At 75.1% G+C, this 230686-nt stretch carries 189 protein-coding genes and 1 pseudogene (2 of these 190 only partly in view); 80 read left to right on the top strand and 110 right to left on the bottom strand.

Annotated elements, in window-relative coordinates:
• A protein-coding gene (locus AD017_RS26800; protein WP_060576636.1) for a DUF885 domain-containing protein crosses the window boundary here: on the top strand, nucleotides 1-1412 show its 3' portion. The gene continues 331 nt to the left of window position 1, outside the view; 1412 of the gene's 1743 nt are visible here — the last part of the coding sequence; the start codon falls outside the window, past its left edge; the stop codon is at nucleotides 1410-1412.
• 25 nt (nucleotides 1413-1437) lie between these two features.
• Here AD017_RS26800 and AD017_RS26795 read toward each other — a convergent pair whose 3' ends face one another.
• From AD017_RS26795 to AD017_RS26770, 6 genes are all read right to left on the bottom strand, one after another.
• A complete protein-coding gene (locus AD017_RS26795) occupies nucleotides 1438-2211 on the bottom strand; it encodes a polyprenol monophosphomannose synthase (protein ID WP_033200745.1) in 774 nt (257 codons plus the stop codon).
• Nucleotides 2204-3913: an apolipoprotein N-acyltransferase gene (lnt, locus tag AD017_RS26790; protein ID WP_227012600.1), complete on the bottom strand. Its 1710-nt coding sequence runs from the start codon at nucleotides 3911-3913 to the stop codon at nucleotides 2204-2206. The genes AD017_RS26795 and lnt overlap by 8 nt, the downstream gene beginning before the upstream one ends.
• Nucleotides 3914-3975: 62 nt before the next feature.
• Complete coding sequence (locus AD017_RS26785; RefSeq protein WP_060575952.1) at nucleotides 3976-4821, bottom strand: PIG-L deacetylase family protein; 846 nt, start codon at nucleotides 4819-4821, stop codon at nucleotides 3976-3978.
• Nucleotides 4822-5116: 295 nt separating this feature from the next.
• Entirely contained in the window at nucleotides 5117-5311 is a 195-nt protein-coding gene (locus AD017_RS26780; protein ID WP_010228285.1) for a PspC domain-containing protein, read from the bottom strand.
• Between the two features lie 114 nt (nucleotides 5312-5425).
• Entirely contained in the window at nucleotides 5426-6559 is a 1134-nt protein-coding gene (locus AD017_RS26775; RefSeq protein ID WP_060575951.1) for a Xaa-Pro peptidase family protein, read from the bottom strand.
• A gap of 105 nt (nucleotides 6560-6664) precedes the next feature.
• Nucleotides 6665-7510 carry a GAF and ANTAR domain-containing protein gene (locus AD017_RS26770; RefSeq protein WP_060576635.1) on the bottom strand — a complete coding sequence of 282 codons (846 nt, stop codon included), beginning with the start codon at nucleotides 7508-7510 and terminating at the stop codon, nucleotides 6665-6667.
• 61 nt (nucleotides 7511-7571) lie between these two features.
• On the opposite strand from AD017_RS26770, the gene AD017_RS26765 reads away from it, so the two are divergent.
• Together AD017_RS26765 and AD017_RS26760 are read left to right on the top strand one after the other, a co-directional pair.
• Nucleotides 7572-8549 (top strand): 5'-3' exonuclease, encoded by a 978-nt coding sequence (locus AD017_RS26765; RefSeq protein WP_060575950.1) that lies wholly within the window; start codon nucleotides 7572-7574, stop codon nucleotides 8547-8549.
• 20 nt (nucleotides 8550-8569) lie between these two features.
• Nucleotides 8570-9916, top strand: coding sequence for a M20 family metallopeptidase (locus AD017_RS26760; protein ID WP_060575949.1), 1347 nt, complete (start codon nucleotides 8570-8572; stop codon nucleotides 9914-9916).
• A gap of 18 nt (nucleotides 9917-9934) precedes the next feature.
• On the opposite strand, the gene AD017_RS26755 is transcribed toward AD017_RS26760, so the two are convergent.
• Nucleotides 9935-10525: a helix-turn-helix domain-containing protein gene (locus AD017_RS26755; protein WP_010232023.1), complete on the bottom strand. Its 591-nt coding sequence runs from the start codon at nucleotides 10523-10525 to the stop codon at nucleotides 9935-9937.
• A 67-nt stretch (nucleotides 10526-10592) separates the two neighbouring features.
• Between AD017_RS26755 and AD017_RS26750 the strand changes: the two genes are divergently transcribed.
• Entirely contained in the window at nucleotides 10593-11609 is a 1017-nt protein-coding gene (locus AD017_RS26750; protein WP_060575948.1) for an NAD(P)/FAD-dependent oxidoreductase, read from the top strand.
• Between the two features lie 3 nt (nucleotides 11610-11612).
• Here the strand turns inward: AD017_RS26750 and ctaD are convergent, their stop codons facing one another.
• The 4 genes from ctaD to AD017_RS26730 all read right to left on the bottom strand — a co-directional run bounded on the left by ctaD (nucleotide 11613) and on the right by AD017_RS26730 (nucleotide 18634).
• Nucleotides 11613-13340, bottom strand: a complete 1728-nt coding sequence (ctaD, locus tag AD017_RS26745) for a cytochrome c oxidase subunit I (protein ID WP_060575947.1) — start codon at nucleotides 13338-13340, stop codon at nucleotides 11613-11615.
• A gap of 132 nt (nucleotides 13341-13472) precedes the next feature.
• On the bottom strand, nucleotides 13473-14687 hold the full coding sequence (locus tag AD017_RS26740) for a GNAT family N-acetyltransferase (protein WP_060575946.1): 1215 nt from the start codon (nucleotides 14685-14687) through the stop codon (nucleotides 13473-13475).
• A 49-nt stretch (nucleotides 14688-14736) separates the two neighbouring features.
• Nucleotides 14737-15678 (bottom strand): DUF4333 domain-containing protein, encoded by a 942-nt coding sequence (locus AD017_RS26735; RefSeq protein ID WP_145986088.1) that lies wholly within the window; start codon nucleotides 15676-15678, stop codon nucleotides 14737-14739.
• A 37-nt stretch (nucleotides 15679-15715) separates the two neighbouring features.
• Nucleotides 15716-18634 (bottom strand): RNA helicase, encoded by a 2919-nt coding sequence (locus AD017_RS26730; protein WP_060575944.1) that lies wholly within the window; start codon nucleotides 18632-18634, stop codon nucleotides 15716-15718.
• 246 nt (nucleotides 18635-18880) lie between these two features.
• Here AD017_RS26730 and AD017_RS26725 point away from each other — a divergent pair, with 246 nt between their 5' ends.
• Entirely contained in the window at nucleotides 18881-19717 is an 837-nt protein-coding gene (locus tag AD017_RS26725; RefSeq protein ID WP_060575943.1) for a siderophore-interacting protein, read from the top strand.
• A 27-nt stretch (nucleotides 19718-19744) separates the two neighbouring features.
• Here AD017_RS26725 and pyrH read toward each other — a convergent pair whose 3' ends face one another.
• The 5 genes from pyrH to AD017_RS26700 all read right to left on the bottom strand — a co-directional run bounded on the left by pyrH (nucleotide 19745) and on the right by AD017_RS26700 (nucleotide 24297).
• Nucleotides 19745-20485 carry a UMP kinase gene (pyrH, locus tag AD017_RS26720; RefSeq protein ID WP_060575942.1) on the bottom strand — a complete coding sequence of 247 codons (741 nt, stop codon included), beginning with the start codon at nucleotides 20483-20485 and terminating at the stop codon, nucleotides 19745-19747.
• Between the two features lie 135 nt (nucleotides 20486-20620).
• Nucleotides 20621-21739, bottom strand: coding sequence for a twin-arginine translocase subunit TatC (gene tatC, locus AD017_RS26715; protein ID WP_227012598.1), 1119 nt, complete (start codon nucleotides 21737-21739; stop codon nucleotides 20621-20623).
• 13 nt (nucleotides 21740-21752) lie between these two features.
• Nucleotides 21753-22055, bottom strand: coding sequence for a Sec-independent protein translocase subunit TatA (gene tatA, locus AD017_RS26710; RefSeq protein WP_060575941.1), 303 nt, complete (start codon nucleotides 22053-22055; stop codon nucleotides 21753-21755).
• A 227-nt stretch (nucleotides 22056-22282) separates the two neighbouring features.
• Complete coding sequence (locus AD017_RS26705) at nucleotides 22283-23311, bottom strand: YafY family protein (RefSeq protein ID WP_082539091.1); 1029 nt, start codon at nucleotides 23309-23311, stop codon at nucleotides 22283-22285.
• On the bottom strand, nucleotides 23308-24297 hold the full coding sequence (locus tag AD017_RS26700; RefSeq protein WP_060575940.1) for a YafY family protein: 990 nt from the start codon (nucleotides 24295-24297) through the stop codon (nucleotides 23308-23310). Before AD017_RS26700 ends, AD017_RS26705 begins: the two co-directional genes overlap by 4 nt.
• 175 nt (nucleotides 24298-24472) lie before the next feature.
• On the opposite strand from AD017_RS26700, the gene AD017_RS26695 reads away from it, so the two are divergent.
• From AD017_RS26695 to glsA (AD017_RS26685), 3 genes are all read left to right on the top strand, one after another.
• Nucleotides 24473-24712, top strand: a complete 240-nt coding sequence (locus AD017_RS26695) for a hypothetical protein (RefSeq protein ID WP_029240044.1) — start codon at nucleotides 24473-24475, stop codon at nucleotides 24710-24712.
• Nucleotides 24713-24800: 88 nt separating this feature from the next.
• The gene (gene glsA / locus AD017_RS26690) at nucleotides 24801-25847 is read left to right on the top strand and encodes a glutaminase A (RefSeq protein WP_060575939.1); all 1047 of its coding nucleotides are present in this window, start codon (nucleotides 24801-24803) and stop codon (nucleotides 25845-25847) included.
• Between the two features lie 44 nt (nucleotides 25848-25891).
• Nucleotides 25892-26890 (top strand): glutaminase A, encoded by a 999-nt coding sequence (glsA, locus tag AD017_RS26685; protein ID WP_010242434.1) that lies wholly within the window; start codon nucleotides 25892-25894, stop codon nucleotides 26888-26890.
• Between the two features lie 49 nt (nucleotides 26891-26939).
• Here glsA (AD017_RS26685) and pafA read toward each other — a convergent pair whose 3' ends face one another.
• A complete protein-coding gene (gene pafA / locus AD017_RS26680; protein WP_010242432.1) occupies nucleotides 26940-28301 on the bottom strand; it encodes a Pup--protein ligase in 1362 nt (453 codons plus the stop codon).
• A gap of 114 nt (nucleotides 28302-28415) precedes the next feature.
• On the opposite strand from pafA, the gene AD017_RS26675 reads away from it, so the two are divergent.
• The 4 genes from AD017_RS26675 to AD017_RS26660 all read left to right on the top strand — a co-directional run bounded on the left by AD017_RS26675 (nucleotide 28416) and on the right by AD017_RS26660 (nucleotide 33415).
• The gene (locus AD017_RS26675) at nucleotides 28416-29921 is read left to right on the top strand and encodes a phosphatase PAP2 family protein (protein WP_139323881.1); all 1506 of its coding nucleotides are present in this window, start codon (nucleotides 28416-28418) and stop codon (nucleotides 29919-29921) included.
• Nucleotides 29918-31441: an amidohydrolase gene (locus tag AD017_RS26670; RefSeq protein WP_060575938.1), complete on the top strand. Its 1524-nt coding sequence runs from the start codon at nucleotides 29918-29920 to the stop codon at nucleotides 31439-31441. The genes AD017_RS26675 and AD017_RS26670 overlap by 4 nt, the downstream gene beginning before the upstream one ends.
• Before the next feature lie 13 nt (nucleotides 31442-31454).
• Complete coding sequence (locus tag AD017_RS26665; protein WP_060722036.1) at nucleotides 31455-32102, top strand: methyltransferase; 648 nt, start codon at nucleotides 31455-31457, stop codon at nucleotides 32100-32102.
• Between the two features lie 185 nt (nucleotides 32103-32287).
• Nucleotides 32288-33415, top strand: coding sequence for an MFS transporter (locus tag AD017_RS26660; protein WP_255358471.1), 1128 nt, complete (start codon nucleotides 32288-32290; stop codon nucleotides 33413-33415).
• A gap of 6 nt (nucleotides 33416-33421) precedes the next feature.
• On the opposite strand, the gene AD017_RS26655 is transcribed toward AD017_RS26660, so the two are convergent.
• Complete coding sequence (locus AD017_RS26655; RefSeq protein WP_060575936.1) at nucleotides 33422-34156, bottom strand: TSUP family transporter; 735 nt, start codon at nucleotides 34154-34156, stop codon at nucleotides 33422-33424.
• Nucleotides 34156-35064 (bottom strand): SDR family oxidoreductase, encoded by a 909-nt coding sequence (locus tag AD017_RS26650; RefSeq protein WP_010229659.1) that lies wholly within the window; start codon nucleotides 35062-35064, stop codon nucleotides 34156-34158. Before AD017_RS26650 ends, AD017_RS26655 begins: the two co-directional genes overlap by 1 nt.
• Before the next feature lie 48 nt (nucleotides 35065-35112).
• On the opposite strand from AD017_RS26650, the gene AD017_RS26645 reads away from it, so the two are divergent.
• Complete coding sequence (locus tag AD017_RS26645) at nucleotides 35113-35700, top strand: TetR/AcrR family transcriptional regulator (protein ID WP_060575935.1); 588 nt, start codon at nucleotides 35113-35115, stop codon at nucleotides 35698-35700.
• Here the strand turns inward: AD017_RS26645 and AD017_RS26640 are convergent.
• The 4 genes from AD017_RS26640 to AD017_RS26625 form a co-directional block, all read right to left on the bottom strand.
• A complete protein-coding gene (locus tag AD017_RS26640) occupies nucleotides 35642-36847 on the bottom strand; it encodes a 2Fe-2S iron-sulfur cluster-binding protein (protein ID WP_227012597.1) in 1206 nt (401 codons plus the stop codon). The genes AD017_RS26645 and AD017_RS26640 overlap by 59 nt on opposite strands.
• A 43-nt stretch (nucleotides 36848-36890) precedes the next feature.
• Nucleotides 36891-38816, bottom strand: a complete 1926-nt coding sequence (locus AD017_RS26635) for an NAD(P)H-dependent oxidoreductase subunit E (RefSeq protein WP_060575934.1) — start codon at nucleotides 38814-38816, stop codon at nucleotides 36891-36893.
• A 3-nt stretch (nucleotides 38817-38819) separates the two neighbouring features.
• Nucleotides 38820-40778: a molybdopterin oxidoreductase family protein gene (locus AD017_RS26630; RefSeq protein ID WP_082398963.1), complete on the bottom strand. Its 1959-nt coding sequence runs from the start codon at nucleotides 40776-40778 to the stop codon at nucleotides 38820-38822.
• Between the two features lie 103 nt (nucleotides 40779-40881).
• On the bottom strand, nucleotides 40882-41700 hold the full coding sequence (locus AD017_RS26625; RefSeq protein ID WP_202968946.1) for a molybdenum cofactor guanylyltransferase: 819 nt from the start codon (nucleotides 41698-41700) through the stop codon (nucleotides 40882-40884).
• Between the two features lie 72 nt (nucleotides 41701-41772).
• On the opposite strand from AD017_RS26625, the gene fdhD reads away from it, so the two are divergent.
• Entirely contained in the window at nucleotides 41773-42600 is an 828-nt protein-coding gene (gene fdhD / locus AD017_RS26620) for a formate dehydrogenase accessory sulfurtransferase FdhD (RefSeq protein ID WP_010236116.1), read from the top strand.
• Nucleotides 42601-42617: 17 nt separating this feature from the next.
• On the opposite strand, the gene AD017_RS34740 is transcribed toward fdhD, so the two are convergent.
• Nucleotides 42618-43571 carry a DMT family transporter gene (locus AD017_RS34740; RefSeq protein WP_060575933.1) on the bottom strand — a complete coding sequence of 318 codons (954 nt, stop codon included), beginning with the start codon at nucleotides 43569-43571 and terminating at the stop codon, nucleotides 42618-42620.
• A gap of 72 nt (nucleotides 43572-43643) precedes the next feature.
• Here AD017_RS34740 and AD017_RS26610 point away from each other — a divergent pair, with 72 nt between their 5' ends.
• Complete coding sequence (locus tag AD017_RS26610; protein ID WP_060575932.1) at nucleotides 43644-44813, top strand: LysR family transcriptional regulator; 1170 nt, start codon at nucleotides 43644-43646, stop codon at nucleotides 44811-44813.
• A 38-nt stretch (nucleotides 44814-44851) separates the two neighbouring features.
• Here AD017_RS26610 and AD017_RS26605 read toward each other — a convergent pair whose 3' ends face one another.
• The 6 genes from AD017_RS26605 to dop all read right to left on the bottom strand — a co-directional run bounded on the left by AD017_RS26605 (nucleotide 44852) and on the right by dop (nucleotide 50194).
• Nucleotides 44852-45877 carry an LLM class flavin-dependent oxidoreductase gene (locus AD017_RS26605; protein WP_060575931.1) on the bottom strand — a complete coding sequence of 342 codons (1026 nt, stop codon included), beginning with the start codon at nucleotides 45875-45877 and terminating at the stop codon, nucleotides 44852-44854.
• A 76-nt stretch (nucleotides 45878-45953) separates the two neighbouring features.
• Nucleotides 45954-46376 (bottom strand): hypothetical protein, encoded by a 423-nt coding sequence (locus AD017_RS26600; protein ID WP_145984078.1) that lies wholly within the window; start codon nucleotides 46374-46376, stop codon nucleotides 45954-45956.
• Nucleotides 46377-46441: 65 nt separating this feature from the next.
• Nucleotides 46442-47257 (bottom strand): proteasome subunit alpha, encoded by an 816-nt coding sequence (gene prcA / locus AD017_RS26595; RefSeq protein ID WP_010228452.1) that lies wholly within the window; start codon nucleotides 47255-47257, stop codon nucleotides 46442-46444.
• Nucleotides 47258-47299: 42 nt separating this feature from the next.
• Nucleotides 47300-48196: a proteasome subunit beta gene (prcB, locus tag AD017_RS26590; protein WP_082398967.1), complete on the bottom strand. Its 897-nt coding sequence runs from the start codon at nucleotides 48194-48196 to the stop codon at nucleotides 47300-47302.
• 124 nt (nucleotides 48197-48320) lie between these two features.
• Nucleotides 48321-48518: a ubiquitin-like protein Pup gene (locus tag AD017_RS26585; protein ID WP_010228454.1), complete on the bottom strand. Its 198-nt coding sequence runs from the start codon at nucleotides 48516-48518 to the stop codon at nucleotides 48321-48323.
• A 167-nt stretch (nucleotides 48519-48685) separates the two neighbouring features.
• Nucleotides 48686-50194 carry a depupylase/deamidase Dop gene (dop, locus tag AD017_RS26580; protein WP_033199336.1) on the bottom strand — a complete coding sequence of 503 codons (1509 nt, stop codon included), beginning with the start codon at nucleotides 50192-50194 and terminating at the stop codon, nucleotides 48686-48688.
• Between the two features lie 123 nt (nucleotides 50195-50317).
• Between dop and AD017_RS26575 the strand changes: the two genes are divergently transcribed.
• Nucleotides 50318-50875 carry an NUDIX domain-containing protein gene (locus AD017_RS26575; RefSeq protein WP_060575929.1) on the top strand — a complete coding sequence of 186 codons (558 nt, stop codon included), beginning with the start codon at nucleotides 50318-50320 and terminating at the stop codon, nucleotides 50873-50875.
• A gap of 158 nt (nucleotides 50876-51033) precedes the next feature.
• Nucleotides 51034-51228: a hypothetical protein gene (locus tag AD017_RS26570; RefSeq protein ID WP_060575928.1), complete on the top strand. Its 195-nt coding sequence runs from the start codon at nucleotides 51034-51036 to the stop codon at nucleotides 51226-51228.
• 953 nt (nucleotides 51229-52181) lie between these two features.
• Here AD017_RS26570 and lpdA read toward each other — a convergent pair.
• Nucleotides 52182-53585: a dihydrolipoyl dehydrogenase gene (gene lpdA, locus AD017_RS26565; protein WP_010235400.1), complete on the bottom strand. Its 1404-nt coding sequence runs from the start codon at nucleotides 53583-53585 to the stop codon at nucleotides 52182-52184.
• 9 nt (nucleotides 53586-53594) lie between these two features.
• Nucleotides 53595-54113: a MarR family winged helix-turn-helix transcriptional regulator gene (locus AD017_RS26560; protein ID WP_010235398.1), complete on the bottom strand. Its 519-nt coding sequence runs from the start codon at nucleotides 54111-54113 to the stop codon at nucleotides 53595-53597.
• Between the two features lie 91 nt (nucleotides 54114-54204).
• On the opposite strand from AD017_RS26560, the gene AD017_RS26555 reads away from it, so the two are divergent.
• The gene (locus tag AD017_RS26555) at nucleotides 54205-54762 is read left to right on the top strand and encodes a YceI family protein (RefSeq protein WP_060575927.1); all 558 of its coding nucleotides are present in this window, start codon (nucleotides 54205-54207) and stop codon (nucleotides 54760-54762) included.
• Nucleotides 54763-54837: 75 nt separating this feature from the next.
• Complete coding sequence (locus AD017_RS26550) at nucleotides 54838-55569, top strand: helix-turn-helix domain-containing protein (protein WP_060575926.1); 732 nt, start codon at nucleotides 54838-54840, stop codon at nucleotides 55567-55569.
• Here AD017_RS26550 and AD017_RS26545 read toward each other — a convergent pair.
• Nucleotides 55559-56530 carry a LysR family transcriptional regulator gene (locus tag AD017_RS26545; protein ID WP_060575925.1) on the bottom strand — a complete coding sequence of 324 codons (972 nt, stop codon included), beginning with the start codon at nucleotides 56528-56530 and terminating at the stop codon, nucleotides 55559-55561. The genes AD017_RS26550 and AD017_RS26545 overlap by 11 nt on opposite strands.
• Nucleotides 56531-56639: 109 nt before the next feature.
• Here AD017_RS26545 and AD017_RS26540 point away from each other — a divergent pair, with 109 nt between their 5' ends.
• The 4 genes from AD017_RS26540 to AD017_RS26525 are packed head-to-tail and all read left to right on the top strand — an operon-like array spanning nucleotide 56640 to nucleotide 61315.
• Nucleotides 56640-57950, top strand: a complete 1311-nt coding sequence (locus tag AD017_RS26540; protein ID WP_060575924.1) for a CitMHS family transporter — start codon at nucleotides 56640-56642, stop codon at nucleotides 57948-57950.
• Nucleotides 57951-57983: 33 nt separating this feature from the next.
• Nucleotides 57984-59285 carry an acyclic terpene utilization AtuA family protein gene (locus AD017_RS26535; protein WP_010224427.1) on the top strand — a complete coding sequence of 434 codons (1302 nt, stop codon included), beginning with the start codon at nucleotides 57984-57986 and terminating at the stop codon, nucleotides 59283-59285.
• Nucleotides 59272-59607: a hypothetical protein gene (locus tag AD017_RS26530; protein ID WP_060575923.1), complete on the top strand. Its 336-nt coding sequence runs from the start codon at nucleotides 59272-59274 to the stop codon at nucleotides 59605-59607. The genes AD017_RS26535 and AD017_RS26530 overlap by 14 nt, the downstream gene beginning before the upstream one ends.
• A 40-nt stretch (nucleotides 59608-59647) precedes the next feature.
• The gene (locus AD017_RS26525) at nucleotides 59648-61315 is read left to right on the top strand and encodes an SLC13 family permease (protein ID WP_060575922.1); all 1668 of its coding nucleotides are present in this window, start codon (nucleotides 59648-59650) and stop codon (nucleotides 61313-61315) included.
• 13 nt (nucleotides 61316-61328) lie between these two features.
• Here AD017_RS26525 and AD017_RS36600 read toward each other — a convergent pair.
• Nucleotides 61329-61505 (bottom strand): annotated as a pseudogene (locus tag AD017_RS36600) (VOC family protein); the annotation flags it as partial.
• 414 nt (nucleotides 61506-61919) lie between these two features.
• Here AD017_RS36600 and AD017_RS26515 point away from each other — a divergent pair.
• A complete protein-coding gene (locus AD017_RS26515; protein WP_010224423.1) occupies nucleotides 61920-62444 on the top strand; it encodes a DUF1059 domain-containing protein in 525 nt (174 codons plus the stop codon).
• An 80-nt stretch (nucleotides 62445-62524) separates the two neighbouring features.
• On the opposite strand, the gene arc is transcribed toward AD017_RS26515, so the two are convergent.
• The 3 genes from arc to AD017_RS26500 form a co-directional block, all read right to left on the bottom strand.
• Entirely contained in the window at nucleotides 62525-64306 is a 1782-nt protein-coding gene (arc, locus tag AD017_RS26510; RefSeq protein ID WP_060576630.1) for a proteasome ATPase, read from the bottom strand.
• A 277-nt stretch (nucleotides 64307-64583) separates the two neighbouring features.
• Nucleotides 64584-65366 carry a tRNA (adenine-N1)-methyltransferase gene (locus AD017_RS26505; RefSeq protein WP_050802186.1) on the bottom strand — a complete coding sequence of 261 codons (783 nt, stop codon included), beginning with the start codon at nucleotides 65364-65366 and terminating at the stop codon, nucleotides 64584-64586.
• 122 nt (nucleotides 65367-65488) lie between these two features.
• Nucleotides 65489-66082, bottom strand: a complete 594-nt coding sequence (locus AD017_RS26500; protein ID WP_082399429.1) for a signal peptidase I — start codon at nucleotides 66080-66082, stop codon at nucleotides 65489-65491.
• Nucleotides 66083-66166: 84 nt separating this feature from the next.
• Between AD017_RS26500 and AD017_RS26495 the strand changes: the two genes are divergently transcribed.
• From AD017_RS26495 to AD017_RS26480, 4 genes are read left to right on the top strand one after another with little or no spacing between them, the layout of a single operon-like run.
• Nucleotides 66167-66751, top strand: coding sequence for a TasA family protein (locus AD017_RS26495; protein ID WP_010224419.1), 585 nt, complete (start codon nucleotides 66167-66169; stop codon nucleotides 66749-66751).
• Nucleotides 66748-68055, top strand: coding sequence for a hypothetical protein (locus AD017_RS36595; RefSeq protein WP_060575920.1), 1308 nt, complete (start codon nucleotides 66748-66750; stop codon nucleotides 68053-68055). Before AD017_RS26495 ends, AD017_RS36595 begins: the two co-directional genes overlap by 4 nt.
• A 36-nt stretch (nucleotides 68056-68091) precedes the next feature.
• Entirely contained in the window at nucleotides 68092-69024 is a 933-nt protein-coding gene (locus AD017_RS26485; RefSeq protein WP_082538309.1) for a PD-(D/E)XK nuclease family protein, read from the top strand.
• Nucleotides 69021-69875: a thioesterase family protein gene (locus AD017_RS26480; RefSeq protein ID WP_174521775.1), complete on the top strand. Its 855-nt coding sequence runs from the start codon at nucleotides 69021-69023 to the stop codon at nucleotides 69873-69875. The genes AD017_RS26485 and AD017_RS26480 overlap by 4 nt, the downstream gene beginning before the upstream one ends.
• A 78-nt stretch (nucleotides 69876-69953) precedes the next feature.
• On the opposite strand, the gene hisG is transcribed toward AD017_RS26480, so the two are convergent.
• The 4 genes from hisG to metH form a co-directional block, all read right to left on the bottom strand.
• Nucleotides 69954-70844, bottom strand: coding sequence for an ATP phosphoribosyltransferase (gene hisG, locus AD017_RS26475; RefSeq protein ID WP_060575919.1), 891 nt, complete (start codon nucleotides 70842-70844; stop codon nucleotides 69954-69956).
• Nucleotides 70845-70895: 51 nt separating this feature from the next.
• Nucleotides 70896-71159 carry a phosphoribosyl-ATP diphosphatase gene (locus AD017_RS26470; protein WP_010227420.1) on the bottom strand — a complete coding sequence of 88 codons (264 nt, stop codon included), beginning with the start codon at nucleotides 71157-71159 and terminating at the stop codon, nucleotides 70896-70898.
• Nucleotides 71160-71349: 190 nt separating this feature from the next.
• Entirely contained in the window at nucleotides 71350-72048 is a 699-nt protein-coding gene (locus AD017_RS26465; protein WP_010227419.1) for an HAD family phosphatase, read from the bottom strand.
• Nucleotides 72041-75697: a methionine synthase gene (gene metH / locus AD017_RS26460; protein WP_075315084.1), complete on the bottom strand. Its 3657-nt coding sequence runs from the start codon at nucleotides 75695-75697 to the stop codon at nucleotides 72041-72043. The genes AD017_RS26465 and metH overlap by 8 nt, the downstream gene beginning before the upstream one ends.
• Before the next feature lie 138 nt (nucleotides 75698-75835).
• Here metH and AD017_RS26455 point away from each other — a divergent pair, with 138 nt between their 5' ends.
• Entirely contained in the window at nucleotides 75836-76726 is an 891-nt protein-coding gene (locus AD017_RS26455; protein ID WP_010227415.1) for a PAC2 family protein, read from the top strand.
• A gap of 43 nt (nucleotides 76727-76769) precedes the next feature.
• Nucleotides 76770-77906 (top strand): MFS transporter, encoded by a 1137-nt coding sequence (locus tag AD017_RS26450; protein ID WP_060575918.1) that lies wholly within the window; start codon nucleotides 76770-76772, stop codon nucleotides 77904-77906.
• A gap of 16 nt (nucleotides 77907-77922) precedes the next feature.
• On the opposite strand, the gene AD017_RS26445 is transcribed toward AD017_RS26450, so the two are convergent.
• A complete protein-coding gene (locus tag AD017_RS26445; protein WP_060575917.1) occupies nucleotides 77923-78285 on the bottom strand; it encodes a DUF2237 family protein in 363 nt (120 codons plus the stop codon).
• Nucleotides 78286-78388: 103 nt separating this feature from the next.
• On the opposite strand from AD017_RS26445, the gene AD017_RS26440 reads away from it, so the two are divergent.
• Nucleotides 78389-79354 carry a zinc-binding dehydrogenase gene (locus tag AD017_RS26440; protein ID WP_082538381.1) on the top strand — a complete coding sequence of 322 codons (966 nt, stop codon included), beginning with the start codon at nucleotides 78389-78391 and terminating at the stop codon, nucleotides 79352-79354.
• A gap of 43 nt (nucleotides 79355-79397) precedes the next feature.
• On the opposite strand, the gene mshC is transcribed toward AD017_RS26440, so the two are convergent.
• The 6 genes from mshC to AD017_RS26410 all read right to left on the bottom strand — a co-directional run bounded on the left by mshC (nucleotide 79398) and on the right by AD017_RS26410 (nucleotide 86097).
• The gene (gene mshC, locus AD017_RS26435; RefSeq protein WP_010224122.1) at nucleotides 79398-80636 is read right to left on the bottom strand and encodes a cysteine--1-D-myo-inosityl 2-amino-2-deoxy-alpha-D-glucopyranoside ligase; all 1239 of its coding nucleotides are present in this window, start codon (nucleotides 80634-80636) and stop codon (nucleotides 79398-79400) included.
• 31 nt (nucleotides 80637-80667) lie between these two features.
• A complete protein-coding gene (locus AD017_RS26430; protein ID WP_060576626.1) occupies nucleotides 80668-82155 on the bottom strand; it encodes a sodium:solute symporter in 1488 nt (495 codons plus the stop codon).
• A gap of 78 nt (nucleotides 82156-82233) precedes the next feature.
• The gene (locus AD017_RS26425) at nucleotides 82234-83436 is read right to left on the bottom strand and encodes an anhydro-N-acetylmuramic acid kinase (protein ID WP_060575916.1); all 1203 of its coding nucleotides are present in this window, start codon (nucleotides 83434-83436) and stop codon (nucleotides 82234-82236) included.
• Complete coding sequence (locus AD017_RS26420; protein ID WP_060575915.1) at nucleotides 83433-84395, bottom strand: N-acetylmuramic acid 6-phosphate etherase; 963 nt, start codon at nucleotides 84393-84395, stop codon at nucleotides 83433-83435. The genes AD017_RS26425 and AD017_RS26420 overlap by 4 nt, the downstream gene beginning before the upstream one ends.
• Nucleotides 84392-85387, bottom strand: a complete 996-nt coding sequence (locus AD017_RS26415; protein ID WP_060575914.1) for an N-acetylglucosamine kinase — start codon at nucleotides 85385-85387, stop codon at nucleotides 84392-84394. The genes AD017_RS26420 and AD017_RS26415 overlap by 4 nt, the downstream gene beginning before the upstream one ends.
• The gene (locus AD017_RS26410) at nucleotides 85384-86097 is read right to left on the bottom strand and encodes a GntR family transcriptional regulator (protein WP_010238322.1); all 714 of its coding nucleotides are present in this window, start codon (nucleotides 86095-86097) and stop codon (nucleotides 85384-85386) included. Before AD017_RS26410 ends, AD017_RS26415 begins: the two co-directional genes overlap by 4 nt.
• 123 nt (nucleotides 86098-86220) lie before the next feature.
• Between AD017_RS26410 and AD017_RS26405 the strand changes: the two genes are divergently transcribed.
• Nucleotides 86221-87231, top strand: a complete 1011-nt coding sequence (locus AD017_RS26405; protein ID WP_060575913.1) for an SIS domain-containing protein — start codon at nucleotides 86221-86223, stop codon at nucleotides 87229-87231.
• A complete protein-coding gene (locus AD017_RS26400; protein ID WP_227012596.1) occupies nucleotides 87228-88352 on the top strand; it encodes an N-acetylglucosamine-6-phosphate deacetylase in 1125 nt (374 codons plus the stop codon). The genes AD017_RS26405 and AD017_RS26400 overlap by 4 nt, the downstream gene beginning before the upstream one ends.
• Before the next feature lie 18 nt (nucleotides 88353-88370).
• On the opposite strand, the gene AD017_RS26395 is transcribed toward AD017_RS26400, so the two are convergent.
• Both AD017_RS26395 and AD017_RS26390 read right to left on the bottom strand, forming a co-directional pair.
• Nucleotides 88371-88550, bottom strand: a complete 180-nt coding sequence (locus AD017_RS26395; protein ID WP_010235005.1) for a hypothetical protein — start codon at nucleotides 88548-88550, stop codon at nucleotides 88371-88373.
• Nucleotides 88547-89533 (bottom strand): bile acid:sodium symporter family protein, encoded by a 987-nt coding sequence (locus tag AD017_RS26390; RefSeq protein ID WP_010235008.1) that lies wholly within the window; start codon nucleotides 89531-89533, stop codon nucleotides 88547-88549. The genes AD017_RS26395 and AD017_RS26390 overlap by 4 nt, the downstream gene beginning before the upstream one ends.
• An 88-nt stretch (nucleotides 89534-89621) precedes the next feature.
• Between AD017_RS26390 and AD017_RS26385 the strand changes: the two genes are divergently transcribed.
• From AD017_RS26385 to AD017_RS26375, 3 genes are all read left to right on the top strand, one after another.
• Entirely contained in the window at nucleotides 89622-90479 is an 858-nt protein-coding gene (locus AD017_RS26385; protein WP_060575912.1) for a LysR family transcriptional regulator, read from the top strand.
• Nucleotides 90480-91131: 652 nt separating this feature from the next.
• The gene (locus AD017_RS26380; protein WP_010234040.1) at nucleotides 91132-91923 is read left to right on the top strand and encodes a transporter substrate-binding domain-containing protein; all 792 of its coding nucleotides are present in this window, start codon (nucleotides 91132-91134) and stop codon (nucleotides 91921-91923) included.
• A gap of 35 nt (nucleotides 91924-91958) precedes the next feature.
• Complete coding sequence (locus tag AD017_RS26375; RefSeq protein ID WP_060575911.1) at nucleotides 91959-92843, top strand: NAD(P)H-binding protein; 885 nt, start codon at nucleotides 91959-91961, stop codon at nucleotides 92841-92843.
• A gap of 5 nt (nucleotides 92844-92848) precedes the next feature.
• Here the strand turns inward: AD017_RS26375 and AD017_RS26370 are convergent, their stop codons facing one another.
• Nucleotides 92849-94807, bottom strand: coding sequence for a VWA domain-containing protein (locus tag AD017_RS26370; RefSeq protein WP_060575910.1), 1959 nt, complete (start codon nucleotides 94805-94807; stop codon nucleotides 92849-92851).
• Nucleotides 94800-96194: an ATP-binding protein gene (locus AD017_RS26365; RefSeq protein ID WP_060575909.1), complete on the bottom strand. Its 1395-nt coding sequence runs from the start codon at nucleotides 96192-96194 to the stop codon at nucleotides 94800-94802. Before AD017_RS26365 ends, AD017_RS26370 begins: the two co-directional genes overlap by 8 nt.
• A gap of 157 nt (nucleotides 96195-96351) precedes the next feature.
• Here AD017_RS26365 and AD017_RS26360 point away from each other — a divergent pair, with 157 nt between their 5' ends.
• Together AD017_RS26360 and AD017_RS26355 are read left to right on the top strand one after the other, a co-directional pair.
• Complete coding sequence (locus AD017_RS26360) at nucleotides 96352-96960, top strand: TetR/AcrR family transcriptional regulator (protein WP_010234051.1); 609 nt, start codon at nucleotides 96352-96354, stop codon at nucleotides 96958-96960.
• Nucleotides 96957-98141, top strand: a complete 1185-nt coding sequence (locus tag AD017_RS26355; RefSeq protein WP_060575908.1) for an oxygenase MpaB family protein — start codon at nucleotides 96957-96959, stop codon at nucleotides 98139-98141. The genes AD017_RS26360 and AD017_RS26355 overlap by 4 nt, the downstream gene beginning before the upstream one ends.
• Before the next feature lie 16 nt (nucleotides 98142-98157).
• Here AD017_RS26355 and AD017_RS26350 read toward each other — a convergent pair whose 3' ends face one another.
• The 9 genes from AD017_RS26350 to AD017_RS26310 all read right to left on the bottom strand — a co-directional run bounded on the left by AD017_RS26350 (nucleotide 98158) and on the right by AD017_RS26310 (nucleotide 109214).
• A complete protein-coding gene (locus tag AD017_RS26350) occupies nucleotides 98158-99774 on the bottom strand; it encodes a glutamine synthetase family protein (protein ID WP_060575907.1) in 1617 nt (538 codons plus the stop codon).
• Between the two features lie 52 nt (nucleotides 99775-99826).
• Nucleotides 99827-100732 carry a M56 family metallopeptidase gene (locus AD017_RS26345; RefSeq protein WP_010229670.1) on the bottom strand — a complete coding sequence of 302 codons (906 nt, stop codon included), beginning with the start codon at nucleotides 100730-100732 and terminating at the stop codon, nucleotides 99827-99829.
• A 93-nt stretch (nucleotides 100733-100825) separates the two neighbouring features.
• On the bottom strand, nucleotides 100826-101167 hold the full coding sequence (locus tag AD017_RS26340) for a BlaI/MecI/CopY family transcriptional regulator (RefSeq protein ID WP_010229669.1): 342 nt from the start codon (nucleotides 101165-101167) through the stop codon (nucleotides 100826-100828).
• A 118-nt stretch (nucleotides 101168-101285) separates the two neighbouring features.
• Nucleotides 101286-101798 carry a L,D-transpeptidase gene (locus AD017_RS26335; RefSeq protein WP_029239514.1) on the bottom strand — a complete coding sequence of 171 codons (513 nt, stop codon included), beginning with the start codon at nucleotides 101796-101798 and terminating at the stop codon, nucleotides 101286-101288.
• Nucleotides 101799-101956: 158 nt separating this feature from the next.
• Nucleotides 101957-102697: an enoyl-CoA hydratase gene (locus tag AD017_RS26330; protein WP_060575906.1), complete on the bottom strand. Its 741-nt coding sequence runs from the start codon at nucleotides 102695-102697 to the stop codon at nucleotides 101957-101959.
• A gap of 10 nt (nucleotides 102698-102707) precedes the next feature.
• A complete protein-coding gene (locus tag AD017_RS26325) occupies nucleotides 102708-105152 on the bottom strand; it encodes an FUSC family protein (RefSeq protein WP_060575905.1) in 2445 nt (814 codons plus the stop codon).
• A 44-nt stretch (nucleotides 105153-105196) separates the two neighbouring features.
• A complete protein-coding gene (locus tag AD017_RS26320) occupies nucleotides 105197-106153 on the bottom strand; it encodes an SGNH/GDSL hydrolase family protein (RefSeq protein ID WP_139316784.1) in 957 nt (318 codons plus the stop codon).
• A gap of 408 nt (nucleotides 106154-106561) precedes the next feature.
• A complete protein-coding gene (gene speD, locus AD017_RS26315) occupies nucleotides 106562-107881 on the bottom strand; it encodes an adenosylmethionine decarboxylase (protein WP_227012594.1) in 1320 nt (439 codons plus the stop codon).
• A gap of 64 nt (nucleotides 107882-107945) precedes the next feature.
• Complete coding sequence (locus AD017_RS26310) at nucleotides 107946-109214, bottom strand: type III PLP-dependent enzyme (RefSeq protein WP_082398970.1); 1269 nt, start codon at nucleotides 109212-109214, stop codon at nucleotides 107946-107948.
• Nucleotides 109215-109353: 139 nt separating this feature from the next.
• Here AD017_RS26310 and AD017_RS26305 point away from each other — a divergent pair, with 139 nt between their 5' ends.
• Nucleotides 109354-109830: a pyridoxamine 5'-phosphate oxidase family protein gene (locus AD017_RS26305; RefSeq protein WP_060575903.1), complete on the top strand. Its 477-nt coding sequence runs from the start codon at nucleotides 109354-109356 to the stop codon at nucleotides 109828-109830.
• A 294-nt stretch (nucleotides 109831-110124) separates the two neighbouring features.
• On the opposite strand, the gene AD017_RS26300 is transcribed toward AD017_RS26305, so the two are convergent.
• Together AD017_RS26300 and AD017_RS26295 are read right to left on the bottom strand one after the other, a co-directional pair.
• Nucleotides 110125-111177 (bottom strand): acyl-CoA dehydrogenase family protein, encoded by a 1053-nt coding sequence (locus AD017_RS26300; protein ID WP_060575902.1) that lies wholly within the window; start codon nucleotides 111175-111177, stop codon nucleotides 110125-110127.
• Nucleotides 111177-112376, bottom strand: a complete 1200-nt coding sequence (locus AD017_RS26295) for an acyl-CoA dehydrogenase family protein (protein WP_349675489.1) — start codon at nucleotides 112374-112376, stop codon at nucleotides 111177-111179. The genes AD017_RS26300 and AD017_RS26295 overlap by 1 nt, the downstream gene beginning before the upstream one ends.
• 64 nt (nucleotides 112377-112440) lie before the next feature.
• Between AD017_RS26295 and AD017_RS26290 the strand changes: the two genes are divergently transcribed.
• Entirely contained in the window at nucleotides 112441-113913 is a 1473-nt protein-coding gene (locus tag AD017_RS26290) for an NAD-dependent succinate-semialdehyde dehydrogenase (protein WP_060575900.1), read from the top strand.
• Nucleotides 113914-113991: 78 nt separating this feature from the next.
• Here AD017_RS26290 and AD017_RS35535 read toward each other — a convergent pair whose 3' ends face one another.
• The 5 genes from AD017_RS35535 to AD017_RS33685 form a co-directional block, all read right to left on the bottom strand.
• Nucleotides 113992-114303 (bottom strand): hypothetical protein, encoded by a 312-nt coding sequence (locus tag AD017_RS35535; RefSeq protein WP_060575899.1) that lies wholly within the window; start codon nucleotides 114301-114303, stop codon nucleotides 113992-113994.
• A complete protein-coding gene (locus tag AD017_RS35530) occupies nucleotides 114300-116402 on the bottom strand; it encodes a hypothetical protein (RefSeq protein WP_060575898.1) in 2103 nt (700 codons plus the stop codon). Before AD017_RS35530 ends, AD017_RS35535 begins: the two co-directional genes overlap by 4 nt.
• Nucleotides 116399-117943, bottom strand: a complete 1545-nt coding sequence (locus tag AD017_RS26275; RefSeq protein WP_145982604.1) for a lipopolysaccharide biosynthesis protein — start codon at nucleotides 117941-117943, stop codon at nucleotides 116399-116401. Before AD017_RS26275 ends, AD017_RS35530 begins: the two co-directional genes overlap by 4 nt.
• A gap of 122 nt (nucleotides 117944-118065) precedes the next feature.
• Entirely contained in the window at nucleotides 118066-118443 is a 378-nt protein-coding gene (locus tag AD017_RS26270; RefSeq protein ID WP_139316786.1) for a hypothetical protein, read from the bottom strand.
• 126 nt (nucleotides 118444-118569) lie between these two features.
• Complete coding sequence (locus tag AD017_RS33685; protein ID WP_255358468.1) at nucleotides 118570-119643, bottom strand: glycosyltransferase family 2 protein; 1074 nt, start codon at nucleotides 119641-119643, stop codon at nucleotides 118570-118572.
• A gap of 543 nt (nucleotides 119644-120186) precedes the next feature.
• Between AD017_RS33685 and AD017_RS26260 the strand changes: the two genes are divergently transcribed.
• From AD017_RS26260 to AD017_RS26240, 5 genes are all read left to right on the top strand, one after another.
• Nucleotides 120187-121080: a glycosyltransferase gene (locus AD017_RS26260; RefSeq protein WP_010224347.1), complete on the top strand. Its 894-nt coding sequence runs from the start codon at nucleotides 120187-120189 to the stop codon at nucleotides 121078-121080.
• Between the two features lie 158 nt (nucleotides 121081-121238).
• Nucleotides 121239-121958 (top strand): energy-coupling factor ABC transporter permease, encoded by a 720-nt coding sequence (locus tag AD017_RS26255; protein WP_174521776.1) that lies wholly within the window; start codon nucleotides 121239-121241, stop codon nucleotides 121956-121958.
• Nucleotides 121955-122308, top strand: coding sequence for a PDGLE domain-containing protein (locus tag AD017_RS26250; protein ID WP_060575896.1), 354 nt, complete (start codon nucleotides 121955-121957; stop codon nucleotides 122306-122308). Before AD017_RS26255 ends, AD017_RS26250 begins: the two co-directional genes overlap by 4 nt.
• A gap of 28 nt (nucleotides 122309-122336) precedes the next feature.
• Complete coding sequence (gene cbiQ / locus AD017_RS26245) at nucleotides 122337-123101, top strand: cobalt ECF transporter T component CbiQ (protein ID WP_060575895.1); 765 nt, start codon at nucleotides 122337-122339, stop codon at nucleotides 123099-123101.
• A complete protein-coding gene (locus AD017_RS26240) occupies nucleotides 123098-123829 on the top strand; it encodes an energy-coupling factor ABC transporter ATP-binding protein (RefSeq protein ID WP_060575894.1) in 732 nt (243 codons plus the stop codon). The genes cbiQ and AD017_RS26240 overlap by 4 nt, the downstream gene beginning before the upstream one ends.
• Before the next feature lie 78 nt (nucleotides 123830-123907).
• On the opposite strand, the gene AD017_RS26235 is transcribed toward AD017_RS26240, so the two are convergent.
• The 3 genes from AD017_RS26235 to AD017_RS26225 form a co-directional block, all read right to left on the bottom strand.
• The gene (locus AD017_RS26235; RefSeq protein WP_010224357.1) at nucleotides 123908-125146 is read right to left on the bottom strand and encodes an SPFH domain-containing protein; all 1239 of its coding nucleotides are present in this window, start codon (nucleotides 125144-125146) and stop codon (nucleotides 123908-123910) included.
• Between the two features lie 77 nt (nucleotides 125147-125223).
• Nucleotides 125224-125673: an NfeD family protein gene (locus AD017_RS26230; protein WP_010224359.1), complete on the bottom strand. Its 450-nt coding sequence runs from the start codon at nucleotides 125671-125673 to the stop codon at nucleotides 125224-125226.
• Between the two features lie 81 nt (nucleotides 125674-125754).
• Nucleotides 125755-126609: a DUF3097 domain-containing protein gene (locus AD017_RS26225; protein WP_050802182.1), complete on the bottom strand. Its 855-nt coding sequence runs from the start codon at nucleotides 126607-126609 to the stop codon at nucleotides 125755-125757.
• Nucleotides 126610-126755: 146 nt separating this feature from the next.
• On the opposite strand from AD017_RS26225, the gene AD017_RS26220 reads away from it, so the two are divergent.
• Nucleotides 126756-127553, top strand: coding sequence for a hypothetical protein (locus AD017_RS26220; RefSeq protein ID WP_060575893.1), 798 nt, complete (start codon nucleotides 126756-126758; stop codon nucleotides 127551-127553).
• A gap of 12 nt (nucleotides 127554-127565) precedes the next feature.
• Here the strand turns inward: AD017_RS26220 and AD017_RS26215 are convergent, their stop codons facing one another.
• Nucleotides 127566-128450, bottom strand: a complete 885-nt coding sequence (locus tag AD017_RS26215; protein ID WP_060575892.1) for a LysR family transcriptional regulator — start codon at nucleotides 128448-128450, stop codon at nucleotides 127566-127568.
• A 71-nt stretch (nucleotides 128451-128521) separates the two neighbouring features.
• On the opposite strand from AD017_RS26215, the gene AD017_RS26210 reads away from it, so the two are divergent.
• The gene (locus AD017_RS26210) at nucleotides 128522-129757 is read left to right on the top strand and encodes an FAD-binding oxidoreductase (RefSeq protein ID WP_060575891.1); all 1236 of its coding nucleotides are present in this window, start codon (nucleotides 128522-128524) and stop codon (nucleotides 129755-129757) included.
• A gap of 76 nt (nucleotides 129758-129833) precedes the next feature.
• Here AD017_RS26210 and AD017_RS26205 read toward each other — a convergent pair whose 3' ends face one another.
• A complete protein-coding gene (locus AD017_RS26205; RefSeq protein WP_145982605.1) occupies nucleotides 129834-130358 on the bottom strand; it encodes a hypothetical protein in 525 nt (174 codons plus the stop codon).
• Between the two features lie 340 nt (nucleotides 130359-130698).
• Here AD017_RS26205 and AD017_RS26200 point away from each other — a divergent pair, with 340 nt between their 5' ends.
• Nucleotides 130699-131691 (top strand): MsnO8 family LLM class oxidoreductase, encoded by a 993-nt coding sequence (locus tag AD017_RS26200; RefSeq protein WP_060575889.1) that lies wholly within the window; start codon nucleotides 130699-130701, stop codon nucleotides 131689-131691.
• Between the two features lie 9 nt (nucleotides 131692-131700).
• Here AD017_RS26200 and AD017_RS26195 read toward each other — a convergent pair whose 3' ends face one another.
• Nucleotides 131701-132666, bottom strand: coding sequence for a DUF418 domain-containing protein (locus tag AD017_RS26195; RefSeq protein WP_010233393.1), 966 nt, complete (start codon nucleotides 132664-132666; stop codon nucleotides 131701-131703).
• 251 nt (nucleotides 132667-132917) lie between these two features.
• Here AD017_RS26195 and AD017_RS37280 point away from each other — a divergent pair, with 251 nt between their 5' ends.
• Nucleotides 132918-134123, top strand: a complete 1206-nt coding sequence (locus AD017_RS37280; protein ID WP_060575888.1) for a tyrosine-type recombinase/integrase — start codon at nucleotides 132918-132920, stop codon at nucleotides 134121-134123.
• Nucleotides 134124-134135: 12 nt separating this feature from the next.
• Here AD017_RS37280 and AD017_RS26185 read toward each other — a convergent pair whose 3' ends face one another.
• Nucleotides 134136-135743, bottom strand: a complete 1608-nt coding sequence (locus AD017_RS26185) for a sodium:alanine symporter family protein (protein WP_060575887.1) — start codon at nucleotides 135741-135743, stop codon at nucleotides 134136-134138.
• Between the two features lie 137 nt (nucleotides 135744-135880).
• Between AD017_RS26185 and AD017_RS26180 the strand changes: the two genes are divergently transcribed.
• The gene (locus tag AD017_RS26180) at nucleotides 135881-136519 is read left to right on the top strand and encodes a bifunctional 2-polyprenyl-6-hydroxyphenol methylase/3-demethylubiquinol 3-O-methyltransferase UbiG (protein ID WP_060575886.1); all 639 of its coding nucleotides are present in this window, start codon (nucleotides 135881-135883) and stop codon (nucleotides 136517-136519) included.
• A gap of 10 nt (nucleotides 136520-136529) precedes the next feature.
• Here the strand turns inward: AD017_RS26180 and AD017_RS26175 are convergent, their stop codons facing one another.
• The 9 genes from AD017_RS26175 to AD017_RS26135 form a co-directional block, all read right to left on the bottom strand.
• The gene (locus tag AD017_RS26175; RefSeq protein WP_060575885.1) at nucleotides 136530-137588 is read right to left on the bottom strand and encodes a ferrochelatase; all 1059 of its coding nucleotides are present in this window, start codon (nucleotides 137586-137588) and stop codon (nucleotides 136530-136532) included.
• Nucleotides 137589-137632: 44 nt separating this feature from the next.
• Nucleotides 137633-138409, bottom strand: coding sequence for an enoyl-ACP reductase FabI (gene fabI / locus AD017_RS26170; protein WP_010225228.1), 777 nt, complete (start codon nucleotides 138407-138409; stop codon nucleotides 137633-137635).
• Between the two features lie 37 nt (nucleotides 138410-138446).
• Nucleotides 138447-139157, bottom strand: a complete 711-nt coding sequence (gene fabG, locus AD017_RS26165) for a 3-oxoacyl-ACP reductase FabG (protein ID WP_060575884.1) — start codon at nucleotides 139155-139157, stop codon at nucleotides 138447-138449.
• Nucleotides 139158-139225: 68 nt separating this feature from the next.
• The gene (locus tag AD017_RS26160) at nucleotides 139226-140215 is read right to left on the bottom strand and encodes a VWA domain-containing protein (RefSeq protein WP_010225225.1); all 990 of its coding nucleotides are present in this window, start codon (nucleotides 140213-140215) and stop codon (nucleotides 139226-139228) included.
• Nucleotides 140212-141165 carry a DUF58 domain-containing protein gene (locus AD017_RS26155; RefSeq protein ID WP_060576622.1) on the bottom strand — a complete coding sequence of 318 codons (954 nt, stop codon included), beginning with the start codon at nucleotides 141163-141165 and terminating at the stop codon, nucleotides 140212-140214. Before AD017_RS26155 ends, AD017_RS26160 begins: the two co-directional genes overlap by 4 nt.
• Nucleotides 141162-142310 (bottom strand): MoxR family ATPase, encoded by a 1149-nt coding sequence (locus tag AD017_RS26150; protein ID WP_060575883.1) that lies wholly within the window; start codon nucleotides 142308-142310, stop codon nucleotides 141162-141164. The genes AD017_RS26155 and AD017_RS26150 overlap by 4 nt, the downstream gene beginning before the upstream one ends.
• Before the next feature lie 72 nt (nucleotides 142311-142382).
• On the bottom strand, nucleotides 142383-143525 hold the full coding sequence (locus tag AD017_RS26145) for a M20/M25/M40 family metallo-hydrolase (protein WP_082398976.1): 1143 nt from the start codon (nucleotides 143523-143525) through the stop codon (nucleotides 142383-142385).
• Between the two features lie 85 nt (nucleotides 143526-143610).
• Nucleotides 143611-143889: a hypothetical protein gene (locus AD017_RS35525; RefSeq protein WP_060575882.1), complete on the bottom strand. Its 279-nt coding sequence runs from the start codon at nucleotides 143887-143889 to the stop codon at nucleotides 143611-143613.
• Nucleotides 143890-143906: 17 nt separating this feature from the next.
• Nucleotides 143907-144659 carry a sulfite exporter TauE/SafE family protein gene (locus AD017_RS26135; RefSeq protein ID WP_010229696.1) on the bottom strand — a complete coding sequence of 251 codons (753 nt, stop codon included), beginning with the start codon at nucleotides 144657-144659 and terminating at the stop codon, nucleotides 143907-143909.
• 107 nt (nucleotides 144660-144766) lie between these two features.
• Here AD017_RS26135 and AD017_RS26130 point away from each other — a divergent pair, with 107 nt between their 5' ends.
• Complete coding sequence (locus AD017_RS26130) at nucleotides 144767-145414, top strand: TetR/AcrR family transcriptional regulator (protein ID WP_060575881.1); 648 nt, start codon at nucleotides 144767-144769, stop codon at nucleotides 145412-145414.
• Between the two features lie 129 nt (nucleotides 145415-145543).
• Here the strand turns inward: AD017_RS26130 and AD017_RS26125 are convergent, their stop codons facing one another.
• From AD017_RS26125 to AD017_RS26115, 3 genes are read right to left on the bottom strand one after another with little or no spacing between them, the layout of a single operon-like run.
• Nucleotides 145544-146836: an RNA polymerase sigma factor gene (locus AD017_RS26125; RefSeq protein WP_060575880.1), complete on the bottom strand. Its 1293-nt coding sequence runs from the start codon at nucleotides 146834-146836 to the stop codon at nucleotides 145544-145546.
• Nucleotides 146837-146841: 5 nt separating this feature from the next.
• Nucleotides 146842-147210 (bottom strand): YciI family protein, encoded by a 369-nt coding sequence (locus tag AD017_RS26120; RefSeq protein WP_010229691.1) that lies wholly within the window; start codon nucleotides 147208-147210, stop codon nucleotides 146842-146844.
• 30 nt (nucleotides 147211-147240) lie between these two features.
• On the bottom strand, nucleotides 147241-148947 hold the full coding sequence (locus AD017_RS26115; RefSeq protein WP_349675490.1) for an ABC-F family ATP-binding cassette domain-containing protein: 1707 nt from the start codon (nucleotides 148945-148947) through the stop codon (nucleotides 147241-147243).
• Between the two features lie 283 nt (nucleotides 148948-149230).
• Between AD017_RS26115 and AD017_RS26110 the strand changes: the two genes are divergently transcribed.
• The gene (locus AD017_RS26110; protein ID WP_060575878.1) at nucleotides 149231-151735 is read left to right on the top strand and encodes an HAD-IC family P-type ATPase; all 2505 of its coding nucleotides are present in this window, start codon (nucleotides 149231-149233) and stop codon (nucleotides 151733-151735) included.
• Between the two features lie 31 nt (nucleotides 151736-151766).
• On the opposite strand, the gene AD017_RS26105 is transcribed toward AD017_RS26110, so the two are convergent.
• Nucleotides 151767-153152, bottom strand: coding sequence for an AI-2E family transporter (locus AD017_RS26105; RefSeq protein ID WP_075314273.1), 1386 nt, complete (start codon nucleotides 153150-153152; stop codon nucleotides 151767-151769).
• Nucleotides 153153-153398: 246 nt separating this feature from the next.
• Here AD017_RS26105 and AD017_RS37095 point away from each other — a divergent pair, with 246 nt between their 5' ends.
• Entirely contained in the window at nucleotides 153399-153533 is a 135-nt protein-coding gene (locus tag AD017_RS37095) for a hypothetical protein (RefSeq protein ID WP_010240261.1), read from the top strand.
• A 7-nt stretch (nucleotides 153534-153540) separates the two neighbouring features.
• Here the strand turns inward: AD017_RS37095 and AD017_RS26100 are convergent, their stop codons facing one another.
• Both AD017_RS26100 and AD017_RS26095 read right to left on the bottom strand, forming a co-directional pair.
• Complete coding sequence (locus AD017_RS26100; RefSeq protein ID WP_060575877.1) at nucleotides 153541-154239, bottom strand: hypothetical protein; 699 nt, start codon at nucleotides 154237-154239, stop codon at nucleotides 153541-153543.
• Between the two features lie 235 nt (nucleotides 154240-154474).
• A complete protein-coding gene (locus AD017_RS26095) occupies nucleotides 154475-155185 on the bottom strand; it encodes a GntR family transcriptional regulator (protein ID WP_060575876.1) in 711 nt (236 codons plus the stop codon).
• Between the two features lie 28 nt (nucleotides 155186-155213).
• Between AD017_RS26095 and AD017_RS26090 the strand changes: the two genes are divergently transcribed.
• The 5 genes from AD017_RS26090 (at nucleotide 155214) to AD017_RS26070 (ending at nucleotide 161355) form a co-directional block, all read left to right on the top strand.
• The gene (locus AD017_RS26090; protein WP_060575875.1) at nucleotides 155214-158024 is read left to right on the top strand and encodes an FAD-binding and (Fe-S)-binding domain-containing protein; all 2811 of its coding nucleotides are present in this window, start codon (nucleotides 155214-155216) and stop codon (nucleotides 158022-158024) included.
• 46 nt (nucleotides 158025-158070) lie between these two features.
• On the top strand, nucleotides 158071-158637 hold the full coding sequence (locus AD017_RS26085) for a dimethylamine monooxygenase subunit DmmA family protein (RefSeq protein WP_010240265.1): 567 nt from the start codon (nucleotides 158071-158073) through the stop codon (nucleotides 158635-158637).
• Nucleotides 158634-159560 (top strand): PDR/VanB family oxidoreductase, encoded by a 927-nt coding sequence (locus AD017_RS26080; RefSeq protein WP_060575874.1) that lies wholly within the window; start codon nucleotides 158634-158636, stop codon nucleotides 159558-159560. The genes AD017_RS26085 and AD017_RS26080 overlap by 4 nt, the downstream gene beginning before the upstream one ends.
• Entirely contained in the window at nucleotides 159557-160537 is a 981-nt protein-coding gene (locus AD017_RS26075; RefSeq protein ID WP_060575873.1) for a heme-dependent oxidative N-demethylase subunit alpha family protein, read from the top strand. The genes AD017_RS26080 and AD017_RS26075 overlap by 4 nt, the downstream gene beginning before the upstream one ends.
• A gap of 62 nt (nucleotides 160538-160599) precedes the next feature.
• Entirely contained in the window at nucleotides 160600-161355 is a 756-nt protein-coding gene (locus AD017_RS26070; RefSeq protein ID WP_060575872.1) for a DUF5995 family protein, read from the top strand.
• Here AD017_RS26070 and AD017_RS26065 read toward each other — a convergent pair whose 3' ends face one another.
• The 5 genes from AD017_RS26065 to AD017_RS26045 all read right to left on the bottom strand — a co-directional run bounded on the left by AD017_RS26065 (nucleotide 161356) and on the right by AD017_RS26045 (nucleotide 166054).
• Complete coding sequence (locus AD017_RS26065; protein WP_060575871.1) at nucleotides 161356-162159, bottom strand: hypothetical protein; 804 nt, start codon at nucleotides 162157-162159, stop codon at nucleotides 161356-161358.
• An 84-nt stretch (nucleotides 162160-162243) separates the two neighbouring features.
• Complete coding sequence (locus AD017_RS26060; protein WP_010240272.1) at nucleotides 162244-163134, bottom strand: sugar phosphate isomerase/epimerase; 891 nt, start codon at nucleotides 163132-163134, stop codon at nucleotides 162244-162246.
• 12 nt (nucleotides 163135-163146) lie between these two features.
• Nucleotides 163147-164139: a sugar phosphate isomerase/epimerase gene (locus tag AD017_RS26055; protein ID WP_060575870.1), complete on the bottom strand. Its 993-nt coding sequence runs from the start codon at nucleotides 164137-164139 to the stop codon at nucleotides 163147-163149.
• On the bottom strand, nucleotides 164136-165134 hold the full coding sequence (locus tag AD017_RS26050; protein WP_060575869.1) for a Gfo/Idh/MocA family protein: 999 nt from the start codon (nucleotides 165132-165134) through the stop codon (nucleotides 164136-164138). Before AD017_RS26050 ends, AD017_RS26055 begins: the two co-directional genes overlap by 4 nt.
• Entirely contained in the window at nucleotides 165131-166054 is a 924-nt protein-coding gene (locus tag AD017_RS26045) for a sugar phosphate isomerase/epimerase (protein WP_060575868.1), read from the bottom strand. Before AD017_RS26045 ends, AD017_RS26050 begins: the two co-directional genes overlap by 4 nt.
• A gap of 111 nt (nucleotides 166055-166165) precedes the next feature.
• Here AD017_RS26045 and AD017_RS26040 point away from each other — a divergent pair, with 111 nt between their 5' ends.
• Entirely contained in the window at nucleotides 166166-167182 is a 1017-nt protein-coding gene (locus AD017_RS26040) for a LacI family DNA-binding transcriptional regulator (RefSeq protein ID WP_227013351.1), read from the top strand.
• Between the two features lie 68 nt (nucleotides 167183-167250).
• Here the strand turns inward: AD017_RS26040 and AD017_RS26035 are convergent, their stop codons facing one another.
• The 3 genes from AD017_RS26035 to AD017_RS26025 form a co-directional block, all read right to left on the bottom strand.
• Nucleotides 167251-168702, bottom strand: coding sequence for a S10 family peptidase (locus AD017_RS26035; protein WP_227013350.1), 1452 nt, complete (start codon nucleotides 168700-168702; stop codon nucleotides 167251-167253).
• Nucleotides 168703-168757: 55 nt separating this feature from the next.
• Nucleotides 168758-169678 carry a type IV toxin-antitoxin system AbiEi family antitoxin domain-containing protein gene (locus tag AD017_RS26030; RefSeq protein WP_060575865.1) on the bottom strand — a complete coding sequence of 307 codons (921 nt, stop codon included), beginning with the start codon at nucleotides 169676-169678 and terminating at the stop codon, nucleotides 168758-168760.
• A gap of 129 nt (nucleotides 169679-169807) precedes the next feature.
• Nucleotides 169808-170536, bottom strand: a complete 729-nt coding sequence (locus AD017_RS26025) for a GntR family transcriptional regulator (RefSeq protein ID WP_227012589.1) — start codon at nucleotides 170534-170536, stop codon at nucleotides 169808-169810.
• Between the two features lie 187 nt (nucleotides 170537-170723).
• Here AD017_RS26025 and AD017_RS26020 point away from each other — a divergent pair, with 187 nt between their 5' ends.
• The 4 genes from AD017_RS26020 (at nucleotide 170724) to AD017_RS26005 (ending at nucleotide 174696) form a co-directional block, all read left to right on the top strand.
• Nucleotides 170724-171695 carry a substrate-binding domain-containing protein gene (locus AD017_RS26020; protein WP_010240290.1) on the top strand — a complete coding sequence of 324 codons (972 nt, stop codon included), beginning with the start codon at nucleotides 170724-170726 and terminating at the stop codon, nucleotides 171693-171695.
• A 69-nt stretch (nucleotides 171696-171764) separates the two neighbouring features.
• On the top strand, nucleotides 171765-172835 hold the full coding sequence (locus AD017_RS26015) for an ABC transporter permease (RefSeq protein WP_010240292.1): 1071 nt from the start codon (nucleotides 171765-171767) through the stop codon (nucleotides 172833-172835).
• A gap of 5 nt (nucleotides 172836-172840) precedes the next feature.
• The gene (locus tag AD017_RS26010; protein WP_029239894.1) at nucleotides 172841-173656 is read left to right on the top strand and encodes an ATP-binding cassette domain-containing protein; all 816 of its coding nucleotides are present in this window, start codon (nucleotides 172841-172843) and stop codon (nucleotides 173654-173656) included.
• Nucleotides 173657-173685: 29 nt separating this feature from the next.
• On the top strand, nucleotides 173686-174696 hold the full coding sequence (locus tag AD017_RS26005) for a Gfo/Idh/MocA family protein (RefSeq protein ID WP_060575863.1): 1011 nt from the start codon (nucleotides 173686-173688) through the stop codon (nucleotides 174694-174696).
• A gap of 22 nt (nucleotides 174697-174718) precedes the next feature.
• Here the strand turns inward: AD017_RS26005 and AD017_RS26000 are convergent, their stop codons facing one another.
• Nucleotides 174719-175747, bottom strand: coding sequence for a LacI family DNA-binding transcriptional regulator (locus AD017_RS26000; RefSeq protein ID WP_060576620.1), 1029 nt, complete (start codon nucleotides 175745-175747; stop codon nucleotides 174719-174721).
• Nucleotides 175748-175865: 118 nt separating this feature from the next.
• On the opposite strand from AD017_RS26000, the gene AD017_RS25995 reads away from it, so the two are divergent.
• From AD017_RS25995 to AD017_RS25980, 4 genes are read left to right on the top strand one after another with little or no spacing between them, the layout of a single operon-like run.
• Nucleotides 175866-177059, top strand: a complete 1194-nt coding sequence (locus AD017_RS25995; RefSeq protein ID WP_060575862.1) for a phytanoyl-CoA dioxygenase family protein — start codon at nucleotides 175866-175868, stop codon at nucleotides 177057-177059.
• Nucleotides 177056-177844, top strand: a complete 789-nt coding sequence (locus AD017_RS25990) for an SDR family oxidoreductase (protein WP_060575861.1) — start codon at nucleotides 177056-177058, stop codon at nucleotides 177842-177844. Before AD017_RS25995 ends, AD017_RS25990 begins: the two co-directional genes overlap by 4 nt.
• A 16-nt stretch (nucleotides 177845-177860) precedes the next feature.
• Complete coding sequence (locus AD017_RS25985) at nucleotides 177861-178862, top strand: Gfo/Idh/MocA family oxidoreductase (RefSeq protein ID WP_060575860.1); 1002 nt, start codon at nucleotides 177861-177863, stop codon at nucleotides 178860-178862.
• Nucleotides 178859-179728: a sugar phosphate isomerase/epimerase gene (locus AD017_RS25980; protein ID WP_010240612.1), complete on the top strand. Its 870-nt coding sequence runs from the start codon at nucleotides 178859-178861 to the stop codon at nucleotides 179726-179728. Before AD017_RS25985 ends, AD017_RS25980 begins: the two co-directional genes overlap by 4 nt.
• 65 nt (nucleotides 179729-179793) lie before the next feature.
• Here the strand turns inward: AD017_RS25980 and AD017_RS25975 are convergent, their stop codons facing one another.
• Nucleotides 179794-180549 (bottom strand): GntR family transcriptional regulator, encoded by a 756-nt coding sequence (locus AD017_RS25975; RefSeq protein ID WP_060575859.1) that lies wholly within the window; start codon nucleotides 180547-180549, stop codon nucleotides 179794-179796.
• A 125-nt stretch (nucleotides 180550-180674) separates the two neighbouring features.
• On the opposite strand from AD017_RS25975, the gene iolC reads away from it, so the two are divergent.
• The 8 genes from iolC (at nucleotide 180675) to AD017_RS25935 (ending at nucleotide 189965) form a co-directional block, all read left to right on the top strand.
• A complete protein-coding gene (gene iolC / locus AD017_RS25970; protein WP_010240615.1) occupies nucleotides 180675-181652 on the top strand; it encodes a 5-dehydro-2-deoxygluconokinase in 978 nt (325 codons plus the stop codon).
• Nucleotides 181649-182548, top strand: coding sequence for a class I fructose-bisphosphate aldolase (locus tag AD017_RS25965; protein ID WP_060575858.1), 900 nt, complete (start codon nucleotides 181649-181651; stop codon nucleotides 182546-182548). The genes iolC and AD017_RS25965 overlap by 4 nt, the downstream gene beginning before the upstream one ends.
• Complete coding sequence (gene iolB, locus AD017_RS25960; RefSeq protein ID WP_060575857.1) at nucleotides 182545-183417, top strand: 5-deoxy-glucuronate isomerase; 873 nt, start codon at nucleotides 182545-182547, stop codon at nucleotides 183415-183417. Before AD017_RS25965 ends, iolB begins: the two co-directional genes overlap by 4 nt.
• Nucleotides 183418-183419: 2 nt before the next feature.
• On the top strand, nucleotides 183420-185330 hold the full coding sequence (gene iolD / locus AD017_RS25955) for a 3D-(3,5/4)-trihydroxycyclohexane-1,2-dione acylhydrolase (decyclizing) (RefSeq protein WP_060575856.1): 1911 nt from the start codon (nucleotides 183420-183422) through the stop codon (nucleotides 185328-185330).
• A 14-nt stretch (nucleotides 185331-185344) separates the two neighbouring features.
• Complete coding sequence (locus AD017_RS25950; protein WP_145982606.1) at nucleotides 185345-186877, top strand: CoA-acylating methylmalonate-semialdehyde dehydrogenase; 1533 nt, start codon at nucleotides 185345-185347, stop codon at nucleotides 186875-186877.
• A 130-nt stretch (nucleotides 186878-187007) separates the two neighbouring features.
• Complete coding sequence (locus AD017_RS25945) at nucleotides 187008-188426, top strand: sugar porter family MFS transporter (RefSeq protein ID WP_060575855.1); 1419 nt, start codon at nucleotides 187008-187010, stop codon at nucleotides 188424-188426.
• 27 nt (nucleotides 188427-188453) lie between these two features.
• Complete coding sequence (locus AD017_RS25940) at nucleotides 188454-188801, top strand: universal stress protein (protein WP_060575854.1); 348 nt, start codon at nucleotides 188454-188456, stop codon at nucleotides 188799-188801.
• 3 nt (nucleotides 188802-188804) lie between these two features.
• Nucleotides 188805-189965 (top strand): Gfo/Idh/MocA family protein, encoded by a 1161-nt coding sequence (locus tag AD017_RS25935; RefSeq protein ID WP_060575853.1) that lies wholly within the window; start codon nucleotides 188805-188807, stop codon nucleotides 189963-189965.
• A 53-nt stretch (nucleotides 189966-190018) separates the two neighbouring features.
• On the opposite strand, the gene AD017_RS33680 is transcribed toward AD017_RS25935, so the two are convergent.
• The 3 genes from AD017_RS33680 to AD017_RS25920 form a co-directional block, all read right to left on the bottom strand.
• Nucleotides 190019-192235, bottom strand: coding sequence for a cytochrome P450 (locus AD017_RS33680; RefSeq protein WP_082398977.1), 2217 nt, complete (start codon nucleotides 192233-192235; stop codon nucleotides 190019-190021).
• Between the two features lie 123 nt (nucleotides 192236-192358).
• The gene (locus AD017_RS25925) at nucleotides 192359-193372 is read right to left on the bottom strand and encodes a LacI family DNA-binding transcriptional regulator (protein WP_060575852.1); all 1014 of its coding nucleotides are present in this window, start codon (nucleotides 193370-193372) and stop codon (nucleotides 192359-192361) included.
• A 77-nt stretch (nucleotides 193373-193449) separates the two neighbouring features.
• The gene (locus AD017_RS25920; RefSeq protein WP_060576617.1) at nucleotides 193450-194268 is read right to left on the bottom strand and encodes an aminotransferase class IV; all 819 of its coding nucleotides are present in this window, start codon (nucleotides 194266-194268) and stop codon (nucleotides 193450-193452) included.
• A 140-nt stretch (nucleotides 194269-194408) separates the two neighbouring features.
• Here AD017_RS25920 and pabB point away from each other — a divergent pair, with 140 nt between their 5' ends.
• The gene (pabB, locus tag AD017_RS25915) at nucleotides 194409-196736 is read left to right on the top strand and encodes an aminodeoxychorismate synthase component I (protein WP_227012587.1); all 2328 of its coding nucleotides are present in this window, start codon (nucleotides 194409-194411) and stop codon (nucleotides 196734-196736) included.
• Here the strand turns inward: pabB and AD017_RS25910 are convergent.
• Together AD017_RS25910 and AD017_RS25905 are read right to left on the bottom strand one after the other, a co-directional pair.
• On the bottom strand, nucleotides 196670-198646 hold the full coding sequence (locus tag AD017_RS25910) for a LuxR family transcriptional regulator (protein ID WP_060575851.1): 1977 nt from the start codon (nucleotides 198644-198646) through the stop codon (nucleotides 196670-196672). The genes pabB and AD017_RS25910 overlap by 67 nt on opposite strands.
• A gap of 76 nt (nucleotides 198647-198722) precedes the next feature.
• Nucleotides 198723-201479, bottom strand: a complete 2757-nt coding sequence (locus AD017_RS25905; RefSeq protein WP_060575850.1) for a LuxR C-terminal-related transcriptional regulator — start codon at nucleotides 201477-201479, stop codon at nucleotides 198723-198725.
• A 412-nt stretch (nucleotides 201480-201891) separates the two neighbouring features.
• On the opposite strand from AD017_RS25905, the gene AD017_RS25900 reads away from it, so the two are divergent.
• The 4 genes from AD017_RS25900 to AD017_RS25885 all read left to right on the top strand — a co-directional run bounded on the left by AD017_RS25900 (nucleotide 201892) and on the right by AD017_RS25885 (nucleotide 204973).
• Entirely contained in the window at nucleotides 201892-202149 is a 258-nt protein-coding gene (locus tag AD017_RS25900; protein WP_145984076.1) for a hypothetical protein, read from the top strand.
• Nucleotides 202150-202546: 397 nt separating this feature from the next.
• Nucleotides 202547-203122 (top strand): PAS and helix-turn-helix domain-containing protein, encoded by a 576-nt coding sequence (locus AD017_RS25895; RefSeq protein WP_029239576.1) that lies wholly within the window; start codon nucleotides 202547-202549, stop codon nucleotides 203120-203122.
• Nucleotides 203123-203165: 43 nt separating this feature from the next.
• The gene (locus AD017_RS25890; protein WP_060575848.1) at nucleotides 203166-204749 is read left to right on the top strand and encodes an acyl-CoA carboxylase subunit beta; all 1584 of its coding nucleotides are present in this window, start codon (nucleotides 203166-203168) and stop codon (nucleotides 204747-204749) included.
• A complete protein-coding gene (locus AD017_RS25885; RefSeq protein ID WP_060575847.1) occupies nucleotides 204746-204973 on the top strand; it encodes an acyl-CoA carboxylase epsilon subunit in 228 nt (75 codons plus the stop codon). Before AD017_RS25890 ends, AD017_RS25885 begins: the two co-directional genes overlap by 4 nt.
• Before the next feature lie 44 nt (nucleotides 204974-205017).
• Here AD017_RS25885 and AD017_RS25880 read toward each other — a convergent pair whose 3' ends face one another.
• The 5 genes from AD017_RS25880 to AD017_RS25860 all read right to left on the bottom strand — a co-directional run.
• Nucleotides 205018-207891, bottom strand: a complete 2874-nt coding sequence (locus AD017_RS25880; protein ID WP_145982607.1) for an AAA family ATPase — start codon at nucleotides 207889-207891, stop codon at nucleotides 205018-205020.
• Nucleotides 207875-210184: an AAA family ATPase gene (locus AD017_RS25875; RefSeq protein ID WP_060575845.1), complete on the bottom strand. Its 2310-nt coding sequence runs from the start codon at nucleotides 210182-210184 to the stop codon at nucleotides 207875-207877. The genes AD017_RS25880 and AD017_RS25875 overlap by 17 nt, the downstream gene beginning before the upstream one ends.
• The gene (locus tag AD017_RS25870; RefSeq protein ID WP_060575844.1) at nucleotides 210181-213045 is read right to left on the bottom strand and encodes a tetratricopeptide repeat protein; all 2865 of its coding nucleotides are present in this window, start codon (nucleotides 213043-213045) and stop codon (nucleotides 210181-210183) included. The genes AD017_RS25875 and AD017_RS25870 overlap by 4 nt, the downstream gene beginning before the upstream one ends.
• 135 nt (nucleotides 213046-213180) lie before the next feature.
• Complete coding sequence (locus AD017_RS25865; RefSeq protein ID WP_060575843.1) at nucleotides 213181-213939, bottom strand: thioesterase II family protein; 759 nt, start codon at nucleotides 213937-213939, stop codon at nucleotides 213181-213183.
• Nucleotides 213940-214079: 140 nt separating this feature from the next.
• Nucleotides 214080-230686, bottom strand: partial view of an SDR family NAD(P)-dependent oxidoreductase gene (locus AD017_RS25860; RefSeq protein WP_369822005.1) — the 3' portion only. Its footprint extends 12133 nt past the window's final position; only the last 16607 of its 28740 coding nucleotides appear in the window; the start codon falls outside the window, past its right edge — the gene reads right to left on this strand; it ends in the stop codon at nucleotides 214080-214082.

Here is a 230686-nt window from a genome sequence, read left to right as displayed (position 1 = left end):
AGCTGTTCGGGCCGCTCGCCACGATCCGGACCGCCTTCACGCTCATGCCCGTCGACGACGAGGCCGGCTGGGCCACCGTCGCCGCCCGCATGGCGGCGGTGCCCGCCGCGATGGAGCAGTACCGGGCCTCGCTGGCCGAGGGCCGCCGTCAGGGACTGCTGGCGGCGCCCCGGCAGGTCGCCCGGGTCGCGGAGCAGATCGAGTCCTGGAACGCCGACGCCGGCGGGCGGGGCTGGTTCGCGGGGTTCGCCGGGCAGGCCGAGGTCGGCCCGGGGGTGCGCGCCGACCTGGACCGGGGCGCGGCGCAGGCGTCGGAGGCGCTCGCCGGCCTGCGGGACTGGCTGCGGGAGGAGTACCTGCCCGCGGCGGAGGGCACCCCGGACGGCGTCGGCGCCGACCGGTACCGGATCGCGTCCCGCTTCTGGAACGGCGCCGACATCGACCCCGGCGAGGTGTACGCCTGGGGCTGGTCGGAGTTCCGCAGGCTGCGCGACGAGATGGCCGCCGAGGCGGACCGGATCGTCCCGGGCGGCACCACCCGCGAGGCGATGGCCTTCCTCGACTCCGACGGCGGCGCCAGCGGCGTCGTCGAGGGTGGCGAGGCCGCCCGGGCACACCTGCAGAAGATCATGGACGACACGATCGCGGAGCTCGACGGCACGCACTTCGACCTGTCGGGCCGGATCCGCGACGTCGAGTCCCGCCTCGCACCGGCGGGCAGCGCCGCGGCGCCGTACTACACGCCGCCGTCGCTGGACTTCTCCCGGCCGGGCCGGACCTGGCTCCCCGCCACGCCCGACGACCGCTACCCGATGTGGGACCTGATCAGCACCTGGTACCACGAGGGCGTCCCGGGGCACCACCTCCAGCTGGCGTCCTGGGCGCTGCGGTCCTCCGAGCTGTCGACGTTCCAGACGTCGCTGGTGGGCGCGGTCAGCGCGGACGTCGAGGGGTGGGCGCTCTACGCCGAGCTGCTGATGGACGAGCTGGGCCACCACACCGACCCGGGCTCACGGCTCGGCTACCTCAACGGCCAGATGCTGCGCGCGGTCCGCGTGGTGATCGACCTCGGGATGCACCTGTCGCTGCCGGTCCCGGACGACTCCCCGGTCGGCGCGGGCCTGACCTGGACCCCGGAGCTGGGACGGGAGTTCTTCGGGATGCACGTCGGCGGCGGCGACGCGCTGGCCGACTCTGAGCTGCTGCGCTACCTGGGCGGGCCGGGCCAGGCGATCGGCTACAAGCTGGGCGAGCGTGCCTGGCTGACCGGCCGCGAGCGTGCCCGCGAGGCGCACCGGGCCCGTGGCGAGACCTTCGACCTGGCCGCCTGGCACGCCGCCGCGCTGGCGCAGGGCACCCTCGGCCTCGACGACCTGGTCCCCGAGCTGGCGGAGCTCCCCGCGCGGTCGTGAGCCCCGGTGCCCCGGGGGCGTCCGCTCAGGAGCGGGCGCCCTCGGCGACCGGGCCGGCCGGTTCCTGCGGGAGGTCGCGGCCCAGGCGGTGCGACAGACCCCAGCAGGTCACCCGCCAGAGCGCCTCGGCGACGATCGCGCCGTTCATCTTCGACGCGCCGCGCTGCCGCTCGGTGAACGTGATCGGCACCTCCTGGACGCGGAAGCCGGCCCGGACGGCGCGCCAGGCCATGTCGACCTGGAAGCAGTAGCCCTGGGACGCCACCGAGTCGAGGTGCAGCTGCTCCAGAACGGAGCGCCGGTAGACGCGGTAGCCGCCGGTGATGTCGCGGATCGGGACGCCGAGGGCGAGCCGCGAGTAGAGGTTACCGCCGCGGGACAGCGCCGCGCGGTGCCACGGCCAGTTCACGACGCGGCCACCGGTCACGTACCGGGAGCCGAGGACGACGTCGGCGTCGCCCAGCGCGGCCAGCAGGGCGGGCAGGTCCTCGGGGGCGTGCGAGCCGTCGGCGTCCATCTCCACGACGACCTGGTGCTCGCCGGTCAGGGCGTGCCGGAACCCGTCGAGGTAGGCGGCACCGAGGCCGTCCTTGCCGGCCCGGTGCAGGACACGCACCCGCTCGTCGGCCGAGGCGAGCTCGTCGGCCAGCTCACCGGTGCCGTCCGGGCTGGCGTCGTCGACGACGAGGACGTCGGCCGCCGGGACCGCCGCGTGCAGCCGCGCGACCGCGGGACCGAGGTTCTCCCGCTCCTCGTAGGTCGGCACGACGACCAGCACCGGGCCCGGTGGTTCAGCCATCCTCGTCCTTCCCCGCCCGCGCGCGCCGATCCGACGGCTCCGCCGACCCTACTGCCTCGCCCCGTTCCCGCCGCACCGCCACGCATGCGGCACCGGCGGCGAGGAGGCCGATCACGGTCAGCGTCCACTCCGGTCCGGAGCGCAGCCGTGCGGACAGCGTAGTCGTCGTGCGCAGCTCGATGCGATCGACCAGGACTCCGGGGACGAACTGGCCCGTCCGGGCCGTGACGGCACCCTGCGGTGTGATCATCCCGGACACCCCGCTGGTGGTCGCCACGACGACCGGCCGGTCGAACTCCACGGCGCGGACCCGGGACATCGCCATCTGCTGGTAGGTCATCTCGGAGAAGCCGAAGGTCGCGTTGTTGCTGGGGACGGCGAGCAGCTGCGCGCCGGCGTCGACGGCGTCGCCGAACGCGTCGTCGAAGGCGATCTCCCAGCAGATCGCGACCGCGGTGGGGACCCCGGCCAGGTCCACCAGGCCGTCGCCGCCGCCCGGGACGAAGTAGCCCGCCCGGTCCACGTAGGACGAGAAGAGGCGGAAGAAGGACCGCCACGGCATGTACTCGCCGAACGGCTGGATGCGCCGCTTGTCCTGCCGGTCGACGACGCCGGTGCCCGCCTCCCACACGAGCGCGGCGTTGCTCGTGGTCCGGCCCGGGTTGACCAGCACGGCCCCGACCATGATCGGGGCCCGGACCGCGCGGGCGGCCGCGTCGATCCGGGCGGCGGCGTCCGGGTTGCGCAGCGGGTCGATGTCGGAGGAGTTCTCCGGCCAGATCACCAGGTCCGGCTGCGGCTGCCGGCCGGCGGCGATCTCGGCGGCGAGGTTCTCGGTCTCGCGTGCATGGTTGTCGAGCACGGCCCGGCGCTGGGCGTTGAAGTCCAGGCCGAGCCGGGGGACGTTCCCCTGGATCGCGGCGACGGTGACGGTGCGGGCGGGGGGCCCCGGCGAGGGCGGCACCAGCGCCGCGAGCGGTCCGGCCACCCCGACGAGCAGCAGCAGGACGACCGGCACGGCGACCGCCCGCAGCGCGCCCGCGCGGCCGTCACCGGCGGGACGGGGTGCCGGCAGGCCGGCGACCCGGCCCGCGACCGCGCGCCGGAGCAGCTCGGTGAGCGCGAGCCCGGCGAGCACGGTGGCGAACGACAGCAGCGGCACACCGCCGATCGCGGCCACCGGGAGCAGCGGGGACTCCGGCTGGGAGAACCCGACCCGGCCCCACGGGAACCCGCCGAACGGCACGCTGCCGCGCAGCAGCTCGCCCCCGACCCACACGGCCGCGGCCCACACCGGCCACAGCACGCCGAGCCGCCCGGGTACCCGCGACACCAGCGCCATCACCGCGCCGGTCAGGCCGAGGAACAGCGACTCGAACGCCGACAGCGCCAGCCACGGTGGGGTCTGCACCAGGGCGCCGACCCAGACGAGCAGCGGGACCAGGAACCCGAGCCCGAACGCGAACCCGGCCAGGAACCCGCGGCCGGGGCGGGCGTCCCGCAGCAGCAGGCCGAGCACGGCGAACGCCGGCACCGCCAGCCACCACAGGCCGTCGCGCGGGGGGAAGGACAGGTAGAGCAGCACCCCGGCGGCGGCCGCGACGGCGGCGACGGCACCGGAGGCGAGCCACCGCCGGCGGCGGCTCACTGCGGGGTCACCGGCCACCGGGCCGGGAGCTGGGGGCACGCGCACGGACGCCACACCGAGGAGGGTACGACCGCGACCGTGAGCCCCCGGTGACCGGATCGATCACCGGGGTCCGCTCAGCGGGCGCCGGCGAGCAGGTGGGCGTTGCCGAGGGCGTCGAGGACGCCCGGTGCGGCGGGGGCACCGTCGCGTTCCCCGCGCAGGAACCACTCGTAGCCGTAGGCGGCGGCGAAGCCGTCCCCCGGGACACCGGCCGGGTCGATCTGGCTGGCGTGCGCCAGCATCGCGTCCCGCTTGACGGCGAGCTCGGCGGCGGTCCCGGCGACCGCGACCGCGATCTCGGCGGTGACCCGGCCGAACGGCACGCCCGCGGCCCGGGCGGCGCCGTGGACGAGGTGCCCGTCGCGGGCCGAGACGGCGAGGTGCTCCCGGTCCACGGTCATCCGGTAGCCGGTCGCGCCGGTGAGCGCGACGGCCACGGCGCCGGCGGCGTGCGCGGCGCGGTGGTCGGGGTGGCCGTAGATGCCGGCGTCGTCGTCGTGCACGACGGTGCCGGCGCCCTCGGCGTCGACGAGCTCGGCCACGGTGCGTCCGAGGACGACCGGGTCGGCGCCGGCGAGGGCGTGCGGGTGCGCGGTGCCGGGCCCGCCGGGCAGGCCCGAGTCGCGGTGCCCGAGCAGGACGAGCCGGGACACGCCCAGCAGCGCGGCGGCGTCCTCCAGCTCGCGGCGGCGCCGCGCGGTGACGGTCTCCCCGTCGGCCAGCGGCAGCCGGGAGCCGCCCAGGTCGCCGCCGGTCGCCATGACCAGCACGATCCGGGCGCCGGCGTCGGCGAGGCGGCGCAGGGTGAGCCCGGTGAAGATCGACTCGTCGTCGGGGTGGGCGTGCAGCGCCACGACGGTCTCGCCGGAGAGGTCGGGGGTGTGCGCACCGTTCAGGGGTGCGGGGTGGTGCAGGGGCACGGTGTGATCGCTTCGCGTGCGGGGCCGGTGACGGCCGGGCGGGACGGGACCGGGACGGGTCCGGTGCCGGACGCGGAGGCGGGGGGCGTCAGCGTCGCGGGCACGGACCCGGACGACAGCAGCACGCGACGACGCGCACGGAGGTGCGCGCGGCGGCGGTCGTCGGGTCGATCACGCGGCCATCATGGCAGCACGGTGCCGCGGAGGCGACGGCGGGGCGTGCGAGAGCGCCCACAGGCACCCCGGCGGCGACGGGCGGCACACGCCCGTCCACCGCCGGGGGCGGACCGGTCGGTCAGTACTGCGCCTTCGGCATGATGATCCACAGGATGATGTAGATCACGAACTGCGGGCCGGGCAGCAGGCAGGACAGGACGAACAGCAGCCGGACCGTGCCGCGGCCCAGGCCGAACCGGTCGGCGAGGCCCGCGCAGACCCCGGCGATCACCGTGCCGTTGCGCGGCCGGACGAGACTGCGGGACTGCGGCATGTTCAACGGACGCTCCTTCGGATGTGGGTGCGTGTACCCCTCACAGGGTGGCAGTTCCGGGGCCGGCCGCGCTCGGGGATCACCCGGGGACCACCCCGGGGACTACCCCGGGGATCACCCCCGGAGGACGACGAGGTCGCGCGGGTTGTTGTTGAGCCGCTCCGCGCCGCCCGCGGTGACGACGACGATGTCCTCGATCCGCGCACCCCACTGCCCGGCCTGGTAGATGCCGGGCTCGATCGAGAACGCCATGCCCTCCTGCAGGACCAGGTCGTTCCCGTCGACGATGTAGGGCTCCTCGTGCACGTCGAGCCCGATCCCGTGCCCGGTGCGGTGGATGAAGTGCTCACCGTGGCCGGCGGCGGCGATGTGCTCGCGCGCGGCCCGGTCGATGTCGGCGGCGGTCGCGCCCGGCTTCACCGCGGCAACGGCGCGCTCCTGCGCCTCCTGCAGCACCGCGTAGGTCCTCGCGACCTCCGGGGCGGGCTCGCCGCCCACCGCGTAGGTGCGGGTGCAGTCGGAGTTGTAGCCACCGGGCAGCGGGCCGCCGATGTCGATGACGACGACGTCGCCCGGCTCGATCACCCGGTCCGAGACGTCGTGGTGCGGGCTGGCGCCGTTGGGACCGGACCCGACGATGACGAACGCGGCCTCGGTGTGTCCCTCGGCGAGGATCGCCGCGGTGACGTCGGCGCCCACCTCGGCCTCGGTGCGGCCGGGACGCAGCCACTCGCCCATCCGGGCGTGCACCCGGTCGATCGCGGCGCCGGCGTCGCGCAGCCGCGCGATCTCCCCGGTGTCCTTGCACATCCGGAGCTCGCGCAGCACCGAGCCGGCGAGCACCTGGGGGACGTCGGGGAAGGCGTTGCGCAGGCCGAGGACGTGGCGGGCGGCCATGTCGTCGTCGACCGACATCCGGGTCGGGCCCCCGGCGAGGTCGCTGACCAGCAGGTAGGGGTCCTCGCCGTCGGTCCAGGTGACGAGGTCGATGCCCAGCGCCTCGAGCGGCACACCGGCGAAGCCGGGCGCCTCCAGCGCGGGGACGACGAGCGCGGGCGGCGCACGGTGCCCGGCGGCCGGGACGACGAGGCAGGTCAGTCGCTCGTGCGAGGACCCGTCGAACCCGGTCAGGTACCGCAGGTCGGTGCCGGGGGTCAGGAAGAGCACGTCGGTGCCCTGGTCGGCGGCGTGCTCACCCGCCCGGCGCAGCCGGTCGGCGAGCAGCTCGGTGGGGACGGCGTCGGTCATGGGCGTGAGCGTATGCGGGTACGCGGGGTGTGCGACCGCCGCCCGGCTCAGCGCGCGTCCCCCGGCCGGACCAGCGCCGACGGCTGTTCGCGGGCGGTCCCGCGGTCACTCCGCGTCGAGCGCGTCCGGGTGGGCGGTCACGGTCCCCGCCAGCTCGACGAGCTTCACGTTCAGGTCCTGGGAGGTGCGGCGGAGCACGTCGAAGGCCTCGTCGGCGGTCAGACCGCGGCGGGCCATGAGGATGCCCTTGGCCTGCCCGATGAGGTCCCGCGACTCGATCGCACGCCGCATCTGGGCCTCCTGCAGGCCTGCGGCGGAGACCGCCGCGCAGGTGGCGAGCGCCAGGGACGCGTGCGTGGACAGCAGCAGCATCCGGTCCTGGTCGGCGGGGGTGAAGGCGCCGGGGAGGGCGGCGTAGACGTTGAGGGCGCCGGGCAGCCGGGGCGGGGCGATGTCCGGGATCAGCGAGGTCGCCAGGACCGAGAGGTAGCCGTGCTCGACCGCGGCCGCGGAGAACTCGGGCCAGCGGTCGTCGGTGCGCAGGTCCGCGGCGACGGCGAGCGCCGGGCCCTCGGCGCGGGCGGACTCCACGCAGGGGCCGCGGCCGCTGCGGTACTGGGCCTGGTCGATCGCGGACGCGGCCGGGCCGGTCTCGACCGGGGTGTGGAAGTGACCGTCGTCCTCGCGGAGCGTGACGCTCACGAGGTCGGCGCCCGGGACCACCCGGTGGACCGACTCGACGACCCGGGCGAGCACGTCGCCGACGGTGCCGGACACGAGCAGTGCGCGGGTCAGCTCGGCGAACTCGCGGGCCAGCGGGCCGGTCGCGGCGAGGCCGTCCTCCGCGTGCCCGTCGCGGCCCTGGGCGACGACGAACCGGGCGCGGTCCTCCGTCCACTCCTGCTCGCCCTCGCCGACCGGGACCCCGTGCGTGTGCTCCACCGGCACCATGATGCACCGGTCGGGCGGTGTCGCGTCGCGGCACCGGCCGTGAGTGACAGACTCGACGCCCATGAGCGACCGCCCGCTGTTGTTGCTGGACTCCGCGAGCATGTACTTCCGCGCGTACTTCGGGGTCCCGGAGAGCATCACCGCCCCGGACGGGACGCCGGTCAACGCGGTCCGCGGGTTCACCGACATGATCTCGCGCCTGGTCACGGAGCAGCGGCCGTCCCGGCTGGTGGCGTGCCTGGACCTGGACTGGCGGCCGGCGTTCCGGGTCGCGGCACTGCCCTCGTACAAGGCGCACCGGGTGGTGGCGGCGCGGGCGGCCGACGAGGTCCCGGCCGGCGTCCCGGAGGAGGTTCCCGACACCCTCGGCCCCCAGGTGCCGGTGATCATGGAGGTGCTGGCGGCGGCGGGGATCTGCACCGCCGGCGCCGACGGGCACGAGGCCGACGACGTCATCGGCACCCTCGCCGACCGGGAGACCGCCGACCCGGTGCTGGCCGTGTCCGGGGACCGGGACCTCATGCAGATCGTCCGCGACCCGGGCGACGGCCGCCCGCGGGTCCGGCTGCTCTACATCGGCCGGGGCCTGAACAAGGCCGAGGACCTGGGGCCGGACGAGGTCGCCGCCAAGTACGACCTGCCCCGGAACCGGGCCGGCGCCGCGTACGCCGAGATGGCGATGCTGCGCGGCGACCCCTCCGACGGGCTACCCGGTGTCCCCGGTGTCGGCGCGAAGACGGCGGCGACCCTGGTCGGGCGGTTCGGGTCGTGGGCGGAGCTGCTGGCGGCCGTCACCGACGGCGACCCCCGGCTCGCGGCCGGGCCCCGGGCGAAGATGACGGCGGCGCGGGACTACCTCGACGTCGTCGAACCGGTGGTGCGGGTGGTCACCGACGCCCCGGTGCGGATGAGCATCGACGACACCGCGCTGCCTGCCGAGCCGGTGGACCCGGCGCGGCTCGACGAGCTCGCGGAGCGGTGGGGGCTCGAGTCGTCGGTGGCGCGCCTGCGGAAGGCGCTGGCGGCCGCCGCGTCCTGACCGGTGCGAGGATCGGGGCCGTGACGTGCCCCGACCACCAGCCACCACAGCAGCCGAGCCGGGCCCACGACGACGCCGTGGCCCGCGAGACCGCGCGGCGGGCCGCGGCCGCCGAGCCGATCACCTCCCCGCACGACGGGGCGCCCGCCCCGGCCCGCGCCCGGGTCACGGCGGCGGTCGACGAGCTCGCCGGGGACCTGCGGGACCTCTCGCACGACCTGCACGCGCACCCGGAGACCGCGTTCGCCGAGCACCGCTCGGCGGCCGCGCTCGCCGGCCTGCTCGCGCGGCACGGGATCACCGCCGAGGTCGGCGTGCACGGGCTGGAGACCGCGCTCCGCGCCCGCGCCGGGAACGGCCGCGGCCCGACCGTCGCCGTCCTCGCCGAGTACGACGCCCTGCCCGGCATCGGGCACGCCTGCGGGCACAACGTGATCGGCACGGCCGCGACCGGCGCGTTCCTCGCACTGGCCCGGCTGCTCGCGGGCCCGGACGCCCCGGACGGCACGGTGCTGCTGCTCGGGACACCCGCCGAGGAGGGTGGCGGCGGCAAGGAGACGATGGCCCGCGACGGCGCGTTCGACGGCGTCGACGCGGCGGTCATGCTGCACCCGTTCGCCCACGACATCGCCGACCCCCCGTTCCTCGGCCGCCGCCAGCTCGAGGTGACCTACCACGGTGTCGCCGCGCACGCCGCCGCCCAGCCCCACATGGGGCGCAACGCGCTCGACGCCGTCGTCATGGGCTACCAGGGCGTCGCGATGCTGCGCCAGCACCTCCCCGGCACCGACCGGGTGCACGGGATCGTCGTCGACGGCGGGCAGGCGCCGAACGTCGTCCCGGAGCGGGCGGCGGCGCGCTACTACCTGCGCTCCCCCGACCCGGAGACGCTGCGGGACCTGACCGACCGGGTACAGGCGATCGCGGTCGCCGCGGCCGCGATGACCGGCTGCGGCTACACGCTCCAGTGGGACCCGAAGGCCGCCTACCTGCCGATCCGGCACAACCGGACGCTGGCCGCGCGCTGGGCGGTGCACCAGGAGGGGCGGGGACGGCGGGTGCTCCCCCGCGGGGTCGTCCCGGAGACCGAGACCGGCTCGACCGACCTCGGGAACGTGTCGCTGCGGGTGCCGTCGATCCATCCGATGATCGGGATCGCGGAGCCGGGGACGGCACTGCACACCACCGGGTTCGCCGAGGCCGCGGGCGGGCCCGCCGGGGACCGGGCCGTGCTCGACGGCGCGGCCGGGCTGGCGCTCGTCGTCGCCGACCTGCTCCACGACGACGGGTTGCGCGCCGCCGTCGCCGCCGAGTTCGCCGAGGCGGGCGGCCCGGTCGACGTGCGGTCGTACTTCGACGGCCCCTGAGCCCCGGGGCCTCGCGGCTCAGTCCGGGCGGCGGTTCCGTGGCGCTGCCCGGGTGTGGATCTTCTCCCCCTGCGGGCCGAACAGGCTCAGCAGCTCCACCGGGTGGTCGCGCTCGGCGGAGCCGAACCAGTGCGGGACGTGGGTGTCGAACTCGGCGGCCTCCCCGGGCCCCAGGACGACGTCGTGCCCGCCGAGGACCAGCCGCAGCCGGCCGTCGAGCACGTAGAGCCACTCGTAGCCCTCGTGCACCTGCGGTGCCGGCTCGTCGCCCCGCCACGGCACGATCATCTTGAACGCCTGCAGCCCGCCCGGCCGCTCGGTGAGCGGGACGACGGTGCTGCCGTGCACCCGGCGGGGCCGCAGCCGCACCCGAGGGTCCCCGACGGGCGGTGCGGCGACCAGCTCGTCGAGCGGGACCTGGTGGGCGGTGGCCAGCGGCAACAGGAGCTCCAGGGTCGGGCGGCGGCCACCGGACTCCAGCCTCGACAGCGTGCTCACCGAGATGCCGGTGGCCTCCGACAGGTCGGCCAGTGTCATGCCGCGCTCGCTGCGCAGGCCCGCCAGCCGGGGGCCCACACCGGCCAGGGTGTCCGCGATCGCCTCGTCCATGCGGTCAGTTTGCCACTCCGGCAACGATAGTTGCCAGTTTTCGCCGCGGGCGCGCACGCTCGACGACATGAGCGACTACGACGTGATCGTCATCGGCGGCGGTGCCGCCGGCCTGTCCGCCGCGCTGATGCTGTCCCGGTCCCGCTGGCGGACCCTCGTCCTCGACGACGGGACCCCGCGCAACGCCCCGGCCGAGGGGGTGCACAACTGGCTCACCCGCGACGGCCTGCCGCCCGCGGAGATCGCCCGCATCGGGCGCGCCGAGGTCACCGGCTACGGCGGGGAGGTGCGCGACGCCCGCGCCGTCTCCGCGCGGGCCGTGCCCGATGGCGGGTTCGCCGTCGGCACCGCGGACGGACGCGAGGTCACCGGCCGCCGGCTGCTCGTCACGACCGGCCTCGCCGACGAGCTCCCGGCTGTCGACGGCCTGGCCGGCCACTGGGGCGGCCCGGTGTTCGCCTGCCCCTTCTGCCACGCCTGGGAGCACCGCGACACCCGGATCGGCGTGCTGTCCACCGGGCCGCACGACCTGATGAAGGCGCACATCGCGACCCGCTGGAGCAGCGACGTGACACTGTTCCTGCACACCGGCCCCGAACCCGGCGACGACCAGTGGGAGGCGTTCGCCGCCTGCGGGATCTCCGTCGTCGACGGGGAGGTGACGGCCGTCGAGGCCCCGGACGGCCGGCTCGCCGGGCTGCGGCTGACCTCGGGCGTCGTCGTGCCGGTCGACGCGCTGGCCGTCTCGCCGAGGGCGCGGGCCCGGGCCGGGTTCCTCGACGGGCTCGGCCTGACCGTGACCGAGCACCCGTCCGGGCTGGGCGACCACCTGCCCGCGGACCCGATGGGCGCCACCGCGGTCCCCGGGGTCTTCGCGGCGGGCAACGTCACCGACCCGATGGCGACCGTCCCCGCGGCGGTCGCCGCCGGGGCCGCCGCGGCCGCGGGGATCACCCGGGACCTGCTGACCGCCGACATCGCCACGGCGGTGGAGGCGGCCCGGGAGCCCGCGTTCTCCGCGAGGGCCGAGCGGGAGTGCGCCGGCCGGGTGGCCGGTGACCGGGTGCACGGTCTCGCGCCCTGACGCTCAGGGCCGGGTCACCGCGTCGCCCCGCGCGGTGGCGACGGACGGCGGGGTGTGCGCCTCCGCGCGGGCGCGTTCGACCAGGTGCGGGTAGTGCAGGTCGAACGCCGGGCGCTCGGAACGGATCCGGGGCAGCTCGGTGAAGTTGTGGCGCGGCGGCGGGCAGGAGGTGGCCCACTCCAGGGAGTTGCCGAAGCCCCACGGGTCGTCGACGGTCACCACACGGCCGTGCCGGTAGCTCCGGAAGACGTTGTAGACGAACGGCAGCGTCGAGGCACCGAGCACGAACGCCCCGACCGAGGAGAGGGTGTTCAGAACGGTGAACCCGTCCGTCGGCAGGTAGTCCGCGTAGCGGCGCGGCATGCCCTCGTTCCCGAGCCAGTGCTGGACCAGGAACGTCAGGTGGAAGCCGATGAAGGTCAGCCAGAAGTGGATCCTGCCGAGGGTCTCGTCCATCATCCGGCCGGTCATCTTCGGGAACCAGAAGTAGATGCCGGCGTAGGTGGCGAAGACGATCGTCCCGAACAGCACGTAGTGGAAGTGGGCGACCACGAAGTAGGTGTCCGAGACCTGGAAGTCCACGGGCGGCATCGCGAGCAGGATGCCGGTCAGGCCGCCGAACAGGAACGTGATCAGGAAACCGGCGGCGAACAGCATCGGCGTCTCGAACGTCAGCTTCCCCCGCCACATGGTCCCGATCCAGTTGACGAACTTGATGCCGGTCGGGATCGCGATGAGGAACGTGGTGAAGGAGAAGAACGCCAGCAGCACCGCCCCGGTCGCGAACATGTGGTGGGCCCACACGACCACCGACAGGGCCGCGATCGCGACGTTGGCCATGACCATGCCCTTGTAGCCGAACAGCGGTTTGCGCGAGAACACCGGGACGACCTCGGAGATGATCCCGAAGAACGGCAGCGCGACGATGTAGACCTCGGGATGGCCGAAGAACCAGAACAGGTGCTGCCAGAGGACGACGCCGCCGTGGACCGGGTCGAACACGTGCGCCCCGAGGTGCCGGTCGGCCTCGAGCGCGAACAGCGCCGACGTCAGGATCGGGAACGCGATGAGGATCAGGATCGCGGTGACCAGGACGGCCCAGCACAGGATGGGCATCCGGAACATCGTCATGCCCGGACCGCGCATGGCCACGATCGTCGTGACGAAGTTGACCGCGCCGAGGATCGTGCCGAGCCCGGCCACGATCAGGCCGGTGGCCCACAGGTCCGCGCCGAGACCGGGCGAGTGGATCACGCCGGACAGCGGGGTGTAGGCGAACCAGCCGAAGTCGGCGGCGCCGCCGGGGCTCAGGAAACCGGCCACGACGATGATCCCGCCGAACAGGAACAGCCAGTAGGAGAACGCGTTCAGGCGCGGGAACGCGACGTCCGGGGCGCCGATCTGCAGCGGGACGATGTAGTTCGCGAAACCGAACAGGATCGGTGTCGCGTAGAGCAGCAGCATGATCGTGCCGTGCATGGTGAACAGCTGGTTGTACTGCTCGGTGGAGAGGAACTGCAGCTCGGGCCGCGCCAGCTCGGCGCGCATGAGCATCGCCATCGCCCCGCCCACCATGAAGAACGCGAACGACGTGACCAGGTACAGGATCGCGATGTCCTTGGGGTCGGTCGTGCTCAGCATCCTCGTCAGCGCCGATCCCTTGCCGGGGCGCCGCGGGGTCACCGTCGGGCTCGGCCTGCGCGGCACCGGGACGGGGACGATCGGGGCCATCGCGGACCTCCCGGCGATCCTGCGGGGCGCGGACGACGGGACCGGCAGCCGCGTCGTGCATCCGCCCTGGTGGGCGGGCGAGAGTACGCGCGTCCCGCCCGCCGCACACGTGCCGAGGGTCCCGGGGACCGGTCAGAAGAAGGTGCCGCTCCACGGTGCGGGCCCGGGCACCGCGAACAGCGCGTCCGCCCGGACCGCGGCACCCGGTACGTGCTCGGTCCAGCGCCCGGCGGCGGCCAGCGCCGACGGCGTCCGGTCCCCCAGGAACGCGGGGGCGAGCGACTCCAGGCCGCACTCCAGCTCCGGTAGCGCGTCCCCGGCCGGGCGGACACCGCCGGGGCCGATCCGCCAGGTGCCGGCGTCGTCGAGGACGGGGTCGTGCAGCCGGAGGACGACCGGGTCGCCGGATCCCCAGGCCCGCGCCGCCAGCGCCGCGCCGACGTCGACGATCCGCAGCCACAGGTCGTCGGACCGGCCGGTGACCCGGTGCGCGCGGCCGTCGGTCAGGAGCAGGTCGAGGTCCTCGTCCAGCGGGCGGGCCCAGGCGGTCACGGCGTCGCTGAGGTCGGCGCCGGTGAGGAACCGCCACAGCCCGGCGGTCGCCGCGGGCGACCCGGCCCACATCTGCTGGACGGAGATCGTGTCGTTCCCGCCGGGCTCGCCCTCGGAGATCCCCCAGATCGCGAACCCGTCGTCACCGTCCGGGCCGGTGTGCACCCCGATCTGCTTGTACTCCCCGGCGGACGGGCCGCCCGGGTCGATCGCGCGCCGCCACCAGCGCGGGTTGCGGGTCATCCCGCCGGGCCGGTCCGCGGCGAGGCGTTCCTGCAGGTCCGGCAGGATCTTGGCGGCCTCGGCGGTGCCGAGGAGCCGGACCCGGCCGCCGGCCGGGGCGTCGGCGCGCCAGGCCGGGCGGGCGGTGACCCGCACGTGCTGACCGCGGGAGGCGACGCCGTAGCCGTAGCGGCCGTAGATCGCCGCCTCGCTGGCGCGCAGGACCGTCACGGTGTCGCCGCGCTCCCGGGCCGCGGTCAGCTGGGCCCGCATCAGCGCCGTCAGCCGGCCGGCACGGGTGCGGTCGGCGCGGACACCGACGCCGCTCACCGCCGCGGCCGGGACCCGGGCACCGCCCGGGAGGGTCAGGCGGGACGGGAACGAGTTGGCGCTGCCGACGATCTCGCCGTCGGTGTCGACGACACCCAGCCAGTGCTCGTCGCCGGCGTGCCCGTGCGCCTCCCACGCCTCGTCACCGGCCGGGCCGCGGTGCAGCGTCGACAGGAACTGGTCGTAGGCGGCGCGCCGCTGCGCCGGATCGGTCAGGGTGCGGACGTAGTGCTCTGCGCTCACGTCCGCCGAGCCTGCCCGCGCGGCGGCGGCGCCGCCATCGCTTTCCGGGTCAGACCCGGTTCACCTGGTAGTCGCCCTCGTCGGAGGTCACGATGCCGGCCACCTCGACCTGCTCGCCGTCGACCACGGCCTGACAGGCGAACTGCGTGCCGGCCGAGACCTCGACGTCGTCGGGGCACTGCACGGCACCGACCTGGAGGCCGTAGTCCTCGGTCAGGACCTGGTTGACCCCGGTCTGCAGCGCGGTCTGGTCGAGGTGGCTCGTCAGGAGCCACGCCGGCCACACCAGCGCCGAGACGGCCAGGACCGCGACCAGCAGCACGCCGGCGCCGGCCAGGGCCCACTTCTTCCCGTTGCCGGCCGGCGCACGCACGGCCTCGCTCGGGGCCCACGGCTCCGCACCCGGCCCGGCGCCGGACCAGCCACCGCCGTCGCCGGGCTGCTGCGCGACGGTCGGCTCCTCGGTGTACCCGGCCGGGGGTGCGCCCGCGGGCACGGCGTCGGTCGGTCCCTCCGGTGCACGACGACGGCCGCCGCGCCGGCCGGTGGGCACCGCCCAGGTGTCGCCCTGGTCCGGTGAGGCCTCGTCGCCCCACAGCGGCGCGGAGTGTGCACCGCCGCGGGTGTCCTGCCCGGCGCCCCGGTCGTCCCGGCCGCCGGTGTCCCAGCCCCCGGTGTCCCAGCTCCCGGTGTCCTGCGGCGACCAGGCCCCCGTCGCGGCGGGGTCGGCGCCGGGTCCGGCGTCACGGGACGCGTCGTGCCGCGCGGTGCGCGGGTCCCAGCCCGCGTCGCCCGCGCCGCGGTCGGCCCAGCCGGGCGCACCGCCCGCGCCGCCCCAGCCGTCGCGCCCGTCCTGCTCCGGGGACCAGGCCCCCGTCGACTCCGGATCGGCGCCCCACCCGCCCGGCGGAGGGCCGCCCCACACGGGCAGCTCCCCCGTCCGCTCGGAGGCATCCTCGGGATGCCTGTCCGGACCCTGCGGGTTGCTCATCGCCGACCTCTCGCCGTCCTGCTTGTCGTCTCGCACGTCATTCCATCCCGGCCGCGACCACGCCGCGCCGGACCGCACCGGAGGCCCGGTGCGCGGCCTTCCCCACCGCGCTCGACCGGCCGGCGACACCGGCCACCTGGTCGAGCAGGTCGAGGACCTGCCGGGCCCAGCGTACGAAGTCGCCGGCGGACAGCTCGTGCCCGTTGCGCTCGGCGGCCTCCAGAACCTGTGCGAGGGACTCCCCGCGCGCCCAGCGGTGCATCGGCCAGGCGAAGGCCAGGTCGGGTGCGCGGGTGCGTTCGGCCTTGTGCCGCCGCTGGTCGGCCTCGAGCTCCTCCCAGATCCGCACCGTCCGCTCGCAGGCGTCGGAGACCGGGCCCTGCGGCAGTCGCGGCATCGGGGCGTCGTCCCGGCGCGACTCGTAGACCAGCGCGGACGCCACCGCGGCGAGCTCGTCGGGCTCCAGCCCCTCCCAGGCGCCGTGGCGCAGGCACTCGGCGGCGAGCAGGTCCGACTCCCCCCACAGCCGGGCGAGGACGCGGCCGTGGTCGGTGACCTCGTCGTCACCGGGGCCGACCTCGGCGACCGGCATGAGGTAGCCGCGCTCGGTGAGCAACGCCCGGATCCGGTCGAACGACCGCGCCAGCGAGTGGGTCGTGGCGCGGACCTTCTGCCGCAGCGTCTCCGTCTCGCGTTCGAGGCGGGCGTGACGCTCGCCCCAGCGGGCGTGCGCCTCACGGTCGTCGCAACCGTGGCAGGGGTGCGCGCGCAGTGCCCGGCGCAGGGTCACGAGCTCCGGGTCGTCCTGCACGCCGTGCCTGCGGCGGCGGCCGGGGTCCGGTGGGACGATCCGGGAGTTGCGCAGCGACGACGCCAGGTCCCGGCGGACCTGCGGCGACCGGTGGTCCACCCGCTTCGGGATCCTGATCCGCCCCAGTACCTCGACGGCCGCCGGGAAGTCCGCCGCGGACAACCGCCCGGCCCACCGGTCCTCGGTGCAGACGAGCGGGCGCGGCTCGGGGTCCCGGCCGTTCGCCGAGTACGCCCCCACGCCCGCGTCGAGCACCACGGCGATCCCGGCCCGCTTGCCCGCCGGGATGCCGATGACGTCACCGGGGCGCAGCTCGCGCAGCGACTCGGTGGTCTCGTCGCGGGCGGCGGAGGTGTTCTGCCTGCGCAGCGACTTCTCGCGTTCGGTGATCCGCCGGCGCAGGTCCGCGTACTCGGCGAAGTCGCCGAGGTGGCAGGTCATCGACTCGCGGTAGCCCGCCAGCGCCTCGGCGTTGCGGTCGATGCGCCGGGCGAGCCCGACGACCGAGCGGTCGGCCTGGAACTGCCCGAACGAGCGTTCCAGGAGTTCGCGGGCGGCGTCGGTGCCGAGCCGGCCGACCAGGTTGACCGACATGTTGTAGACCGGCCGGAACGAGCTGCGCAGCGGGTAAGTGCGGGTGGAGGCGAGCCCGGCGACCTGCTCCGGGTCCATGCCGGGCGTCCAGAGGACGACGGCGTGCCCCTCCACGTCGATCCCGCGCCGCCCGGCGCGGCCGGTGAGCTGGGTGTACTCCCCCGGGGTCAGGTCGACGTGCGCCTCGCCGTTGTACTTGACCAGCCGCTCCAGCACGACGGTGCGAGCCGGCATGTTGATGCCCAGTGCCAGGGTCTCGGTGGCGAACACGCATCGGACGAGCCCGGCGACGAACAGCTCCTCGACGGTCTCCTTGAAGGCGGGCAGCATGCCGGCGTGGTGCGCCGCGACACCGCGTTCGAGGGCCTCGCGCCACTCCCAGTAGCCGAGCACCCCGAGGTCGGCCTGCGGCAGGTCGCCGGTGTGCTTCTCGACGATCCGGCGGATCTCCTCGACGTCGTCCGGGTCGGTGAGCCGGACGCCGGCCCGCACGCACTGGCCGACGGCGGCGTCGCACCCGGCGCGGGAGAACACGAAGGTGATCGCCGGCAGCAGGCCCTCGCGGTCCAGCCGGTCGATGACCTGCACCCGCGACGGCGGTCGGAACCCGCCGCGGGACGGCCCGCCGGGGCGTGGCCCCCGCCCGACGACGGCCGTGGCGTCCTGCTTCCCGCCGCGCGTCCGGCCGCGGTCCCGCGGCCCGCCACGCCCGCGGCCGCGCGGGCCCCGGTCGCCCGCCCGGTCGGCGGCCCGGGAGCCGGCGGAGTCCCGGCGCTGCATCTCCCGGGTGTGCCGCACCAGGTCGGGATCGACGACGAGCTGCGACGGCGCGTCCCGGTCCTCCGGGCGGATCTCGCCGAACAGGTCGAACAGCCGGTTGCCGACCATCATGTGCTGCCACAGCGGCACCGGGCGGTGCTCGTCGACGACGCCCCGGGTGTCCCCGCGGACCTCGATCAGCCAGTCGCCGAACTCCTCGGCATTGCTGACCGTCGCCGACAGCCCGACGAGGGCGACGTGCTCGGGCAGCTGGAGGATGACCTCCTCCCACACCGCGCCGCGGAACCGGTCGGCGAGGTAGTGCACCTCGTCCATCACGACGTACCCGAGGTGGTCGAGCCGCCGGTTCGCCGCCTTGTCGCTGTCGGCGTAGATCATGTTGCGGAGGACCTCGGTGGTCATCACGACCACCTGGGCATCACCGTTCACGGCGGTGTCCCCGGTGAGCAGGCCGACGGCGTCCGGGCCGTAGCGGTCGACGAGGTCGGCGTGCTTCTGGTTGGAGAGCGCCTTGATCGGCGTCGTGTAGAAGCACTTGCGGCCCTCGGACAGCGCGAGGTGCACCGCGAACTCGCCGGCGACCGTCTTGCCCGCGCCGGTGGGGGCGCACAGCAGGACGCCGTGGCCCTCCTCCAGCGCCTCGCACGACTCCCGCTGGAAGCCGTCGAGGTCGAACGGCAGCAGGCCGGTGAACTCGGCCAGCCGGGGGTGTGCGGAGCGGGCCTTGGCCGCCGCGTAGGCGGCGGCCGGATCGGGAGCCTGATCGCTCACGCCTGACCGGGTACTCACCGCCCCAGGCTGTCACACACCCGCCGTGACCCGCCTCGCAGACGTGTGACGCGTCTCCTCCCGGCACGTCCCGCCGCGGTACGGGCCAGGTCACACCCCGTCGGCTGCGGAGTCGCCTCGACGGCCGGGGCGTCGGCGGGACAGACTGATCGACGACGTCCGAACGTCCGACCACGCGTCTCCCACCACGGATCGCATGTCCACTCCGCGCGAGCAGAAGGTCCGCACATGTCCAAGGAGATCGCCCACCGGATCGTCGACGTGCACGCCGTCGACCGCCTGTCCCCCAGCCTCGTCCGCGTGACGGTGGGCGGGCCGGGCCTCGACGGCTTCGAGCCGCTCGGCGTCCCCGACGAGGGGTGTGTGTTCAACTTCCCGGTCCCCGGCACCGGCGGGGACCCCGTCGCGGACGTCGGACGCTGGTACACCGTGCGCCGCTTCGACGCGGCGGCCCGGGAGATGGACGTCGAGATCGTCCTGCACGCCGGTGGCGTCGGCGGCGAGTGGGCGGCCGGCGCGCGGGTCGGTGACCGCCTGCGGATCACCCACCACAACAGCTGGTTCCGGCGCCCGGAGGACGCGGCCTGGCAGCTGCTGGTCGGCGACGTCACCGCGCTGCCGGCGATCACCCGGATCGCGGCCGAGTCGCCGGACCGGGTCACGACGACGGCGATCGTCGAGATCCCCGACCCCGCGGACCGGCGGGACCTGGGCGTCGAGACGCGCTGGATCGACAATCCCGCGCTGGCCGGTGCCGGGAGCGTGCTGCACGAGGTCGTGACCGCCCTCTCCTTCCCGGAGGGGCCCGGCTACGTCTACGTCGCCGGCGAGGTCGCCGCGACCCGCGGGGTCCGCAAGTACCTGCGCCACGAGCTCGGGATGCCGGCCACCGGCTACGGCGTCATCGGGTACTGGCGGGTCGACGCCGACACGTGGCGGCGGCGTGAGGCCGACTCCGGTGTGGACACCGCCCAGCTCTACGCGGAGGCGCAGCGCCTCGGCTCCGACGAGGAGGAGATCCGCGACCTGTTCGAGGAGCGGCTCGCGCGGGTCGGGCTCCTGTGAGCCCGGCCCGCGGGGCCGGTACCCGGCTCAGCGGGCGAACTCGGCCTCGACGATGTCGGCGTTGATCTCCGTGCCGTGGTGCTCACCACGGCAGATCGCGGCCATCAGGCCGTCCCGCTCGATGTCGAACACGTGCAGCGGCAGGCCGTGGTCGCGGGCCAGGATGAAGGCCGTCTGGTCCATCACCGCGAGCCGCCGGGACAGCACCTCGTCGTAGGGCAGCCGCTCGTAGCGGTGCGCGTCGGGGTTCTTGCGGGGATCGGTGTCGTAGACGCCGTCGACGCCGTGCTTGGCGACGAGCAGCGCGTCGGCGCCGATCTCCAGCGCCCGCTGGACGCTCGGGTAGTCGGTGGTGATGAACGGTTGGCCGTTGCCACCGGAGAAGATCAGGATGGCGTCCTTGTCGAGGTGGCGCTTCGCGCGCAGCCGCAGGAACGGCTCGGCGACCGCGTTGATCGGGATCGCGGTCATCACCCGGACGTTGTCCTCGCCGCTCGCGGAGAGCTTGCCGCGCAGCAGCAGGCTGTTGATCACCGTGCCGAGCATGCCGATGTTGTCGGCCTCGACCCGGTCGATGCCCCACGAGTCGGAGCGGTTCCCGCGGAAGACGTTCCCGCCCCCGACCACGACGGCGATCTGCACCCCGAGCTCACGCACCTGACGGATCTGCGCGGCCAGGTGGGCGAGGGCCTTCGCGTCGAACCCGAAGCCGTCGTCACCGGCCATCGCCTGGCCGCTGAGCTTGATGACCACCCGGTTGTACTTCATGCGCCCCGACCCAACTCCTCGCCTGTACTGCCCGTTCCGGACCCGGGGAGAGAGCGTACGGCCGCACCCGGCGCCGTGGGGGGACAGGGTCTCCCGGGACCGGCCGGCGCCGCTCGGCGCCGGCCGGCACGCCGGTCAGGTGATGTCGTCGAAGGAGTCGCCCGCGGGGCGCTCCGGCGGTGTGGACGGCGCCGGCGGCGGCGGTGCGGACGGTGCCGGCGGCGGCGACGCGGGCGGCCCCGCCGACGTGGGACGCGCGGTCGCCCGGCCGATCACCGCGGGCGCAGCCGGACCGGCGCCGGCCCCGGCCGGCTCCCCGACCGCTGCGGGCTCCTCGATCCGCGACGGCCCGCCGAGGTCGGAGGGCCCGTCGATCCGGGACGGCGCGGTGTCGAGCGGCGACGGGCTGTCCGGGTCCCAGGACTCCCAGCCCTCGGCCGCGCGGCGCCGCTCCCGTCGCCGGTCGGAGATCCGGCAGACCTGGATCGCACCCTCGAACAGCAGGGTCAGCGCCATGGCCAGCGCGATCATGGAGATCGGGTCCTGGCCGGGCGTCGCGATCGCCGCGAAGACGAACAGCCCGAAGATCAGGCCGCGCCGCGACTTCTTCAGCATCTGGTAGCTGACGATCCCGGCCCCGTTGAGGGCCACCACCAGCAGCGGGATCAGGAAGCTGACCCCGAAGATCACGATCAGGTTGACGACGAGCGAGAAGTACGACGCGCCGGTCAGCGCGGTCGTCTGGATCTCGCTACCGATCGTCAGCAGGAAACCGAGGGCCTGCGGGATGATCAGGTAGGCGAGCACCGCGCCCGCGACGAACAGGATCGCGGCGACCGAGACGAAGCTCAGCGCGTAGCGCCGCTCCTTCTTCACCAGACCCGGCGTGATGAAGCCCCAGAACTGGTACAGCCAGATGGGGCAGGCCAGGATCACCCCGGCGGTCGCACCCACCTTCAGCCGCAGCATGAACTGGTCGAACGGCGTCGTGCCGAGGAGAGTGCACGAGTTCGGGTCGGCGTTGAACGAGGCACGCGACGACGCGGGCAACGAGCAGTACGGGTCCTTGAGCAGCTCGCCGAGGCTGGGCCAGCCGAAGAACGAGACCTCGAACCAGATGTAGCCGAACACCGTCGTCACCGCGATCGCGGCGAGCGAGATGCCGAGCCGGTTGCGCAGCTCGTAGAGATGCTCGACGAGGGTCATGGTCCCGTCGGGGTTGAGCCTGCGCTTCCGACGGAACGGGGACTTCACGGTGCCGGCGACCTCAGCCCGCGGTGCCGCGGTCCTGCGGCGACGGGGCCTGCTGACCCTGCTGCGCCTGCGGAGCGGGCTCGGTCGTGGCCTGCGGCGTGGCGGGCAGCTCCTGCGGAGCGGCCTTCTCCTGCGGCGCGGCCTTGTCGCCCTGCGCGGCCTTCGACGTGGCGTCGTCGTCCTTCAGGCCCTTCATCTCGCCCTTGAACACACGGGCGGACTGACCGACCGAACGCGCCATCTCGGGCAGCTTCTTCGCGCCGAACAGCAGCAGCAGCACGGCGATGATGATCAGCCATTCGTAGCCACCGGGCATGGGACAAACCCTCCGTCGATCCGCCGGGACGTGACCGAGTCTACGCACGGCCCCTGTGCGGTCCCTGTGCACCCGGTACGGGACGGCTGGGTGCTCACCCGCTGTTCACCGGGCCGTTCACCGCGCCGTCCGCCGCGTCACCCTGCCGCCGGTCCGCCCGGCGTCCGGTCGCCGAGGGTGGCCGAACGTGGCGGACCGGTCACGTTCCGTCGCTGACCTGCAGTGCCTCACGGGCCCGGGCCCGGACCGGCCAGCTCGGCCGGCTCGACGATCCGCGCGGCACCCCCGAGTCCCAGCACGAGCCGCACCAGCCAGTCCGGGTCGGCGAACCGCAGCAGCACCCGCAGCCGGCCGGCCGGGGCGGGGTCACCACCGTCGGCCTGCGGGACACCTCTGGGCGCGGTGCCGGGTGGCGGGTCGCCCTCGGTGTCACCGGCCCCGGGGACGCGGACGTCGTCGACCGGGTAGTACTCGGCGACCCAGTGCGCCTCGGGCTCCAGCTCGAGCACGGCGTGCCGCTGCCCCTCACGGCGCCCGAAGAGCCCGTGCGAGACGTCGGTGGGCTCCGCGTCGGGGTGCGGCCGGGACGGCTCGCCGAGCTCCTCGGCCTGTTCGACCCGGTCCAGCCGGAACATCCGCACTCCCCCGGCCCGGCGGCACCACGCCTCGAGGTAGCTCCGCCCCTCGGCGACCACCAGACGCATCGGGTCCACGTCGCGCCGCGACACCGCGTCCCGGCCCGCCGTGAAGTACACGATCCGCAGCGCGCGCCCGCGGTCCAGCGCCCGCCGGACGACGGCCGTGGACTCCCGCTCCCCCGGGCCCGACTCCACGGCGACCAATCCGTCGAGGCCCCCGGTCCCGGCCTGTTCCCCGGCCGTGCCGACCGCGGCCTCGATCTTGCCGATGGCGCGCGCGACGGCGTCGGAGTCGACGACGCCTGGCGACTGGTGCAGCATCCGCAGCGCCACCAGCAGCGCGGTCGCCTCGCTGGTGGTCAGCCGCAGCGGACGGGTGAGGCCGGCGTCGAACACGACGTCGACGGTGTCCCCGGCGAACGACAGGTCCACCAGGTCGCCGGGCCCGTAGCCGGGCAGCCCGCACATCCACAGCAGCTCGAGGTCCTTGCGCAGCTGCTTCTCGTCGACGCCGAAGTCGGCGGCCGCCTCCGCGACCGGCACGCCCGGGTGCGCCCGCAGGTACGGCACCAGCGACAGCAGCCGGGGCAGCCGCTGCGCGACCCCCTGGCGGCTCACCGGGCCCGGTCCACGGCGAGGTCGGCGGCGCCCGCCCACAGCTCCCGCACGGCGACGGCGAGCTCCGGCGGGTCGAGGACGGCGACGTCCGGGCCGTGCCCGGCCAGCCACCGGGCGACGACCGAACGGTCACGGAGGTCGATCTCGATCAGCACCCCCGGCCGTCCTCGGTGCTCGTGCGGGCCCCGCTCGCGCCCGATGCGGCGCAGCCCGGCCGCCCGGCCCTCGGCGACCCAGACCCGCGCCGTGCCGGTCACCGGCCCGGGGCCCGCGGAGGAGCGCACGATGCCGCGCAGGTCGACGCCGTCGGGGACCCGGACCGCGCCCTCGGGCCCGGTCCCGCGGACCGCACCGGTGATGCGGGACAGCCGGAAGCAGCGGACCGCGTCGCGGTCGCGGTCGTGGCCGACGAGGTACCAGCGGCCGCGGTAGGACACCACGCCCCACGGCTCGACGGTCCGTCGCGACGGCGGGTCGGCCGGGCCGCCGCGCCGGTGGTCGAAGACCACGACCTGCCCGGCGCGGGTCGCGGCCAGCAGCGGGGCCAGCGCCGGTTCCCCGGCGTGCGGGCCGGGCCGGACGGTGGCGGCGGGGGTCTCGGCGACCTCCACACCGGCCGCGCGCAGCTTCACCAGGGCCCCGTGCGCCGCGCCGGCGAGGTCCGGTGAGTCCCACAGGTTCCCGGCGAGGGCGACGGCGGTCGCCTCGTCGGGCTCCAGCTCGATCTCGCCCAGCTCGTAGTCGGCGCGGGCGATCCGGTAGCCCTCGACGGTGTCGAACACCGAGTTGTGGCCGGTCTCCAGCGGGACGCCCAGTTCGCGCAGCTCGGCCTTGTCCCGTTCGAACATCCGGAAGAACGCCTCGTCACCCGCGGCCTCGGCGTAACCGGGCACGGTCGCGCGGATCCGCTCGGCGGTCAGGTACTGCCGCGTCGACATCAGGCAGAGGACCAGGTTCACCAGTCGCTCGGCGCGGGCGGAGGACACGAGAGGCATCGTAGCCAGGGGCCCGGCGCCCGGCCGTGCGCCCCGCGCGGACCGGCACCGGCCACTGCGCCCGTCTCATCCTGCGACACCCCCGTTGACGCCCGGCGCAGCCGGGGAAAGGCTCACCGGACGGCGTGGCACCGCGGCCGCGCGGGTGTGCGTGGAGGTGGGCGAGATGACGGCAGAGCAGGAGACCTTCAACCCGTGGACCGTGGTGAACCTCGTGTTCCACCATCTCGCCGACGAGGGACTGCACCCGGTGCTGGGCGAGGCGGGCGACCCGGCGGCCGCGGCCACCGGGCTGCTGCGCTCGATGGGCATCGCCCCGGCACCGGAGAAGGCGGGCCCCGCCGATCCGGACGTCCAGGACGAGCTGGCCGAACTCCGGCGCCGGATCATGCCCGGGATCGAGTGACCCCGTCCCCGTGATCTAGGTTCCGCTGCGCACACCCGGGTCGCGGCGGTCCACCGGCCCCGCGCCGAGACGGCGGAGGGGGCGGGACATGGAGCAGACCGAGCGCGAGATCGTGCAGGAGCAGCTCGAGGAGCTGCACCAGGTCATCGGGCGTCCCGGCGGCATCCCGGACAACCGCGTCGTCGCCTACTACCCACCGTCCATGGCCGCACAGTCGAACCTGTTCGGGCTGGCCGCGACCGACGTCGACGGCACCCAGTGGCAGGTCGGCGACGCCGAGGCCCGTTTCCCGCTGCACTCCATCTCGAAGGTCTTCACCTACGGCCTCGCGCTCGAGGACAACGGCCGCGAGGACGTCCTGCTGCGGGTCGGGGTCGAGCCGTCCGGCGACCCGTTCAACTCGATCTCCTTCGACGACGTCAACAACCGCCCGTTCAACCCCATGATCAACGCGGGTGCGCTGGTGGCGGCGAACCTGGTGCACGGGGCGACGAAGGAGGAGAAGGTCGAGCGGCTGCTCACCCGGCTGCGGATCTACTCGGGCAACCCGGACCTCGCCGTCGACGAGAACGTCCTCGCCGAGCAGCTCGTGTCCAACGACCGCAACGTGTCGCTGAGCTACCTGATGCGCAGCCTGGGCATGCTGCACGGCAACATCGAGGACAACCTCTACGTCTACCTCGCGGCCTGCTCGGTCACGGTGACCGCCGTCGAGCTGTCCACGATGGCCGCGACGGTCGCGCGGGGCGGGGCGAACCCCTTCACCGGCGTCCCGGCGCTGCCCCGCACCTACACCCGCGACGTCCTCAGCGTGATGAGCATGTGCGGCATGTACGACGCCGCGGGCCAGTGGGCCTACGACGTCGGCATCCCGGCGAAGTCCAGCGTGTCCGGGGCGATCCTGGCGTCCATCCCGGACGCGATCGGCGTCGGCGTCTACTCCCCCGGCCTCGACCGGCACGGCAACTCGGCGCGCGGGGTCGCGGTGTGCCGGGCGTTGTCGGACCGGTTCGGGCTGCACGTGTTCGCGGACCCGTCGGAGTCGCGGCTGGGCCGGATCGTCCGGCCCGCCCGCCGCGACGACGCCACCGAGATGTACCCCTCGGGTGACGGTTGGCTCCCCGAGGGTCTGTGACGTCGTAGGTTCTCCAGCGGACATCGTCGACGAAAGGGACACCGATGGTCGCCCAGGCCGAACGGGAGCTGGTGCAGGAGCAGCTCGAGGACCTCCGCAACACGTGCTCGGCGGGTGGCGGGAGCCTGCTGCCCGGCGAGGAGATCGTCAGCTACTACCCGCCCGAGATGGAGAGCCGCGCCGACGAGTTCGGGCTCGCCGGGACGAACGTCGACGGCACCCGGTGGGAGGTCGGCGACTGCGGGATCCGCTTCCCGCTGCACTCGATCTCGAAGGTCTTCACCTACGGTCTCGCGCTCGAGGACAACGGGCTGGACGAGACGTTGCGCCGGGTCGGCGTCGAGCCCTCCGGCGACCCGTTCAACTCGATCACCTTCGACCAGGTCCACCACCGGCCGTTCAACCCGATGATCAACGCGGGTGCCCTGGTCGCGGCGAACCTCGTCAAGGGGGCCACCAAGGAGGAGAAGGTCGAGCGGCTGCTGGAGCGCAACCGCGACTACACGGGGAACCCGGACCTGGTCGTCGACCAGAAGGTCCTCGACGAGCAGCTGGTCTCCAACGACCGCAACCTCGGGCTGAGCTACCTGATGCGCAGCCTGGGCATGCTGCACGGCGACATCGACGACAACCTCTACGTCTACCTGGCCGCCTGCTCGATCGCGGTGACCGCCCCGGAGCTGTCCCTGATGGGGGCGACCCTCGCGAACGGCGGCCGCAACCCGGTGACCGGCCGCCGGGCGCTGCCGCGGGAGCACCTGCGCACGGTGGTGAGCGTGACGAGCATGTGCGGCATGTACGACGCCGCCGGCGAGTGGGCCCACGACGTCGGCATCCCGGCCAAGAGCGGCGTGTCCGGCGGCATCATGGGCATCCTGCCGCGCTGGTTCGGTCTCGGCGTCTACTCGCCGGGCCTCGACCGGCACGGCAACTCGGTCCGCGGCGTCGCGGTCTGCCGGGAGCTCTCGCGGCGGTTCGGGCTGCACGTGTTCGCCGATCCGGCGGAGTCGCGGTTCGGCCGGGTCGCGCAGCCGGAGGACTGACGGCTCGTGGGTGGTCGTCGCGGTTCCGGCCGCGACGACCACGCACGACCTAGAGCGAGGCGATCAGCCGGTCCACCCGCTCGTCGACGGCGCGGAACGGGTCCTTGCACAGCACGGTCCGCTGCGCCTGGTCGTTCAGCTTCAGGTGCACCCAGTCGACGGTGAAGTCCCGGCCGGCGGCCTGGGCGGCGGCGATGAAGTCGCCGCGCAGCTTCGCCCGGGTGGACTGCGGCGGGGTGTCCTTCGCGGCCTCGATCTCGCCGTCGTCGGTGACCCGGTCGACGAGGTCCTTGCGCTGCAGCATGTCGAACAGCCCGCGGCCGCGCCGGACGTCGTGGTAGGCCAGGTCGAGCTGGGCGATCCGGGCGCTGGACAGCTCCAGGTCGTGCTTCTCCCGGTACCGCTCGACGAGCCGGTGCTTGATCGCCCAGTCGATCTCGCGGTCGATGAGCGACAGGTTCTGGGACTCGACGGCGTCGAGGGTGCGCCCCCACAGCTCGACGACGCGCTCCATCACCTTGTCCTCGTGCCCGCGGCTCTGCAGGAACTCCACGGCCCGGGCGTGGTACTCGCGCTGGATGTCCAGCGCGCTCGCCTCGCGGCCGCCCGCCATGCGGACCGGGCGCCGCCCGGTGAGGTCGTGGCTGATCTCGCGGATCGCCCGGATCGGGTTGTCCAGGGTGAAGTCCCGGAACTGGACGCCGGCCTCGATCATCTCCAGCACGAGCGTGGCCGTCCCCACCTTCAGCAGGGTCGTCACCTCGGACATGTTCGAGTCGCCGACGATGACGTGCAGCCGTCGGTAGCGCTCGGCGTCGGCGTGCGGCTCGTCGCGGGTGTTGATGATCGGCCGGGACCGGGTGGTCGCCGAGGAGACGCCCTCCCAGATGTGCTCGGCCCGCTGGGACAGGCAGTACACCGCGCCGCGCGGGGTCTGCAGGACCTTGCCCGCGCCGCAGATCAGCTGGCGGGTGACCAGGAACGGGAGCAGCACGTCGGCGATCCGGGAGAACTCGCCCTGCCGCGCGACGAGGTAGTTCTCGTGGCAGCCGTAGGAGTTGCCCGCCGAGTCGGTGTTGTTCTTGAACAGGTAGATGTCCCCGCCGATGCCCTCGTCGACGAGCCGGCGCTCGGCGTCGACGAGCAGGTCCTCGAGGATGCGCTCGCCCGCCTTGTCGTGGGCGACGAGCTGGGTCAGCGAGTCGCACTCGGCGGTGGCGTACTCGGGGTGGGATCCGACGTCGAGGTAGAGGCGGGCACCGTTGCGGAGGAAGACGTTGGAGGACCGGCCCCACGACACCACCCGCCGGAAGAGGTAGCGCGCCACCTCGTCCGGGGACAGCCGGCGCTGCCCGTGGAAGGTGCACGTGACACCGAACTCCGTCTCGACCCCGAAGATCCGACGCTGCATGGGGTTCAGGGTAGGCGTTGGACCCCCTCTACTGTCACGGTTGTGAGCGGATGGTTCGAGCGCGTCGCACGGCGGTCCCGACGAGTGGACGGGGGGATCGACACCGTCTCGCAGGTGGACAGGTCCATCACCGACTTCGTGGCGGGCAGGCCACCCAGCCGGGTGGACCGGACGCTGCGGCGGCTCACCCGGACGGCCGACCACAGCGTGCTCTGGTTCGCGATCGCGGGGATCCTCGCCGTCCGGCGGGGTGCCGGGCGCCAGGCGGCCATGCGGGGTGTCGCGTCGATCGCGCTGACCAGCCTCACCGCGAACGCGCTGCTGAAGCCGCTGCTGCCGCGCCGGCGTCCGGCCGCGGCGGAGCTGCCCGCGTTCCGGACGGTGGCCGACCCGCCGTCCTCGTCGTCGTTCCCGTCCGGGCACGCCGCCTCCGCGGCCGCGTTCGCGACGGCCGTCGTTATGGAAAACCGGCGGGCGGCGCCGGTCGTCGTGCCGCTGGCCGCGATCGTCGGCTGGTCGCGGGTGCACGTCGGCGTGCACTGGACCTCCGACGTGGTGGCCGGGGCCGCCGTCGGGACCGCGGTGGCACAGCTGACCCGCCGCTGGTGGCCGGTCCGCCCCAGCGACGAGGCCAGGGCGCGGCCGATCGACACCGTGCCGGAGCTGCCGCAGGGCGAGGGCCTGGTGATCGTGTCCAACCCGTTCTCCGGGCCGCCGGACCACGACGTGTCCGACGAGGTCCGGGAGCGTCTCCCGGCCGCGCACCATCTCGTCGTCGGCGACGGGATCAAGGTCGAGGACATGCTGGAGGACGCGATCGCGCAGCGCGGGCAGTGGGTGCGCGCGGTCGGCGTCGCGGGCGGCGACGGCACGGTGGCGACCGCGGCGTCGGTCGCGGACCGGCACGGGCTGCCGCTGGTCGTCGTCCCGGGCGGGACGCTCAACCACTTCGCCCGTGACGTCGGCGTCTACGACACCCAGGAGGCCGTCGACGCCACGCAGGCCGGTGAGGCCGTCGCCGTGGACCTGGCCCTGGTCGAGGCCCACCCCGGGCGGCTGGACGACCCGGAGGACATCTCCGTCACCCGGACCCGCTACTTCATCAACACGGCCTCGATCGGTTCCTACCCGGAGCTGGTGCGGCTGCGCGAGCAGTGGCAGCCGCGCTACGGCAAGTGGCCCGCCTTCGCCGCGGCCCTGATCACCGTGCTGCGGCGGTCCGAGAAGATCTCGGTGAAGATCGAGGACCGCTGGTACAAGGTCTGGTTCCTGTTCGTCGGCAACGGCCCGTACTACCCGCGCGGCGCCGTGCCGGCGTGGCGGCCGACGCTGGACTCCGGCCTGCTCGACGTCCGCTGGCTGCGCGCCGACGTGCGGTTCTCCCGGCTGCGCGTGGTGATCGCGCTGATCCTCGGCGCGCTCGGCCACAGCCGCGTCTACCACCAGCGTGAGGTGCCGCGGGTCGACGTCGAGCTCCTGGAGCCGAGCATGCTCGCCACCGACGGCGAGGTCGTCGAGGAGGCCGGCCGGTACACGTTCCGGGTCGCCGAGCGCCCTATCCCGGTCTACCGCCGCGACGAGGAGCGCTGGACCGGCCGCGACCGGCCCTTCCAGGGATGAGCGCCGCCGGGGGCGGGCGCACCCTGCTGCGGTCGGTGCGCCCGCTCGCCGCGGACCGCACCGGGATCGGGGAGCCGGTCGACGTGCTCGTGTCCGGGCACCGCGTCGCCGCGATCGGGCCCGGGCTCGACCCCGGCGGGGCGGAGGTCGTCGACGGCGACGGGCGCGCACTGCTGCCCGGCCTGTGGGACCACCACGTGCACATGGCGCAGTGGGCGCTGGCCCGCCGCCGGCTCGACGTCTCCGGCGCCCGGTCGGCCGCGGAGTGCGCCGCGCTCGTCGCGGAGCGCCTCGCGCAGGCCCCGCCCGCGCCGGGCGAGGCCCTGGTCGGGTTCGGGTTCCGGGACTCGCTGTGGCCGGACGAGGCGCACCGCGACCTGCTGGACCCGCTCGCGGGCGACGTCCCGGTCGTCCTGGTGTCGGGTGACCTGCACCAGGGCTGGCTGAACGGGCCGGCACTGGACCGGTTCGGGCACCGCGGGCACCCGACCGGCCGGATCCGCGAGTCGGAGTTCTTCGCGGTCACGGTCGCACTGCAGGACGTCCCCGACGAGACACTCGACGGGTTCGTCGCCGACGCGGCGGCCGCCGCGTCGGCCCGGGGTGTCGTCGGGATCGTCGACTTCGAGGCACCGTGGTCGCTACCGGACTGGCGGCGCCGCATCGCCGCGGGCGCGACCGGACTGCGGGTCGAGGCGTCGGTGTGGCCGGACCGGCTCGACGACCTCGTCGCGACCGGGCTGCGCACCGGCGACGCCGTCGACGGGTGCGACGGCCTGCTCACCGCCGGCCCGCTCAAGGTGATCACCGACGGATCGCTGAACACCCGCACCGCGTACTGCTACGACCCGTACCCGGCGCCGCCGGGCGCACTGATCGACAACCCGTGCGGGCTGCTGCTCGTCCCGCCGGACGAGCTCCGCCCGCTGCTGGCCCGGGCGCACGACGCCGGCCTGGAGGCCGCGCTGCACGCCATCGGCGACCACGCGAACACCCTGGTGCTGGACGCGTTCGCCGCCACCGGGGCGCGCGGGCGGATCGAGCACGCCCAGCTGCTCACCGGCGACGACGTGCCCCGATTCGCCGCACTCGGCCTGGTGGCCAGCGTGCAGCCCGAGCACGCGCTGGACGACCGCGACGTCGCCGACCGGCTCTGGGCGGGCCGGACGGGGCGCGCGTTCGCGTTCGCGTCGCTGCACGGCACCGGGGCCCGGCTGGCGCTCGGCTCGGACGCCCCGGTGGCCCCGCTCGACCCGTGGGTCGCGCTCGCCGCGGCCGTGCACCGCTCCGCCGACGGCCGGGAGCGGTGGCACCCGGAGCAGGAGCTCGACCGGGCCGTCGCACTCGGCGCGTCGTTCGGCGTGGTCGGCGGCTCGACGGCCCGGGTCGCCGAGGGCGTCCGCGCCGACCTGGTGCTGACCGACGCCGATCCGGTCACCTGCGACCCGGCCGTCCTGCGCGCGATGCCGGTCGCGGGGACGCTCGTCGGCGGCCGGTGGACACACCGGGACGGCGTCTGAGGTGCGCCGTGGCGTGCGTGGCCCGACCGGCCCCGGCGTGCTGGAGGAGATCGCGCTGCCGGGCGGACCGCTGACCCTGCTGCGCCCGGCCGACCCGGACTGCGTCGAGCCCGACGCCGTCGAGGTCGCCGAGGGCGTGGAGGAGCTGCACCCGGCGCACTGGGCCCACCTGTGGCCGTCCGGGCGGGCGCTGGCGCACGCGGTCGCCGCGGCGGGCCCGGCGCGGCTGGCCGGGCGCCGGGTGCTGGAGCTGGGCTGCGGGCTCGGGCTGCCGTCGCTGGCCGCGGCCCGCGCCGGTGCGGTGCCGGTGGTGGCGACCGACCGGTCCCCCGCCGCCGTCGGCTGGGTGGCGGCGAACGCCCGCCGGTCGGGGCTGGCGGTGGAGGCCGTGGTGGCCGCGTTCGACGCCGGCGACCCGCGGCTCGGGCAGCAGCGGTGGGACCTCGTGCTGGCCTCGGACGTGCTCTACGGTGTCGCCGCGGCGGACGCGCTGACCGCGCTGCTGCCGCGGGTGACGAGCCGCCGGGCGGCGGTGTGGCTGGCCGATCCCGGGCGCCCGGAGACCCCGCGCTGGCTGGAGGCCGCCCGCGGGACCTGGACGGTCCGCACCCGACCACTGCCGCACGGGGTGGACCTGCACGTGCTGCGCCGCAGGCCCTGAGCGGGCGCGCGCCGCTCCCGTCCGTCCGGGCAGGTTCCGCGGCGGCCTCCCGCACCGGGTGGGATCATGATCGTTGCAACACGCACCGGGCGTACGGAAGGGGCTCGATCATCGCTCGCCTGCCACCGGCCGCGGCCTTCGCGGGGCTCGCCGTCACCTTCGCCGTGGTCATGCTCGGCGCCACGATGCCGACCCCGATGTACGCGCTCTACCAGCGCGAGCTCGGGTTCTCCCCGGTCGTCCAGACGGTGGTCTTCGCCGTGTACGCCCTCGGTGTGCTCGCCGCGCTGCTGCTCGCGGGCCGCTGGTCCGACCAGCTGGGGCGACGCCCGATGCTGCTCGCCGGCGTCGCGTTCTCCCTGGTCAGCAGCCTGGTCTTCCTGCTGGCCGGTCCGGTGTGGGTGCTCCTGGTGGGGCGGCTGCTGTCGGGCGTCTCGGCCGGGATCTTCGCCGGGGCCGCGACCGCAGCGGTGATCGAGGCCGCCCCGGAGTCGTGGCGGGACCGCGGGCCCGCGGTGGCGACCGCCGCGAACATCGGCGGGCTCGGCCTGGGCACGGCCCTCGCGGGCGTCGCCGTCGAGTACCTGCCGGCACCGCTGCACCTGTCCTTCGCGGTGCACGCGGTCGTGGTGGCGCTGTGCGGGCTGCTGGTGCTCGCCGCGCCGGAGACGGTCCGGGACCGGCCCGCGCACCCGTCGCTGCGCCCGCAGACGGTGGAGGTCCCGCCCGCCGTCCGGGCGGTGTTCGCCCTGGCGGCGACGGCCGGGTTCGCCGGCTTCGCGGTGCTCGGCCTGTTCACCGCGCTCTCCCCGCGGATCGTCTCCGAGATCATCGGCATCCCGAACCACGCCGTCGCGGGCGTGATGTCGTTCGTGCTGCTCGGGGCCTCGGTGGTCGCGCAGCTGCTCGTCCGCCACGCCGGCACCGACCGGGTGCTCGACGCGGGCTGCGTGCTCCTGGTGGCCGGCGTCGGGCTGGTCGCGCTGTCGGTGGCGCGGGCGTCGATGACGGAGCTGCTCGCCGGCGCGGTGATCGCCGGCGCGGGGCAGGGCATGACGTTCTCCAAGGGCCTGGCCGCGGTGAACAGCCGGGTGGACGTGGCACGGCGGGCCGGGACGACGTCGTCGTACTTCCTGGTGCTCTACGTCGCGATCTCGCTGCCGGTCGTCGGGCTCGGCGCGGCGAGCCAGGCCTGGGGGCTGCGGACGGCCGGGATCGCCTTCTGCGGGCTCGTCGCGCTGCTCGCGGTGATCGCGCTCAGTGCGCTGCTCGTGCTGCAGCGACGGGAGGCACGGCCTCCCGCCACACCCTGACCCGGCTCAGGTCGCCAGGGCCCGCACGAGCACGACGACGGCCGACGCCGCCGACACGACCAGCACCACCCGGCGCAGCGTCCGGGCGCCCACCCGGCGCCCCAGCAGGTGCCCGGCGACCCAGCCCAGCCCGATCCCGGGCAGCAGCCACAGGCCGGCGAGCAGCGCGTCGCCCGCGCCCGCCCGCAGCGGTCCCGCCAGCACGGCGGCCAGTGCGACCAGGGCGATGGCCGTGCCCGTCACCGCGACCGTCGCCCGGGCGCGGCGGGGGTCGGTCCCGGCGAGCAGCAACGCGACCGGCGGGCCGGTGACCGCAGCCGTCGTGCCCAGAACCGCGGAACCGGCCCCGGCCGCGGCGCTCGCCGAGGGGCCCGCGTGCCGGGCCGCCGGGCCGCGGGCGGTCATCAGCACCGCGGCGAGGATGCCGCAGGCCCCCGCGACGGCGAGCGCCCGCGGGCTCAGCACCGCCAGCAGCCAGGCACCCACGACGAGCCCCGGCACCGCCCCGGCCAGCACCCACCGGGTGACCCGCGGATCGGCCCACCGGCGCCACCGCACCGCGACCCCCGCCGACAGCAGCAGGTTCACGATCATGGCCGGGACCGGTACCAGTCCCGGCCAGAGCAGCAGCGCCGCCGGGACGAGCAGGAGGTTCACCCCGAACCCGAGCAGGACCTGCACCGCCGTCCCGGCCGCCACGACGGCGGTCAGGACGGCGAGCGCCGTGGGGTCCGGTGGCATCAGCGGTAGCCGGTGACGTCCGCCGGCTTCCCCGCGTCCTGCACCTCGACGATGTAGCGCCAGGCGTCCGGGCGCGAGCCGTCGACGTCGTCGAGGCCGTACTCCCGGGCGAGCTCCCCGGAGGAGGTGGAGCGGCCGTTCCAGCGGTGCCGGTCGGGGTCCGCGGCGAGTGCGGCGATCCCGCGCCCGACGAGCCGCGGCGACTCGGAGATGGCGAAGTGCGGCTCGGCGGTGAGCGCGTCGCGCCAGGTGTCCTCGGTGACGCCGAAGAGCTCCAGCATCATCTCCGAGCGCAGCCAGCCGGGCGTGACGGCGACCGCCGTGCCGCCGTGCCCGCGCAGCTCGTGCGCCCAGGACCGGGCGAGCCGGATCGGGGCGATCTTCGCGAGGTCGTAGAAGGCGTTGAGCCGGTAGTTCTCGGCGTTGTACCCGTCGGTGCCGTCGGTGACCTCGACGACGAGCCCGCCGGGCGTCCGCGACAGCAGCCGCAGCGCGTGGTGCGCGGTGACCAGGTGGGTGTCGATCGCCAGCCGCAGCGTGCGGAGCCCGTTGGCCAGGTCGTGCTCCCAGACCGGGGTCTCCCACTCGACCATGAGCTCGCCGCCCCAGATGTCGTTGACGAGCACGTCGAGCCGGCCGTGCTCGCGCCCGATCCGGTCGACGAGCGCGGCGACGGCCTCGGTGTCGAGGTGGTCGGTGGGCACCGCGATCCCGGTGCCGCCGGCCGCGGTGACCAGGTCGGCGGTGTCCTCGATCGTCTCCGCGCGGTCGTACTCGGACCGCTGCTCGCGCGTGGTGCGCCCGGTGCAGTACACGGTCGCCCCGGCCGCGCCCAGCTCGACGGCGATCCCGCGCCCGGCCCCGCGTGTCGCCCCGGCGACCAGCGCCACCCGTCCCGTCAGGTCCATGTGTCCTCCTCGTATGTGAACGTCTATTCGTTTATATACGATGGTGCCATGCCCCGCCGCAAGCAGGTCCCCGATTCCGACGTCCTCGACGTCGCCCTCGACGTGCTGCACGCCGGCGGCCCGCAGTCCCTGACGTTCGCCGCGCTCTCCGAGGCGAGCGGGCTCGCCCCGGCGACGCTCGTCCAGCGGTTCGGGAGCAAGCCCGACCTGCTCAGCCGGGTGCTGCTGCACGCGTGGGACCGGCTCGAACGGCGCACCGACGAGCTCGGGGCCACCGTGGAGCGCACCCCGCGGGGCGCGGTCGCGTTCCTCGTCGGGCTCTCCGAGCAGTACGGCGGCATCGACAGTTACGCCGACGCCCTGCTGGTGCTGCGCGAGGACCTCCGCGACCCGCAGGCGCGCCGGCGGGGCACGGCGTGGCGGGCGTCCCTCGCCGGGGTCCTCGACGCGTGCCTGGACGGGCCGCCCGGCCTGGGCGACGCCGTCGCGACCTACTGGCAGGGCACCCTGACGTGGTGGGGTTTCGACCCGCGCGAGCCGGTCACCACGCACGTCGAGCGGGAGCTGACCCGCTTCCTCACGACGGTCGGTCCTCCGGCAGGTTCTGCACGTGCCGGAACCCGAACCGGCCCTTGATGCACAGGTGGCCGTGGGTCACCGAGTGGTCGGCCGGACTCGTCACGTTCACGATCTCGCCGCGCTGGACGTGCAGCTCCAGGTTGCAGCCGACCCCGCAGAACGAGCAGATCGTCGTCGTGACGGACTCCTCGTCGGGATGCCAGTCGCCCGCCTCGCGCCGGTCGTGCTCGGCCACCGAGACCAGCGCGCCCGTCGGGCAGACGCCGATGCAGTTCCCGCAGTAGACGCAGGCGGAGTCGGGCAGCTCGACGTCGTGCTCGGTGGCGATGCGGGCGTCGAACCCGCGACCGGCGGCGGCGATCGCGAAGGTGAACTGGGCGTCGGTGCCGCAGGCGTTGACGCACTTGTAGCACATGATGCAGCGGGAGTAGTCCCGCACGTAGAGATCGTTGTCGATCTTGACGGGCTGCTCGACGGTCGCCCGGGTGCGCCCGTCCGGGGCGTGGTGGTGCCCGGGATGGCGGCGGTCGCGCTCCCCCGCCGCGGCGGGCGCGTCGGGCGGCCCGTACCGCTCGGCGTCGACGCCGTACTCGCGCATCCAGCGCTGCACGTCGTCGCTCGCACGGTCCATGTCCACCGACGACGCCAGCAGCTCCAGCACCATGCGACGGCTGTGCCGGACCTTCTCGGTGCCGGTCCGCACCTCCATGCCGTCCTCGCACCGCCGGGCGCACGACGGCACCAGGGTGCGGGAGCCCTCGACCTCGACGACACACACCCGGCAGGCGTTGATCGGGTCCATGTTGGGCGCCCAGCACAGCGTCGGGGTGTCGGCCTGCTCGGCCGTGCCCTCGGAGTGCAGCGCCTCCAGGATCGTCGAGCCCTCCGGGACCCGGACCTCCGTGCCGTCCAGCGAGAGCCCGACGGTGCGCCGGATCGGGCCGAGCATCACGGGGCCGCCGGACAGGCGCTCGGCCGGGCCCGGCGCGGCCCCGGCCGGGTCGGCGACGGTGACGCCGACCGCCCCGGCCCCGTTGGTCCGGCCCAGGGTGCCGACCCCCTCGCCCGCGCCCGGGCCGTCGCCCGGGGTCTCCGAGCCGTTCGCGCCCGCGTCGGCCTCGGGGGCGCCGTCGACCTGCCCGGGGGCCGGTGCCCGCGAGCCGCCGCCGGGGCCGGCCGGGCCCTTGCCGCTGGTCGTCGTCATCGGTGCTCCCTCGCCGCTGCGAATGGTCGGGTGGCCGGGCCGATCACCGGGTGCCCCCGTGGCCGTTCGTCGACGAGCGGTCGCGCGGGGGTGCCGCGATCAGCCCGAGGTCGATCGCGGACGTCACCGCGGACGGCGCGGTCTGCCCCAGCCCGCAGATCGACGCGTCCCGCATCACCCGGGCCAGGTCGTCGAGCAGCGCGATCTCGGTCTCCCGCGAGCCGATCGGCGCGTTCCGCTCCAGGCGGGCGAGCGCCTCCTCCTGGCGGACCGTCCCGACCCGGCAGGGCACGCACTGCCCGCACGACTCGTCGCGGAAGAACGCGGCGATCCGCCGCAGGGTGCCGGTCAGGTCCGCGTCCTCGTCGAACACCAGGACGACGCCCGAGCCCAGGGTGGCGCCGATGTCGCGGGCACCCTCCAGGGTGAGCACGACGTCCAGGTCGCCGGGCAGGACGAAGCCGCCGGCCGCGCCGCCGAGCAGCACCGTCCGCAGCGACCCGCGGGCACCGCCCGCGAGGTCGAGCAGCTGCCGCAGGGTGGTCCCGAAGTCGACCTCGTACACCCCGGGGGTGCCGACCGCGCCGGAGACGCAGAAGAGCTTCGACCCGGTGGACCGGCCGCCGCCGACCCCGGCGAACGCCTGCCCGCCGATGTCGAGGACCTCCAGCACGTTGTAGAGCGTCTCGACGTTGTTGATCGCCGTCGGCTTGCCGAACAGACCGACTGAGGCCGGGAACGGCGGTTTGTTGCGCGGCTCCCCCCGGTAGCCCTCGATCGACTCCAGCAGCGCGGTCTCCTCGCCGCAGATGTAGGCGCCCGCGCCGCGCCGCAGGTCGATGTCGAACGCGAAGCCCTCGCCCATGACGTCGTCGCCGAGCAGGCCGCGGGCCCGGGCGGCGGCGATCGCGTCCTGCAGCCGGCGGGTCGCCAGCGGGTACTCGCCGCGGATGTAGAGGTGCCCGACGGTCGCGCCGGTCACGTACCCGGCGATGGTCATGGCCTCGACCAGGCCGAACGGGTCGCCCTCCATCAGCACCCGGTCCTTGAAGGTGCCCGGCTCCGACTCGTCGGCGTTGCAGACGAGGTGGTGCGGACGTTCCGGCGCCTGCGCGACGCCCTCCCACTTCACGCCGGTGGGGAACGCCGCGCCGCCGCGCCCGGTCAGCGACGAGTCCTTCAGCTCGGCGATCACCCGGGTCGGGCCGAGGTCGACGGCTCGGCGCAGCGCCGCGTAGCCGCCGCGGGAGCGGTAGTCGTCGAGCGAGGACGGGTCGACGACGCCGACCCGGCGCAGCAGCCGCAGGTGCGCACCGGTGCGGGTCTGGGGCGCGCTCACCGTCGCGTCGGCGAAGGCCCGGTCGGCGGCCGAGGCCTGCTCCCCGGACGGGTCGGCGGGCGCGGAGGCGGCCTCCAGGACCGACGACGGGGTCGCCGGGGCCTGGGACAGGTCCGGTTCGCCCGCCCGCTGGTGCAGCACCGCGGGTGCCCGCTCGCACAGCCCGAGGCAGGGGCTGCGGACCCAGCAGGCGGCCGGCGCGCCGTCCGGGCCGGAGCCCGTGCCCTCCGGCCCCAGCGCCGGCCCGAGCGCGGCCGCGATCTCCTCGCCGCCCGCCGGGCCGCACGCGACGTCGTCGCAGACGTGCACGACCCGAGGGGCGCGGGGCTCGACGGAGAACATCGCGTAGAACGTCGCGACGCCGTACACCTCGGCGGGCGGGACCTGCAGCGTGCGCGCCACGTGGTTGAGGGCGCCCTCGGACAGCCAGCCCTCGGCGTCGTGCACGGCGTGCAGCAGCGGCAGGAGCAGGTGCCGGTGCGAGCGGGCGGCGTGCCCGGCGTGCCGGGACCGGGTGGCCCGGTCACCCGCCGTCAGCTCGGCCGCGGACGGCGCGAGCAGCGCGAACGCGGCGTCGACCGCCTCACGCTCGCCCGTGCTCGGTTCCGCCGACGACAGGTGCAGGTCCATCCACTACTCCCCCGCGACCGGCAGCGACCCGGTCACCTTCTCGATCCGCACGGCGGTGGCCTTGAACTCCGAGGTCCCCGACTTGGGGTCCCATGCGTCGTTGGTCAGGACGTTGACGTCGACCTCCTCGCTGAAGTGCGGCGTGAACGACGCCAGTCCCGGCCGCAGCGACGGGTCGAGCGCCACCGGCGCCTCCACCGCCCCGCGACGGCTCGACACCCGGACCCGCTCGCCGTCGGCGATCCCGAGCCGCTCGGCGTCGGCCGCGTCCATCCGCAGCGACTCCCGCCGTCGCAGCGGCGAGGCGTAGCCCCCGGTCTGGACGCCGGAGTTGTAGGCGTCGAGCAGGCGGACCGTCGTGAGGCGGATCGGGAACTCCTCGGACAGCTCGTCGACCGGTGCGACGTGCTCCACCGGCGTGAACGGCGCCGGGGTGCCGCGCTCGGCCGGGTCGTCGGCCCACAGCCGGGCGTGCATCAGCGGGGTGCCCGGGTGGTCCTCCGCCGGGCACGGCCACTGGATGCCGCCGAGCGCGTCGAGCCGCGGGTAGCTCATGCCGTGGTGCCAGTTCAGCGACACCGAGCGCAGCTCGTCCCACACCTGCTCGGCCGTCGGCTCGCCCCAGTCGTGGCCGAGGCGGTCGGCGATGCCGCAGATGATGTGGGTGTCGGGGCGGGCGAGCCCGGGCGGGTCGAGCGCCTTGCGGACCCGCTGCACACGCCGCTCGGAGTTGGTGACGGTGCCCTCGTACTCGCACCAGTCGGCCGCCGCGGGCAGGACGACGTCGGCGAGCTCGGCCGTCGCGGTCCGGAAGATGTCCTGGACGACGAGATGGTCCAGGTCCTCCAGCAGGTGCCGCGCGTGCAGGGCGTTGGCCTCCGACTCGGCCGGGTTCTCACCGATGCAGTAGAGCGCCGACAGCTCACGGCGCTCCATCGCCTCGAACATCTCCGAGAGGTGCATGCCCTTGACCGGCGGGATCGGCTTCCCGCCGTAGACGGCCTGGAACCGGGCGCGCGCCTCGTCGTCGCCCACGTCGTAGCCGCCGGGCAGCTTCGCCGGGATGGAGCCCATGTCCCCGCCGCCCTGGACGTTGTTCTGCCCGCGCAGCGGGACCAGCCCGGAGCCGTACCGGCCGACGTGCCCGGTGAGCAGCGCCAGGTTGATCAGCGCGAACACGTAGTCCGCGGCGTTGTGGTGCTCGGTGATCCCGAGCGTCCAGCAGATCTGGGCACGGTCGGCGCGGGCGTAGGCGTGCGCCAGCTCCCGGATCGACGCCGCGGGCACCCCGGTGATCTCCTCGGCGCGCTCGAGCGTGTACGGCTCGACCGACGCCCGGTAGTCGTCGAAACCGCTGGTGGAGCGCTCGACGAAGGACCGGTTCACCAGACCGGCGTGGATGATCTCCCGCCCGACCGCGTTCGCGAGCGCGATGTCGGTGCCCACGTCGAGCCCGAGCCAGGAGTCGGCCCAGTGCGCGGTGGAGGTGTGCCGCGGGTCCACCGAGTACATCCGGGCCCCGTTGCGGATCCCCTGGAGCACGTGGTGGAAGAAGATCGGGTGCGTCTCGCGGGCGTTACTGCCCCACAGGACGAGGAGGTCGGCGTGTTCCGCTTCGACGTACGCGGAGGTGCCGCCGCCGGCACCGAAGACCGCCGTCAGACCGACGACGCTGGGAGCGTGTCAAGTGCGGTTGCAGCTGTCGACGTTGTTGCTGCCCATCACCGCCCGGGCGAACTTCTGGGCGGTGTAGTTCATCTCGTTGGTCGCCTTCGAGCAGCTGAACATGCCGAAGCGGTCGCCAGGCACGTCCCGGAACCCGGCCGCGGCGCGGTCGAGGGCCTCCTCCCAGGAGGCGGGGCGCAGGACGCCGCCGTCGCGGACCAGTGGCTCGGTGAGACGGACGTGGCGCGGGCGGAAGCCGCGGCGGTCGCCGCCGCGCGGACGGGTGGTGCGGGTCATCGTCGACCTCCGGGTGGTGAGTCCGGTACCAGCACACCGTAGCAATCGGGAGATCGACGTCACAGGGCTCTGTCACACGTGTTGCAGGTCCCGCCGGCTCCGCTCAGCGGGTTCGGGTGACCTCGTCACCCGTGACCAGGGGGAACCACGGCGGCAGGACACCGGCGGGCGCCACCGTGTCCCCGGACGCGACGACCGGGCCGGGCAGCCCGGCCGCGGTCGCCGCCCGTGCGGTGCGGGCACGGCCGCCGTCGCGGAGGCGGACGGCCGGCTGCGGGCGGGCGAGCGCGGCGGCGTACTCGGCCGGCGTGTTGACGTTGGTCAGCGAGTCCAGCCGCGGGTCGAGCCGGGCCAGCACGGGATCCGACCGCAACGTCTCCTCGGCGATCCGGCGCACCCGGACCCGCTCGAACAGCGACGGTGGCCGCCCCTCGCCGGCCGCGGTCAGCTCGGCGACCAGCCCGGCGAGCCCGGTGCGGTAGGCGGCCGCGAGCGGCTGGTGGTGGCCGTGCGCCACCGGCAGGGCGACGTCGTGCCCGGCCAGCAGGTCGAGCACCCGCGCGGCGAAGCCGGGGTGCAGCAGGGGCAGGTCGGTGGAGGCGACGAAGGCGCGCTCCGCCCGCCCGGCGACGGCGGCCAGGCCGACCCCGATCGCCGGCAGCGGCCCGAGGCCCGGCTCCGGGTCGTCGTACACCTCGACACCGGAGGGGAGCTCCGGCAGCTCCTGCCCGGCAGCCCGGACGACGACGACCGGCCCGTCCACCGCCCGGCCCAGGACGGCGACGGTGCGGGTCAGCAACGGGGCGCCGTGCCAGTCCAGCGCGGCCTTCGCCGCGCCCATCCGTGCGGACAGCCCGCCGGCCGGCACGATCCCGGCGGCCGGGCGCCGTCCGCCGTACCCGCGTGTCCCGCCCCCGACCACGCGGGCGATCCTACGGCCGGGCTCCTACCCTGGTGGTCCGGCCGTTCGTCGCGGCCGGAGGAGGGGGTCGAGATGGGACGGTTGACGGTCCGCCGCCCGGTACTGCGGCTGAACGCGGACGGCAGTACCCGGTCCCGCCCGGACACCCTGGTGGCCGAGGAACCGCTGGAGCTGCGGGTGGGCGGGTCCGCGCTGTCGGTCACGATGCGCACCCCCGGCCACGACGTCGAGCTGGCGCACGGCTTCCTGCTCACCGAGGGCGTCATCGGGTCGGGCGCCGACCTGTACGCCGCCCGGTACTGCGACTCGGTCGACGACCAGGGCCGCAACACCTACAACGTGCTCGACGTCGACCTCGCGCCCGGGGTCGAGCCGCCGGACACCTCGCTCGAACGGAACTTCTACACGACGTCGTCGTGCGGGGTGTGCGGCAAGGCGTCGCTCGACGCGGTGCGGCTCAAGACCCGGCACTCCCCCGCCGGTGACCCGCTGCGGATCCGCCGCGAGGTGCTGCTGGCGCTGCCCGACCGGCTGCGCGAGCGGCAGAAGGTGTTCGGCTCCACCGGCGGCCTGCACGCGGCCGCCCTGTTCGACGCCGACGGCGAGCTGCTGGTCGCACGCGAGGACGTCGGCAGGCACAACGCCGTCGACAAGGTGCTGGGCCGGATGCTGATGGACGGCGGCATCCCGGCCGCGGGGACCGTGCTGATGGTCTCGGGGCGGGCGTCGTTCGAGCTGGTGCAGAAGGCCGTCATGGCCGGGGTCCCGGCGCTGGCGGCGGTGTCGGCGCCGTCGTCGCTGGCGGTGGAGCTGGCCGACGAGTCGGGGATGACGCTGGTCGGGTTCCTGCGCGGGGAGACCGGCAACGTCTACACCGGCGCGGAGCGGATCGAGGTCTGAGCCGCGCCGCGCGGGGCTCAGCGGTGCGCGGACTCCCAGGCCCGGGCCTGGCGGTCGGCGAACCGGGTGAGCCGCCCGGCGCCACGGCCCTCGGGCCGGGCCACCCACCCGACCGCGGCGACCACCAGTGCGCAGCCCGCGGCCTGCCACACCGTCAGCGTCTCGCCGAGGACCAGCATCCCGAGCAGCACCGACAGCACCGGGTGCACCAGCAGCAGCGCGCCCGCCGTGCCGGGGGCGAGACCGGCCGAGCCGCGCCCGATCAGCACCCACGCGAGCACCTGGCCCGACAGCGCCATCACGATCAGCCAGGCCCAGGTGTGCGCGGGCATCGCGATCGCGATGCCGTCCCCGAGCATGCCGACCGTCCCGCAGGTGACCCCGGCGCCGACGGTGGCCAGGGCGACCGGGGTGACCAGGTGGCGGGGCCGCCTCCGGGACGCCGACCGGTTCAGGTGCAGGAATCCGGCGTAGGCGATCCCCGCCAGGGTGCCCAGCACCGCGCCCCGGACCGGCTCGGGTCCACCCGCCCCGGCGCCGAGCGCACCCCCGGCGAGGGCGATCCCGCCGAGCAGGACGGGAGCGGCGAGCACCAGCCGCCGCGGGACGCGCTCGCCCGCGACGATCCAGGCGATCAACGGTAGGGCGACGACCTGGACGTTGAGCACGACGTTCGCCACACCGGCCCCGGCGTCGAGCACCGCACGGGTCCAGAGCAGGAAGTCGGCGCCGAGCAACACGCCCGACAGCAGCGACCAGCCCGCCACGCCGAGCGGAACCCCGCCGAACCGGCGGCGCTCGGCCAGCGCCCACGGCGCCAGCACGACCAGCGCCAGCACGCACCGCCAGAACGACGCCGTCGCCGGATCGGCACCGGCGAGCGCGACGAGGATGCCGGTCCAGGCGAGGACCGACGCCCCCGCGAGGAGGAGCAGTGCGGAGTGCGGATCGGTCGCGGTACGTGCGGTCACGGGTCCACGGTCCCCGCCGGGACCGCGAAGATCCAATGAATGCTCCTGCGCTGTACCGCTAAGCTCTGCTGCGTGATCGCGTGGGAGAGGCTGCGGGTGTTCGCCGCCGTCGCCGAGCACGGGTCGGTCGGTGCCGCCGCGGCCGCGCTGCACATCACCGGCCCGGCCGTGACCCAGCAGCTGCGCAAGCTCGAACGCGAGACCGGGACCCGGGTGGTCGAGCCGGACGGGCGGGGTATCCGCCTCACCGCGGCCGGGCACGTCCTGGCCGGGCACGCACGCAGCGTCGCCGCCGCCGTCGCCGACGCGGAGCGCGACCTCGCCGGCCTGCACGACGACGTCGCCGGGCCGCTGCGGATCGGGTCCGTCGCCAGCGCCCTGCGGGTCCTGCTCCCCGAGGTGCTGCGCTCGATCGTCGCCGAGCACCCGCGGCTCGTCCCCACCGTGACCGACGGCGAGGTCGTCGACCTGCTGCCCGCGCTGCGGTCCCGGGACCTCGACGCCGTGCTGCTGGAGAGCTGGACGCAGCGCCCCGTCACGCTGCCCGCCGGTGTGCGGGTCACGACGCTGGTCACCGAGCCGGTGCTGCTCGCCGTCCCCGAGGGGCGGCCGGTCACCGACCGCGACCCGGTGCCGCTGCGCGGGCTCGGGGGTGAGGTGTGGGCGTCGAGCCCGGTCGGCACGGAGCCCTACGAGGCGTTGCTGCAGATGCTGCGGGCGGCCGGGATCGAGCCGGACGTGCGGTACCTCTTCGCCGACTTCGCCACCCAGCTCGCGCTCGTCCGGGCCGGCCTGGCGGTGGCGCTGGTCCCGGCGATGGCGGTGGCCGGGGCGCCGGGTCCCCGCCTCCGGCCGGGAACGGGCGACGAGCACCCGGGAACCGACGAGCACCCGGGAACCGGGGACGAGCACCCGGGGACGGGGGACGAACAGCAGGGAACCGAGGACGGGCGGCCGGCAACCGGGGACGGGCGGCCGGGCGCCGGGGACGGGCAGCCGGGCGCCGGGGACGGGCGTACCGGCGGCGCGGACGAGCAGTCCGCACCGGGTGCCGGCCGGGGTGCCGCGACGGCGGCCGGGTATCCCGGGATCCGGTTCCGGCCCTGCCGTCCCGCGGTGGGCCGGTCACTGGTCCTGGCGACCCGCGAGGCGGACTCCGGCCTGCCGGCCGTGCAGGCCCTCGCGGGCGTCCTGCGGGCCGCCGCCGGCCGCGCGGTGGCGGCGGACCCGGTACCGGGCTGAGCGGCCCGCCCCGGCACCGGCCGGGGCGGGCCGGTCGCTCAGGCCAGCAGCTCCCGCACCTTCGGGATCACCTGCGTGCCGTAGAGCTCGACGGCCTTCATGCGCGCCGACACCGGCTGCGGGCCCACGGTGTAGATCAGGTCGAAGCGCTGCGCCCCGACCGCCCGGACCGACTCGGCGATCCGGCGGGCCACCGTCTCCGGCGACCCGACGTGCAGGGCGCCCTGCTCGACGTCCGCCTTGAACCGGGCACGCGTCAGCGGCGGCCAGCCGCGCAGGGCGCCGATCCGGTCCATCTGCGCCTTGTACGGGGCGAAGAAGACCTCCTTCGCCTCCTCGTCGGTGTCGGCGACGAACCCGGGCGCGTGCATGCCGACCGGCTTCGCGGCGTGCCCGAACTGCTCGACGGCACGCTTGTAGAGGTCGACGTAGGGCGCGAACCGGGCGGGCTGCCCGCCGATGATGGCGAGCATCAGGCCCAGGTCGTGCCGCGCGGTGCGGACCACCGACTCCGGCGACCCGCCGACGCCGACCCACACCGGGATCCGCCGGCCGGCGGTCGGGAAGACCTCGGCGCCCTCCAGCCCGGCCCGGGTGCTGCCCTCCCAGGTCACCGGCTTCTCGTCGAGGAGCTTCACGAACAGGTCGAGCTTCTCCTCGAACAGCTGCTCGTAGTCGTTCATCGAGTACCCGAACAGCGGGAACGACTCGGTGAACGACCCACGCCCGACGATCACCTCGGCCCGGCCGTCGGACAGCGCGTCGAGCGTCGCGAAGCGCTGGTAGACCCGCACCGGGTCGTCCGAGCTGAGCACGGTGACCCCGGACGAGAGCCGGATCCGCGACGTCCGGCCGGCGATCCCGGCCAGCACCGTCTCCGGCGTCGAGATCGAGTACTCCGGCCGGTGGTGCTCCCCCAGCGCGACGACGTCGACACCGGCCCCGTCGGCCAGCACCACCTCGTCGACGACCTGCCGGATGGCCCGCGGATGGGTCAGCAGCACGCCGTCGTCGCCGGTGGGCACGTCTCCGAAGGTGTCCATCCCGAACACGAACTCAGTCATACCGCCCCCAACCTCGTTGACCGTTCAATCATTCCACGGTCCCCGGTAGGCGCGGTCAGGGGCTCGCCGCGGCGGGTCAGCGCTCGCGGGCGTGCAGGTGCCTCAGCAGGTTCGCGGCGAACCGGTCCCCGGTGGCGTCCATCGTCGCCCGCATCGTCCGGGTCACCACCGGGGCGGCCAGCCGGGACAGCGGCAGGTCGACGTCGAGGGTCAGCGAGATCTCGAGGTGCGTGGCGGGGCTGCCGTCGGCATCGGGTTCGGCGTCGGCCAGCGCGTAGTGGCCCTCCGCCCCCGCCCACTCGGTGACGCCGGCGGGCGGGCTGTGCGTGAACTCGATCCGCTTGCCCTCGGTGAAGGTCATGCGCTCGGTGAAGACCGGCTTGATGCCGACGCCGAGGACCGCCAGCTGGACCATGTGCCAGCGCCAGTGCTCGCCCAGGTCGTCGATCCGGCTGAGCAGCGGCGTCAGCCGCGGCAGTATCACCGGATCGGTCAGCACCCGCCACACCGCCGTCCGGTCGGCGGTGACGACCGCCTCGGACTCGGTCCGGGCGGAGAACCGGGTCAGGAGCCGCCGCCCTCGCCCAGGGCGCCCCCGGCGGCCGGCGCGTCGTCGCCACCGGCGACCTCCGGCTCCGGCTCGGCGGTGCCGCGGTTCGTCGCCGGGAGCAGCTCGGTGAGCGCCGCACCCTCGATCCGGCGGAACGTGCGCCGCGGCCGGGTCCGGTCCAGCACCGCGACCTCGAGCGCCTCGGCGCCGAGCACCCGGGGCTGGGAGCCGGCACCGTTGCCCGCGGAGGCCGGGTCCGCACCGGGCACCTGCAGGCCGCCGAGCGCCACGCCGATCGCGGCGTCGAGCTCCAGGCCGTGCTCGTAGGTCTCGCCGAGCTTGGTCGAGATCGGCTCGGTCTGGCCGCCCATGACGACGAACCGCGGCTCGTCGGTGATGGAGCCGTCGTAGGTGATGCGGTAGAGCTGGTCACCGCCGGACTCGGCACCGACCTCGGCCACGCACAGCTCGACCTCGAACGGCTTCTGCTGCTCGACGAACGCCGTACCGAGCGCCTGCGCGTAGGCGTTGGCCAGCATCCGGCCGCTGACGTCACGCCGGTCGTAGGTGAACCCGCGGAAGTCGGCCATCCGGATCCCACCGGTGCGCAGGTTCTCGAACTCGTTGTACCGGCCGACCGCCGCGAAACCGATCTTGTCGTAGATCTCGGAGACCTTGTGCAACGCCGTCGAGCGGTTCTCGGCGACGAACAGGACGCCGCCGGCGTAGGTCAGCACCACGACACTGCGGCCGCGGGAGATGCCCTTGCGGGCGAGTTCCGACCGGTCGCGCAGCAGCTGGTCGACGGAGGAGTAGAACGGCATCGTCATGGGGAGACGCTCCAGGCTCGTGCTCGTGCGGGAGGGGTCGGATCAGCGGGACGGGCCACCCGGGCGCTCCACACGCCCGGCGATCACCCGCTCGACGACGGAGGCGATCTCGCTCTCCTCGCGGCGGGCGGCGCCGTCGGCGGTGATGCCCACGACCACGGGGTAGATGCGGCGGACGGTGTCCGGGCCGCCGGTGGCGGTGTCGTCGTCCGCGGCGTCGTACAGCGCCTCGATCGCGGTCCGCACCGCGCCGTCGAGGTCGGCCGCGGGATCGTAGAGCTTCTTCAGCGACGACTTCGCGAACACCGAGCCGGACCCGACGGCGTGGAAGCCCAGGTTCTCGTCGTACCGGCCACCGGTGGGGTCGAACGTGACGATCCGCCCGGCCCGGGCCGGGTCGTCGACGGTGGGGTCGAACCCGGCGAACAGCGGGACGACGACGAAGCCCTGCATCGCCGCGCCCAGGTTCTGCCGGATCATCCCGGCGAGCTTGTTGGCCTTGCCGTCGAGCGAGAGCGGGACGCCCTCGAGCTTCTCGTAGTGCTCCAGGTCGACGCCGAACAGGCGGACCATCTCGAGCGCGATCCCGGCGGAGCCCGCGATGCCGACGGCCGAGTGGTGGTCGGTGACGAACACCTTCTCGATGTCGCGCTGGGCGATCACGTTGCCCGCGGTCGCGCGCCGGTCACCGGCGATGACGACACCGCCGGAGAACGTGAGCGCGACGATCGTGGTGCCGTGCGGCACGCCGAGGGCGTCGGCGGCGTTCCCGCCCGGTGCCGACACCGGCTGCGGGGTGACACCCGCGCCGGGCATCAGGTGCGGTGCGGTGGCCCCGACGAACTCGGAGAACGACTGCGACCCGGTGAGGAAGGTGCCGAGCTGACCCGTGTGGTGCCCGGGCACCAGCCCGGGGTTGACCGACGGCCGGAACTCCATCTGCTTCGACGTGCCTCTCGTTCGAACTACTGCGCCGGGGGTCCCGCCCGGACGGCGGCCGTTCCGGCACGGCCGGGACGGTACTGCTCTCGCTGGTGAGGCTGCGGTGGCGCCCGTCAGGCGGTCACTCGCCGCCCTTCTGGACGTAGGACCGGACGAAGTCCTCCGCGTTCTCCTCCAGCACGTCGTCGATCTCGTCGAGGATGGTGTCGACGTCCTCGCCGAGCTTCTCGCGGCGCTCCTGACCCGATCCGGACTCGTTCTCACCGGACTCGTCGTCGCCGTCGCCACCGCCCTGGCGCTTGGTCTGCTCCTGCGACATGACGTCTCCTCCTCGCGCTGTGCCTCGCGGCAACCCCTGATCCGCACCCACCGCACGCTCAGGCCGTGCGCCGGAGGTGGATCCGGTCCCCTCCACCCTACCGACCGGCACCGACAAAATCGCCTGTTCCGATCTGGCGTGTGACCGTTCCCCTCCCGGTGGGGAGGTCAGTTCGCGGTCAGCTTGTCCACCAGCTCCTCGGCACTGGACACCGCCTCGAACAGCTCGCCGACGTGCTTGCGGGTCCCCCGCAGCGGCTCCAGCGTCGGGATCCGGACCAGCGACTCCCGGCCCAGGTCGAAGATGACCGAGTCCCAGGACGCCGCCGCGACCTCCACCGGGTAGCGGCTCATGCAGGACCCCCGGAAGTAGGCGCGGGTGTCCTCCGGCGGCTCCGTCATCGCCGCCAGTACCTGCTCCTCGGTGACGACGCGGCGCATCGAACCGCGGGTGACGAGCCGGTTGTAGAGACCCTTGGCCAGCCGGACGTCGGAGTACTGGAGGTCCACCATGCCGAGCCGGCCGGACGCCCACGACAGGCCGTCGCGCTCACGGTAGGCCTCGAGCAGCTTGAGCTTCGCCGTCCAGTCCAGGCGGTCCGCGGTGAGCATCGGGTCGCGGGCCAGGTCGGCGAGCACCGACTCCCACTCCTCGACGACCTCCCTGGTGTCGGGGTCCCAGTCGGACCGCTGGTTGCCGGCCGTCTCCTCCAGGTACGCGACCGCGCGGGCCAGGTACTCCTGCTGCAGCTGCAGCGCGGTCAGGTGCCTGCCGTCGGCGAGCGGCACGGTGACCTGCAGGGTCGGGTCGTGGCTGATGCGGGCCACCGACTTCACCGGCTCGGCCAGCCGGAGGTCCTCGAACGACCGGCCGTGCTCGATCATGTCCAGCACCAGCGCGGTGGTGCCGACCTTGAGCAGCGTCGCGATCTCCGACAGGTTCGCGTCACCGATGATGACGTGCAGCCTGCGGTACTTGTCGGCGTCGGCGTGCGGCTCGTCGCGGGTGTTGATGATGCCGCGCTTGAGCGTGGTCTCCAGGCCGACCTCGACCTCGATGTAGTCCGAGCGCTGCGCGATCTGGTAGCCGGGCTCGTCGCCCTGCTGGCCCAGCCCGACCCGGCCGGCCCCGCACACGATCTGCCGGGACACGAAGAACGGCGTCAGGCCGGTCACGATCGACGGGAACGTCGTGGTGCGGGCCATCAGGTAGTTCTCGTGCGAGCCGTAGCTCGCGCCCTTGCCGTCGACGTTGTTCTTGTAGAGCTGCATCCGCGGCGCACCCGGCACGGTGGCGGCCCGGTTCGCGGCCTCCAGCATGATCCGCTCGCCTGCCTTGTCCCAGACCACGACGTCGCGCGGGGTCAGCACCTCGGGCGTGGAGAACTCGGGGTGCGCGTGGTCGACGTAGAACCGGGCGCCGTTGGTGAGGATGACGTTCGCGGCGCCGAGGTCGTCCAGATCGGTGTCCATCTGCGGGGCCAGCGACGGCGCGGACAGGTCGAACCCGCGCGCGTCGCGCAGCGGCGACTCGACCTCGTAGTCCCAGCGGGCCCGGCGGTTGCGCGGGACGTCCGCCGCCGCGGCGTAGGCGAGCACGACCTGCGTGGAGGTGACGACCGGGTTCGCGGTGGGGTCCCCGGGCACGGCGATGCCGTACTCGACCTCGGTGCCCATGATCCGGCGGGCCGTCACGTCCGGGCCCCTGCGCAAGACTGCATCCACCGAGCCTAACCTCAGCCGCCCTGCTCGCACCCCCGCCGCGCGGCGGCGTCGGCCACTGTCCGATCATCTGCGGGCGTGACGGATCCCGCCCGCGAACGCCTGACCGTCTTCGACGCGGCAGGCACGCCGACCGGCGCCGCCGAGCGCGGCGAGGTCTACGCCCGCTCCCTGTGGCACGCCACGACCGCGATCGCCCTGCGCAGCACCGACGGCGAGCACCTCTACGTGCACCGCCGGACCGACACCAAGCTGGTCATGGCCGGACTCTGGGACTGCTGGGCCGGCGGCGTGCTGGACGAGGGCGAGGCTCCCGACGACTGCGCCGCCCGTGAGCTCGCCGAGGAGCTGGGTGTGACGGGCGTCGCGCTCGAGAAGCTCTTCGTCCTCCCGTTCGACGCCGCCGCGCTCGGCGTCGACACGGGCCCCGGCTCGGGCCCGCACGGGCTGCGCGCCCACGTGCACGCCTACCAGGCGTACTGGGACGGCCCGGTGGTCCACCAGCCGTCCGAGGTGGCCGAGGGCGGCTGGTGGAGCTTCGGCGAGCTGCGCGCCCGGCTCGGCACCCCGGACTACCCGTGGGTGCCCGACGGCCTCTGGATCACCCGGCGCTGGCTCGCCGGAGACGTCGACTAGGGTTCCCGGCCAGCGCGTTTACCAATGGGTAACATATGTCACCCACTCCGGTACCTGGATCGGTTAACAACCGGCGGGTCGCGTGACGACACGACGGGGAGGGTCCAGCGTGGGGCCCTCCCGACGCCCCCACCACGTACATGCACTCAGGAGTTCCCATGGTCAGCATCTCGGTCTCGGCCCGCTCCCTCGCCGCCGCCCGGCTGATCGACCCGGAGGTCAACACCGCCGCCGTCCAGGCCGCGGTGGAGGCCGCCCTCGCCGCCGAGCGCCAGGAGAAGCGCGACGCCGGCCGCCCCGCGACCCGCCGCGAGCACACCGCCCGCCGCGAGCCCGGCGCCGGCGCCGCCTGAACCCCGCGCCTCCCCGGATCGGACCTCCCCGGATCGGACCTCCCCGGATCCGCCCTCTGGGATCCGGCCTCCCGGGACCCGGCCTCCCGGAGGACGCGGGGCACGCAGTGCACGGGGCACCCCCTCCCTGCCCCGGGGCGCACCCCGTGACCGCGTGCCGCACCCCGTGACCGCGCGCCGCACCCCACGCAACGGGTGCTCCGAGCCGCGACGGGGTGCGCCGAGCCGGAGCCGGGTGCGCAGAGCCGGATGCTCCGAGTCGCGACCGGGTGCGCCGAGCCGGATGCTCCGAGCCGCGACCGGGTGCGCCGAGCCCGAGCCGGGCGCGCAGAGCCGCATGCTCCGAGCCGCGTGCTCCGAGCCCGAGCCGGGTGCGCCGAGCCGCAGCCGGGCGCGCAGAGCCGGGTGCTCCGAGCCGCGACCGGGTGCGGAGAGCCCGGGCCGGGTGCGGCAGGCCGGGCCACGGCGCCGAATCCGGTTCCCGACAGCCGCTCGACACCGCCGGTACTCCGCCGCCCTGCGCGACACCTCGCCTTCGCACGGGTTCCCTTCGTTCGCACGGGGTCGGATCCCGTGCGAGCGACGGGAACCCGTGCGAACGGAGCGGTCACGTGGGGACGAGGCGCCTTCCCGGGCAGAGATCGTCGGCCGGTGACCGGTCCTCCGGAGCAGGACGACGGGTCCCCGGCACAGATCGCTGCCTGAGGAAGCGGTTCTCCGGAAGAGGTATGCCGACGAGCCACCGCACCCGGGGCGACGGGGCACCGCACCCGGGGCGACCGGGGACAGCGGGTCGCGCGGCGTGCGAGGGCGGCGGATCGGCGCCGGGCACTCCGGACGCCCGCCCACGTGCCGGCACCCCGCCCACGAGCGGGCCCCGGACACGAGCGGGCCCCGGACACACGGGAGCCCGCACCCCGACGGGGTGCGGGCTCCCGGCCGTTCCGCGTCCGTCAGAAGTTGATCATGTGGCCGGACAGGCCGTGGATCGCCTCCTGCAGGCACTCCGACAGGGTCGGGTGCGCGTGCACGTTGCGCGCCATCTCGTGGACGGTCAGGTCCCACTTCTGGGCCAGGGTGAGCTCCGGCAGCAGCTCGGTCGCCTCGGCGCCGATGATGTGCCCGCCCAGGAGCTCGCCGTGGGTGTCGTCGGAGATGAGCTTGACGAAGCCGGCGGGCTCGGCCATGCCGTGCGCCTTGCCGTTCGCGGTGAAGGGGAAGGTCGCGACGTTGACCTTCCAGCCCTTCTCGTCCGCCAGGTCCCGGGCCTCGGCCTCGGTCCAGCCGAACGACGCGACCTGCGGGTTGCAGAAGGTCGCCCGCGGCATCATCTTGTAGTCCAGCTCCTGGGTCTCGGCGCCCGCCAGGGTCTCGGCGGCGACGATGCCCTGCGCCTCGGCGACGTGGGCGAGCATGAGCTTGGCGGTGACGTCACCGATCGCGTAGACGTGGTCGACGTTGGTGCGCATGTGGTCGTCGATCTCGATCGCGCCACGCTGGGTCAGCGACACGCCCAGCTTGTCGAGGCCGTAGCCGTCGACCCGCGGCGCGAAGCCGATCGCCTGCACGACCTTGTCGGCCCGCAGGTCCTCGTTGCCCTTCGACGACGACACCGAGACGGTGACGCCCGAGCCGTCGTCGGTGATCGACTCCACCTTGGTGGAGGTCCGGACGGTGACCCCGAGCTTCTTGTAGGCCTTGAGCAGCTCCTTGGACACGTCGGCGTCCTCGAGCGGGAGCAGCCGGTCCAGGTACTCGACGATGGTGACGTCGACACCGTAGTTGGCCAGCACGAACGCGAACTCGACGCCGATCGCGCCGGCGCCGGCGATGATCACGCTCTCCGGCAGCTCGCGGGTGAGGATCTGCTCCTCGTAGGTCACCACGCGCTCGGAGAGCTCGGTGCCCGGCAGCAGCTTGACCGTCGAGCCCGCCGCGATGATCACGTCGTCGTAGGTGACGGTCTCGTTGCCGCCCTTCGACAGCTCGACCTCGATCTCGCCCGGCTTGGTGAACCGGCCGAACCCGTCGAGCTCGGTGATCTTGTTCTTCTTCATGAGGAAGTGCACGCCCTTGACCCGGCCGTCCGCGACGGTCCGGCTGCGGTCGAAGGCGGCACCGAAGTCCAGCGACACCTCGCCGGACAGGCCGAAGGTCTTCTGCTCCTTCGTGACGATGTGGGCGATCTCCGCGTTACGCAGCAGCGCCTTGGACGGGATGCAGCCCACGTTGAGGCAGACACCGCCCCAGTACTTCTCCTCGATCACCGCCACACTGCGGCCGAGCTGGGCGGCGCGAATGGCCGCCACGTATCCACCGGGTCCGGCACCGAGCACGACGACGTCGAAATGAGGCATGTGCCCAGCCTAGGATGCGCGTGCGGGCTCCGGGCCGTCCGGGCCTGCGTCCCCGGTCACCGGCCACTCCCCCGTGCCCGACAGGTGCGCCACGACCGCCTCGCAGGCCTCCTGCAACCCGGCCTGCTGGGCGGGCGTCAGACCGTCGAAGACCGCCTCGCGCACGCTCTCGACGTGGTCCGGCGCGGCCGCCTCGAGCACCGCGAACCCGGCGTCGGTGAGGTGTGCGAGCTGGCCGCGGCGGTCGGTCGGGCAGGACCGGCGACCGATCCAGCCGGCCTCCTCCATCCGGGCCACCGCGTGCGAGATCCGGCTGCGCGAGGACATCGCCGACTCGGCGAGCACGCTCATCCGCAGCGTCCGGTCCGGCGCCTCGGACAGCCGCACCAGGATCTCGTAGTACGCCTGCGGCATCCCGGCGCCCGTCTGCAGCCGTCGCTCGACCAGGTCGGACACCAGGCGCTGTGCCGCGAGGAAGGCCCGCCAGGTCCGCTGCTCGTCGTCGTCGAGCCAGCGAGTGTGATCCACGACACCCTCCGAAATCTTTGAGCCCTCATCTTGTTGCACCTAGTATCGCTCTCAACAAGTGAGAGTTCAACTAACTACCCCAGGAGATCCCATGAGCGCCCCCACGAAGATCCCCGGCTACGTCGCAGGCACCTGGGACATCGACCCGGTGCACTCCGACGTCGCGTTCGTCGTCCGTCACATGATGGTCAGCAAGGTCCGTGGCCGCTTCGAGCAGGTCTCCGGTGAGCTCGTCACCGCCGAGAACCTCGAGGACTCGACCGTCACCGCCACCATCGACGCCTCCTCCCTGAGCACCGGCAACGAGCAGCGTGACGGTCACATCCGCTCGGCCGACTTCTTCGAGGTCGAGAAGTACCCGGAGTGGACCTTCCGGTCCACCGGGCTCGCCGCCAAGGGTGACGACTTCGTGCTCACCGGCGACCTGACCCTCAAGGGCGTCACCAAGCCCGTCGAGCTGGACCTCGAGCTGAGCGGCTTCGGCCCGGACGCCTGGGGCGGCACCCGCGCCGGCTTCACGGCGACCACCACCATCAAGCGCTCGGAGTTCGGTGTCGACATCGAGCTGCCGATGGACGGTGGCGGCGTCGTCGTCAGCGAGAAGGTGGGCGTCGAGCTGGAGATCCAGGCCGTCCTGCGCGCCTCCTGACCGACCGCATCATCCCCGGGAGCCCCGGTCCGCGACGTGCGGCCCGGGGCTCCGGCGCGTCGTAGGCTCCACACCGTGGCGGGATACCGGGAGATCACGCCGGACGGACCGGACGCCGGCCTGCTCGAGTGCGCCTGGCAGAGCCGGCACGACCGGCCGCACGCCCAGCGCGTACTGCCCGACGGCTGCATGGACCTCCTGCGCCTCGACGCCCGGCCGACCGTCGCGGGCCCGGACACGGCCGCCCACCTGGCGACCGGCCCGGCGGGCGCCGTGACGACGGGGCTGCGGTTCCGGCCCGGCATCCTGCCCGGCCTGCTGGGCGTGCCCGCCGACGCGCTGCGGGACGCCCGGACCCCGCTGGAGGACCTGCTGCCGAGCCCTCCGTCGCGCGCCGTGCTGGACACCGTGCGGGCGCTCGCGGACGACCCGGACACCGACGACGTCCCCCGGCTCCTGCTGGGTGTCACCCGCGCCCTCCGCGACGCGGCGGACGACCGGCGCCCGCTCCCCGATCCGCTCCCCCGGCCCGCGCTGCGGGCGCTGGCCCGCGGGACACCCGCCGCCGAGCTCGCCGATCTGCTCGGGATCATCTCCCGCACGCTGCACCGGCGCTGTCTCGCGACGCTCGGCTACGGCCCGTCGGTGGCCCGCCGGGTGCTGCGGTTCCGGGCGGCGAGCAGCCTGCTGTTCGCCGGGGTGCCCACGGCCGAGGTCGCCGCCCGCACCGGCTACGCCGACCAGCCGCACCTGTCCCGCGAGGTACGGGCACTGGCCGGCGTCTCCCCCACGACGCTCACGGGCTGACCGGGCCGGGCCGGTCCCCGTCCGGGGGCCCGACCCACTCCGCGTGCTCCGGCAGCGACGGCCGGTCCCGGTCGGCGCCGGTCAGCATCGCCGCGAACGCCTGCGCCGCCGGCACGGGATGCCGGCCCCGTGGCACGACCAGCGCGATCCGCCGCGTGAGCACCGGGCCGTCGAGCGGCACCGCGACCAGCCCGGCGAACCCGGTCAGCGGGACGACGAGACCCGGGACCGCCGTCACACCCAGCCCGGCGGCGACGAGGCCGGCGACGGCGGCGATGTTCCGTGCCGCCAGTCCCCGCTCCGGACGTGCGGCGGCCAGGAACAGGGCCCGGTCCACGTGCTGGCGGATGCTGGTCGTCGGGTCGAAGTCCACGAGCGGCTCGCCGTCCAGGTCCGCCCAGCGGAGCGTGGGGCGCCCGGCGAGCCGGTGGTCCGGCGGGACGAGTGCGCAGAACCGGTCAGCCGCGACCGGGGTCGCCAGGAGGTCGGGTGGGGCGGCGCCGTCGTCGGGCAGGACCGTCACCGCGAGATCGGCCCGCCCGGTCCGCACCCGCTCGAGGACCTCGTCGGCCAGCGCGTCGGACATCTCGGTCCGCACCCCGGGCCGGGCCCCGCGGAACGCGGACACCACACCGGGCAGCAGGATCGCCGCGAGCGATGGCAGCGTGGCGATGCGGACCGCGCCCTCGCGGCCGCCGAGGAAGCCGTCGACGTGCCGCAGCTCGGACTCGACGGCGTCGAGGGCACGCCGGGCCGCGGCCACCACGGCGTTCCCGGCCGGGGTCGGCTCCAGCCGCCGGGTGGTCCGCTCGAACAGGCGCACCCCCAGCCGTCGTTCGACGTCGGCGACGACCCGGCTCAGCGACGGCTGGGCGACGTGCAGCGTGTGCGCGGCCGCGGTGAACCCACCGGCGTCGTGCACGGCGACGACGGCCCGGAGCTGCTGCAACGTGAGATCCATAGGCCCACCGCATCAGTCGATCCACATCTGGTCTTTGACGAGCATAGGTCCGGGGCAGCAGCGTGTGCGGCGGGCCACAGCCGGTCCACCGCCGACGAGGAGGTCGACGATGCTCGCCGCGATCGGATTCCTGACCATCGCCGTGTTCCTGGCGGCGGTGCTCTCCGGACGGGTGTCGGTGCTGCTGGCACTGACGGTGGTCCCCGCCGCGGGTGCCGTCGTCGCCGGGCTCGGCGGCGGCCTCGGGGACTACGTCACCGACGGTCTCGAGACCGTCGCCCCGGTCGCGATCATGATCACCTTCGCGATCCTCTACTTCAGCCTGATGCTCGACTCCGGGCTGTTCGACCCCGCGATCCGGCGGGTGGTGCGCTGGGCGGGCGGTGACCCGCTCAAGATCTGCGTCGGCACCGCGGCGCTGACCGTCCTGGTCGCGCTGGACGGCGACGGCGCCTCCACGTTCCTGATCATGGTGAGCGCGATGCTGCCGCTCTACCAGCGGCTCGGCATGCGCCGGATCGTCCTGGCGGGCCTGGTCTGCCTCGGCGCGGGCGTGATGAACATGGTCCCGTGGGGCGGGCCGACCGCCCGGGCCATGGCGGCACTCGATCTCGACGCCACCGCCGTGTTCGTACCGCTGCTGCCCGCCATGGGCGCCGGCATCGCGTGGGTGCTGCTCGCGGCCTACCTGATCGGGCGCGCGGAGCGGCGCCGCCTCGGCGTCGTCGAGCTCGACCCGGCGGCCGCCCCGGCGGACGCCCCGGGCGCCGCGGCCGCGCCCGTCGTGCGGTCCCGTGCCGACCGGATCCGGTTCGCACTCAACGTCGTGCTCACGCTCGCGCTGGTCGTGGTGCTGCTGTTCCAGCTCGCCGACCTGCCGGTGGTGTTCCTGTGCGCCTTCGTGCTCGCGCTGCTGGTGAACCGGCCGACCTGGGACGGGCAGCGGGCGCTGTTCGAGAAGCACGGCCACAACGTCGTCCTGGTCACCGCGATGATCTTCGCCGCGGGCGTGTTCACCGGCGTGCTCGGCGGCACCGGGATGATCACCGCGATGGCGGAGTCGATCGTCTCCCTGGTCCCGGACGGCGCCGGGTCGCTGGTGCCGGTCGCCGTCGCCGTCACCTCGATGCCGTTGAGCCTCGTGTTCACCCCGGACGCCTACTACTTCGGCGTGCTGCCGGTGCTCGCCGAGACCTCGACGGCGCTCGGCGGCGACCCGGCCGAGGTCGCGCGGGCCGCCGTCCTCGGGCAGATGACGACCGGTTTCCCGCTCAGCCCGCTCACCGCCTCCACCTTCATCCTGCTCGGGATGACGGGCGTGGAGCTGGGCCGCCACCAACGGTTCGTCTTCGGCTGGGCGTTCGGCACCACGCTGGTGATGACCGTCGTCGCGCTCGCCACGGGCGCACTGACCCTCTGACCCCACCCGCCCCGCCCGAGGAGGACGCACGCGATGCCCCCGACCACGACCCGGATCGGCAGCGGCGCCGGGTTCGCCGGCGACCGGATCGACCCGGCCGTCGAGCTGGCCCGCCACGCCCGTCTCGACGACCTGGTGCTGGAGTGCCTGGCCGAGCGGACGATCGCACTCGGGCAGCGCCGCAGGCTGGCCGACCCGGGGGCCGGCCACGACCCGCGGCTGGAGCAGCGCCTGACCGCACTGCTCCCCGACCTGCTGGCCGGTGGTGTCCGGCTGCTGACGAACATGGGCGCCGCCAACCCGCCTGCGGCCGGCCGGATCGTCCGCGACCACCTCGACCGGCTCGGGTCGACGGCCCCGGTCGCCGTCGTCACCGGCGACGACGTCCTCGACCGTATCGATCCGGACGCCCCCGCCGCCGAGGACGGGCGCCCGCTGCGCGCGCACGGCGAGCTCGTCTCGGCGAACGCCTACCTGGGTGCCGACGCGCTGCTGCCGGCGCTGGAGTCGTCGGCGGCGGTCGTCGTCACGGGCCGGGTCGCGGACCCGTCGCTGTTCCTGGCCCCGCTCGCGCAGCGGCTGGGCTGGGACCTCGCCGACCCCGGGCCCGCCGCGGCCGGGACGCTGGTCGGGCACCTGCTCGAGTGCGCGGGCCAGCTCACCGGCGGCTACGCGGCCGATCCGGGGGCGTTCGACGTCCCGGGCCTCGCCCGGCTGGGGTTCCCGTTCGCCGACGTCGCGGCGGACGGCAGCGCCGTCTACGGCAAGCCGGACGGCAGCGGTGGGCGGCTGGACCGCCACACCGTCCGCCAGCAGCTGCTCTACGAGGTCACCGACCCGACCGGCTACCGCACCCCGGACGTCCTGCTGGACCTGCGCGGCGTGCGGGTCGACACCGCGGGCCCCGACCGGGTCCGGGTGACGGGCGCACGGGGCCGCGCCCGGCCCGACGAGCTCAAGGTCAGCGTGGGCTACCGGGCGGGGCACCGGCTGGAGGCCGGGATCTCCTACGTCGGGCCGAACGCGGCCGCGCGGGCCCGGCTGGCCGCCGACGTCGTCGCCGAGCGGGTCCGCGGGCTGCCGGTCGCCCCGCGGATCGAGGTCCGCGGCGGCGACGAGGACGCCCGGCTGCGGGTCGCGGCCGTCGACCACGACACCGGCGCGCTGGACGTCCTCGGGCACGAGGTCGAGGCGCTCTACACGAACGGTCCGGCGGGCGGGGGCGGCGCCCGCGCGCACGTCGACGAGGTCATCGGTGTGCTGTCCACCCTGGTCCCGCGGGCCGCCGTCGCCCCGCACGTCACCCTGCTGGAGGCCGGCCGTGCGGCTGCATGAGATCGCGTACTGCCGGGCCGGGGACAAGGGCACCGTCGCGACCCTGACCGTCGTCCCGCACGACGACGCCGGCTACGACCACCTGGTCGCCGCGCTGACCCCGGACCGGGTCCGTGCCGCGCTCGACCGGTGGGTCGGCGGCGAGGTGATCCGCCACGAGCTCCCGCTGGTGTGCTGCCTGCAGTTCGTCTGCACCGGGGTGCGGGGTGGCGGGGTCACGGTGTCGGCCGAGCTCGACACCCACGGGAAGTCGCTGTCCTCCCGGCTCCTCGCCCTGGAGATCGGGGTGGACCATTCGGACATATCCAGATCAATCGGATAGGTTCGTCCCCCGAACGAGCAGCGCGGCACGAGGGGGACGTATGGCCACGACCGACCCGGGGACGTCGGAGAACCCGACACACGAGCGCAGGCCGGCCGGGGACGAGCCCCCGCCCGGCACCGGAGGGACGACCGCGGCCGACGGCCGCTCACCGGGCCGCACCTGGGCTTTCCGGGCACTCGGCGTGGGCCTCGGAGCGCTGACCTGGATCCTCCTCGGGGCCGCGCAGACCCTCGAACCCGACGCCCGGATCGTCGCTGCGATCGGGGTGCTGATGGCGGCCTGGTGGGTCACCGAGGCGGTGCCGCTCTCCGCGACCGCGCTCCTGCCGATCGTGCTGTTCCCCGCACTCGGGGTGGTCGGCGTCTCCGACATCACGGCCGACTACGGCGATCCGATCGTGTTCCTGTTCCTCGGCGGGTTCCTCATCGCCATCGCGATGCAGAAGTGGCACCTGCACCGGCGCATCGCGCTCCTGACGTTGCGGACCGTCGGCACCTCCCCGACCCGGATCGTGCTCGGGATGATGATCGCGACCGGGTTCCTGTCGATGTGGGTGTCGAACACGGCGACCACCCTGATGATGCTCCCGATCGCGCTGTCGGTCCTGGCCCTCGTCGCGGAGCGGGCAGGCAGCTCGGGCGACTCGGTCCGCCGCGGAGCCCCGATCAGCGAGACCGTCCGCGATCCCGCGGTGCGGACCTTCGGGGTCGGGCTCGTCCTGTCGGTGGCCTGGGCGTCGTCGATCGGCGGTCTCGGGACGCTGCTCGGGAGCCCGCCCAACGCGATCGTCGCCGGTTACGTCGCGGACGAGCTCGACCGCGAGATCAGCTTCCTCGGCTGGATGCAGCTCGGCGTGCCGATCGTGGTCGTGTTCATCGGTGTGGCATGGCTGCTCATCACGCGGTTCCTGTTCCGCACCGACCTCACGGAGATCCCCGGCGGCCGGGAGATGATCGACGACCAGCTCCGCGGGATGGGCCCCGCCAGCACGGCCGAGAAGCGGGTGCTGGGCGTGTTCGCCGGTGCGGCGGTGCTCTGGATCGTGCCGGGCATCCTCACGGAGTTCGCCGCGATCGACGCCGCGCTGCCGTGGCTGGGCGGGATGAACGACACCGCGATCGCCATCGCGGCGGGTCTCGCGCTGTTCCTCCTGCCCGCGGACACCGAGCCGCCGGACGAGCCGCGCGAGGGCACCGGTGCCGTACGGCCGTACCGGATGCTCCTGGTCTGGGAGGACGCCCAGCGGGGACTGCCCTGGGGTGTGCTGCTGCTCTTCGGCGGCGGGCTCGCCCTGGCCGGTGCGGTCGCCTCCAGCGGTCTCGACGAGTTCATCGGCGCGAGCGTCGCCGGTCTCGGGGTCCTGCCGATCCTGCTGCTCGTCGGCGCCGTCGTGCTGATCGTGCTGTTCCTGACCGAGGTCACCAGCAACACCGCCACGGCCGCGACGTTCATCCCGGTGCTCGGCGGCGTGGCGATCGGCATCGGGGCCGACTCGATGACCCTGCTGATCCCGGCCGCGCTCGCCGCGACCTGTGCGTTCATGTTGCCTGTCGGGACACCGCCGAACGCGATCGTCTTCGGGTCCGGCGTGGTCACGATCGGCCAGATGGCCCGTGGCGGGCTGGCACTGAACGTCGTCGGCGTCGTGCTGATCACCCTGTTCGCCTACCTGCTCGGTGGGTGGGCACTCGGCCTGCAGTTCTGACCGGCCGGAGGGCTCACACCCACGCGAACAGGTCGAGCGGGGACCCGTCCGGGTCGCGGACGGTCGCGTAGCGCTGGCCCCACGGCGCGTCGAACGGGTCGAGCACCGACTCGTACCCGGCGCCGGTGATCCGCTTCCAGGCGTCGTCGACGGCGGACGCACCCGGCACGCGACCGACATGCGTCCGTCGCCGGTCGGGGCCGCGCCGGGGTGGAAGCCCTCCACCATCGACTGCAGGTCCAGGGCCAGCCGGATGCCGCCGCGCAGGGTCGTCTCCACGTGCGGCGACGACTCCGCGCCGTCCGGGAACTCCAGGCCCACCAGCCGGTAGAAGGCCACCGAGCGGGCCATGTCCGTCACCATGATGCCGATCATGTCGAGCTCGGCGCCGATCGTCTCGTCCATGGGCGGAAGGCTAGGCCCGGGCCCGCCCCCGCGTCGTGAACGGATCGGACACGGTGTCGGCGGGTCCGTTGCGATCGGCAATCGTGACGACGTCGCCGTCGGGTCCCCGCCGCTACTCTGCTCGCCCGTCGACCGGGACTCCGGGCCGCGACGACTGCACGCGATCCGCCGCTGCGCGCGGCGCCCCGGCGAGGGATCGGTGACCCACCCGACCGTCGTACCGGAGGACATGATGACCAGGAAGATCGTCGACTGCCGCGAGATGCCGAGCGAGTCCGGCTGCACGCTGACCCTGACCGGCGAGGAGGCCGAGGTCCTCGACGCCGCCTGCGGGCACGCCGTGGCCGTGCACGGCCACACGGACGGCCCCGAGCTGCGCGACGCGATCCGCGCCGGCATGCGGACCGCCCCGCTGGACGCCGCCGACGGCTCGTTCGTCCAGATGATCGAGTTCGACACGAACCGCATCGAGGACATGGACGGGCTCGTCGAGGAGTGGATGCGCGAGATCGGCACCGAGCGCACCGCGCAGTGGTACGTCGTCGCCGAGGACCGGGAACGCCCCGGCACCTACGTGGAGGTCGTCGGCTTCCCGAGCCACGAGCTGGCGATGCGCAACTCCGACCACCCGGCCACCACCCGGATCGCCGAGCGGATGCAGAAGATCGCGACCGGCGAGCCGACGTTCCGCAACCTCGACGTCGTCCGCGCCCGGACACCGTGAGCCCCTGATCCCGCGGAGTGCCCGACGACGGACGGCCCCGCCACGGAGACCGTGGCGGGGCCGTTCGCCGGCGTGCGTGCCTACAGGTACTGGCCGGTGTTCGACGCGGTGTCGATCGCGCGGCCGGTGGCCTCGTTCTTGCCGGTGACCAGGGTGCGGATGTAGACGATCCGCTCGCCCTTCTTGCCCGAGATCCGGGCCCAGTCGTCGGGATTGGTGGTGTTCGGGAGGTCCTCGTTCTCCGCGAACTCGTCGACGATCGCGTCCAGCAGGTGCTGGACCCGCAGGCCCGTCTGACCGGACTCGAGCACCGACTTGATCGCGGACTTCTTCGCCCGGTCGACGATGTTCTGGATCATCGCGCCGGAGTTGAAGTCCTTGAAGTAGAGGGTCTCCTTGTCACCGTTGGCGTAGGTGACCTCCAGGAACCGGTTCTCCTCCGACTCGTCGTACATCCGCTCGACGATGCGCTGGATCATCCCGTCGACGCACGCCTTGCGGCTGCCGCCGAACTCGGCGACGTCGTCGTCGTGGATGGGCAGGGTCTCGGTGATGTACTTGGAGAAGATGTCCTGCGCACCCTCGGCGTCCGGACGCTCGATCTTGATCTTCACGTCCAGCCGGCCGGGCCGCAGGATCGCCGGGTCGATCATGTCCTCGCGGTTCGAGGCGCCGATCACGATCACGTTCTCCAGGCCCTCGACGCCGTCGATCTCGGCGAGGAGCTGGGGCACGATCGTCGTCTCGACGTCGGAGGACACCCCCGAGCCACGGGTCCGGAAGATCGAGTCCATCTCGTCGAAGAACACGATCACCGGGGTACCGGCCGAGGCCTTCTCCCGGGCCCGCTGGAAGATGAGCCGGATGTGCCGCTCGGTCTCGCCGACGAACTTGTTGAGCAGCTCCGGGCCCTTGATGTTCAGGAAGAACGCACGGCCCTCGTCCGGGTCGTCGCCCCGCTGCTTGGCGATCTTCTTCGCCAGCGAGTTCGCGACGGCCTTCGCGATGAGCGTCTTCCCGCAGCCGGGCGGTCCGTAGAGGAGCACGCCCTTGGGCGGGCGGAGCTCGTACGTGGTGAACAGCTCGGTGTGCAGGAACGGCAGCTCGACCGCGTCCTGGATCTGCTCGATCTGCCGGGACAGGCCACCGATGTCGTGGTAGGCGATGTCCGGGACCTCCTCCAGCACGAGGTCCTCGACCTCGGCCTTGGCGACCCGCTCGTAGGCGTAGCCCGCCCGCGAGTCGACCATGAGGGAGTCCCCGGACTTGAGCGGGCTGGTGCCCTCCTCGTCGCCCAGGTCGAACAGCGGTGCGGCGAGCCACACCACCCGTTCCTCGTCGGAGTGGCCGACGACCAGGCCGCGACCGGCCGAGCCGTCGTCGCCGGGCTTGCTGACGATCTCGCGCAGCGAGTACAGGTCACCGACCTGCTCGAAGCCCATGGCCTCGACCACGGTCAGCGCCTCGTTCAGCCGGACCGACTGCCCGCTGCGGAGCTGCTCGCCCTCCACCGCGGGCGAGACGGGGACGCGCATCCGGCGGCCGGAGGTGAAGACGTCGACGGTGTCGTCGTCGTACCGGCCGAGGAACACGCCGTATCCGGACGGGGGTTGGGCGAGCCTGTCGACCTCCTCGCGGAGTGCGACCAGCTGCCCCCTCGCCTCCTTGAGGGTCTCGGTGAGCTTCTCGTTGCGCGCGTTGAGCGCGGAGAGCCGGCTCGTGGTCTCGGCCAGGCGCTGCTCCAGCACTCGGGCGTGCCGGGGCGTCTCGGTCAGCCGCTGACGCAGCGTCGCGATCTCGCTCTCGAGGTGACGGATGTGCTCCGCGGTCTCGGCCGGGCCGAGATCGTGACCAGATTGGATGTCCCGCCTGCCGGGACCGTCGTCGTAGGGGTGGTTCACGGCAGCCTCCCTCCGTGTTCCGTCTCACCACGGTACCCGGGCGGGGGAACCGCGGCGGTGCGTCGAACCGGTGATCCGGGCCTCAGCCGGTCGGCACCACGTGGTCACTCTGCGGCTTCTCGCCCGTCACCGCCACGTCCACACGGAGGGGACTTCGTAACGTTCTTGTTCCGCGCCGGGCGCGTCGTGGTCCGCCGCCAGGGCGATCCGGGTGAATCCCCTGGTGCGGACGCCGTCCTCAGCGGCCGGTCGGGCGGCGCTGCTGCCGGGGCGGGGTCACGCCGTCGGCGAGCCGGCGCGACGTCACCAGGAAGGCGGTGTGCGCGATCATCCGGTGCTCCGGCCGGACCGCGAGCCCCACGACGTGCCACGGCCGGACCATGGCCTCCCACGCCTCCGGCTCGGTCCAGCACTGCATCTCGCGGAGCTTCTCGGTGAGCACCGAGAGCTGGGTCGTGGTCGCCACGTACCCGACGAGGATCCCGCCCGGCACCAGGCTCTCCTTCACCGTGTCGAGCACGTCCCACGGCGAGAGCATGTCCAGGACGACCCGGTCGACCTCGCCACGGTGCTCGCGGACGTCGCCGACGGTGAGGTCCCAGTGCGGCGGGCGGTGCCCGAAGAACTTCTCGACGTTGCTCACCGCGTGCGGGGCGTGGTCGTCGCGGACCTCGTAGGACACGACCCGGCCGGTCGGCCCGACGGCCTGCAGCAGCGAGCAGGTCAGTGCCCCGGACCCCGCACCGGCCTCCAGCACCCGGGCGCCCGGGAAGACGTCGCCCCACATCAGGATCTGTGCGGCGTCCTTCGGGTAGATCACCTGCGCGCCGCGCGGCATCGACAGGACGTAGTCGGCCAGCCGCGGCCGCAGGGCCAGGTAGGGGGTGTTCGCGGCGGAGTGGACGAGGCTGCCCTCGTCGGCACCGATGATGTCGTCGTGCTCGATCTGGCCGCGGTGGGTGTGGTAGGCGCCACCCGACTCGAGGACGACGGTGTAGTGGCGTCCCTTCGGGTCGGTCAGCTGGACCCGGTCCCCGTCCCGGAACGGGCCGCCGCGCCGGGGCGGCTCCCAGGTGACGGTGTCGTCGGAGGCGGCGAGGGGACCGTCGGGGGTCGGGAGGGCGTCGTGCACGGGCGACGACGCTAGCCGCGCGCCCCACCCGTCCCGCCGCCGGGGCGCCCGCCCCGCTTCGGCACCAGCAGCACCAGCCCGATCAGCAGCAGCACCGCACCCCCGCCGACGACCAGCCCGGGCCCGGTCCGCAGGAAGCCGGCGGCGCCACCGACCCACGGCAGGTGGTACCAGAGCCGCCCGAGGAGGTTCTCCGCAGTGACCGGGTGCGGGTCGGGCGCGGCGTTCGCGTCCCCGCGGGTCGTGAACACCGGCCCCGGTGCCACCTCGACGACCCGGTGGGTCACCGTGCGGGTCTCCCCGCTCGCCGGGTCGCGGTCGACGAACGAGACGACGTCGCCCACGACGACGGATCCCGGGTCGACCGGGCGGGAGACGACCAGTGACCCCACCGACAGCGTCGGCACCATGCTCCCGGAGAGCACCGTCAGCGCCCGCGACCCGGTCGCGGCCGGGACCACGGCCACCGCCACGGCGACCGCGACCGCCGCGAGGACGAGCAGGGTGACCAGCCCGCCGACCAGCCGGCCGGGCAACGAGCGGCGGGGAGCGGGCTCGGCCGCCGGCCAGGACGCACGGGAGGGTCCGGAGGAATGTCGGCCCATCCGCTCACCATAAGTGCCCGCTACGGCACGTGCAGTACACGATCGAGCGGTGACCTGCGGCGACCCGGTGGGAAAGAGTGTCCCATGGACAACCGCAAGCGCCTCGCGATCGGCATCGCGGCCGTGGCGGTGGCTGTGCTCGCCATCGGCCTCGGCACCTATGCCGCCTTCACCGACACCGAGGACGGCCCGTCCGGCAACGCCGCGTCCGGCACCCTCGACCTGACCGTCGGCTCCAACGCGAGCACGACCTTGTTCAACCAGGACAACATCGCCCCCGGGTTCAGCACGACCGTCGACGTCACGGTGCGGAACGTCGGGACCGTCCCCGGCACCGTCACCGGGAACCTGACCGTCACCGGTGCCGACGTCACCTGCACCGAGCCGGAGGCGGAGGCGGAGGGCGTCGCGGCAGGCAAGTGCGCCGCCGGCGGGAACCTGCAGGACCAGATGACCGTCCAGGTGCTGTCCGGGCCCGGGGTGACGACGCCGGCCGCCGCCGTCCCGCTGAAGACCTTCGTCAACTCGCCGCTCCCGGCCGGGACGCTCGGGGGCAACTCCGACGGCGTCTACAAGCTGCAGTTCGCCCTCCCGGCGGCGGCCGACAACAAGGTGCAGGGTGACCGGATCTCGATCGGGTCGACGTTCACCCTGAACCAGAACACGTGAGCCCGGCGGTCCCCCGGCGGCGGGCGGTGCTCGCGCTGGGGGCCGCGGTCGTGCTGGTCGCGGTCTCCGCCGCGGCCTGGGGCACCTGGGCGACCTTCGTCGACCGGGATCCCGGAGCGGCAGGCGCCACCTCGTCGGCGACGGTCGTGCTGGGCGGCCGGTCTGCGCCTCCCGCCGTCGCGCTCACCGGGCTCCGCGCCGGGTCCACGACGACCGCGACGGTCACCGTGGACTACCGGGGCACGGTGCCCGCGACGCTGTCGTTGTCGCTGCCCGCGACGACGTCGACGGCGTGCACCAACGGGGTCGGTGGCCTCCTCGACGGGCTCAACGTCGGGTCGCTGGTCGTCACGCTCGGGTCGCGCGCCGCGGAGTCGTACTGCGCGCTGCTCGACGGGAAGGACCGCGTCGTCGCGACGCTGCAACCGGGGACCGTGACGACGGTCCCGGTGAAGGTGACGGTCGGGGCGATCGTGCTGCTGCCGCGTACCGAGGCCGCCACCCTGCGGCTCAAGGTGAGCGGCGGGTTCACCGACCGGGTCGACGGCACCCTCCGCATCACGACGAACCTGCTGGGCGCGCGGTCGCTGCGGGTCGCCGCGCCCGCCGCCTCCTCCCCCACCGTCGCCCCGGCCGTGGCGTCGCCGCCCGCCGAGTGCGTCGACGCCGGCATCACCCAGCCCGCCGAGACGATCAGCCTGTCCGGGAACGGGGCGACCTTCGACGCCCGCACCGAGCGACCGGGGGCGACCGGCCCGTTCCTGATCATCGGCACCCCCGGTGCGGACCGGATCACCGGCTCGCCCGGGCGGGACTGCATCGTCGGGGCCGGGGGCGACGACGTGCTCGACGGCGGCGCCGGGGACGACGTCCTCGTCGGTGGCGACGGCGACGACCGGCTCACCGGCGGCGACGGGGCGGACCGGCTCTACGGCAACGCCGGTGCCGACACGCTCCTCGGTGGCCCGGACGACCCGCCCGCGGCCGACGTCCTGCACGGCGGGGCCGACGGCGGGGACTGCCCGGACGCCGGGCCCGAGGACGCCGTCACCGCGTGCACCGTCCCCCCGGGGCCCGCCGCACCGGCACCGGCCACCCCGGAGCCGGGGAGCCCGGCTCCGGCCGTGCCCGAGGGGACCCCGGACGGCCCCGCGACGGAGCCCGCCCCGCCGGCCGGCAGCACCGCACCGGAACCAGCCGCACCGGCGCCCCCGGCCGCGGACCCGGCCGCCCCCGGGGCCGTCCCCGAGGGCGCGCCCGATCCGGACGGCCCCGGTGCGGCCACGACGACGCCGCCGGGCTGAGCGGGACCGTCGGGGGTCCCGGTTAGCCTCGGGACCGTGACCGCCGAGGAGCCGCTCCCCCACCCGGCCGCCGCGGTGCCGCCCGCCGTGGGCCTCGTGGAGGCCGGGTCCGCCGGTCCGGCGCCGCGCCCGCCCGCGCTGTCGCCGTCGCGGGCCGCGGACTTCCGGCGCTGCCCGCTGCTCTACCGGTTCCGGGCCGTCGACCGGCTGCCCGAGCCGCCGTCCCGCGCGCAGGTCCGCGGCACCCTCGTGCACGCGGTGCTGGAGCGGCTGTTCACGCTGCCGGCGCCCGAGCGCACCCCGGCGGCGGCACGTGCCCTGCTCGGCCCCTGCTGGGACGAGCTGTCCGCCGGGCTCGGCGACGCGGTCACCGGCGGCCCGCTGTTCACCGGTCCCGGCGACCCGGAGCTGGCGGTGTGGCTGGACTCCGCGGCCGGGCTGCTCGACACCTACTTCACCCTCGAGGACCCGGCGGAGGTCCCCGCGGTGGCCGTGGAGGAGCGCGTCGAGACGAGTCTCGACGGGGCGGACGGCGTCGTCCCGCTGCGGGGGATCGTGGACCGGCTCGACGAGTCACCGGACGGCACGCTGCGGGTCGTCGACTACAAGACCGGTGCGACGCCCGGCGAGGGCTTCGAGGGCTCGGTGCTGTTCCAGCTGAAGTTCTACGCGCTCACGGTGCTGCTCACCCGCGGCCGGGTCCCCGACGAGCTGCGGCTGCTGTACCTGTCCGACGGCACCGCGCTGACCTACCGGCCGGACGAGGACGAGCTGCACCGCTTCGCCCGTCTCCTCGACGCCGTCTGGTCCGCGATCCGCCGGGCGGCACCGACCGGGGACTTCCGCCCGAACCGGGGGCGGGCCTGCCGCACGTGCGACCACCGCGCGCACTGCCCCGCCTGGGACGGCGTGCCACCGCCCTACCCCGGGTGGCCCGGTGACGCCGCGGGCGAGGCCGTCGGGGCATGATCGCGGCCGTGACGTCCCCCATTCCCCCCGGACCGTTCTACCTGCCCCACGGCGAGCGCACCGGCGACGGCGGCGGCACCGTCGGCGAGTTCGAGGCGACCCCGTCGACCACCGGCCCGTGGTACGCCGACGCCCAGCACATGGGGCCCCCGTCCGCGCTGCTGGTCCGGGCGATGGAGCGCCTGCCCGAGTCGCGCCCGGGTGGCGCCGAGGCGGGTTGGCGGCTCGCCCGCGCGTCGGTCGAGGTGCTGGGCATGGTCCCGGCCGGCCCGGTCACGGTCACCGCGGAGGTCGAGCGGCCGGGCCGCACCATCGAGCTGCTCTCGGCCACGATGTCGGCGGGCGGTCGCGACGTGCTCCGGGCGAGGGCCTGGCGGCTCGCCGCCGGCGACACCGCCGGTGCCGAGCAGGGCGCGGTCCCGCCGCTGCCGGGCCCGGAGACCGGCACGATCCGCACCGAGCGGCCCGACGGCTGGCTGCCCGGCTTCCTCGACGCCACCGAGTGGTCGTGGCTCGGCGGCGACGAGCTGGGCACTCCCGGGCCAGCGCGGGCCTGGGTCCGGCTCCGGGTCCCGCTGGTCGACGGCGAGGAGCCGACCCCGGCCCAGCGGCTGATGGTCGCCGCGGACTGCGCGAACGGCGTCGCGGCGCCGCTGGACGTCCGGAAGTGGCTGTTCGTCAACACGGAGCTGACCGTGCACCTGCACCGGGCGCCCGAGGGCGAGTGGATCGGGGTCGACGCCGCCACCGTCATCGGGCCGGACGGGCTCGGCACCTGCTCGGCCACCCTGTTCGACGAGCACGGCCACACCGGCCGCAGCGGTCAGGCGCTCACCGTGCGCCCGCGCTGAGCGCGGCGCCCCACCCCGCACACGACGGCGGCCCGCCCCGGGATCCGGGAGCGGGCCGCTGTCGTGGGAGCGGACGACTCAGCTGCCGTGGCCGTTCACGGTCATGGCGCGGCAGGACCGGATCTCCGAGGTCAGGATCGCGGTCGCGCCGATCGTGGCGAGCCGGTCCATCACCCGGTTGGTGTCCTTGGTCGGGACCATCGTGCGGACCGCGACCCAGCCGGCCTTCCGCAGCGGCGAGACGGTCGGCGCCTGCAGACCCGGGGCCACCTTCTCCACGTCGGGCAGCAGCGACTCGGGGCAGTCGAAGTCCATCATCAGGTACTCGCGGGCGAGGACGACGCCCTGGAGCCGGTCGGCGAAGATCCGCTTGGTCGAGGTGACGTCGCCGTCCTCGACACGGTCGGGACGCTTCTCGCGCTCGATGAGCGTGGCCTGCGACGTCGCGATCGGGTCGCCGATGATCTGGAGCCCGTGCTGGCGCAGCGTCCGCCCCGAGGAGACGACGTCGGCGATGGCGTCGGCCAGGCCGAGCTGGATCGAGATCTCCACGGCACCGTCGAGCTTCACGATCTCGGCGCCGATCCGCTTGCCGGACAGGTACGAGCGGACCAGCCGCGGGTACGACGTCGCGATCTTGCGGCCGTCGAGGTCCTCGAGCTTCCAGTCGGAGTCGGTCGGCGCCGCGAAGTGGAACCGGGACTTGCCGAAGCCCAGCGGGAGGATCTGCTGGGTCTGGCTGCCGGACTCCTCCATGAGGTCGAAGCCGGTGATGCCCAGGTGCAGGTCGCCCTTGCCGACGTAGGTGGCGATGTCCTTGGGCCGCAGGTAGAAGAACTCGATCTCGTTCTCCTCGTCGACCACGCTGAGGTCACGCGAGTCGGTCCGCTGGCGGTACCCCGCCTCGCGCATCATCGTGGCGGCGGGCTCGGCCAGGGTGCCCTTGTTCGGCAGTGCCACGCGGAGCATGACGCTCTCCTGAATCTCGGTCTCGGCTGTGCTGTCTGGTGCGGGCGGGCGCTACAGATGCTTGTAGACGTCCTCGAGGGCGAGCCCCCGTTGGATCATGATCACCTGTAGCCGGTAGAGCAACTGCGAGATCTCCTCGGCCAGCTCGTCGTCACCCTGGTACTCCGCGGCCAGCCACACCTCGCCGGCCTCCTCCAGCACCTTCTTGCCCTGGGCGTGCACCCCGGCGTCCAGTGCGGCGACGGTCCCCGAGCCTGCCGGCCGCTCCGTGGCCTTGGCCTGGAGCTCGGCGAACAACCCGTCGAATGTCTTCACGTGCATCGACCCCTTCCGCCGACCAGTGTGAACCGTGACGCGGCCGACACCACCGGAGACCCGGGGCTCCGAGCCGTGCGGGCAACGCACCGCGCCGGGTGGTTCACCCTTTGTGACCAGCCCGGGCGCGTGCGGCCGTTCGTCGCCGGCGACGAACCGCTCGCACGCGACCGGGGAGGCGGGGACCGTCTCAGCCGCGGGCGCGGACCTCGGCCAGCACCGCGGCCAGCTCCGCAGGCCCGACGCCGTCGAGGGAGTCGCGCTGCACGCGCCGCTCCCCCGCCGGGACGGCCAGCTCGCACGGCACCACGAGCACCGCGCACCCGGCCCGCTCCGCGGACAGCGCGCCGGTCGGCGAGTCCTCCACCGCCACGCAGTCACCGGGGTCGAGCCCGAGCAGCTCCGCCCCGCGGCGGTACGGCTCGGGCCCCGGCTTCGGCTCGGCCACCTCGTCGCCGGGGACGACGGCCGCGAAGTGCTCGCGGCCCAGCGTCTCCAGCGCGCGCTCCACCAGCACCCGGATCGTGTTGGTGACCAGGACCGCCGGGATCCCCTCGGCGCGCAGCGCCCCGAGGAGCTCCCGCGCGCCCGGTCGCCACGGCACGCCGTGCGCGAACAGCTCGCCGGCCCGGTCGTAGAGCCACTCACCGGTCTCCCGGTACTCGTCGGCGGGGACGCCTGCCGGGTCCCGGCCCGCCTCGCGGAAGCAGATCCGCAGCGACGAGTCGAGCGACCCGCCGACCGACTCCAGACGCGCCTCCGTGGACAGCGGAGGCGCGCCGAGGTGCTTCATGAGGTCGTTGAGGGCGACCTCCCACACCTTCTCGGAGTCGATGAGCGTGCCGTCCATGTCCAGCAGCACGCCCCGCAGCGCCCGCGGCTCAGGCATCGGGGTTGTACCCGAGGTTGGGCCGCAGCCACCGCTCGACCTCGTCGACCTCGGTGCCGAGCCGGCCCGCGTAGTCGGTGACCTGGTCGCGCCCGATCCGGCCCACGGTGAAGTACCGGGAGTCGGGATGGGCGAACATCATGCCGCTGACGGCGGCCGCCGGGGTCATCGCGTACGACTCGGTCAGCTCGATGCCCAGCTCCTCCGCGCCGAGCAGGTCGAACAGCGGACGCTTCTGGGTGTGGTCCGGGCAGGCCGGGTAGCCGAACGCCGGACGGATCCCGCGGAACTTCTCGCCGAGGAGCTCCTCGAGCGGCTGCTCGGCACCGGGCTCGAACCACTGCCGGCGTGCCTGGAGGTGCGCGTACTCGGCGAACGCCTCCGCGAGCCGGTCGGCCAGCGCCTTCACCATGATGGCCCGGTAGTCGTCGAGGGCGTCCTCGTACTCCTTGGCCATCTCCTCCGCACCGTGGATGGAGACCGCGAAGGCGCCGAGGTGGTCGCCCTCGGGCGCCACGTAGTCGGCGAGGCTGCGGTTGGCGCGGCCCTCCGGCTTCTTGGTCTGCTGGCGCAGCATCGGCAGCCGGACGTCACCCGCGTCCGGCGAGATGACGATGTCCTCGCCCTCGGCGTGCGCGGGCCAGAACCCGTAGACGCCCTTCGCCGTGAAGCGGTCGCCCTCGATGATCTCGTCGAGCATCGCGTTGGCGTCGTCGTAGAGCTCCTTGGCCACCGGCGAGTTCAGGATCCCGGGGAACTTGCCCTTGAGCTCCCAGGCCAGGAACAGGAACTGCCAGTCGATCAGCTCGCGCAGCTCCGCGATGGTCGGCGCGCACTCGCGGACCCCGGTGAACTCCGGCGCGGGCAGGTCGTCGAAGGTGACCTGCTCGCGGTTGGCCACCGCCTCCTCGAACGGCAGCAGCGGCTTGGCCTCCCGGTTCGCGTGCTGCTCGCGCAGCCGCTCCTGGTCCTCGCCGTTGCGCTTGCCCAGGGCCTCCGCGCGGTCGTCGTCGAGCAGGTCGGAGACCACCCCGACGACGCGGGAGGCGTCGAGCACGTGGAGCACGTTGCCGTCGTAGGCGGGCGCGATCTTCACCGCGGTGTGCTGGCGCGAGGTCGTCGCCCCACCGATGAGCAGCGGCAGCTTGAGCCCCCGGCGCTCCATCTCCGCGGCGACGCCGACCATCTCGTCCAGCGACGGGGTGATGAGACCCGACAGGCCGATGACGTCGGCGTTCTCCGCGACGGCGGTGTCGAGGATGGTCTGCGCGGGCACCATCACGCCGAGGTCGACGACCTCGTAGCTGTTGCAGCCGAGCACCACACCGACGATGTTCTTGCCGATGTCGTGGACGTCGCCCTTGACCGTGGCCATGACGACCTTGCCGTTGCCGCGGTCGTCGATCTCCCCGCGGGCCCTGGCCTCCTCCTTCTCCTCCTCCATGTACGGCTCGAGGTAGGCGACCGCCCGCTTCATCACGCGCGCCGACTTCACCACCTGCGGGAGGAACATCTTGCCGTCGCCGAACAGGTCGCCGACGACCTTCATGCCGTCCATGAGCGGACCCTCGATGACGTGCAGCGGCCGGTCGGCCTCGGCGCGCGCCTCCTCGGTGTCCTCCTCGATGTAGTCCACGATGCCGTGCACCAGGGCGTGCGAGATCCGCGAGCGGACGTCGTTCTCCCGCCAGCTGAGGTCGACCTTGCGCTGGGTGCCCTCGCCCTTGAACCGGTCGGCGCTCTCGACGAGCCGGTCGGTGGCGTCGGGACGCCGGTTGAACAGGACGTCCTCGACCATCTCGAGCAGGTCGGCCGGGATGTCCTGGTAGACCGCGAGCTGGCCGGCGTTGACGATGCCCATGTCCAGGCCGGCCTGGATGGCGTGGAACAGGAACGCCGAGTCCATCGCCTCGCGGACGACGTTGTTGCCACGGAAGGCGAACGACAGGTTCGAGACGCCACCGGAGATGTGCGCGCCCGGGCAGCGCTCCTTGATCCGCGGGAGGGCCTCGATGAAGTCCTTCGCGTAGTCGTTGTGCTCCTCCATGCCGGTGGCGATGGCGAGGATGTTCGGGTCGAAGATGATGTCCTCGGGCGGGAGGCCCGCCTTCTCGACCAGCAGGTCGTAGGCCCGTCCGCAGATCTCGACCTTCCGGTCGGCGGTGTCGGCCTGGCCCGTCTCGTCGAACGCCATGACGACGACGCCCGCCCCGTAGGACCGGACCGTCGCGGCCTGGCGGAGGAAGGGCTCCTCCCCCTCCTTCAGGCTGATCGAGTTGACGACGCCCTTGCCCTGCACGCACCGCAGCCCGGCCTCGACGACCGACCACCGCGAGCTGTCGATCATGATCGGCAGCCGGGCGATCTCCGGCTCGGTGGCCAGCAGGTTCAGGAAGGTCGTCATCTCCTCGTCGGACTCGAGGAGGTCGGCGTCCATGTTGACGTCCAGCATGTTCGCGCCGCCGCGGACCATGTCCAGCGCGACGTCGAGCGCGCCGTTGTAGTCCTTCGACTCGATGAGCCTGCGGAACCGCTTGGACCCGGTGACGTTGGTCCGCTCACCGATCATCACGAAGCCGGTGTCCGGGACGATGTCGAACCGCTCGAGCCCGGAGAACCGGGTCCGGTGGGCGGGCTCCACGGGGGTCCGCGGGGCCACGTCCTTGACCGCGCCCGCGATCTCGCGGATGTGGTCGTGCCCGGTGCCGCAGCACCCGCCGACGATGTTCACCAGGCCGGACTCGGCGAACTCGCGGAGCAGGGCCGCGGTCTGGTCCGGGGTCTCGTCGTAGCCGCCGAAGGCGTTCGGCAGGCCGGCGTTCGGGTAGCTCGCGGTGAACGTGTCGCTGATCTCGGACAGCGCGACGACGTGCGGGCGCATGTCCTCCGCGCCCAGCGAGCAGTTCAGGCCGACGACCAGCGGGTCGGCGTGCCGGATCGAGGTCCAGAAGGCGTCCACGGTCTGCCCGGACAGCGTCCGGCCCGACCGGTCGACGATCGCCACCGAGATCCAGATCGGCAGGTGCGGCGCGATGTCGTGCGCGGCGTGCAGGGCGGCCTTCGAGTTCAGCGTGTCGAAGATCGTCTCGATCAGCAGCAGGTCCACACCGCCGTCGTCCAGCGCCGCGATCTGCTCGGCGTAGGACTGGTAGACCTCCTGGTAGGTCACCGCGCGGAACGCCGGGTCCTCGACCTTCGGCGACAGCGACAGGGTGACGTTCAGCGGCCCGATGGAGCCCGCGACCCACTTGGGCTCGCCGGTCTCCGCCTCCGACTCGTCGGCCGCCTGCCGGGCCAGCTTCGCGGCCTCGACGTTCATCGCCACCACGTGGTCCTCGAGGCCGTAGTCGGCCTGGCCGATGGTGGTGGCGGTGAAGGTGTTCGTCGTCGTGAGGTCGGCGCCGGCCGTGAAGTAGCGCCGGTGACTGTCCAGGATCAGGTCCGGACGGGTCAGGTTCAGCAGGTCCGGGTCGCCGTTGGTGTCCTTGTGGTGGCCCTCCAGCCACTCCGCCTTGTAGTCGTCGGCGGTGAGGCCCAGGCCCTGGATGACGGTGCCCCAGGCACCGTCGATGACACCGATCCGGCTGCCGAGGAGTTCCCGCAGCTGGCCGGTTCTCCGTTCCGCCGTGGCGACCCGCTCGGGGTCGATGCGGCGGGTGGAGATGTCGCCGTCCGAAGAGGTGCTCACCGAGTGATCCGCTCCCGTCGTAGATGACACGATCAGTCAGGCTACCCCGGGCCGGGGTATCGCCCGGGTTCTGAAGCCCCGGGGCCGTAGGCTGGGCCGATGACCGACCGAGAGCCGAGCACCACGGGCGGGGCGGACGCCCCCGACCTGGTCGAGCCGGTCCTCATCGCCGCGTTCGAGGGCTGGAACGACGCCGGGGAGGCCGCGAGCACCGCGCTGGAACACCTGGAGCTCAGCTGGGACGCCGAGCCTCTGACCTCGATCGATCCCGAGGAGTACTACGACTTCCAGGTCACCCGGCCGCACGTGAAGCTCGCCGGCGGGGTGACACGGAAGATCGAGTGGCAGACGACGCGGCTGTCGTGGGCCACGCTGCCGGGCACGGACCGGCACGTCGTGCTGGTCAGCGGCATCGAACCGAATCTGCGCTGGCGTTCGTTCTGCGCCGAACTGGTCGGTCACGCCGAGCGCCTGGGGGTGACGAAGGTCATCACACTCGGAGCCCTGCTCACGGAGGTCCCGCACACCCGGCCGACGCCGGTGAGCGGGACGTCGTGGGACGCGGACTCGCTCAAGGAGATGGGCACCGAGCCGTCGAACTACGAGGGCCCGACCGGGATCGTGGCGGTGTTCCAGCAGGCCTGTGTGCAGGCCGGGATCCCGGCGCTGTCGTACTGGGCCGAGGTGCCGCACTACGTCTCGCAGGCGCAGGTCCCGAAGGCCGCGGTCGCGCTGCTGCACCGGATCGAGGAGGCGCTCGACGTCGAGGTGCCGCTCGGCGGGCTCCCGGAGAAGGCCGAGGAGTGGGAGCGCACCGTCTCCGAGATGGCCGACGCCGACGACGAGGTGCGGGAGTACGTCCGCCAGCTCGAGGAGCAGGCGAACGAGACCGAGGAGGAGGAGACCCGCACCGAGCTGCGGGAGACCTCGGGCGACACGATCGCGGCCGACTTCGAGCGCTACCTGCGCCGTCGCGGCCCGAACTCCTGACGGGCGGGCCGGCGCGGCCCCTCACGGGTGGGCCGGTGCCGCGGTGACGGGGGCGCTGCGCCGCGGCGCGCTGTTCGCGGGCGCGTTCCTCGGGCCGTTCGGCGGGGGGATGACGGCGGCGATGCTGCCCGAGCTGGGCGGCGACTTCGGGGTGCCGACGGCGACGGCCGCGGTGTCGATCACGGCCTACCTGCTGCCGTTCGCCGGTGTGATGCTGGTCTCGGGCACGCTCGGGGAGCGCTGGGGCCGCGGCCGGACGGTCGTCGCCGGGTACGCGGTCTACGTCCTCGCGTCGGTGGTGTGCGTGCTCGCGGACTCCTGGACGCTGTTCCTCGCCGGCCGGGCCCTGCAGGGGGTGGCGAACGCGTTCACCACCCCGCTGCTGCTCGCGGCGCTGGCGACCGCGGTGGAGCCGGAGCGGCTCGGGCGCGCGCTGGGCTGGTTCGGCTCCCTGCAGGCAGCCGGGCAGACCTCGGCGCCGCTGGTCGGCGGGCTCGCCGCCGAGGTCGACTGGCGGCTCGCGTTCGGCGGGGCGGCGGCCGTGGCGCTGCTGCTCGGGGTGGTCGGGATCCCGGACGGACCCGCCACGGCCCGGGACGGCCGCCGTCCCCGGCTGCGCTCGGCGTGGACCGGGCCCGTGCTGCGGCTCGGCGTCGTCGCCGGGCTGGGCTGGGGCTGCCTGGCCGGTCTCAACTTCCTGCTCGCGCTGCGGCTCGAGGACGACTTCGGCCTGGGCTCGGCGTCCCGCGGGCTGGTGCTGACCGCGCTCGGGGTGGCCGGGATCCTCACCGCCCGCCTCATCGGCGGTGCGGTGGACCGGCTGGGGCCGCGCCGCTGCGTCCTCACCGGTGCGGTCGCCGGCGGGGTGCTCGTCGCGCTCACCGGTCTGGTGCCGGTGCTCTGGGTGGTCGTCGCGCTGTGGGCCGCAGGCGGGGTGTGCAGCCAGCTGATCCTGGTCGGGGTGAACGCACTCGTCCTGGGGGCGGGCGGGCCGAACAGCGGCGGCGCCGTGTCGGTGGTGCAGGCGGTGCGGTTCGCGGGGACGGCGGCGTCCCCGGTCGGGCTCACCCCCGTCTACCACGTGGACCCGGTGGCGGCGTTCGTCGTGCCTGCCGGGTTGCTGGCCGTCGCCGCGCCCGCGGTGCTGGTGGCGGGCCGGGCGCCGCGGCCCGCCGGCTGACCGGCACCGGCCGCGCTCAGCGCTCCGCGGCGTGCGTGCGCAGGTCGGCCAGGTCGACCCACTCCAGGGTCCGCGCGTGCGTGGCCTCGAGGACGACCGGCGGGGCGACGTCCTCGCGCAGCGCCTCCACCCAGCGGCTCGCGCACAGGCACCACCGGTCCCCCGGTTCGAGCCCCGGGAAGCCGAATCCCGGCCGCGGGGTGGACAGGTCGTTGCCCCGTTCCCGGGAGAAGTCCAGGAACTCCGCGGTGACCCGGGCGCACACCGTGTGGACGCCGGCGTCGTCCCCACCGGTGTCACAGCAGCCGTTGCGGTAGAACCCGGTCAGCGGATCGGTCGAGCAGCTCTCCAGCTCCCCGCCGAGCACGTTGCGCGCCATGCGGCCATTCGACCACGCACCCCGGCTCCCGGCATCCCGCACTGGACCTGAAGCCCGGTCGAGGTCGCACGCTGGGTGCGGGAACGGCGTGGAGGAGCGGGCGATGCAGGCGATCGTGGTGGAACGGTTCGGCGGACCGGAGGTGCTGCAGGTGCGGGACGTGGCCGATCCCGCACCCGGTGACGGCGAGGTGCTCGTCGACGTCGGGGCCGCCGGGGTGCTGTGGGTGGACACCGCGATCCGCCGCGGCGCGGGGCCGCCGCACCTCGCCGCCGAGCCGCCGTACGTGCCCGGCGGGGTGGTCGCGGGGACGGTGACGGGGCTCGGTGCCGGGGTGGACCCGGACCTGCACGGGGCCCGGGTGGCGCTCCGGGCCCCGCACGGCGGGTACGCCGAGCGGGTCGTGGCGCCGGCGTCGTCGCTGGTCGCGGTGCCGGACGGCGTGGACCTCGGGGCTGCCGCCGCCCTGTTCGGGGACGGGGCCACCGCGCTGGCGCTGCTGGAACGCACTCCGGTGCACCCCGGGGAGCACGTGCTCGTCCTCCCGGCGGCGGGCGGTCTGGGGAGCCTGCTGGTGCAGCTGGTGACGGCGGCCGGCGGCCGGGTCGTCGGTGCCGCACGGGGCGTGGCACGCGGCCGGCAGGTGCGGGAGCTCGGCGCCGAGCACGTCGTCGACCACGGCCGTCCGGGCTGGGTGGCCGAGCTGCACGCGCTCCTGCCGCGCGGCCCGGCGGTGGTGTTCGACGGCGTCGGGGGCACGGCAGGCCGCTCGGCGGCCTGGCTGGTCGCCGACGGCGGCCGGTACAGCTCCTACGGCGCCGTCGGCGGTCCCCCGCCCGAGCCGGGGCCGTGCGAGGAACGCTCCCGGCGGCTCACCGTGGTGACCATGGAACAGCTCGCCGGTGTCGCGGCGGACGCGCCCCGCCGAGTAGGTGAGGTGCTGGCGCGCGCCGCACGCGGGGAGCTCCGGCCGCTGGTCGGAGCGGAGTACCCCCTCGCCGAGGCGGCCCGGGCCCACACGGACCTGGAGCGGCGCCGCTCCACGGGGAAGATCCTTCTGCGACCGTGAGACGCCCCGCCGCACCCGGGCGGCGGGGGCGCCACGGGTGCCGTCAGAGGCGGACGCCGAGGAGCGCGTCCAGGGCGGTGCGGGCCAGCTGCGGGGCGCCGGCGTCGGTGCCGCGGCGGGTCAGCGCCTCGTCGGCCCAGGCGTCGACGGCGGCCAGCGCGCCGGGGGTGTCCAGGTCGTCGGCGAGGTGCGTGCGCAGCTTCGCGACCAGCTCGGCGGCGTCCGGGCCCGCGTCGAGCTCGACGGCCTCGCGCCAGCGGGCGACGCGGCCCTCCCCCTTCGCGTGCACCTCGTCGGTCCAGGACCGGTCGTCGCGGTAGTGCCCGTCGAGCAGCGCCACCCGTACGACGTTCGGGTCCACGCCGGAGCTGCGCAGCTTCGAGACGAAGACCAGGTTGCCCTTCGACTTCGACATCTTCTCGCCGTCGAGGCCGATCATCCCGGTGTGCACGTAGTGCCGGGCGAACGGGTGCTCGCCGGTGAGCGACTCGGCGTGCAGCGCCCCGCACTCGTGGTGCGGGAAGATCAGGTCGGAGCCGCCGCCGTTGAGGTCGATCTGCTGGCCGAGCCGGTTCAGCCCGATCGCGGCACACTCCACGTGCCACCCCGGACGCCCACGGCCGAGCCCGGACTCCCACGCCGGCTCCCCCGGCCGCGCCATCCGCCACAGCAGCGGGTCGAGCGGGTTCCGCTTGCCGGGCCGGTCCGGGTCGCCGCCGCGCTCGCGGGAGAACTGCAACATCGTCTCGAGGTCGTAGTTCGACTCGTAGCCGAACCGGCCGGTGGCGGAGACGTCGTGGTAGACGTCCGGGTACTCCGGGTCGTCCAGCCGGTAGGCCGCGCCGGAGGCGACCAGCTTCTCCACCAGCTCGGCGATCTCCGGGATCGCCTCGACCGCGCCGACGAACTGGCGCGGCGGCAGCACCCGCAGCGCCTCCATGTCCTCGCGGAACAGGGCCGTCTCGCGCAGCCCGAGCACGACCCAGTCGTCCTGGTCGCGCTCGGCCCGCTCGAGCAGGGGCTCGTCGATGTCGGTGACGTTCTGGACGTAGTGCACCTCGTGCCCGAGGTCGCGCCAGAGCCGGTTCACCAGGTCGAAGGCCAGGTAGGTGGCCGCGTGGCCCAGGTGGGTCGCGTCGTACGGGGTGATCCCGCAGACGTACATCGTCGCGACCGGGCCCGGCGCGGTCGGCCGCACCCGCCCGGTGGCGGTGTCGTGCAGCCGCAGCGGCGGACCGCTGCCCTCCAGTGCCGGGACGTCGGTCGGGGCCCAGGTCTCCATGCGGTCAAACCTACCTACGTGTCGGGAGTGCTCATGCGGACGAACGCGCCGGATCGTCCGCCGATTCCTCGGTCGCACGTGTCCGGTGCCGCAGTGACAGCAGCAGTCCGAGCACCATCGTGATCACGAGTCCGATGGCGGTGTACCAGGTGAAGCCGACGGCGTCCGGCGCGAACAGGAACAGCGAGCCCATCACGACCACCGCGACGGCGAACGCGACGATCGCGTCGGCCTGCCGGGCCCGGCGGACGACGATGCCGAGCGCGAACGCCCCGAGCAGCCCGCCGTAGGTGATCCCGGCGACCGAGAGCCCCAGCTCGACGACCGGGTCCTCGGTCGAGGTGAACAGGTTGGCGAAGACGATGAACACCAGCCCCCACACGAGCGTCGTGAACCGGGACAGCCGGATGCCCTGCTGCGCGGACAGCTCGCGCCGGGACAGCGTCTGCACCAGGTCGATCACGGTCGACGACAGCGCCGACAGCGACGAGCTCAGCGTCGACATCGCGGCGGCGAGGATCCCGGCCAGCAGGAGACCGGACACGCCCGCCGGGAGGCCCTCGACGATGAACTTCGGGAACAGCTCGTCGCCGGTCTCCAGTCCCAGCGCGCCCGGGGTCGCCCCGCCGTAGTAGCCCCAGAGGAAGAGCCCGACGACCAGGAACAGCGCGAACTGCACGCCGACGACGACCGCGGAGAAGATCAGCGCCTTCTGCCCGTCACGGACGGTCCGGCACGACAGCAGCCGCTGCACGATGATCTGGTCGACGCCGTGGCTCGCCATCGACAGCAGCGCGCCGCCCACGACCGCGGTCACGAAGGCGTAGGGGGCGGACAGCGGGCTGGAGGTGAAGTCGAGCAGCTGGGTCTTCCCCGCGGCGACGGCGTCGTCCCAGAAGCCGGCGGGCAGCTGCGGCCCGATCACCGCGAGCGCGACGATCCCGCCGGCGACGTAGAGCCCCATCTGCAGGACGTCGGTCCAGACGACCGCCTTGATCCCGCCGACGTAGGTGTAGGCGACCGTCACCAGCGACAGGACGACGATGATCCAGAAGAACGAGACGTCTAGCCCCATCCCGGCGAGGATGACCTTGACCGGGATGGCGGCGGCGAACATCCGGACGCCGTCGGCGAGCAGCCGGGTCAGCAGGAACGCCACCGAGGCGGTGCCCTGCATCCCGCGACCGAACCGTTGCCCGAGGTAGCCGTAGGCGGTCGTCAGACTCCCCGCGGCGTAGCGCGGCAGCAGGACGAACGCGACGACGATCCGGCCGATCAGGTAGCCCAGCGCCAGCTGCAGGTAGGTCAGCGAGCCCAGGTAGGCCACGGTCGGCACGCTGATCACGGTCAGCGCCGAGGTCTCGGTGGCGACGACCGACAGCGAGATGGCCCACCAGGGCATCTCGCGACCACCGAGGAAGTAGTCCTCGTTGGATCTCTGCCGGCCGGCCATCCAGAGTCCGATGCCGAGCGACAGCACCAGGTAGGCGACGATCACGATCAGGTCGAGGGTGCGCAGCACGGCGGCTCCCTGGGGTGTGGGCCCGGCGACACTGCCGGGAGCGGGGGACGGGTCGGGACGGGTCGGCGGTCCGGATCAGTCCGGGCGGGGTGGTGCGCCCGCCCGTCCGGTCGCGAGCCGGAGCCGGAGCGGCGGTTCCGCGGGTGCGGGCAGCCGCAGTGGTGCCGCTCCCGGGCTGATCCGGCCGGCGATCGTCGGCTCCCGGGCGCCGGTGCACGACGGCACCGTGGAGGCGACGCCGTGCCAGGTGAGGAACCCGAGCAGGGCGAACAGCAGCGCCTCCTTCCCGTCGCCGGGCAGGCCGGCGTCGGAGACCGGGGCGAGGCGGGCGGGCGCGAGCCGGCGTTCCAGCGCAGCGACGACGGCGGGGTTCTGCGCCCCGCCCCCGGAGACCAGCACCTCGCGGACGCCGTAGGGCGCCAGCGCGTCGGCGACGGTGCCCGCGGTCAGCTCGACGAGCGTCGCGAGCAGGTCGTCGGGCCGGTCGAGCACGGGGTGGCCGTCGAGCACCCGCGCGGTGTAGGCGGGGTCGAACAGCTCCTTGCCGGTGCTCTTCGGTGGCGGCAGCCGGTAGTACGGCTCGGCGAGCAGCCGGGCCAGCGCGCCGGCGTCGACGGTGCCGCGGGCGGCGCGGACCCCGCCGGTGTCCTGGTGCGCACCCGTCGTGGCGCGGGCGGCGGCGTCGAGCAACGCGTTCGCCGGGCCGGTATCGAAAGCGGCCGCAGGGCCCGCCCCGACCACGGTGACGTTGGCGATCCCGCCCAGGTTGAGCGCGGCCACCGGTCCCCCGGCAGCCTCGGCACGGTCACCGAGCAGCAGGACGTCGAGGACGGAGGCGAGCGGGGCCCCGTGCCCGCCCGCCGCGACGTCACGGGCCCGCAGGTCCGACACCACGGGCAGGCCGGTGGCCTGCGCGATCCACGCGGGCTGGCCCAGCTGCAGGGTGCCGAGCACGGCACCGTCCTCGACATCGTGGAACAGCGTCTGGCCGTGGCTCGCGACCAGGTCGGCGCGGCCGCCGGTGAGCTCGTCGATCCCCGTGCGTGCAGCTGCCGCGAACGCGTGGCCGAGCCCGGTGTCGATCCGCGCGACGGCGCCGAGCGTGGTCGCGGCCGGCGGGAGGGCCTCCAGGACGGCGGCACGCAGCTCCGGCTCGAACGGCACCTCGAGGTGCCCGAGCGGGGCCATGGTGACCGTCCCGCCACCGATCTCCAGGCCGGCCGCGGCGACGTCGATGCCGTCGACCGAGGTCCCCGAGGACAGGCCGACGACGATCACTCCGTGCCCCCGTCCACGGTGCCCCCGTCCACCGGGCCGCCGTCCACCGGGCCGCCGGCACCCGCCGCGACGGCAGCCGAGACGCGGCCGTCGGCACCGGCGAGGAGACGGCCCGCGGTGCGGGCGTCCACCCCGGCGAGCAGCGCGACGATCGCGGTCTTGGCGTGCCCGCCGGCGTCGTCGAGCGCGGTGCGCACCTCCCGCGGGCCGGCCCCGGTGGCCTCGCCGACGATCCGCTCCGCCCGGACGCGCAGCTTCACGTTGGTCGCTGCGACGTCGACCATCAGGTTGCGGTGCACCTTGCCGAGCCGGACCATCACGGCCGTCGACAGGGCGGTGAGCAGCATCTTCTGGCTGGTGCCCGCCTTCATCCGGGTCGAGCCCGCGACGATCTCCGGGCCGGTGTCGAGCGTGATCGCGACGTCGGCGAGTTCCGCCATGACGCTGCCGGGGTTGTTCGCGACGGCGACGGTGGCCGCCCCGGCCTCGCGGGCGGCGACGAGCAGCGCGCGGGCGTAGGGGGTCCGGCCGGACGCGCTGATCGCGATCACCAGGTCGTCGGGGCCGAGGTCCAGCGCGGCGAGATCGGCGCGGGCGGCGCCGGTGTCGTCCTCGGCGCCCTCGACCGCCCGCGTCATCGCGTCGGGGCCGCCGGCGAGGAGGGCGACCACCCGGTCGTCGCCGACGCCGTAGGTGGGGGCGAGCTCGGTCGCGTCGAGGACGGCGAGACGGCCCGCGGTGCCGGCGCCGCCGTAGACCATCCGGCCGCCGCGCTCCAGTCGCTCGACGGCGAGATCGGCGACGGCGGCGATCCGCTCCGCCTCGGCCCGCACGGCTTCGACGACGAGCGCGTCCTCGGTCGTGACGAGATCGACCAGCGCGCGGGTGGACCACTGGTCCAGGTCGGCGAGGTCGGGGCGGGCGCGCTCGGTGGCGAGGGCGCCGAGGTCCTCGGTCACCGCAGGACCCCGGGGAGCGGGGCGAGCAGGGCGTGGTGGGGCACGGTCGGGTCCTCCAGGAGCAGGCGGGCGCCGTCGAGGGCGTCGCCGCGGGGTGGGGTGCGGGTCAGGGCGCGGGCGGCGAGGGCGTCGTCGAGCGGACGGGTGAGCACCGGGCCCGCGTCGAGCAGGCCGCCGGCGCAGGCGACCGGCCACGGGCCGTCCGAGCCGTGCGGGCCGTGCGGGCCGTGCGGGCCGTGCGGGCCGTGCGGGCCTGCCGGTCCCGGATCGAGCCGGTCCCGGGCCGCGGCCGCGGTGTCGGCGAGATCGGACGCGGCCCGGGTGACGATCGCGCCCGCGACCGGGTCCCCGGTGCCCGCCGCGTCGACGACGTCCCGGGCGAACCGGGCGACCTCGCGGGCCGGGTTGTCCGAGCCGTGGATCCGGCCGGGCAGCGCGTCCGGGTCGCCCCAGCGGTCCCGCAGGCGTGCGAGCAGCGTCGCCGATCCGCCGGGACGGCCGTCGTGGGCGCGGAGCGCGGCGTCCAGACCGCCGCGGCCGATGGCGTGGCCGCTGCCCGCGTCGCCGAGCAGGTAGCCCCAGCCGTCCACCCGGGCCGGACGCCCGGCGGAGTCGATCCCGAGGGCGACGGTCCCCGTCCCGGCGGCCAGCACGACGCCCGGCGCCCCGCCGAGGGCTCCGGCGTGCCAGGTGGTCATGTCGCTGGCCAGGAGGACCCGCACGCCCGCGCCGAACCGTTCCCGCAGCCCGTCGGCGAGGGCGGCGGCCCGGTCCGGTGCCGACGCGAGGCCGGCGAGTCCCGCGGCGACGGCGTCCGGGGCGGGCCAGCCGCCGGTGGCGCCGTCGACCGCGGCGAGGGCCCGGCCGACGCCGTCGCGGTCGGCGAGGCCGCTCGCCCCGCTCCACTCCCCCGTCGCGACGCGGTGGCCGTCCTCGCTGAGGGCGGCCCGGCAGCCGGTCTTGCCGACGTCGAGCGCGAGCAGCCGGGTCACGTGGCACCCACCCCGGCCGCGACCGGGGCGATCTCGGCCTCGATGCGGTACCGGTCGCCCCGGTAGACGGCGCGGACGAACTCGAGCACCCGGCCGCCGTCGTCACGGGTGGTGCGCTCGAACAACAGCGCCGGGCTGTGCACCGGCACGCCCAGCAGGTCCGACTCGGGCCCGTCGGTGACCGTCGGCTCGATCGACTGGCGGCCACCGGCGACCGCGTGACCGTGCCGGGCCAGCAGCTCGTAGTACGACGCCGCGGCCAGGGTCTCCTCGGTCAGCCCGGGCACGAGGTCGGCCGGGACGTGCAGGGTCTCCAGGGCCATCGGCTCGTCGTCGGCGAGACGCAGCCGCAACGCCCGGACGACGACGGCGTCCGGCGACAGCTCCAGACGCCGGCCCAGCCGCGCCCCGGCCGGACCGGTCTCGAACTCCACGATCCGGGTGGCCGGGACCAGCCCGCGGGCCCGCATGTCCGCCGAGAACGACGTCGCGGTGAGCCCGTGCGCGATCCGCGGCCCGACGGCGAACACCCCGGCGCCCTGCCGGCGGCGCAGCCGGCCGGCGGCGACCAGCTCGTCGACGGCACGGCGCAGCGTCGTCCGGGACACGCCCACCTCGCGGGCGAGCTCGCGCTCGGGCGGCAGCGGGTCACCCGCGGCCATGGCGTCGACCCGTTCGCGCAGCTCGTCGTGCAGCCGCCGGTACTTCATCGGCCCTCCTCGAAATCTGGACCAGTGGTACAGTTCGGTGCGCCAGATCGCAACCCCTCCGGTGAACCAGTGGTCCACCGGGCGTCGACGAGGAGCACCGTGCCCGACAGCCCCGGAGCCCTGATGGCCGCCGAGACCGCCGAGCAGCCGGAGGTCTGGCGCCGGCTCCTCGACGCGTCCGGTCCCGGCGGGGAGTCCGGCGTGGACCGGGTGGCGGCACTGGTCAGGGACCGGTCACCGCGGTTCGTGCTGTTCGCCGCCCGCGGCACCAGCGACCATGCTGCGCTCTACGCCAAGTACCTGACCGAGATCCGACTGGGCCTGCCCGCCGGGCTGGTGTCGCCGTCGACCCTGACCGCCTACGCGGCCCGTCCCGATCTGCGCGACGTCCTGCTCGTGGCGGTGAGCCAGTCCGGCGGCTCGCCGGACCTGCTGGCGTGCGTCGAGACCGCCCGGGCTCAGGGGGCACTGACGGTCGCCGTCACCAACGACGCCCGGTCGGCGCTCGCGACGGCCGCCGACGGGCACGTCGACGTCCTCGCCGGCCCCGAACGCGCGGTCGCGGCGACCAAGACCTACACCGCACAGCTGCTCGCGCTGCACCTGCTCGTGTCGGCGGTCCGCGGTGAGCCCGACGCCGGAGCAGCCACGCTGCCCGGGCTGGGCGAGCGGGTGCTGGCCGGGGAGGACGCCGTCGTCGCGGTCGCCGCCCGGTACCGCTTCGCGCAGCGCATGATCACGACCGGGCGGGGCTACTCCTATCCGGCGGCCCGCGAGGCCGCGCTCAAGCTGATGGAGACCGCCTACGTCTCGGCGCAGGCGTTCTCCGGGGCGGACCTGCTGCACGGCCCGCTCGCCCTGGTGGACCCGCTGGTCCCGGTGCTGGCCGTCGTCTCCCCCGGTGCGGGCGGCGACGCGATGGCGCCGGTCCTGGCGTCGCTGGCCGCGCGGAACGCCGACGTCCTGCGGGTCGGCGGCGACGGCGGGCTGCCCCTGCCCGGCGCGCCGCGCGAGGAGCTCGCGCCGCTGCTGGAGATCCTCCCGATGCAGCAGCTGGCCCGCCACGTCGCCGTCGCGCGCGGCGGGGACCCGGACGCGCCGCGCGGGCTGGCGAAGGTGACGGAGACCCTGTGAGCCTGCTCGTCGCCGCGGAGACGCTGGCCACGGGCACCGGGGACGGGCCGGGGCCCGGGTGGGTGGAGCTCGGCGGAGGCCGGGTGACGGCTGCCGGTTCCGGGCCGCCGCCGCGGGAACCGGACCGGCGGGCCGCCGTCGTCGTCCCGGGGTTCGTGGACCTGCACTGCCACGGCGGGGGCGGCGCCGCCTTCGGCACCGACGCCGCCGAGGCGGCCCGGGTGGCCGCGTTCCACGCCGCCCGCGGCACGACGACGATGCTCGCCTCCCTGGTCACGCTCCCCCGAGCCGAGCTTCTCGCCGCCGTCCGGGCGTTGCGGCCGCTCGTCGACGACGGCGTCATCGCCGGGGTGCACCTGGAGGGGCCCTGGCTGGCCGCCTCCCGGTGCGGGGCCCACGACCCCGCGCTGCTGCGCGACCCGGACCCGGCCGAGCTGGAGCCGCTGCTCGCCACCGGCGCCGTCGCCGTCGTGACGGTCGCGCCCGAGCTCCCCGGCGGGCTCGCGGCGATCGAGCAGGTGCACCGGGCCGGGGCACTCGCGGCCGTCGGGCACACCGCGGCCGGCTACGACCTCACCCGCCGCGCGGTCGACGCCGGCGCCCGCCTCGGGACGCACCTGTTCAACGCGATGGCGCCGCTGCACCACCGCGATCCCGGCCCGGTCGCGGCGCTGCTCGCCGATCCCCGCGCCGCCGTCGAGCTGATCACCGACGGCGTGCACGTGCACCCGGCGCTGTGGGAGATCGTGGACCGCGCGGCGCCGGAGCGGGTCGCGGCGGTCACCGACGCGATGGCCGCGGCCGGCATGCCGGACGGCGGCTACCGGCTCGGTGCGCTCGACGTCCGGGTCGACGGTGGCGTCGCACGCCTCGCCGACGGGACGATCGCCGGATCGACCGCGACCGCCGACGCGCTGTTCCGCCGGATCGTGGCGGCGCACCCGGGCCCGCGGGAGGCGGCACTGGCCCGGGCCGTCGCGTGGACCTCGACGACCCCGGCCCGCCTGCTCGGGCACACCGGCGCCGGTCGTCTCGACGCGGGCGCGCGGGCCGATCTCGTGCTGCTGTCCGACGACCTCGTGGTCGAGGGCGTCCTGCGGGGTGGCGCGCCCGTCACCTGACCGGCGCCGTGCCCCGCTTCACCACCACTCGACGTCCAGCTTGGACTCGATCTCGCGGACGTGCCTGCGTGCGCAGGCCGGGCACAGCCACCCGTCCCGGCCGCGCTCGTCGCGGTCGGACACCCACCCCGCGACGGCCGCCGCACCGGCGTCGCCGGGCCGTACGGCGCCGCACAACCGGCAGGCGGGCGTCGTCATGTCCGAGATGGTGCTCCGGACGCGGCCGGGTTGTCGAGATGTTCCCGGCGCCGGCCGAGGCGGTTCGCGATCGCCGCGCAGGCCATCAGCTGGATCTGATGGAACAGCATCAGGGGCAGCACGACCAGCGCCGCCGCCGGGCCGCCGAACAGCACGCCGGCCATCGGCAGCCCGCTGGCCAGGGACTTCTTGGAGCCGCAGAACACGATGGCGATCCGGTCCGCGGACCGGAAGCCGAGTGCGCGGGTGCCGAGCGCCGTCAGCCCCAGTACGACGGCCAGCAGCAGCACGCAGACACCCAGCAGGACGCCCAGCGAGAGCGGGGTGAGGGTCCGCCAGGTCCCGGCGACGACACCCTCGCTGAACGCCGTGTAGACGACGAGCAGGATCGAGCCGCGGTCCACGAGGACCAGCCGGGACCGGTGCGCCGTCACCCACCGGCCGATCAGCGGCCGCGCCGCCTGCCCCGCGAGGAACGGCACGAGCAGCCGGAGCGCGATGTCGCCGAACGTCGCCGCGTCGAACCCGCCGCTGGTCGCGAGCAGCAGCGCGGCGAGCACCGGGGTCAGGAACACGCCGAGCACGTTCGACACCGACGCCGCCACGATCGCGGCCGGGACGTTGCCGCGGGCGATCCCGGTGAAGGCGATCGACGACTGCACGGTCGACGGCAGGCAGCACAGGAACACGACGCCGGTCGCCAGCGGTGCGGGCAGGAGCCACTCCGGCAACAGCAGCGCCGTCGCCCCGACCAGCGGGAAGACCACGAACGACGCGGCGAGCACCGTCGAGTGCAGCCGCCAGTTCCGCAGGCCGGAGAACGCCTCCGCCGCGGAGAGCCGGGCGCCGTAGAGGAAGAACAGCAGCGCGATCGCCGCCGTCACCGCACCGTCGGCCACGTCGGCGGCCGTGCCCCGGGCCGGTACGAGCGCCGCGACCCCGACGGTGAGGACCAGCAGCACCAGGAACGGATCGGGACGCACACGCACCCGACCGATTCTCCGCGCACCGCTGCCATCGGGAAACCAGCTGAGCACACTCACTGTCAGCGCGTTCTACGATGACCGGGTGATGGATCCGGTGCTGCTGCGCTCGTTCGCCGCCGTCGCGCGGATGCGGAGCTTCACCCGTGCCGCGACGGCGCTGGGGCTCGGGCAGTCCACGGTCAGCCAGCACGTGCGGAAGCTGGAGGCGGTCGTCGGGCGCCCGCTGCTCGACCGCGACACGCACTCGGTGGCCCTCACCGCCGACGGCGAGGCGATGCAGGAGTTCGCCGCGACCATCCTCGACGCCGGGGACCGCGCCCTGGCGCACTTCCGCTCCGCCCGGGTGCACGGACGGGTCCGGTTCGGCGTCTCGGAGGACCTGGTCCTCACCCGGCTCCCAGCGATCCTCGCCGACTTCCGGCGCCGCTACCCCGAGGTCGAGCTGCGGCTGACCGTCGGGCTGGCCGACAGCCTCGAACGACGCCTGGACCGCGGCGAGCTGGACCTGATCTTCGCCAAGCGGGCGCCCGGGGCGGACGGCGACCCGGCCGTCGTGCGCCGCGACCGGTTCGTGTGGGTCGGCCCACCGGGCTGCGGGATCGGGCCGGACGACCCCGTCCCGCTGCTCGGCTATCCGCCGCCGAGCCTGTCCCGCAGCGCCGCGGTCGGCGCGCTCGAGGCGGCCGGACGCCCCTGGCGGATGGTCTGCACCAGCGGCAGCCTCTCCGGCCTGCGGGCCGCCGCGCTCGCCGGGCTGGGCGTGCTGGCGCACGCCGGGACCCTGGTGCCGGACGGCCTGGAGGAGGTCCCGGCCCGTGCGGGGCTGCCGGCCCTCGGACCGGTCGAGGTCGTGCTCGTGCACGGCAGGCGCCGGACCGGCCCGGCCGAGGCACTGGCCCACAGCATCCGGACCGCAGCCGCCGACCTCCGCTCGGGCGCGTAGCACCGCCCGGTCCCGCGCCCGCACCTGGTCGCCGCACCGCTCACTCCTCGCATGGGGTGCGGCGCACGGCCAAGGGGTGCGGCGCACGACCACGGGTGCGGCGCACGACCGACGGGCCCGGGCCCGCCAGGGCTCTGGCCCCCAGTGCTCGGGCCACCCAGTGCTCGGGCCCTCAGGGCTCGGACCACCCAGTGCCCGGGCCCCCAGCGCTCGCGCACCTCGTCCCACGCTGACGCACCCCGTTCCCGGCCACCGCACCTCGCTCCGGCCCGGCGCACCCGCTGCGTGGGGTGCGGCGCACGGTCACGGGGTGCCGCGACAGGGCTCAGGGTGCCGCGCGCCGTCACGGACGCGCAGCCGGGCCCGGGATCGGCTCGCCCGTCCCCGCCCGTCCGGCGCACCGCGGCCGCGCCCGGCGCACCTCGTCACCGCTCCGGGCACCCGTCGCGTGGGGTGCGGCGCACGGCCACGGGGTGCCGCGACCGGGCACAGGGTGCGGCGCCCGGGCCCAGAGTGCGGCGGCTGGGCCGGGAGCGCGCGGTGCGGGGCGCGGATGCAGGGCGCGGGGTGCGGGTGCGCGGCACGGAGTCCGGGTGCCGGGCGGCGCACACGATCTGTCCGGTGCGGGATCCGGCGGCTAGGGTCCTCGATCGTGCGACGACGCCGGGGGTTCCTGTCCACCGTCCTGCTCAGCGTGGCTGTGCTGACCGGGTGCGGGACGGGGGACCAGGTGGACTCACCGGCGCTCGCCCGGATCGCCGAGTCCGGGGAGCTGCGGGTGTGCTCGACCGGTGACTACCGGCCCCTCACCCACCTCGCCGCGGACGGGACCTGGTCCGGTATCGACGTCGACATGGCCCGTGACCTGGCAGCGGAGCTCGGCGCGCGGACGACGATGGTGGAGACGACCTGGTCGGGCCTGCTCGACGACGTCGTCGCCGGGAAGTGCGACATCGCCGTCGGCGGCGTGTCGATCACGCCGGACCGTGCGGAGAGGGCCGCGTTCACGATCCCGTACCTGCGGGACGGCAAGACGCCCATCGTCCGCTGCCCCGACGCGGAACGGTTCCGGACCGTCGCCGACATCGACAGGCCGGGGGTGCGGGCCGTGGTGAACCCCGGCGGCACCAACGAGCGGTTCGCCCGGGAGAACCTGCGCAACGCGACGATCGTGCCGCACCCGGACAACAACACGATCTTCGACGTCGTCGCCGACGGCGGCGCGGACCTCATGGTCACCGACGCCATCGAGACCCGCTGGCAGGCCGCTCAGCGGCCGGGCGAGCTGTGCGCGGTGCACCCCGAGGACCCCTTCACCGACTCGGAGAAGGCGTACCTGACGCAGGCCGGCGACCCGGCGTTCACCCAGCGCGTCGACGTCTGGCTGAAGACCGCCCGGACCGACGGCACCTGGGAGCGGTTCGCCCGTCCCTGGCTCGGCTGAGCGGTTCTGTCGGGGGTCCCTGCCACGGTGCGGGCATGCGGATCGTGGTGACCACGCCGACGGGGAACGTCGGCTCGCGGGTGCTCCGGCTCCTGGTGCAGGCCGGGGTGCGTCCGGTCGCCCTCGCGCGCGACCCGGCCCGGCTGCCTCCGGACCTGGCCGGGTTCGTCGAGGTGGCGCAGGCCGACCAGACCGACCGTGACGCCGTCCTGCGCGCGACGGCGGGAGCGGACCGGCTGTACTGGGTGAACCCTCCGGGGCCGCCCGGTTCGGATCCGATGGAGCGGCACGCGGTCTGCGCGGAGGTGGTGGCCGCGGCCGTCCGGGAGAACGGGATCGGCGGCACCGTGTTCCAGAGCAGTGGCGGCGCGGAGCGGCGGCACGGCACCGGCGACATCGACGGGCTCGGTGCGACCGAGGAGGCGCTCGACGCCACCGGGGCACCGGTCCTGCACCTGCGCTGCGGCTACTTCACGACGAACCTGCTGATGTCGGCGGCGGAGATCGCGGACGGCACGCTGTCCACGCCGTGGCCGCTCGACCATCCGCTGCCCTGGGTGGATCCACGCGACATCGGCGACGTGGCGGCCGTCCGGCTGCTCGGCCCCGCGTGGACGGGCCGGAGCGTCCAGGGTGTGCACGGCCCCGAGGACCTCTGCTTCGCGCAGGCGGCGGACGTGCTGTCCGGGGTGCTCGGGCACCCGGTGCGCCCGGTGCACCTGCCCGACGCCGGGTTCCGCGCGATGCTCGCCGCCGCCGGGCTGAGCGCGCCCGAGATCGACGCGGTGGCCGGCATGGCCGCCGGGCTGACCGACGGCGTCGCCCCCGAGCCGCCGCGGGACGCGACGACCACCACGCCGACGTCGCTGCGGTCGTGGGCCGCGGAGCACCTGCGCGGGGCCGTCGCGCCCGGCCCGTGACCGGGTCAGCCCGTCCGCTTGCGCAGGTAGTCCGCGACCACCTCCGCACCGAGCCCGTCCAGGTCGGGGTTCACGACCCGGCCGCCGGCGCGACGGGCCAGCCGATCCATGAACGCGGCCAGCCCGGGGTCGTCGCCGAGCACGAAGAACGTGAACCGTGCGTCCATCCCGATCAGCCGGTCCAGCCCGTCGACGGTCGCGCGGAGCGTGTGCGGGCTGGGCGGGTAGTCGAAGTACGCCTCGCCGTCGCGTTCCAGGTGCGCGGTGGGCTCGCCGTCGGTGACGACCAGGACCACCGGGGTGGCGTCCGGCTGCCGGGCGAGCCGCTCGCGGGCCAGCAGCAGGGCGTGGTGCAGGTTCGTGCCCTGCATGTACACGCCCTCCAGCCCGACCAGCTCGGCGAGGTCGACGGTCTGCGCGTGCCGCCCGAACGTGATCAGCGACAGGTCGTCGCCGCGGAACCGGGTCGAGATCAGCTGGTGCAGGGCCAGCGCCGTGCGCTTCATCGGCACCCAGCGGCCCTCGGCCACCATCGACCACGAGGTGTCCACCAGCAGCGTCACCGCGGCGCGGGTCCGCTGCTCGGTCTCGACGATCTCGACGTCGGCCACGTCGAGCGCGCGGTCGTCGCCGCCCGCCCGCCGCAGCTGCGCGTTGAGCAGGGTGCGCGGCACCGACCAGGCCTCGGTGTCGCCGAACGCCCACGGCCGGGTCGCCCCGGTCGCCTCCCCCGCCGCACCGGCGCGGCGGGTCTCCCGCTGTCCCTGGCGCCCCGCGATCCGGTCGGCGACGTCGCGCAGCACGGACTGCCCGAGGGTGCGCAACGCCTTCGGCGAGAGCATCAGCGACCCGTCCGGCGCCCGCCGGAAGAGGTCCTGGCGCTGCAGCTCCCGCTCCAGCTCGGCGAGCGTGCGGGCGTCGGCCGCCGCCTCCGGGCCGAGCATCTCGGTGAGCGCGTCGAGGTCGATGTCCTCCATGCGTGCACCCGGGTAGCTCTGGGCGAGCTGCTCGGCCAGCGCGTCGAGCTGCCCGAGCTGCTCCAGCGCGCGGGTCGCCTCGCCCATACCCATCGGGTTGTCGCCGCGGAAGTTCCCCTCCCCCGACCAGTCCTCGCCGGGCCGCATGCCCTGCAGCTGGGCGTCGAGCCGCGCCAGCGACTGCGCGAGCCGCGGGTCGCCGAACGCCTGCTGGGCCAGCTCGGCGAGCTCGGCCCGCTGCTCGGCCGACATCGAGTTCATCATCCGCTGGGCGGCCGCGGACCGGGCGGCCAGCGCGTCGACCAGCTCCTCGGTGTTCTGCGGGTTCTCCGGGAAGTGGTCACCGTGCTTGCCCATGAACTCGGCGAACCGCTCCGTGGTGTCCTCGCCGCGGGCGTGGTGTTCCAGGAGGTCGTTGAGGTCGTCGAGCATCTCGTTGATCCGCTCGACGTCCTCCGGAGTCGCCCCTTCGAGCGCCTGCTTCATGCCCTCGAAGCGCTGGTCGAGCATCTCCCGGCCGAGCAGGTCGCGGATCTCGGAGTACGCCTCGAGGGCGTCGGCGGACCGCCAGTCGTAGGAGCCCAGTTCGCGGACGGCACCGCCGGTGTCGGACGGCAGGGCGTCGAGCTGCATCTCGCGGAACCGGGCGTCGTCGGAGTCCTCGTTGCGCAGGGACTCCTGCTCGGCGTCGAGGGCACGCTGCAGGAGCTCGCGGACCTCCTGCAGCGTGCCGTCGATCCGGTTGTCCCGCTGCAGGTCGCGACGCTGCTCCCAGACACGGCGGGTCAGGTCGTCGAGACCGCGACGCCCGTCGAGACCGCGCCGCATGAGCTCCTGCAGCGCCTGCCGCGGGGAGCTGCCCTCCATGACGTCGCGACCGATCTGGTCCATCGCGGACCGGATGTCGAACGGCGGCGCCAGCGGGTCGGGCCCGCCGGTGTAGGGCCCGTAGGCCCAACGCCGCTTCGCGCGGCGCGGATCAGCCATACGACACCGTGTCCCCGTCGTCGCCGGCGTCCTTCGCGAGCTTCCGGGTCAGGAACAGGTACTCCAGCGCCAGCTCCGCGGCCGAGGCCATCGGGCCCGGGTCCTCGGTGCCGGCCGCACCGAGCTTCCCGGCGATCTCGGTGAGCGCCCCGACCTGCGGCAGCGCGGCGACGACGTCGCGGGCCGGGACCCGCTCACCGGTACGGACCGGGCGGGTGGAGACCTCGACCGCGAGCTCGTCGAGATCGACGCCGCGCAGCGCGAACCGCGCGGTGTCGGCGGTGGCGCGGCGCAGCAGGTGCTCCAGCACCTCGTCCTCGCGCCCCTCCTCGCCGGCCGCGAACTCCAGCTTGCCGCGCAGCACGGCAGGCACCGACTCCAGGTCGACCGGGCGGGCGTAGGCGCGGTCCTCACCGACGAGCGCGGCCCGGCGCAGCGCGGCGGCGGCGACGGTCTCCGCCGCGGCGACGGCGAACCGGGCCGAGACGCCGGAGCCCTGGTCGATCGCCGAGGACTCCCGCAGGTGCCGGGTGAACCGGGCGACGACCTCGATCAGGTGCCGCGGGACCTCGGCCTCCAGCGAGGCCTCCTGCGCGACGAGCTCGACCTCGGGCGCCAGCTCCAGCGGGTAGTGGGTGCGCACCTCGGCGCCGAACCGGTCCTTGAGCGGGGTGATGATCCGCCCGCGGTTGGTGTAGTCCTCCGGGTTCGCGCTCGCGACGAGCAGCACGTCCAGCGGCAGCCGCAGCGTGTAGCCGCGGACCTGGATGTCGCGCTCCTCCATCACGTTGAGCAGCGCGACCTGGATGCGTTCGGCCAGGTCGGGCAGCTCGTTGATGGCGACGATCCCGCGGTGCGCCCGCGGGACGAGACCGAAGTGGATGGTCTCCGGATCCCCCAGCGAGCGACCCTCGGCGACCTTGACCGGGTCGACGTCGCCGATCAGGTCGGCGACCGAGGTGTCCGGGGTGGCGAGCTTCTCGGTGTAGCGGTGCGAGCGGTGCACCCAGGCGACGGGCAGGTCGTCGCCCAGCTCCTCCGCCCGCCGGACGGAGGCCGGCGTGATCGGCTCGTAGGGGTGCTCACCGATCTCGGAACCGTCGATGACGGGGGCCCACTCGTCGAGCAGGTTGCCCAGCGACCGCAGCAGCCGGGTCTTGCCCTGCCCGCGCTCACCGAGCAGGACGAGGTCGTGGCCGGCGATGAGGGCCCGCTCCAGCTGCGGGACGACGGTGTCCGAGAACCCGACGATGCCGGGCCAGGGGTCGCGGCCCTCGCGCAGGGCCGCCAGGAGGTTGTCGCGGATCTCTTGCTTCACGCCCCGCAGTTCGTGGCCGGACGTACGCAGCGCGCCGACGGTACGGGGAAGGTCAGGTGTGACGGGCACGGATTCCACGCTACGCCCGGTCGCGGCGACCGGCGCGCGATCGCGTCGTGCCCCGGGCGGAAGGTCCGGGGTGACCGGCGCCACGGTGCGCCGGCCTGGCGGCAGAGAATACTGTCTGGCTGTACAGATAGTTTGTCGGGCGGCTCCGGGAGGACCGATGGAGGGCACGCGGGACGGGCGTCGCCGTCGCGGTGCGGACACCCGCCGCGCACTCGTCGACTCAGCCGTCGACGTCGTCACCACCGGCGGGTTCGACCGGCTCACCCTGCGCGAGGTCGCGTCCCGGGCCGGGGTCTCCCCCGCGTCGGCCACCTACCACTTCGGCACGGTCGCGGACCTGCTCGCCGCCGTCGTCGCGGAGCTGGACGACCGGTCGACCGCACGGCTCGCGGACCTGACCCGGCGCAGCCGGGCCGGCGAGCTCACCCTGCTCGACGCCTGCACGACCTACCTCGTCGACCTGCTCGGCCCGGGTCGTCGGGCGTACCTGACCATGCTGGAGCTGCGGATCCGCGCCGCCCGCGATCCCGGCCGGGTCGCGCCGCCCGGCGGGCAGGACGCCGTCGTCGACCTGATCCAGGACCACCTCGGCAACCGGGACCGGGCCCGCGAGCTGTTCGCCTCGGTGGTCGGGCTGGCCACCCTCGGTGCGCTCGACCCGGCCGAACCGGATCCGGCTCGGATCCGCGACCACATGGCCCGCCTCCTCGACAGCCACGGTCTGGCCCGGGAACCCGCGCGGACCGCGGAGGGAGAACGCTCGTGAGCACGCACTGGCCCACCGGCCGCATCACCTGCACCGATCTCGCCGCACGCGTCGGCGCGGAGCGGGCCGAGCTCGCCGGGCGCGCGCTGCGCACCGGTGATCCGCTCGCGGACGCCGTCGTCGCCGAGATCCGGGACGGCGGTCGCGAGGTCCGTGCCCGGCTCGATCTCGGCATCCGGGAGGGGCTCGCCGCGCTGGAGGACCCGCCGCCCGCCGTCGCCGCGCTGCTGGCGTCGGCGGAGTCGCTGCCCCCGGGCGCCGACCCGGCGCTGCTCGACACCGGTGCGCGGCCGCTGTTCACCTCACCGCCGCCCGTGCACACCCTCTCGCTGTCCGCCGGGGCGTTGCTGCGCACCTACGGGTCGCCGTCGATCGCGGTCCTGCTCGACACCACCGGCCGGCTCGTCGACGGGGCGGAGCGGCGCCTCGCCGAGACCGGCCGCTGGCTGCTCTCGGCGACCCTGCCCGGCGGGCTGCGTCCCGGCAGCCCCGGCTACGTCACGACGCTGCAGGTCCGGATGCTGCACGCGCACATGCGGGAGCTCGCGCGCACCCGCGGCTACGACGAGACGGTGCACGGTGTCGCGATCAACCAGATCGACCTCGCCCGGACCTGGCTCGACTTCACCCTCGTCTCGCTGACCGCCGAGGAGACCATCGGTTTCAGGCTCACCGGTCCGGAGACCGCCGAGGTGTACGCCTACTGGCAGGTGCTCGCCCACCAGCTCGGCATCGAGCCGGAGCTGCTCGAGGGGATCACCGGCCACGCGGGGGCCGCCCGGCTCGACGCGCTCGTCGGTGCCGTCACCGGGCCGCTCGCCCCGCAGTCCCGCACGCTCGCGGCCGCCACCGTCGACGCCGTCGCGGGGCTGCTCCGCGAGCCCCTGCGGCTCCCGCTCCCGGCCGGCCGTCTCCTGCTGGAGGTCCTGGGCCGCCGCTTCCACGGGCCGGCCACCGCGGACGCGCTGGGTCTGCGCCGCAACGCCGGGCTCGATGCGCTCCTCGGCGCCGGTGCATGCGTGGTGCGGGCCCGGCGGGCGTGGATCCGCCGACGGCCCGGCGCGCTGGAACGGACCCGGGCCCGCCACGTCGCCGCGACCCGCGCGATCCTCGCCGCGGACGGCGCCCCCGCGCTGTTCCAGACGTACCGGCTGGACACGTCCGAACCCGCCCGGAACTGACGACGCCCACCATGGGTCAGTCCGCCGGCCCGGGGTCCGGGGTGCCGTTGTCCCACCACTCGACCCGCATGCCGGCCGCCCGCACCGCGGCCTCCGCCTCCCCCCGCCGGTCCGCTGGGGTGACGAGCACCAGGCCACCCGCCCGGCGACGGCGGCGGGCCAGCGCCGCCGCGACCCACGGCAGCGGTTGCCGGTGCGTCCCCCGCTCGCCGAGCTGCGGGTAGGTGTCGGCGACGGCGAGCAGTGTCCCGCCCGGGCCGTCCTCGCGGCCGTAGAGCACGACGAAGTGCCCGACCCGCCAGTCCGCGCGCGGCAGGCCGCTGTCGTCGCCGGTCTCCAGGAACGCCTCGAGATCCTCGGCCGGGGTGTGCGAGGAGACGAACCACCGGGTCAGGACGTTCGCGATCGGCAGCAGCGGGATGCCGACGACGTTGTCGAGCAGGACCCGCAGCCGGTCGGCGGCGGTCCACGTACCGGGATCGCTCTGCATCGGGTCCGGCAGCGGGGGCCGGTCGGCCAGCCCCGCCAGCCCGGCGCCGATGACCACGGCCTGGGCGAGGTAGGGGTTGGCGGAGGCGTCGGAGACCTTCAGCTCGACGTTCGCGTGCGCCGCACCGAGCAGTCCGGTCGCCGGGACCATCCGCAGCGCCGCCTCCCGGTTCTGCACGCCCCAGAACGCGTACGCGGCGGCGAAGTGGCCGGGACGGCGCCGGTGCAGCGACCCGACGCTCGGCGCGGTCACCCCGGCGACGGCAGGCAGGTCGCGGAGCAGCCCGGCCAGCCACGCGGCCCCGTCGCCGGTCAGCCCCGCCGGGCCCTCACCACCGGCGAGCAGGGGGACGTCGCCGCGGGAGACCGAGGTGTGCAGGTGCCAGCCGTTGCCCGCCGACGACGTCGACGGCAGGGGCGCGAAGCTCGCCCGGAACCCGTGCGCGGCCGCCGCGGCGTGCACCGTCTGGCGGGCCAGCAGCTGGCGGTCCGCGGCCGTGAGCGGATCGGCGGCCTCGATGCTCAGCTCGATCTGGGCGGGCCCGAACTCGGCGTGGAACTGCCCGACCGGGACCCCGTTGTCGCGCAGGTCGCCGAACAGCCGGGTGACGAAGCCGTCCAGGCCGACCAGCGCGTTCGGCCCGTAGACCGGTCCGGTGAAGGCGGGCACCGGGGGTTCGGCGCCGTCGTCGAGGTAGAGCGCGAACTCGAGCTCGTACCCGGCGCGCACGGTCACGCCGGCCCGGTCGGCGGCAGCGAGCTGCCGTTCGAGGACCCCACGCGGGTCGTACGGCCAGGCGGCCCCGTCGTCGGCGACGAGCCGGCCCGGCGACCAGCCCAGACCGCGCCGCCGGGCGAGCGGGACGACGGCGTCCGGGCCGGCCGCCGGGACCAGCCGGACGTCGCCGGACGGGGTCGAGATCCCGGGCGCGTCGAACGTGATGGCGTCGCCGGTGTCGAAGACGGCGAACAGCGACGTCACCCCGACGCCGCGGTGGGCCACGTCGGACAGGCTCTCGACCGGCACCGTGCGCGAGCGCAGGACGCCGTTGTTGTCGGCCCAGCCGATCGTCACACCGACCACGCCCCGGTCGGCCAGTGCACGGGTACGGCCCTCGAACCCGTGCGCGTCGGGCAGCGTCATGCCGGGCAGCGTATCGGCGCGAGCTGTGATCAGGGGGCCCCGCGGGCCGTGATCAGGGGGCCAGCAGCAGCCACAGCGGCCCGGCGACGAGTGCCACCGCGACCACACGGACCAGCCACCGCACCGCCGCGGGCAGCGGCGCCGGCGGGGCGGTGACCCGGTCGATCCGGGCCTCCAGCGCGTCGGTGAACGACGACAGCGCCGCCGCCGGGGCCGACCCGCCGACGGCCTTGAGCGCCGTCGCCAGCTCGGTGGGGTCGCACAGCTTGCGGGCGACGTCGTCGGCCCGCATCTCGATCAGCCGGGCGACGGCGAGCTGGGCGCACACCATCCCGCGCACGAACGGCGCCGTCGCGCCCCACGCGACGAACGGGAGGACCACCAGATCGTGCCGTTCCCGCAGGTGGGCGCGCTCGTGGGCGAGGACGGCGACGACACCGGGGGTGTCGAGGGCGTCCAGCACCCCGGCCGACACGACGAGCCGCGAGCTGCGCCCGGGCAGGCAGTAGGCGACCGGGACCGGGTGGTCGAGCACGCGGGTACCGGAGGCGTACGGCCAGGGGGTGGCGAGGACGTCGAGCAGGTCGCGGTGGCGGCGGCGGGCCCGCAGCGTCCGGACCGTGGTGACGACCAGGACCGCCAGCAGCCGGATCAGCAGGCCGAGCGCGATCAGCAGCGCGCCCACGTGCAGCGGGTCCATCGCGGCGGGCCAGCCGCCCGACGCGAGCGACTCCCGGAACGCCCACGCCGCGGCCGGGAGGCTGTCGCCCATCGGGGACAGCCCGTAGGCCAGCCCGGCACCGAACAGCGAGATCCCCCCGCCGAGCCCGACGGCCTGCCACAGCAGCAGGGCCCCCACCGGGTCCCGCGCGGGCCAGCGGGCCCCCGCGAGCGCACGGCTGAACGGCTCGGCGAGTGCCAGGCCGAGCAGCCCGAGTCCCAGCGCGATCAGCTCCATCGCGTCACATCGTGGCCGAACCTGCGGCGGCGCGCTGCACGACCCCTCCGATACGACGGGGAGCCGGGCGGCCGGACCGGTGGCCGCGTGCGCTCAGCCCAGCAGGTCCCGGAGCCGCGAGCGCTCCTCGTCGGACATCGTTCCGAGGAAGCGGGCGAGCGCGGCGCCACGGTCGGACGCGTCGTCCAGGGCGTCGCTCATCAGCTCCGCCACGTGGTCCTCGCGGCTGGCCACCGGGCGGTAGTGGTGCGCCCGGCCGTCGCGGATCCGCTGCACCAGCTGCTTGCGCTCGAGGCGGCCCAGCACCGTGAGCACGGTGGTGGTGGCCAGGTCCCGGTCGGCGAGCTGGTCCTGCACCTCACGCGCGGTCATGTCCCGGTCGGTCTCCCACAGGACGTTCATGACCGCTCGCTCCAGCTCCCCCAGACTCGTCACGCAGCTCATCCTACGCGAACCGTTCTACGGTGTGTAGAAAGGCTCCGGGAGAAACGTCACACCCGGTTGCACGGCAGGACATCCGCCGGTCACCCATGGTCCGGTGCGGACAGGAGGCTCAGTGCACCTGGACCTGGTCGCCGACCTGGAGGCCGTCGAACCAGACCTTCGCGTTCGCCTCGTCGAGCTTCACGCACCCCGCCGACGGCGTGTCCATCCGGCCCTGGTGGAAGGCGACGCCGCCCTCGGCGAAGAACACCGACCAGGGCATCTGCGTCCAGCTCTCCCGGCTGGTCCACTGCTCGGCCTTCCACTGCACGCCGAACGTCCCGCGCGGGGTCGGGTCGGACGCGTCGCCGGGGCGCATCGGCACCGGCCCGGTGACGACGGCGCCGTCCTCGATCAGCCAGGTCGAGCGGGCGGCGACGTCCACGCACGCCCGCGCCGACGCCGTGCACGGCGTGCCCGGGACGAGCGCACCGGAGGCGACCTGCGGTGCGGACGCGGGGGCCGGCTCGGCCGAGTCGGACGACGGCTCGGCGATCGCGACGCCCGCGGTGAGTGCGGCGGCCAGCGCCAGCACCCCGGCCAGGGAACCGATCCACCGGCCACGCCGGATCCGTCGCTGCATCCGTCCCGTCCTCCTGTCGAGCCCGGCCGGCGGCGACTGCCGTCCGTTCCGGGGCGACGACCACGCGGACTCGACGCCCTCCGCGATCATCTGCTTCCGGAGGGTAGCCGAAGAGGATCTTCATCCGTGCGGGGGGTCCGCACGCGTCCGGACGGGCGTCAGCGGCCCCGGAAGGCGGGCGCGCGCTTCTCCGCGCGGGCCGTCCGGCCCTCGGTGATGTCCTCGGCCTGCCAGCAGGCGTCGAACTCGGCCTGCAGGTCGGTGACGACACCGGGGGCGGTGTCCCCGCCGCGGCCGAACGCGTTCGCGGTCCGCTTGTTGTAGGCCAGGGTCAGCGGGGCCATCGTGGCGATGTCGGCGGCCAGTGCCAGGGCGGTGTCCCGGTCGCCGAGGGTGTCGGCGAGTCCGCGGGCGTGCGCCGTCGTCGCGTCGAGCGTCGCGCAGGCGAGCAGCAGGCTCCGTGCGGTGCCCCCGCCGGCGATCTGCACCAGCCGCTCGATCGTCCAGGGGTCGACGGCGAGCCCGAGCCGCGCCGTCGGCAGCCCGAACACGGCCTCGGGGGCCGCGACCCGCAGGTCACAGGCCAGCGCGAGCTGCAGGCCACCGCCGATCGCGGGGCCGGTGACCGCCGCGACGACCGGCATCGGCAGGTCGGCGACCGCGTGCAGGCCCGCGTAGAGGGCGTCGAGGAACTCCTCGGTGTAGACCTCGCCGAAGTCGGCCCCGGAGCAGAACGCCGGACCGTTCCCCGCGACGACGACCGCCCGCGCCCCGTCCGCGCGGACCTGCTCCGCCGCCCCGACGAGCTGCCTGCAGGTGGCGATGTCCAGCGCGTTGCGCCGCTCGGGGCGGTTCAGCTCGATCAGCCCGACGCCGTCGGTGGTGCTCACGGTGATCACGCACCGGAGCCTAACCCGGGCCGCTGCGGATCCCGTCGGTCCCGGTCCGGGGCTCCGGCGCCTCGTGCCGGGTCCCGCCGCTCAGCTCCCGGGCGAGCCCGACGGCGAGCTGGTCGATCCGCCGCAGCAGCCGGGCGGCCGCGAGCCGCCGGAGCCGGTCCCCGGGCGGGGCGCCGGCGGCGCTGTCGCGGGTCCGCGGATCGGCCGGTGCGACCCAGCCCGCGGTGTCCGTGGCACCGTGGCCCGCGGGCAGCGCGCCGAAGGGGTCCACCGCCCCGCCGGTGCGGCCGGTCGCGGGACCCGAGGACGCCGCGTCGGCCTCCGCGGCGTCGATCAGGTCCTCGGCGGACCCGACGCCGTAGTCGGCGGGACTCGTGCCCGGGGCGTGCTCGCGGCGGGCCGCCGGGCCCCAGCCGTCGACGAGGATCCGGCGCAGGCCGTCGACGTTCCGCCGGACCCGGTCGGTGGCCGGGTCCAGGGTCGTGGCCCACTCCGGGACGTGTGCGACGGCGGCCTGCGCGGCGAGCAGCCGGGTGTAGTGGTCCAGCGCGCCGACCACCCGCGCGGTGTGGTGCACCCCGCGGCGCAGCGGCCTGCGGGCGACCGGGTGCTCCAGCGGCCGGGCGCGCTCCCGGACGGTGGCGACGGCCTCGTCGACCTCCCGCGCCTTCTCCAGCGGGTTCTCCCCCGGCCGGCCCAGCGCCCGGTCCACCGAGCACCGCAGCGAGACGTCCACGGCCGTCAGCGCGTCGTCGAGCGCCTCGGCGAACGCCGTCCGGGACCGGGTGGGGAGGATCAGGTAGGCGGCGAGCATGCCGAGCGCGCCGCCCACCACGGTCTCCTCGACCCGCAGCAGCATCGTCTCCACGCTGAACTGGCCGATCACGCCGTAGAGCAGCGCCAGCACCGCGGTGATCCAGAACGCCATCATGGCCTGCGAGATCCGGACCAGGTACAGCGCCAGGAACACGCAGGCGAAGAGCAGCAGGAGGCTGGCGACGAGGTTCCCGGCGACGAGCAGCGCCAGCAGCATCCCGGCGACCACCCCGCCCGCGGTCCCGACCGCCCTGGCCCAGCCGCGGCTGAGGACGTCACCGCGGCTCGCGGTGCCGGCGAACACGACGAACGCCGCGATCACCGCCCAGTACCAGCGCGCCGGGGAGATCAGCTCGCCGACGACGATCGCGAGGCTGGTCGCGACGCCCACCTGCACCGCCTGCCGGGTGTGCAGCTCGGGCCCGCCCTGCAGGCCCGCGCCCCCGGTGTCGTCGTCGGAGGGGTCCTCCCCGGGTGCGTCGCGGCGCCGCGCGATCCCCCGCCACGCCTCCTCGATGGTGGACTGCACGGCGTCGGCGAGCCGGAGCACGGCGAACCCGATCCGCTGCTCGCGGGCCTCCGCCCCGGTGCCACCGGGCCGTCCGACGATCTCGCCGACCGCCTCCCGAGCCTCCTGGTAGAGCCTCGCGGCGATCGCGCGCGGAGTCCCGACGGCCGTCGCCGCGGCCAGCGCCCGCACCCCCGCCGCGAGCGCCTCGCGGTCCGGGCCGGGGATCGGGTCGTGGTGCTCGACGGTCCGCCGGATCGACATCGCGACCCGCTCGGCGGCCAGCTCGGAGTCGACGATCCACTGCCGCAACCCGGCGATCTCGGTCTCGGCGTCGTCCGGTCCGCCGGGACGGGCGCCGCCGGGCAGGTACACCGGGCGCCGGGCGGCCGGGTCGTCGTCGGCGTCGTCGAGGCGGTCCGCGACGGCCAGCGCCGTCGCGTTGAGCCGGGCCTGCGCACGGAGCAGCGGATCGAGATCCGGGTCGGCGAGACCGCCCGGCTCATCGAGGACGTCGACGGCGGCCAGCAGCAGCACGTGCAGGCGGGCCTCGAAGGACCGCACGAGCGCCTCGAGCACGACCTCGACCCGGCGGGTGAACACCACGCAGCGCAGCAGGAACGTGCTGCCGATGCCGACCACCGCGCCGGCCAGCAGGTAGGGCAGCTGGGCGGGCCCGGCCTGCAGGAACTGCACGAAGAAGTACGGCATGAACGCGGCCATGCCGAGGGCGACGCCGCGCGGGCCCCACCGCCGGACCGCGACGGCCACGATCATGACCAGCACGAACACGACGTCCGCGACGACCCGGTGCCCGGACAACAGCGCCGAGAGCGTCGCCGAGGCGCAGGCCGGGAGCACCATGAGCGCCGTCGTCACCCGGCGGCGGCGCAGCTCCGGCTCGTTCACCGCGAGGTTGCCGACCATCGCCAGCACGACGGCGAACAGCACGATCGTCACCGGCTGCCCGGTGAGCGCCCGCAGCCCGCTCATGACGAGCGCGGCGGTCATCATCGACGCCGTCGCCACCGACGCGAGGTGCAGGCGGGTGTGCCCGGGATCGACGGCCGCCGCCCGGGAGCGCAGCTCGGCCCACCACGCGGGCCTCCGCCCGCTCGTCCACCCGCTCACGGCGGCGAGTCTGACACGCCGCCCCGACAGTGGACCGGGTGTCGTCAGCCGTTCGTGCGGGCGGCCGCGGCCTCGGCCGGGACCGGCTGCGAGGACGGCGCAGCCACCGGGACGCCGATCACCGCGCCGGTCGCGGCCGCCATCGCCCGCATCCCCTGCGCGTTCGGGTGCACGGGTGCCGCGGGCGAGGTCGGGACGAGCCCCTCGGTCCACTTCACGCCGGGGAGCTGGCAGATGTCGTGGCCGACCGTCGGGCCGTAGGTGTCGACGTAGTCGAGGCCCGCCTCGGCGGCCTGCTCGGCGAGCATCCCGTTGAGCAGCTTCTCGGTGTCCCGCAGGTAGGCCGTGTCGCCGGCGCTGAACGGCGCGACCGGGTAGCAGCCGGGGCCGGTGTCCGGGAGGATCGACGGGTACCCGACGACGGCGACCCGCGCGGCGGGCGCCCGGTCCCGGATCTCGGAGAGCACGTCGGCGACCTTCGAGGAGGCGTCGTCGATGCGCGCGGCGAGCTGGTCGTCACCGCCCTCGGTGTAGAAGTCCTTGCAGGCGGAGCCGAGCAGGTTCGTCGACGACCGCGTCGCGCACTCCTGGATGATCTCGCCGAAGCCGATGTCGTTGCCACCGATGGTGAGCGTGACCAGGGACTCCGAGCCGTCCAGCGCGTCGAGCTGCGGCGGGTTCGGGCCGAGCTTCACCTCCTGCGCGGCGGTCATGTCCTCGGTGGTCGCGCCGCTGCACGAGACGTCGGTGAAGTCCGCGAAGCCGGCCGAGCGGGCCAGCACCGACGGGTAGTTGTGGTCCGAGCGCAGGCACCCGGCGGGCTGCCCGGTCTGCAGCGGCACGAGCGGCCCGGCCGCGTACGAGTCGCCGAGGGCGACGTAGCGCCCGACCGGGGCCGTGTCCAGGTTGCGCGCCGACATCGTCGTCTCGGCGAACGTCGTCGGGGCCTCCGCCTGGGCGGGAGCGAGAGCACCCATCCCCGCCGAGCTCAGCAGGGTCATGGTCGCCACGGCGAGCCACCGGGCGGGACGGGGACGGCGCACGAGCTCTCGGACCTCCGGTCGTGGGGGGGACCGGAGCTCACCGCACCGGCCTGTCCCGCCCAACGATCATCGGGAGCCGCGGTTACGCCACGTGCGCCAACGGTGACCGGGACGCGCTCTCCTCCCCCGCCGCACACCCGTCCCCGGCCACCGCACACCGTCCCTGGGCCCGGCACCCCGTGCCCGGGTGCCGCACCCCTGGGCCCGGCACCTCGTGCCGGAGTGCCGCACCCGTTCCCCGGGCCCGGCACTCCGTACCCGGGTGCCGCACCCGCTGCGAGGGGTGCGGCACCGGGCGACGGGGTGCCCCGGGCCGCGGAACGGGCGGCCGGGCGGCCGAGGCGGCGGAACGGCGGGGTGCTCGGCTCACTCCCCCAGGCGGCGCAGCGCCAGCGGCGCGACGAGCCGGTGGCGGAGGGACACCTCGTCCCACAGGGCGGGACGCGAGGGCATCTCCGCGAGGCGGGCGGCGGCCGTCGCACCGGGGTCGTCGAGCGGCTCGCGGACCCCGGCCAGGAACGCCCACTCGTGCTCCTCGCAGCCGATGTAGACCCCGCGCCCGCCGGTCTCGCCGAACACGGACCGGAAGCGCTGCCAGGCCGCGCGCAGGGTCGCGTCGCGCCAGACGGCGGGGCTGCCGGCCTGGAACACGAGCACGCCGCCCTCGGTCAGCCGCCGCGAGCAGGCCCGGACGAACTCCTCGTCGTAGAGCCGGTTGATCTGGGCGTCGGGCTCGTCGGGCCGCTCGTCGGGGAGGTCGACGAGGATCAGGTCCCAGTGCTCGGTTGCGTCGAGCACGAACCGCCTGCCGTCGGCGTAGGTCAGCCGGACCGGGCCGTCACCGCGCTCGGCCGCGGCGAGCGTCTCGGGTGTGTAGCCGTAGGGCAGGTGCTCGGCGCAGATCCGGACGGCCTCGGTGTCGATGTCGACGTGGTCCACGTGCCGGGCACCCGCGGCGACGGCCATCTCGGACGCGACCCCCTCGGACGAGCCGACGATCAGCACCCGGTCCAGCCTTCGGGCGAGCAGCGCGCCCGGCCAGACGAGCGCCTCGTGGTACGTGAGCTGCGTGTGCTCGGCGGACTGGCGCTCGTCGTCGCAGAACAGGGTGACGCCGTGCGCGGTGTCGGCGACGACCACCTTCTGGAACCCGGTGTGCGACACGTGGTGCACGGTGCCGAGCTGCCAGCGCCGGGTCAGGTCGTCGGAGATCGGCTCGGTGACGGTGCGCGGGGCGCCGCCGCGGTCGACGACCTGCAGGGCGGTGTCGGACGCGTCCACCCGCGCGGCGAGGTTCCGCACGGCCGCGACCGGGTCGGCGCTCTCACCGCAGGTGAACACGTCGACGTGCATGCCGCCGTGCTCGGGCCAGGTGTGGATCGACGCGTGCGACTCGGCGAGCACGGCGACGACGGTCGCGCCCTGCGGCTCGAAGCGCTCGGTGACGATCTGCCGGACCTGGGCACCGGCCTCGGTCAGCGCGCCGGCGAGTTCGGTACGGAGCCGGTCGACGTCGTCGAGCACCGCCGGCGCGATGCCGCCCAGCTCGGCGAGCACGTGCCGGCCCACCGGTGACGCCGTGCTCGGCAGCGCGGGACTCTCCGATCCGGTGAGCGCGACGCTCGGATGGAGCTCTCCGGCCGCTTCGGACGGCGCGGGCGGGGTCGGCGAAGTCGAGAGTGACACGTCCGGACACGTTAAACGCCCGGCGGGACGTGTGCCCCCTCTGCGCGCCGGGCGGTGGCACGCCTCATGCCGTGCCGGCCACGACGACGTCGAGCGGGCCGAACCCGTTGAAGCCGACCGAGGCGTAGCTGGCCGTGTAGGCGCCCGCGTGCAGCAGGTCGACGACGTCGCCCGCGGCGAGGTCACCCGGCAGCACCACCGGGGTCCGCCGGTAGATGACGTCGTCGCCGTCGCAGGTGGGGCCGGCCAGCACGCACGGCCCGTCCGGCCCGCTGCGGCCCGGCACGCGCAGCGGGTAGCCGATCGCCTCCCCCTCGGTCTCGGCGAGGCCCTGGTAGCGGCCGACGTCGAGGTAGACCCAGCGACGGTGGTCGATGCCGGGCCGGCGCGACACCCGCAGCACCGTCGCCCGGAGCACCCCGGCGGGGCCGGCGATCGCGCGTCCCGGTTCGAGGAGCAGATCGGCGCCGTCGACGTGCCCGGCGGCCACCGCGCCCGCGACCGCGGCACGGACGGCGGCCGCGAACTCGCCCGGCCCGGGGACGTCCGCGCGGTACGTGACCGGCCAGCCCCCACCGAGGTCCAGCTCGGGACGGCGCAGTCCGGCCCGTCCGGCCGTCCGGAGGGCGACGGCGACCGCCTCGGCGTAGGTCGCCGGACGGGTCTGCTGCGACCCGGCGTGGAACGTGACCCCCACCGGTTCCAGCCCGAGCCGGGCCGCGCGGCGGAGCAGCGCGACGGCCTCGCCGGGCAGCGCCCCGAACTTGCCGTGGAACGGGGTGGCCGACCCGGCGTCGTCGACGGAGAGCCGGACCTGTACCCGGGCCCCGGGGACCTCGGCGGCGAGGGCGTCGACGTCCTCGGCGCTGTCGGTGACGAACCGGCACACCCCGTCGGCGGCCGCGCGGGCCGCGGCGCCGGGACCGCGCACGGGGTTGCCGTGCTGCAGCGACGCCGGGTCGGCGCCGGCGGCCAGGCACAGCGCGATCTCGTTCTGGGAGGCCACGTCGAACCCGGCACCGGCGTCGGCCAGCACCCGCAGCACCGCGGGCTCCGGGCAGGCCTTCACCGCGTACAGGATCCGCGCGTCGCCGAACGCCGCGGCGAGCGCGGCGTGCCGTTCCCGCACGACCTGCGGGTCGAGCGCGAGGAAGGGCGTGGGACGGGGGCGCGCGAGGATCGACTCGAGACCGGGGCTGAGCACGGTCCCGATGCTCTCCCGGGCCCTCCGGACGGGCGCGGGCGGGGCGCCGCGCGGATGCCGGCCGCCGGCGACGTCACCATCGGGCGGGGCCTTTGCTCCCGCAGGCCGGCGCCGGACCGTCCGGCGCATCCGCCGAGCACCGGGTCCGCCCCACGTCCGCCGTCGACCGTCCAGGTGAGCCGGACGACCCGCCGGGCGTGACACCCGGGCGGTCCGGCGGACCCGGACGCAACGCTCGGGGCGGCCGATGGTGATCTAGGTTCGGGGTATGACCGCACCGAAGCCGCAACGCCGCGCACGGAAGATCGCGATGACCCCCGAGGAGATCGCCGCGTTCCTCGCCGAGGAGCGGACCTGCCGGGTCGCGACCAACGGCACGAACGGCCCGCACGCCACCCCGCTCTGGTACCTCTGGGACGGCGCCGACGGCGGGGCGCTGTGGCTGACCTCGCTGTCGCGGTCCCAGCGGTGGACCGACCTGGAGCGGGACCCGCGGATCGCGGTCGTCGTCGACGCCGGGCACGCCTACGACGAGCTGCGCGGGGTCGAGCTGCGCGGCTCGGTCGAGATCGTCGGCGAGGTGCCGCGGACCGGGGAGCCGAACCCGGAGCTGGAGCGCGTCGAGCAGAGCTTCGCGGACCGCTACACCGGCGGGCACGTCCTGATCGACGGGCGGCACGGGTGGCTGCGGCTGCGCCCCGAGAAGATCAGCAGCTGGGACTTCCGCAAGCTCGCCCAGGCCTGAGCGCCACAGAACCGGCCCCGAGCCACCCCGAGCCGGCCCCGAGTCACCCACCGACGCCCACCCCTCCCGAACCACCGCCCGCTCCGCACCGCCCACCCCGCACCGCCCATCCGCGGGCCACTCACTCACGGACCGCTGTCCCGGAGACGCTCACCGGATGCGGCGATGCTCACGCGATCGGGCGAGCGGACTCGGATCCGGTGAGCGCGAAGGGCCAGGAGACCGAGTGCGCGAGCGGTGGGTGGGGCGGCGGGGTGGCGGGGTTGTGGGGCTGCGGGGTGGTGGCGCGGTGGGTCAGGGGCGGCCGGTCACCAGGGGCCACAGGCCGTCCGGGCCGGCGGCGAGGGCCGCGGTGCCGACCCGGTCGGTCCAGTACGACTCGTCGCCGTCCTCGTCGCGCCACGCCCAGAGCCGGGTCGTCACGAGCCGCAGGTCGTGCTCCCGGGTGAAGCCGATCGCGCCGTGCACCTGGTGCGCGATCCGGGCCACCGCGGTGGCGGCCTCCCCGCACCGGGCCTTCGCGGCGGCGACGGCGAACCCGGTCGCCGGGTCGGCGAACCCCACGTTCTGTGCGGTGCGGGCTGCGGCGGCGGAGGCGGCCGACGCCGCGCCGACCTCGGAACCCGCCTCGGCGAGCATCTGCTGCACGGCCTGGAACCTCCCGATGGGGCGGCCGAACTGCTGCCGCTCCCCGGCGTAGCCGATCGCGCGGGCCAGCGCCCCGCGGGCGGCACCGGCGAGCAGCAGCGACCGGGCCAGCGCGGCGCGCAGCGCGAGCTCCTCCGCGGCACCCGACGGCGCCGCACCGGACGCGAGCGGCGTCACGCCCGTCAGGGTCAGAGTGTCCCGCGGCTCCTCGGCGAGGTTGACGCCCTCGGTGACCGCGGCGGCGGAGGCGTCCAGCACCAGCACCCGGTCCCCGTCCAGGACGACGACCGCGGCGAGCGACCGCCCCCACGGCACCCGGGTGAGGGTGCCCGACACCGTGTCACCGGTGGAGGTCAGCGTCCCCCCGGCGGTCCCGCCGGGCCCGGATCCTCCGGGGGCGGGCCCGGTGACCACCGCGGCCAGCGGCCCGTCGGGCACGGTGACGCTGGCGGCCCGGGCCAGCCATCCCGCGAGCAGGTCGGTCTCGGCCAGCGGGATCCGCGCCGCCCAGGCCCCGGCCGCCTCCAGGAGGACGGCGGCGTCGTCCAGGGTGCCGCCCGTGTCCGGGGCGGTGAGCGTCGTCAGCCCGGACCCGGCGCACGCCTTCCAGGCCGCGGCGTCGAATCCGGCGGCGTCCTTGTCGTACGAGTCCGCGAAGATCGACTCCGCCAGCTCGGCCAGCTCGGCGTTGCGTGCCATCAGCGCAGTCCCATCCCCCGCGCGACGATGCCGCGCAGGACCTCGTTCGTACCGCCCCGCAGTGTGAAGCCGGGTGCGTGGAGCACCGCGTCGGCCAGCAGCCGGGCGAAACCGGCCTCGGCACCGGGATCCGGCGGGACGTCGACGAGCAGCCGGGCCGCGTCGACGATCTCGTTCTCGTAGCGCGTGCCGAGGTCCTTCACCAGGGCCGCCGCGAGCTCGGGGGCCTCCCCCGACTCCAGGGCTCCGGCGACGGCCAGCGACATCGACCGGAGCGTCCAGACCCGGGACACCAGCGAACCGATGCGCCGGCGGGTGCCCGCGTCCACGTCACCGCGGGCCGTCAGCTCGCCGACCAGCGCGGCCAGCAGCGGGTAGGTCGAGAGGAAGCGTTCCGGCCCGGACCGCTCGAAGGCGAGCTCGCCCGTGACCTGCGCCCAGCCGTTGCCCAGCTCGCCGAAGACCCGCTCGTCCGGGATGAAGACCCGGTCGAACCGCACCTCGTTGAAGTGGTGCGCGCCGGTGAGCAGCGGGATCGGCCGGATCTCGACGCCGGGCCGGTCCAGCTCCACCAGGAACTGCGACAATCCCGCGTGCCGGTTGCCGTCGTCGCGGGGCTCGGTGCGGACGAGCGCGAAGAACGCGTGCGCGTGGTGCGCACCGGACGTCCAGACCTTGGTGCCCGACAGCTCCCAGCCGCCGTCGACCCTCTCCGCCCGGGTCCGTACCGACGCGAGGTCGGAGCCGGAGTCCGGTTCGGACATGCCGATGCCGAAGTAGACCTCGCCGCGGGCGATGCCGGGCAGGAACGCCCGGCGCTGCTCCTCGGTGCCGTGCCGGAGCAGCGAGGGCCCGATCTGCCGGTCGGCGATCCAGTGCGCCGCCACCGGGGCACCGGCGGCGAGCAGCTCCTCGGTCACCACGTAGCGCTCCAGCGCGGAGCGGCCGTGCCCGCCGTACTCCGCCGGGATCGTCATGCCCAGCCAGCCGCGCTCCCCCAGCCGTCGCGAGAAGCCGGCGTCCCAGCCGGAGAGCCACACGTCGGCCCGCGGGGTCCACGCCCCGGCCGCGCGTTCGGCGTCGAGGAACTCCCGGACCTCGGCCCGCAGGCCGGCCAGGTGCCCCGGCAGCTCCACCGGGTCGGGCACCAGCTCCGGCAGTCTGGTCAGCGTCGTCGTTGCTCCTGCCACGACCGCCATCATCACCCACGACGGCGCGGCTCGCCGGTGTCCATGCCGCTTCTCACCGGGGTACGTTGCGGCCATGACCACCAATGCTGACGAGCGCAGGGTCCTGGAGGCCGTCCCGACCGGGCTGTTCATCGGCGGGCAGTGGCGACCGGCCGCGAACGGGGCCACCGCGAAGGTCGAGGATCCGGCCACCGGTGAGGTGCTGACCGAGGTCGCCGACGCCTCCCCGGCCGACGGCATGGACGCGCTGTCCGCCGCGCACACCGCCCAGCCGGGGATCGCCGCACTGCCGCCCCGGCAGCGCAGCGAGATCCTCTACCGGGCCTATCAGCTGCTCCACGAGCGCGCCGACGATCTGGCGCTGCTCATGACCCTGGAGATGGGCAAGCCGGTCGCCGAGGCGCGCGGCGAGGTCGTCTACGCCAGCGAGTTCCTGCGCTGGTTCGCCGAGGAGGCCGTCCGGATCGACGGCGGCTACCAGGTCGCGCCGAACGGGCAGACCCGGTTCCTCACGATCCGCCAGCCCGTCGGTGTCTGCGTGTTCGTGACGCCGTGGAACTTCCCGCTCGCCATGGGCACCCGCAAGATCGCGCCGGCGATCGCGGCCGGCTGCGCGTCGATCATCAAGCCTGCCCCGCAGACGCCGCTGACGATGCTGGCGTTCGCCCAGGTCCTCGCCGACGCCGGTCTGCCCGACGGCGGTCTCAACGTCATCAACGCGACCGACGCCGGCGCCGTGATCGAGCCGATCATCCGCGACGGGCGCGCCCGCAAGATCTCCTTCACCGGCTCCACCCCGGTCGGCAAGAAGCTGCTCGAGCAGGCCGCGGACAAGGTGCTGCGCAGCTCGCTGGAGCTCGGCGGCAACGCGTCGTTCATCGTGCTCGACGACGCCGCCGTCGACGCCGCCGTCGAGGGCGCCATGGTCGCCAAGATGCGGAACATGGGCGAGGCGTGCACCGCGGCCAACCGGTTCTACGTCCAGCGCGGCGTCGTCGAGGAGTTCACGACCAAGCTGGCCGAGCGGATGGGCGCGCTCAAGGTCGGCCGGGGCACCGAGGACGGCGTCAACGTCGGGCCGCTGATCGACGCCAAGGGCCGGGACAAGGTCACCGACCTGGTCGCCGACGCCGTCGCGAACGGCGCGAGCGTCGCACTCGGTGGGAAGGCCCAGGACGGGCCGGGCTACTTCTACCCGCCCACCGTGCTCACCGACGTGCCCGCCGACTCCCGGCTCAACCACGAGGAGATCTTCGGCCCGGTCGCGCCGATCACGGTCGTCGACTCCGAGCAGCAGGCCCTCGACGCAGCCAACGCCACCGAGTTCGGCCTGGTCAACTACGTCTACACCCGTGAGATCAACCGGGCGCTGCGCATCGCGGAGAACCTGGAGAGCGGGATGATCGGCCTGAACACCGGCCTGGTGTCGAACCCGGCGGCACCGTTCGGCGGGGTCAAGGAGTCCGGGCTCGGCCGGGAGGGCGGCAACGTCGGGATCGACGAGTTCCTCGAGACCAAGTACGTGGCGATCGGCTTCTCCGGCTGATCCCCCGGGGTCCGCGGACCCGGGACGACGAGGCCCGGTACCCCAGTTCGGGTACCGGGCCTCGTGGTGTGCGGCGGGTCAGTTCGCCGGAGGAGCGGGCGCGCCGCCCGGGGGCACCGGCACGGCCGGGTCCTGGCCCGGGAGGGGCTCGGCCGGGGCGGTGATGTCGGTCTGCCCGGTCATGACGAGCTGGACCAGCTCGACCCCGCCGTTGAGGACGAGCATCACCGCCAGCAGCACGACCGACCCCACGACGGCGACGGTCATGCCCCGCTGGGCCGCACCTCCGGTGCTCAGCCGACCGCGGTTGGTCTCCACCACCCAGGCACGGGCCCCGAACAGGGCCAGCACCAGGGCGAACACGATCCAGGTGAGTGCGAATCCGGTCACGGGGCCGGCACCTCCTCCCCTGCAGCCGGTGCCGGGGCGTCCCCGGCCGGCGGGGCCGGTGCCGGGACACCCGGGGCCGGAGCGACCTCGTTGCGGACGAGGACGGCGTTGAACCCGTTCTCGTAGGTCGCCCGGTACTGGCCGGAGGCGATCAGCTGGTCGCGGATCGCGATCGTCCAGCCCGGCTGCCGGTCGTTCAGCACGACCCCCTGCTTCTCGATCGACCCGTAGAACAGGATCGTCTGCGGCTGCACCTGGTCGATGCACCGGAACTCGTCCGCCGCGAGGATCGCGCAGCCCTCGCCACCGGACGCCATGTTGTTGTGCTCGCCGACGCCTTCCAGCGCGTACGGGCCGATGGTGGACAGCGGCTGCACGGTCGCCCCGGGCGGGGCCGCGTCGTACGCCTGCCGGGTCATCTGGACGTCCTCGGTGGTGACGTCGAGGTAGGCCTCGTTGCCACCACGGATGAGGATCAGCAGCCCGAAGACCGCGACCATCGCGACCGCGAGCAGCTTCTCCCGGGCGCGGTCGACCCGGACGAACGCCCGCAGCGCGTCGACCGCGAGGATCGTCAGGATCGGCAGGCCGAACAGCAGGATGCGCAGGAAGAGTTCGCCGCCGTAGCTCTGCACCGCGGCCATGCCCATCGGGATGACGGCCAGCAGGATCGGCACCAGGTCACGACGCCGCTTCCAGTAGACCCAGGCCCCGGCGAACCCGATGAGGTAGATGAGGCCGGTCATGCCGGCCCGCATGAACTTCACCGCGATCTGGCCGGTGTCGCCCTGCAGCCGGTCCGTGACACCGGCCGCGAGCGCACCACCCTCGTCGCTGCTGCCGATGATCATGCTGATCTGGGTCATCCAGAAGTCCCGGGCCGCGATCAGGATGAACACCGTGACCGCGAGGATCGCGATGAACACCAGGCCCCGGCCCCGGAACCGGCCGACCAGCGCCAGCACGACGAGCTGACCGATGATCGCGAACGGGGTCAGCTGGTGCGTCGGCGCGACCGCGATCACGCAGAGCGCGGCGCAGAAGAAGATCAGCAGCAGCTGCCGTGGCGGCAGCGTCGGACTGTTCGGCGGGGTCATCGCGCTGACCAGCCAGCGCCGCCACCGGGGTAGCGGTGGCGCACCGCGGTGCGACCGTGGCCAGCCGCCGATGCCGGCGTTGTCGACCCGCCGGGTCGCCAGCGGGCCGAGCGCGAAGGTCAGGACGGTCAGCTGCAGCACGATCGCGGTGGCCTGCGGCGAGAAGTAGTCCTGCTCGATCCAGTTCAGGCCGATGAACAGCCACGCGGCCACCCAGGGTGCGCGGGTGCCGCCCAGCATCGAGCGGGCGAGCGCGTACACGCCGATCGCCCAGACCGCGGTGACGGCCGGCGGGTACCAGCGCAGGATCGTGTCCAGCTGGTCGGCACCGCCGGCGTCACGGAACCAGGCCCACTGGGCGAAGAACCCCGGCCAGTAGAACCGGGCGTCGACACCGGTGGGCGGGACGCCGTTGTTCGCCGAGACCGCGTCCACGAAGCCGGAGATCAGCCAGGCGGTGGTGAACCGGGCCTGCGGCTCCACGACCGACGGCATGCCCGTCGAGCACAGGACGAGCACACCCGTCGCAGCGCCGAGCATCGGGATCCGCGGCCGCGGCGACCACAGCTCGACCACGCAGCAGGCGATCGCCAGCAGCAGCGCGACCCAGGCCAGCGGGCTCAGGACCGGGGCGAGACCCCAGCCGCCCATGTCCGACAGGTCGGTCGTCGCGGCGGCCAGCGGCAGCAGCACGACGGCCAGCACGGCCAGCACCGGCGCGGCCCAGGTCCACAACGGGCCGACCGGCCCGGTGGGCCCGGGCGGTGGCGGGGGCTGCCCACCCGGGCCCGGAGGTGGCGGCGGGACCGGCCCGTCGCCGCCCGGGCGCGGAACGGGTCCGCGCACGGCCGTCGTGGGCGAGTCCGGCCCGGGCGGCGCGACGAACTGCGTCCGTTCACTCGGGCTCTCCTCGACCTGCGTGGTCCGACCGGCCCGGCCCTGCTCGCCGCGGGACCGGGCGGACGGGTCGGGGCCGCCCGTCCGGCGGGTCTCCGACGTCACGACTTCACCTCCGTGGAAGGCCGGCGGTTCCACGCCGGGACGAATCTGAGAGCGAGGGCGCACAGCACCTGTGCGCCGACATAGCCCAGCACCATCGGCAGCATGACCATGCTGACGGACGTGGTCGCCGGGTCGGGCAGCGGGACCAGGCCGGCGAAGACGACGACCAGTCCGGTGTTGAGCAACTGGATCTTCGCGTAGCCCATGCCGTCGCCGTCGGCCTGGCGCCGGGCCAGCTCGAACACGACGAGCAGCCGGAACAGCAGGCCGGCCATCAGGACGGCCAGGGCCGGCGCACCGGCCGCGTAGCCCTCGCCCAGCAGCGACAGCACGGGGTAGCCGAGGACGGCTCCCACGCCGAGCGCGGGCAGGAACAACAGGAGCATGCGACGCCGCGCGAGCCGGGCGAACTCGTCGGCCCGGTGCGGCTCCCGCGCGGTCTGCACGGCCAGCGAGTTCGTGAAGAACGTGGCGGCGAGGTCGATGACCGTCACCGCCTGCCAGCAGATGAAGAACACCGCGCCGATCTCGTTGCCCATGCGGATGTTCGCGAACAGCGGCACCTGGTTGTAGAGCAGCGCGTTCCCGCACTGGGCCAGGGCCGTCGGGGCGAGGAACGCGATCGCCTCGGCACGGCTCGGGACGATGCCGGGACCACCGGCCGCGGCGAACCGCCGCGTCATGTACCAGAGCATCGCGGTACCGGCAGCCACCCAGAGGACGACCGGGATCGCCCAGGACAGGACCATCGCCTGCGAGTGCAGCGAGGCACCGAGCGCGAGCAGCAGCACGATCCGGACGACGGCGAACGTCCCGTTCCGCCAGACCGCGACCCAGGGTTTCCCGATCGCGACCATGACGAAGTCGTGGACGACGAACACGCCCCAGCCCGCGCAGGTCAGCACCAGCACCAGCAGGCCGAGCCCGAGACTCCCGCCACCGGCGGTCTCGGCGATGCGCGGCACGATCACGCCGTACACCAGGCCGATGAGGCCGGACAACGGCATGATCAGCAGCAACGCGCCGAAGGTCAGCCGGACCGATCTCCGGCCCGCCCCGGGCAGCCAGCGCATCAGGCCGAGACCCAGGTTGAGCTGGGCCATCCCGCCGATCAGCTGGAACGCCGACACGAACTCCGAGGCCCGGCCGACCTCCTCCTGCGGCATGATCCGCGCCGCGATCAGGACGCCGAGCAGGCCGGCGATCGAGCCGAAACCGGAGCAGAGGGTGAGGGCGATCCCGTCGCCGATCCCGCCGTTCTTCCCGTGCCCGCCGTCGTCGCCGTCGGTGTCGGGGCCGTGGTCGGAGGGTGGCGGCGGGTTCTCGCCCGGGCCGCGCAGGCCCACGAGCGGGATGTACTCGGTGCGCTGCTCGGAGAGCTCGCGCGACCGCACGCGTTCGCGGGCGGGCTCGAGGCGCTGGGTCGGCGCGTCCGGGCCGGTCTCGGGGCCCGGGGCACCCCCCGCGGCCGGCAGCGCCCGCGTCGTCGGGTCGGCGTACGGGTCGTGCGGGCCGGGGCCGCCCGTCGGACGGGAGGGCATCGCACGGGTCCCGGAGTCGGAGGCGTGCCGGCCCGGCACCGCCGGGTTCCGCTCGGGACCGGAGGCCGGGCCGGGACCGGCGGCACCCGCACCGAGGCGGGTGTGCGCCGGCCCGACCGGCCTCACTGTGCGACCACCGCGTGCCGTAGCAGGAACGGGATGCTGAGCAGGGTGACGACGAACAGGGCGACGCTCGGGTACCAGAGCCCGAGGCTCACCATCAGCTGCCCGCCGATCAGCGTCACGGCGGTCCCGACGCCCAGCGTCAGCAGCCACACGTGCGCGGCGGGCGCGCGGCGCAGGAACCCTGCGGCGGCCCACCCCGGACCGAGCAGCAGGAAGCCGATCGTCAGCAGGAGCCGGAACTCGCCGAGCCCGCCCCCGCTGACGTTCGCGATGTTGAGCACGCAGGCGAGTACCCCCGCCGCCACGAGCAGGATCGCCACGTAGCGACGCGCGGTCCTCGCCCGGGTCAGCTCTGCTGCGGACGGCACGCTCACCGCGGCACTCCCCTTCCTCCGATGACCGGCGCCCGTCCGATCGGACGAGCGCCGGTGGTGTGTCGTGTGACCCGCGTGGTCACGGGTCTGCGGTCACCGGGCCTGGTCCGGCCCGGTAGCCGGTCGTCAGGACGCCTCTTCACCCCATGCGTACCGCACGCCGGCCGGGTCGTGACGCCCGGTCCCGTCCCGGTCCGCACCACCCGGTGCCGTGGCGGCGCGGCCGGACAGACCGGCGGCACCGGCCTTCTGACCACGGCGATCACGAGCGACCGGCTGCGACGAGGGCTGCGGCCGGTAGGGCGGCAGGGTCGGCGCGTCGGCCTCCGCGGGCCGCGGGGCCGGGCGCGGACGCTCCGGCGCAGCGGCGGGCGGGGTGCTTCCGGAGACGGGCGGTGCCGGGTTCGTACCGTTGGTCCGGCCCGGCTGCGGCGCCACCGGGTGCCCGGCGGGCGGGGTGACGGCGGCCGGCAGCGCGGCGGCGGCACCGGGCTCGCGCCCGGCCCGGCGGCGCTCGGCGGCCAGGGTGCGCAGGACCCGGGTGCCGTCGGCGAAGGTCCGCAGGTTGGTCTCGCCGAACATCCGCTCCCGCTCCTTCGAGGGGACCTCGGTGATCGACAGACCGGCGGCGGCGACCCGGCAGTTCAGGACGGTCTCGATCTCGAACCCGTCGCCCCAGTACATGCCGTCGTCGGGGTGCGGGGGCATGTCCACCGCCGGCAGCTCCAGCTGCGGCAGGATGTCCGCCCAGAACGCGTTGTAGCCGTAGCAGAGATCGGTGTAGCGGGTGCCGAACAGCGTGTTCGCGACCAGGTTCAGGCCGGCGTTGCCGCTCTTGCGCAGCAGGGTGATGTCGTCGCTGCCGCCCCCCTTGGCGAAGCGGCTGCCCTTGGCGAAGTCGGCGCCCTCGACGAGTGCCTGGACGAAGCGCGGGATCTCCTGCGGGTCGGCCGAGCCGTCGGCGTCGAACATGACCAGGACGTCACCGTTGGCCGCGGCGAAACCGCAGGCCATGGCGTTGCCCTTGCCCTTGCGGGTCTGGCGGACGATCCGCACACCGGGCAGGACGCGCCGGGCGGTCTCGACGGTGCCGTCCTTGGAGTTCCCGTCGACGACGAGGACCTCGTGCACGGCGGGCCGCACGGCGGCGATGGCCGGGAGGACGATCTCCAGGTTGCGGGCCTCGTTACGGGTCGGCACGATCACCGACACCCGTGGTCTGTCCGGACGGTGGGTTCCGTGGTCAGGGCGCTTGTTCACCGGTCTCTCCCCCGAATCGATCGGTCTGGGCGCGCGCGGTTCGGCGTGCATGTGGTGGTGTCCGGCGGCGTCAGCGGCACCGGATCGTGGCGTTCCCCCACAACGGGGGGCATAGGGCTTATCTGCGCCCCCGCCGCTTGCGTTACGTGACCCGTACCGCAGCGGGTGTCATCCGGACGGCGTAGCGCCGCTGCGCGACGAGCCGTCCGCAGGCGCTCCGACCCGGTGGACACAGCGCCTCATAGTACGGACGGTGCGCCGTTCGGTGGTCCCCGGGACCGCCCGTACGCCGCTGCGTAGCGGGCCGTACGCCGAATTACCGACGAACGGCCAGTCGATCACGACGAACGGACGGGCGGTGGGTCGACCTTCGTCTCCCGCCCGGCGACCGTCGCCGGTTCCCGGCCGCCGCCGTCCGGACGTGGTCCCCCGGCGGGTACCGTGATCGGTCCGTGTCCTGTCCCCGATCCCGCGAGGTACCCGATGAGGCCCGGCGGCTTCCTGCCCAGCGTGTCCGTCTGCATCCCGGTCTACAACGGTGAGAGCTACCTCGCGGAGACCATCCGCAGTGTCCTGGAGCAGACCTGGCGGGACTTCGAGCTCGTCGTGCTGGAGAACAACAGCTCCGACCGCAGCTGGGAGATCGCGACGTCGTTCCGCGACCCGCGGATCCGGGTGGAGCGCAACCGCGAGACCCTGTCGCAGGGCGAGAACTGGAACCGCGCGGTGCAGCTGTGCCGCGCTCCCCTGGTCAAGCTCGTGTGCGCCGACGACCTGCTGCACCCGCGCTGCCTGGAGCTGCAGGTGCCGCCGATGCGCGACGACCCGTCGCTGGCCCTCGTCGCGTCCCGCCGGCACATGATCGACGAGCAGAGCCGCGTCCTCGTGCCCCGGCGCGGGCTGGGCGCCGGACTCGTCGGGCTGCACTCGGGCAGCGAGGTGGCCCGTCGCGTCATCCGCAACGGCGCCAACCCGATCGGCGAGCCGGGCAACGTCCTGTTCCGGCAGGAGCAGTTCGTGACGGCCGGCGGCTGGCGTGCCGACCGGCGGTTCATCATGGACCTCGACCTCTGGATGCGGCTGCTGCAGTACGGCGACTTCCTCGGCGTGCCGGAGACCCTCGCGGCGTTCCGCATCGCCCGCGGCTCGGTGTCCTCGGAGTACGAGCAGCAGATCTCCGACGAGCAGCAGCAGCTGATCGACGAGCTCGGCGAGTCCGGCACCTTCGACGTCCGCCCGCTCGACGTCCGCATCGGCCGGATCGCGCTCCCGCTCGGCCGTGCCCGCCGCAAGGCGCTGTTCCGGGTCTCGCGGATCGCCGCCCGTAAGGACGACAAGCTCATGGCCGAGCAGGAGGAGGCGGCCTCGGCCCGGTAGGGCCCTGCGCACTCTCCGTTCCGGCAGGTCCCGAGGCGACATTCCGGACATGCAGGTCCTTACCTGCTGCCAGCTCTGTGCAGCAGCACCCGTGTCGCGTTCAATCCCCTCACCCGGCCGGGTGGCGGCCGGTCCACCGGACCCGGCGAGGGGGCGCGATGCAGACCCATGCGGTCGCCATGCACATGAGCGACGGGTTGGTGAACGGGCCGACCGCGCTGCTCTTCGGCGTGGTGGCGGTCGGCGCGCTCGCACTGGCCGTCGTCCGGGCCCGCGCCGACCTCGACGACCGGACGGCCCCGATGGCCGGGCTGGTGACGGCGTTCGTCTTCGCCGTCCAGATGATCAACTTCCCGATCCTGCCCGGTGCCAGCGGGCACCTGCTCGGTGGCGCCCTGGTCGCGATCCTCGTCGGCCCGTGGGTCGGGATGATCTCGATCTCGATCGTCCTGGTCGTGCAGGCCCTGCTGTTCGCCGACGGTGGTCTCACGGCCCTCGGGCTCAACATCACCAACATGGCGGTGATCGGGGTGACGGCCGGCTGGCTCGTCGCCAGGGCACTGCGCCCGCTCGCCCTCCGCTCCCGGGGCGGTCTCGTCGGCGTCGCCTTCGTCGCGGCCCTGCTCAACACCGTCGTCGCGGCGATGGGCTTCGTGGCCGAGTACGCGATCGGCGGAGCCGGGGGCGCGACGCTCGGCACCGTGTTCGCGCTGATGGGCGGCCTGCACGTGCTGATCGGGATCGGCGAGGGCGTGATCACCGCGGCGACCGTCGGCGCGGTCGCCGCGGTGCGGCCCGATCTCGTGTACCTGCTCAGGGGGACGTCGGTGCCGCTCGCGCGCCGGTCCCCGTCCGGGACCGGAGGGACGGCCCGATGACCACCCCCGCCACCGGCCGGCGCACCGCGGTGTTCCTCGCCGGGTTCCTCCTGGTGTCGCTGCTCGTCGCCGGGCTGCTGTCCTCCCTGGCCTCCCCGGACCCCGACGGCCTCGACACGGTCGCCCGCGACGGCTGCACGGTCGTCGAGACCCCGCAGGGCGAGGAGCAGCTGGAGGGCAGCTGCATCGCGCAGAACGAGGGCGAGCACGCGACGGCGTCGAGCCCGCTGGCCGGCTACGCGGTCGGCGGTACCGACGGGACCACCGGGATCGCGGGCGTCGCCGGAGTGGTGGTGACGGTCGTCGTGGCGGGCGGGGTGTTCCTGCTGCTCCGCCGCCGGTCCCGGTGACCGGGCGCCGGCCGGCGGGGACCGTCTGATGGGAGCGGGGCACACCCACCCGCTGCATCTCGCCCACGACTCCCCCGTGCACCGGCTCCCGCCCGAGGTCAAGATCGTCTCGGCGTTCCTGGTCGTGGTGTGCGTGGTCGCCACGCCGCGGGAGGCGTTCGCGGTGTTCGGCGGGTTCGCGCTGCTTCTCGTGGCGGTCTGGACCGCGGCGCGGATCCCGCCGGGCTGGATCCTGCGGCGGTCGCTGATCGAGCTGCCGTTCGTCGTGCTGGCGGTGCTGCTGCCGCTCACCGGCCCGCCGCCGTCGGTGGACGTCCTCGGGTTCGCGCTGTCCGGGCCCGGCCTGCTCGGGGCGTGGAACATCCTCATCAAGGGGACCCTCGGCGTCCTGACCTCGCTGACCCTCGCCGCGACGACACCGATGCGCGACCTGCTCGCCGGCCTGCAGCGACTGCGGGCCCCGGCGATCGTGACCACGATCGCCACGCTGATGCTGCGCTACGCCGAGGTGATCGCCGGAGAGGCCCGCCGGATGCGGCTGTCCCGGATCTCCCGCGGGCACGACCCGCGGTTCCTCTGGCAGGCCGCGGCCACGGCACGCGGGATCGGAGCCCTGTTCGTCCGCTCCTACGAGGGTGGTGAGCGGGTGCACCTGGCGATGCTGTCCCGCGGCTGGACCGGGACCATGCCGCCACTGGGCGACACCCGGACCACCGCCCGGCAGTGGGTCGCCGGGCTGTCGGCGGCGGCCGTCGCGCTGGTGCTCGCCGGATCGGGCTGGTTGCTGACGTGAACCCGTCGCTGCGCCTGCACGATCTCGCCTACGCCTACCCCGACGGCCACCAGGCCCTCTACGGGGTCGACCTCACCGTCGCCCGTGGGGAACGGGTCGCGCTCCTCGGTCCGAACGGCGCCGGGAAGACGACGCTCGTGCTGCACCTGAACGGGATCCTCGGCGGCGGGGAGGGGTCGGTCGAGGTGGGCGGGCTCGCGGTGGAGCGGCCGAACCTGCAGGAGATCCGGCGCCGGGTGGGGATCGTCTTCCAGGACCCGGACGACCAGCTGTTCATGCCCACCGTCGGCGAGGACGTCGCGTTCGGGCCCGCGAACTTCGGGCTGCGCGGCGACGCGCTCACCGACCGGGTCCGGACGGCGCTGCGCGCGGTCGGGATGGAGGGGCACGCCGACCGGTCCCCGCTGCACCTCTCCGGGGGCCAGCGGCGCCGGGTGGCGCTGGCGACGGTTCTCGCCTGCGACCCGGAGATCCTGGTTCTCGACGAGCCGTCGTCGAACCTGGACCCGGTGGCCCGCCGCGAACTGGCCGAGGTCCTGCTCGGGCTGGACGTGACGATGCTGATGGTCACCCACGACCTGCCGTACGCGCTGCAGCTGTGCCCGCGCAGCGTCGTCCTCGACGGCGGGGTGGTCACCGCCGACGGCCCGACCCGGGATCTCCTCGCCGACGATGCCCTGCTGGCGAGGCACCGCCTCGAACTGCCCTACGGCTTCGTACTGGCATGAGCGGGCCCGGGGAGCCGCGGTCCGGTGGTGCCGGACGGCGGTTCCCCGGGCCGCTGAGGGGACGGGTGGAGCGGGGCGTCAGCCCTGGTGCTCACCGTTCGGGTGCGGCTGCACGTCGCCCGGGGTGGTGCTCAGTCCCGGGACCTGGCGGGACGCCTCGATCTGCGACGGGGAGGACCCGCCACCGTCGCCCCCGGACGCCGGGCGGTCGCCGACCGGCGGCACCTCCGCCTGGGCCGCCGCGGTGGCCTCGGCGACCTGCCGGGCGATCTCCGGGTCGGTGGAGGTGTCGAACCAGTCCTCGACGGAGTCGTCGTCGTCGGCGGGACGCGACACCGTGCCGTCGTCCGGGCTGGGGGTGTAGCGGAAGACACCGTCGTCGCCGGGCGCCCCGAGCATGCGGGTGAAGCCCTCCAGGGCCTTGCCGAAGTCGGACGGCACGACCCACATCTTGCTGGCCTCGCCCTGCGCCATCTCCGGCAGCGTCTGGAGGTACTCGTAGGCGAGCAGCTCCGGGGTCGGCCGGCCTGCCTTGATCGCGGCGAACTTCTTCTCGATCGCCTTCGCCGCACCCTGTGCCTCGAGGTACTGCGCGGCCCGGCGGCCCTGCGCGCGCAGGATCTCGCCCTGCCGCTCGGCCTCGGCCTCCAGGATGGACGCCTGCTTGGCACCCTCGGCGGTGAGGATCTGCGACTGCTTCTGACCCTCGGCGCTGCGGATCGCCGACTCCCGCTGGCCCTCCGCCGTGAGGATCATGGCCCGCTTCTCACGGTCGGCCTTCATCTGCTGTTCCATCGAGTTCTGGATGGACGGCGGCGGGTCGATCGCCTTGATCTCGACCCGGGCCACCCGGATGCCCCAGCGCTCGGTGGCCTCGTCGAGCTCGCCGCGCAGCGCGGTGTTGATCCGGTCCCGCGAGGTCAGGGTCTGCTCCAGCGTCATCCCGCCGACCACGTTCCGCAGGGTCGTGGTGGTGATCTGCTCGACACCGGCGATGTAGTTGGCGATCTCGTAGACCGCGGCCTTGGCGTCGTTGACCTTGAAGTAGACGACCGTGTCGATGTTCACCGTCAGGTTGTCCTGGGTGATGACCGGCTGCGGCGGGAAGGACACGACCTGCTCCCGCAGGTCGACCCGCTCCCGGGTGCGGTCCACGAACGGCACCAGGATGGCGGGGCCGCCCTCCCGGGTGCTGTGGTAGCGGCCGAGCCGCTCGATGATGTACGCCCACTCCTGCGGCACGATGACGATCGACTTGACGACGATCGTCACGACCAGGACGAGCAGGACGATCGCGATGATCACACCGGCATCCATCCGGCCTCCCCTCGATGCGCGCCGGAGGACCGGCGCTCACGTACGCCCCGGAGTCCCCGGGGCTCGATCGCCGGCGCTCAGGACGCCGGCAGTTCCCCCCGGCCGGTCACGAGCACGGCAGCGCCGGTGACCTGCAGGACGGTGACGGTCGTGCCCGCCTCGAGGACCTCGCGCCCGTCCATCGAGCGGGCCGACCAGACCTCCTTGCCGATCCGGACCTGGCCGCCCTCGCCGTCGACCCGCTGGACGACCTCGGCGGCGGAGCCCACGAACCGGTCCTGGTGGCGTTCCAGCGACCCCATCCGTTCCTGCAGCTTCCGTTTCGCGACCGGCCGGACGGCCAGCAGCAACAGCACGGACACGATCGCGAACAGTCCCGCGCTCGGCAGCAGCCCCAGTCCGAGCGCGGCGCCCCCGGCCGCGGCGAGCGCACCCCCGCCGAGCATCACCAGGAACAGCTCGCCGGACACGAACTCCGCCCCGACCAGGACCACCCCGACGAGCAGCCAGATCAGTGCCGGTGTCATGCGTCCAGGGTGCCAGAATCGGACATTCGGCGGCGCGGATCCACCGTCGGTTGGCCTGATCGTTATTGGGGCGCAGCCGGTTCAGGCCCTCGCGTCCGGTTCCTCGATCGCCGTCACGAAGTCGATCAGCCGCTCGACGGCCCCGATCATCGGCGACTCCAGGTCGCGGTAGCTCGAGACCGCGCCCAGCACCCGGCGCGCGCCGTCCGCGGGCTCGCCCCAGCCGAGCCGGGCACACACCCCGGTCTTCCAGTCCGTCCCCCGCGGGATCACCGGCCACTCCCGGATCCCGACCACGGACGGTTTCACCGCCTGCCACACGTCGACGTACGGGTGACCGGTGACGAGCACGTGGTGCTGCGCCTCCCGGGTGGCGCGGTACGCCTCGCGCGCCTGCCGGGTCTCCTTGGTGCCCTCGACGAGGTGGTCGACCAGGATCCCGAGACGGCGGTGCGGCCCGGGTGCGAAGTCGCGGACGGCGGCGGCCAGGTCGTCGACGCCGTGCAGGGGTTCGACGACGACACCCTCCACCCGCAGGTCGTGCCCCCACACCTGCTCGAGCAGGTGGGCGTCGTGCAGGCCCTCGACCCAGATCCGGGCGGCGCGGGCCGTGCGGGCCCGGTGGCCCGCGACGTGCACCGACCCCGACGCGGACAGCGTCCGTCCGGCCGGCGCGGCCTTCGGGCGCACCAGCGTGGCCGGAGCGCCCTCGAACAGGAACGCCGCGGGCCGCAGCGGGAAGATCCGCCGCCCGCCGAAGCGGTCCTCCAGCGTCACCTCGGACCCCGTGATCCCGACGACCGCTCCGCAGAACCCGCTCGCCGGGTCCTCCACGACGAGGCCGGGCTCGGCCGGGACCTCCGCGACGCGGGACGGGCGCGCGGCACGGGTGCCTGCGGCGTCGAACGCGCCGCGGTAGTCGTGGGTCCGGCTCATGGTCGTCGAGTATCGCCGCGGGACCCGCCCGTCACCGGTGTACGACACGCCCACCCGGTCGTGGTCACACCCCGCTGACTCGCGGGCACTCAGCGTCACCCTCCTGCCGGGTGTGCGCGGCGCCCACGATCGTTAGCCTGACGGCCGTGTCCAGTGCCTCCGCGACCCTTGCCGTCTGGGCCTCGGCCTGGCTGGCCGGGACCGCCGCCCCCGACGACGTCCTCGACGCGCTCGCGCCGTGGTCGGAGGCGCACGACGTCCTGGCCGCCGACGACGGGACGGCTGCCCTGACCGACCTGCCCGGCCCCGGTACGACCCCGACGTCGACCACGCTGCTGCTGGCCGCCGTCCGCCGGGCGGCGCCGCGCGGGTCGGCCCGGGTCGTGCTGCCCGCCCCCGGTGACGTGCGCGGGCTGCCCGGCCCCGGCCCGTTCTCCCGCGAGGCGACGACGGCCGGCGAGGGCGTCCTGTTCCCGGACGCCGGGCTCGGCGTCGTCCCGTCCCCGATCGCCGACGGCGTCGTCCGCTGGACCGTCCACGCGGTGCCGGACAGCGGGCCGGTGCCGGAGTACGTGGCGCTGAACGAGGCCGAGCGGGACCTGCGCGGACAGGTCCGCAACGCCGCGGCGGCGCTGTCCTACATGGGCGTCGCCCGGCACCGGCCGGGTGTGCGCGAGGAGATCGCCGCGGCGCTGCGCGGCCGGCCGCGTGCACTGTGGCCGGACGGCATGCCGCCGCAGGCGCTGCGGGTGCTCCAGCAGGCCGACGAGGTCGACGCGATCCTCTCCGCCGCGAACGGCGACGCCCCGGGCGGGGCGCTGTCGGCGTCGGCCGCGGTGGCCCGCTCCGACGCGCTGCGGCCGATCGCGTCGGCGGTCCGGGTGGCACGGCGCGCCGCCGTCGCCGAGGCCGTCCGCGTGCTGGTGTCGGTCCCCCGCACCTGAGCGGCTGCGGGGTCAGCCGAGCAGCCGGTCGAGCAACGCGCGCGCGGCGGGTCCCCCGGGCCCGCCCGAGCGCCACACCAGGTGCAGCCGGGTCCGCACCTCCGGTTCGAGCGCCAGCGCCGCCGGCGGCCGCTCCAGCGCCTGCACCGCGGCGGCCCGCAGCGCCGGTGCCGGGACGACGGCCGTCCCCGCCCCACGGGCGGCGAGGCGCAGCAGCAGGTTCATCGCACCGGACTCGAACGTCACCCGGGCGGTCAGGCCGTGCGCCGCGAGCGCGCCGTCCAGCGCGGTGCGCAATCCGTGGCCGCGGGGCAGGCAGATCAGCGGGCGCCGCACCAGCTCGGCGAGCGGGAGCACCGCGTCGCCGGCGACGGCGTCGTCCGCGGCGACAGCGGCGACCAGCTCGGACTCGACCAGCACCCGGCCGTCGAGCCCGTCGGGCGGTGCGGTGGGGAACCCGAGGACCGCCAGATCGACGCGCCCGGCACGCAGATCCGTGACGAGCTCGTCGGTGGTGCCCTCGCGCAGTGTCACCTCGACCCCGGGGTGCTCGGCGGCGAAGTCGCCCACCGGGTCGGCGAGCACGGTGTCGGGCAGCGAGCTGGCCATCCCCACCGCGACCCGGCCCTGCACGAGCCCGCGGAGGGCGGCGACGGCGTCCCGGGCTCCCTCGACGGCGGCCAGCGCGGCCCGGGCGTGCGGCAGCACCGCCCGTCCTGCCTCGGTCGGCACGACGGCACGGGGACCGCGTTCGAGGAGGGTCTCCCCCAGCTCCCGTTCCAGCTGCCGCAGCTGCGCGCTCACGCCGGGCTGCGCGACGTGCAGCGTCTCCGCGGCCGCAGTGACGGTGCCCTCGTCGACCACGGTGACCAGGTAGCGCAGATGCCGCAGTTCCATAACCGCGAATGCTAGCGGCTAGACGAATCAGCTCTTCGACTTATGCCGCTCGGCGTCGCAGGCTCGTTGCCATGACCACGACGACACAGTCCCTGCACACCGCTCTCTCCGCCCGCGTCACCGGCCGGGTCGTCACCGGCGCCGCGCCGGGCACCTGCTTCCAGACCGGGACGGCGCACCGGTCCGAGGTCACCGTCGCCGCCGGCGGTCCCGCGGACGTCGCCGCCGTGCTCGACGTCGCCGACCGGCACGGCGCGCCGGTGACGGTGCACGCGTCGGGCCACGGGCTCCGGGTCCCCGCCGCGGGCGGGGTCCTGCTCGACACCTCGGCGATGAGCGGGGTCGGTGTCGACCCGGCGACGGCGTCGGCACGGGTCGGGGCCGGCGCGACCTGGGCGGACGTGGCGGCCGCGGCGGCACCGCACGGCCTGCGGGCGCCGAGCGGCAGCGCCCCGTCGGTCGGGGTGGCCGGGTACCTGTCCGGCGGCGGTCTCGGCCTCGCCGTCCGGTCCGACGGCTGGGCGGCCGACCACGTGCGGTCGATCGAGGTGGTGGACCGCGACGGCGTCCGCGAGGTCACGGGCGGGGAGGTCTTCACGCGGCTGCGCGGGACCGGTCCGCGGTCCGGGGAGGTCGTGACCGCGGTGACGATCGGCCTGCTCCCCGCGGACCCCCTCACCGGTGGCGGGCTGGTGACGGTCCTCGGCCCCGCCGACGAGCCCGGCGACCCGGCTCCGCTGCACGCCTGGGCCTCGTGGACGGCCGGGTTGCCCGACGCGGTGACGTCCGGCGTCTCGGTCGTGCCCTACCCGGACCTGCCGTTCCTGCCGCCGCACCTGCGCGGGCGCCGGGTGCTGCGGGTCGGCGTCACCGTCAGCGGGACGACCGCCGAGGCCGACCGGTGGCTCGCGCCGCTGCGCGCGGCCGTCGGCTGGGACGACGACACGGTCGGACCGCTCGATCCCGTCGACTCCGCGCGGGTGTACGCCGAGCCGGAGTTCCCGCACGCCTACCTGGGCGACTGCGTCCTCGTCGACGGGCTCGACCCGGCCGCCCTCGACCGGGTCGCGACCCGCACCGGCCCGATGGCGGTGACCGGGATCCGGCACCTCGGCGGGGCGGCGGGCCGGGCCCCGCGGGTCCCGGACTCGGTGCGGGGCCGCGACGCGGCGTACCTGGTGAACGCCCTGGCCCCCTTCGGCGACGGGGCGGTGGACCCCGCCACGGCCCGCACGGAGGTGACCCGGATCCTCCACCCCTTCACCGCCACCGGCACCCACCCCGCATTCCGCTTCGGCCCCGCCTGACCGGACCCCGGTGATCACGGATCGGGAAGGGAACCGGCCGCATACGGCCACCCTGCTTCCCGATCCGTGATCACCGTCAGTGGAGTGCGGCTTTCAGGACGATGATTCCGATGCCCAGCAGGACCGAGCCGGCGACGGCAGCGATCCGGACCGGCAGTGGCCGGTGCGAGCCGCGGCCCTCGAGGACGCTGCACACCGTCAGCGTGAGGACGCCCGCCCACAACGCGATGTCGATGCCGGTCTGCACGGTGGAACCCGCCAGGTCCACGAGCAACAGGATGCCCCCCGCCAGGACACCGGGCGCCGCCGCCGCCGAACTCGCACCGAGCTCGTCCCGCACCTCGGTCCACGGGACCGCACGCACCGACGCGAGCGAGGCCGAGAGCAGACCCGCGTACGCCTCCCCGAAGAAGACCACCAGACCCGTGCCTGCCACCGTGCCGACCGCCGCCACCAGCGTCGTCTCCCGGTCACCGAGGTAGACGAGCACCGCCATCGCGAAGATCGACCCGGTCAGCAGGGACCGGACCCTGGCCCGGGCGAGCGGTCCGAGCTCACCGGCGGGGGCCACGTCGCCGTGGCCGCTCGGGATCGCGTCCATACCGGCCCCTCCGCTGCCGAACCCGGTCCGGTCGCAGGTCATCGTGGTCGGCCCACCGGGTCGGCGGATCACCTGCGGCGGGTGAGACCGTGCGCCGGTCCGGGCCGCTCCCCCGGCGGGGCCGTACCCGGCCGCCCCTGCGACCATGCTGATCGGGGGCCGTGAGGCCGCGCCCCGTGAGTGGCGTCCGGCGGCACCCACGTGGCTCCGTCCGCCGGATTGACCCCGCCGGGGTGCGGGCCCAGGATTCGCCTGCCGTCCGTGCCACCGCACCCCGCGCCCGGCCGCCCGAGGAGCACCGCTGTCCACGATCCCGCTGTCCTGCCTGGACCTGTCCCCGGTGCGGCCCGGTGGGTCCGCCGCCGACGTCGTCGACGGCGCGATCACGATGGCCCAGCACGCCGAGTCGCTCGGGTTGCTGCGCTACTGGGTCGGTGAGCACCACCTCACCCCCGGACTCGGTTCGACCAGCCCGATGGTCCTGCTCTCGCACCTCGCCGCCCGCACCGGGCGGATCCGCCTCGGCGTCGCCGCGACACCGGTCGCCCACCACCCGCCCCTGCGGCTCGCCGAGGACTCGCTGCTCCTCTCCGCGCTCTCCGGCGGCCGGACCGACCTGGGGCTCGGCCGGTCCGACGCCGACCGCATCCCGCGCACCGTGGGTGGCGACCAGGACCGCTCCCGGGTCGAGGCCCGGCTCCTGGAACGCGGGCTGGGCACCTTCTCCGGGCGCTGCGACCAGCTGCTGCGGCTGCTCGACGGGAAGGAGCCGGGGCTGCACGGCGATCCGGTGCGACTGCTCGACGCCGTCCCGCCGCAGGTCTGGGTACACGCGACGGCGGCCGGGGAGAGCTCCGGCTACGCGGCGCGGTCCGGACTGCCGCTGGGCATCGCCTACTTCGCCCGCCCGACGACGGCGCTCGAGGCCGTCGACGACTACCGCGCGCGGTTCACCCCCGGCCCGTACCGGGACAGGCCGCACGTGGCCGTCGCGGTGTCGGCGCTCGCCGCGCGCACCGGGGCGGAGGCCGCTGATCTCACCGCCGGGTACGACGTCTGGCTGCGTGGTCTCGACCGGGACCGTGGGCCGTCCTACCACCCGACGGCGGACGAGCGCGCCCTCATGCCGCCACTGGACACCGACGACGCCGTCGCCCTGGAGGACCGGCTGCGGACCCGGGTCACCGGCACCCCGCGCGCCGTGGCCGAGCGGCTGGCCGCGATCGTCGACGCCGTCGAGGCCGACGAGCTGGTGGTCGAGACGGTGGCGCCGACGCTGGAGGACCGGCTGCGGTCCACCGAACTGATCGCCAGGGCCTGGCGGGAGGTCTGAGACCCGGACTCACGACGACGGCGCCGTCGTGGTCCGCCGCCACGAGCCCCAGGTCACCACCCGCCACAACCACTCGACCGGCCCCTGGTCCGCCCGGCGCAGCCAGAACCGGCAGGCCACGGACTGCGCGGTGACGACGGCGACCGCGAGCCCGAGTGCCGCGGGCAGGTTCCCGGATCCCGGCAGCGCGAGCAGGGCTCCGACCGGCACCACGACCAGCGACGCCGTCAGGTAACAGGTCAGCGCCATCCGGCCGAGCGGGGCGAACACCGCGGACACCGCCCGGCGCAGCGGACCGGACAGGACCAGCGCAACCGCCAGGACGTACACGACCGCCAGCGCGAACCCGGCCCGGCCGCCGGCGACGGTGAAGCGAGGGTCGCCCGGTTCGAGGATCTGCAGGTACAGCGCCACAGCGGCGACCGGCACGGCGATCGCCATGGCCCACCACACCGGGGGCCCGGCCCGCTCCAGCACGGCCGGCACCCCGTAGGCCGCACCGGCCGCACCGATCAGGAACAGGCCCGGGGTCTCCAGCACCGAGCTCCCCGCCACGGCGACGACGACGGCCGTGGCCACGACCCCCAGGGCGAGCTGGACCGCGCGGGGCACCAGGAGGACCACCGGGAGGACCACCAGCCCGACGACCGCGTAGACCGTGAGGATCTCACCGGGATACACGAGCTGGTGCAGCAGACCGATCCCGAGCAGGGCGAGCAGCCTGCGCAGCAGGGGTGGCCACGGCGAGCGGCCGCGGTCGAGGGCGGAGCGGGCGACGAGGAACATCCCGGCGCCGAACAGCACCTCGAAGATCGGGACGAGGCGCCCCTGCACGAGGAGGTCGAGCCCGGTGCGCAGCGGCGCCGACCCGGCCCCGACCGGATCGAGCAGGAGCATGTCCGGCACGTTGACCAGGACGATCCCGGCGATCGCCATTCCGCGCAGGACGTCGAGGACGCGCAGCCGCTCGCTCACGGGACGCCCACCCCCGGTACGGGCAGGACGGCGGTGCGGCTCACGATGGACTCTCCCGTTCGGACGGTGACCGGACCCGCGCAGCATGATCGGCGCGCCCGGGCGCGCGGATCGGCCGTCCGGTGGAAACGGGCCGTGGGGGCTCGGCCGAAAGTCCGATCACCCCGTCCTCCGCCGTCCTCACGGATCACGGACCCGGCCCGGGCGTGGGAACACCTGCCGGCGCGCGACCGGTGGGAGCATCACCTCCGATGGCCGATCCCACCCCGTCCGCCGCGCTGACCGTGCTCACCGCGCTGCCCGCGCGTCCGGCCCCGGAGGTCCCCGGCCCGCACGACGACGGCGCCGGCGCCGACTGGCCGGGCGTCGACGACCCCGCGGAGCTCCGGACGCTCGTCGCCCGCTGGCTCGCCGGGTACGGGACGGCCCAGACCCGCCGCACCTACGCCTACGCGCTCGGCCTGCCCCCGGAGTGGGCCGACGCCGTCACCGGTGTGCCGCGGCCGGAACGGCCGGGGCACGGCCGCACTCCCCCGCCGGCCCGCCGCGGGCGGCTGCACCGCCTCGCCTTCTTCCGGTGGTGCGCAGGTCACCGGCTCGACCCGCGTGCGGTGACGGCCGCACACGTCACGACCTGGCTGCACGCTCTGGACGCGGCGGGCGCCGGCAAGCGCACCCGCGCGCGGATGCTGTCGACGGTGTCGGCGTTCTACGCGTTCCTCGCCGAGGAGGGCGTGCTCGGCGGCAACCCGGCCGCGCTGCACCGCGGCCGGCTCGGACTGGCGGGCACGTCCCGCGACCCGTCGCCGACGATCCGGCTCACCGCCGGCCAGGTGCGGGAGCTCTGGACGGCCGCCGCGGACCTTCCGAACCGCACCCGGCACCGCGAGCTGTACGCGGCCCGCGCCGTCGCCTTCGTCGCGCTGCTCTGCCTGGGGCTGCGGATCTCCGAGATCACCGGCCTCGACCGCGACGATCTCGTCGTCTCCGGCGGTGAACGGCTGCTGCGGGTGCGGGGCAAGGGCGGCACCGTGCGGGAGGTCTTCCCCGGCGACGCCACGATCGACGCCCTCACCGGCTACCTGCTGCTGCGCGACCGGGAGTACGGCGACCCGCTCCCGGCCCGTGGCTCCGCCGACCGCCGGTCACCGCTGCTCGCCACCCGCGACGGCGGGCGCTGCTCGCGCCACGACCTGCACCATCTGCTGCGCCGCATCGCCCGGGCGGCCGGGCCCGCGCTCGCCGACGTCGCCGAGCGGATACATCCGCACACGTTGCGGCACGCCTACGTCACCCTCGCCCTGGAGGCGGGCGCCCCGATCCAGCACGTGCAGGCCGACGTCGGGCACGCCAGCATCGCCACCACCCGGCACTACGACCGGTCGCTGCGCTCCCGGTCCGGGAGCGCAGCGGACCTGGTCACCGGGCTCGTCACCGATCCACGACCGGACCGGTGACGGGCCGGGCCCTCACAGCATGGAACGTTCGGAGGGCTCCACCTCGGTGATCTCGCCCTGCCGCAGCCGCTCCCGGAAGGCGCGCACCTCACGCTTCACGATCGGGGCCAGCAGGTAGAGGCCGATGATGTTGAAGACCGCCAGCAGGAACAGGACGGCGTCGGCGAAGTCCAGCACGCTGCCCAGCGTCAGCACCGAACCGACGATCACGAACAGGCAGAAGACGGTCTGGTAGATCCGCTCGCTGACCTGGCTCTTCCCGAACAGGTAGGTCCAGGCCTTCTGGCCGTAGTACCCCCACGTGATGATCGTCGAGAGCGCGAACAGCAGCACTGCCAGCGCCAGCACGTACGGGAACCACGGGAGCACGGTCGCGAACGCGTCCGAGGTCACGAGCACGCCGTCCGGTACGTCGTCGCCGCCGCTCGCGAACGCCGTCGCCCGGGCCTCCGCCCAGAACGGCGTACCCGCGATCACGATGGTCAGCGCCGTCATCGTGCAGATGAGCACGGTGTCGACGAGCGGCTCGATCATGGCCACATAGCCCTCGGTCGCCGGGTGGCGGGTCCGCACGGCGGAGTGCGCGATCGGGGACGATCCGAGTCCGGCCTCGTTGGAGAACGCCGCCCGCTGGAAACCGACGATCAACGCGCCGATCGCGCCGCCCACCACGCCCTCGGCGCTGAACGCACCGGCGAGGATGAGCCCGATCGCGGAGGGCACCTGGGCGATGTTCACGGCGATGACCACGAGGCAGGCCGCCACGTAGATGATCGCCATCGCGGGGACGAGGCGGCCGGTCACGGCGCCGATCGACCGGATCCCGCCGAACACGACCGCGCCGACCACGAGCGCGAGCAGCACGCCGAAACCGAGTGCGGCGCCGCTGCTGCCGAGCATCCCCGACTCGCCGCCGGTCACCTCGCGCAGCTGGGCGAAGGTCTGGTTGGCCTGGAACATGTTCCCGCCGGCCACGCCGAAGAAGAGGATCATGACAGCCGCACCCGCGGCCAGCACCTTGCCCAGCCCCCGGCCGAAGCCGTTCGGGATCCGTTCGGCGACACCGAGCCGCAGGTAGTGCATCGGTCCGCCGGAGACGGTGCCGTCGGCGTGCATCTCCCGGTACTTCACGCCGAGGGTGCACTCCACGAACTTCGTCGCCATGCTCAGCAGCCCGGCGACGATCATCCAGAACGTCGCACCCGGGCCGCCGATGGTCACCGCGACACCGACACCGGCGATGTTGCCCAACCCCACCGTCCCGGACAGCGCTGACGCGAGCGCCTGGAAATGGGTGATCTCCCCCGGCTCGTCCTTGCGGGTGTAGCGGCCGCGCACGATCCGCACCGCGAGTGCCAGGCTCCGGAACTGCACGAATCCGAAGTACACGGTGAAGATCATTCCGGCGAGGATCAGCCAGGCCACGATCCACGGGAAGCTGATCCCGAAGACGGTCACCTCGTAGAACACGATGCTCGACAGACCCGAGGAGATCGGGTCGAACACGGTGTTCACGGCGTTCTCGATGCTCTCGAGGACCCCGGCCGGTGGCGGGGCGGCGGCGAGCACGTCGGCGGGTGGAGAGCTCGTGGCCGCACCCGGGGGAAGCACTGTCGTCATGATCCGGCACCTCACCCGAAAGACGGACAAAAGGCAATGGAAGACGCAAACGGTTACGCGGTCGTCACCCGGCGACTTGACCTCGACCCGGCTTCAGCTCGCAGGCTGGCCGGGATCCGTTCGAGGAGGAGGACACCATGGACGTCACCCCGCCGGTCGCCCGGTTCGAGCAGGCCTACCGCGACGGCGACCCGCCCTGGGTGATCGGCGAGCCGCAGCCCGCGGTCGTCGCACTCGCCGACGCGGGCGCCTTCACCGGAGCCGTCGCGGACCTCGGCTGCGGTACCGGCGAGCACACGATCCTGCTGGCCCGCCGCGGGTACGACGTCGTCGGCGCGGACGGCTCCGCCGCCGCCGTGGAGCGGGCCGGGGCCCGCGCCGCGGCGGCCGGCGTCACCGCCCGGTTCACCGTCGCCGACGCCCTCGACCCGGCCGGGCTGGGGCCGTTCGACACGGTCCTGGACAGTGCCCTGTTCCACGTGTTCGACGCCGGCGACCAGGCCCGCTACGCCCGCGGGCTCGCGGGGATCGTGCGGCCGGGCGGCGTCGTGCACCTCCTGGCGCTGGCCCGGACCGGCGCGGACGCCGAGTTCGGGCCGGTCATCGACGAGTCGGAGATCCGCACCGCCTTCACCGGGCCGGCTTGGTCGGTGGAGTCGGTCGGCCGCACCACCTACCGCGGTGTCGTCACCCCGGACCTGGCGGCGTCCTACGGCGAGCCGGCGGGCACCCGGGTCGACGTGCCCGCGCACCTCGCCCGCATCGTGCGCGCCTGACGGCCCGGGTTCAGCTCGGCCGGGCCGGACGGCGCTGCGGGACGCAGCAGTCCACCGCGCACGGCGCGCCGTCGCGGGTGCACCCGGCGGCGGGGACGACGCCCAGCCGGGGCGCGTCCGCGCCGTCGGTGTGCTCGCGGACCAGCGCGATCACCATGTCGGCGAACCGCGGGTCCGGGCCGGCGGTCGCGGCGCGGGCGAAGCCCATGCCGTGCTCCGCGGCCCGCTCGGCGGCCTCGTTGTCGAGGTCCCAGATCACCTCGACGTGGTCGGAGACGAACCCGACCGGCGCGACGACGACCGCCGGGACGCCCTTGGCGTGCAGGTCGTCGATGTGGTCGACGATGTCGGGCTCCAGCCACGGCACCTGCGGCGGGCCGGACCGCGACTGCCAGACGACGTCGAAGTCGTCGACACCCAGCTCGGCCGCGACCAGCGCCGACGTCTCGGCGACCTGGCGGGAGTAGCGGTGCCCGCCCTCGGCGGGGGTGCCCGCGGCCGCGTCGGCGGAGTTCGGGATCGAGTGCGCGGTGAAGACCAGGCGGGCGTGCTCGCGCTGGTCGTCGTCCAGGCCCAGCAGCGCGGCCCGGACGGCGTCGGCGTTGGCCCGCACGAAGTCCGGGTGGTCGTGGAAGTGCCGCAGCTTCACCAGCTCCGGTGCCACGTCGCCGACCGCGTCGCGGGACCGGGCGATGTCCTCGTGGTACTGCCGGCAGGCCGAGTAGCCGCCGTAGGCACTGGTGGCGAACACCAGTGCCCGCCGGACGCCCGCCCCGGCCATCTCACGGACGGTGTCCTCGGCGAACGGGTGCCAGTTGCGGTTGCCGAAGTACACCGGCAGCTCGGTGCGGGCGGCGATCGCCTCGACGAGCTCCCGGTTGCGGGCGTTGATCGGCGAGACGCCCCCGAAGTGCTGGTAGTGCTCCTCGACGGCGTCGAGCCGCTCCGGCGGGACCCCGCGGCCCCGGGTCACGTTCTCCAGGAAGGGACGGACCTCGTCGGGGGCCTCGGGACCGCCGAAGCTGAGCACCAGGATGGCGTCGGGGTCGGTGCAGGGGTGTTCGGGCACGGGTCCGATTATCGACCCCGGCCCCGGCGCCCGCGCGCCCGGCGTCAGACGCCGACCGCGTGCACCCCGCCGTCGGCCATCACCATCGAGCCGGTGGTGGTCGGCATCCAGTCCGACAGCACCGCGCAGACGGTCTTCGCGACCGGCACCGGGTCGTTCATGTCCCAGCCCAGCGGGGCACGCTTGTCCCAGACGTCCTCGAACGCGCCGAAGCCGGGGATCGACTTGGCTGCCATCGTCTTCACCGGCCCGGCGGCGACCAGGTTGACCCGGATCCCGTCCTTGCCCAGGTCGCGGGCCAGGTAGCGGGTGACGGACTCGAGCGCCGACTTCGCGACGCCCATCCAGTCGTAGGCGGGCCACGCCTGCCGGTTGTCGAAGTCCATCCCGACGATCGAGGCGCCCGGCCCCATCAGCGGCTTGCACGCCATGGCCAGCGACTTCAGCGAGAAGGCGCTGACCTGGATCGTGGTGGCGACGTCCTCCCACTCGGCGGTGAGGAACGCGCCCTCGCCGAGGGCACCGGCCGGCGCGAACCCGATCGAGTGCAGGACGCCGTCGAGGCGCGGGTCGTCACCCAGGTGCGGGCGTACCCGGTCGGCGAGCGAGTCCAGCTGCTCCTGGTCCGACACGTCCAGCTCGACCACCGGGGCCGGCTTCGGCAGCCGCTGCGCGATCCGCTCGACGAGGCGCATCCGGCCGAACCCGGTGAGCACCACCTCGGCACCCTGCTCCTGGGCGATCTTGGCGGAGTGGAAGGCCAGCGACGCGTCGGTGATCACTCCGGTGATCAGCAGGCGCTTGCCGTCGAGCAGTCCCATGTCGTCCTTTCGGGGTGGTGGCGCGGGTTCGGGGTGTCTAGTGGCCCATGCCGACGCCGCCGTCGACCGGGACGACCGCCCCGGTGACGTAGGCCGCGCCGGGCGAGGCGAGGAAGGTGACGACCGAGGCGATCTCGGCCGGCTCGGCGTAGCGGCCCAGCGGCACGGAACCGAGGATCTCCTCGCGGCGCTTGTCGGACAGCGCGCGGGTCATGTCGGTGTCGACGAACCCGGGGGCGACGACGTTCGCCGTGATACCCCGGCTGCCGAGCTCGCGGGCGACGGAACGGGCGAGACCGACCAGCCCGGACTTGGACGCCGCGTAGTTCACCTGGCCCGCCGAGCCGGACAGCCCGACGACCGACGAGACGAAGACCATCCGGCCGGCCTTGGCCTTCAGCATGCCCCGCGAGGCGCGCTTGGCGACCCGGTAGGCGGCGGTCAGGTTGGCGTCCACGACCCCGGTGAACGACTCCTCGCTCATCCGCATGAGCAGGCCGTCGTCGGTGATCCCGGCGTTCGAGACGAGCACCTCGATCGGGCCGTGCGCGGCCTCGGCCTCGGTGAAGGCGGCGTCGACCGACTCGGCGTCGGTGACGTCGCAGTGCACCGGGAGCAGGCCGTCGGGCACCCCGTCCTTGCCGGAGCGATAGGTCACCGCCACCTGGTCGCCCTGGGCGGCGAACGCCTGGGCGATCGCCAGGCCGATGCCGCGGTTTCCTCCGGTCACGAGCACGCTGCGTCCCACGGGGGCAGAACCTAACGCACTACCGGCCGGTACCGGCGGAGATCACCACGGGACATGGCTCACCCGCGTCACGGCAGCCGCCGCCCGAGCAGGATCCCGGCGCCGAGCCCGCCGATGAGCAGCAGCACCCCGCCGATCATCCAGGGTCTGCTCGCGTCGACCTCGCGTTCCTCGTAGCCGAGCTCCTCGGACAGGTCCGAGTAGACCGCGCGCAGCTCCGACTCGGTGGCGGCGGTGAAGAACCGGCCGCCGGACAGCGACGCGATGCGCTCCATCGACGCGTCGTCGACGGCGACCGGGGTGCGCCCGCCGTCGAGCTCGATCGAGCCGTAGCTGGTGCCGAAGGAGATGGTCGAGACCGGGATGCCGCGACGCTGGGCGTCGGACGCGGCGGTGAAGGAGCCGCGGGGCTCGTTCTCGCCGTCCGGGCCGGGGACGGTCTGGGTGCCGTCGGAGAGCAGCACGACCCGGGCCGGCGGCGGCGTCCCCTGCTGGTCCGGCCCGCCCTGCAGCGACCGGGAGAACGTGTCGATCGACTGCATGGCGGTGAAGATCGCCTCGCCGGTCGCGGTGGACTCGGCGAGCTGCAGGTTGTCGACGCCGTTCTTCACCGCGTTGCGGTCGGTCGTCGGCGAGACCAGCACGGCGGCCGTCCCCGCGAACGAGACGAGACCCAGGTTGACGCCCGGGGTCAGCTGGTCGGCGAACTGCTTGGCCGCGGCCTGCGCCGCCGCCAGCCGGGTCGGGGCGACGTCGGTGGCCTTCATCGACAGCGACACGTCGATCACCAGCATCACCGTGGCCCGGTTGCGCGGGACCTTCGCCATCGCCTGCGGGCCGGCCAGCGCCACCGTCAGCACCGCGAGCGCGGCGATCATCGCGATCGCCGGGAGGTGCCGCCACCGGCCGGGGCGCTCCGGCGCCACCGTCTCCAGCAGCTCCAGGTTCGTGAACCGGACGACGTCGCGGCGACGCCGGCGCAGCAGCCAGACGTAGCCGGCGACCAGCCCGGCGACGGCGAGGAGACCGAGCAGCCACCAGGGGCTCGCGAACGTCATGCGGGCCTCCCCGCGCGCGGCGTCGCCCCGCCGCCGGACCAGGCGTGCTTGCGGGCCACGGCGAACCGGACGATGTCGGCGACCCAGTCCCGGTCGGTGCGCAGCGTCAGGTGCGCGGCGCCGCAGCGGCGCAGCGCGGCCGCGACCCGGTCCCGGTGCGCCGACGCGGCGGCGGCGAACTCGCGGCGCAGCAGCGGCGTCGTCGCGACCTCGCGCTGGCGCCCTGTCTCCGGGTCGGCGAGCACGACCGTGCCGACGTCGGGCAGCTCCAGCTCCCGCGGGTCGACGACCTCGATCGCCAGCAGGTCGTGCCGCCCGGACAGCGCCCGCAGCGAGCGCTCCCACACCGGCTCGCCGAGGAAGTCCGACACCACCGCGACGAGGCCCCGGCGGCGGGGCGGGCGGCGCAGCTGGTCGAGCGCCGCGGTCAGGTCGCCGCGCACCCCCTCCGGGGCGGGCGGGGCGGTGGCGACCCGGCGGACCAGGCCGCGGGCGTGCACCAGGCCGCCGCGCGCGGGCAGCCGCATCGTCTCGGCCCCGTTCGCGACGACGGCGCCGAGCCGGTTCCCGCCGCCGACGGTGAGCTGGGCGACGGCGGTGAGCCCGGCCAGGGCGAGGTGGCGCTTGTCGGTGTCGGCGGTGCCGAAGTCGATGCTGCGGGACAGGTCGACGACGGCCCAGGTCTCCAGCTCCCGGTCGGCGACGGTCTCCCGGACGTGCGGGCTGGTGGTGCGGGCGGTGACCGACCAGTCCATCCGGCGGACGTCGTCACCGGGCTGGTAGGCGCGTGCCTCCCCCGGCTCGCTGCCGGGGCCGGGGAGCAGGCCGATGTGGTTGCCCTGCAGCAGGCCGTCGAGCCGCCGGCGGACGGTCAGCTCCAGGGTGCGCAGCGACGCCTCCAGCCGGGCGAGATCGGCGGTCGCGCCGCCCGCCGGCTCCCCCGCCGTCACGCCGGGCCACCTGCCGGGCCGCTCGCCGCACCGGTGCCGGGACCGGCCTGGTCCGGGCCGCCGGCCTGCGGCCACGCCGGACCGGCCGGTGCCGCAGCGGGCGCGGGCGCCGTGCCCGGACGGGCACTGACCTGCGGCAACGGCACGGTCTGCAGGACACGGGAGACGATGTGGTCGACCGGCACCTGGTCGGCGACGGCGTCGTAGGACAGCACGAGACGGTGCCGCAGCACATCCGGCGCGACCTCCAGCACGTCCTGCGGCAGCACGTAGTCCCGGCCCCGGACCAGCGCGAGCGCGCGGGCGCCTGCCACGATGCCCAGCGACGCCCGCGGCGAGGCGCCGTAGGCGATCCAGGACGCGACGTCGGAGAGCCCGTGCTCACCCGGGAGCCGGGTCGCGACGACCAGCCGGACGACGTAGTCGACCAGGGCGTGGTGCACGAAGACGTCGGCGGCGGTGCGCTGCAGCCGCACCAGCTCGGCGGGGCTGAGCACCTGGGTGGGCTCCGGCGGGGTCGCCCCCATCCGGTAGATGATCTCCCGCTCCTCCTCGACGCCCGGGTACTCGATCAGGAGCTTGAACAGGAAGCGGTCGCGCTGCGCCTCGGGCAGCGGATAGACGCCCTCGTTCTCGATCGGGTTCTGGGTCGCGAGCACGAGGAACGGGTCGGGCATGGGGTGGTCGCGGCCGCCGAGGGACAGCTTCCGCTCGGCCATGACCTCCAGCATCGCGGACTGGACCTTCGCCGGTGCACGGTTGATCTCGTCGGCGAGCACGAAGTTCGCGACGACCGGGCCGAGCTCGATGTCGAACTCCTCGCGGCCCTGCCGGTAGATGCGGGTGCCCAGGATGTCGGCGGGCACCAGGTCCGGGGTGAACTGCAGCCGGGAGAAGCTGCCGCCGACCACCCGGGCGAAGGTCTCGACCGCCAGGGTCTTCGCGACGCCCGGGACACCCTCCAGCAGGAGGTGCCCCTTGGCCAGCAGGCCGACGAGCATCCGTTCGACCAGGCGGTCCTGGCCGACGATCACCCGCTTCACCTCGAGCACCGCGCGCTCGAGCCGCTCGGCGTCCCGCGCGGGGGTGGCCGGGGAACCGGCCGCGGAGGTGTCGTCGGTGGCGTTCGGCCCAGTCGTGCTCACCGTGCCATCCCACCGCGCGTCCCGTGTGACGCCGGTGAAAGCACCGGTTCCCCCTCGCCCGGCCGGGTGGGATCAGGCGAGTGCGTGCAGCAGCGCCGCGGTCAGGGCCGTCTGGCGGACCATCCCGGAGACCAGTGCGTGCTCGTGCCGGGCGTGCGCCCCCGCACCCAGCGCGCCGAGACCGTCCAGGACGCCGACGTCGCGCACGGAGAGGAAGTTCGCGTCGCTGGCCCCACCGACGGCGATCTCGGGCAGGTCCACCCCGATCCCGGACGCCGCCGACCGCGCGATCCCGTACAGCTCGGCCGTCCGCGGGGTCCGCTCCATCACGGGCCGGTTCCACTCCCCCGAGATCCGCAGCGCCGCCGCCGGGTCGGCCGGCCGCAGCTCCGCGAGCACCCGTTCGATCCGGGTGATCTCCTCCGCGCTCGACACCCGGACGTCGACCTCGCCCCAGGCGCGCCCTGCCGTGACGTTGGACCGGCTCCCGCCGCCCACCACGCCGACGTTCACGCTGGTCCCGGCGTCGAGGTCGCGGGCGCCGTGCAGGGCCAGCACCACCCGGGCGAGCTCGTCGACGGCGCTGGTCCCGGCGGTCGGGTCGAGCCCGGCGTGCGCCTCGACGCCGTCGACGTCGACCCGGAACATCCCGACGCCCTTGCGCGCGGTCTTCACCTCACCGCCCGGACCGGCGGCCTCGAACACCAGTGCCGCGCGAACGCCGTCCGCGGCCCGTTCGATGACCGGGCGCGACGCCGGGGAGCCGATCTCCTCGTCCCCGGTCAGCAGCAGGCGCAGCGGCGGGAGCGCCAGCCCCGCGCCGCGGGCGATCCGGATCGCCCACAGCGCCTGCACCAGGCCGGCCTTCATGTCGAAGACACCGGGGCCGGTGATCCGTTCGCCGTCGACGGCGAACGGCATGCCGGCCAGTGTCCCGACCGGCCAGACCGTGTCGTAGTGCGCGAGCAGCAGCACCGGCGCGGCGGACGAGCCCGCGAGGTCCAGCACCCGGACGTCGCCGTACGGACCGCCGTCGACCGACTCCGACGACGACGCGGGCCCGCACCGCTCGGCGACCAGGCCGTCCAGCCAGGCCAGGCCCTTCTCCAGACTGGGGCGGTCGTCGCTCGGTGTCTCGATCTCGACGTAGCCGCGCAGGTCGTCGAGCATCGACGGCAGGGCCGCCTCCGCGGCGTCGAGCAGGGCGTGCGTCACGCGGTCTCCTCGCGGGGGTCGTCGGTCGGAGCATCATGCTCGCACCACCGGGGCGGTGCGGCGCACGGAACGACCCGAACGGGGATCAGCGCTGTGCCGGATCCTGCTCGACGAACCGCAGGGTCATCGCGAGGTAGTCGCGCAGGGCGACGGTGCGGGGAGCGCGCCGGTGCCGCGCCCAGATCGCGTTCGCCTCGGCCGGGCCGAGCCCGCGGGCGTGCGCGACCGCGGCCCGCGCCTCGGCGCCGCCGATCTCCCGCCCGGCCAGCGCCGCGAACGCGACGGCCAGCTCGGCGGCCCGCTCGTCCTCCACGTGGCCGGTCCCCTCGCTCGGTGTGCCGGTGACCAGCAGAGCACGGGCCACCGACAGTCACCGCCGGGTCACTCCAGAAGCAGGAACACGATCGCCGTCACGCCGATCACGACGATGATCCCGCGCAGCACGGTGGGCGGGAGCCTGCGCCCGATCCGGGCACCGAGCAGCCCGCCGACGATCGAGCTCGCGGCGATGATCCCGATGACCGCCCAGTCCACCGGCGCGACGACCGCGTAGATGATCCCGGCGACCAGGTTCACCACCGACGACAACGCGTTCTTGAAGGCGTTGAGGCGCTGCAGCGGGTCCGCGACGAGCAGCCCCAGCACCCCGACGAGCATGATCCCCTGGGCGGCGGTGAAATAGCCGCCGTAGATCCCGATGAGGAACACGGCCAGGTAGACCAGCGGGGACGACGTCCGGTCCGGCCGCTCCCGGTTCCGCAGCCGCCGGGCGATGAGGGGCTGCACCGCGACCAGGACGACCGACAGGCCGACGAGCACGGGGACGATCGACTCGAACGCGTCCGGCGGCAGTGTCAGCAGCAGCGCGGCACCGACGATCGCGCCGAGGAGCGAGGCCACCGCGTAGCGCGCGAGGCGCCGGCCGTGCCCGGCCAGCTCGGCGCGGTAGCCGACCGCGCCGGTGATGCTCCCGGTGATGAGACCGACCGCGTTCGACGTCGTCGCGGTGACCGGCGGGAAGCCCAGCGCGACGAGCACCGGGAAGGTCACCAGCGTCCCGGAGCCGACCACCGTGTTGATCAACCCGGCCCACAGCCCGGCCAGCGCGATGACCGCGACCTCCCACCACTCCATGACCGCCACCCTACGAAGCGGCCGTTGCGCGACGGGACGACCGGTCGTGCGTAAGGCGTACGCCACAGGCGTAGGCCCCTCCACGCACCGCGTGTCATGATCATCTCGTGACCGCCGACCTGCGCTGGGCCGCGCCGCCCGCCCCCGCCCGGCCGTCGCTGGACCGGGCGACGATCGTGTCCACGGCGCTGGCGGTCGCCGACGCCGACGGGCTGGCCGCCCTCTCGATGCCCCGCCTCGCCCGCGAGCTGGGGACCGCGCCGATGTCGCTGTACCGGCACGTCCCCGGCAAGGAGGCCCTGGTCGACCTCGTACTGGACGAGGCACTCGGCGCACCGCCCGAGCTGGCCGGACGGTCCCTGCGGGCGGGCTGCGAGCGGTGGGCGACGGCGCTGCGCGACGTGCTGGCCGAGCACCCGTGGGCGGTGCCGCTGATGGCGGGCGACCGCACCGCCGGGCCGGCCGAGTGCGGGTGGGCGGAGGCGCTGCTCGCGCACGCCGTCGACCGCGGCCGCCCGCTTCCCGAGGCGGTGGAGGTGCTGCACCTGGTGCACGGCTACGTCCGCGGTGCGGCCGCGCTCGCCGGGGACCGGCTCCCCACCGCCCACGACCTGGAACGCTCCGGCCGGTCCGACGGGCTGCCGGTGCTCGCGCGGCTGCTCGGCGGGGCGGCGGTCCGCGGGCCCGGTGGCGCGGAGCCGCTGTTCGACAGCGGCCTGCGCCGGACACTCGACGCCGTCGAGCCCGCACCGTGACCGGACGAGCCGGCGGACCGGCTGGGCGGCGCCGGGTTCACGGTGCGGAGCCGGACCGTCCGTGCGGCGCGGGCCGGTGAGCGGACACCACACACCGTCGTCCCGGCCCGCCGCGACGGCTGACGCCGGTCACCCCGTCGTTCCGGGGACCTCCGGGACCTCCGGGACCTCCGGGACCTCCGGGTCGCTCGCGGCGACGAGCGCGGAACGGCGCCGCTCCAGGAACCGCCGCTCCGTCGGGTTCGTCGTCAGTTCCAGCGCCGTCCCGTAGGCCGCGGCGGCCTCGCCGCTCCGCCCCAGCCGGGCCAGCAGGTCGGCCCGCGCCGCCGGGAGGTACGGGTAGCCCGCCAGCCCCGGCGCGAGCCCGTCGATCTCGCGCAGGACCGCCGCCGGATCGGCATCGGGCAGGCGCCCGCGGACGACGGCCCGGTTGAGGGCGACGACCGGGGACGGCCAGACCGCCAGCAACGCGTCGTAGGTCCGTGCCAGCTGGGCCCAGTCGGTGTCCGCCCAGCTCGGGGCCACCGCGTGCAGACCGGCGACCGCGGCCTGCAACGCGAACCTGCCGTGCGGCGGGCCCGTCCGCAGCGCCGCGGTGGTGTGCGCGAGCCCCTCGGCGGCCAGGCGCCGGTCCCAGACCGACCGGTCCTGGTCGGGGAGCAGGACGAGGTCCCCGCCGTCGTCGGTGCGGGAGCCGCCGCGTGCCTCGGTGAGCAGCACCAGACCGAGCAGCGCGCGCGGGCCGGGCTCGCCGGGCAGCAGCCGGACGAGCATCCGCGCCAGCCCGGTCGCCCGTCCGGTCAGGTCGGTGTCGGCGAGACGCTCACCGGACCCGGTGTGCCCGGCGGTGTAGGCGAGGTGCACGACGGTCAGCACGGTGTCGAGACGGGCGGGCAGCTCGTCGTCGGGCGGGACGCGGAACGGGATCCGGGCGGCGGCGATCTTGTGCTTGGCCCGGGTGATCCGCCGTGCGACGCCCGCCTCCCCGCTCAGCATCACCGCGGCGATCGAGGGGACGTCGAGCCCGCACACCAGGCGCAGGGTCAGCGCGACCTGCGACTCGCGGGCGAGCGCCGGGTGGCAGCAGGTGAACACCAGGCGCAGCGGATCGGTGGGTGCGCCGTCGTCGCTGCCGTCGTCGCTGCCGCCGCCGGGCGGGGGCTCGACGAGCAGCGGGAGCTTCCGCCGCATCGCCGTGTCCCGGCGCAGCCGGTCCAGAGCGATCCGGCGGGCGGTCGTGGTGAGCCAGCCCGCCGGGTTGTCCGGGACCCCGTCCGGCCAGCTGCGCAGCGCCCGCTCGAACGCCTCCTGCGCGCAGTCCTCGGCCAGGTCGAGGTCCCGGACGGACCGGGCCGTGGCGGCGACGACCACCCGCCACGACTCCCGGTACGCCCGCCGGACGGCCGTCGCGGCGTCCGGCACCGTGGTCAGCCGGTGCCGCCGTCGTCGGGCAGGTCCATGACCGGGCGGACCTCGACGTTCCCGGCCGGGCACACCGCGGCCAGCCGGAGCGCCACGTCGAGGTCCGGCGCCTCGATCACGTAGAAGCCGCCCAGTGCCTCCTTGGTGTCGGCGAACGGGCCGTCCGTCACCAGGGGGTCGCCGCCGGAGGCACGCCGCACGGTGCTCGCGGTGGCGGAGCGCTCGAGCGCCTCCCCGCCGACGACCTCCGCGCCGGCCTCGCGCACGGCCGCCATGAACTCCTCGTGCAGCCGGACCTCGTCGGCGACGCCCTGCTCGTCGGCGGTGTCGTACCAGTCCTCGGCGTCGTACATCAGGAACACGTAGCGGGCCATCGGTGGATCCTTCCCTCGTTCTCGGTGCGGTCACCCTGCTGACGAACGGGCCGGGCCGGATCGGACACCGGTGCTCCGCCCGATTCTCCCGGTTCCCGCGCGCAGTTCCAGCCGCGGCCAGCCGGCGAGGTCGCGCAGCAGCTGCCGGTCGTGCGTCGCGACGACGACGGCGGCGCCCGTCCGCCGGAGCGCCGCGGTCAGGTCGTCCACGAGGGCCGCCGACAGGTGGTTGGTCGGCTCGTCCAGCAGGATCGTCCCGGGCCGCCCGGCCAGTGCGAGCGCGAGGTCGAGCCGGCGGCGCCCACCCTCCGACAGCCGGCCGACCGGGGTGCGCGCCGCCTCGGCGTCGAGCAGGCCGAGCGACCCGAGCGGGACGACGTCGGACTCGGCGAGCACGCCGCGGGACACCAGCCGCCCGGCGTGCGCGCGGTGCGCCTCCCAGGCGGTGCGGTCCGGGTCCTGTGCGGCGGTCTCCTGGGTGACCCGGACGACGCGGGCACCCGGCGCCGTCCGCACCTCCCCCGACGACGGCGTCAGCGCACCGGCCAGCACCGCCAGCAGGGTCGACTTCCCGGCCCCGTTCGGGCCCGTGACGAGGAGCCGGTCGCCGCCGTCGAGGGTCAGGTCGACCGGGCCGCCGAGCCGCCCGTCGACGGCGACGCCGTGCGCCCGGAGCTGCGGCGCCCCCGGCCGGACGCCGAGGTCGGGCCAGTGCAGCACCGGCGGCGGGACCGGCACGTCGAGCCGGTGCGCCTCCAGTTCCTCCTGCCTGCGGTGCAGGGCCTGGACCACGCCCGGGGCCCGGGACTGGCGCTGGTGTCGCCCGGTGCCCTTGTCGGGGCGCCATCCGGTGCTGAGCCGGTCACGGGCCTGCGACACCTGTTCCCGGAGCCGCCGGTGCTCGGCCTGCTGCTCGGCGACGTCCTGCTCCCAGCGTTCCCGTTCCCGGCGGCGGCCGTCCTGCCACGCGTCGTAGCCGCCGGCGTGCAGGTGGGCCCGCCCGTCCCGGGTGGGGTCGAGATCGAGGAAGCGGTCGGCGACGTCGCGCAGCAGGGCCCGGTCGTGGCTGACGACGGCGAGCCCACCGGGGTGCGCGCGCAGCGTCCGGGTCAGGAAGTCCAGGCCGTCGGCGTCGAGGTGGTTGGTCGGCTCGTCGAGCAGGAGCACGTCGTGCCGGGCGCCGAGCAGGCAGGCCAGCCGGACCCGGTAGCGCTGCCCCATCGACAGCGTCGTCAGCTCGCGGTCCCGGTCGGTGCAGGCACCCAGCGCGTCGAGCGCGATGTCGACGCGACGCTCGGCGTCCCACGCGTCGAGCCGGGTCGCGGCCTCGAGCGCCGCGGCGTAGCGGTCGCCGGCGGCCGGGTCGCCCGCGGCCATCGCACGGGCCGCCTCGTCGAGCGCGCCGAGCGCGCCGAGGCTCGCGGCCAGCGCCCGGCCGGTGAGGGTGCCGACGGTCTCGCCCGCTCCCGCCGGGAGCTCCTGACGGGCGAGGCCGACCGTGCCGGCCCGGCGGACGGTGCCCTCGTCGGGCCGGACGATCCCGGCGAGGACGTGCAGCAGGGTCGTCTTCCCGCGTCCGTTCTCGCCGACGACGGCGATCCGGGACCGGGCCGCGACGGTGACGGAGACGTCGTCGAGCACGCGGCGGGACCCGCGGGTCACGGACACGTTCTCGGCGCGGACGTGGGCGCTGCCGCCCGCCTCGACGGCGGGGGCGGACAGGATGGGTTCGGAGATGGGGTGCAACGATCGCTCCGCGGCTCGCAGTGGGCCGGGCAGCACGGGACGGCCGCCCGGCGGGACCGGGACGGCGGGCGCGGATCGAACGGGGAGAGGGCGCCGCCGTCAGCGGGCGGTGCGCAGCCTCTGGGCCCAGATGCCTCGTCTCATGGGAGCAGCCTAACCGCACGATCCGGGCGGTTCATCCGGTTTCCGCCGGGGTCCGTGTGCGCGCACAGGTGGGCCACAGCCTCACCTGCCATGATCGGCCCCCGGCACGGCACATCGGCTGGGGAGGACCATGACCGCCGGCATCCTCGAGGCACCGCCCGAGCACGGCCTGACCGCCGGCCAGGTGGCGGCACAGCGCCGGGCCGGACTGGTGAACGCGCCGGTCTCGGGCGGTTCGCGCACCTACGCGACGATCCTGCGCACCAACGTCTTCTCGTTCTACAACTCGATCCTGTTCGCGATCGGCGCCATCCTGCTGGTGCTCGGCCGCTACAACGACGCCCTGGTCAGCGTCGGGCTCGGCCTGATCAAAGCCGTGATCGGCGCCGTCCAGGAGATCCGGGCGAAGCGCAAGCTCGACAACCTCCAGCTGCTCGACGAGGCCGGTGTCACCGTCGTCCGGGACGGGCCCGAGCAGCGGGTCGCGGGCACCGACGTCGTCGCGGGGGACGTGCTCCTCGTGCGGGCCGGTGACCAGATCGTCGTCGACGGGCCGGTGCTCACCGGCCGGGCCGAGGCCGACGAGTCGCTGCTGACCGGCGAGTCCGACCCGGTCGTCAAGGAGACCGGCGACGTCCTCCGGTCGGGCAGCCACTGCGTGGCCGGGGAGGCCCGGCAGCGCGCCGAGGCCGTCGGCGCCGGCAGCTACGCGGGCCGGCTGACCCTCGACGCCCGCCGGGCGACGACGGACGCGACGCCGCTGCAGCGCCGCATCGACTTCGTCGTGCGCCTGACGATGGCGCTGGTCGTGCTGATGAGCGGTGCGATCCTGGCGCAGGCGTTCCTGGAGGGCTTCTCCCTGCTGCGCGTCGTCCAGATCACCGCGGTGCTGTCCGGGCTGGTGCCCTACGGGCTGTTCTTCCTCATCGCCGTCGCCTACACCCGCGGGGCCGCCCGCATCGCGCGGAAGGGCGCGCTGGTCCAGCAGGTCAACGCGGTCGAGTCGGTCACCCACGTCGACGTCGTGTGCACCGACAAGACCGGCACCCTCACCACCGGCAGGCTGCGGCTGAAGGAGACCGAGCCCCTGGCGGGGACCGACCCCGATCCGGTGCTCGCCCGCTACGCCGCCGCCGTGTCCGACCCGAACCTCACCTCGGCCGCGCTGGCCGCGGCGCTGCCCGGCGAGCCGTGGGAGCTGCGCGACGAGGTCCCCTTCACCTCCGCGCAGCGGTGGTCCGGCCAGGTCACCGACGACGGCGCCTGGGTGCTCGGCGCCCCCGACGCACTCGCCCCGCACCTCACCACCGCGCTGCCCGACGGTGCCGTCGACGGGCGCACGGCGCTCGGGCTGCGGGTGCTGCTCCTGGCCCGGGCCGCGGACCCGGCGGCCGGGCTGCGCCGCGACGGGCGCCCCGCGCTGCCCCGGCTGGAGCCGGTGGCGCTGGTCGCGCTGGCCGACGAGCTGCGGCCCGAGGTGGTCGAGAGCATCGCCCGGTTCGCCGGGAGCGGCGTCGCGATCAAGGTGCTGTCCGGGGACGACCCGCGGACCGTCGCCGCGCTCGCCGTCCAGGCGGGGCTCGACGCCGGGGACCCGGTCGCCGGGCCCTCGCTCGACGCGCTCGACGACGCCGGGCTCGACCGGCTCGTCGCCCGCACGACCGTGTTCGGCCGGGTCGCGCCCGAGCAGAAGGAGCGCATCGTCGCCGCCCTGCGCCGCGGCGGCGGGTACGTGGCGATGCTGGGCGACGGGGTCAACGACGCCCGCGCGCTCAAGGGCGCCCACGTCGGCGTCGCGATGCGCAGCGGGTCGCCCGTCACCCGCGACGTCGCCGACATCGTGCTGGTGGACGACTCGTTCTCGGCGCTGCTCCCGGCGCGGGCCGAGGGCCGCCGGATCATCGACGGCATCGCCGTCTCGATGTACGTGTTCCTCGCCCGGGTCGCGACCCAGGGCCTGGTCATCGCGATCGTGGCGATGCTCGGGCTGGGCTTCCCGTACTCCCCCACCCAGGTCGGGCTCACCCTGCTGACGGTGGGTGTGCCGACGTTCTTCCTGACGATGTGGGCCCGCGAGGACGAGCCCGACCCGGACCTGCTCGGGAACCTGGCCCGGTTCGTCGTCCCGGCGTCGGTGGTGACGGCGAGCATCGGCGCGATCGTCTACACCACACTCCACCAGGCGATCCTGCAGGGCCTCACCAGTGGCCGGACCCCGGACCAGGTCGTGCAGGCGTTCCAGTCCTACACCGGTCTGACCTACGGGCGGGACGCCGACTTCGCCGAGGCCGCCGCGACGATCGGCGCCCAGACCGGGCTGTCCACGTTCGTCAGCCTGGCCTCGTTCGTGCTGATCCTGTTCCTGCGCCCGCCGCACCGGATCTTCGCCGCGTGGACGGCGCCGGTGGCCGACCGGCGCCCCGCCTGGCTGGTCCTCGCGCTCACGGCCGCGTTCGCCGGGGTCGTGTTCACCCCGGTGCTGTCGACGTACTTCGGCCTGACCGGCGCGGCACGGCCGGTGTTCAGCGTGGTCGTCCCGTCGCTGCTGACCTGGTTCGTGCTGCTGTGGCTCGCGTTCCGGTACCGGGCGCTGGACCGGATCCTCGGGATCGACCGGTTGCCCGGGCGCCGCTGAACCCGGTGCCGCCGCGTCCGCCGACGGGCGCTCAGCGGCCGTCCTGCCGGGCGGAGTCGGGCGGGGCCGGCGCCGTCCCGCCGGTCCCGGCGGCGTCGCCGGGGTCGGCGGTCCCGGCCGTGGTGGCCGCCACGGTGGTCGCGCCGTTCCGTCCGGTGGTGTCGTCCGCCCCGGACTCCGCCGGTGCCGGCACCTCGGCGGTCGTGTCCCCGGCGCCGTCCTCGATCTCGTCCGGGTGCTCCTCCGAGAACCGCTGGTCCCGGATGTCGATCTGCTCGCCCAGGTAGCGCAGCAGCACCGCGACGACGGCCGCGACCGGGACCGCGAGGAACGCACCGGCGATCCCCGCGAGCGAACTGCCCGCGGTGACGGCGAGCAGCACGACGGCACCGTGCAGCTTCAGGCTCTGCCCCTGCAGGAACGGCTGCAGGACGTTCCCCTCCACCTGCTGGACCACCAGGATCAGGACGAGCACCAGCACCGCGGTCGTGAAGCCCTGGGTGACCAGCGCGATGAGCACGGCGAGCGCCCCTGCGACGAACGCACCGACGATCGGGATGAAGCCGCCGAGGAAGGTCAGGATCGCCAGCGGCAGCGCCAGCGGCACGCTGAGCAGGACCAGGCCGATGCCGATGAACACGGCGTCGATCAGGCTCACCAGGGCCTGCACCCGGATGAAGCCGCCGAGCACCGACCACATCCGGGACAGCACCTCGGTGAGGTGCCGGCCCGCGGTGCGCCCGCTGATGGCGCTGATCCACGGCAGGAACCGCGGCCCGTCCTTCACGAAGAAGAACGTCAGCACCAGCGCGAGCACGAGTGCGAGCAGGCCGGACGCGACGGTCGAGACGCCGGTCAGCACGCCACCCGCGATCGCGGTGATGCTCTGCTGCAGCTGCGCGGTGACCTGGTTGATGATGTCACCGATCTGGCCGTCGCCCAGGTTCAGCGGCGGGCCGCTGACCCACTGCTGGATCTGCCCGACGGCCTGGATCACCCCGGTGGTGATCTGCTGGGTCTGCCCCGCCACCGACGGGGCGATGGCGACGAACAGCCCGCTGACCGCGCCGATCCCGACGAGCAGCACCACGATCGACGCGAGCGCCGGTGGCACGCGGTGCCGGATGAGCCAGCCGGCCGGTGGGCGCAGCACCGTCGTGAGCAGGATCGCCAGCACGACCGGCCAGACGACCACCCAGAACGTGCCGATCACCCAGCCGGCGATCACGAGCCCGACGGCGATGAGCGCGACCCGCAGGCTCCAGGCGGCGAGCCAGGTGAGCCCGTTGCCGATCACCGTGCCACGGCTCGCGACCGTCGCGACGGGAACGGGGCTCAGCACCGACCCGCCCGCCGGATCCCGCTGTGGGGCGGCCCGGCCGTCCTCCTGGACCGCCGGCTGCGACCGCGACTTCATGATCCTCCCCGTTCGTCCGGACCCGACAGCCGCGCACACTAGCCCCGCCGGGACCTCCGCGCCCGCAGGCGCCGGGGTCGGGTCGCCCACGCGTGCCGTGGACGGGATTGGCAGGAAGTTGCCGGGCGCTGTCCTTCCTGCCCCTGTCCGGGTCACCGGGACCGGCGGATCCTCGGTCGTGGCTCCTTTCCGGGCGCAACGCCCGGGCACCGCCGGAGCCACCCGTCACCGACCGGAGGAAGAACGATGCTGACCCAGATCCTGCTCGCCGCACTCGTCGTCACCGGTTCGGCCGCGACCTTCCGCGAGGTGCTGCGCGGCCGTCCGCGCCGGATCGGCACGAGGCGTGGCTACGACACGAGGACTCCGTCACTGCGGTGACCCCCGCTCACCCCCCGGTGGGCTCGGCGATCCGGGCCGCCACCGCGTCGACGTGGGCACTCATCGCGTCGAGATCGTCGGCGGCCTGCCGGAGCAGGCCGGGATCGGCGAGCGCGGTCCCGGCGACGCAGTGCCGCGCACCGTCGGCGCCGGCGTCGAGACCGGCCGTCCAGGACGCCTGGGCCCGCTCGTCCGGGATGGGCCGGTAGGCCCGCGCGGCCGCGACGTCGTCACGCAGGTCCCGGCAGGCGTCGCCCATCGCGGCCACGTCACGGCGCTCACCGGCGCGGACGACGGCCGCGAGGTCGCGGGTGATCGCGTCCACCCGGGTCCGGCCGCCGCCGTCGCGCCACTCGGAGATCTCGGCGGCCGCCACCGCGGTGCCGGGGACCGGCCCCGCGGCGGTGGCCGCGCCGACGACCAGCGTGAACACCCCGATCAGCGTCGCGATGCCGACGAGCAGGCCGCCGCCGACCACGCGGGGCGGCCGCGGCGGGCGGGGCAGCAGCGCGGCGGGGAAGCCGGGAAGACGGCCGTCGGCGTCCGGCGGGCCGGCCGGTTCCACCGGCGGGCCGGGCGGGACGTCCCACCACGGCCGCGCGGTCGTCCGCGGCGGTCCGCCGGACGGACGGCGGGGTGCCGGGACCACCGGCGCGGGCGGTGCGGCGGGTGCGTCCCGCGCGACGTACGGAGGAACCCGGTCCACGGCGGCGCCCCTCCCCACGACTCCCACGACGGCGGTGATGTCACGACATCGCGGTACGGACGGAGCCGTTAGCCGGAGACGGCGGACGTCATCAGATGTGTCGACGGTCACCACCCGCCCGGGTGATGCCCGCGACCCACCCGGGATCCGCACGCCCGCGGCCTGCCGCGACGGCGAGGCCACGTCGGGCGCGGGTGCACGACCGCCCGGCCGTGATCGGCCAGGACGGGTCCGGTCAGCCCGACCGCTCGACGTGCCCGCCGGCGGCGACGTCGCGGACGGAGTGCGCACCGAGGCGCTCGACCAGGAGACGACCGGTCCGTTCCAGGTGGTCCCGCATGGCCACCTCGGCCGACGTGTCGTCGCGGAGCACCACCGCGGCGACGACCGGCTCGTGTTCGGCGACGATCTCGGCCAGGGTGCGCCCACCGGCGGTCGTCGGCGGACCGAGCAGGGCGGTGGTGGCCCGCAGCCGCTCGACGATCGCGGCCGCACGCGCGTTGCCCGCAGCGCGCAGCAGGCGGTCGTGCAGGGTCCGGTCGGCCGCCCAGAACGCCTGTTCGTCGTCCCGGGCCGCGGCATCCGTCATGTCCGCCAGCGCCGCGCGCACGGTGTCGTGGTCGGCGTCCGAGCCCTCCCGCGCGGCGCGCCCGGCCGCCGCGGGCTCGAGGGCGAGCCGGATCTCGATGATCTCCTCGATGTCGTGCGCGGTCGGCACGACGATCTGGAAACCCCGGTTGCGCGCGATCCGCACCAGCCCGGCCTCGGCGAGCTGCAGCAACGCCTCCCGAACCGGGCTGCGGGAGACACCGAGCTCGTCGGCGAGCTGGTAGACCGAGTACGTCTCGCCGGCGACGAGCTCGCCCGCGGCCACCGCGTCCCGGACGGCCTGAGCCACCCCGGCGGCCAGCGAGGGCGCATCGGTGGACAGCACGAGCCTCGGCATGAGTAACATGTTAGCCGTGGGAAGTAACATGTTACTCGCGGGCGCAGGGACGGACGGGGTCGAGGCGGCGCTGCGGGGTGCCGGCCTGGAGGTGCGGGCCGACGCAGCCACCCGGGGGATGTACGCCTCCGACGCCTCGCTGTACCGGATCCCGCCGCTGGCGGTCGTGCGCCCCCGCGACGTCGACGAGGTCGCCGCGGTCCTCGCCGTGGCGCGCGAGACCGGGGTGCCCGTCACCTCCCGCGGAGCGGGGACCTCGGTGGCGGGCAACGCCGTGGGCCGCGGGATCGTCATCGACTTCTCCCGCCACCTCGGGCGGGTGCTCTCGGTCGATCCCGACTCGCGCACCGCCGTGGTCGAGCCCGGCACGGTGCACGCGGTCCTGCAGCGTGCCGCCGCCCCGTCCGGTGTCCGGTTCGGGCCGGACCCCTCCACCCACCCCCGGTGCACGATCGGCGGAATGATCGGCAACAACGCGTGCGGGTCGCGTTCGCTGGCCTACGGGCGCACCTCGGACAACGTCGCCGGCCTGGAACTGCTCACCGCCGCCGGTGACCGTCTGGTCACCGGCTACGAGGACGGCGTCCCGTACGCCCGCGGCTCGGAGACCGTCGTCTCCGGCGTCCGGGCCGCGGTCTCGCGGCACCTGCAGACCGCCCGCCTGGAGTTCGACCGGTTCGGCAGGCAGGTCTCCGGCTACGCCGCCCAGCACCTGCTGCCCGAACGCTTCGACCTCACCCGTGCTCTCGTCGGGTCCGAGGGCACCCTCGGGGTGATCACCCGGGCGACGGTGAATCTGGTGGAGGACGCACCGGTGCGGGTCGTGGTGGTGCTCGGCTTCTCCGACATCGTCGCCGCCGGTCACGCCGCACCGTCGGTCGTGGCCCACGGCCCCACCTCGTGCGAGGGGCTCGACTCACGGCTGCTCGACGTCCTGCGCGCCCGCCGCGGCCCCGACGCCGTCCCGCCCCTGCCGCGGGGCAAGGCGTGGCTGTTCGTCGAGCTCGCCGGCCACGAGCCCGGCGAGGTCCTCGACCGGGCCCGCCGCCTCGCCGCCGACGGGATCGGCGACGACTCCACCGTCGTCGAGGACCCCGCGGTCCAGGCCCGGCTGTGGCGCATCCGCGAGGACGGCGCCGGCCTCGCCGGGCGCGCCCCGTCCGACCGGCCCGCCTGGCCCGGGTGGGAGGACGCCGCCGTGCCGCCCGAGCAGCTCGGCCGCTACCTGGCCCGCTTCGACGAGCTGGTCGACTCCTACGGCATGACCTCGGCCCCGTTCGGGCACTTCGGGGACGGCTGCATGCACGTCCGGCTCGACGTGCCCCTCGACCGGCCCGACGGCAGCACCGTGCTGCGCCACTTCCTCACCGACGCCGCGCAGCTGGTCGGCGAGTTCGGTGGCTCGCTGTCCGGGGAGCACGGCGACGGCCGCGCCCGGTCCGAGCTGCTGCCCCACATGTACTCCGCCGACGCGATCGCCCTGTTCGGCGCCGTCAAGCACGCCTTCGACCCCGGCAACCTGCTCAACCCCGGCGTCCTGGTCGACCCCGACCCGGTCGACGCCGACGTCCGCGTCGCCGGAACCTTCCCGCTGGGCCGACGACACCTGGCGATGGCCTACCCCCACGACGACGGCGACCTCGCCCAGGCCGTCCACCGCTGCACCGGGGTCGGCAAGTGCCGGGCCGACAACTCCGCCTCGGGCGGGGTCATGTGCCCCTCCTACCTCGCCACCCGCGAGGAGAAGGACTCCACCCGCGGACGCGCACGCGTCCTGCAGGAGGTCGTGCGCGGAGAGCTCGTGTGGTCCGACCCGGCCGTGCACGACTCCCTGGATCTGTGCCTGTCCTGCAAGGGATGCGCCTCGGACTGCCCGACCGGCATCGACATGGCCACCTACAAGTCCGAGGCGCTCCACCAGACCTACCGCCGGCGGCTGCGCCCACGCTCGCACTACACCCTCGGCAAGCTGCCGTTCTGGGCCCGCATCGCCGGACGGACCCCGCGCCTGGCCAACGCCGCGGTACGCCTGCCCGGCCTCGGCCCGGTTCTGCTGTGGCTCGCCGGTGTCGACGGCCGCCGCTCGGTCCCGGCCTTCGCCCGCCGCCCCTTCCGCAGGCTCTTCCGCCCCACGGCATCCGACCGGACCCCGGTGGTGCTGTTCGCCGACTCGTTCTCCGACGCCTTCTCCCCCGAGGTCGCCGAGGCCACCGTCCGCGTCCTGCGATCGGCGGGCTACGAGCCGCGGCTGCCGTCCTCCACCGTGTGCTGCGGCCTGACCTGGATCACCACCGGGCAGCTCGACCCGGCCAAGAAGATCCTGCGCCGGACCGTGGCCACGCTCGCCGACGACGCCCGCGCCGGCATCCCCATCGTGGGCATCGAGCCCTCGTGCACCGCGGTGCTGCGCTCCGACGTCCGCGAGCTGCTGCCCGACGACCCGGACGCCGCACCCGTCGCCTCGGCGGTGCGGACCCTGTCCGAGCTGCTCGCCGAGACCCCCGGCTGGACCCCGCCGGACCTGTCGGACCTCGAACTCGTCGTCCAGCCCCACTGCCACCACCACGCCGTGCTGGGCTGGAAACCCGACGCCGACCTGCTGGCCTCGACGGGTGCCCGGGTCCGGAACCTGGCCGGATGCTGCGGGCTCGCCGGCAACTTCGGCGTCGAACGCGGCCACTACGAGGTGTCGGTCGCCGTCGCCGGACAGAACCTGCTCCCCGCACTCGACGCCGCCCCCGGCGCCGTCGCACTCGCCGACGGCTTCTCCTGCCGCACGCAGATCGCCGATCTGCGCGACCGGCCGGCGCTGCACCTGGCCCAGCTGCTCGACCGGTGATCCGCGCCTAGGATCGGTCCCGCCGCCACCTCGACCGAGGACCGTCATGCCCGCTCCCGTCCCGCCGTCGCGCACCGGTGCCGCCCCGCGCTCACCGCACGTCCCGTCGGAGCAGACGTCCCAGCCCCGCTACGCCGCCCGGGCCCGCGGCCCGGCGCCGCACCTGGTGGTCACCGTGGGCGGTGCCGCCGCGCCGGAGGTCCGGCCGCAGGACCGGCTCGTGGAGATCGCGCCCGGGGCCGCCACCGGGGACCGGCTCGGCATCGAGCTGGCCGGCGTGACGACCGGCTGGCGGATCCTCGTCACCGGCCCCGAGCTGGAGGTGCAGGAGGTCCGGTCCGCCGCCCTGGCCCGGGGCGCACTGGACGAGGAGCTGCTGCTCGTGCCGACCGACGTCACCGGTACCGGGGACGCCGCCGTCGAGGGCGTCCGGCGCCGGGCCGTCCACTGCGGTCACTGCCACGTCCGGTTCGTCTCGGAGACCGCACCCGGCGACGCCCTCGGCTGCCCCGGCTGCCGCTCGGAGCTCGTCGTCGCCCACCACCACTCCCGCACGCACGCCGCGTTCCTCGGCGTCCCCACCGGTACCCGGGTCGGGGGGCCCGGCGCGTGACGCTCGATCTCGTCGTCGCCGCGCTCGGGACGCCGTGCCCGGGAGTGCGCAGCCTGGAGCTGGCGCCGGCCGGCGGCGGGCCGCTGCCGTCGTACCCGCCGGGCAGCCACGTCGCGGTGCGGTGGGCGCCGGACCGGTGGAACCCGTACTCGCTCACCGGCCCGTCGGTCGCGCCCGAGCGGCTGCATCTCGCGGTGGCGCTGCGCCCGGACGGACACGGCGGGTCCCGGTGGATGCACGCACTCGCCGTCGGGGACCGGGTCCGGGCGAGCCGGCCGCGCGCGACGTTCCGGCCGGTCGAGACCGCGACGCACCACCTGCTCGTCGCCGGCGGCATCGGGGTGACGCCGGTGCTCTCGCACGCCCGCTGGCACGCGTTCTGGGGGCACCGGTTCACCGTGCTGTTCGTGCACCGGCCGGGCGTCGCCCCGCACCTCGAGGAGCTGCGCGCCGTCTGCGGCGACCGGCTGGAGGCGGTGACCGGTCGCGCCGCGGCGCTCGTCGCGCTCCGCAGGCTCCTCGGGTCGGCACCGTTCGGCAGCCACCTCCACGTCTGCGGGCCGCCCGGGCTGATCGCCGCCGCCGCGGACGCCGCCCGGGCCGCGCACTGGCCGGACGCGCGGATCCATGCCGAGGCGTTCGTCCACGCCCCGGAGCCGGGCCGCCCGTTCCGGGCGGTGCTACGGCGCAGCGGCCGCACCGTCGACGTCGGTGCCCGGGAGTCGCTGCTCGACGCGCTCGACCGCGCCGGGATCCCGGTACCGCGGATGTGCCGGCAGGGGGTGTGCGGCGAGTGCGCCACCACGGTGCACGCCGGCGCGGTGGACCACCGCGACTCCGTCCTCGATCCGGCGGACCGCGACCACCGGATGACACCGTGCGTGTCCCGCGCCGGCGGCGACTCCCTGGAGCTGGACCTGTGAGCAGCTACCCGGCCGACGTCGCGTCCTACCCGTTCCCGCTGCCGCACCCCACGTACCGGATCAGCGCCAACGTCGAACCGGCCGGTGTGGAGCGCCGCACCGAGGCCGGGTCCTGGGGCGCGACGGTGCTGCACCCCGGTGACGACCGGGCGGCGGTCGCGGCCGGGCGCACCGCGGTCCTCGACCGCGAACCGGCCCGGTTCGTCGCCGCCCCGCACGCCCGCGCCGCCTCCTGGGACGCGCTGCTCCACCTCACCGGGCTGCTCGCCGCGGAACGGCCGGACGACTGCTCCCTCACCCGCGACGGCGACCGGTACCGCTTCCGCGACGACGGGACCGGCGTCGACCAGGAGTTCGTGTTCGGCGACGAATCGACGCTGCCGGAGCACCCGCTGCGGTTCGCCTCCCGCCTGCTCGCCGAGGACGTCGTCGTCCTCGGGGCCCGCGACGACCGGCTCTGGCTCGACGCCGGCGCCGTCGCGGCCGCGTCGGTCTGGTCGATCGGGTTCGACGCCGGCATGAGCTTCCGCGAGCTGCACGGCCCGGTCCCCGGCAACGGCCCCGGCGGGGTGTTCGAGCGCGCCGAGCGGTTCCTGCTGCGGCTGGCCCCCGGCGAGGCGTACCGGCGGCTGAACTGGGGCCTGCAGCCCGGCGACCGGCTCGACCTCTCCCTCGACGCCTCCCCGGAGTGGCTGCCCGCGCGCGACGCGCTCGACGGTCTCGACCCCGGCCGGGACCTGCACCTGCGGACCGAGGTGCAGCACCTCGTCCGGCTGCCCCTCACCGGGTCGCTGCTGTTCCTCATCGGGATCCGGCTGCTCCCGCTGGAACGGGTCGCGCTCGTCCCGGCGTGGCGGGACCGGCTGGCGTCGGTGCTGGAGACGCTGCCGCCCGAGGTGGCCGGGTACAAGGAGCTCGACCGGCTCGCCGCGCTCGCGGCGCCCTGGCTGCGCGGCCGCAGCGTGCCCGACCAGTAACGGAGCGCGACGATCACACGATCACCTCCGATGAGGAACCGGGCGAAGGGGGAACCACGAGGATGTCGGCCAGCAACCTGTCGGTGCACGGCGTGGACGTGCAGACGGTCGAGGAGGTCGTCGAGGCGCTGCGCGCGATCCGCGACGCCGCCGCCGAGGACATCCGGGCACCCCGGATCGACGGCATCTCCTGCTTCAGCAGGCTCTACACGACCATCACCGAGAACGTGCTGGCCACCCTGCAGGGCGCCCACCCCGGCCGGTCGTTCGACGACCCGGAGTTCCTCACCCGGCTCGACGTCGCGTTCGCCCGCCGCTACTTCGCCGCGGTCCACGCCCACGAGCGCCGGGACGGCTCGGTCCCCGCGTGCTGGAAGGTCCTGTTCGACCATCGCCGCGACCCCTCGGTGGGACACGTCAACTTCGCGGCCTGCGGCGTCAACGCCCACGTGAACCACGATCTCGCGCTCGCGCTGCTGGACACCTGGGAGGACTTCCCCCCGACCCCCGCCCGGCGTGCGGACTACGACCGGGTCAACGACATCTTCGCCGAGGAGATGGACGACCTGCGGGAGGACTTCGACGCGTTCCTCGCCGGCACCACCGAGGGCGGGCTGCTGGACCGCCTCGGCAACGCGCTGTCCGACCTGCTCGTGCGCGCGACCCGCGGGCAGGCGTGGGAGGCGGCCGAGCGGGTGTGGCGGCACCGCGGCGACGACGAGGCCTACCGGCGGGCGCTGGCGGCGGAGACGGCGCGGCTGGACAGCGCGGCGACCGTGCTGGGCTGGATGATCCTGCGGGCCCCCGACCTGCCCTGATCAGCCGGTGGGCAGGCCGCGGTGCAGGACGTCGAGCGCGGCGTTCTCCCGGGAGCCGCCCCCGGCGTGGTCGTCGAGACGGTGCGCGAGATCGGCCGGCAGGTCCAGGACGAGTCGCACCGTCTCCCCCGCGGGCTCCGGCGCCGGTGCCCCCGGTGCCGTGACCGGCTCCGGGCGGCGCAGCACGAGCCCGAGGACCGGCAGCGCGATCGTGCCGAGCGCGTCGACGATCCCGGCGACGCCGAACCAGCGCCAGTACCACTCGTCGGACGAGCCGGGGATCTCGCCGTCGGTCACCACCGGGATCGCGAGCATCACCGCGACCACGGCGATCGCGGCCAGGGTGACGGCGAGCCCGGTCCGGATCGCCGGGTGCGGGCGCCCGGCGAGCAGCAGGAGCAGGTTCGCGTGGGCCAGGCTCACCGCGGCGATCGTCAGCAGGGCGAGCGACTTCCACCAGCCCTCCCCCGGCCCCGGGCCCGACCAGTCCTGCCAGATCAGCACCAGCGCGCAGACCGCTGCCCCGAGACTCGCCGCGAGCCCGCCGAAGCCGACCGCCCGCACCGCCCGGGTGACGACGGCGAGGTGGCACAGCGCCGTCGTCCCGAACGCGGCGACGACGAGCGTGGTGACCACGATCCGGCCCTGCAGCTCGCCGAACTCGCCGGTGAGCAGGGCGACGATGCCGAGCAGCGACGCCACCACCAGCGAGGCGACGACCAGCACGATCATCCCGCGGCGGGCGCCGCGGGCCGTCGTGACAGGACCGGTCCCGGGTCGCGTGGTCTGCGGTGCGGTGGACATGGGGGGACCGTAGGCCCGCCCCACCCGCCACGGCCTGCGTAGCGCTACCGAGATCACCCACCGGTGGTGGTCCGCTCCGGAGGCTCAGGCGTGGGTCGCCGGGCGCCGGTCCGCGCCGAAGTGCTTGTCCACCAGGGCGAGGATCGTCTCCCGCTGGCGCACGCTGATCTCCTCCGCGTGCTCCTCCCAGCCGAACACACAGCTGGAGAGCACGCCGTCGAAGCCGGTCGCGGCGAGCGCGGCGAACACCTCGTCGAAGTCGACCTCGCCGCGGCCGATCTCGGCGTGCTGGTGCACCCGCACCGTCGAGCCGGGCGGGTTGACGATGTAGCGCAACCCGTTCGACGCCGTGTGGTCCAGGGTGTCCGCCAGGTGCACGGAGGCCAGCTTCCCCGCGGCCGCGGTGATGATCCCGGCGGCGTCGTCGCCCTGGTGGAAGGTGTGCGGGGTGCAGTACAGGAAGTCGATCCAGTCGGCGTTGAGCCCGCGGACGAGGTTCAGCGCGGCGTGGCCGTCCTCGACGAAGTCGTCGGGGTGCGGTTCGAGCACCAGCCGGACACCCTCCCGCTCGAACACCGGTGCCAGCTCGTCGAGCGAGCGCAGGAACTGGCTCTCGGCGTGCTCCGGCGCCTCCGGGCGGCCGTTGAACTCGGAGTTCATGACGTCCACCCCGAGGTCGACGGTCATCCGGATCGCCCGTTTCCAGGCCCGGACGGCGGCCTGCCGCTCGTCCTCGCCGGGGCCGGACCAGCGCAGCACCGGCAGCACCGAGGCGATGCCGACACCGGCGTCGGCGGCCCGTTTGCGCAGCGAGGCGACGGCGGCGTCGTCGGCGCGGGGGTGGCGGAAGAACGGGATGAAGTCGTCCTTCGGGGAGAGCTCCATCCAGCAGTAGCCCATCCGCGCGACGACGTCGGGCAGCTCCTGGACCGGGTGCGTCGCGTAGAACATCTGGGGGTCGAGTGCGAGCTTCACGGTGGTCCTCCCCTACAGCGCGGCCGCGGCGGCGTGCAGGGTCTTCGCGGCGAGCGCGAGTCCCTCGGTGCGCGAGTACGCGGCGTCCTCGTGCTCGATGTTCACGGCGATGTCCGGGTCGACCTCGGCGAGCGCGCGCAGGAACCCGGTCCAGTACGCGACGTCGTGCCCCTCGCCGACGGCGACGAACGACCACGCCGGGTCGTCGGGCCAGGCCGAGCACCAGTGTCCGATCCCGGTCGGGACCCGGTCGGGGTCGTCGGCGGGCACCCGGGTGAAGGACGTGTCGAGCACGCCCCGGATCGCGGCGCCGGGCTCGATCCGGGCGTCCTTCGCCGCGGCGTGGAAGACCAGCGGCCCCAGCCAGCGGATGCAGGCCTCGACGTCCATCCCCTGCCACATCAGGTGCGACGGGTCCATCTCCGCACCCAGGTTCGTCGCGCCGATCCCGTCGACCAGGCGGCGCAGCGTGACCGGGGAGAACACCAGGTTGTGCGGGTGCATCTCGATCGCGACCCGCACGCCGGAGGTCCGGGCGAGCTCGTCGATCCCCGTCCAGAACTCGCAGGCGACCGACCACTGGTGGTCGAGGACGTCGAGGTAGACGCCGTCCCACGGGTTCACCACCCAGGACGGGTAGCGGGCGTCCGGGTCCGAGCCCGGCGTGCCGGACATCGTGACGACGTGGCGCACCCCGAGCAGACCGGCCAGCCGGACCGTGCGGCGCAGGTCCTCGGCGTGCTTCGGCCCGACGCCGGGCAGCGGGCTGAGCGGGTTCCCGTTGCAGTTCAGCCCGGTCAGCTCCATCCCCCGTTCGGCGAACACCGCGAGGTAGTCGCGCCGGGCGGTCTCCGAGGACAGCAGCAGGTCGACCGGGCAGTGCGGGGCGGGCAGGAAACCCCCGGTGTTGACCTCCACCGAGGTCAGGCCGTTCGCGGCGAGCTCGTCGAGCGCCTCGGCGAGCGGGCGGTCGTGCAGACAGGCGGTGTAGGCACCCAGTTTCACGGCTTCTCCCCCAGACGGACCTCGACCCGTTTCCCGCTGGTCACGGCCTCGACCCCGGCCGCGCAGACCGCGACGGCGGCGTAGCCGTCCCAGGCGCCGGGCCCGGTGACGGTGCCCTGCGCGGCGGCGTCGACGAACGCCTGCATCTGGGAGTCGTAGGCCCGGCCGAACCGGACGACGAAGTCCGGTGCGATCTCCCCGCCCCAGCGGCCGGCGCGCCGCAGCAGCAGGTTCTGGTCGAGGCCGATCGTCGCCATGCCGTGCTCGGCGACCAGCTCGGTGCGGACCTCGTAGGCGACGCCGGTCCGGACGAACGACTCGACGTCGACCAGGCGTCCGGACTCGGTCTCGAAGAGCACGAGCATCGGGTCGGCGTTCCCCGCTGGCGACGACGACGTGGCGGCCGGCTTCAGCACGGTGACGGCGGTGATCTCCTCGCCGAGCAGGAACCGGGTGCAGTCGACCTCGTGGACGACCGAGTCGGCCATCGCGAACACCGAGGTGAAGTGCTCGGGGACCGCCGGGTTGCGGTGCACGCAGTGCAGCATCAGCGGGTCGCCCAGCTCGCCGCCGGTGACCATCTCGCGCAGGCGGGCGTACTCGGCGTCGAACCGGCGCATGAAGCCGACCTGGATCAGCCGTCGTCCGGTCGCGGCCTCCGCCCGCACGACGGCGTGCGCGCTCGGCTCGTCCATCGTCAGCGGCTTCTCGCAGAGCACCGGCTTCCCCGCGTCGAGGCAGGCGAGCACCTGCTTCTCGTGCGCGGCCCCGGGGCTGGCGAGCACGACGGCGTCCACGTCGGACGCCCCGATCGCCGTGACGGGATCGGGCTCGATCCGGGCCCCGGCGACGGCGGCGACCTCGGCGGCCCGGTCGGCGTCGGCGTCGCTGACGACCGTGACCCGGGCGCCGCGGACCCGCCGGGACAGCGAGTCGACGTGGAACGCGCCCATCTTCCCGACGCCGACGACGGCGACGCGCAGCTCCTCGCTCATCGTGGGCTCCCGATCTCGACGGCCGCGGTGCCGCAGCCGGACAGGTAGGTGTGGGTGCGGCGGGCGATCGGCAGCGGGGCGTCCGGCGCGCAGGGGTACATGTCCTGCTCGACGATGGCGTACACGTCCCGCCCGAGGCCCGCGACGGCGTCGAGCAGCGGGCCCATCTCGGGCACGCCGCGCGGCGGCTCCGTCATCACGCCGCGTCGTACGGCCTCGGGGAAGGTCAGGTCCTCGGCCTCGACCTCGTCCAGCACGGCCGGATCGACCTGCTTGAGGTGCAGGTAGCCGATCCGGTCGGGGTAGCGGCGGACCAGGTCGAGGTTGTCGCCGCGGTAGTACGAGACGTGCCCGGTGTCGAGGCACAGGTTCACGTACGCCGGGTCGGTGTCGGCGAGGAAGCGCTCGATGTCGCGCTGGTACCCGACGTGCGAGTCGGCGTGGCTGTGGAACTGCACGTGCAGCCCGTACTCGTCGAGGATGCGCCTGCCCAGCTCGTTCATGCCGTCCGTGAGGCTGCGCCACTGCTCGGGGGCGAGCTCGGGGCTCTCCAGGGCGTCGCCGGTCCGGTGGTCGCGCCACGGCTCCGGGATGACGATGATGTGGCCGCCGCCGGTGGCCCGGGTCAGGGCAGCGACGTCGGTGACCTGCTTCCAGACGTCCTCCCAGGAGCCCGGTCGGTGCAGGTGCTCGAAGACGGTGCCGGCGGACACCTTCAGGCCGTGCTTCCCGAGCTGGTCGGTGAGCTCGTCCGGGTCGGTCGGCAGGTAGCCGTACGGACCGAGCTCGATCCAGTCGTAGCCGGCCGCCGAGACCTCGGCGAGGAACCGGTCCGCCGGGGTCTGGTCGGGGTCGGATGCGAACCAGACCCCCCACGAGTCGGGTGCCGACCCGACCCTGATGCGCCCTGTGCTGACCACGCTGCCGCCTCCTCGTCTACGCTGAACTAGAGCGCGCTAGTAGCGCCTGGCCGGGAACTATCCAGGCCGTCCGGAACTATGTCAAGACAAAGATCGGCCCAGGAGGTGCCCGTGGCCGCACCGAGGCGTCCGACGATGCTCGACGTCGCCGCACGCGCCGGGGTCCCCCGCGCCCTGGTGTCGATCGTGTTCCGGGACCGGCCCGGCGCCTCGGAGCGGACCCGGGCCCGGGTGCTCGCCGCGGCCGAGGAGCTCGGGTACCGGCCGGACGGGGCGGCTCGGCTGCTGGCCCGCGGGCGCAGCCGCACCGTCGGCGTCGTGACGACCGTCGGCGAGCCCTACGAGGCCGACATGCTCGAGTCGATCTACGACGAGGCGGCCCGGCTCGGCTACGACGTCCTGCTCTCCGCGCGCACCCCGACCCACCCGGAGGCCGACGCCGTCGAGGGGCTCCTCGCCCACCGGTGCGAGGCGCTCGTCCTGCTCGGTCCCACGCTCGGCGACACCGCGCTGACCGCACTCGCCGGGCGGACGACGGTCGCCCTCGTCGGCCGCGCAGCGCCCGCCGGCGAGGCGATGGACAGCCTCCGCACCGCCGACGACGTCGGCCTGCGCCAGGCCGTCGACCACCTCGTCGGGCTCGGGCACCGCGCGGTCGCCCACGTCGACGGCGGCGACGGCCCGAACGCCGGGGTCCGCCGGGACGGCTACCGGGACGCCATGGCCGCGCACGGGCTCGGCGCGTCGGCCCGCGTCCTCGACGGCGGGTACGACGAGCAGGCCGGGATCGCCGCGGCACGCGCCCTGCTCGACGCACCGGACCCGCCGACCGCGGTGGTCGCCGCGAACGACCGCTGCGCGCTCGGCCTGCTCGACACCCTGCGCCGCTCCGGAGTGGACGTCCCGGGGACCCTGTCGGTGGTCGGCTACAACGACGACCGGCTCGCCCGGCTCGCGCACGTCGACCTGACCACCGTCCGCCAGGACGCCGGCGCACTCGCCCGCGGCGCCGTCCGGGCCGTCGCGACCCGCCTGGACGACACCACCGCCACCCCCGAGGACCGCCTCCTCCCCCCGGACCTGGTGGTCCGGGGAACGACCGCACCCCCGCCCTGCTCCCGCCGGTGATCACGGATCCGGAAGCAGGACGGCCGGATGTGGCCGGGTCCCTTCCCGATCCGTGATCACCGGGTCTCTCAGCGGGCGGTCGCGGTGGTCACGAAGTCGGTGATCGCGGCGGTGAAGGCGCGGCGGCTGTCGTCCCACAGGTAGAACATGTGCCCGCCGTCGAAGTGCTGCGCGGTCAGGCGGGAGGCCACCCCCGGGGTCAGCCGCATCTGGTTCCGCAACCGGTCACCGGCGTGGTACGGAGTCACGAGGTCGTGGTGGCCGTGCGTGATGATCGCGCGGACGCCCGGGTTGAGGGCGAGCCCGTAGCGGAGGTCGTCGGTCGCGCCCTTCGGCGGGTGGTTGTAGACGGCGCGGGTGTCGTCCTGCCAGGCGGCGACCACCGTGGGGTCGAGCAGCGTGTACGTCCGCTCGGTCCGCACCCCGAGCTCGCCCCGCAGGTACTGGTTGATCCCCGCGCCGAACGCCGCGGCGATGCCGGTCAGGGTCGGGTCGGCGCCCATGTACAGCTCGCGGTCGGGGTACGGGTCCGTGGTGGTGACCGTGGCGTCGTAGATCCCGAGGGCCAGCCGGTCCGCGCGGAGCAGGTCGCGGGTGAACCGGGTGATGCGGATCCGTCCCTCGGCCCGGGCGACGTCCTCGACGTCGAGTCCGGTCAGGGCGGCGTGGCGCTCGAACACCCGCTGCCGGTCCGCAGGGTCCGTCGCGGCACCGCGGACGAGGAACGTCGCGAACTCGCCGGTGGCGAACTCCTCGGCGGCGCGGCGGATCTCGGACGGCGGGGTGTCCGGCCCGAACGCGCGGGAGCGTCCGTGGTGGGCGGCGGCCAGCGCCATCGTGGGCAGCGTGTCGACCCACGGCAGCACGTCGTAGTCACCGAGCTCCAGCCCGATGGTGGACAGACCCGCGAACTCCAGCGCGGGGGAGATCAGGATCGACCCGGACACGCCGATCCCGGCGCTCTCCTGCAGCCGGCGGATCAGCCGGGCCGCGCGGTAACCGCCGTAGCTCTCCCCCGCGACCAGCACGGGCGAGTGCCACCGGCCGTTGTCCCCCAGCCACCGGGTGATGACCTCGACCAGCGCGTCGAGATCACGCTCGGTGCCGTAGTACGAGGTGGGCTCGGCGCCCGGTGCGCTGCGGCTGAAGCCGGTGTCCACCGCGTCGACGACGACGAGGTCGGTGAACGCCAGCCACGACTCCGGGTTGTCGACCAGGCGCGCGGGCGGGGACGGCATGGTCCCGTCCCCGGGGAAGGCGATGCGCCGCGGCCCGACGACGCCCAGGTGCAGGTAGGCCGACGCACCGCCGGGCCCACCGCCGAACACGAACGTCACCGGCCGCTCGCCCCGGTCCTCCGCGACGTAGGAGACCGTGAAGATCTCCGCCGCGGGCTTCTCCTCCTGACGCAGCACGATCCACTGCGCGTCGGCGCGGTAGCCGAGACCGTTCCAGACGCCGGTCGTCGACACCCCCGCCGGCGGCTCGTGGGCGGGCGGGGTCGGTCCAGGTTGCTCCATACCCCCGATGAAACGCCGTGCCGTAACGGCATGGTCAAGCCACGACGACCGCTGATCACCGATCCGGAAGCCGCCCGGTCACATATGGCCGCGTGGCTTCCCGATCCGTGATCACGGGCCGGCTCAGGGCGTGCCGGAGCTGGGCCACGACCCGGGCGGGGGCCGTGTCCAGGTCGTGCCAGGTCACGCGGAGCAGCGTCCAGCCGGCGGTCACCAGGTCGTTGCCCTTGCTCCGGTCCCGGCGGAAGCGTTCGACGTCGCTGTGCCACGCCCAGCCGTCGAGCTCGATCGCGACGCGCTGCTCCGGGAAGGCCAGGTCGAGCTCGTACGGGCCGAACGCGTACCCGAGGACCCAGCCGGTCACGCCGGCGTCGCGCAGCAGCCGGACGAGGCGTCGTTCGGCGTGCGATGCCGCCCGGTCCCCGGCCACGACCAGGAGACTCCGTGCCGCGGTGGCGCCGGTCGCGCCGCTCATCCGGCACCAGGCGGCGTGCAGGTCCTCGAACGTGACCCACCGTTGCAGCGCCCGGTCCAGGAACGCCGCACCGTCCCGGACCGCGATCGCCGTCTCGAGCGCGGTCAGGGGCCGGGCGGTGAGGGCGAGCCCACGGGCCTCCGTCCGGTCGGCGGGGGCGATGTCCCGGCGCCGGAGACGGACCCCCGGGCGGGGCGTGCGGCCCACGGACCGGGGGACGGTGACCCCGACCGTCGACGGCGCCGTGTCGAGCATCCGGTGCCACCAGGCGGCGGCCGGGCCCGCCAGCAGCGCCGACGGTCCCGCCCAGAACACGGCGGCGCGGCAGCGGGCCGCGGCACCGAACGGATGCCCTCCCCCGAGGAGCACGCCCGGCAGCGGTGACGAGAACCGCCCCGTCGCGACCCACCGCCGCAGGGTGCGCGCCGAGACCCCGCACGCGACCGCCTGCGCGACGGACACGACGCCGTCCTGGTGCCGCAGCAGCCGGTCGAGCTCCATGCCCCGACCCTGCGCCCCCGACCCCCGCCCCACGCCGGAACCGGCTCCGCCGTTCCCGCGAGCGAACGCCTGATCACGGATCGGGCAGCGGGGCGGCCGGATGTGGCCGCCCCGCTTCCGGATCCGTGATCACAGGGTCAGTTCGACGGCGTAGCGGGTCGGGCGGTACAGGTGGGAGCCGTACTCCACCGCGCGGCCGGTCTCGTCCCAGGCGGTGCGGGTCATCGTCAGCAGCGGGGCGCCGGGGGGTTCGTCGAGCGCGGCGGCCTCGGCGGCACCGGCGGCCCGCGCCCCCACGACCTGCCGGGCCGAGCGCGGCGCGTGCCCGCCGGCACGGAGGAGCTCGTAGAGGCCGTGCCCGGTGAGATCGTCCGGGCGCAGCGGGAGCACGTCGGCCGGGACGACGTTCGTCATCAGCGCGAGCGGCTCCCCACCGGCGAGGCGCAGCCGCTCGAACCGCGCCGCCGGGGCCGAGGGCGGGATCCCGAGCGCCGCGGCGACGACGTCACCGACCGGCCCGACGGAGAACGCCCGCAGCACGGTGGCCGGGGCGCGGCCGTCGCGGGCGAGGTCGTCGTGGAGGCTCGTGAGATCGACCGGTCGCTCCATCCGGGTGGGCAGCACCCGGGTCCCGGCGCCGCGCCTGCGGGCCAGCACCCCCTGCTCGACCAGGTAGGACACGGCGCGGCGCAGGCTCGGACGGCTCGCGCCGGTGCGGGCGGCGAGCTCCGCCTCGGCGGGGAGCCGGCTCCCCGCGGGCAGCTCGCCGGACTCGACCATGCCCCGGATCCGGGTCGCGACCTGGAAGTAGAGCGGCACCGGGCTCCCCCGGTCCACCTGGCCCGACGGCCCGGTCACCGCGCCTCCCCACATGTGACGATCGACCATCTTTGTCAGGACAAAGCATTGACGTGACGTGTGCGGCAGCGTACACCTGTCCGTGGTCTGCATCACTCTCCGGACGTCGGGGCCCGGCCGGAGCGGACCACCCACCCCCGCGGACGGCGACCGAGCCGATCGCGATCACAGAGAGAACTGATGCTCGATGAGGAGTATTCGGAAGGTCGCCGTCGGACTGGCCGCCGTCTCGCTGCTGGCCGGGCTCACCGCCTGCAGCAGCCAGGGCGGGGCCCAGAACGACGCCGCGGACCAGGGGCAGCGCTACACGATCGCGATGGTCACCCACGAGCAGGCGGGTGACACGTTCTGGGACAAGATCCGCGCGGGCGCCGAGGACGCGGCCGCGACGCACGGGATCGACCTCAAGTACTCGAACAACGAGCAGGGGCCCGAGCAGGCGACGCTGGTGCAGAACGCGATCGACTCGAAGGTCGACGGGATCGCCGTGACGCTGTCCAGCGCCGACGCCGTCGTCCCGGTCGCGAAGAAGGCCGCCGACTCCGGCATCCCGGTCGTCGCGTTCAACCAGGGCATCGACCAGTACAAGGCCGCCGGCGCGACGATGTACTTCGGCTCCGACGAGACCCTCGCCGGCCAGACCGTCGGCGAGAAGCTGACCGCGCTGAGCCCGGGCGGCAAGACCCTCTGCGTCATCCAGGCCCAGGGCTCGGTGGCGCTGGAGACCCGCTGCCAGGGCGTCAAGAAGGGCTACCCGAACACCGAGAACATCCAGGTCAACGGGGCCGACCTGCCGTCGGTCCAGCAGACCCTGAACGCGAAGCTGGCCGAGGACCCCGCGATCACCGACGTCGTCACCCTCGGCGCGCCGATCGCGATGGCGGCGCTGCAGGCCCAGCAGGGCACCGGCTCGACCGCGAAGATCGCGACCTTCGACCTCAACCAGGACGCCGCCAAGGCCATCCAGGACGGGCGGATCGCCTTCTCGGTCGACCAGCAGCCCTACGTCCAGGGCTACCTGGCCGTCGAGTCGCTGTGGCTGAACCTCTCCAACGGCAACGACATCGGCGGCGGGAAGCCGACGCTCACCGGTCCGTCCGTGGTCGACGCGTCCAACATCGCCCAGATCCTGCCCTACACCGAGGCCAACACCCGCTGACGGCGGCTCCCCCGGGGGCGGCACCGACGACCGTCGCCCCCGGGTGTCCCCTCCTCCAGGAGCCCACCCATGAGCACACCCACCGCCGCCGGCACGACCGGCGCCACCACCGAACCGGACCCCGCACCGCCGGCCTCGCAGGCCCGGTCGCTGTCCGCCCGGCTGTTCACCCGGCCCGAGGCGGGCACGGTCGCGGCCGCCCTGGCGATCTTCGTCTTCTTCTACGCCATCGCCGAGCCGTTCCGGACGCTCGACTCCTTCGCGACCGTGCTGTACGCGTCGTCGACCATCGGCATCGTCGCGGTCGGCGTGGCGCTGCTCATGATCGGCGGCGAGTTCGACCTGTCCTCCGGCGTCGCGGTGACCACCTCCGCGCTCACCGCCGCCCTGATCACCTACCAGCTGTCGCTGAACATGTGGGTCGGCGTCGTGCTGAGCCTGGTCGTCGCGCTGCTGGTCGGCTTCGTCAACGGGTGGCTGGTCGTGACGACCGGCATCCCCAGCTTCCTGATCACGCTGTCGATGTTCTTCATCCTGCGCGGCGCCAACATCGGCGTCACCAAGGGTATCACCGGCACCGTCGCGACCGACAACGCCTCCGAGCTCGACGGCTTCGTCTCGGCGCACACGATCTTCGCCTCCGACGTCCCGCTGGGGTTCATGACGGTCAAGGTGACGGTCTTCTGGTGGCTCGGGCTCGCGGCCGTCGCGTCCTGGATCCTGTTCCGCACCCGCCTCGGCAACTGGATCTTCGCGGCGGGCGGCAACGCCGCGTCCGCCCGCGCCGTCGGCGTCCCGGTGAAGCGGGTCAAGATCGGCCTGTTCATGGGCGTCGGGTTCGTCGGCTGGGTACTCGGGATGCACATCCTGTTCAACTTCTCGTCCGTGCAGTCCGGGCTCGGGGTCGGCAACGAGCTGATCTACATCGTCGCCGCGGTGGTCGGCGGCTGCCTGCTCACCGGCGGTTTCGGTTCGGCGATCGGCGCCGCGATCGGCGCCTTCATCCTCGGCATGACCACCCAGGGCATCGTGTTCGCCGGCTTCGACCCGAACTGGTTCTACACGTTCCTGGGCGCGATGCTGCTGCTCGCGGTCGTGCTGAACCTCTACATCAAGAACTACGCCTCGACGCGGAAGTGACGACGATGACCGACACGATCTCCGACCACGCCGCGTCCGACCTGCGGGCCGGCACCCCACTCGTCCGGATGGCCGGGATCGGGAAGACCTACGGCGCCATCCGTGCCCTGGAGGGCATCGACCTGACCGTCCGGGCGGGCGAGGTCACCTGCGTGCTCGGTGACAACGGCGCCGGGAAGTCGACCCTCATCAAGATCATGTCCGGACTGCACCCGCACTCCGAGGGCACGCTGACCGTGCACGACGAGGACGTCACCTTCTCCTCGCCCCGGCAGTCCCTGGACCTGGGCATCGCGACCGTCTACCAGGACCTGGCCGTGGTCGGGCTGATGGAGGTGTGGCGGAACTTCTTCCTCGGCTCCGAGCTGCGGAAGGGCAACTACCCGCTCGCCCCGCTCGACATCCGCGGGATGCGCGAGATCGCCGACGCCGAGCTGAGGAAGATGGGTATCCAGGTCAAGGACATCAACCAGCCCATCGGGACGCTGTCCGGCGGCCAGCGCCAGTGCGTGGCGATCGCCCGGGCCGTCTACTTCGGTGCCCGGGTGCTGATCCTCGACGAGCCGACGGCGGCGCTGGGCGTCAAGCAGTCCGGGGTCGTCCTCCGGTACACCGCCGCGGCCCGCGACGCCGGCCTCGGCGTCGTCTTCATCACCCACAACCCGCACCACGCCTACATGGTCGGCGACCACTTCATCATCCTGAAGCTCGGCCGCCGGGTGCTCGACCGGGCGCGCTCCGAGGTCTCCCTGGAGGAGCTCACCACCGAGATGGCGGGCGGTCAGGAGCTCGCCGAGCTGTCGCACGAGCTGCAGCGCTGACCGCACCCGCACCACCGCGAGGAGGAACAGTGAACGACCGTCCACTGCGGATCGGGATCCTGGGCGCCGCCCGGATCGCCGGCGAGGCGCTCTGTGCCCCGGCCGCGGAGACCGGGGACCGCCTCGTCGCCGTCGCCGCGCGCGACCGCGGCCGGGCCGAGCGCTTCGCCGCCGAGCACGGCGTCGACCGGGTGCACGACGACTACGCCGCCGTGCTCGACGATCCCGGGGTCGAGGTCGTCTACAACCCGCTGGCCAACGCGCTGCACGGCCCCTGGAACCTCGCGGCCGTCGCGGCCGGCAAGCACGTGCTGAGCGAGAAGCCGTTCGCGTCCGACGCCGGCGAGGCCCGTGAGGTCGCCGCTGCGGCCCGCGCCGCCGGGGTGACGGTCGTCGAGGGGTTCCACCACGTCCACCACCCGGTGTTCCGGCGGCTCGCCGCGATCACCGGCTCCGGGGAGCTCGGCCGGATCACGACGGTCGAGACGACGTTCCGGATGCCCGCACCGCCGGACACCGATCCCCGCTGGTCACTGGACCTCGCCGGTGGCGCGCTGATGGACCTGGGCTGCTACGCGCTGCACATCCAGCGCCGGCTCGGCGCGCAGCTGGGCGGCGAGCCCACGGTGACGGCGGCGACGGCGCGGGAGCGTTCCCCCGGCGTCGACGCGTCGGTGACCGCGGACCTCGGGTTCCCGTCCGGGGCGACGGGCGCGGCGCACTGCGACATGGACGCCGACGGCTGGACGATCACCGCCCGGGTGGTCGGCGAGCGCGGCGAGGCGCTGGCCCGCAACGTCGTCCTGCCGACCCGGGACGACCGGATCGAGGTGCGGGCCGGTGGTGTCACCCGCACGGAGCACCTCGGCACCCGGCCGACCTACACCTACCAGCTGGAGGCGTTGCGGGCGCACCTGCGCGGGCGGGAGCCGTTCCCGCTGGACCTCGACGACGCCGTCGCGACGGCCGAGCTGATCGACGCCGTCTACCGCGCGGCCGGGATGGAGCCGCGGCCGCGCCGGGCACCGCTCCGGCTCTGACCGGCGGGACCGCGGCGCCCCGTCACACCGCGGCGGGGCGCGGCGGGGCCGTCGTCCCCCGCACCACGAGCCGCGGCGCCAGCACCACCTCCCGGGCCGCGGTCCGGTCGCCGTCGAGCCGCTCGGCCACCAGGTCGAGGACGTGCTCGGCGGTGCCCGGGACGTCCTGGCTGACCGTCGTCAGGTCCACGTGCGCCAGCCGGGACAGCGGACTGTCGTCGTACCCGGCGACGGAGACGGTCCCCGGCACACCCGTCCCGGCCCGGCTCAGCGCGTCCAGCAGTCCGACGGCGCACCGGTCGTTGAACACCGCGACCGCGGTGGGCAGGTCCGTGGTGCCGTCCAGCAGGGTCGCGGCGGCGCGGGCACCGTCGGCCTCCCCGTGCCCGCCGGGCAGCACCCGGTCGGTCAGGCCGGCCGCGCGCATCGCCGCCCGGTAGCCCTTCCGGCGGTCCGCGGCGATCGAGCCGCGCCCGCCGTCGACGTGCACGATCTCCCGGTGCCCCAGGCCGATCAGGTGCTGGACCTGCTCGCGGGCGCCCTCGTCGTCGGGGACCCGGACGACGTCGACCCCGGTCCCCGGCAGCCGGCGCCCGACGGCGACGACCGGCAGCTGGCGGCCGAGCTCGGCGAGCCGGGCGGCCGGGGCGTCGCTGCCGAGCAGCACCAGCGCCTCGCACCGCGAGTCCACCAGCGACTCCACGGCCCGGCGCTCGTCCCGCGACGGCGACCGCGCGCCCAGCACGAGATCGTGCCCGCGGCGCTCGGCGATCTCGAGGAGCTGCTCGACGAGCTCGGCGTGGTAGGTGGAGCGGATGTCGAGGACCACCCCGAGGGTCCCGCTGCGCCGGCTCGCCAGCAGGCTCGCGGCCCGGTCCGGCCGGTAGCCGAGCCGGTCGGCCGCGGCCAGGACCCGTTCCCGGGTCTCCGCACTCGGGCCCGGCGCGCCGCGCAGCACCAGCGACACCGACGCCGGGGACAACCCGACCTCGGCGGCGACGTCCGAGAGCCGGGGACGGCGGGCGGTCGATCGGTCGGTCACGTCCCGCATCATCGCGCCGCACCTCCTCCACGAGTTTGTCTTGACATGATCAGCCACGAGCCCGGAGACTCGACCCCGTCATTAAAGCGTTTTAAGGCGCGCTCGACGAGGAGCTGAGGAGGTCCCCGTGACCACGACACCCTGGGCAGCCACCCGCGACCCGGCCTGGCTGGACCCGGCCGAGGCCCGGGTCGAGGACCTGCGTGCGCACGTCGAGCGGGGCACCGATCCCGCCGCGCACCCGCGGGCGACGACGATCGAGCAGGGCGTGCCGCTCTACCGGGCCGCCGACCTGACCGCCGAGGCCGCGACGCCCGAGGGACGGCGCGCCGTGCAGGCCGAGCTGGTGCACACCCTGCTCGACGGGCCCGGCATCGCCGTGTTCACCGGTGCGTTCGCCGCGGCCGAGCTGGGCCCGGCGACGTCCGCGTTCGACGCGATGATCGCGGAGCAGCGCGCCTCCGGCGCGGTCGCGGGCGACCACTTCGCGAAGCCCGGGGCGAACGACCGGATCTGGAACGCCGTCGAGAAGCTCGCGCTGCGCGCCCCCGAGGTGTTCACCGCGTACTACGCCAACCCGCTCACCGCGCTGGTGTGCGAGGCCTGGCTCGGCCCGGGCTACCAGGTGACGTCGCAGGTCAACGTGGTGAACCCGGGCGGTGCCGCGCAGAACCCGCACCGCGACTACCACCTCGGTTTCATGGACGCGGCCGGCGCGGCCCGCTACCCGGCGCACGTCCACCGCCTCTCCCCCGCGCTGACCCTGCAGGGCGCCGTCGCGCACTGCGACATGCCCGTCGAGTCCGGGCCGACGATGTACCTGCCCGGCTCGCAGACCTACCCGCACGGCTACCTGGTCGCCGGCCGTCCCGAGTTCCGGGAGTACTTCGCGGACGCCCACGTGCAGCTGCCCCTCGCCGCGGGCGACGCGGTGTTCTTCAACCCGGCGCTGATCCACGGGGCCGGGCACAACCGGTCCGCCGGCGTCCGCCGGATGGCGAACCTGCTGCAGGTGTCGTCGGCGTTCGGCCGGGCGATGGAGAGCGCCGACCGGGCCGCGATGGCCCGCGCCGTGTTCCCCGCCCTGCGGCGGATGCACACCGGCGGGGCGCCCGACGAGCTGGTCGCGCACGCCGTGTCCGCCGCCGCGGAGGGCTACGCCTTCCCGACCGACCTCGACGCCGATCCGCCGGTCGACGGGCTCGCCCCGCCGTCCCCGGCCGCGGTGCTGCTGCGCGCGGTCCGCGAGGGCTGGGACGCCGACCGGCTCGACGACGTCCTCGCCGGCCAGACCGCACGCCGCCGCGGGGTGCCCGCATGAGCGACGCGGGGCTGCTCGACGGCAGGGTCGTGCTGGTCAGCGGCGGCACGGCCGGTGTCGGCGCCGCCTGTGCCCGCACCGCGGCCCGGGAGGGCGCGGCGGCCGTCGCCGTCACCGGGCGGCGCCGGGAGCCGGGCGAGAAGCTCGTCGCCGAGCTGGCCGAGCAGGGCGTCCGGGCACTGTTCGTGCCGTGCGACGTCGCCGACCCGGACGCCTGCCGGGACGCGGTGGCCGCCGTCGTCGCCGGGTACGGACGGGTCGACTGCCTGGTCAACGCGGCGGGCCTGACCGACCGCGGCACCCTGCTCGACACCACACCGGAGCTGTTCGACCGGCACGTCGCGGTCAACCTGCGCGGGCCCTTCTTCCTGATGCAGGCGGCCGTCGCCGACATGGTGAGCCGCGGCGAGCCGGGGACCGTGGTGAACGTCGTCTCCGAGGCGGCGCACGGCGGGGCCCCGGTGCTCGCCCCCTACGTCGCGGCGAAGGCCGGGCTCGCCGGCCTGGTCCGCAACGCCGCGCACGCGCACCGGTTCGACCGGGTCCGGATCAACGGCCTCAACATCGGCTGGACCGACACCGAGGGCGAGGACGCGACCCAGCGCCGCTTCCACGGTGCGGGCGACGACTGGCGCGAGCGCGCCGGCGAGCGCCTGCCGATGGGGCGGCTGGCCACCGCCCGGGACGCGGCCGAGGCCGTCGTCTTCCTGCTCTCCGACCGCTCCGGCATCGTCACCGGGTCCGTCATGGACTGGGACCAGAACGTCGTCGGCGCCCACGACTGAACACGAGGGATCACCCATGAGGATCGGACTCATCGGCCTGGGCCGGATCGGCGCGTTCCACGCGCGGACGCTGGCCGGGCTCGACGCCGTCGGCGAGCTCGTCGTCACCGACGCCCGGCCCGACGTCACCGCCGCGGTCGCGGCCGAGGCCGGCGCCACCGCCGTGAGCTCGCCGGACGAGCTGCTCGCGTCCGGGGTGGACGGTGTCGTCATCGCGGCCGCCACCCCGGCGCACCCGGAGCTGCTGCTGGCCGCCGTCGACGCCGGGCTGCCGGTGTTCTGCGAGAAGCCGGTCGCCGGGCGGATCGACGACGCCGTCGACGTCGCGGCGAAGCTGACCGGCCGCGACGAGCGGGTGCAGATCGGCTACCCCCGCCGGTTCGACGACGGCTACGCGGCCGCCCGCGCCGCCGTCGCCGCCGGAGAACTGGGCCGGGTGCACACGGTGCGCGCCACCACGCTGGACCCCGCCCCGCCGCCCACCGACTACGTGCGGATCTCCGGCGGGATCTTCCGGGACTGCTCGGTGCACGACTTCGACGCGGTCCGCTGGGTCACCGGCCGCGAGGTCGTCGAGGTCTACGCCACCGGCGACGCGCACGGCGACCCGGTGTTCGCCGAGACCGGGGACGTGTCGACGTCCCAGGCGATCCTGACCCTGGACGACGGCTCGGCCGCCGTCGTGTCCAACTCCCGGTACAACCCGCGCGGCTACGACGTGCGCCTGGAGCTGCACGGCGACGCCGACTCGGTCGCCGTCGGCCTCGACGCCGGGCTGCCGCTGCGCTCGGTGGAGCCGGGCGTCACGTTCCCCGGCGGCACCCCGCACGGGTTCTTCATGGACCGGCTCGCACCCGCGTTCCGGGCCGAGCTGACCGCGTTCACCGAGCTGGTCGCGGGTACCCGGCCCTCGCCGTGCACGGTCGCCGACGCCATGGCCGCCGGCTGGATCGCCGAGGCCGCCACCCTGTCGCTCACGTCCCGCCGCCCGGTGCGGGTCGAGGAGGTCGTCCGATGAGCGGGCGGATCGCCGGAGCCCCCATCTCCTGGGGCGTGTGCGAGGTGCCCGGCTGGGGTCACCAGCTCGCACCGTCGCGGGTGCTCGCCGAGATGCGCGAGGTCGGCCTGTCGGCCACCGAGTTCGGCCCGGACGGCTTCCTGCCGGACGCGCCCGCCGAGAAGGCCGCCACCCTCGACGGGTACGGCCTGCAGGCGGTCGGCGGGTTCACCCCGACCCTGCTGCACGTCCCCGGTCACGACCCGCTGCCGGGCGTCGAGGAGCTGCTCGCCGGCTACGACGCCGCGGGCGCCGCGACGCTGGTGCTGTCCGCCGACTCGGGCGGCACCGGCTACGACTCCCGCCCCGAGCTGGACGGTGCCGGATGGGCCCTGCTGCTGTCGAACCTGGACCGCATCACCGGGTACGCGGCGACCCGCGGCGTGACCGCGGTCCTGCACCCGCACGTCGGGACGATGGTGGAGACCGGCGACGACGTGGCGCGCGTGCTGGAGGGCTCGTCGATCCGGCTGTGCCTGGACACCGGGCACCTGCTGATCGGCGGCACCGACCCGGCGGCGCTGACCCGGCAGGCGCCGGAACGGATCGCGCACACCCACCTCAAGGACGTCGACCTCGGGCTGGCGCGGCAGGTGCAGGACGGACGGCTGACCTACACCGACGCCGTCGGCAGGGGGATGTACCGGCCGCTCGGCGAGGGCGACGTCGATCTCGACGGCGTGCTGTCGCACCTGTCCGCCCACGGTTACGACGGCTGGCACGTGCTGGAGCAGGACACGATCCTGCACGGCCCGCCCTCCGGTGCGGGCCCCGCGGCCGACGTGCACACGAGCGTGCAGAACCTGCTGAAGGCGCTGGCCCGGTAGCGACCGCGCCGCACTCCTCCGCCCCGGGTCGTCGGTGACGGCCCGGGGCGGAGCCGTGTCCGGGGTCAGACCACCAGCGAGGTCTGCACGGTGTAGCGGTCCGCGCGGTAGAGGTGGCGGCCCAGCTCGACGAGGGCGCCGGCGTCGTCGTAGACGGTCAGCTCGGCCGTGACGCAGGCCAGCGGCGCCGGACGTTCGAGCAGCGCGGCCTCGTCGTCGTGCGCGAGCCGGGCACCGATGGTCTGGTGGGCGATCGCGATCTGCGCACCCTGCTCCCGCAGCAGCGCGTACAGGCCACGCTCGGCGAGCACGTCGTCGTCGAGGTCGAACCGCGCGGGCAGGTAGTTCGTCATGATCGACAGCGGTTCGCCGTCGGCGCGGCGGAGCCGCCGCAGCATCTGCAGCGGCTCGTCGGCCGGGAGGAGGTCCCGCAGCGCGGGCACCCCGGAGGTCGCCGGCGTGACGGCCTCGTGGGCGAGCAGCCGGGTCTCCGGTGCGCGCCCGGCGTCCGTCAGGTCCTCGTAGAGGCTGGTCAGGCGCACGTCGCGGTGGATCGCCGGGCGCACGACCTGGGTGCCGAGGCCGCGGCGGCGCACCAGCAGACCCTTGCGCACGAGCTCCTGGATCGCCTGGCGCGCGGTCGGGCGGGCGAGCCCGAGGCGCTCGGTCAGGGTGATCTCGTTCTCCAGCCGGTCCCCCGGCTGCAGCGCACCGCGGTCGATCGCCGTCTCGATCGCCTGCGCGAGCTGGTGGTAGAGCGGCACCGGGCTGGAGCGGTCCAGCCGGACGTCGATCTGCACGGCGTCGGAGCGGGTGGCCATGTCCCCCACCCTACCGCGCGACGTCATGTTGTCCTTATGTCTGTACAAACTATTGACCACGGAGGTGACCACGGCCTACCGTCGTCATCGTCACCGCCGCACACACGAGAGGTCGCCGAGGACCCATGAACGCCCCCGCTGAGATCCTCACCTTCGGCCGCGCCGGGGTGGACATCTATCCGTTGCAGGTCGGCGTCGGGCTGGAGGACGTCACCTCGTTCGGGAAGTTCCTCGGCGGGACCACCGCGAACGTCGCCGTCGCCGCCGCCCGGCTGGGGCGCCGCGCCGCCATCGTGACCGGGGTCGGCGACGACCCGTTCGGCCGCTACGTGCGCCGCGAGCTGCGCCGGCTCGGCGTCGACGACCGGCACGTCGTCACGAACACCGAGTACCCGACGCCGGTGACCTTCTGCGAGATCTTCCCGCCGGACGACTTCCCGCTGTACTTCTACCGGAAGCCGACCGCGCCGGACCTGCAGGTCGCGCCGTCGGACCTGGACCGGGACGCGATCGCCGGGGCGGGCCTGTTCTGGCTGTCGGTGTCCGGGCTGTCGGAGGAGCCGTCGCGCTCGGCGCACCACGAGGCCCTCGCGGCCCGGGCCGGTCGTCCGACGGTGCTGGACCTCGACTACCGCCCGATGTTCTGGGAGTCCCCCGCCGCCGCGACCGAGCAGGTCCAGAAGGTGCTCGGGCAGGTCACCGTCGCCGTCGGCAACCGCGAGGAGTGCGAGGTCGCGGTCGGCGAGACCGACCCGGAACGCGCCGCCGACGCCCTGCTCGGCGCCGGGGTGGAGCTCGCGGTCGTCAAGCAGGGCCCGAAGGGCGTGCTCGCGAAGTCCCGCTCCGAGCGCGTGGTGTCCCCGCCGATCGACATCACCCCCTACAACGGCCTCGGTGCCGGTGACAGCTTCGGCGGGTCGCTGGCCCACGGCCTGCTCGCGGGGTGGCCCCTGGACGAGGTGCTGCGCCGGGCCAACGCCGCGGGCGCGATCGTCGCCTCCCGCCTGGAGTGCTCCACCGCCATGCCCACCGACGCCGAGATCGACGTCCTGCTGTCGGGCGGCGACCCGAACGCCGCCACGACCTCCGAGGAGACAGCGTGAACTTCGCGCGGAACTACGACGAGGTCCGCGAGATCCGCGCCCTCGCCCCCGAGCGCATCCCGGCGCTGCTGGCGTCGCGGCGGCGGCGCCCGTTCGTCCCCGCCGACGGCCGGCTGATGATCGTCGCCGCGGACCACCCGGCCCGCGGGGCGCTGTCCGCCCGTGGCCGCGCCGACGCCATGGCCAGCCGCCCCGAGCTGCTCGACCGCCTGGTCACCGCGCTGCGCCGTCCCGGGGTCGACGGGGTGCTCGGCACCGCCGACGTCCTCGAGGACCTCCTGCTGCTCGGCGCGCTGGAGGGCAAGGTCGTCGTCTCGTCCATGAACCGGGGCGGGCTGCAGGGCTCGGTGTTCGAGCTGGACGACCGGCTGACCGGCTACGACGTGCGCGGCACCGTCGACGCCGGGTTCGAGGCCATCAAGATGCTCACCCGCATCGACCCGGCCGACCCCGCGTCGGTCGCCACGCTGGAGACCTGCGCGCAGGTGGTCACCGAGGCCAACCGGGCCGCGCTCGTCGCGATGGTCGAGCCGTTCTGGTCCCGGCGCGTCGACGGGCACGTGGTCAACGACCTGTCCCCCGAGGCCGTCATCCGGTCCGTGCACGTCGCCCAGGGCCTCGGCGCCTCCAGCGCCTACACCTGGATGAAGCTGCCCGTCGTCGACGAGATGGAGCGGGTGATGGAGGCGACGACGCTGCCGACGCTGCTGCTCGGCGGTGACCCGACGACCAGCCCGGACGAGACCTACGCGTCCTGGAAGGCGGCGCTGGAGCTGCCGTCGGTGCGCGGCCTGATCGTCGGGCGGGCCCTGCTGTACCCGGAGGACGGTGACGTCGGCGCGGCCGTCGACACCGCCGTCTCGCTCGTGCGGCCGCAGGAGGTGCGGGCCGCGTGAAGGGGAACGACGAGTACGTGATCCCGGCGGGATCCGCCCCGGCCGACGGCTACGAGCTGGAGGTCACCCAGGGGACGGCGGGCTGGGAGCACTCCAGCCTGCGGATCCTGGCCCTGCCCGCGGGCGGATCGCGCACCGTGGACACCGCGGGCGAGGAGATGTTCCTCGTCCCGCTGTCCGGCTCGGCGACGGTCACCCGCGGCGCGGAGTCCATCGTGCTGGCCGGGCGGGCCGGTGTGTTCGAGGGCCCGACCGACTTCGCCTACCTCCCGGTCCGGTCCGCGGTCTCCGTGACCTCGGAGGCCGGCGGCCGGTTCGCCCTCTGCGGGGCGCGCACCGAGCGGGAGCTGCCGTTCCGCCACGGCCCCCGGTCCGACGTCCCGGTGGAGCTGCGCGGGGCCGGGCAGTCGTCGCGGCAGGTGCGCAACTTCGGCGCCGCCGGGGTGTTCGAGGCCGCGTCGGCGATCTGCGTCGAGGTGGTGACCCCGGGCGGGAACTGGTCGAGCTACCCCGCGCACAAGCACGACGAGGCCGGTCCGCACGAGTGCGAGCTGGAGGAGATCTACTACTTCGAGATCGCCCCCGGCCCCGCCGGGCAGCCGGGCCTCGGCTTCCACCGCACCTCCAGCTCCCCCGGGAACGACATCGACGTCCTCGTCGAGGTGCGCGACCGGGACACCGTGCTCGTCCCGTGGGGCTGGCACGGCCCGTGCGCCGCCGCTCCCGGGCACGACATGTACTACCTCAACGTGATGGCGGGCCCGGGCGAGGAACGGGCCTGGCGGATCAGCGACCATCCCGACCAGGCCTGGGTCCGCGACACGTGGGCGGACCAGGAGATCGACACCCGGCTCACCGGAGGCCAGTGACCATGCCCGAGACGATCCGGCTCACCGTCGCCCAGGCGACCGTGCGGTTCCTGGGCGCGCAGTACGGCGAGCGCGACGGCATGCGGCAGAAGCTGTTCGAGGGCTGCTTCGGCATCTTCGGCCACGGCAACGTCGCGGGCCTCGGCCAGGCGCTGCTGCAGGCCGAGCTGCACGACCCGGACCTGCTGCCCTACGTGCTGGGCCGCAACGAGCAGGCGATGGTGCACACCGCCGTCGCCTACGCCCGGGCGAACGACCGGCTGCGGACCTGGGCGGTGTCCTCCAGCGTCGGGCCGGGCGCGACCAACATGGTCACCGGTGCCGCGCTGGCGACGATCAACCGGCTGCCCGTGCTGCTGCTGCCCGCCGACACCTTCGCCGACCGCGCCGCGTCGCCGCTGCTGCAGGAGCTGGAACGCCCCGACGCCGGCGACGTCACCGTGAACGACGCGTTCCGGCCGGTCTCGGCGTACTTCGACCGGGTGTGGCGCCCCGAGCAGCTGCCGGCCGCACTGCTGTCGGCGATGCGGGTGCTCACCGACCCGGCCGCCACCGGGGCCGTCACCGTCTGCTTCCCGCAGGACGTGCAGGCCCAGGCCCACGACTGGCCGGTCGAACTGTTCGCCGAGCGCACCTGGCACGTCGCCCGCCCCCGGCCCGAGTCGTGGGCCGTCGACCAGGCCGCGGAGATCATCCGCGGCGCGCGGCGGCCGCTCGTCGTCGCCGGGGGCGGGGTGCACTACTCCGCCGCCGCCGACGCCCTGGCCGCGTTCTGCGCCGCGACCGGGATCCCGGCCGGGCAGAGCCAGGCGGGCAAGGGCACACTCGTGTGGGACCACCCGCAGTGCCTCGGCGCCATCGGGTCCACCGGCACCACCGCGGCGAACGCGATCGCCGCCGACGCCGACGTGGTGATCGGGATCGGCACCCGCTACTCCGACTTCACCACCGCCAGCCGCACCGCGTTCCGGAACCCGGACGTGCGGTTCGTCAACGTCAACGTCGCGCCGATCGACGCGGTGAAGCACTCCGGGGTCTCGGTCGTCGCCGACGCCCGCGAGACGCTCACCGAGCTCACCGCCCGGCTCGACGGCCACCGCGTCGCCGACGGCTACGCCGCGGAGTACACCCGGCTCGACGCCGAGTGGGCCGCCACCGTCGACGCCGCGTTCCACCCCGCGGTACCCGCGCGCGGCACCGGCGGCCTGCTGACCCAGAACGAGGTCATCGGCCTGGTGAACGACCTGTCCGACCCGCGCGACGTCGTCGTGTGCGCAGCCGGGTCGATGCCCGGTGACCTGCACAAGCTGTGGCAGACCCGGGACGCGAAGGGCTACCACGTCGAGTACGGCTACTCCTGCATGGGCTACGAGGTCGCGGGCGGCCTCGGCGTCGCGCTCGCCTGCCCGGACCGCGACGTGTTCGTCATGGTCGGCGACGGCTCGTACCTCATGATGGCCACCGAGCTCGCCACGGCCGTGCAGGAGGGCATCAAGGTGATCACCGTGCTGGTGCAGAACCACGGCTTCGCCTCCATCGGCGCGCTGTCCGAGGAGCTCGGCTCGCAGCGGTTCGGCACCCGCTACCGCTACCGCTCGGCCGGCTCCGGACGGCTCGACGGCGACCGGCTCCCGCTGGACCTCGCCGCCAACGCCGAGAGCTTCGGGCTGCGGGTGATCCGCACGCACACCCCGGCCGAGTTCGCCGACGCGATCAAGGCCGCCAAGGCCGCCGACGACAGCACCGTGATCCACGTCGAGACCGACCCGCTGATCGGCGCCCCGGACTCGGCGTCCTGGTGGGACGTCCCGGTGTCCGAGGTCAGCGAGCTCGACTCGACACGGTCCGCCCGCACGGTCTACGACGGGCACAAGGCCACCCAGCGCCCGTACCTGCGCCCCAGCAGCTCCTGAGGAAGAAGAGGATCATGACGAGCACGCTCCCGAAGACCGACGTCCCGACGCTGCACCACTGGGCCGGCGGGAAGCGCGTCGAGGGCACCTCCGGGCGGTTCTCCGACGTGACCGACCCGGCCACCGGCGCGGTCACCGCACACCTGCCCCTCGCCTCGGCCGACGAGACCGCCGCGGTGATCGCCACCGCGAAGGCCGCGTTCCCGGGCTGGCGCGACACCAGCCTCACCCGCCGCACCCAGATCCTGTTCCGGTTCCGCGAGCTGCTCAACGCCCGCGCCCCGGAGCTGGCCGCGCTGATCACCGCCGAGCACGGCAAGGTCGCCTCCGACGCCGCGGGCGAGGTCGCCCGCGGCCAGGAGGTCGTCGAGTTCGCCTGCGGCATGCCGCACCTGCTCAAGGGCTCGGCCACCGAGAACGCCTCCACCGGCGTCGACGTCCACTCCGTGCGCCAGCCGCTCGGCGTCGTCGGGATCATCAGCCCGTTCAACTTCCCCGCGATGGTCCCGATGTGGTTCTTCCCCGTCGCGATCGCCGCGGGCAACACCGTGGTCCTCAAGCCGTCGGAGAAGGTCCCCTCCGCCGCCCTGTGGATCGCCGAGCTCTGGCGCGAGGCCGGCCTGCCCGACGGCGTGTTCAACGTCGTCGGCGGCGACAAGACCGCCGTCGACACCCTGCTCACCAGCCCGGACGTCAAGTCGATCTCGTTCGTCGGGTCCACCCCGATCGCCCGCTACGTCTACGAGACCGGCACCGCGCACGGCAAGCGCGTCCAGGCACTCGGCGGCGCGAAGAACCACATGGTCGTCCTGCCCGACGCCGACCTCGACCTCGCCGCCGACCAGGCGATCAACGCCGGGTTCGGCTCCGCCGGCGAGCGCTGCATGGCCGTCTCCGCACTGGTCGCCGTCGGCGACATCGCCGACACCCTCGTCGGCAAGATCGCCGACCGGGCCGAGGCACTGCGCACCGGCGACGGCCGCCGTGCCAGCGACATGGGACCGCTCGTCACCCGCGCCGCCCAGGAACGCGTCACCGGCTACATCGACGCCGGCGTCGCCTCCGGTGCCACCCTCGTCGTCGACGGCCGGACGGGCGAGTTCGACGCCGACGCCGCCCCCGGCACCGACGGCGGCTTCTTCGTCGGCCCCACCCTGTTCGACCACGTCTCCACCGAGTCGAGCATCTACGGCGACGAGATCTTCGGCCCCGTCCTGTCGGTGATCCGGGTCGGCACCTACGCCGAGGCCGTCGACCTGGTCAACGCCAACCCCTACGGCAACGGCACCGCCCTGTTCACCAACGACGGCGGCGCCGCCCGCCGCTTCCAGAACGAGGTCGAGGTCGGCATGATCGGCATCAACGTGCCCGTCCCCGTGCCGATGGCCTACTACAGCTTCGGCGGCTGGAAGAACTCGCTGTTCGGCGACACCCACGCCCACGGCACCGAGGGCGTCCACTTCTTCACCCGCGGCAAGGTCGTCACCACCCGCTGGCTCGACCCCGGCCACGCCGGTGTGAACCTGGGCTTCCCCACCAACACCTGATCCCGCCCCGGGTGGCCGCCGGTGGACGGCGGCCACCCGGTCCCCCGTCGATCCCACCGGGCCCCGCTCGCGGCCGGCCGCCCGGCGGTCACCCCTGTCCTCGTCCGCCGCGCCTCGATGTGGAGGAACCATGAGCGCTCACGGCGCGACGAACACTCCCGCCGGTCTGCCCCCGGACGTCCGCGGGCCGCACTCGGCACGCCTCGGCCTGATCACCGTCATCGCCACGTTCGGCGGGCTGCTGTTCGGCTACGACACCGGCGTCATCAACGGAGCGCTGGAGCCGCTCACCCGCGATCTGGGCCTGACCCCGCTCACCGAGGGCTTCGTCGTCAGCATCCTGATCTTCGGTGCGGCGTTCGGCGCCCTGTTCGGCGGGATGCTGTCCGACCGGCACGGCCGGCGGCACAACATCCTGCTGCTCGCCGTCGTGTTCATGATCGGGACGATCGGGTGCGTCCTCGCCCCGAACTGGCAGGTCCTCGCCCTGTTCCGGCTGATCCTGGGCCTGGCCGTCGGTGGCGCGTCGGCGACCGTCCCCGTCTACCTGGCCGAGATCGCCCCGGTGGAGCGGCGCGGCGGCCTGGTCACCCGGAACGAGGTCATGATCGTCTCCGGCCAGTTCGCCGCGTTCGTGGTCAACGCCCTGATCTACAACGTGTGGGGCGAGATCGACTGGATCTGGCGGGTCATGCTGCTCGTCGCCGTCGCCCCCGCGATCGTGCTGTTCGTCGGGATGCTGCGGATGCCGGAGAGCCCGCGCTGGCTGGTCGCGCAGGGCCGTGTGGACGAGGCGCTCGCCGTCCTCAGGCAGGTGCGCAGCACCGAGCGGGCCGAGGCCGAGATGGCGGAGGTGCACCGGCTCGCCGAGGAGGAGACGACCGCCCGCACCGGCGGCGCCACCGATCTCGGTGTGCGCTGGATCCGCAGGCTCATCCTCATCGGCGCCGGGCTGGGCGTCTTCCAGCAGGCCACCGGTATCAACTCGATCATGTACTACGGCACCCAGCTGCTCGCCGACGCGGGTTTCTCGGCCAACGCCGCGATCCTGGCCAACACCCTCAACGGGCTGTTCTCGGTCCTGGGCATCACCGTCGGCATCCTGCTGATCAACAAGATCGGCCGCAGGCGGATGCTCGTCGGCGGGTTCGTGCTGACCACGACGTTCCACGTCCTGGTCGGGCTCTCGGCGCTGCTGCTGCCCGACGGGCCGGCGAAGGCCTGGTTCATCCTGGTGTTCGTCGTGGCGTTCGTGTTCTGCATGCAGGGCACGATCGGGCCGCTGGTCTGGCTGATCCTGTCCGAGATCTACCCGCTGAAGATCCGCAGCCTCGCGATCGGCATCAGCGTGTTCGTGCTCTGGATCGCGAACGCCCTGGTGGCGCTGCTGTTCCCGCCGGTCGTCGAGGCCATCGGCATCGCCAACTCGTTCTTCCTGTTCGCGGCGCTCGGCGTCGCCGCGATCGTCTTCACCGTCCGCACGGTCCCGGAGACCCGGGGCCGCACCCTGGAGCAGCTCGAGGCCGAGTTCCGCTCCCGCTACGCCTGAGCATCCCCGTACGAGGAGGGAGAGACCATGAGCGTGCTCGTCGCCGTGAGCGCCGGGGCCGAGGGCCGGGCGGCCCGGACGGCCGGTGCCACCGAGGCCGAACTGCTCGGCACCGCGCTGGTGCTGCTGAACCTGACCCTGGAGCCGATCTCCGACGCCGGGCCGGGCGTCACCGTCCTGGAGCGCCGCGGCCCCGGGGACCGCGACCCCGCCGACGCCGTCCTCGACGAGATCGACGAGCGCGGCGACGTGCAGCGCCTCGTCATCGGGCTGCGCCGCCGCAACCGCCTGAGCAAGGCGCTGCTCGGCAGCATCTCGCAGCGGCTGCTGCTGGAGAGCCCGGTCCCCGTCGTCGCCGTGAAGCCGGAGGGCTGAGCCGTGGGCGACGAGATCGGGATCGGCGTCGTCGGCGCCGGCTGGATGGGCCACCTGCACGCCCGCGCGTACGCCCGGGTCCCGCACCACGTCCCGGACCTCGCGCGGCGTCCCCGTCCGGTCGCGGTGGCCGATCCCGCGGCGGCGGCCGTGGCCGACCACCGGGCGCGCTACGGCTTCGCCCGCGGGCACGCCCGCTGGGAGGACCTGGTCGCCGACCCGGAGGTCGAGGCCGTCAGCTGCGCGGCGCCGAACAGCAGGCACCGGGAGATCGGTGTCGCCGTCGCCGAGGCCGGCAAGCACCTCTGGATCGAGAAGCCGGTCGGGCTGTCCACGGCGGACACCGCCGCCGTCGCCGACGCGGTGCACCGGGCCGGGGTGTGCGCGACCGTCGGCTTCAACTACCGGATGGTCCCGGCCGTCGCCCGCGCGAAGCGGGTCATCGACGAGGGCACCCTCGGCACGCTCACGCACGCCCGGTTCCGGCTGCTCACCGACTTCGCCGCCGACCCGTACGGCGTGCTGAGCTGGCGGTTCACCCGGGAGCACGGCGGCTCCGGCGTGCTCAACGACCTCGCCGTGCACGGCGCCGACCTGGTCCGGTTCCTGGTCGGCGACCTCACCACGGTCGTCGCCGACGGTGAGCGGTTCGTCCCGCGGCGCCCGCTCGCCGGGGCGGGGGCGAGCCAGTACGTCCGGGGCGACGCGGACTCCCCCACGGGTGAGGTGGAGAACCTGGACTTCGTCTCGGTCCTCGGCCGGACCGGGGCCGGGTCGATCGTCACGCTGGAGGCCAGCCGGGTCGCCGCCGGCGACCAGAACGACTACGGGTTCGAGATCCACGGGACGCGGGGCCTCCTCTCGTTCGACTTCCGGCGGCCGGGCGAGCTCGTCGTCGCGGCCGGGGACCGCTACGTCGACCAGCCGGCGACCACCTGGGCCGCCGCTCCCGGCGACGGCGACTTCGCGCTGTTCCAGCCGGGCGCGGGCAACCCGACCGGCTTCGACGACCTCAAGGTGTCGGAGTGCGCGGCGTTCCTGGCCGGCATCGCCGAGGGGCGCAGCGGCGGCGCCACCATCGACGACGCCCTGGCCGCGGCCCGGGTGCTCGACGCCGTCGCACGGTCGGTCGACGAACGCGCCTGGATCGACGTCGAGCACTGACCCGCTCCCCGCGGGGCGCCGCCGGTCCCCCGGCGACCGGCGGCGCCGTCGCGTCACAGGTCCAGCACCAGCCGGTCCGAGCAGGACCGGGACACGCAGATCATCATGCAGTCGCCGCGGGCCCGCTCCCCGTCGTCGAGGACCGAGTCACGGTGGTCGACCTCGCCGGCGAGCACCGGGGTCTCGCAGGTGCCGCAGGTGCCCTCCGCACACGACGAGAGCACCGTCGCGCCCGCGGACTCGACGACGTCGAGCACCGACCGTTCCGGCGGCACGGTCAGGGTCACCCCGGTCCGGACCAGCTCCACCTCGAACGCCGTGCTGCGCCGCGGTCCGGCCTGCGGCTTCGGGCTGAACCGTTCGACGTGCAGCGCGCCGTCCGGCCAGCCCGCGCACCGCTGCTCCACCGCCGCGAGCAGCGGCTCCGGCCCGCAGCAGTAGACGAGCGTGTCGTCGCGCGGCGTGCCCAGCAGCGTGTCCAGGTCGAGCAATCCGGCCTCGTCCTGCGGGACGACCGAGACCCGGTCGCCGTAGCGGGCGAGCTCGTCGAGGAACGCCATCGACGCCCGCCGCCGCCCGCCGTAGACGAGGTGCCAGTCCGCGCCGAGCGCGTCCACGGCGGCGATCATCGGCAGGACGGCGGTGATCCCGATGCCGCCCGCGACGAACAGGTAGCGGCGCGAGCAGGCCAGCGGGAAGTTGTTGCGGGGCCCGCGCAGCCGCACGGTGTCGCCCGCGGCGAGGGTGTCGTGCACGTGCCGGGAGGTGCCACGCCCGTCCGCCTCGCGGAGCACGCCGAGCCGCCAGGTACCGGTGTCGGCCGGGTCGCCGCACAGCGAGTACTGCCGGGCCTGCGCCCCGCCGCAGACGAGGTCGGCGTGCGCGCCCGGCGCCCACCCGGGCAGCGGCGCACCGTCGGCGGCCCGCAGGGTCAGGGTCACGACGCCGTCGGACACGGTCTCCTTGGCGACGACCGTCGCCTCGATCTCGGGCTCGGCCCGCGGCGCGGGGCGGCGGCGCGACGGTTCCGGCGCGGACGGCACCGGCGCGTCGAGCGCGAGCGGCATCGTCTTCCAGACGTACATGTTCGGGCTGCTGGCGTAGAAGCGCGGCTCGCCGTCGAGGGCGAAGTTCCCGAGCAGGGGCAGCGCCTCCTCCAGGGCGATCCGCGCCTCCAGCCGGGCCAGCGGCGCGCCGAGGCAGCCGTGCACGCCCTCGCCGAACCCGACGTGCCGGCCGGGCGGGCGGGTGATGTCGAACCGGTCGGGATCGGGGAAGCGGCGGTCGTCGCGGTTGGCCGCACCGGGGACCAGCACGACCCGCGAGCCCGCCGGGAGGGTGACGTCGTGCAGGGTCACCTCGCGCGCGGTGGTGCGGGCGGTGAGCTGCAGCGGGGTCGCCCAGCGCATCGTCTCCTCGACCGCGGCCGGGATCAGCGACGGGTCGGAGCGCAGCAGCGCGAGCTGGTCCGGGTTCTCGGCGAGGAGCTTGAACATCGTGGTGACCAGCCCGGCGGTGGACTCCACCCCGCCGAGGAAGAGGATCATCATCAGGCCGCTGATCTCGGAGACCGGGGTGATCTCGCCCGGCACGAACGGCTCGCCGTCGATCTCGGCGTGCACCATCGTCGTCATGAGGTCGTCGCGGCCCCGGCGGCGGCGCGACTCGAGCACGTCGACGAAGTACTGCTGGACCTTCGGCGTGGCCACCTTCGCCTTCGGGCCCAGGTGCGGGGTGCCGGGGACGCGGTCCTTGAGCTCGTGCGTCCAGTGCTCGAGCTGCGCGCGGTGGGCCCGGTCGGCGTCGGTCGCCTCGGCCCGGCCGGGGAACCCCATCAGGTGGAAGAACACGTCGAACGGCATCGGCCAGGCGAGCTCCTCGCCGATGTCGATCCGGTCCCGGCCCGCCCACGACGACACGAGCTCCCGGACGACACCGCGGACGCCCTCCTCCAGGTGGGCGACCCGGCGCGGCACGAAGAACGGCTGCACGACCTGGCGGACCTGGTCGTGGCGCGGGTTGTCCATCGACCCGATCGAGCCCGGCGGGACGTGCTCGAGCCGGGAGTCGTCGATGTCCATGCCCTCGAAGCTGCGGAAGGTGTCCGCGTCGGTGATGGCGTCGCGCACGTCGTCGAACCGGGTCAGCGCGTACCAGCCGTAGCGCTCGCTGTAGTGGACCGGCGCCTCGTCGCGCATCCGCCGGTACACCGAGAACGGATCGGCCGGATAGAAGTCCGGGTCGAACGGGTCGTACTGGACTGCCGTCATGGAAGCCTCCTCCGGCCACGGGCACGTGTCGTCGAGGAGCGATTGAAGCGCTCCAACGAGGAGATTAGAGCGCTTCAAAGCGAGGCGTCAACGGATCCGCGCGGGGCTCTCCCGCCGGACCGGTCAGGTACCCGGCGGCGGGTGCGCGGTCGAGCCGCGGACCACCAGCTCCGGGGTCAGGACGATCTCGCGGGGCTCCGGCCGCTCTCCCCGCAGCCGTGCGACGCTGCGCCCGACCGCGAGGCGGGCCAGCTCGTCCGGGTCCTGGCGGACCGTCGTGAGGCCGGCCTCGGGCAGCCGGGCGAGCGCGCTGTCGTCCCAGCCGGTGACGGACACGTCGTCGGGGACCCGGACGCCGCGCGCCAGCAGCCCCTCGACCAGGCCGGCGGCGACGTCGTCGTTGAAGCCGATCACGGCGGTGGGCAGCTCCGGCAGGCGGAGCAGGGCGCGGGCGGCGCGGACCCCCGCGTCGAGACTGTCGCCGCCGGGCACGACGACGCCCCCGGCGCGCAGTCCCCGCTCCCGCAGCGCCGTGCGGTAGGCCGACCGGCGCGACGACGCGATCGGGCCGCTCCCGCCGTCGACGTGCGCGATCCGGGTGTGCCCGGCCCCGGCGAGGTGGTCGGCGAGCAGCCGCATGCCCACCGGGTCCGCGGTCCGCACGACGTCCACCGACGGGTCGGGCACCCGGCAGCCGACGACGGTGACGGGCATCCGGCCGGCCACCACCGGCACCCGGTCCAGGTCGTGACCGAGGAGGATCGCGGCCTCGCAGCGGAAGTCCAGCAGCGTCTCGACCGCGGCTCGCTCGTCGCGCTCCGGGGTCATCGCGGACAGGATCAGCTCGTGACCGACGGCGCCGGCGGCGCGGTAGAGGCCGTCGAGCAGCTCGGCGTGGAAGCGCCCGGAGAGGCCGAGGACGACACCGATCTGCCGTGCGCTCCCGCTGGCGAGCAGCCGGGCCCGCGCGTCCGGCCGATACCCGACGCGCTCGGCCGCCGCGAGCACCTTCTCCCGGGTCGCCGGGCGCGAGCCCGCCGCACCACGCAGCACGATCGACACCATCGCGCGCGACACCCCGGCGACGGCGGCGACGTCGTCGAGCGTGGGGCGCCGTCCCCCGGCCGCACCACCCATGCCCGGGAACCTACCCGGTGATCACGGATCGGGAAGGAACCCGGCCGGATCCGGCCGCCTCGCTGCCCGATCCGTGATCAGGCGGGGATCGGGGTGGTGGGGAGGGCGGTGTACAGGTGGGTCAGGGCGGTCAGGACGGGGTGGGTCCCGGGGAAGGGGGTGTCGTCGATCGCGGCGATCGGGCGGATCCCGGTCGCGTTCGTGGCGAAGGCGGCCTCGAACCGGGGCAGGTCCGCCGTGCGGACGGTCTCCTCCCGGTCGTCGACGCCGGGGAGCTCCGCCGGGGGTTCCCGCAGCGCGTCCCGCAGCAGGGTGCGGGTGACACCGGCGAGCACCGGGCCAGCGGCCCAGACCACCCGGTTCCCCGCCACGAACCCGACGTTCCAGGTGCTGCCCTCCAGCACCGTGCCGCGCCCGTCGGTGAGCAGGACGTCGTCGAACCCGTCGCGGCTCGCGAGACGGCGCAGGTGCATCGTGGGGAACAGGCCGACGCTCTTGACCTCGGGCAGGTACCGCTGGTGCCCGACCGTCCGCACGCGCAGCGGGGGCGGCGCAGCCTGCGGTGCGGGCCGGGCGGTCACGGCGATCCGCGGGTCGGCAGGCGCACCGATCGTGGCGAGCCCGAGCGCGGGATCGGCGACCGACACCCGGACGACGACGGCGCCGTCGCCCGGCGCCACCGCCCGGATCCGCCCGCACACGGCGTCGCGGTCCGGGACGGTCCCGAACAACGCGCGGGAGTCCCGGGCCAGCCGGTCGAGGTGCAGGTCGAGGCCGCGGACCCGGCCGTCGGTGACGAGCATCGTCGTGAAGTGCCCGTAGCCGGTGGTCGCCAGTGCGCGGAGCACCCGGTCGTCGTCGGTGCCGGGGGTGTGTCCCGCGGAGGGTGCGGCCATGGCGGGGACGGTGTCACACCCGTCCGGGGTGACGGACCGCACCGGCCCTGACCGACGACGTCCGCGGGCCGGCGTCCACACTCGTCACCGACCCGTACCCGCCGGGCCGATCCGGCCGGCACGCATCGAGAGGAGCGCCGGTGAGCACCGCGCGGGACACGTCGTCGCCCGGGGCGGGGATCCGCACGCTCCTGGTCGACAACCACGACTCGTTCACCTACAACCTGTTCCACCAGCTGAGCCGGGTGAACGGGTGCGAGCCCGAGGTGGTCCGCAACGACGACCCGGCGTGGCGGCCCGCACTGCTCGACGGGTTCGACCAGGTCGTCCTCTCCCCCGGACCGGGCACCCCGCACCGGCCGGCGGACGTCGGGATCTGCGCCGGGCTCACCGCCCAGGACCGGGTCCCGGTGCTCGGGGTCTGCCTGGGGCACCAGACGATCGCGCTCACCCACGGGGCGCGGGTCGGGCGGGCGCCGGAGCCCCGGCACGGCCGCAGCTCCCCCGTCCACCACGACGGGACCGGGCTGTTCGCCGGCCTGCCGTCGCCGATCGAGGTGGTCCGCTACCACTCGCTGGCGGTCACGGATCTGCCCGCCGGGCTCGCGGCGACGGCGTGCACGCCGGACGGGGTGCTGATGGCGCTGCGGCACCGCACGCTGCCGCTGTGGGGGGTGCAGTTCCACCCGGAGTCGATCGGCACCCTCGACGGGACGGCGCTGCTGCGGAACTTCCGTGACCTGACCCTGCGGTGGGCGGACCGCGCGGACCGGCCACGGCGCACACCGGCGCCGGATCGTGCGGCCACGGGCCGGACGGGGTCCGCGGCCGGGTCCCACGGTCCGGGCGGAGCGGGCGGCCCCGGACCGGGCGCGGCCCCCGCCGGGCCGGGTTCCCCGGGGCACCGTCGGCCCGATCGCGGCGACCGGGGCGGCCCGGACCCGTCGCGCCGCCTCCGCGTCCTCGTGGAGCGGGTGCCGTCCGGGATCGACGGCGAGGTCGCGTTCGACCGGCTGTTCCGCACCGGGCACCACCCGTTCTGGCTGGACAGCAGCAGATCCGGCGGACCGCTCGGCCGGCTGTCCGCGATGGGTGACGCGTCGGGCCCGCTGGGCCGCACCGCCGAGGCCGACGTGCACGCGGGGACGGTCACGGTGACCACACGCAGCGGCCGCGAGGTCGTCCCGTCGCCGTTCCTGGACTGGCTGGAGCGCGACCTCGCCGGGATCCGGGCGGAGGTCCCCGAGCTGCCGTTCGACTTCGCCCCCGGCTGGGTCGGCTACCTCGGCTACGAGCTGAAGGCCGAGTGCGGCGGCGAGGCCGTGCACCGCTCGCCCGACCCGGACGCGTCGATGGTGTTCTGCGACCGCGCCCTCGTCCTCGACCACGAGGACGGCTCCGGGTACCTGCTGGCGCTGGCCGAGTGCGGCGACGACACCGCCGCCCGGCAATGGCTCGGCGCCGCCGCGGCGACCCTCGCGGGCGCGGCCGGACGCGAGCCGGATCCCGTCCCGGACGTCGTGGCGGACCCCGCCCCCGTCCGGCTGCGGCACGACCGCGGGACCTACCTCGACCTGGTCCGCGCCTGCCAGGACGAGATCCTCGACGGGGAGACCTACGAGATCTGCCTGACCAACATGGTCGAGGCCGGGGTGCGGCTGGACCCCTGGTCCGCGTACCGGCGGCTGCGCCGGGCGAACCGGGCACCGTTCGCGTCGTTCCTGCACTTCGGGCGCACCGCCGTGCTGAGCAGCTCCCCGGAGCGGTTCCTGCGGATCGGCCGGGACGGCGTCGTGGAGTCGAAGCCGATCAAGGGGACCCGGCCGCGTGGCGCATCACCCGCGCAGGACGCGCGGCTGCGCGCCGAGCTCGCGACGTCGGAGAAGGACCGGGCCGAGAACCTGATGATCGTCGACCTGGTGCGGCACGACCTGGGCCGCTGCGCGGAGGTCGGCTCGGTCGTCGCCGGCCCGGTGTTCGACGTCGAGTCCTACCCGACCGTCCACCAGCTGGTGAGCACGGTGCGGGCCCGGCTGCGGCCCGGGACGAGCCCGGTCGCCGCGGTGCGCGCCGCGTTCCCCGGCGGGTCCATGACGGGTGCCCCGAAGGTCCGCACGATGCGGATCCTCGACCGGCTGGAGGCCGGCCCGCGCGGGGTCTACTCGGGTGCCGTCGGCTACCTGTCGGTGACGGGCACGGTGGACCTGAGCATCGTGATCCGGACGGCCGTCCTGAGCGGGGACCGGCTCCGCTACGGCGTCGGCGGCGCGGTGATCGCGCTGTCCGACCCGGCGGCGGAGTTCGAGGAGACCGCGGTCAAGGCGACCCCCGTACTGGCGCTGCTCGGGGCGGAGTTCCCCGGCCGCGCCCCCGGGGCCGGCCCGCCGGACGCGCCGGACCGTCAGGAGACCCCGTCGGCCGGCGACGACGGCAGCTCCGCCCGGCCACCGATGCCCAGCTTCCGGTAGCACCGGGTGAGGTGACCCTCGACCGCGCGCTGCGTGACGCCGAGCGTCCCGGCGATGTCCCGGTTGGTCGCTCCCCCGGCGGCGAGCCGGGCGACGTCGACCTCGGCCGGTGTCAGCGGGGACGGCCCGGAACGGCGCATCCGGCCACCGGCGGCGGCCAGCTCCGCGCAGGCACGGCCGGCGAGCACCGGCGCCCCGCACTCGTCGGCCAGGTCCAGCCCGTGCCGCAGCAGGGCCCGCGCCTCCCCCACGCCGCCGTGCTCCCGCACCAGAGCGCCCAGGTCGACGGTGCACCGCGCCCGGTCGAGCACCCGCGGCGACGCGGCCAGCTCGGCGCGGGCCACGCGCAGCGTCGCGAGCCCGCGCTCCCCGCCCTGCACGACCCCGAGCACCCGCAGCGCCCCGCCGACGTGCCCGCTGGTGCCCCAGCGCCGGCAGAGCGCGAGGTGCTCCCCGGCCACGGCCAGCGCCGCCTCGTGCTCACCGAGGTCGTGGTGCAGCTCGGCGGCCCGCCGCCGCCAGTCGAGCGCGGCCGGGTTGACGATCCCGACGGCCGTCAGGCGGCGCCCGGACTCCAGCGACAGCGCGAGCGCCTCCCGGGTCCGCCCGGTCGCCGCCAGGACGGCGGCACGGGCGTCGAGCAGGCAGCTCCACCGCCAGGTCCGGTCGGACGTGCCGTCGGGGACGCCCGAGCTGAGCAGCCGCCCGGCCTCCTCCGGTTCGCCGAGCTCGACCAGCGCGAGCGCCGCCGAGTAGAGGACCATCAACCGCGCCTCACCACTGACCTCCCCGGTGAGGACGTCGAGCGAGGCGCGGGCGTCGGCGAGCGCCTCGGGGACCCGGCCGCACCGCAGGCGCAGCAGCGAGCGGACCCCGCGCAGGAACGCCTCGACGTCGGGGCGGTTCCGGCGGTGCGCCGCGTCGAGGGCACGACGGTGGACGGCGTCGAGGTCGGCGTCGGCCTCGGTCCAGGACAGCAGGCCGAGCGCCCCCATCCGGATCGGCTGGAAGTACGCGCTGTCGTCGAGGTCGCCGCGCAGCACCTCCACGGTCCGGGCGGCGACCGTCGCGGCGTCGTCGTGCAGGCCCAGCGCGGAGAAGAACAGGTGCGCGCCGCGCAGCGCGTCGGCGCCGGTCCCGGCGCCCAGCGCGCCGGGATCGGTCCGCGCCACCCAGTCCCAGACCCGGCCGACGTGCGCGGTGTCCTCGGAGGCCGCGTAGAGCCGCAGCGCCTCCAGGCGCCGCCGCAGCTCGCGGTCCTCCGGCGTCCCGGCGCCGACGGTCCCTGCGGCGAGGTCCCGCAGGCCGTCGTCGAGCGTCCGGAGCAGGCCCGCGGCATCGGTCCCGGACAGCAGGGGCACGGTGTGCGCGAGCACCTCGGCCCGTTCCCGCGCGGAGGGCAGCAGGGCCAGTGCGTCGACGAGGTGGCCGTGCGCCGTCGCCGGCGCGACGACCCGCCGGCTGACGCCCAGGTCCACCAGCAGGGCGGCACGCCGGCGTCCGGTCACCGGGCCGGTGAGGGCGTGCTCCAGCAGGGCGGTCGCGTGTGCGCGGTCGCCGCGCTGCTCGGCCCGCGACGCGGCGACGTGCAGCAGCTCGACCACACCGCCGTCCTGCGGCGGACCGGCCGCGAGGTGGTGCTCCGCCACCCGCTCCAGCGGGGCGCCCTCGGAGTCGAGCACCCGGGCGGCGCGGGCGTGCACCTGCCGGAGCCGGTCGTCGCCGGCGTCCGCGAGGACCGCGTCGCGCACCCGCTCGTGCCGGAACCGGGTCCCGTCGAGCACGCCCAGCTCCGCGAGCCGTTCGGCGGCGCGGCTGGACTCGGCGTCGTCGAGCCCGGCCACCCGGGCGCGGGTGGGGGCGGTCGTGTCCGGGCCGAGTACCGCGGCGGCCCGGGCCAGGGCGACCACGCCGGACGGCTCGTCGCGCAGCGTCGCGACCGCGCTGCGGACGGACGGCGGCGCGGCCGGGACGGTGTCGGCGGGGTCAGGCGATGCGATCGGACCCGCCCTCCCAGACCCGGCGGAGCGCGGCCCGGCCGGACACCCCCAGCTTGCGGTAGACGCCGGTCAGGTGCTTCTCGACGGCGCGGACGCTGACCGCGAGGTCGCCGGCGATCTCCTGGTTGGTGCGGCCCTGCGCGGCGCGGGTCGCGACCCGCCGTTCGGACCGGGTCAGGGCGGGAGCGGGCGGGGCATCGCCGCCGGGGCGGCCCGCCGGCGCCGGTGCTCCGGCCGGGGCGTCGCCGCGCGGCGGTTCCGCCGGGGCGCGGGGCGTCCGCGGGAGCGGCCCGGTGCCGGGATCGGCGGCCCGGTCCCGGTGCGCGGCCACCGCCCGGACCGCCCGGTCGGACTCGGTGCGGTCACCGGCGGTGTCCAGGACCGTGACCGCCTCGGTGAGGAGCTCGCCGGCACGGGCGGGAGCGGACAGCTCCCCGAGCATCCGCAGGGCCCGGCCCAGCTGCGTCGGTGCCCCCCAGCGCCGGGCGCGGGCCACCTCCTGCTCGGCGAGCGCCCTGGCCTCCGGCCACCGGCCACGCCCGCCGAGGATCTCCACCGCCCACGGGCGCCACGGCACCGGCGTCGCGGTCCAGCCGGCCCGCTCGAACCGGCGTCCGGCGTCGAGGCAGTACTCCAGAGCGGTGTCCGCGTCGCCGGCCTCGACCGCGGCGCGGGCCCGCAGCATCTGCAGGCAGGCGCCGAAGCCCGGCGGGACCGACGGGGCGGCGCCGTACCGGGCCAGGACCCGCTCGGCGCCGGAGGGGTGGTGCACCGCGGTCAGGACCGGCGCGAGCACCATGCCGGGCAGCAGGGAGTCGTCGGCCAGGTCGTCGACGAGGTCGACCGAGCGCCGCACCTCCTCCTCGGCCTCCGCGGGGCGCCCGGAGCACAGGAGCACCGCGGCGAGCTCGGCGCGGATCACGGCCTCGGCGACGCCGGCCCGCTCGGTCCGCGCGTGCCCGGCCGCGACCGACAGCCAGGCCGGGAGGTCCTCGACCGCGTCCGCCATGCACAGGCAGGTCACCAGCATCCCGACGGTGCTGTGCACGTGCTCCGACGACGCCGGCTCGCGGGCCAGGACGGCCCGGCACACCGCCGCCACCCGGGCCGCCGGGCGGTGACCGCCGACGGCGGCGGAGTGGACCAGGACGCAGGCGAGCTCACGCTCGCCCGGGGTGTCCAGGGGTAGCCCACCGGGACGCCGTTCGAGCTCGTCGAGGCGGGCGGCCGCGGCGGACAGCCCGGCGCGGGTGTGCTTGTCGACGTAGTGCAGCCGGGCCTCCAGCCGCAGCGCGAGCTCGCGGCCTGCGGCGTCCCCGGTGTCCCCGGCGACGGCGCGTCCCAGCTCCCCGGCCACCCCCCGGAGCATCGCGATCACCGGGGGCGCCGCGCCCTCCAGCGCGAGCGGCGTGACCCGGCACAGCGCCTCGGCCCGGTCACGTACCGGCCCGAGCAACGGCACCGCCTGGACGACCCGGCGCAGGGCGAGCCCGGCGTCCAGACACCGCTCCAGACCGGCCAGGTCGACGAGCACGCGGGCCCGCTCGGCCTCGCCCGGCTCGGCGAGCAGCGCGTGCCGCAGGTAGCGGATCGCGGTCCACGGCTCGCCGCGGCCGGCGGCGGGCCCCGCGGCCTCGCGCAGCGCGTCGATCGCCCAGCCCGGCGCCGGTCCGCCGACCGCGAGCAGGTGCAGGGCGACCCGGTCGGAGGACCCGCCGAAGTCACGCAGCAGCTCCGCCGCCCGGAGGTGGGTGTCGCGGCGCTGGCCCGAGGACTGGACGACGTCCAGGGCGTGGCCGACGACGCGGTGCCGCAGCCGGTGCTCCGCGGGCCCGGTGAGCCCCATCCGCCGGGCGACGGACCCGGCGGCGGCGGTGTCGGTGGCGTCCAGCCCGGCGAGCCGGCCGAGCATCGTGTCGTCGGTGACGTCACCCGCCGCGGCGACCGCGGTCAGGTACCGGCGCTCCGGTTCGGGCATCCGCCGCACGGCGCGGGCGAGCCGGTCCCGCAACCGCGCCGGGGCGCACTCGCGCACCCGGTGCGCCAGCGTCTCCTGGCAGCCGTGCGGGCCGGCCGCGACCTCCTCGACCACGGCGGCGAGGAACAGCGGGTTCCCGCCCGTCGCCTCGGCCAGCGCGGCGACGACGACCGGCGTCGCGTCGCGGCCGAGCCCGGCCCGGGCGGCGACGGCGACCGCGCCGTCCGAGAGCGGGCGCAGTGGACGCACGGCGCCGGCCTGCCCCACCAGGTCCGCCGGGACCGGTCCGGCGCCGCCGTCGTGGCCGCCGTCGCCGTCCAGCGCCGTGAGCACGATCGTCACCCGCAGCCCGGCCAGGCGGTGGCCGAGGAAGGCGAACCAGCGCAGCGAGTCCGCGTCGCAGCGGGACGCGTCGTCGACGAGCAGCAGCACCGGCCCGTCGGCCGCGTGCGCGGCCAGCTCGGCGTGCAGGGCCTCGAAGTCCCCGTGGGCGGCGCGTCCGGGCAGGTCGGTGGGGGCGACCGCGAGCAGGCGCCGGGCGGTGCTCAGGGGGACGCCGCGCTCGTCGTCGGTGCCGCGGGCACGCAGCACCCGCACCCCGCGGGCGGTGCCGCGGCGCGCGCACTCGTCGAGCAGGGCGGTGCGCCCGATGCCGAGCGGGCCGGTGAACACGAGCAGGCTCCCCGACCCGCCGACGGCGCGGTCGACCGCCGCGTCGACGGCACCGAGGTCGTCGTCGCGGTCGACCAGCACCGGCCGGGGCATCAGCGGCAGCCCCGCCGACGTACCGGGGCCCGGGTGGTGTCCGGGTCCGCGCGGCGGCCGGTGCCCTCGGGTACGCCCTCGACGCTCATGCGACCTCCGACACCACGGACGGGAACAAGTCGATCATGACCTTACGGCCCCCGTCCGGTGGGGAACGGAGCACCTCGGTCGGACGCCACCCGACTACGGAACGCACCGGGAAAACACCCGTTCTTCGTCCGCTCCGGGCAGTGCGGGTTCGATCCGCGCAGTGGATACTGGTGGTATCCGGGTTTCGCCGAAGGCATAGTCCACCGCGATGACGATCGAGGACGGCGAACGTGAACACATCATGTCGGCAGTGCGGCCGACCGGCGATCCGGCCGGCCGCGGATTCACGGACGGACCCCGTCCGGCACCGAGGGGGATGGACGTGGAACCGGTTCCAGGACTGACCGTCCGGGCACTCGACACCGGCTGGATGGAGCTGGGGCACCCGGGGCACGACGACCGGCTGCTGTGCGACGAACTCGGCACCGCCATGTGGATCGCCCTGTGCCGGTCCGCCTGGAACCTCGGCGACGCGGCCGCGCACCTCGCCGAGCTCTGGGACGCCGATCCCTGGTGGATGCGGGACATGATGGACGACTGGCTGGCCGACCTGCAGGAAGCCGGTCTCGTGCAGCACTGAGCACCCGCACTGCGGAGCGCCGGAGCGGCCCCGCACGACCGCCGGCAGCACACCTCGCGCACCCGCCGGGCGCGCACGCGGACCACGGTGGCGACCAGCAGAACCACAGTGTCCGCACCCCGCACCGTAGTGATCCAGCTCACACACCGTACCGCACCCCACCGAACCCCCGTACCTCCGATGCCACAGTGTTAAGCGCTTACGTCCGGGAGCCGTTGACCCCCGTCGAGTGTCCTCCATACGGTCGAAATCGGTTATCGAGAACGGCTACCGCGACTGTCCGGTCCGCTCCCGGAACAGCGCGTTCCGTTGAACTTCGGGGAGTTATTCCATGCGAGCACTGCCATACGACGGCGCCACCGACGAGCGAATTTCCTAGGAATCCACCAGTGCGTGCATGGTATCGCTCGACCGGGGTCTGCGCGTGGTCGCGGCGAATCAGGAGATGTTCCGCCGGATGTGCGACATCGGCTCCGGTGACGTGTGCGGGTCGGCGTTCTGCGACCTGCTGGACGCGAGCATCCGTACCCGCGTCCGCCACCAGATGGAGCGGCTGCTGGACGGTCAGCAGCCCCGGTTCCAGGAGCGGTCGGTCGCCCTCGCGGGGCCCGACTCGTCGCTCCAGGGCGACCTGATGGCGACCGCGATCGCGCGGAACGCCGGCCGGGTCGAGGGTGTCGTCGCCGTGCTCCGCACCGGTGACGCCGAGCCGTCGTCGGCCAGGAGCGGGCCGCGCCGGCTGCTCTCGGACATGGACGCCAAGATCCTCGAGGGCGTCGCCTCCGGAGCCTCCACCGTGCAGCTGGCCTCCACCCTGTTCCTCAGCCGCGGCGGCGTGGAGTACCACGTGACCGCGCTGCTCCGGAAGATGAAGGTCAAGAACCGGCCGGCACTGATCTCCAAGGCCTACTCGATGGGTTTCTTCGAGCTGGGGTCCTGGCCGCCCCAGGTCGTTCCCGACCACGTGAAGTGACCACGTGACGTGACGCCGACGGCCCGAGGCGAGGGGTGAGGACATGACCGCCACCGACGACATCCAGACCACCACGGCCGACCTGCGGTCGCGGGTGGCCGAGTTGCACGCGGCCCGCGAGCAGGCCCGGTCCGGCCCGTCCGCCAGGGCGACCGAACAGCAGCACGCCCGCGGCAAGCTCACGGTGCACGAGCGCCTGGCGATGCTGCTCGACGAGGGCAGCTTCCGCGAGATCGAGCAGTTCCGCAGGCACCGCGCCACCGGGTTCGGGCTCGAGGACCGGCGACCGCACACCGACGGCGTCGTCACCGGCTGGGGCACGATCGACGGCCGCACCGTGTTCGTCTACGCCCACGACTTCCGGATCTTCGGCGGCTCGCTCGGCGAGGCGCACGCGACCAAGATCCACAAGGTGATGGACCTGGCCGAGTCGGCCGGTGCCCCGCTGATCAGCCTGAGCGACGGTGCGGGCGCCCGGATCCAGGAGGGCGTCACCGCACTGGCCGGCTACGGCGGGATCTTCCGGCGCAACGTCCGGGCCTCGGGCGTCGTCCCGCAGATCAGCGTGATGCTCGGCCCGTGCGCCGGGGGTGCGACCTACTCCCCCGCCCTGACCGACTACGTGTTCATGGTCCGCGACATCGCCCAGATGTACATCACCGGACCGGACGTGGTGTCGGCCGTGACCGGCGAGGACATCACCCACGAGGAGCTCGGCGGCGCGGAGGTGCACAGCACCGAGTCCGGGGCCAGCGCCTTCGTGTACGACGACGAGGAGTCCTGCTTCGCCGACGTCCGGCACCTCGTGTCGCTGCTGCCGTCGAACAACCGCGAGCAGCCCCCGGTCGCGCCCGCGGCGGACCCGCCGGACCGCGCCACCCCGTCGCTGCTCGACATCGTCCCCGCCGACACCACCCGCGCGTACGACATGCGCGACGTCGTCGCCGAGGTGGTCGACGACGGCGACCTGTTCGAGGTGCACGCCGGGTGGGCGACCAACATCGTGTGCGGGCTCGCCCGGCTCGACGGGCACACCGTCGGGATCGTCGCGAACCAGCCGGCGTCGCTGGCCGGGGTGCTCGACATCCACGCCTCGGAGAAGGCGGCCCGGTTCGTCTCCACCTGCGACTCCTTCAGCATCCCGCTGGTGACGCTCGTCGACGTCCCGGGCTTCCTGCCCGGCGGCGACCAGGAGCACGGCGGCATCATCCGGCACGGCGCCAAGCTGCTCTACGCCTACTGCGCCGCCACCGTCCCGCGGGTGCAGCTCATCCTGCGCAAGGCCTACGGCGGCGCGTACATCGTGATGGACTCCCGCTCGATCGGCGCGGACCTGTCCCTGGCCTGGCCGACCAACGAGATCGCGGTCATGGGCGCCGAGGCCGCGGCCAACGTGGTGTTCCGGCGCGAGATCGCGGCCGCACCCGACCCCGAGATCGCCCGCGCCCAGCGGATCAAGCAGTACCGCAACGACCTCATGCACCCGTACTACGCGGCCGAGGCCGGACTCGTCGACGACGTCATCGACCCGGCCGACACCCGTTCGGCCCTGGTCGACGCGCTCGCGATGCTGCGGGCCAAGCGCACGGACCTGCCGGTCCGCAAGCACGGGAACCCGCCGACGTGAGCGCCGCGACGGACGCCGCCCCGCGGATCAGGATCACCGCCGGTCACCCGGACCCGGCCGAGGTCGCGGCGGTGACAATGGCGCTGCTGGCCCTGGCCGGCCGTGCGGACGGCGCCCCGGAGGCGCCCCGGCGCCGTCCCACGACCTGGGCCGGGCCCGGCGGCTACCAGTCCCCGGCGAGCTGGGCCGGGTCCACCGCGGGCCGGGCCGGGGCCGCCCGCTGAGCTCCTCCTCCGGTGCCGGGACCACCCGGCACCGGAGGAGGCCGTCAGCCCGCGCCGGGCAGCGCGGTGCGGCCGCTCACCCCGAGCTTGCGGTAGGCGCTCGTCAACCGCTTCTCCACGGCCCGGCGGCTGACGCCCAGCTCCTCGGCGATCATCTGGTTGGTGGCCCCGCCGACCACCCGGTCCACGACCTGCCGCTCCGCATCGGTGAGGACGTCGGCAGGGCCCGCGGACGCCGCCGCGGCCGAGCCGTCGGAGCCGTCGGAGCCGGTCGGGCCGTCGGCGCCGTCGGTCCGTACCGGCATCTCGACGGCCGGTGCCACGGCCTGCGCCGACCCCGCCGCACCGGCGTCGCCGGTCCCGGCCTCGTCGACGCGACGGCGGCCCCGGCGCAGCAGGTCCTCCCCCGCCGGGTCCCCCGCCGCGGCGAGGTGCCGCCCCAGTGCGATCTCGGCGCGCCCCAGGCCGGCCGTGTCGGCGGAGTCCCCGAGCACGGCGACGGCCTCGCGCAGCTGCGCCTCGCCCGCGGACCCGCCGACGAGCGAGCCCCGTACCCGCAGGGCACGCCCGAGCGCGGCCGGCGCTCCCCAGGCCCGGGCCAGCGCGAGCTCCTCGTCGGCCCAGTCGAGTGCCGCCGTCGTCTCGCCGCGCCGCCGCAGCAGCCGCGCCGCCCAGCTCCGCCACGGGAACAGCGCCGGGTTGGACCAGCCGAGGTGCTCCAGGTGGCGGCCGCAGTCGAGGAAGCACTCCAGCGCCAGGTCCCGCTGCTCGCCCAGCAGCGCGCCCGCCGCGCGCACGAGCTGGTGGGTGGCGTGCGCGACGAGGCCCCCGCCGGGCGGCCGCCCGGCGGGCTCCGGGCCGAGGGCAGGCACCCGGGCCTCGATCGCCGCGGCGATCAGCGCGGCGTGGAACGCCGCCGACGCGGGCGGCACCCGCTCGCGCAGGACGCCGCCGGGCAGTGCGGCGGCCTCCGCGGGGCGCCCGTGCGCGAGGAGCACCAGCGCGAGCTCGTCGGCCGTGGCCGCCGCGGGCGACGCCGGGTCGGGCACGAGCCAGGTCCCCAGCGACCGCGGCCGGTCCGCGGCGACCAGCGCGAGCACCAGCAGGCCGCGCGGGCCGTCGCCGGGCGGTACCCCGTGCGGTGGCCGGACCTCGCGGGCCGGGGTGATCCGCAGCAGGCGCTCGCCGAGGTGGGCGACGTCGGCCGCCGGGACCCGCCCGGACAGCGCCGCGGCGTGCAGCAGCACGCCGACCAGCTCGCGGCCGGCCGAGGTGCTCAGGAGCTCGTCCGGCGCGTCGATCACCTCGCGGAGCAGCGCGCACGAGCGGGCCAGTCCCTCGGGGCGCTGCTCGTCCAGCCGCCGGGCGCGGGCGCGGATCCGCACCGTCACCGCGCGCCCGTCGTCGCCGGCGGGACCGGTCCCGCCGACGTCGCGGTCGTCGCGGTCGGCGGCGCGGACGGCGTCGCGGACCGGGTCCGTGGCGTCCCGGACCGTCGACGGGTCGATCAGGGTGAGGGCGGTCGCCCGGTCCCGCGCCGACGCCAGCAGCGGCAGCGCCTGCGACACGTGCCGGACCGCCGTGCCGGGCTCGGTGAACCGCTCCGCCGCGGCCAGCTCGACCAGCAGGACACCGCGCTCGTGGCCGGTGACGTCGCTGTCGAGCAGCGCACGGCGCAGGTAGCGGACCGCGGCCGGGTCGCCGTCGTGGTCGTCGGCGGAGTCCGGGCGGTGCGCCGTGGTCGCCTGGTGGGCGGCGGCCCGCAGGACCTCGACGGCCCAGTCGTCGAGCGGGGCGGCGACCGCGAGCAGGTGCACGGCCACCTCCCGGACGTGGTGCCCCGTCTCGTGCAGCAGCCACGCCGCGCGCAGGTGCAGCCGCTCCCGCTCGGCCGGTCCGGTCGCGACCTCCCGCACGAGCGGGTGCGCGAACCCGGTGTGGTCCTCGCTGAGCAGGCCCTGCTCGGCCAGCTGTCCCTGCACCGTGCGGAGCCCGTGGGGATCCAGGTCGGCGAGGCGCTGCACGATCGCCGGGTCGGCGTCGGTCCCGAGCACCGCGAGCGCGCCGAGGTACCGGCGGGCCGGGTCGTCCTGGGCCCGCAGGCACCGGGCGAACCGCTCGCGCAGGGCGGCGGGCAGTGCCTCCCGCACCCGGCCGGCGTGCACCGCGAGCGGGCCGCCGCCGGTGGCGGCGACGTCGTCGAGCACGGCGTGCAGCACCGACGGCGTGCCCGCGGAGACGTCCCGGCACGCCTGCACGAACTCCGGCTCGCCGTCGCGGCCGAGGCGGTCGGCGACGACCCCGCGGACGGCGGCGTCCCCCAGCGGGCGGGTCCGCAACGGCGTGGCCGACCCGGCCAGGCCGCGCACCAGCGCCCGCCCCGCGCCCGGGTCGCCGTGCAGGACGGTGCCGACGAGGGCGACCGGCAGCTCCGGGACGCGCGCGGCGAGCCGGTTCAGCCACCGCAACGACGCGGTGTCCGCCCACTGCAGGTCGTCGACCAGCACCAGGACCGGCCGCTCGGCGCTCACGGTCTCGAGCAGCTCCTGCAGCTCGCGCACCCGGCCGTGCCGGACCTCCGGGGCCGGCGGGTCGACCGGCTCCGCGGCGAGCGCGGCGGGGAGCTCGCCGCCGCCCGCGGCCAGCCACCGGCTGCGGGTGCCACGACCGGCGGCGGCGAGCATCGGGTCGAAGAGCTGCCGGGCGACGCCGTGCTCGAAGTCGCGCTCGACGAGCGCCGCCGCGGCCCGCAGGACGGTCAGGCCCGTCCCGGTCGCGGCACCGGCCGCCGCGTCGAGCAGGGCGGTACGACCGGTGCCGACACCGCCGCCGACGACGAGGGCGGCACCGCGGCCGTCGGCGGCGCCGGCGACGGCGTCGCGCAGGCTGCGCAGCTCGGGGTCACGGTCGTACAGCACGCCGCACCCCGTCCCGCTCGGGTCCACCGGTGCCGGTGGGGTCCCCGTCCAGGCCGGCCAGGGCGGCCTCGGCCACCGCGATCGGGCCGGGCGCGCCCCACCGGACGGCGAGCCGGTGCTCGTCGTCGGCCATCCGGCGGGCGGCCGCGTGCGTGCCGCAGGCCTGCAGCGAGGTCGCCGCCGCGGAGCGCCACTGCGCGAGCACGGGGTTGACCCGGCCCCGGTCCAGCAGCAGCCGCCCGCACCCCATGAACATCTCGATCGCCTCGCGGTGGCGTCCCTCGGCCGCCCGCACCCGCCCGCGCGCGTACTCGAGCAGCGCGGACCCGGGCCGTTCCCGGCCGGCGACCGGGTGCGCGAAGGCGGCGGCGGCCGCCGCGGCGTGGTCGGACTCCGCCAGGTGCAGCAGCACCCGGGCGGCACCGGCGAGCGGATCGGCCCCGTCCGAGGAGACCGGTGCGTCGCCGGCCGCGCGCAGGTCGCGCCGGGCTCCGTCGAGGTCGCCGGCCCGCAGCCCGACGAGCGCGGAGACGGCGAGCACCGCGGGCGGCACGGGCCGGTCCCGGGTGATCTCGAGCAGCAGGTGGTGCATCGTGTCGACGGCCTCGCCGCGGCAGCCCGCGGCGTCGAGGGTGAGCGCCGCCATGACCTGCGGCATCGCGGGGGCGGCGCCGACCGGCCCGGCCAGGGCGGCGCGGGCGAGCCGGGTGGCGCGGTCCCGGTCCTGGCAGCGCAGGACGAGGGCCCAGGCCGTGGTGCCCCGGGCGACGGGCCCGCCGTCGTCGGACTCGGCGACGGCGGTACCGACCGGCCCGCGCAGCGCGGCGCGCTCCTCGAAACCCAGCTCGTCGGTCAGCCGGGACAACGACAGCAGGTCCGCCCGGGTCGGCGCGTCCTCCGGGCAGCGCCGGACGGCGATGTTCAGCGCCCGCCGGGCCGCGCCGACCTCGCCGTCGGACAGCAGCAGGTCGACCGCCCGTGCCCCGTGCGTGCTCGCCGCCAGGTCGGTGTCGAGGGTGATCCGGGCGAGCACCCGGGCCGCCGTCCCGGGGGCGCTGTGCGCACGGGACAGCGCCAGCTCCACCATCAGCGCCCCGCGCAGCTGCTCCGGTACCGGTTCCTGCAGTGCGCGCTCGGCGACGTCGGCGGCGTCGGCGTGCCGGTTCCCGGCCCGGTGCCGGGTGGCGACCCGGTGCAGCAGCTCCGCCGCCCACGGCTCGCCGAGCGCGGGCGCGGCGAGCAGGGCGCGGGCGATGCGGTCCTCGGGCAGACCGGCCCGGGCGGCGAGTCCGGCGGCGGAGGCGAACAGTGCGCGGCGCCGCTCGGGGTCGATCCCGGCGAGGACGGCGTCGGTGACCGTGCCGTCGGCGGGCAGCTCGGGATCGGTGCCGCGGACCAGGCCGGTGGCGGCCAGCGCGGCGCGCGTCCCGCCCCCGGTGGACGGCCCCGTCCCGCCGATCCGCTCCCGCACCGGCGCCATCTCCGTGCCGCACACCGCCGCGGCGCGCAGCGCGTCGACCAGCGCGGCGGGCAGGCCGTCGAGCACCCCGGCGACGTGGTCGCGGCGGGCGGTCGCGGCGCACCGCACCAGTTCGGGCACCGCGGCCGCGGTCGGGGACTCCGAGCGGTCCAGCCGGGCCAGCGTCGCCGCGAGCACCGCCGGGTTGCCGCCCGTCGTGCGGCGGGCGAGGACGGCGAACACGCGGTCGGGCAGCATCCCGTACTCGGTGGTGACCACGGCCCGGACCGCGTCGGCGGACAGCGGACCGGTCCGCAGCACGACGTCCGACGGGGCGGTGGGCGCGGTGGCCCAGCCGAGGCCGTCGTGCGTGCCGTTGAGGGCGACCAGCAGCCCGATCGGCGCCTCGCTCCGGCGCCGCAGCAGCATCTGCAGCCACTGCCGGGACTCGTCGTCGGCCCAGTGCAGGTCGTCGACGACCAGCAGTACCGGTCCGGTGCGGGCGGCGTCGAGGACGGCGCGGCACCACTCGTGCAGGAGCCCGGCGCCGACCGGGCCGGACCGGGGCAGCGCGGGCGCCGGGTCCAGGCCACCGACCAGGCCGTGCGCCACCCCGAGCGGGTACCCGCTCTCCGCGGGGACGGCCCGTGCGGTCAGCACGCGCACGTCGCGGGCCGTGGCGCGCCCGGACGCCCGCCGCAGCAGCGCCGACCGGCCCGTGCCGGGCTCGCCGGTGACGGTGACGAACGGCGACGACCCGGCCACCAGCGCGTCGAGGGCGCGGTCGAGGGCGGTGCACTCGGCGTCGCGCTCGCGGAGCAGGCGCTCGTTCATCCGAGGCGGGTCCGTGCCGCGCCGACGATCCCGGCCAGTGCGGCCCGGTCGGGGACGCCGAGCTTGCGGAACGCGCTGGTGAGATGGACCTCCACGGTGCGCAGGGTGACGAACAGCGCCTCCGCGATCTCGCGGTTGCGGGCGCCCTCGGCGGCGAGGGCGACCACCCGGCGTTCGGCGCTGGTCAGCGGGTCCAGCGGGGACCCGGTGGGTGGGCGCATCCGGCCGCCTGCCTGCACGAGCAGCTCGCGGGCCGCCGTCGCCGCCCGGAGGGCCCCGCACCGCGCGGCCAGGGTCGCCGCCTGCCGCAGCTCCTCGCGGGCGGCCTCGGGGTACTCGGCGTCGAGCATCGCCCGGCCGAGGAGGTGGTGGGCGAGGATCAGCTCGGTCCGGGCGGGCGATCCCTCCAGGACCGCGACCGCCTCTCCGAGCAGGTCCGTACCGCCCCGGCCCGGCGTGACCACGCCGCGGGCGACGAGCGCGAGCCCCCGCCCGCGGGCGGTGCCCCAGCGCCGGGCCCGGTCGGCGCCGCGCTCGACGATCCCGTGCGCCTCGTGCGCGCGGCCGCTGCCGGCGAGGAGCACGGCGGCGTGCAGCCACCACGGCGCCAGGACGGGGTTCGCGATGCCGGCCGCCTCCAGGCTGTCGCCGCAGCGCCGGTAGGTCGCGAGCGCCCGGTCGGTGTCGCCGGTGTCGGCGGTCGCCCCCGCCCGGGCCATCAGGTAGTCGTGGTACTCCCAGGCGAAGTCCTCCAGCCGGGGCCGGACGATGCCGTCGAGCAGGGTGAGCGCCGCCTCCGGGTCGCCCTGCAGGTGGCGCACGTTCGCGAGGGCGATCGTCGGCACCACGGTGTTGCCCCGCCAGGCCTCCTGCTCGGCGATGTCGAGCGCCGTCCGGGCGTCGGCCTCGCCCTCGGCCAGGTCGCCGACGACGACGTGGTTGGTCGCGCGGGTCCCCACGGCGAGGCTGTAGGTCCAGGCCGATGCCTGCTCGCGGCTCTGCGCGACGAGCCGGTCGAGCACCGCCGTCGACTCGTCGACCTCGTCGGCCAGCCGCAGCACCAGCGACGACGCCAGCACCGCCCAGCCGCCGAGGGTGGCCTCGTCGACGAGCAGCACCCGGCGCGCGAGATCCACGGTGGCGGGCGCGTCCTCGCCGTCCATCGCCCTGGTCACCGTCATCATCGCGAGCTTCTGGCGCTCGGCGGGGGTGCGGCCGGCGGGCGTGGCCATCCGGCCCATCCGGTCGATCGTCGCGGCCACGGTCTTCTTCTCGTCGAGCCCGACGACCAGCAGCGCGGCCTCGACGTGCGTGCGCAGCTCGGTCGCCCCGGGGCCGGGGTCGGACGGGAGCTCGCGGTCCATCGTGTCCAGGACGTCCTCCAGCACCCGGACCGCGCGGGGCGCCTGCTGCACCGCCAGCGACGTCATGGCCAGCTGCACCGCGACCTGCGCACGCGACGGCAGGTCGGCGGCCCGGTCGAGCGCGTCGCGCAGGTGCGCGACGGCCCGCTCCGGCTCGTTCTGGCCCAGCGCCGCGGCCAGCCGGGTGCGGACGCCGATGTCGCCGGGCCGTGCCGCGACCACCGGTTCCAGGTAGCGGGCGACGGCGGGGCGGGCGCCGCGGTGCGCGGCCGCGTCCGCCGCCTCCAGCAGGACGTCGATCATCCAGGGCTCGCCGGCGCCGGGCAGGACGAGCAGGACGGCGGCCACCACCTCGGCCGGGCGGCCCGCGTCGCTGAGCACCCGCGCCCCGCGCCGGCGCAGGTCGTCGAGCTCGTCGCCGGGGAGCCCGCGCAGCACCGCGGAGCGCAGCAGGTCGTGCCGGAAGTCGGAGCGGTCCGGGGCGAACACCTCCGTCCGGGCCAGCGTCCCGACCGCGTCGACGACCGAGCCGGCGGGCACCCCCGACAGCGTGGCGAGCACCGCCGTCTGCTCGGCACCCACCACCGCGACCGCCGACGCGACGGCGCGGACGTGCGGCGGGGCGTCGAACACGTGCCGCTCGACCAGGCTGTCGATGACCTCGCGGCCGAGCCGGTGCACCCGGTCGGTCGCGCCCTCGCCGGTCGCCGGGCCGAGCTCGGCGACGAGCTGCTCGACCAGCAGCGGGTTGCCGCCGGACGCCTCGGTCAGCGCGTCGAGCAGCGGGGCCTGCGGCAGCTCGGGGACCGTGCCGCCGGCGCCGCCGGCGCCACCTCCGCTGCGCGCCGCCGCGAGACGGCCGACGCCGGACCGGTCCAGCGGGCGCACCTCCGTCAGCGCGGCGCCGACCTGGGCGCCGACCTCGGCGAGCCGCTCCGGGAGCGCGCCCGCGCCGTCGGTGCGGGAGGCGAGCACCACCCCGAGCGGGAGGCCCACCGACCGCCGCAGCAGGAACCCGACGAAGGCCAGCGACGCGTCGTCGCACCACTGCAGGTCGTCCACGACCAGGACCAGCGGGGACCGGGCGGTGAGGTTCGCGGTCAGCCAGTAGAGGCCGTGCAGCACCGGGTAGAGGTTGTCCGGCTCGGCGCCGGCGGAGCCCTCGTCGAGCGCGGAGACGCTCCACCGGGCGCCGCCCTCGAACAGGTCCGGGTCCTCGGTGGCGTCACCGGGCACGAGGTCACGGAAGAGGTCGCGGACCACCGCGAACGAGATGTCCGACGTCCGTTCCCGGCCCCGGGCGCGCGCGGTCCGCACGCCCGCCGGGACGCCCGCGCAGAACGCGTCCAGCAGGGCCGACTTGCCGATCCCGGGCGGGCCGACGAGCAGCCGTGCGGTGTGCGTGCCGGCGGCGGCCCCGGTGCCGGCCGACGCCAGCCGGTCCGACTCGGTCCCGCGGCCCACCAGGCGCTCGCGGAGATCGGTGGCGTCGGACATCCTGGGCTACCTCCACGAGCGACCGGGCCGGCCGGGCGGACCCGGCTCGACGATCTTGAGCCTAGGAGATTCTGTCCCATACCGGGCACCGGACGCAGCGCGGCGGGACGGCGACAGGGAGTCGCGTGGGCGGGGTCATGCCAGGGTGGTGAGGACCTTCCGGAGCATCGCGATGATCGCCGGGGCGTCGGAGCCGAGGAAGAAGTGCCCGCCCGGGCGGACGTGCAGGTCGAACGGTCCGGTCGTGTGGTCGCGCCAGGACTCCGCCTCGTCGTGGGAGGTCTTGGGGTCGCTGTCCCCGGTGAGGACGGTCAGCGGCGCGCGGACGGTGGCCCCGGGCGCGCAGCGGTAGGTCTCGATCGCCTGGTAGTCGCTGCGGATCGCGGGGAGGATCATCCGGAGGATCTCCTCGTCACCGAGCAGCGCGGTGTCGGTGCCCGCCAGCAGCGTGAGCTCCTCGACGATGCCCTCGTCGGTCAGCCGGTGCACGTTCTCGTCCCGGACGCGGGACGGGGCGCGCCGCCCGGAGGCGAACAGGTGGGCGATCTCGCCGCCGCCCGCCTCGTGCCGGCGGGCGACCTCGAACGCCAGTGTCGCGCCCATGCTGTGTCCGAAGAAGACCGTGGGGCGGTCCTGCAGGGAGTCGCGCAGTGCGGCGTGGACCTGGTCGGCGAGCGTGTGGAGGTCGCCGGGGCTGATCTCGCGGCGCCGGTCCTGGCGGCCCGGGTACTGCACCGCGAACACCTCGGCGTCGGACTGCAACTGCGCGGAGACCGGGAAGTAGAACGAGGCCGAGCCGCCCGCGTGCGGGAAGCACACGAGCTGGACGGGTCGCTCCGGCGCCGGGTGGAAGCACCGGACCCAGAGGCTCTCCTCGGTGGCGGTCGTCGTCATGGGGTTCCCTCCTCGCGGACGCGCCCGGCGTGCTGCCGGACGGCCCGCCCAGTGAACCGGCCGGCAGGCCGGTGAATCCCTAGTCCTGGTCCCGGGGGCAGGGCGGCCGGGACCGGCCGCCCCACCCCGGGACCACGGCGTCAGCCGAGCCCGAGCTCGTCGTTGAGCAGGGCGAACATGTCGTCGTCGGACGCGTCGGCGAGGGTGTCGCCCTCGCCGCCGTCGACGCCGTCGCCGGTCTCCGACGGCCGGTCCTCGGCGCGCGCCCCGGCCCACTTGGTCCGGAGCACCTCGATCCGGCCCGCCACCCGGCGGTGCTCCCCCTCGTCGTCGACGCTGAGGCCGGCGATCGCCCGCTCCAGGCCGTCGAGCGCGGCGAGGACGGCGTCGGCGCCGACGGGCTCGTCGACGACGAGCCGGCTCCGCAGGTGCCGCACGACCTCGGCCGGGGTCGGGAAGTCGAACAGCAGGGTGGCCGGCAGCCGCAGCCCGGTGGCCACGTTGAGCCGGTTCCGGTACTCGACCGCGGTGAGCGAGTCGAAGCCCAGCTCCTGGAACTGCTGCCGGACCCCGACCGCGGCGGCGTCGGTGTGCCCGAGGACCTCGGCCGCCTGGCCCCGGACCACGGCCAGCAGGATCTCGTCCTGCTCGGCCGCGCCGAGCCCGGTGAGCCGCCGGGTCAGCGCGTCGGCGTCCGGTGCGGCGCCCGCGGTGGCGGTCCGCCGTGCCGGGGCCCTGACCAGACCCCGCAGCAGCGCCGGGACCTCCCCGAGCGCCCGCAGCGCGGCCAGGTCGAGCCGGACCGGCAGGGCCAGCGCCCGGCCGGTCGAGCCGGCCGCGAGCAGGGCGTCGAAGAGTTCGAGGCCCTGCCCGGCGGGCAGCGGCGGCATCCCGGAGCGGGCCAGGCGCTGCGCCTCGGCCTCGCCCAGGGTGCCGGTCATGCCGCTGCCCTGCTCCCACGGTCCCCAGGCCAGGGACAGCCCGGGGAGCCCGTCGGCGCGGCGGCTCGCCGCCAGCGCGTCCAGGTAGGCGTTGCCCGCCGCGTAGTTGGCCTGCCCGGCACCGCCGAGCACGCCCGCGACCGAGGAGAACAGGACGAACGCGTCGAGGTCCAGGCCGCGGGTCGCCTCGTGCAGGTGCCACGCGGCGTCGGCCTTGGGCCGCAGCACGGTGTCGAGCCGGGCCGCGTCGAGGGAGCCGACCACACCGTCGTCGAGGACGCCGGCGGTGTGCACGACCGCGCGGAGCGGGCGCTCCCGCCCGGCCTCGGCGACCAGTGCGCTGACGGCGTCGCCGTCGGCGACGTCGCAGGCCACCACCCGCACCCGGGCCCCGAGCGCCTCGAGACCGGCGACGAGCTCCGCCGCCCCGGCCGCGTCCGGGCCGCGGCGGCCGGCGAGGACCAGGTCCCGCACGCCCCGCTCCGCGACGAGGTGCCGGGCGACCAGGCTGCCGAGCCCACCGGTCCCGCCGGTGACGAGCACGGTGCCGTCGGTCCGCAGGGCCGGGGCCCGGTCGTCGTCGCCACCGTCGCCGCTCCCCTGCTCCGGAGCCGCGTCGATCCGGGCCAGGCGCGGGGCGCGCAGCTCGCCGTCGCGCAGTGCCAGTTCGGGCTCCTCGGACACCGCGGCGAGCGCCGCGGCCAGCTGCGCCGGGTCGGTGCCCGTCGCGTCCGGGTCGAGGTCGAGCAGGCCGAGGACCCCGGGGTTCTCGTTCCCTGCCGACCGGACCAGGCCCCGGACCGCGGCGGCCGCCAGGTCGGGCACGCCGCCGTCGTCGACCGCGACGGCGCCGCGGGTGACGACCACCAGCCGGGCCGCCGCGAACTCCTCGGTGGTGAGCCACTGCTGGACCTGCTCCAGGACCCGGGTGGTGCAGGCGCGCACCTCGCCGGGCCGTCCGGTCACGCCGGGCTCGGCCGCCACCGGGACCAGCACCACGTCCGGCACCGGGTCCGTGGCCGCGGCGAGCGCGGCCAGGTCGTCGGCCTGCACGGCGTCCGGCACGGCCCCGGCCAGCCCGAACGGGTCGGCCCCGACGACGGCGACCGCGGGTGCGGCCTCCTCCGCCGCGCCGACGACCGTCCAGTCCAGACCGAACAGCGCGTCGCGGCCGGTGCGGGCGGCACGCAGCTGCTCGGCGGCGACCTGCCGGGTGTGCAGGCCCTCGACGGTCACGACCGGCGCGCCCGCCCCGTCGACCGCGTGCACCGACAGCACGCCGTCCCCGGCAGGGGCGAGCCGGACCCGCAGCACCGCGGCTCCCCCGGCGAGCAGCGACACCCCGGACCAGGAGAAGGGCAGCGCCCCGCCGCCCGTCCCGCCGGTGCCGTCGGGGGCGAGCGCGGTCAGCAGCGACGCGTGCAGCGCGGCGTCGAGCAGTGCCGGGTGCACGCCGAACCCGTCGGTGCCACCGGCACCGTCGGGGAGCTCGACCTCGGCGAACAGCTCCTCGCCGCGGCGCCAGGCCGCGCGCAGGCCGCGGAACACCGGGCCGTAGGCGAACCCGGCGTCGGCGAACGTGTCGTAGCAGCCGTCGGCGTCGATCGCGACGGCGTCCTGTGGCGGCCACACCGCCGCGTCGAACCCGGCCGGTGCGGCGGGACCGGCCGGGGCCAGTGCACCGGCCGCGTGCCGGGTCCAGGCGCCGTCGCCCGTGCCCTCGGGCCGGGAGTGGATCCCGATCGCGCGGTGCCCGCCGACGTCCGGGGCGTCGACGGTGACCTGCACCTGCAGGGCACCCTGCTCGGGAAGGGCCAGCGGGGCGGCCAGGGTCAGCTCCTCGACCCGGCCGCAGCCGACCTCGTCGCCGGCCCGGATCGCCATGTCGAGCAGCGCGGTCCCGGGGACGAGCACCTGGCCGAGGACCGTGTGGTCGGCCAGCCACGGGTGCGAGCTCCGGGAGAGCCGCCCGGTGAGCACCACGCCCTGTCCGGACGCGAGCTCCACGGCGGCGCCGAGCAGCGGGTGCTCGGGTGCGCCGAGCCCGGCCGCGCGGACGTCGCCGCCCGAGGTCCGGGCCGCCGGCCAGAACCACTGCCGCTGGAACGCGTACGTCGGGAGGTCGACGCGGGCCGGCCGGGTCCCGGTGAACAGGTCGTCCCAGCCGCCGGCGCGGCCGGCGGCGTGCAGCTGCGCCCGCGCGGTGAGGGCGGTCGTCTCCTCGTCGCGGTCGCGGCGCAGCAGCGGCACGGTGACGGCGCCGTCCGAGGCGGTCTGCGCGGCCAGTGCCGACAGGACACCGTCCGGCCCGATCTCCAGGTAGGCGGTGACGCCCTCGGCGTCGAGGGTCGCGACGCCGTCGGCGAACCGGACGGCCTCCCGGACGTGGCGCACCCAGTACTCCGGGTCGCACAGCTCCCCCGGACCGGCGAGCGCACCGGTCAGGTTCGACACCACGGGAACGACCGGCTCGGTGTAGGTCAGCTGCTCCGCGACCGCGCGGAACTCCGCCAGCATCGGGTCCATCAGCGGCGAGTGGAACGCGTGCGAGACCTGCAGCCGGGTGGTGCGCCTGCCCTGTCCGGCGAGGCTCCTCCCGACGGCCAGCACGTCGTCCTCGGCGCCGGACACGACCACCGAGGCCGGTCCGTTCACCGCGGCGACCGCGACGTCGCCGGTGAGCAGCGGCGTGACCTCGTCCGCTGCTGCCTGCACCGCGATCATCGCCCCGCCGGTCGGGAGGGCCTGCATCAGACGGGCCCGCGCTGCGACCAGCCGGGCGGCGTCGGCCAGGGAGAACACCCCGGTCACGTGCGCCGCGGCGATCTCACCGATCGAGTGCCCGGCCAGCAGGTCCGCGCTGATCCCCCACGACTCGACGAGCCGGTGGAGCGCGACCTCGATCGCGAACAGCGCGGGCTGGGCCCAGCCGGTCTCGTCGAGGCGGCCGGACTCCCGGTCGTCGCCGGACGCCCACATCACCTCGCGCAGCGACGGTGTGCCGCCGCCGGCGGGGTCGAGCTCGGCGTCCAGCGCGGCGACGACGGCGTCGAACGCCTCGGCGAACACCGGGAACCGGTCGTACAGCTCCCGTCCCATGCCGGGCCGCTGCGAGCCCTGCCCGGAGAACAGCAGGGCCGTGCGGCCGCCGTCGCTCTCGCCGGTGACCGCCGCCGGGTCGGGGCGACCGCAGGCGAGCGCGTCGAGCGCCGCGAGCGGGTCGGTGCCGTCCGCGGCCAGGACGACGGCGCGGTGGGCGAACGCGGACCGGGTGGTCGCGAGCGCGTGGGCGACGTCGACCCGGCGCGGGCCGGGCCGCTCGTCCAGCGCGTCCCGCAGGCGCGCCGCCTGGGCGCGCACTGCCTCCGGCGAGCGGCCGGAGAGCACCCACGGCACGAGGCCGGGCTCGGGCGCCGCGGGCCCGGCCGGCTCCGCCGGCTCGGCGACGGCGGCGGGCTGCTCCAGCACGACGTGCGCGTTGGTCCCGCTGATGCCGAACGACGACACACCCGCCCGGCGGGCACGCCCGGTCTCCGGCCACACGGTCTGTTCGGTGAGCAGCGCGACGGTGCCGTCGGACCAGTCCACGTGCGACGACGGCGCGTCCACGTGCAACGTCCGCGGCAGCACCCCGTGCCGCATCGCCAGCACCATCTTGATCACACCGGCCACACCGGCCGCGGCCTGCGTGTGCCCCAGGTTCGACTTCACCGACCCGAGCAGCAGCGGCCGCTCCGGATCGCGGTCCCGGCCGTAGGTCGCGATCAACGCCTGGGCCTCGATCGGGTCGCCCAGGGTGGTGCCGGTGCCGTGCGCCTCGACCACGTCCACGTCGCCGGCGGACAGCCCGGCGTTGGCCAGGGCCCGCCGGATCACCCGCTGCTGCGACGGCCCGTTCGGCGCGGTCAGCCCGTTCGAGGCGCCGTCCTGGTTGACCGCGGACCCGCGCAGCACGGCGAGGATCTCGTGGCCGTTGCGGAGCGCGTCGGACCGCCGCTCCAGCACCAGCATGCCCACGCCCTCGGACCAGCCGACGCCGTCGGCGGACTCCGAGAACGCCTTGCAGCGGCCGTCCGGGGACAGGCCCCGCTGCCGGGAGAACTCGACGAACGTGCCCGGCGTGGACATCACGGTGACGCCACCGGCGAGGGCCAGCGAGCACTCCCCCGCCCGCAGCGCCTGCGCGGCGAGGTGCATGCCCACCAGCGACGACGAGCACGCCGTGTCCACGGTGACGGCCGGGCCCTCCAGCCCGAACGTGTAGGACACCCGGCCCGAGGCGACGCTGCCGGCGCTGCCCTGGCCCTGGAAACCCTCGAACTCCTTGCCGCCCAGGAGCGAGCCGTAGTCGCTGTACATGACGCCGGCGAACACACCGGTGGCACTGCCGCGCAGGCTGGTCGGGTCGATCCCGGCCCGCTCCACCGCCTCCCAGCTCGTCTCCAGCAGCAGCCGCTGCTGCGAGTCGGTGGACAGCGCCTCGCGGGGGCTCATCCCGAAGAACCCGGCGTCGAACCCGCCGGCGTCGTGCAGGAAGCCGCCGTGCCGGGTGTAGGAGGTCCCGGTGTGCTCCGGGTCCGGGTCGTAGACCGACCCGATGTCCCAGTTCCGGTTCGTGGGGAACCCGGAGACGGCGTCGACGCCGTCCCCGACGAGCTGCCACAGGTCCTCCGGCGAGGACACCCCGCCGGGGAACCGGCACGCCATCCCGACGACGACGACCGGGTCGTCGGCCACCGCGGCGGCGGGCGCCACGGACGCCGGCACGGCCCCGTCGGCACCGTCGGCACCGAACAGCTCGTCGTGCAGGTGCTCCGCCAGCGCGGTGGCTGTCGGGTGGTCGAACACCAGGGTCGCGGTGAGCCGCAGCCCGGTGGCGGTGCTCAGCCGGTTCCGGAGCTCGACCGCGGTGAGCGAGTCGAACCCGAGGTCCCGGAACGGTGCCTCCGCGTCGACCACGGCCGGGTTCGCGTGCCCCAGTACCAGTGCGATCCGGGTGCGGACCAGGTCGAGCAGCTCGCGGCGGCGCTCGTCGGGCCCGAGGGCGACGAGCCGGTCCACCAGCCCCGCGACGGTCGCCGAGCCGCCGGCCGCGGCCCGGCGGGTGCGGGTCCGGACCAGGCCGCGCAGGATCGCGGGCACCTCACCGGACGCCGACAGCGCCGCGAGGTCCAGCCGCACCGGCGCGACGAGGGGGTGACCGGTCCCGCTCACGGCGAGGGCCGCGTCGAACAGCGCCAGGCCGTCCTGCGCCGACAGCGGCGGCATCCCGGACCGGGCGAGCCGCTGCGCCTCGGCGTCGTCGAGGGTGCCGGTCATGCCGGTGCCCTGCTCCCACGGCCCCCAGGCCAGCGAGACACCGGGGAGGCCGGCGGCGCGGCGGTGTGCCATCAGGGCGTCGAGGAACGCGTTGCCGGCGGCGTAGTTCGCCTGCCCGGCGCTGCCGAGCACGCCCGCCACCGAGGAGAACGCGACGAACGCGTCCAGGTCCAGGTCCCGGGTCGCCTCGTGCAGGTGCCATGCCGCGTCGGCCTTCGGCGCCAGCACGGTGCCGAGCCGCTCGGGGGTGAGCGAGGCGAGCACGCCGTCGTCGAGCACACCGGCGGTGTGGACGACCGCGGTCAGCGGCCGCTCCGCCCCGGCGGCGGCGACCAGCGCGGCGACCGCGGCCGGGTCGGACACGTCGCAGGCACGCACGGACACCTCGGCGCCGCGCGCCGTGAGGTCGTCGACCAGCTCGGCGCTGCCGGGGGCGTCCGGTCCGCGCCGGCCCGCCAGGACCAGGTGCCGGACGCCGTGGACGTCGACCAGGTGGCGCGCGAGCCGCGCGCCGAGGCCGCCGGTGCCGCCGGTGACCAGCACGGTGCCGTCCGGGTTCCAGACGGCCGCGTCGCCGCCGGCCGGCAGCCGGGTGAGGCGGGCGGCGAGTACCTGCCCGCCGGAGACCGCCAGCTGCGGCTCGTCGGAGGCGAGCGCCGCGGCGAGGGCCTGCCCGTCGGTGCCGGTCCCGTCCAGGTCGACGTGGCCGACGGTGCCGGGGTTCTCGGTCTGCGCCGACCGGACCAGCCCGGCGACGGCGGCGGCCGCGAGGTCGCTGCCGTCGCGTGCGCCCCGGGTGACGACGACCAGCCGGGACCCGGCGAGCGCGTCGTGCCCGAGCCACTCCTGCAGCGTCTCCAGGACCTCGGCGGTGTGCCGGTGGGTGCCGGCCACGGGGTCGCCGGTGCCGCCGGCACCGAGGACGACGACATCGGGGACGTCAGGGCCCGCGGCGAGTTCAGCGGGACCGGTGCCGGTGCCGACGGTCACGCCGGCGTCGGCGAGCGGGCCGGCGAGACCGAGGGGGTCGTCGCCGAGCACCGCGACCGTCCGGGGCGCCCCGGTGGCCGCGACGGGCTGCCAGGTGACGCCGAACAGGGCGTCGCCCACGCCGGGGACGGCCGCGTCGCCGGTGACGGCGCGGGTCAGCAGCGACTCGACGGTGACGACCGGTGTCCCGGCCGGGTCGGTCGCCCGCACCGACACCGCGTCGGCGCCGGCCGGGGCGAGCCGGACGCGCAGCGCCGTGGCGCCGGAGGCGTGCAGCGTCACGCCCTGCCAGGAGAAGGGCAGGGCCGCCGCCCCGCCGTCGCCGAGCCCGGCGAGCAGGGAGGTGTGCAGGGCGGCGTCGAGCAGGGCCGGGTGCAGGCCGAACGCGTCGGCGGTCTCGGCCGCCCCGTCGGGCAGGGCGACCTCGGCGAACAGCTCCTCGCCGCGGCGCCACGCCGCGCGCAGGCCGCGGAACACCGGGCCGTAGCCGAACCCGGCGCCGGCGAACGCGTCGTAGCAGCCCTCGACGTCGACCGGCTCGGCCCCGGCGGGCGGCCACTCGGCCGTCGCCGCGTCGGGGGCCGGGGTGCCGGTGCTGCTCAGCGCGCCGGTGGCGTGCTGTGTCCAGGCGCCGTCGCTACGCGACCAGATGCCGACGGTGCGGTGCCCGTCGTCGTCCGGTGCCGTGACGGCGACCTGGACCTGCACCGACCCGGAGGCGGGCAGGACCAGCGGGGCGCCGAGGGTGAGCTCGTCGACCCGGTCGCAGCCGGCCTCGTCCCCGGCGCGGACGGCCATCTCCAGCAGCGCGGTGCCGGGCACGACGGCCCGGCCGGCCACGGTGTGGTCGGCCAGCCACGGGTGGGTCCGCAGCGACATCCGCCCGGTGAACAGGCACCCGTCGTCGGCGGCCAGGCCGACGGCGGCGCCGAGCAGCGGGTGCCCGGCCGTGCCGAGCCCGGCCGACCGCAGGTCGGCGCCGCCGCCGAGCGGCCCGGTGGGCCAGTACCGCTCCCGCTGGAACGCGTACGTGGGCAGCTCCACCCGGCGGCCGCCCGCGAGGAGCGCCGGCCAGTCGACGGGCGTGCCCGCGGTGTGCAGCCGGGCCAGCGCGGCGAGCGCCGCCTCCGGCTCGGGGCGGTCCGTGCGCAGCAGCGGGACGACGGTGGCGCCGTCGGCGGCCTGGCCGCGGACCAGCGCGGACAGGACGCCGTCCGGTCCGAGCTCGAGGAACGTGCCGACGCCCGCGCCCTCCAGGGCTGTGACGCCGTCGGCGAAGCGGACGGCCTCCCGGACGTGCCGCACCCAGTACCCGGGGTCGCACAGCTCCCCCGGACCGGCGAGCGCACCGGTCACGTTCGACACGACCGGGACCGACGGCTCGGCGTAGGTGAGCCCGGCGGCGACGGCCGCGAACTCGTCGAGCATCGGGTCCATCAGCGCCGAGTGGAAGGCGTGGGACACGCGCAGCGCGGTGGCCCGGTGCCCGTCGGCGGTGAACCGGGCGGCGACCTCGCGGACGGCGTGCTCGTCGCCGGAGACGACGACCGACTCCGGGCCGTTGACCGCGGCGATCGACAGCCGGTCGGTGACGTACGGGGTGACGTCGTCCTCGGTCGCGCGGACGGCGATCATCGCGCCGCCCGCCGGGAGCGCCTGCATCAGCGAGGCGCGCGCCGCGACCAGCCGGGCGGCGTCGGCCAGCGAGAACACCCCGGCGACGTGCGCCGCCGCGATCTCGCCGATCGAGTGCCCGGCCAGGACGTCCGGGGTGATCCCCCACGACTCCGCCAGCCGGTAGAGCGCCACCTCGAGGGCGAACAGCGCCGGCTGGGTCGTGCCGGTCCCGTTCAGCGCGGCCTCGGCGGCGTCGCCCTCGCCCCACACGACGGCGCGCAGGTCGCCCCCGAGCTCGGCGTCCAGCGCCGCGACGACGGCGTCGAACGCCTCGGCGAACACCGGGAACCGGCCGTACAGCTCACGGCCCATCCCGAGCCGCTGCGAGCCCTGCCCGGAGAACAGCATCGCGGTGCGGCCGGTCCGGGCCGTCCCGGTGACGACCGCCGGGTCCGGGGTGTCCCCGGCGAGCGCGGCCAGGGCACGCAGGGCGTCGTCACGGTCACCGGCCAGGACGGCGGCGCGGTGGTCGAACAGGGTGCGGCCGGTGGCCAGCGACAGGCCGACGTCGGCGGGCCGCAGCCCGGGCCGCCGCTCCAGTGCGCCGGCCAGCTTCGCGGCCTGCCCGGCCAGTGCCTCCGGCGTGCGGCCGGACAGCACCCAGGGCACGACCGCGTCGTCCCGGTCGCCGTCGGGGGTCACGACCTCCGCGGGCCGGGCGGTGGCCGGCTGCTCCAGGATCACGTGGGCGTTGGTGCCGCTGATCCCGAACGACGAGACCGCTGCCCGGCGGGGCCGGCCGGTCTCCGGCCACGCGGTCTGCTCGGTGAGCAGCGCGACGGTGCCGTCGGACCAGTCGACGTGCGACGACGGGACGCCGGCGTGCAGCGTCCGCGGCAGGGTGCCGTGCTCCATCGCCTGCACCATCTTGATCACCCCGGCGACGCCGGCGGCGGCCTGGGTGTGGCCGATGTTGGACTTCACCGAGCCGAGCAGCAGGGGCCGCTCGGGATCGCGGTCGCGGCCGTAGGTCGCGATGAGGGCCTGGGCCTCGATCGGGTCGCCCAGGGTGGTGCCGGTGCCGTGCGCCTCGACCACGTCGACGTCCCCGGCGGCGAGCCCGCCGACGGCGAGCGCCTGCCGGATCACCCGCTGCTGCGACGGCCCGTTCGGCGCGGTCAGCCCGTTGGACGCGCCGTCCTGGTTGACCGCGGACCCGCGGACCACGGCGAGGATGTCGTGCCCGTTGCGGAGCGCGTCGGACCGCCGCTCCAGCACCAGCATCCCGGCGCCCTCGGACCAGCCGACACCGTCGGCGTCGTCGGAGAACGCCTTGCACCGCCCGTCCGGGGACAGGCCGCGCTGCCGGGCGAAGTCGACGAACACGCCGGGCGTGGACATGACCGTCACGCCGCCCGCGAGGGCCAGCGAGCACTCCCCGGTGCGCAGGGCCTGCATCGCCCAGTGCATCGCCACCAGCGACGACGAGCACGCCGTGTCCACCGTGACGGCCGGGCCCTCCAGTCCGAGGGTGTAGGACACCCGGCCGGAGGCGACGCTCGGCGAGCTGCCGCTGCCCTGGAAGCCCTCGAACTCGGGGCCGGCGAGCACCGCGCCGTAGTCGCTGTACATGACACCGGCGAACACACCGGTGGCGCTGCCGCGCAGCGAGACCGGATCGATCCCGGCCCGCTCCACCGCCTCCCACGACGTCTCCAGCAGCAGCCGCTGCTGCGCGTCGGTCGCGGTGGCCTCGCGCGGGCTCATCCCGAAGAACCCGGCGTCGAACTCGGCGGCGTCGTGCAGGAAGCCGCCCTCACGGGTGTAGGAGGTGCCGAGGTGGTCGGCGTCCGGGTGGTACAGGTTCTCCAGGTCCCAGCCGCGGTCGGTGGGGAACCCGGAGATCGCGTCACCGCCGGAGGTGACCAGGGTCCAGAGGTCCTCCGGGGTGGCGACGCCGCCCGGGTACCGCGACGCCATCCCGACGATGACGATCGGGTCGTCGGCGACCGCCGCGGTGCGCGGCGTGACGGCCGGGACGTCGTCGCCGGTGCCGAGGAGGTCGTCGAGGACGACGTCGACCAGCAGGTCGACGGTGGGGTGGTCGAAGACCATCGTGGCGGGCAGCCGCAGGCCGGTGACGGTGTTGAGCCTGTTGCGCAGCTCGACCGAGGTGAGCGAGTCGAAGCCGAGGTCGCGGAACGCGCGCCCGGCGTCGACGTCGTCGGCGCCGGCGTGGCCGAGGACCAGCGCGACCTGCCCGCGGACGAGGTCGAGGAGCACCTCGCGGCGCTCGTCCGGTGCGAGGGCGGACAGCCGGTCCCGCAGCCCGGAGGCGGCGGCCGAGCCGGCGACGGCGGCGCGGCGGGAGCGGCCGCGGACCAGCGCCCGCAGGACCGCGGGCACCTCGCCCTGGGCCCGCAGCGCGGCCGGGTCGAGGCGGACCGGGGCGATCGCCGGCTCGCCGGTGGCCAGCGCGGCGTCGAACAGGGCGAGGCCCTGCTCGACGGGCAGCGCCGGGACACCGGACCGGGCGAGGCGCTCCGCCTCGGCGTCGGTGAGCTCTCCGGCCATGCCCAGCTCCCAGGGACCCCAGGCCAGCGCGGCGGCGGGGAGTCCCTCGGCGCGGCGCCGGGCGGCGAGGGCGTCGAGGAACGCGTTCCCGGCGCCGTAGTTCGCCTGGCCCGGGTTGCCGAGCACACCGGCGACCGAGGAGAACATCACGAACGCGGCCAGGTCGCGGTCGCGGGTCGCCTCGTGCAGGTGCCAGGCGGCGTCGATCTTCGGGCGGAGCACCGCCGCGAGCCGCTCCGGTGTCAGCGACGCGACCAGGCCGTCGTCGAGCACGCCGGCGGCGTGGACGACGGACCGGACCGGGTGGTCGTCGAGGAGGGCGGTGACGGCGTCGCGGTCCGTCACGTCGCAGGCGACGACGGTGGCGCGCGCCCCGGCGTCGGCCAGTGCGGCGACGAGGTCGGCGGCGCCGTCGGCGTCCGGTCCGCGGCGGCTGACCAGCAGCAGGTCGCGCACGCCGTGCGCGGCGACCAGGTGCCGGGCGAGCACGGCGCCGAGACCGCCGGTACCGCCGGTGACGAGGACGGTGCCGTCGCCGAGTTCCGGGGTTCCGGGGTCGGTGCCGGCGGGTGCCCGGCGGACCAGGCGGGCCGCCCGGACCTCGCCGTCGTGGGTGCGCAGCTGCGGCTCGTCGACCGTGTCCGCGAGGAGGGCGGCGACCGGCAGCGTGGCGGCGGCGTGCGGGTCGAGGTCGACCAGGCCGAACGCGCCGGGGTTCTCCGACTGCGCGGACCGGACGAGGCCCCACACCGCGGCCGCGGCCGGGTCGTCGCCGGTGGTGGCGCCGCGGGTGACGACCACGAACCGGGTGCCGGCGAAGCGCTCGTCGTCCAGGCGGGCGCGGACGAGGCCGAGCACCCGGGCGGTGAGCGCGTGGCCGGCCGCGGCGGCGTCGTCGCCGGGGCCGGCCGCGACGGGCAGCAGCACCGGCCCGGCGGGCGGGCCGGACGGCAGGTCGTCGTGGTGCTCGACGGTCGCGCCGAGCTCCTCCAGCGCGCCGGTCAGGCCGAACGGGTCGTCGCCGACCAGGAGGGCCGTCGTGCCGGAGGGGAGCTCGGTGACGTCGGGCACGGTGGTCCAGTCGAGCCGGAACAGGGCGTCCCGGACCTCGGGTGCGGCGCCGCCGACGGTGCCGGCGTCCCGCATCTCCAGCGCCCGGACCTCGGCGACGGGGGCGCCGCCGGTGTCGGTCGCGGAGACGGCGAGGGTGCCGTGGTCGTCGCGGCGCAGCCGCACGCGCAGCGCGGACGCGCCGGCCGCGGCCAGCGAGACCCCGCTCCAGGCGAACGGGACGCCCCCGGCCGGGGCCCCGCCGTCCGTGTCGTGCTCGCTGCCCTCGACCAGCCATGCGGACTGCAGGGCGGCGTCGAGCAGGGCGGGGTGCAGGCCGAACGCGGAGGCGGTCTCGTCGGCCGGTGCGGGGAGGGCGAGCTCGGCGAACACGTCGCCGTCACGCCGCCAGGCGGCCCGCAGGCCCTGGAAGACCGGGCCGTAGGCGAAGCCCTCGGCCGCGCGGGCCGGGTAGAAGCCGTCGAGGTCGACCGGCTCGGCACCGGCCGGCGGCCAGACCCCGTCGAGCGGGTCCGGGACGGCCGGGAGGTCGGTGACCAGGGTGCCGGTGGCGTGCAGGGTCCAGTCGGTACCGGGGTCGGCGCCGTCGCCGGCCCCGTCGGGGCGGGCGTGGACGGTGACGGGGCGGCGGCCCGCGGCGTCGGGGGCGCCGAGCCGGACCTGGGTCCGGACGGCGCCGTCGCCGGGCAGCACCAGCGGCGCGGTGAGGGTGAGCTCCTCGACGTGGTCGCAGCCGACCTCCTCACCGGCGCGCAGCGCGAGCTCGACGAACGCGGTGCCGGGCAGCAGCACCCGGCCACCGACGGCGTGGTCGGCCAGCCACGGCCGGGTCCGGGCCGAGATCCGCCCGGTGAGCACGACACCCTCGCCGTCGGCGAGCGCGACGACGGTCCCGGCCAGCGGGTGCCCGGTCGCGCCGGGACCGTCCGGTGCGCCGGTCGTCGCGGCCGGCCAGAACGGCCGGTGCTGGAACGCGTAGGTGGGCAGGTCGACGAGCTCCGCACCGGCCGGGAGCAGGGCGCTCCAGTCGACCGGGACGCCCGCGGTGTGCAGCGCGGCGAGCGCGGTGAGCGCGGTGCGCTCCTCGTCGCGGTCCCGGCGGAGCACCGGGATCGTCCCGGCCTCCTCGGGCAGGGACTCGCGGGCCATCGCCGAGAGCACGCCGTCGGGGCCGAGCTCCAGGAACGTGGTCGCACCGGCCTCGGCCAGCGCCCGGACGCCGTCGGCGAAGCGGACCGCCTCCCGGACGTGCCGCACCCAGTACTCCGGGTCGCAGAGCTGCCCGGGTGCGGCGAGCGCACCGGTCAGGTTCGACACGACCGGGAGCACCGGCTCGGCGTAGGTCAGCTGCTCGGCGACGGCACGGAACCCGTCGAGCATCGGGTCCATCAGCGGCGAGTGGAACGCGTGCGAGACACGGAGCGCGGTCGTCGTGCGGCCGTCGGCGCGCAGCCGTTCCGCGACCGCCTCGACGGCGTCGCGCTCGCCGGACAGGACGACCGAGGCGGGGCCGTTGACCGCGGCGACGGCGACGCCGCCGGTGAGGTGCGGGCGCACCTCGTCCTCCGCCGCCCGGACGGCGACCATCGCGCCGCCGGCCGGGAGCGCCTGCATCAGCGAGGCGCGGGCCGCGACCAGCCGCGCGGCGTCGGCGAGGGAGAACACCCCGGCGACGTGGGCCGCGGCGATCTCGCCGATGGAGTGCCCGGCGACGAGGTCCGGGATGATCCCCCACGACCCGGCCAGCCGGTACAGGGCGACCTCGATCGCGAACAGCGCGGGCTGGGCGGCACCGGTCTCGTCCAGCGCGGCGGCGGCCGCGTCACCGCTGCCCCAGACGGTCGAGCGCAGGTCGCCCCCGAGCTCGGCGTCCAGCGCCGCGACGACGGCGTCGAACGCCTCGGCGAACACCGGGAACCGGCCGTACAGCTCACGGCCCATCCCGAGCCGCTGCGAGCCCTGCCCGGAGAACAGCATCGCGGTGCGGCCGGTCCGGGCCGTCCCGGTGACGACCGCCGGGTCCGGGGTGTCCCCGGCGAGCGCGGCCAGGGCACGCAGGGCGTCGTCACGGTCACCGGCCAGGACGGCGGCGCGGTGGGTGAACCGCGACCGGGTCGTGGCCAGTGCCGCCGCGACGTCGGCCGGGACCAGACCGGGCCGGTCCTCGAGGTGCGCGCGCAGGCGGTCGGCCTGGCCGCGCAGCGCCTCGGGGGTCCTGCCGGACAGGACGAGCGGCAGCAGGCCGTCGCGTGCGGGCTCGGGCTCCGCGGTGTCCGCGGGCTCGACCGGCGCCGGCTGCTCCAGCACGACGTGCGCGTTGGTGCCGCTGATCCCGAACGACGAGATCCCGGCCCGGCGGGCACGGCCGGTCTCGGGCCAGGCCGCCTGCTCGGTGAGCAGCTCGACGGCGCCGGCCTCCCAGTCGACGTGCGACGACGGCTCGGTGACCCCGAGCGTGCGGGGCAGCACCCCGTGCCGCATCGCCATGATCATCTTGATGACGCCGGCGACACCCGCGGCGGCCTGGGTGTGGCCCATGTTGGACTTCACCGACCCGAGCAGCAGCGGCTGCTCACGGTCCTGCCCGTAGGTCGCGAGCAGCGCCTGGGCCTCGATCGGGTCGCCCAGCGTGGTGCCGGTGCCGTGGGCCTCGACGGCGTCGACGTCCGCGGTGGACAGCCCGCCGGAGGCCAGCGCCTGGCGGATGACCCGCTGCTGCGACGGCCCGTTGGGGGCGGTGAGCCCGTTGGACGCGCCGTCCTGGTTGACGGCCGACCCGCGGACGACGGCCAGGATGCGGTGGCCGTTGCGGACCGCGTCGGACTGCCGCTCCAGCAGGAGCATGCCGACACCCTCGGACCAGCCGACACCGTCGGCGGACTCGGAGAACGGCTTGGACCGCCCGTCGGGGGCGAGGCCGCGCTGCCGGGAGAACTCGACGAAGGTCTCCGGGCCCGACATGACGGTGACGCCGCCGGCGAGCGCCAACGAGCACTCCCCGCCGCGCAGGGCCTGCGCGGCGAGGTGCAGGGCGACCAGCGACGACGAGCAGGCGGTGTCCACCGTCATCGCCGGGCCCTCGAACCCGAACGAGTAGGAGATGCGGCCCGACGCCACGGACAGCGCGCTGCCCTGGCCCTGGAAGCCCTCGAACTCGTCGCCGTCGAGCCGGGTGCCGTAGCCGGAGTACATGACGCCGGCGAACACACCGGTCCGGCTGTCGCGCAGGCTGTGCGGGTCCAGCCCGGCGCGCTCGACCGCCTCCCACGACGACTCCAGCAGCAGCCGCTGCTGGGCGTCGGTCGCCATCGCCTCGCGCGGGCTCATCCCGAAGAAGTCCGCGTCGAACCCGGCGGCGTCCTCGAGGAACCCGCCGGAGCGGGCGTAGGAGGTGCCGCGGTGCGCGGGGTCGTCGTCGAACAGGTCGTCGAGGTCCCAGCCGCGGTCGGTGGGGAACCCGGAGATCACGTCGGTGCCCTCGTCGAGCACCCGCCACAGGTCCTCCGGCGAGCCGATGCCGCCGGGGAACCGGCAGCTCATGCCGACGACGACGACCGGGTCGTCCGCCGTGGCGATCCCGGCCGTGTCAGCACCGGTCCCGGCGCCGGTGTCGGTGTCCGGGCCGAGGAGCTCGACGAGCAGGTGCTCGGCGAGCGCGGCGACCGTCGGGTAGTCGAAGATCGCGGTGGCGGGCAGCCGCAGTCCGGTGGCGGCGCCGAGCTTGTTGCGCAGCTCGACGGCGGTCAGCGAGTCGAAGCCGAGGTCGCGGAACGCGAGCTCGGGGTCGATGCGGTCGCCGCCCGCGTGCCCGAGCACGGTCGCGGCCTCGCCGCGGACCAGGTCGAGCAGCGTGGCGCGCCGCTCGGCGCGGTCCAGGGTGCCGAGCCGCCCGGCGAGGCCGCCGGCGGCGGCCGTGGCGGTCGCGGCGCGGCGGGCGGGGGCGCGGACGAGGCCGCGCAGCAGCGGCGGGACCGTCCCGCGACGGCGGAGCGTGGCCAGGTCGAGCCGGACCGGGACGAGCGCGGGGCGGCCGGTGGCGAGCGCCGCGTCGAACAGGGCGAGTCCCTGGCCGGCGGCGAGCAGCGGCATCCCGGAGTCCGCGGCGCGGCGGACGTCGCGCTCGTCGAGACCGGCGGTCATGCCGGCGCCCTGGTCCCACGCACCCCAGGCCAGGGAGACGCCGGGGAGGCCGGCGGCGGCACGGTGCGCCGCGAGGGCGTCGAGGAACGCGTTGC

Origin of the sequence: Pseudonocardia sp. EC080619-01 (assembly GCF_001420995.1) — a bacterium.
Classification (GTDB): domain Bacteria; phylum Actinomycetota; class Actinomycetes; order Mycobacteriales; family Pseudonocardiaceae; genus Pseudonocardia.
Note: the sequence above shows the minus strand (reverse complement) of the source record. Positions and strands in the feature narration are given on the sequence as shown.

Coding starts and splice junctions, on each gene's coding strand:
- ctaD (WP_060575947.1), bottom strand. CDS start 13,340: ATGGCCCCGATCGTCCCCGTCCCGGTGCCGCGCAGGCCGAGCCCGACG.
- AD017_RS26725 (WP_060575943.1), top strand. CDS start 18,881: ATGTCCAAGGAGATCGCCCACCGGATCGTCGACGTGCACGCCGTCGAC.
- AD017_RS26160 (WP_010225225.1), bottom strand. CDS start 140,215: ATGACGTTCGCGAGCCCCTGGTGGCTGCTCGGTCTCCTCGCCGTCGCC.
- AD017_RS26370 (WP_060575910.1), bottom strand. CDS start 94,807: ATGGCTGATCCGCGCCGCGCGAAGCGGCGTTGGGCCTACGGGCCCTAC.
- AD017_RS26540 (WP_060575924.1), top strand. CDS start 56,640: ATGCTCGCCGCGATCGGATTCCTGACCATCGCCGTGTTCCTGGCGGCG.
- AD017_RS26350 (WP_060575907.1), bottom strand. CDS start 99,774: ATGACGCTGCCCGACGCGCACGGGTTCGAGGGCCGTACCCGTGCACTG.
- AD017_RS26225 (WP_050802182.1), bottom strand. CDS start 126,609: ATGAGCCGGACCCACGACTACCGCGGCGCGTTCGACGCCGCAGGCACC.
- lpdA (WP_010235400.1), bottom strand. CDS start 53,585: ATGCCTCATTTCGACGTCGTCGTGCTCGGTGCCGGACCCGGTGGATAC.
- AD017_RS26585 (WP_010228454.1), bottom strand. CDS start 48,518: ATGTCGCAGGAGCAGACCAAGCGCCAGGGCGGTGGCGACGGCGACGAC.
- AD017_RS26765 (WP_060575950.1), top strand. CDS start 7,572: ATGAGCGACCGCCCGCTGTTGTTGCTGGACTCCGCGAGCATGTACTTC.
- AD017_RS25870 (WP_060575844.1), bottom strand. CDS start 213,045: ATGTCCGACGCCACCGATCTCCGCGAGCGCCTGGTGGGCCGCGGGACC.
- pafA (WP_010242432.1), bottom strand. CDS start 28,301: ATGCAGCGTCGGATCTTCGGGGTCGAGACGGAGTTCGGTGTCACGTGC.
- AD017_RS26410 (WP_010238322.1), bottom strand. CDS start 86,097: ATGAAGTACCGGCGGCTGCACGACGAGCTGCGCGAACGGGTCGACGCC.
- AD017_RS26445 (WP_060575917.1), bottom strand. CDS start 78,285: ATGGCGCGCAACGTGCTCGGCGGGGAGCTGGAGAGCTGCTCGACCGAT.
- AD017_RS37095 (WP_010240261.1), top strand. CDS start 153,399: ATGCTGACCCAGATCCTGCTCGCCGCACTCGTCGTCACCGGTTCGGCC.
- AD017_RS26570 (WP_060575928.1), top strand. CDS start 51,034: ATGGTCAGCATCTCGGTCTCGGCCCGCTCCCTCGCCGCCGCCCGGCTG.
- AD017_RS26105 (WP_075314273.1), bottom strand. CDS start 153,152: ATGAAGTCGCGGTCGCAGCCGGCGGTCCAGGAGGACGGCCGGGCCGCC.
- AD017_RS26455 (WP_010227415.1), top strand. CDS start 75,836: ATGACCGACCGAGAGCCGAGCACCACGGGCGGGGCGGACGCCCCCGAC.
- AD017_RS26260 (WP_010224347.1), top strand. CDS start 120,187: ATGAGGCCCGGCGGCTTCCTGCCCAGCGTGTCCGTCTGCATCCCGGTC.
- AD017_RS25945 (WP_060575855.1), top strand. CDS start 187,008: ATGAGCGCTCACGGCGCGACGAACACTCCCGCCGGTCTGCCCCCGGAC.
- AD017_RS25920 (WP_060576617.1), bottom strand. CDS start 194,268: ATGGCCGCACCCTCCGCGGGACACACCCCCGGCACCGACGACGACCGG.
- AD017_RS26495 (WP_010224419.1), top strand. CDS start 66,167: ATGGACAACCGCAAGCGCCTCGCGATCGGCATCGCGGCCGTGGCGGTG.
- fdhD (WP_010236116.1), top strand. CDS start 41,773: ATGGGACGGTTGACGGTCCGCCGCCCGGTACTGCGGCTGAACGCGGAC.
- AD017_RS25990 (WP_060575861.1), top strand. CDS start 177,056: ATGAGCGACGCGGGGCTGCTCGACGGCAGGGTCGTGCTGGTCAGCGGC.
- AD017_RS25905 (WP_060575850.1), bottom strand. CDS start 201,479: ATGCCCCGGCCGGTGCTGGTCGACCGCGACGACGACCTCGGTGCCGTC.
- AD017_RS26230 (WP_010224359.1), bottom strand. CDS start 125,673: ATGACACCGGCACTGATCTGGCTGCTCGTCGGGGTGGTCCTGGTCGGG.
- AD017_RS26120 (WP_010229691.1), bottom strand. CDS start 147,210: ATGGCCCGCTACGTGTTCCTGATGTACGACGCCGAGGACTGGTACGAC.
- AD017_RS26305 (WP_060575903.1), top strand. CDS start 109,354: ATGACCGCACCGAAGCCGCAACGCCGCGCACGGAAGATCGCGATGACC.
- mshC (WP_010224122.1), bottom strand. CDS start 80,636: ATGGAGACCTGGGCCCCGACCGACGTCCCGGCACTGGAGGGCAGCGGT.
- AD017_RS26645 (WP_060575935.1), top strand. CDS start 35,113: ATGCCCCGCCGCAAGCAGGTCCCCGATTCCGACGTCCTCGACGTCGCC.
- AD017_RS25925 (WP_060575852.1), bottom strand. CDS start 193,372: ATGGGTGGTGCGGCCGGGGGACGGCGCCCCACGCTCGACGACGTCGCC.
- AD017_RS26070 (WP_060575872.1), top strand. CDS start 160,600: ATGTCGGCCAGCAACCTGTCGGTGCACGGCGTGGACGTGCAGACGGTC.
- AD017_RS26135 (WP_010229696.1), bottom strand. CDS start 144,659: ATGGAGTGGTGGGAGGTCGCGGTCATCGCGCTGGCCGGGCTGTGGGCC.
- AD017_RS26030 (WP_060575865.1), bottom strand. CDS start 169,678: ATGGAGCTCGACCGGCTGCTGCGGCACCAGGACGGCGTCGTGTCCGTC.
- AD017_RS26525 (WP_060575922.1), top strand. CDS start 59,648: ATGGCCACGACCGACCCGGGGACGTCGGAGAACCCGACACACGAGCGC.
- AD017_RS26295 (WP_349675489.1), bottom strand. CDS start 112,376: ATGGCGGTCGTGGCAGGAGCAACGACGACGCTGACCAGACTGCCGGAG.
- AD017_RS26235 (WP_010224357.1), bottom strand. CDS start 125,146: ATGGATGCCGGTGTGATCATCGCGATCGTCCTGCTCGTCCTGGTCGTG.
- AD017_RS26035 (WP_227013350.1), bottom strand. CDS start 168,702: ATGGAGCAACCTGGACCGACCCCGCCCGCCCACGAGCCGCCGGCGGGG.
- AD017_RS25940 (WP_060575854.1), top strand. CDS start 188,454: ATGAGCGTGCTCGTCGCCGTGAGCGCCGGGGCCGAGGGCCGGGCGGCC.
- AD017_RS26750 (WP_060575948.1), top strand. CDS start 10,593: ATGAGCGACTACGACGTGATCGTCATCGGCGGCGGTGCCGCCGGCCTG.
- iolD (WP_060575856.1), top strand. CDS start 183,420: ATGCCCGAGACGATCCGGCTCACCGTCGCCCAGGCGACCGTGCGGTTC.
- AD017_RS26755 (WP_010232023.1), bottom strand. CDS start 10,525: ATGGACGAGGCGATCGCGGACACCCTGGCCGGTGTGGGCCCCCGGCTG.
- AD017_RS26385 (WP_060575912.1), top strand. CDS start 89,622: ATGGATCCGGTGCTGCTGCGCTCGTTCGCCGCCGTCGCGCGGATGCGG.
- AD017_RS26010 (WP_029239894.1), top strand. CDS start 172,841: ATGACCGACACGATCTCCGACCACGCCGCGTCCGACCTGCGGGCCGGC.
- AD017_RS25890 (WP_060575848.1), top strand. CDS start 203,166: ATGACCGCCACCGACGACATCCAGACCACCACGGCCGACCTGCGGTCG.
- AD017_RS26085 (WP_010240265.1), top strand. CDS start 158,071: ATGCCCGCTCCCGTCCCGCCGTCGCGCACCGGTGCCGCCCCGCGCTCA.
- AD017_RS26480 (WP_174521775.1), top strand. CDS start 69,021: ATGATCGCGGCCGTGACGTCCCCCATTCCCCCCGGACCGTTCTACCTG.
- AD017_RS26255 (WP_174521776.1), top strand. CDS start 121,239: ATGCAGACCCATGCGGTCGCCATGCACATGAGCGACGGGTTGGTGAAC.
- AD017_RS26345 (WP_010229670.1), bottom strand. CDS start 100,732: ATGGAGCTGATCGCGCTGGGACTCGGGCTGCTCGGCCTGGCACTCGCC.
- glsA (WP_060575939.1), top strand. CDS start 24,801: ATGGAGCAGACCGAGCGCGAGATCGTGCAGGAGCAGCTCGAGGAGCTG.
- AD017_RS25875 (WP_060575845.1), bottom strand. CDS start 210,184: ATGAACGAGCGCCTGCTCCGCGAGCGCGACGCCGAGTGCACCGCCCTC.
- AD017_RS25895 (WP_029239576.1), top strand. CDS start 202,547: ATGGTATCGCTCGACCGGGGTCTGCGCGTGGTCGCGGCGAATCAGGAG.
- AD017_RS37280 (WP_060575888.1), top strand. CDS start 132,918: ATGGCCGATCCCACCCCGTCCGCCGCGCTGACCGTGCTCACCGCGCTG.
- AD017_RS26375 (WP_060575911.1), top strand. CDS start 91,959: ATGCGGATCGTGGTGACCACGCCGACGGGGAACGTCGGCTCGCGGGTG.
- AD017_RS26440 (WP_082538381.1), top strand. CDS start 78,389: ATGCAGGCGATCGTGGTGGAACGGTTCGGCGGACCGGAGGTGCTGCAG.
- AD017_RS26335 (WP_029239514.1), bottom strand. CDS start 101,798: ATGCAGCGACGGATCCGGCGTGGCCGGTGGATCGGTTCCCTGGCCGGG.
- AD017_RS26290 (WP_060575900.1), top strand. CDS start 112,441: ATGACCACCAATGCTGACGAGCGCAGGGTCCTGGAGGCCGTCCCGACC.
- AD017_RS26660 (WP_255358471.1), top strand. CDS start 32,288: ATGCCGACCCCGATGTACGCGCTCTACCAGCGCGAGCTCGGGTTCTCC.
- AD017_RS26795 (WP_033200745.1), bottom strand. CDS start 2,211: ATGGCTGAACCACCGGGCCCGGTGCTGGTCGTCGTGCCGACCTACGAG.
- hisG (WP_060575919.1), bottom strand. CDS start 70,844: ATGCTCCGCGTGGCACTGCCGAACAAGGGCACCCTGGCCGAGCCCGCC.
- AD017_RS26275 (WP_145982604.1), bottom strand. CDS start 117,943: ATGCCCTCCCGTCCGACGGGCGGCCCCGGCCCGCACGACCCGTACGCC.
- AD017_RS26655 (WP_060575936.1), bottom strand. CDS start 34,156: ATGCCACCGGACCCCACGGCGCTCGCCGTCCTGACCGCCGTCGTGGCG.
- AD017_RS26605 (WP_060575931.1), bottom strand. CDS start 45,877: ATGACTGAGTTCGTGTTCGGGATGGACACCTTCGGAGACGTGCCCACC.
- AD017_RS26015 (WP_010240292.1), top strand. CDS start 171,765: ATGAGCACACCCACCGCCGCCGGCACGACCGGCGCCACCACCGAACCG.
- AD017_RS26555 (WP_060575927.1), top strand. CDS start 54,205: ATGAGCGCCCCCACGAAGATCCCCGGCTACGTCGCAGGCACCTGGGAC.
- AD017_RS26000 (WP_060576620.1), bottom strand. CDS start 175,747: ATGCGGGACGTGACCGACCGATCGACCGCCCGCCGTCCCCGGCTCTCG.
- AD017_RS26635 (WP_060575934.1), bottom strand. CDS start 38,816: ATGGACCTGCACCTGTCGTCGGCGGAACCGAGCACGGGCGAGCGTGAG.
- AD017_RS26780 (WP_010228285.1), bottom strand. CDS start 5,311: ATGCCGCAGTCCCGCAGTCTCGTCCGGCCGCGCAACGGCACGGTGATC.
- AD017_RS26320 (WP_139316784.1), bottom strand. CDS start 106,153: ATGACCCTGCTGAGCTCGGCGGGGATGGGTGCTCTCGCTCCCGCCCAG.
- AD017_RS26670 (WP_060575938.1), top strand. CDS start 29,918: ATGAGCGCCGCCGGGGGCGGGCGCACCCTGCTGCGGTCGGTGCGCCCG.
- AD017_RS26110 (WP_060575878.1), top strand. CDS start 149,231: ATGACCGCCGGCATCCTCGAGGCACCGCCCGAGCACGGCCTGACCGCC.
- dop (WP_033199336.1), bottom strand. CDS start 50,194: ATGGGCACCGAGGTCGAGTACGGCATCGCCGTGCCCGGGGACCCCACC.
- AD017_RS26050 (WP_060575869.1), bottom strand. CDS start 165,134: ATGAGCGAGGAGCTGCGCGTCGCCGTCGTCGGCGTCGGGAAGATGGGC.
- AD017_RS26065 (WP_060575871.1), bottom strand. CDS start 162,159: ATGTCCACCGCACCGCAGACCACGCGACCCGGGACCGGTCCTGTCACG.
- cbiQ (WP_060575895.1), top strand. CDS start 122,337: ATGGGAGCGGGGCACACCCACCCGCTGCATCTCGCCCACGACTCCCCC.
- pyrH (WP_060575942.1), bottom strand. CDS start 20,485: ATGAAGTACAACCGGGTGGTCATCAAGCTCAGCGGCCAGGCGATGGCC.
- AD017_RS25975 (WP_060575859.1), bottom strand. CDS start 180,549: ATGGCCACCCGCTCCGACGCCGTGCAGATCGACGTCCGGCTGGACCGC.
- AD017_RS26095 (WP_060575876.1), bottom strand. CDS start 155,185: ATGCCGAGGCTCGTGCTGTCCACCGATGCGCCCTCGCTGGCCGCCGGG.
- AD017_RS26250 (WP_060575896.1), top strand. CDS start 121,955: ATGACCACCCCCGCCACCGGCCGGCGCACCGCGGTGTTCCTCGCCGGG.
- AD017_RS26640 (WP_227012597.1), bottom strand. CDS start 36,847: ATGACGACGACCAGCGGCAAGGGCCCGGCCGGCCCCGGCGGCGGCTCG.
- fabI (WP_010225228.1), bottom strand. CDS start 138,409: ATGGGACTGCTCGACGGCAAGCGCCTGCTGATCACCGGAGTGATCACC.
- AD017_RS26205 (WP_145982605.1), bottom strand. CDS start 130,358: ATGGACGCGATCCCGAGCGGCCACGGCGACGTGGCCCCCGCCGGTGAG.
- AD017_RS26360 (WP_010234051.1), top strand. CDS start 96,352: ATGGAGGGCACGCGGGACGGGCGTCGCCGTCGCGGTGCGGACACCCGC.
- AD017_RS26775 (WP_060575951.1), bottom strand. CDS start 6,559: ATGACCGACGCCGTCCCCACCGAGCTGCTCGCCGACCGGCTGCGCCGG.
- AD017_RS26020 (WP_010240290.1), top strand. CDS start 170,724: ATGAGGAGTATTCGGAAGGTCGCCGTCGGACTGGCCGCCGTCTCGCTG.
- AD017_RS26735 (WP_145986088.1), bottom strand. CDS start 15,678: ATGAGCAACCCGCAGGGTCCGGACAGGCATCCCGAGGATGCCTCCGAG.
- AD017_RS26180 (WP_060575886.1), top strand. CDS start 135,881: ATGGACGTCACCCCGCCGGTCGCCCGGTTCGAGCAGGCCTACCGCGAC.
- AD017_RS26695 (WP_029240044.1), top strand. CDS start 24,473: ATGACGGCAGAGCAGGAGACCTTCAACCCGTGGACCGTGGTGAACCTC.
- AD017_RS25865 (WP_060575843.1), bottom strand. CDS start 213,939: ATGACGACGACCGCCACCGAGGAGAGCCTCTGGGTCCGGTGCTTCCAC.
- prcA (WP_010228452.1), bottom strand. CDS start 47,257: ATGACGATGCCGTTCTACTCCTCCGTCGACCAGCTGCTGCGCGACCGG.
- AD017_RS26500 (WP_082399429.1), bottom strand. CDS start 66,082: ATGGGCCGACATTCCTCCGGACCCTCCCGTGCGTCCTGGCCGGCGGCC.
- AD017_RS26215 (WP_060575892.1), bottom strand. CDS start 128,450: ATGGAACTGCGGCATCTGCGCTACCTGGTCACCGTGGTCGACGAGGGC.
- tatA (WP_060575941.1), bottom strand. CDS start 22,055: ATGCCCGGTGGCTACGAATGGCTGATCATCATCGCCGTGCTGCTGCTG.
- AD017_RS26090 (WP_060575875.1), top strand. CDS start 155,214: ATGTTACTCGCGGGCGCAGGGACGGACGGGGTCGAGGCGGCGCTGCGG.
- AD017_RS26650 (WP_010229659.1), bottom strand. CDS start 35,064: ATGGACCTGACGGGACGGGTGGCGCTGGTCGCCGGGGCGACACGCGGG.
- AD017_RS26395 (WP_010235005.1), bottom strand. CDS start 88,550: ATGACGACGCCCGCCTGCCGGTTGTGCGGCGCCGTACGGCCCGGCGAC.
- prcB (WP_082398967.1), bottom strand. CDS start 48,196: ATGGAGTTCCGGCCGTCGGTCAACCCCGGGCTGGTGCCCGGGCACCAC.
- AD017_RS26405 (WP_060575913.1), top strand. CDS start 86,221: ATGGCCGCCGAGACCGCCGAGCAGCCGGAGGTCTGGCGCCGGCTCCTC.
- iolC (WP_010240615.1), top strand. CDS start 180,675: ATGAACGCCCCCGCTGAGATCCTCACCTTCGGCCGCGCCGGGGTGGAC.
- AD017_RS26185 (WP_060575887.1), bottom strand. CDS start 135,743: ATGACGACAGTGCTTCCCCCGGGTGCGGCCACGAGCTCTCCACCCGCC.
- AD017_RS25950 (WP_145982606.1), top strand. CDS start 185,345: ATGACGAGCACGCTCCCGAAGACCGACGTCCCGACGCTGCACCACTGG.
- AD017_RS26545 (WP_060575925.1), bottom strand. CDS start 56,530: ATGGATCTCACGTTGCAGCAGCTCCGGGCCGTCGTCGCCGTGCACGAC.
- AD017_RS26770 (WP_060576635.1), bottom strand. CDS start 7,510: ATGGTGCCGGTGGAGCACACGCACGGGGTCCCGGTCGGCGAGGGCGAG.
- AD017_RS25985 (WP_060575860.1), top strand. CDS start 177,861: ATGAGGATCGGACTCATCGGCCTGGGCCGGATCGGCGCGTTCCACGCG.
- AD017_RS26310 (WP_082398970.1), bottom strand. CDS start 109,214: ATGCGCCGGACGGTCCGGCGCCGGCCTGCGGGAGCAAAGGCCCCGCCC.
- AD017_RS26300 (WP_060575902.1), bottom strand. CDS start 111,177: ATGGCACGCAACGCCGAGCTGGCCGAGCTGGCGGAGTCGATCTTCGCG.
- AD017_RS26210 (WP_060575891.1), top strand. CDS start 128,522: ATGACCACGACGACACAGTCCCTGCACACCGCTCTCTCCGCCCGCGTC.
- AD017_RS26465 (WP_010227419.1), bottom strand. CDS start 72,048: ATGCCTGAGCCGCGGGCGCTGCGGGGCGTGCTGCTGGACATGGACGGC.
- glsA (WP_010242434.1), top strand. CDS start 25,892: ATGGTCGCCCAGGCCGAACGGGAGCTGGTGCAGGAGCAGCTCGAGGAC.
- AD017_RS25980 (WP_010240612.1), top strand. CDS start 178,859: ATGAGCGGGCGGATCGCCGGAGCCCCCATCTCCTGGGGCGTGTGCGAG.
- AD017_RS26535 (WP_010224427.1), top strand. CDS start 57,984: ATGCCCCCGACCACGACCCGGATCGGCAGCGGCGCCGGGTTCGCCGGC.
- AD017_RS33680 (WP_082398977.1), bottom strand. CDS start 192,235: ATGACGGCAGTCCAGTACGACCCGTTCGACCCGGACTTCTATCCGGCC.